Raw genomic sequence first — 225,188 nt, 5'->3', positions numbered from 1 at the left:
GAGCCGGTCATGATGAAGTTGCCGTCCACGCCCGCCTCGCTGTCTTCGGGGTAGTCGAGGTCCAGAACCGGCTGACCGGCGTAAATTCCGCAAGAAACAGCCGCAACAGGGTCTACCAAGGGATCCGAGATCACATCGCCTGCCTTCATCAGCTTGTTCACGGCCAGACGCAGCGCCACCCAGCCGCCGGTAATCGAGGCGCAGCGGGTGCCGCCATCCGCCTGGATGACATCGCAATCGACGGTGATTTGACGTTCGCCCAAAGCAACCCGGTCGACGCCAGCACGTAGGGCGCGACCGATCAGGCGCTGGATTTCTACGGTACGACCACCTTGCTTGCCCGAGGCCGCCTCACGCCGCATCCGGGTGTTGGTTGCGCGGGGTAGCATGCCGTATTCGGCGGTGACCCAGCCAAGGCCCGAACCTTTGATGAAGGGCGGCACGCGATCCTCGATCGTGGCAGTACACAGCACATGGGTGTCGCCCATCTTGATCAAGCAAGACCCTTCGGCATGTTTGGTAAAGCCCGTCTCGATTGAAACGGCGCGCATTTCATTTAGATCACGTCCTGAGGGTCGCATGGGAATTCCTTTGTTTGCTGGGTTGGGGATAACGTCCTGCGGCATTACGATGCAACCCCGATTGACCTTTCATTTACCTGCGATTTAATGGCAATCCAGCAGGGGACCAAGAATGAGCGAAGCCAGCAGAATTCTGTCAGAGATGAACGACCGGTCGCGTGAGGTGTTTCGGCTGATCGTTGAAAGTTATCTGGAAAGCGGTGAGCCGGTGGGAAGCCGCACCCTGACGCGGACTCTCTCAGAAAAAGTCAGTGCCGCGACCGTGCGCAATGTGATGCAGGATCTCGAGTTTCTGGGTTTGCTTGACAGCCCCCACGTGTCTGCGGGGCGGATTCCGACGCAACAGGGGCTAAGGATGTTCGTGGACGGTTTGCTTGAGGTCGGCGATCTGGGCGCCGATGATCGGCAGAAACTGGATGAGACTTTAGGCTCTAACGCAGGCGATGTTGGCGGAATGCTTGATCGCGTGGGCTCGGCCTTGTCACACGTGACACATGGCGCGTCACTGGTTCTGACGCCAAAACACGAGGCCGAGATCAAGCATATCGAGTTTGTTTCCTTGGCGCATGACCGCGCGCTGGTGGTTCTGGTGTTCTCGGACGGGCATGTCGAAAACCGGCTTTTCACGCCGCCGCCGGGTCAGACGCCCAGTTCGATGCGAGAGGCGGCGAATTTCCTCAATGCACTGATCGAGGGGCGAACCCTCAGCGAGGTGCGCCGTCAGATGCTGTCGCAGATTGATGCGCGCAAACAAGAGATCGACATTCTGGCCCGCGAGATGGTGGAGAGCGGGATTGCGGCCTGGGACGGGGATGGAAGCGACTCAGCCCGTCTGATCGTACGCGGTCGGGCGAATCTTTTGGCGGATTCGGGCGAGGCCGAGGAGTTGGACCGTATTCGCACCCTGTTCGATGATCTGGAACGTAAGCGCGACATTGCCGAATTCCTTGAATTGACCGAGGAAGGTGAGGGTGTGCGCATTTTTATTGGGTCAGAGAACAAACTTTTCTCACTTTCGGGTTCCTCTTTGGTGGTGTCTCCTTATATGAACGCTGATCGTAAGATAATTGGTGCGGTTGGGGTCATCGGACCCACACGTTTGAATTATGGACGGATCGTGCCGATCGTGGATTATACGGCGCAACTGGTCGGCAAGCTGATATCCGACCGGAGCTAGAGGGTAAGAGATGGCAGAGCCCAAGAACGAAGAATTTCTGGACGACATCATGGCGGCCGAAGCGGAAGAATTGGCCGAAGAGTTCGCTGAGATCAGCGACGAGGCGCTGGAACTGGATGAGTTGCGCGCCGAGCGGGATGACTACAAAGACAAGTTCATGCGCGCTTTGGCTGACGCGGAAAACGCGCGCAAGCGTGGTGACAAGGCCCGTCGGGACGCGGAACAATATGGTGGGTCGAAACTGGCCCGCGACATGCTGCCGGTCTACGACAACATGAAGCGCGCGCTTGAGGCTGCGACCGATGAGCAGAAAGAAGTGGCTGCTGGTTTGCTGGAAGGTGTTGAGCTGACCATGCGTGCACTGAAGGATGTGTTCCAGAAGCACGGGATCGAAGTGATCACGCCTGAGGTTGGGGATCGGTTCGATCCGAATGTGCATGAGGCGATGTTTGAAGCTCCGGTGCCGGGAACGCGCGCGGGGGACATCATTCAGGTGTCTGCTGAAGGGTTCATGTTGCACGACCGTTTGCTGCGCCCGGCGCAGGTTGGCGTGTCGTCGACACCTGCGAGCTGATTGGCCTCTGCGAGGCCAAGCCTCCGGCGGAGGTATTTTTGAACAGAAGAAGGGGCGGTCAGGATTTGGCCGCCTCTTTTAGTTTGTAGATCAGGTCGAGGGCTTCGCGCGGGGTCAATTCGTCTGGCAGGATGTCGTTCAGCATGTCTGCGACCGGTGAGGCTTTCGGTGCAGGCGGCGGCGGTGGCGCGGCTGAAAAAAGCGGGAGGTCGTCGATTAGGGATTTTTGTTTACCACCCTCACGCTCGGTTTTTTCCAGTTGATCCAATAGGATGCGGGCACGTTCGACGACTGAGGCAGGCAGGCCCGCCAGCTGGGCGACTTGTACGCCATAGGACCGGTCGGCGGCGCCTTTGTGGACCTCGTGCAGGAAGATGACCTCACCTTCCCATTCCTTCACGGCGACGGTGGCGTTTTCGACGCCTTTAAGCTTTCCAGCAAGCGCGGTGAGTTCGTGGTAATGCGTGGCAAACAAGGCGCGGCATTGGTTGGCGGCGTGCAGGTGCTCTAATGTGGCCCAGGCGATGGAGAGGCCGTCATAGGTGGCGGTGCCGCGACCGATTTCATCCAGAATGACCAGTGCGCGGTCGTCGGCCTGGTTCAGAATGGCGGCCGTTTCGACCATTTCGACCATGAAGGTCGAGCGACCTCGGGCCAGATCGTCAGAGGCTCCGACGCGGCTGAAAAGCTGGCTGATAAGGCCGATATGGGCCTGTTCCGCAGGGACGTAGCTGCCCATTTGGGCCAGTAGGGCGATCAGAGCGTTCTGGCGGAGGAAGGTTGATTTACCGGCCATGTTGGGACCGGTCAACAACCAAATGGCGGCTCCGTCTTCGGCACTGAGATCGCAGTCATTTGCGACGAATGCGTCGCCGCTTTGCTGGCGCAGCGCGTGTTCGACCACCGGGTGACGTCCGCCCTGAACCTCAAAGGCGCGCGAGGTGTCGACCTGTGGGCGACACCAATTCTCACCGCGCGCAAGATCGGCCAGCGCGGTGGTTAGATCCAGCTCGGCCAGTCCTCTGGCGGCTTGGTTGAGGCGGGCGGCGAGGGCCAAAATTTCGTCAGAAAGCCTTTTATAGAGCCTCTTTTCAATCTCAAGCGCCAAGTTTCCAGCATTCAAGATACGGCTTTCGATTTCCGAGAGTTCGACGGTGGTAAACCGCACCTGGTTGGCGGTGGTTTGACGATGGATATAGGTCTCGGAGAATGGCGGGTTCAGCATCTTCTCGGCATGGGTGGCCGTGGTTTCGATGAAATAGCCCAGCACGTTGTTGTGCTTGATCTTCAGCGAGGTGATGCCGGTGTGTTCCGCATATTTCTGCTGAAACCCGGCGATGACGGATCGTCCTTCGTCGCGCAGGGTGCGTGCTTCGTCAAGTTCGGGGTCAAAGCTGGGGGCGATGAAACCTCCGTCGCGGGCCAGCAGGGGCGGTTCGGCCACCAAAGCCTCATCCAGCAGGTTCAGGAGGTCGTCGAAGCCAACAAGGTTTTGCAAGGCAGTTGCCAGCAGGACCGGAAGATTCTGCCCTTCGCAAATGCCTGCAATTGCAGCGGCTTGGGTCAGGCCGTTGCGGATGGCGGCCAGATCGCGAGGCCCGCCACGTTCAAGCGACAGGCGAGACAGGGCGCGGTACAGATCGGGGGTTTTGCGCAGGGCCTCGCGCAGGTCCGAGGCGATCAGGCTGTCTTCGGCGGTAAAGCCGACCGCGTCGAGACGGGCATGGATCACATCCAAATTGCGGGACGGGCTTGAGAGGCGCTGTTCCAGCAACCGTGCCCCGCCCGGCGTGACTGTGCGGTCAACAACCGACAACAACGATCCGGCGCGACCGCCCGACAGGGATCGGGTCAACTCCAGATTACGCCGCGTGGCGGCGTCGATCTGCACCACGCGGTCTTCGGATTCCTTCAAGGGTGTTTGCAGCAGGGGCAGTTTGCCCTTCTGCGTGATCTCAAGATAGTCGATCAGGGCACCCATGGCCGACACTTCGGCCCGTCCAAAGGAGCCGAACGCCTCCAGCGCGCCCACGTGAAACAGCCCGCAGATGCGTTTTTCCGCCGCGGTACTGTCGAAACTGGCCCGTCCAACAGGCGTCAGCGAGATTCCCAGATCGCGGACGGTTTCGTTTAGCGATTGCTCCATCCCATCGGCAACGATCAACTCGGATGGCGCCAAACGTGCCAACTCTGGGCTGAGGCGCACGGAGGTCAAAGGCATCACGTGAAACGCCCCGGTCGAGATATCGGCCCAGGCGAGTGCGGCCTCATCACGGACCTCGGCATATGTGGCCAGAAAGTTGTGGCGGCGGGCTTCCAGCAGGGCGTCTTCGGTCAGCGTGCCGGGCGTTACCAGACGCACGACATCGCGCCTTACCACCGATTTAGAGCCTCTTTTCTTCGCTTCAGCCGGGCTTTCCATCTGTTCGCAGACGGCCACGCGAAACCCTTTGCGGATGAGGGTCAGCAAATAGCCCTCAGCCGCGTGAACCGGGACACCGCACATCGGGATATCGTCGCCATTGTGTTTGCCGCGCTTGGTCAGAGCGATGTCCAGCGCTTCGGCGGCGTTGACGGCGTCCTCAAAAAACATCTCGTAGAAATCGCCCATGCGGTAGAACAGCAGGGCGTCGGCATGGGCCTCCTTGATCTCGAGATACTGCGCCATCATCGGCGTGACTGTGGACAAAAGCGGCCCCCTTCTGGCGTGTTCCGGACGTGACCTTACAAATCCCCCATCTTCTGTAAAAGCCGAAAACTCATTCTCGTTGAGGCCCGCGCGTGGCTGCGCTATGACGCATCAGCCCCGAAGTCATGGAAACGACATTTAAGATGCCCAAAGCGAAGATCACCAAAGAAGAGGCGTTGGCCTTTCACCTTGACCCGACCCCAGGCAAGTGGGAGGTGCAGGCCACCGTTCCCATGACCACACAGCGCGATCTTTCGCTGGCCTATAGCCCCGGCGTTGCTGTTCCATGTGAAGCAATCGCCGAAGCGCCCGAGACCGCTTATGACTATACCAACAAGGGCAATCTGGTTGCTGTGATCTCGAACGGGACCGCCGTGCTGGGTCTTGGCAATCTTGGCGCGCTCGGCTCGAAACCTGTGATGGAAGGGAAATCCGTACTGTTCAAACGGTTCGCCGATGTGAACTCGATCGATATCGAGCTGGACACCGAAGACCCGGATGAATTCTGCCGCGCGGTGCGTCTGATGGGGCCGACCTTTGGTGGCATCAACCTCGAAGACATCAAGGCGCCGGAATGTTTCATCATCGAACAGCGCCTCAAGGAAGAGATGGACATCCCCGTCTTTCACGATGACCAGCACGGCACGGCGGTGATCTGTGCGGCGGGTCTGCTGAACGCGCTGCATATCTCGGGCAAGAAGATCGAGGACGTGAAAATCGTTCTGAACGGTGCGGGGGCTGCGGGGATTGCCTGTATCGAACTGCTCAAGGCGATGGGCGCGCGGCATGAAAACTGCATCGTCTGCGACACCAAGGGCGTGATCTATCAGGGCCGGACCGAGGGGATGAACCAGTGGAAATCGGCCCACGCGATCACCACGGACCTGCGCACGCTGGAAGAGGCGATGAACGGCGCGGACGTCTTTTTGGGCGTGTCGGTCAAAGGGGCTGTGACGCAGGATATGGTTGCGTCGATGGCCGACAACCCGGTCATTTTTGCCATGGCGAACCCCGATCCCGAGATCACGCCGGAAGAGGCGCATGAGGTCCGCGTTGACGCGATCGTTGCCACCGGGCGCAGCGACTATCCCAACCAGGTGAACAACGTTTTGGGCTTCCCATACTTGTTCCGCGGTGCGCTTGATATCCACGCGCGCGCCATCAATGACGAGATGAAGATCGCTTGTGCCCATGCTCTGGCCCTTCTGGCGCGTGAGGATGTGCCGGACGAGGTCGCCATGGCCTACGGCAAGTCGCTGACCTTTGGTCGCGATTATATCATCCCGACGCCGTTTGACCCGCGCCTGATCCACCGCATCCCTCCGGCGGTCGCAAAGGCCGGGATGGATACCGGAGCGGCCCGCCGTCCGATCATCGACATGGAGGCTTATGAGCTGAGCCTCAAGTCACGCATGGACCCGACCGCCAGCATCCTGCGCGGCCTGAACGCCCGTGCCCGCCAGGCACAAAGCCGCATGATCTTTGCAGAGGGCGACGATCCGCGCGTGTTGCGCGCGGCGGTGACCTATCAGCGCTCGGGCTTTGGCAAGGCGCTGGTTGTGGGGCGTCCTGATGATGTGAAAACCAAGCTGGAAGAAGCCGGTCTTGGCGATGCGGTGCGTGAGCTTGAGGTGGTGAACGCCGCCAACACCGCGCATCTCGAGGCCTACTCGAATTTCCTGTACAACCGTTTGCAACGCAAAGGTTTTGACCCCAAGGATATCCACCGTCTGGCGGCCCGGGATCGGCATGTGTTCTCATCCCTCATGCTGGCGCATGGGCATGGCGACGGTCTGGTGACGGGGGCGACGCGCAAATCAGCCCATGTGTTGGACCGGATCAACCATGTCTTCGATGCTGACGCTGCCCATGGCGCGGCGGGCGTGACGGCGTTGCTGCACAAGGGGCGCATTGTTCTGATCGGCGATACGCTCGTGCATGAATGGCCGGATGAGAATGATTTGGCCAATATCGCTGAACGCTCGGCCGACGTGGCCCGCCATATGGGGCTCGAACCCCGCGTGGCTTTTGTCAGCTTCTCGACCTTTGGCTATCCGGTCTCGGAACGGGCCGAAAAGATGCACCGTGCGCCTGCCGTTCTGGACCAGCGTGGCGTTGATTTCGAATACGAAGGCGAGATGACCGTCGATGTTGCCCTGAACGTGGATCAGCAGGCCGGATATCCGTTCCAGCGCCTGACCGGCCCGGCCAATATTCTGATCGTCCCCGCGCGGCACTCGGCCTCGATCTCGACCAAACTGATGCAAGAAATGGGCGGAGCAACCGTGATTGGCCCGATCCTGTCTGGTGTCGATAAGCCGATTCAGATCTGTTCGACCGTGTCGACGGCCAATGATATCCTCAACATGGCCATTCTGGCCTCCTGCGATATTGGCAAGTCATGACGATTTTGAACCTAGGCTCGATCAATGCCGACATGGTTTATGGCCTGCCGCACTTGCCTGCGGCGGGTGAGACTTTGGCGGCAGAGGGGCTAGAGCGGTTTCTGGGCGGCAAAGGGGCCAATATGTCCGTTGCCGGATCGCGCGCGGGATCCCGAGTCAGCCATATCGGTGCTGTCGGTCCGGACGGGCGCTGGGCCAAGGATCGGCTGACGGAATATGGCGTCGACACGCGGTTCATCGCTGAGGTGGATGTGCCCACCGGTCACGCAATCATTGCTGTGGACGCGCAGGGTGAGAACCTGATCATCCTCTACCCCGGGGCCAACCACGCGTTGGACAAAGCGCAGATCGGGCAGGCGCTGGCCTCGGCCAATACCGGAGATATTCTGGTTTTGCAGAACGAAACCAACGCTCAGGTCGAAGCGGCCCGTCTGGGGCATGAGCTTGGCCTGACCGTCTGCTACGCCGCCGCGCCGTTTCAGGCGCAATCGGTACAAGAGGTTCTGCCTTATCTGGATTTCCTGATCCTCAACGAAGTCGAGGCCGAGCAATTGCGGCAGGAAACCGGGCTGGATGCAGCGGAACTACCGGTGCGCCATGTGATCGTTACGCTTGGGTCGAAAGGCGCGCGATATTTGCAGCAAGGTTGTGACCCCGTGGATTTCGCGGCTCACAAGGTGCAGGCGGTGGATACGACAGGCGCAGGGGACACATTCACCGGCTATGTTTTAGCTGGGATGGACCGTGGCATGCCGATGGAACAGGCCATTCTACAAGCAAACCGCGCCGCAGCCTTGATGGTCACGCGGCACGGCACTGCAGATGTCATTCCGGATCTGAGGGAAGTCCGGGACGCGCAGTTGGATTAAGATCCGGCAAAGGGCGCGTCACTTCCCCAAAGCTGCTTCACCCGAGCATCCCGACCGCAGGCATTGCGGTAGGCTTTATAGGCGTTCTTCTGGCGTTTGGGGCCAAAGCGGGTGAACACCAGCTTGTCGCCTTTGTAGTAGTCCTGATGGTATGCTTCAGCCGGATAAAACGCGCCCTCCTGCAGGATCGGGGTGACGACCGTTTGGCCGAGGGCTCGTTGCGCGTTGGTCTTTGCCTGTTGCGCAAGTGCTTTTTCCCCTGCGTTAGAGACGAAAACTGCGGTGCGGTAGCTCTCTCCGCGGTCGCAGAACTGACCGCCTGCATCTGTAGGATCGACCGAGCGGAAGAACATGTTCAGCAGTGTTTCACGTGAGACGCGTGCGGGGTCAAACGTGATCTGAACCGCCTCGTAATGACCCGTGCCGCCTTTGGTCACCTGATCATAGGTCGGGTTGGAGACAGAGCCACCCGTGAATCCGGACACAGCGCCTATGACGCCGGGTACGGATTCGAAATCGGATTCAACACACCAGAAGCATCCGCCGGCAACCGTCAGGGTCTCGGTCCCTGCAGCCGGGGCCGGAACGGCGCGCAAGGTTGCGGCCAGTGCAATCAAGGTGAACAACAGGGCGGGTTTGAGGTAGTCGAGATATGCAGTCCGGGTCATGGTATGTCTCCTTCCGAGACTCAAGGTGACCGGTGTTCTAACAAGTTGCAATTGCCTGACATGGAATGTCACGCGCTGGTGACCTGAGTTTATTGACCGACCTGTTTACCCATGGGGAGGGCAAGAAAACGCCCGGCTGTTAGGCCGGGCGTTGGCAGGATCACAGACCCCATTTCTTCTGGTTTTCCTCAAAGAAGCCCTGGGCTTTCTTCACCTCAATCCAGTTGTTCACATAGTTGATCCAGACCTGATCATCCTGCGGCAGGATCATCGCGATGGGTGAAGGGGAACGAGGACCAGCGTTCTTCACACGCTCGATCGGGAACTTCTCTTCCAGGGTGGAGCCTTCGATGTTCGATGTGATGAACACATCTGCCCGTCCGGCGATCACCTCTTGAAATCCACGTGCGGGGGCTTCGACCACTTTGATTTCGGCATTCGGGAACCACTCGCGGACACGCTTCTCAAAGGTGGTGCCCAGTGTTGTCGCGACTGTCACACCCGACTGGTTGATAGATTCATAGCCGTCGAATTTATCGGCCTTGTCCTTGGTCGTGTAGGGAAACAGCTCAACCGAGATATAGCTGTCCGAGAATCCGGCAACCTTCATGCGCGGCGGCGAGATCGAGGCCGAGCCGGTCAGGTGATATTTCTTGGCCACGACACCATTCACCAGTGTTTTCCAATCGGTCGGGACGTATTCGACCTCAACCCCCAGATCGGCGGCGAGTTCGTTCATGATGTCGATGTCATAGCCTTTGTAGCTGTTCGTGGCCGGATCCCGCAGGGACATTGGGTTCCAGTCACCAGTCGTGCCGACTTTCAACACACCGGAATCCAGGATTTCGTTCAGTGCCGATTGCGCGTGGGCTGCGCCTGACAAGACCAGACCAAACGCAGTGGCTGCGGCTGCTCTCCAGATTGTGTTCATTTAATTCTCCTGTTGGTGGCAGCTTGGACTTGCTGCCATATATAGTTCGTTGTTTTAAGCGGGATAGGGGGCGCAGGCCCAATAAATCAATCCACCCGCGCAAACTAGGGACAGATCGACCAATGCCAGACCCCACCATCGAGCTTGTCGATGTGAACAAGTGGTTCGATACGTTCCATGTCCTCAAGAATATCAATCTCACCGTAAATAGTGGTGAAAAGGTTGTGATCTGCGGGCCGTCCGGCTCGGGCAAGTCCACGGTCGTGCGCTGTATCAACCAATTGGAGAAACACCAGAAAGGCACCATCCGCATTGACGGCGTCGAGCTGAAGGATGACGCCAGATCCGCAACCACGATCCGGTCCGAGGTCGGCATGGTGTTTCAGCAGTTCAACCTGTTCCCGCATCTGAGCGTTCTAGACAACTTGACACTTGGCCCCATCAAGGCGAGGGGCCTGAGCCAAGCGCAGGCCGAAGAGCGCGCGCGCCATTATCTTGAGCGTGTTCACATCCCCGATCAGGCCGACAAACGCCCCATCCAACTGTCCGGCGGTCAGCAACAACGCGTCGCCATTGCCCGATCCCTTTGCATGGAGCCGAAAGTTCTTTTGTTTGATGAGCCGACTTCGGCCCTCGATCCAGAAATGATCGCCGAGGTGCTGGACGTTATGGTTGAGCTGGCGCATGAAGGCATGACCATGGTCGTGGTCACTCATGAAATGGGGTTTGCCCGCAAGGTCGCGGACAAGATGATCTTCATGGATGAGGGCGAGATCGTGGAGCAGGGCAGGCCCGAGCATTTCTTCACCAATCCAACCTCGGAGCGGTGCCGCAAGTTCCTCAGCCAGATATTGCAGCACTGAGTGGGTATGATGAAAAAAGCACTTCTCCTCATACCGCTTCTGCTGCTGGCAGGCTGTTCCTCATCCCAGACATGGGGCTGGTATGTCATCGACCCGCGAACTGACTCGGGCTGGACCAATGTGAAATTCCTGATCTCAGGCATGGGCGCGACGATCCTGATCTCTCTGATCGCGGCGGCGCTGTCGATTGTGATTGGCCTGTTGGTTGCCTTGCCCGGATTGTCCGAGAAACGCGGCTGGCGGCTGCTGAACAGGGTCTATGTCGAGTTCATTCGCGCAATTCCACTGCTGCCCATGCTGTTTTGGGTGTTCTATGGCCTGCCGATCGTATTCCAGTCGATGGGCCTGAACATCCCGATTGACCCATTCTGGGGCGCGATCATCACCCTGGCGATTTCCGACAGTGCCTTTACTGCCGAGATCTACCGCGCCGGCATCCAATCCATCGCACGCGGCCAGCGCGAGGCGGCCCAGACCATCGGGCTGAACTACGTGCAAACGATGCGCTACGTGATTCTGCCGCAAGCGATCCGACGTATCCTGCCGCCCTTGGCCAACCAGTTCATCTACATCGTCAAGATGAGCGCCTTTGCCAGTGTCATCGGCATGCAGGAACTGACCCGCCGCGCGAATGAGCTGGTGGTGACGGAATACCGCCCGCTGGAAATCTACACCTTGCTGATATTTGAATACCTGATCCTGGTTCTGATCATCAGCGCCGGGGTACGCTGGCTGGAACGTCGCATGGGCGCGGACGAACGCGGATAAGGAGGCACAGTATGGACTGGAAAGACTTCATGGCCGAGACCGAGGCCAATATCGGCACCCTCTCGAAAGAGGTCCCCGAAACGGTGCGCGGTTTCGGGATGATGGGCAAGGCGGCCAAAACCGACGGTGCCCTGAGCGAAAAAACCAAAGAGTTCATCGCGCTGGGCATTGCCATCGCCACACGTTGCGACAGCTGCATCGGGTTTCACGTGAAATCACTGGTGCGTCTTGGCGCCACTCGCGAGGAACTGTGCGAGGCGCTCTCAATGGCGACCTATATGGGCGGAGGCCCTTCTTTTGCCTACAGCGCAAAGGCGCTGAAGGCGTTTGATGTGTTCTCGGAAGGCGACTAACCCAGCAGCTGCCCCAGCTTCATCGCCACACCCATATTGCCCGAGATTTTGAGCTTACCCATAGCAACACCGGTCATCGGGTTCAGCTTGCCGGTGAGCAGCTTGGTCAGGTTGTCCTGCGAGATGCGGATGGTGCAATCGGTATCCTGATCCTGCGTGGTAGCCTGATTGTCAGCCAGCACGATCACGCCCGCATCGCCGCAATCGAACTTGAGCGATCCGTCAAAGCATTTGCCATTCAGCCCTTTTTGAATTCCGTCGGCGATCTCTTGCAGCATGGTCTGTCCTTTCAAACTTGACGTATGCGTAAAGACATGGCCCCACATCCGGCAAGCATGACGCTGGGTCCGTTGAGCAAAAGAAAACCCCGGCAACCGTGTGATTGCCGGGGTTTTGAGTTCTAAACTGTTTGCCAGGTTACTTAGACAGACGTTTGTCGCGTGCCGCCAACAGTTTCAAACGCAACGCGTTCAGCTGGATAAAGCCTGCGGCGTCGGTTTGATCATAGGCACCGGCGTCTTCCTCGAAGGTCACATGTGCCTCGGAATACAGCGAATGATCGGACCAGCGGCCAACGGTCGAGGCCAGACCTTTATACAGTTTCACGCGCACGGTGCCGGTGACGTGCTCTTGGCTTTTGTCGATGGCGGCCTGCAGCATTTCGCGTTCGGGCGAGTACCAGAAGCCGTTATAGATCAGCTCGGCATATTGCGGCATCAGCTGGTCTTTCAGGTGCATCGCGCCACGGTCCATGGTGATGGATTCGATCCCACGGTGTGCTTCCAGTAGGATGGTGCCGCCCGGAGTTTCGTAGATACCGCGCGACTTCATGCCAACAAAACGGCCTTCGACCAAGTCCAGACGACCGATGCCGTGCTTGCCGCCATACTCGTTCAGCTTGGTCAGGATGGTGGCCGGGCTCATCGCCTCGCCATTGATGCTAACCGCGTCGCCTTTTTCGAAACCGATCTCGATGAATTCGGGCTCGTTCGGCGCGTCCTCGGGGTGGACGGTGCGCTGATAGACATAATCGGGTGCCATATCGGCGGGGTCTTCCAGAACCTTGCCCTCGGAGGAGGTGTGCAGCAGGTTGGCATCGACCGAGAAGGGCGCCTCGCCGCGCTTGTCCTTGGCGATCGGAATCTGATGTGCTTCTGCCCATTCGATCAGACGGGTACGGCTGGTCAAATCCCACTCGCGCCAAGGGGCGATGACCTTGATTTCGGGATTCAGTGCGTAGGCGGCCAATTCAAAGCGAACCTGATCGTTGCCCTTGCCGGTCGCGCCATGTGCTACGGCATCAGCACCGGTTTCCTGAGCGATCTCTACCAGACGTTTCGAGATCAGGGGCCGCGCAATCGAAGTGCCCAGCAGATACAGGCCTTCGTACTGCGCATTTGCACGGAACATCGGGAAAACGAAGTCGCGCACGAACTCTTCGCGGATGTCCTCGATATAGATGTTTTCGGGTTTAATTCCCAGCATCTCAGCCTTTTGGCGGGCGGGCTCCAGTTCCTCACCCTGACCCAGATCGGCAGTGAAGGTGACGACCTCACAACCATACTCGGTCTGCAACCATTTCAGAATGATCGAGGTATCAAGGCCACCGGAATAGGCCAGAACAACTTTCTTAGGCGCGGACATCTGACTTCCCCTTATTCGCAAGACGATTGGCCCCTAACGGGTTTTGTGGGCGGGGGCAAGCTGTGTGGATTGACGCAGGCCGGGAATTGGGGTGAAACGGCTGGACAAAGAACAAGAGATAGTTGAGCAGGGGCATTTCCAAATGTTGGCGTTCGAGATTTTCATGCATTCGATCAAGATGGTTTTGCGGAATCTGAAACAGGCGATTCAGATCACGTTGATCCCCGCATTGATCGGCGGTTTGGCCATCATCGCATTCAGTCTTCTGTTTGGTATTTCCTTCGAAGATATCTCGACTGAACCAAACGGCCTGCCGGATGCAGCGTCGCCGGGTGCGGTCACCGCTTTCCTGTTCTGTGTGCTGGCATCCCTTTTTGCGATCATGGTTTGGATTGTCGTGTCTTGGCATCGTTTTGTGCTGCTCGAAGAATACCCGGCCGGTTTTCTGCCCGCGTTCAGATCGGATCGAATGCTCGCCTACATTGGGCGGATGGCGATGCTGGCCTTGCTGGGTGCGGTCGTCCTGATCCCGGCAATGCTTTTCATCGGATTTTTGACGCAGGCCTCGGCTGCGATGGGCATATTGGCGTGGCTTCTGGTTGTTGTGGGTCTTTCCGTGGCCTTTTACCGGGTGTCTCCGATCATGCCTGCCGCAGCAATAGGTGAACCGCTAAAACTGACTGACGCGTGGCGGGCAACTGACGGAGCGAACGGCACCATAGTGGCGCTGGTTGTGTTGCTGGTGTTGTTCCAGATGGGGCTTCAGCTTCTGTTCGCTGCGCTTCTGATCATCCCAGTGATTGGCGCTTTGGTGGTGGTTTTCGCCAGTATGCTGATCGTGCCTTTGATCAATGTCAGCATCCTGACAACGTTCTATGGCGTCTTCATCGAAAAACGCACGCTGTCGTAGTTCGTACACATATGTATTCCTTGCCCTTTTGTTTAGGATAAGCCACTGAAACCGGCATGAGCGATTTCATGACCCGTGCCCGCGCTGCCGAAGAGGCGATGCGCTCTGTGTTTCCAGCAACGCCTTTGCAGCGGAATGCCCATCTGTCTGACCGCTACGGTGCTGACATCTGGCTCAAGCGAGAGGACCTCAGCCCGGTGCGCTCCTACAAAATCCGGGGCGCGTTCAATGCCATGCGCAAGCAGCAAGGGCAGGATCTGTTTGTCTGTGCCAGCGCGGGAAACCATGCGCAGGGTGTGGCCTTCATGTGCAAGCATCTGGATGTGAAGGGGGTGATCTTCATGCCGGTCACCACGCCTCAGCAGAAGATCCAGAAGACCCGTATTTTCGGCGGCGACAATATCGAGGTTCACCTCAGCGGTGACTATTTCGACGATACGCTTGCTGCGGCACAAGCCTGGTGCGCAAAGGAAGGGGGGCATTTCCTGTCGCCGTTCGATGATGAGGATGTGATCGAAGGTCAGGCCTCTCTGGCGGTCGAGATCGAGGAACAGCTGGGCCGTGTGCCCGACCATGTGATCTTGCCAGTCGGCGGTGGCGGTATGTCGTCGGGCGTAGCTACTTGGTTCGGGGATCGGACCCACTGTTTGTTTGTCGAACCCAAAGGTGGGGCGTGCCTCCACGCGGCAATGGCTGCGGGACATCCGGTTGCCTTGGATCACGTAGACAATTTCGTCGATGGCGCGGCGGTCGGCAAGATCGGGGCCAAGCCCTTTGAGCTGTTGAAAGACCGCCACCTGTCGGATGTGCTGGTCCTGTCAGAGGATCGCATCTGCACCACTATTGTCGAGATGCTAAACGTGGAAGGCATCGTGCTGGAACCTGCTGGCGCGTTGGCGATTGAGGCGGTTGCCGATGTGCAAAGCTTTATCCGCGGCAAAACAGTTGTCTGCGTCACCTCTGGCGGCAACTTCGATTTTGAGCGTCTGCCCGAGGTCAAGGAAAGAGCGCAGCGCTATTCCGGGGTCAAAAAGTACTTCATCCTTCGCCTGCCACAGCGCCCCGGCGCGCTGAAAGAGTTCCTGAGCATCCTCGGCCCCGAAGACGATATCGCGCGGTTCGAATACATGAAGAAATCGGCGCGAAACTTCGGCTCGGTCCTGATCGGGATCGAGACCCGCAAGCCCGAGAATTTCGCCCGCCTCTTTGCGCATCTGGACGAGGCCGGGTTTACGTATACCGACATCACTGAAGACGAGACGCTGGCGCAGTTTGTGATCTAGTGCAGATTGTCAGTCAATTCGGCCTGAAATACTGATTTCGATGCATCAAACGCTGCAAGGACTTCGGATAGATCGACTTTTGCCGCCTCACCCGAGGCCGCCAGCCTTTCGCCATCCTGACAGAGCTTCGAAAACACCTCGAACCCAAGGCTCAGGGCGCTGCCTTTCAGGAAATGCAGGTTCTGTTCAAGATCCTGACGCGCGGTGTCTGCGTGCAGGCGGGCGATGACCTCCTGCACCTCGTCCAGAAAGATCTCGACAACCTCATTGAACTCATCAGCGCCAACCTCGTCGCGTAACTGTCGAACTCGGGGCCAGTGGATCATGGGTCGCGTCCTGCATCGGAATTGAATGAACCCTTGGTAGCCCGGCTTGAGTAAATGTCAGGTTAAGCGTCGGCCTCAATTGGCCTTCACTCGATGTTAAGCCCCAGACGCGTAGGGTCGCACCATCCCGAGAAAAGGAAGCGTGTGGGGTTGCAGAGTGCCAGCGGCAAGTCTTGAGGAAACCAGATCCGATCTGAACTTCGGTGCAATCCGGAGGGTGCTGGTGGTAGATGACAGCCGCCTGCAACGGCGCATTCTGGTGGCCTCGCTCAAGAAATGGGGTTTTGAGGTTCTTGAGGTCGACAATGGCGAGGCGGCGATAGATATCTGCACCGAAGCCGCGCCAGACCTTGTGCTCAGCGATTGGGTCATGCCGGGGATGAGCGGGCTTGAGTTCTGCCGCGCCTTCCGCGCGCTTGAGGCCGAACATTATAGCTATTTCATCCTGCTCACCTCAAAAAGTGAAAAGCAGGAGGTGGCGCGGGGTCTGGATGCGGGCGCGGATGATTTCCTGATCAAACCGCTTGAGGCGGATGAGCTGCGCGCGCGTATCTCGGCCGGGGCGCGGATTCTGGATATGCAACGTGAGTTGTCAGAGAAGAACCGACTGATCGAATCCGCGCTGCAAGAGTTGAAACTGGCGCATGAGGCCATCGACAAGGACCTGATCCAAGCCCGCAAGATACAGGAATCGCTGGTACCGGACCTTACGCAAGAGTTCGGTAAATCGCGTGTCAGTCTGTTGTTGAAACCTTGCGGGCATATCGGCGGCGATCTGGTAGGGATGTTCTCACCCGGTCCGAACCGCCTTGGGTTCTACAGCATTGATGTGTCCGGGCACGGCATCACCTCGGCGATGATGACGGCACGGTTGGGCGGGTATCTGTCCAGCAAACATTTCGATCAGAACGTTGCTATGGAAAAGCGGTTTGACAAGTTCTACGCCCTGCTCCCTCCGGAAGATGTCGCAGGAATGCTGAATTGCCGATTGCTGGCGGATGCCGGGATCGAAGAATATTTTACGATGGTCTATGCGATTGTCGATCTGCGCAACGGGCATATCAGGATGGTTCAGGCGGGGCATCCACATCCGTTGATGCTGCGACGCGATGGCACGACAGAGTTTCTGGGCGAAGGCGGGCTGCCCATAGGGTTGATCCCGGATGTGAAGTTTCAGCAGATTGAGGCGAAGATGGAGCCGGGGGACCGGTTGCTGCTTCATTCAGACGGGTTCACAGAATGCGCCTTGGCCGAAGGCGGAATGCTGGATGAGGCTGGCTTGCGGAAGATGGCGCTCGACTGTGCGGCGGGTCGCGGCGGGCCTGAGTTTCTGGACGATCTGTTCTGGCGCCTGACACAGGTGATGTCACCTGAAAGCGGTATGGGCGACGATGTCTCGGCCGTGTTCTTCGAATATAATGGGGCCTAAAGCGTTTTGGATTTTACCTGAATCATCAAGTGAAACAAATGTCCCGAAAACGCTGAAAGCGTGGCAGGGTATTCGCGTCGCAGGCTAAACCCGAAACGATCTAAAGCCCGCGAAGATGCAACATCGCGAAATGGCGATCGCCATCGTTGCCCAGCGTTTCAACCGCGTCGGCGGTATGCATCCAGAGCGCTTCGTGGAACGGTTCGCTCGGTGGCCCCAGTCGCCGTACTGGGCGCGCGTGATAGATCAGGCAGACCTTCTCGGCCCAAAGGTCATATTCCGGCATATAGGTGAACCGGCGGAACGCGCCGACACGACGGGGTGCCGCGATCAGCCAGCCCGTTTCCTCGAACACTTCGCGGTGCAGAGCGGTTGTCGGCGATTCGCCCGGATCAATACCGCCGCCGGGCAATTGCAGATCCGGCCCCGGTTCGGTCTGGCAGGTCAGAAGAAGGTGCCTGGAGCGGGGCAGCAAAGCGTAGACACCGACCCGCCGAGTATACTTGCGCCCGGGTTCAGGGCTTTCGCCGAACCGTCTGATCATGTATGGCCCCTTACAACCCAATCTCTGCGACCTATATGGTGCCGGTATGCCAACGCTTGGCGTGTAAGGAAACCCCATGTCACTTGGAACAAAAATCGCGTGGGACGATACCGTCCTGCCCTTTCAACTCGATGTATCGGACATGCGCGGGCGCGTGGCCCGTCTGGATGGCGTGTTGGACGGCATCCTGAAACAGCATGACTATCCGGAAAAGGTCGAGGCCCTGGTGGCCGAGATGGCCCTGCTGACCGCGTTGATCGGCCAGACTGTCTCGCTTCGCTGGAAGCTGTCGCTGCAGGTGCAGTCCAAGGGTCCGGTGCGCATGATTGCCACCGACTACTACGCACCACAGAAAGAGGGTGAGCCGGCCCGCATCCGCGCTTACGCCAGTTTTGACCGTGATCGTCTGACCGATGGCGCTCCCTTTGATCAGGTGGGCGAGGGCTATTTCGCGATCATGATCGATCAGGGCGAAGGCACGCAGCCTTATCAGGGCATCACTCCGCTGGCCGGAGGCTCGATCAGTGCCTGCGCCGAAGCCTATTTTGCGCAGTCCGAGCAGCTGCCCACCCGGTTCTCGCTGAGCTTCGGCAAATCGACCGAGCCGGGTGTGGGTGAGCATTGGCGCGCGGGCGGCATCATGTTGCAGCACATGCCCAAAGCGTCGCCTTTTGCGGCGTCCAGCGAAGGCACCGGAGAGATCCTGACCGCCACTGATCTGGTCGATGGCGAAGAAGGTGAGAACTGGGGCCGCGTCAATATCCTGCTGGATACGGTCGAGGATCTTGAGCTGATCGGCCCTTCGATTGCGCCAACCGATCTGCTGGTGCGTCTGTTCCACGAGGAAAACCCACGGGTCTATGACGCGCAGCAGGTACAGTTTGGCTGCACCTGTTCAGAAGAGCGTGTACGCCAAAGCCTGTCGATCTATTCGGCCAAGGACATTGAAAAGATGACCACCCCCGAAGGTCAGGTCACGGCCGATTGTCAGTTCTGTGGTGCGCATTACGTGCTGGACCCTGCCACCGTGGGCTTTGACGCCGAAGACAGCAAAAGTGTCTGAGTTAGAGACACAACTCCGGACGGCTTTGGGTCGTCCGGGTCTTGGGTCCAGTGATTTTGACCTGAACCCAGACACCGTGTTGCCGCCGGGGCGCAAACTGCGCCCGGCGGGGGTGCTGGTGCCGATCACGGTCGCGGACGGGATGCCACGGCTGATCCTGACCAAACGCTCCTCGGCGCTGAAGCATCACCCCGGCCAGATCGCCTTTCCCGGCGGCAAGCAGGATGAAGGTGACGCGGATGTCACCGCCGCTGCCCTGCGCGAGGCGCGGGAAGAGGTCGGTCTGCCCACTGACCTGCCCGAAGTTTTGGGCTTTCTGCCCACGCATGAAACCGTCACGTCCTTCTCGGTCACCCCGGTGGTGGCGATTATCCGGCAGGGCTTTGACCCGGTGCCTGAACCCGGCGAAGTCGACGAAATTTTCTCGGTCCCTCTTGCACATGTGCTGAACCCTGCGAATTATGTGATCGAGTCGCGCCGTTGGCAGGGGACAAGACGGAAGTATTTCGCCGTGCCCTATGGCCCTTATTACATTTGGGGCGCGACAGCCCGCATATTGCGCGGGCTTGCAGCACGGGTGAGTGAATGAAGCAAATCAGCGCGGCTTGGGTTTCGGACCCTGCGACACAAAAGGTATGCGCAGCCCTTACGGATGGCGGCGCGCAAGCGCTGTTTGTTGGGGGATGCGTGCGCAACGCGCTTTTGGGCGCGCCGGTTTCGGACATTGATATCGCAACGGATGCGCATCCCAAAAGGGTGCTGGAGCTGGCGCAGAGCGCCGGGCTCAAGGCGATTCCTACTGGGATTGATCACGGAACGATAACTGTGGTCTGCAATCACATCCCGCATGAGATCACCACCTTTCGCCGTGACTTGGAAACCGATGGCCGCCGCGCGGTCGTGGCCTTCTCGGACAAGGTGGAAGAGGATGCAGCCCGGCGCGATTTCACCATGAATGCCATCTACGCAAAGCCAAATGGCATCGTGTTAGACCCGCTTTTGGGCCTGCCGGACCTTCAGGCGCGTCGTGTGCGGTTTATCGGGACCGCAGAAAACCGCATCCGCGAAGACTACCTACGATCCCTGCGCTACTTCCGGTTTCATGCCTGGTACGGAGATGTCGAGGCCGGGTTCGATCCGGATGCTCTGGCCGCGATTGCAGCGAACCTGGACGGTTTGTCCACCTTATCGCGGGAACGTGTCGGGGCCGAGTTGCTGAAACTGTTGGGTGCGCCCGATCCGGCCCCTTCCGTTGCCGCAATGCGCAGCACGGGAGTACTGGCGCAGCTTCTGCCGGGCGCGGATGATCGCGCCTTGGCGCCTTTGGTCGCCATTGAGCAGGCCGCAGGTGCCGAACCGGACGCGGTGCGCAGACTGGCGGCCATCGCCGCGCCTGAGGACGCGGAGACGCTGCGCCTGAGCCGCAATCAATTGCAACGCCTGACCCGGATGCGGGATGAGGCGCAGGCCTCGACCAGTGTGGCCGAACTGGGCTACCGCTACGGCGACGAGGGCGGCTTGCACGAAACACTACTGCGATGCGCGTTTCTGGAGCGCCCCTGGTCAGAAGATCTGCGCACAGCGCTGCATTCCGGGGCCACCGCGCAGTTCCCGATCAAGGCGACGGACCTCATCCCCAGCTTTTCTGGCCCTGCGCTGGGCAAGAAACTGGCCGATCTGGAAGCAAGCTGGATCGCATCTGACTTTACCCTGACGCGCGAGGATTTGCTGGCCGGGTAGTGCGAAGTCTCAAAAGGGGATGACAAATCAGAACGTTTGTGCTTACGTGCGGCTGTCACATAGATGGAGGACTGCGAATGTATTACGGGATCTGGTTCGGCTAAAGCCGGGACGCTTACCCCGTATAGGGTGGTGTTCAGGCGCCATTCTTCTTCGCATGTCTAATTTTCTGCTCAATCGGAGCACTCCTCTATGTTTCGCTATTTCGAAAACCTCGTTGACCCTTTTGGCCCCTATAAAGAAGCCGACGCTCCACCAACCAAGCTGTGGCCGTTCATGCTGGACTATTCGCGGCCCTTCTATCGGGTGTTTGCCTGGGCGGCGCTGATCTCGATCATCGTTGCCGGGGTTGAGATCGGGTTGATCGCCTATATGGGCCGCGTGGTTGACCTGCTGGGCGGCACTCCGGCCGAGGTCTGGCAGAATCACGGGACTGAGCTGTTGCTGATGGCTGCGTTTGTCCTACTGCTGCGTCCGTTGCTGCATTTGATCGACGTGCTGCTGCTCAACAACACGATCCTACCGAATTTTGGCACGCTGATCCGTTGGCGGGCGCATAAACATGTTTTGCGCCAGTCGGTTGGCTGGTTCGAGAATGACTTTGCCGGACGGATTGCCAACCGGATCATGCAGACCCCTCCTGCCGCGGGCGAGGTGGTGTTTCAGGTCTTTGACGCGATTTCGTTCTCGCTGGCATATCTGATCGGCGCGGCGATTCTTCTGTATGCAGCGGACCCGCGATTGCTGATCCCCCTGCTGATCTGGTTTGCGCTTTATGCGCTGTTGGTGCGCTGGACGATCCAGCGCGTTGGCCCGGCATCCAAGGCGGCTTCCGACGCGCGCTCGACCGTGACAGGGCGTGTGGTGGACAGCTACACCAATATTCACTCGGTCAAGATGTTCGCCCATGGCCGGCAAGAGATGGACTATGCCCGCGAAGCCATCGAAGAGACGCGCCGCACATTCCAGATCGAAATGCGGATCTTCACCATAATGGACGCGGTTCTGGTCACTCTGAACGGCCTGCTGATCGTGGGCGTCGTGGGTTGGGCGATTTCCCTGTGGATGCAGGGCACGGCCTCGGTTGGTGTCGTAGCGGCAGCAACGGCCTTGACCCTGCGCCTGAACGCTATGACCGGGTGGATCATGTGGGCGCTGACCAGCTTCTTCCGCCAATTGGGTATTGTCGCCGAAGGGATGGAGACCATCGCCCAGCCCATTGACCTGTTGGATGCGCCTACGGCGAAGCCATTGCAACTAAGCAAGGGCAAGATCGATATCAACGATCTGTCTCACCACTATGGGCGTGAGGCCGGAGGTTTGGACCACATCCATCTGACCATTCAGCCGGGTGAGAAGATTGGCCTGATCGGGCGCTCCGGGGCCGGAAAATCGACCCTAGTAAAGCTTCTTTTGCGATTTTATGACGTCGAGCGAGGAGCCATTCTGATCGACAATCAGAACATTGCGCAGGTCACGCAGGACAGTTTGCGCAGCCGTATCGGCATGGTCCAGCAAGACAGCGCTTTGCTGCACCGGTCGGTGCGCGACAATATCCTCTATGGCCGTCCGGATGCGACTGAGGATCAGATGATCGCCGCGTCCAAACAGGCCGAGGCGCATGAGTTCATCCTCGACCTGCAGGACCCTCAGGGCAGAACCGGGTATGACGCGCATGTGGGTGAGCGTGGCGTTAAGCTATCAGGAGGTCAGCGGCAGCGGGTCACGCTGGCCCGGGTCATTCTGAAGGACGCGCCGATTTTGCTGTTGGATGAGGCGACATCCGCCCTAGATTCCGAGGTTGAAGCGTCCATTCAGGAAACCCTTTACGGCATGATGCAAGGAAAAACCGTGATTGCCATTGCCCACAGGCTCAGCACCATCGCTCAGATGGACCGTATTCTGGTGATGGATGCGGGCCGGATCGTGGAAGAGGGCGCGCATGCCGATCTTTTGGCGCAGGGTGGCCTTTACGCGCAGTTCTGGGCGCGGCAATCTGGCGGCTTCATGAATCCGGAGGCCGCTGAATGAGGGTTGCCGACCTCATCAACCCGTTCAAGAACATCGAGACGCCCCCACCACAAACGCTGGGGGCGTTCATTCGCTGGAGTCTGTCAGGCGCCTGGCCCATGCTGTTTGTCGCGGCGGCGTTCTCGGCGATCGCTGGTGCGATGGAGGCCGCCACCGCCTGGATTCTGGGCCGGGTCATTGATGTCGCCACCTCGGGCGGGCCCGAGCGTTTTCTGACCGCTGAGAATATCTGGATGATTGTCGGCGCGGCAGCGTTCTTTATGGTGTTCCGTCCGATCCTGTTCGGCCTGTCCTCGGTGTCGAACAACTACATTGTCATGCCGAACATCCCGCCCTTGGTTCTAGCCAAGCTGAACCGTTGGACCTTGGGCCAGTCAGTCACCTATTTCGACGACGATTTTGCCGGTCGGATTGCCCAGAAGCAGATGCAAACCTCGAACGCGATGGCCTCGGTCGTGTCGGAAACGATCAGTGCGATTGTGTTTGCGTTAGCTTCCCTTGTGGGGTCTTTGCTTTTGTTAGGATCTATTCATCCGTTGGTGATGCTGCCCTTCGCCGGTTGGCTGGTGGTCTACTTCATGCTGGTCCGCTGGTATCTGCCCCGCATTCGCAAACGCTCGGCCGCTCGGGCCGGTGCACGGGCCATGGTGTCGGGGCAGGTGGTGGATACGATCACCAATATCAAAACCGTCAAGCTGTTTGCCCACTCCGCGTTCGAAGATCAGACAGCGCGAAACGCGATGGTTGACCTGCGCGAAAGGTCTCTGGATTTCGGCAAACTCTCTGCCGCGTTCCGGTTCATTCTGATGGTTCTGGCAGGTGTTCTGCCCGTGATGTTACTTGGTGCAACGCTTTGGCTTTGGCAACTGGGCATGGCAACGGCCGGGGATATTGTGGCGGCGGGTGCGGTTGCGATCCGCATTTCCCAAATGACGGGCTGGGTCAGCTTCACGCTGATGGGTCTCTACGCCAATGTTGGCGAGATCGAAAACGGTATGAAAACGCTGGCCAAGTGGGATCGGGTTGAGGACGCTGCGGCAGCCAAGGACCTTGCTATTTCTCAGGGCAGCATCGCCTTTCAGGCGGTCAGCTTTGCCTATGGCCGGGATATCGGCGGCGTTTCTGATCTGAACCTAATGATCGCACCGGGTGAAAAGCTGGGCATCGTCGGAGCCTCTGGTGCAGGCAAATCCACCCTCGTTTCGCTGTTGTTGCGGCTCTATGACGGGGAAAAAGGCGAAATTTTGATTGACGGACAGCATGTGTCGCAGGTGACGCAAGACAGCCTGCGCCGTCAGATCGGGATGGTCACGCAGGAAACCGCCATGTTTAACAGATCGGCGCGTGAGAACATTCTGTATGGCCGCCCCGATGCGTCCGAGGCCGAGATGATCAAGGCCGCCGAGAAGGCTGAAGCGCATGAGTTCATCCTAAGCCTCGAAGACGCGCAAGGCCGGAAAGGCTACGACGCGCATCTCGGTGAGCGGGGCGTGAAGCTCAGCGGTGGACAACGGCAGCGGATCGCCCTGGCGCGCGCAATTCTAAAGGACGCCCCTATCCTTGTGCTGGACGAGGCGACCTCGGCGCTCGATTCCGAGGTCGAAGCCTCGATCCAGACTGCGCTGCATCGGGTGATGGAGGGCAAAACCGTGCTGGCCATCGCGCACCGCTTGTCCACCCTCAGCGAGATGGACCGGATCGTTGTGCTGGATCAGGGGCAGATCGTTGAGGCTGGCACGCATGAGGCGCTTTTGGATCAGGGCGGGCTCTATGCGCGGTTCTGGCATCGCCAGTCGGGTGGTTTCATTCAGGCCGAGGCCGCGGAATAAGGGTTTTGTTGCAGGCAAAGCCCGGCTATCAGGCCCCCATGACGCAGCAATTCACCATCAACCGCCTTGGTCATCAGGGTGACGGCATCGCAGACGGCCCTGTCTATATTCCCCGGACTTTGCCGGGCGAAGTTGTCAGCGGAGCTTTGGTCGGCCAGCTACTGGAAGACATGAGGGTGGAAACCCCGTCCGATCAGCGGGTTAAAGCCCCTTGCCGCCACTACAAAGCGTGTGGAGGCTGCCAGTTGCAGCACGCCTCAGACGCCTTTGTGGCGGATTGGAAAGTGGGAATTGTGCGCGCAGCGCTGTCAGCACAGGGCCTTGAGGCCCCGATGCGGCCGATTCACACCTCACCCGAGCGGTCTCGTCGGCGGGCAACAATTGCCGTGCGGCGGACAAAGAAAGGCACGCTGGCCGGATTTCACGGTCGCGCGTCCGACACGATCACTGAAATCCCGGATTGCCATCTCCTGGACCCGGCCCTGATCGCCGCGATCCCGGTCGCCGAATCGCTGGCGCTGCTGGGTGGCAGCCGCAAAGGTGTACTGGCAGTTACGCTGACCCTGTCCGAGGGTGGTTTGGATATTGTGGTGTCTGGAGGCAAGCCCTTGGACGGCCCACTGGAACTCGCTTTGGCGCAAGCGACCGAGAAACACGGGCTGGCGCGCCTCAGCTGGGATGGTGAGGTGATCGCGATGCGGCAACCGCCAGTCCAGCGCTTTGGAATCGCCGGGGTCATCCCGCCACCGGGGGCCTTTCTGCAGGCCACAAAGGACGGAGAACAGGCTCTAACACAGGCTGTTTTGGAAGCCACGCAAGGTGCAAGGCGGGTTGTGGACTTGTTTGCCGGGAGTGGAACCTTCTCTCTACCGCTCGCGCAAGAGGTCGAGGTTCACGCGGTCGAAGGTGAATCCACTATGACGCAGGCACTTGATCAGGGATGGCGCAAGGCCACGGGGTTGAAACGCGTCACCTGTGAGGCCCGTGATCTGTTCCGGCGCCCGCTGATGTCGGATGAGTTCAAGGGCTTTGATGCCGTGGTCCTTGACCCGCCGCGTGCGGGGGCCGAAGCGCAGGTCGCAGAACTTGCGCAGGCGCAGCCCCCGGTGATCGCCTATGTCTCGTGCAACCCCATTACCTTTGCGCGGGATGCAAAAACGCTGGTTGATGCAGGCTACGCCCTTGAATGGGTGCAGGTCGTTGACCAATTTCGGTGGTCGTCCCATACGGAACTGGCCGCGCGGTTTGTGCTGAACCCCGCACGTTAAGGAGACAGCAACCCATGGCGTTCAAACAGCGCTTGCAGAGCATCATCGAAGCCCCCCTCTTCGGGCAGTTCATCACGGCTGTGATCATCTTCAACGCGATCTTGCTGGGGATGGAGACCTCACCGACGCTGATGGACGCGGCTGGGCCGCTGATCGTCATTCTCGATAAACTATGCCTTGCGGTTTTTGTGGTCGAGATCGCGATGAAGCTGATCGTCTCGGGCCGCAACTTCTTCAAGAGTGGTTGGAATCTGTTCGATTTCACGATCGTCGGCATCGCTCTGGTCCCAAGCGCGGGCGGTTTGTCGGTGCTGCGGGCCCTGCGAATCCTGCGGGTCTTGCGCGTGATCTCGGTTGCCCCGCGCCTGCGCCGCGTGGTCGAGGGCTTTATCTCGGCCCTTCCGGGCATGGCCAGCGTGTTTCTACTGATGGCGATCCTGTTCTATATCGGCGCGGTGATCTCGACCAAGCTGTTCTCTTATTCCTTCCCGGCTTGGTTTGGGGATTTGGGCCTGTCAGCCTATACGCTGTTCCAGATCATGACGCTTGAAAGCTGGTCCATGGGCATCGTGCGTCCGGTGATGGAGGTTTACCCCTACGCCTGGCTGTTCTTTGTGCCCTTTATCATGGTCACGACCTTCGCGGTTGTGAACTTGCTAGTCGGTCTGATCGTGAATTCGATGCAGGATGCGCACCACGCCGAGGACGAAGTGAAGACCGATGCCTACCGTGATGAGGTGCTAGAGCGGCTGGAAGCCATAGAACGCCGACTAATTGAGCAATCAAACATCAAAAAGTGATTTCAGTTTTTGCAGTTTTTGGCATAATAACCAAAAAAAAAAGCAGCAGGCAGTGAATCATGGATCGTCGAGCATTTGGATTGGGTGCAATGGCAACGCTGAGCCTTTCGGCTTGTGCCTCAGCTGGCCCCAGATTTCTGACATATGATGGACCCGAGGTGACCTCGCTGGTCGTCAACAAGAGCGCGCGCAAGATGTACCTTCTGCATCATGAGCATGTCTTGCGGGAATATGATGTTGATCTGGGCTTTGCGCCCAATGGCACCAAAACCAAGCGTGGTGATGGTCGGACCCCCGAGGGGAGCTACCTGATCGATCGGCGCAACCCGAGAAGCCGCTATCATCTGTCTTTGGGCATTTCCTATCCCAACTCACAGGATGTAGCTCAGGCCAAGGCGGCGGGCGTTGATCCGGGTGGTGATATCTTTATCCACGGTCAGCCCAATCTGCGGTCGGAGCTTAAGCGTGCCAAGAAGACCCCGGACTGGACCGCCGGATGCATCGCCGTCAAGAATAACGAGATCGAAGAGATCTATGCGATGGTCAACAAAGGTACGCTGATCACCCTGCGTCCCTAGCGCCAGGGCCCAAACCCGAATTTCGCATAGTCGCGCTGGTAGGCTTTTGCTGCCAGCGCCTCGAGTTGTGCGTCGTAGATCTCTTCCAATCCATAGGGCGCGTCTGCTGCGCGGATTTCTGGCGTGGGTGGGTTTGCGTTCCCCAAGCTTGCGGCGAGATCGGGCAGAGCGGTCTGCAGGTCATCCTCTCGCAGAATCAGGTCGGGTAAGGCGATAGGCACCATCGCCTCGATCACCTTTGACTGGCTGCACCACATCGCATCAACCCGGATCGGAGTCTGGCCGTTCAGGTTGTGATGCAGGAAGGTCAGGAAAGCTGCAAACGCCGCATGGTGCTGGTCTTTCGAGTAATTCTTTTCACGCAACTGTCCGGGGATCGGAAGTTTGAAACGATTGCGCAGCATGTGGCGGATATCGGCATAGTCGTCATGGTCTTTGGCCAGAACAAAGTTGCAAAACGCAGTATGCGCGCGGGCGATCGGATGTTGCAGAACGGTGAATTTGCGGTGCCCAGGATGGGTTTGCATCCAGCTTTCGACCGCGTCGCGGGTGCCGTGCAATGCGCCCTCGTCGCACCCATCAATCCGTGCTAGCCATTGGGCAATAACAGGCTCTAACCCGCCGGGAATCGGTAGAAACAGCATTGGTGTTGTCGGGGCCGCGATACATTTTTGCAGCTTTGGTGCGCGTCGTGGTTCCAGATCTGGCGTGCGGTGCAAGGCGAAACGGTCCATCCCTGACACTGCGCGCGCCATCTCGTCCGGGTTGGTCACTTTGGTCACAGCGGCTGACGGGTTCTGCGGCTTGAGCGTATCGTCCAGCGCATCCAACCGCCCGACCGCTCCGAGCCACTTGGCGAGACCGTTCAAAACCTCAAGATCGTCCAGTTCATCATAGTTGATGTAAAAGGCGGTCTGGCCCGATCTTTGCAGGTGGTTCAGCAGGGACATCTGGAAAGAGGCGAGGGTGTCGACATAATCCGAGAACTCAGCCGCGTCGAATTCGACCGTTTCCTCCAACCGGCGCTTGATATTCTTCAACTGCCATTGCTTGGTTTTCCGAACGATCTTCAGCGAAAGATAGCTGTCCAGCGGATTGCGGCTGAGGATGATTTTGGCGCAGAGCGGGTCGTTTAGGACCTCAGGCAGGATGCGCGGGTCGTGTTCCTGAAAATACCGAAACCCGTGCAACCCGTCCGGGGCTGCGCGGATCGCTGTCAGGAGTTTCCCGGGATCTTGGTCCCTTTCGTCCAGTGTTAGACCCAGAATCTGATCTGATTTCACCCGCCCGATGAAATGCGGGTTGAAGGCCTCACCATGGCAAGTGAGGCCGTCGATCCGGTTCAAGTTGGCCTCTAACAGGTTTGATCCGGTGCGCATCGCACCCAGGATTACGAACGATTCAAAGGGACCGGCCATCGGGGATCACTGCACCAGATAAGGTTTGCGGAAAGGCTTGGTGCGGGTTCCAAACACATCATCGACGGGGAAGTCGCCCATCAGTTGCGGGTGCATGCCCTGGTTCTTGAGGTTCTGGAGGAATTGCCCAAAGCCGGCCAGATCGACCATAAGCGGGGCCTCGGTCAGGTGGCGGGACGTCTGTGGTGCGATCTCGTCCAGAATGGTTTGCAGAGGCTCCATCGGGGCCTCAATGAAATCTGCCAGCGTCCAGCTCCGCACACGCGCTTTTGTCCAAACCGAGCTTAGCACCTCAAGCTGTTTGCTTTCGATCTGTTGCAAGCGGGCAGCTTCGCAGCGGATATCGGCGAAGTTCATGTTTGACCGGAACAGCGGAATCGCCCACGCCCCGGTAATCACCGAGATCTGCGCGTTCTTGTCCCGCGCCAGAAACCAGTTGATGTCCTGCGTGTCTCGCGGGCCGAACTGGAAACACTGGCGCTGACCGCGTGTGTTCCAGATCAGGTTCGACAGGAACGCCTTGGGGTTATAGTCGCGCAACGTGGCACTGTCGCTGAGCGCGCCATTGGTGATCGTCTCATCCTGCGCGAATTCGGCGCGGTTTGCGGCAAAGAGGTGCCCGTGAACCCGTGTGTTGGTCGCAGTTTCCAGCCAGGTTTCGAACTCTTCAAACAGGTCCGAGAACCCCTGAAACACCGAATAACCCGCAGCCGTCAGACCGTTCTCGCTGCCGTGGCGGGGAAAGCGGCTTTGCATATAGAGGCCATCTCGCCCATGAGTGCGCCGCTCGACCGCCTTGGAGAAAACGCGGTCGATCTTGCCCGGGTTAGGTTCGGCCGGCCGCATCGCGCTGGTCTGGTCGGTCAGGAAAGAGTGATAAAGTCTCTCGGCCCGGGGCCAGATTTTACGGGCAACAAAGCAGTCCGACCGGCGTAGCAGTTGCAGGTGGTCATCGTAAAAGATGTGGGGCCGCCCCTGGTAGTCGAATTTCGACAGGGTCAGGGACCGGCTTTCGATATGCGTGGAATAGAGCCGCGCAAGTGTCTGAAAATAGCTTTCATCCGGTATCCAGACATGGCGGAAATAGCGGTCATAGACCTTACGCCTGGGGTCTTGCAAAATGGCCGAGAGGGTCTGCCGCGTCAGGCACCACCATTGGCTGCCCATATGCGGAGTCAAACCGTCTGGGATGCTGCGGCGCATGCCGGTCGCCCGTTGCAGTTTTACATAGGCGTCAAACAGTTTGCGCTGATTGCGCCAGGAAAACGGGAACCGCAGGGTAAAGCGTTCATGGTCCAGCCCACCGATCGTCCAGCTGACATCGGCGGTTGTGACGCTTTCAATGAAATCGACGCGGGGACGGTCGGACAGGTAGTCGATCAGCTCTTGCACCGGGCGCAGAGGCAGACACGCGCCGGACGACAGGAAGACATGCCGCACGTCCGGGTAGGTCTCCAGCATCTGCTCGGATGCGGATTGTGAGGCCGCCACGATACCCCAACGGCCCCAATCGCAAATATGGCGATCCGAGAACCTGATCAGGGGGTTGTCCGCGCAGGAGGCGACAAAGTTCGAATAGGTCTTTTCGGCGACCTTGCCATCCACGTGGATCACAACCGGGCAGCCCGCCGCGGTCCAGTGTCGGGCGACCTGCTCGGCTCGATCTAGGGCTGTGTGGACCAGCATGACGATACCCAGCGAACTCATGCCCAGTTGCCTTTCGACATGAGGCCCAAAATCTCAAGCTGCCGCCAGTTAATGTATTGCTCGGACCAATCGCAGCGGAAAACGGGCTGCTCCTCCAGCTGTTTGGCGTAGGCTTTGTATTCACCGGACCCGCGATAGTGCTGCCCGCGCTGCATCTCTTCGCGCGCCTTGTCGCCTAGGGTGTTGATCAGCTTGGCATGCAACAACGCGCCACTGGTCTTTTCCCCGCCCCATTCGTCATAGACCTGGTTCAAACCCCTCGGCAGGAGTGAATGGGTCGAGCTGATATAGACATAGCGCCGATCCCACTTGACCAAGGGTATTTTGTTCAGCGCCGGGGCCTTAGAGGGGTTGTCCTGAAAGAAAACACGGGCCCTTGGACCACCCTGAATCCACAGGTTCTTATATTCGGGGTTCTTGGAAATCATGTAATTCCCGGCATCGAACCAACGCGCGATTTCAAACGGGTCCTGACCCTCGTGATAGGGTTCGTCGTCTACAGGACCTTCGGGATACATGTCGATCAGCATGGTGCCGAAACTGCGCACCGCACAGCTGTCCAGCCAGTCGGTCAGCGCGCTGATCGGGCGGGTGTCGCAGAACGGATAGATGAAGAACTCATCCGGATCGACGGTCAGAACCCAATGCCCATGCGCGTATTTGCGCAGCAGGTAGTTGGACCAGTCCAACCCGAACCCTGCCTTTCTATAGCTGGTTTTCGTCTGCCATACCGAGACATCGGGCTGCGTGCGCAGAAACGCGAGACTGCCGTCGTCGCTGTCATTATCGACAAACAGAAAATGGTTCACGCCCAGCTTGCGGTAGTAGTCCAGAAAGAAGGGCAGGCGAATCTTCTCGTTACGGACAACGCTCATCAGCAACACATCGTCCGGACGGATGGCGGCGGTATTGGTGCTAATGGGCTTCAGCTCACGCCGTCTATTGACACAGCGCACAAGGCGGCGCTTACGCCGCAACCTCATGCGATAAGACTCCAAAAGGCCCACGCGACTGCCCAATCCTTATTATTGACGCGAGCGTCCCCGGATTGATTGCTGAGTGCCCAACATCCGGGTTCCGCCGACTATGCCATTTTTTCATCTTGAGGGGAAATGCATTTACAACAGGTTAGTGACCCCAGCTCTGCTGCTCCGACCAGCCCCCTGCATTCATCAGCCCCAGCTGCTGTAGTTTTAACCAGCCGGTATAGGCCTCGGACCGGTCCGTCCACATATCCGGCTGCGCGATGATCCCATCATAGTATGTCTGGAATTGGTCGGGATCATGAAAATGCTGGCGGCGCTGTTTCTCGATCTGTGATTTTGCGGTGATCTCGGGCAGGAACTTCGTGTGCAAAAGGACCCCGGAAGGCGTGTCCCCGTTCGGTCCATCGTAAAGCGCGTTAAGATGCCGGGGCAGCGCGGAATGGGTCGAGTTTACATAGGCATAGCGCCGGGACCACTTGACCAGAGGGGTCTTGTTCAAAGTCGGTGAGCGCTGGCGTGTATTGGAGAAAAACACCCGCTCGCGCGCGCCGCCCTGGACCCATAGATTACCCATCGGGGTCTGCCGCTGCGCGCGGTAGGGGCCGGCGTCGAACCAGTTCAGGGTTTTGGTCGGATCACATTCCGGGTCATGGGTTTGCGACCCCAGCGGCCCTTTCGGGTAGAGATCCAGCATCAAGGCACCGAACCCGACACGGCCTTGCCTCTCCAGCCAACGAGTCATTTCCTGCAAGGGTCGGGTGTCGTGATGTACGTAGATCAGCAACTCGTCCGCGTCGACAGTCAGGCACCAATGGCCGTGGCCATACCGGATTTGCAGCGAGGTCAGCCAATCCAGCCCAAAGCGCGCCGCGTGGTAGCTGGCCTGAGTGTGCCAGAGCGACACGTCAGATTGCTGCGCCAGAAACTCGGTCGATCCGTCGTCGCTGCCGTTGTCCACGATCAGAAAATGGTCGACGCCCAAGGCGCGGTAGTGCCGGAAAAACCACGGTAGACGTTCCAACTCGTTGCGCAGGGTGACGAAGGCCAGAATATCTCCGCGCTGGATATCCAAGGTTCTGTTCTGCAAACAGGCCAACTGGTGCCGGCTGCGCCAGGATTGCCACAGCAGCCTGCGTCGTTTCCAACGCAGCCGGTATTTCTGGGTCGGGCTGATGCGGGGAAGCTGGGCGTTGACGGGGGTCAAAGGTGGCTCATTTCTCGTAGGTGACGGTTTGATACCAGCGCCACGCGTCGATGGTCATCGTCTCTAACGTTGACGTTTTGCCCTCCAACCCAGCTCTCCGCCGGCGTGCACCGAGCCTGACACCAGCTTGGTGCAATCCCCTGCGTGGCGCGGCCCGACGAGCGCGGTTGGTAACGGTTTTGGACTGCTCGATGAGCCCAAGAACCGAGAACTTCGACCCGGTGCCCAGATTGAACACACGGCTGCCATTGCCCATTTGAATCCAGTTCAAGCCGAGAAAATGCGCAGCGACTAGTTCGCAGACATGAACGTAGTCGCGGATGCTGGTTCCGTCTGGCGTGTCGTAGTCTGTGCCGAACAAGGTCAAGCCATCCCGTTTGCCATCAATCGCATCCAGCACCACATTATCTTGATCGCCATAGGTTGCGCAGGTTGAGGAAAAAACGAAATCCAGACAGTTTGCGGCCACTGCGGCCTCGATCAGAGTCAGCGAGCCAGTCACATTGTTCGACCAATAGCGCGCGGGCTCTTTCATGGCCTCACCCACTTGGCTGAGGGCGGCGAAATGCATCACGGCCTGAGGTTGATACTTGGCAAAAACCTCGTCCAGGCTCGCGCGGTCATGCTGGCCGCCCTGTTCAGACGGGCCAAACTTGACCGCATCCTGCCAGCCGGTGAAAAGATTGTCGTAGGTAACCGGCACAAAGCCTGATTGCGCCAGCGCTTTGCAAGCATGAGAGCCGATGTAGCCTGCGCCACCCGTCACAAGGGTCGTTTTTGTATCAGGTCCAGTGGTCATAGTTGGCTGCTTCTAGACCAACTTGGCAGGCTCGGTCAGGGGGAAAAGCGATCACTCCAACCCCATATCTGCCATCATCGCTTCGATCTTGGGCACGTCCTGAGGGTTGTTCAGCTCCCAAAACTGACGGCCCTTGGCTTCGACCTCGACGCATAGAACCTTGCGGCCGTTTTCCATGAAGCGCAGCTGTTCCAGACCTTCCAACTGCTCTAGCGGGCCGGTAGGCCAGCTGGGGTAGGCAGACAACGCATCTGGGCGGTAGGCATATACACCTACATGGTGAAACACCGGGGTTGGATCCGTGCCCGTATAGCTGTTGGAGGCGAAAGGCACCACTTCTTTCGAGAAATACATCGCACTGTTATCGCTGGCAAAAACGGCGGTCGTGCCGCCGACGCGCCCGTGTTTGCGATCATTGAGCAGGCTATTCAGCGCCTCTCCGTCGCAGCGCAGAACGGGCGTCGCGACACCGGCCTCGGGCGCGTCGCGCAGGCCGGAGATCAGGTCCTCGACAAACCAATGCGGTGTCAGCGGCGCGTCGCCTTGCAAGTTTACGATGATCTCGTAGCTACCACCCAAAACCTCATGTGCCTCGGCACAGCGTTCGGTGCCGTTCTGGCAGGTTTCCGAGGTCATCACGACCTCGGCCCCGAACCCCTCGGCGGCGTCCCGGATGCGGTCGTCATCTGTGGCGACAACGACCTTGTCCACGCCTGACACAGACTTGGCCGCTCGCCATGAACGCTCGATCAGTGTCATGGCTTTGCCCGTTGCGCCAGTCAGCGGCACCAAAGGCTTGCCCGGATAGCGGGATGAGGCGTAGCGGGCGGGAATGGCGATCAGAACGGACATCAGGCTTCCTTCAACTCAACACCCGGAGCGTAGGCGATGAAGAACGGGTTTGCATAGCCGTCCTTGCCATAGGTCAACGGTGTGTGGTCGTCGAACCGGACCACCTGACCACCAGCCCCTGCCAGTACAGCGTGCCCGGCGGCGGTGTCCCACTCCATCGTGCGTCCGACCCGTGGGTAGAGATCCGCCTCACCCGTTGCGACCAGACAGAACTTGAGGGACGAGCCCGCGCTCTTGCTGTCCTGCACCTGATATTTGTTGATGTAATCCTCGGTTGCCTGATCCCGGTGCGATTTAGAGGCGACGATCAGAAGGGCAGAATTGTCCGGATTAGAGACTGAAATCGACGTGATCTCCCCCGCGTGGACTTTATCCAATGCGCCGGTTTCCTCAACCGATTGCCCATCGGCTTGGGTATAGAACATGCGACCGCGCGCAGGGGCATAGACGACACCGCGCGTGGGGGTACCGTTTTCGACCAGTGCGATATTGACGGTGAAATCTCCGCGCCGATTGATGAATTCCTTGGTGCCATCCAACGGATCAACGATCAGGAATGTTTCGCCCTTTTCGGAATGCGAGGCGCCCTGTTCTTCGGTCACCAGCAGGATGTCGGGGAAGGCGGCGCGCAGCCCTTCTGAGATCAACGCATCGGCGGCCTCATCAGCCTCGGTCACGGGGCTTTCGTCGGATTTGACCTTCACATCGAAGGTGTCCGAGTTGTAGATTTCCATGATCTTGTCACCGGCTTCCAGTGCCAGACGTCGGATGACGGGGATAAGGGCGTCGTAGGTCACAAAAAAGCTCCGATTTGGTAGTTTATTGATCGAATGTGGTGACGGACTTATGATGTGCTGGTTACCGAACGGCAAGGTATTCGTGAAAGACTGAGGTCAACAGAGCAGGAAAGACTCGACACGTGTTCTATTTCAGGAGTAACAAGACCCTGCTGGGTGGTGCCTTCACCACGGTCGAGCTGATCTTTCATGCCGTTGTGCGCGATATCCGCACCCAACACGCAAACGCGGTGGTCGCGATTTTGCGCAGTATTATCCAGGTCCTTGTGATGGTGCTGGTGTTTTACTTGATTATGTCCTTCATGGGCACGCGGGTGGCCAAGGTGCGTGGTGACCTTGTTTTGTATCTCTTGTCAGGCGTGTTCCTGTTCTTGCTGCATATTCGGGCTGTAAAACAGGTCGCAGGTGTGGGAGCGGGCAACAACCCGATGATGCTGCACTCACCTATGAACATGGTGATCACGATCGTGGCCACGGCGCTCGGGACGCTCTACACCATGATGGTGACTATGTTTGTCATCCTGTTCATCTACCATGCCGCAGTAAAACCGTTGGCAATCGAACAGCCGGGGCCTGCCTTTGCGATGGTGCTTTTGTCGTGGTTCACCGGATGTGCGGTGGGGTTGGTTTTGATGGCGCTGCGGCCTTGGTTTCCAATGACGGCAGGCATTCTGACCACGGTGTACCGACGGTTGCAGATGATCTTCTCTGGCAAGATGTTTTTAGCCAATGCGCTGGGCGGATACATGTTGATGCTGTTCACCTGGAACCCGTTGTTTCATTTGATCGACCAATGCCGCGGTTTTGTGTTCCGCAACTATTACCCGCGCAACACAAGCTGGGAATATGCGGTCTGGGTTGGCGTCGCGCTGGTGATGATCGGCCTGCTGGGCGTCTTCTTCACCAAGAAACACGTCTCACAAAGCTGGAGCGCGCGCCGCTAAAGCGCAACGCGCAGGGTTAGGTTGATCCGCCCGCCTTTGGGTAGCAGTTTGGATGATTTGAACCGGATGCGGTCCACGCCGTGATAGGTCAATCGCGCTGGGCCGCCCATGATCACCACATCGCCCGAGTTCAGCCAGATGGATTCCGTCTTGCCTCCGCGTGTTGTGTTGCCGATGCGGAACAGCGCGTCATCGCCGAGCGAGACCGACAGCACAGGCCATGAGAAATCGGCCTCATCTTTGTCCTGATGCAGGCCCATCTTCGCGTCTTCGCCATAGTAGTTGATCAGGCAGCAATCCGGCGCGCGATCACGCCCCACCAGATCGTGCCAGATCGCAAGGACAAGTTCGGGGATCTTGGGCCAGTTCATGCCCCCGGGATGCTGGCCCTGATAGCGGTAGCCCGCCTTGTCCGTCACCCATCCCAAATCCCCGGCAGAGGTCATGCGCACCGACATCTCTTTGCCCGATGGTGTCACGGGGCGGAACAGGGGCGCAGATTTCAGAATCGGGCGCAGCGCATCGATCAGCCGGCTCTGGGCGGCATTGTCCAGATAGCCTTTCCTGATCTCAAATCCCCGTAAAAGCAGCCGAGCCATGCCGGATTCCCCATTCCTTACCAAATCCTTGCCAAAAAAGGCCGCAGATTCCCGAAAACCTGCAATTCAGAATGCTTGCAGGCCTCTGGTCCGGCCCTTATATACGCCGAGACGCGCGATGGTGTAGTGCTGTCGCGCACATCAGATCGGGGACGGGATGCCATAACGGGTCCGGCCCTCGGGACATCGCCTTGAAGAGAAAGGGATTGAAAATATGGGAAAAGTAATCGGGATTGACCTCGGCACCACCAACTCGTGTGTTGCGATCATGGATGGCTCGCAGCCGAAGGTCATCGAAAACGCCGAAGGGGCGCGGACCACGCCCTCGATCGTCGCCTTCACCGAAGATGAGCGACTGGTCGGTCAGCCTGCAAAACGTCAGGCGGTCACCAACCCCGACAACACGATCTTTGGCGTCAAGCGTCTGATCGGTCGTCGTGTGGATGATGCAGAAGTCGAAAAAGACAAGAAAATGGTGCCGTACGCCATCGTCAATGGCGGCAATGGCGACGCGTGGGTTGAAGCCCGCGGTGAAAAGTACTCCCCGAGCCAAATCTCGGCCTTCACTCTGGGCAAGATGAAGGAAACCGCAGAAAGCTATCTGGGTGAGGAAGTCACGCAGGCGGTTATTACCGTTCCGGCATATTTCAACGATGCTCAGCGTCAGGCCACCAAAGACGCCGGTAAAATCGCCGGTCTGGAAGTGCTGCGGATCATTAACGAACCGACAGCGGCTGCTCTGGCTTATGGTCTGGACAAGGAAGAAACCCAAACCATCGCGGTCTATGACCTTGGTGGCGGTACCTTCGACGTGACCATTCTGGAAATCGACGACGGGTTGTTCGAAGTTAAGTCGACCAACGGTGACACCTTCCTGGGTGGTGAAGACTTTGACATGCGCATCGTCAACTACCTTGCGGATGAGTTTAAAAAGGAACACGGTGTCGACCTGTCGCAAGACAAGATGGCTCTGCAACGTCTGAAAGAAGCCGCTGAAAAAGCCAAGATCGAACTGTCCTCGACCTCGCAGACCGAAATCAACCAGCCGTTCATCTCAATGGGGTCGAACGGTCAGCCGCTGCACATGGTCATGAAGCTGACCCGTGCCAAGCTGGAATCGCTGGTTTCGGACCTGATCAAAAAGTCGATGAAGCCTTGCGCCGCTGCTCTGAAAGATGCCGGTCTGTCGGCTGCTGACGTGGACGAAGTTGTTCTGGTCGGTGGTATGACCCGGATGCCGAAAGTGATCGAAGAGGTCACCAAATTCTTCGGTAAAGAGCCCCACAAAGGTGTGAACCCGGACGAAGTGGTTGCCATGGGCGCCGCGATTCAGGCCGGTGTTCTGCAAGGTGACGTCAAAGACGTGGTTCTGCTGGACGTTACCCCGCTGTCGCTGGGCATTGAGACGCTGGGTGGCGTGTTCACCCGTCTGATCGACCGCAACACCACGATCCCGACCAAGAAGTCTCAGGTCTTCTCGACCGCCGAGGACAACCAGAACGCCGTAACCATCCGCGTGTTCCAGGGTGAGCGTGAAATGGCTGCGGACAACAAGATCCTGGGTCAGTTCAACCTCGAAGATATCCCGCCGGCGCCGCGCGGTATGCCTCAGATCGAGGTGACTTTTGACATCGACGCCAACGGCATTGTCTCGGTTTCGGCCAAGGACAAAGGCACCGGCAAAGAGCAGAAGATCACCATCCAAGCCTCGGGCGGTCTGTCCGACGAGGACATCGAAAAGATGGTCAAGGACGCCGAAGAGAACGCGGAAGCCGACAAGGAACGCCGCGAGCTGGTCGACGCCAAGAACCAGGCGGAAAGCCTCATCCATTCGACCGAGAAGTCGATGGAAGAGCACTCCGACAAGGTCGATCCGACCACCATCGAAGCCATTGAGCTTGCAATTGCCGCGCTGAAGGACGAGCTGGAAACCGAGAACGCCGACAAGATCAAGTCCGGCATCCAGAACGTCACCGAAGCTGCTATGAAGCTGGGCGAAGCCATCTACAAGGCGCAAGCCGAAGAAGGCGAGGAAGAGCCTGCAGCAGCAGATGCGGGTCCTGCGGATGATGACATTGTCGACGCCGAGTTCGAAGATCTGGACGACGACAAGCGTAAGTAACCGGTAACCGGGCCAATCTGGGCCGGTCCGCTTGCCGGGCCGGCCCGATTACGTTGAGGCAGAAGGGAAAACTGATGTCAAAACGCGACTACTATGATGTGCTTGGTGTCACCAAGGGCGCATCTGCGGATGAGATCAAGAAAGGTTTTCGCAAGAAAGCCAAGGAATTGCATCCCGACCGTAACAAGGACAACCCGGATGCCGAGGCGCAGTTCAAAGAGGCGAACGAAGCCTATGACGTGCTGCGCGATGCTGACAAAAAAGCGGCCTATGACCGTTTTGGTCATGCCGCTTTTGAAAATGGCATGGGCGGTGGTGGCCGTCCGGGCGGCGGATTTGGTCAGGGTGACTTCTCCAGCGCGTTCTCGGATGTGTTCGATGATCTCTTCGGCGACTTCATGGGCGGACAACGTGGTGGCGGCGGCGGACGTCGCGCGGCACGCGGGTCCGACCTGCGCTATAATCTGCGCGTAACGCTGGAAGAGGCTTTCTCGGGCCTGCAGAAAACCATCAACGTCCCCGCAGCCGTGGCTTGTTCGGCCTGTGATGGCTCGGGTGCAGAGGGTGGTGTTGAACCTACGACATGTCCAACCTGCTCAGGCATGGGTAAGGTCCGGGCGCAGCAAGGGTTCTTTACCGTTGAGCGGACTTGTCCGACCTGTTCGGGCCTTGGGCAAATCATCAAAAACCCCTGTAAATCCTGCAATGGCGCGGGTCGTGTGGAAAAAGAACGCGCGCTTTCGGTCAATATCCCAGCTGGTGTTGAGACCGGTACACGCATCCGCCTGGCGGGTGAGGGTGAAGCCGGTATGCGCGGCGGCCCTCCGGGTGACCTCTATATCTTTGTTGAGGTCTCGGACCACAAACTGTTCGAACGTGACAGCGTGAATCTCTATTGCCGCGTGCCTGTCAGCATGGCCAAAGCCGCGCTGGGCGGGTCCATCGAGGTGCCGACCATTGATGGCGGGCGCGGACGGGTGCAGATCCCGGCGGGCAGCCAGTCGGGTCGCCAAATGCGCCTGCGCGGAAAGGGCATGCCTGCTTTGCGGGGTGGTGGCATCGGTGACATGTTCATCGAACTGGCTGTGGAAACTCCGGTCAACCTCACCTCTCGCCAGAAAGAACTTTTGCGTGAGTTTGATGATTTGGGTGAGGATAACCACCCAGAATCAAAAAGCTTTTTCTCATCCGTGAAGTCCTTCTGGGATGGGATGAAAAGCTAAGTTCAGGCCGCTCTAACTGGGGGGGCCTTTTTCGATCGAGGCTCTGATCCCGCCGCCCCACACGTCTCTGTCGCCGGGTGGCTCGGCCTTCCAAAGGATGTGATCCTTCATTCATCTGTCGCAAATAGCTTCGGAGCGCGGGGCAGGTTCCCGCAAACTCCACCCTTCCTCTGGCCCTATTTTATTGAAGATATTGGCCATACGATACGCGGATTGAGGCTTGATTTTCCAGACCGGTCCTGAGATTGTCCGCATCAACCGTTGGGGTGCCCTTATGGAAGGGCTGAGAGGCGCAAGCGCTAACCCATCGAACCTGATCCGGGCAATTCCGGCGTAGGGAACGGTCTAAAGCAAACAGACGTTTTCCATGCCCGAGTTGCTCAAAATAGATGGAGCAACGACGTGGCACCTATTGCCTTGACCATAGCAGGATCCGACAGCGGCGGCGGCGCGGGCATTCAGGCCGATCTCAAGGCGATGTCGGCTTTGGGTGTTTTCGGGGCCAGCGTGATCACCGCCGTTACTGCTCAAAACACGCAGGCAGTTACGGCCGTGCATGTTATTCCGTCGGAGGTCATCTCGGCCCAGATCCAAGCGGTGCTCAGCGATCTGGATGTGCGCGCTATCAAGATCGGAATGCTGGCGACGCCGGAGATTATTGAGACCGTGGCGCAGGGGATTTCCGAGTTTCAAGGACCGGTCGTTCTGGACCCCGTGATGATTGCGAAATCCGGTGATGCCCTTCTGGCCGATGAGGCAGTTCAAACGCTACGCGACGTTCTGCTGCCCCGTGCAACCGTTCTGACGCCAAACCTACCCGAGGCGGCATGTTTGCTGGATCGAGGTGATGCCGACACGCCTGAGGCGATGGTTGAACAGGGCAAAGCGCTGTGCGCTTTGGGTGCACAAGCGGTTTTGATGAAGGGCGGTCATGGCAAGGGGGATGTCTGCCATGATCTGCTGATCGACGAAAACGGGGTGATTGCCGAATTTCAGGCCCCAAGGAAGGCCACCCGAAACACCCATGGAACGGGTTGCACGCTGTCCTCATCTATCGCTGCCGGTTTGGCCCAAGGCCTGACGCTTGTCGATGCCGTGGCGCAGGCGCACGAGTATCTGCAGGGCGCAATCGCGCGGGCTGATGAGCTGAAGATCGGTGCGGGCCACGGACCTGTTCATCACTTCCACCGGGTTTGGCCTGCGTGACCCTCTGGTCCGTCATAGGCGCCGGTGTAGCTGGTTTGGCCGTTGCGTCCGAGCTGGTCTCGCGCGGGGCAAAGGTACAGGTTTTCGATCCCGGCGGCCCCCCAGGCCCGCATGGATGTTCCTGGTGGGCGGGCGGTATGTTGGCCCCGTGGTGCGAGTATGAAAACGCCGAGGAACCTGTCCTCAGGCTGGGTCAATCCGCCATTGACTGGTGGGCCTCCCGAACTCAGGTCCAACGATGCGGGACTCTGGTCGTGGCCAATGCGCGGGACATCCCGGATTTGCGCAGATTTGCCCGTCGGACGAATTCCTACTCCGATGTGGATCGGGCGAAAATCGCCGAATTAGAGCCTGATCTGCATGGATTCGGAAAGGGGTTGTACTTCGATCAAGAAGCGCATCTTGACCCCCGTCAGGCGTTGTTGGACCTGCACCGAAGACTCAAAGACAAGGGCGTCGAATTCCACCGCAAACTCGCCCCTGCGCAGCTGGAAAACGCCATCGATTGTCGAGGGCTGCACGCGCGGGAATACCTGCATGATCTGCGTGGCGTAAAGGGCGAGATGCTGGTGGTGCGTTGCCCCGATGTGACGTTGTCACGCCCCGTGCGCCTGTTGCACCCGCGGATGCCGCTCTACATCGTGCCGCGTGGCGAGGGTATTTACATGCTGGGCGCGACCATGATCGAGAGCGAAGACAGCAGCCGGATCACCGCGCGCTCAATGCTGGAACTGCTCAGCGCGGCCTACGCTTTGAACCCGGCCTTTGGTGAGGCTGAGGTGCTGGAAATTGGCGTCGATCTGCGCCCTGCCTTTCCCGACAACCTGCCGCGCATCCGGCGCTTGGGCCGGACGATCTATGCCAATGGCCTCTACCGCCATGGCTACCTGTTGGCCCCAGCCCTGGCACAGGGCGTGGCCGATCTGGCGCTTGAGAACAAACATTCGGAGATGGTCGATGAAGATCGTGCTTAATGGCGACCCCAAAGAGGTAAAGGCCTCGACCTTGGCAGAGCTGCTAGAGGAATGCGGTTTCTCGGGCCGTGTTGCAACGGCGGTGAACGAGGAATTCGTGCCCTCCAGCCTGCGCATTGCCCATGCCCTGTCCGAAGGTGACCGGGTCGAAATCCTGTCGCCGATGCAAGGAGGGTGAGGATGAAAAGCTTTTATGGCGTCGCTCTGCCCAACCCTCTGATGCTGGGCACCGCGCAATATCCCAGCCCCGCTATTCTAGAACAGGCGTTCCGCGACAGCGGCGCGGGTGTGGCGACTGTCTCTTTGCGGCGGGAATCGGGGGCCGGGCAGACCTTTTGGCAGATGATCCGTGATCTGGGCGTGCTGGTGCTGCCCAACACTGCCGGGTGTCATACGGTCAAAGAGGCGGTGACCACCGCGCATATGGCCCGCGAAGTGTTTGAGACCAAGTGGATCAAGCTGGAGCTGATCGGCCATACCGACAGTCTGCAGCCGGACGTCTTCCAGTTGGTCGAGGCCGCGCGCATCCTGACCGAGGATGGGTTCGAGGTCTTCCCTTACACAACCGACGACCTGATCGTGGGTGAACGGCTGCTTGAGGCCGGATGCGAGGTCCTGATGCCCTGGGGTGCGCCCATCGGCTCGGGCCGGGGGCTGAACAATGAATATGCCCTGCGCGCAATGCGGGCCGAGTTCCCGGATGTCCCGCTGGTGATTGATGCCGGGATCGGCCTGCCCAGCCATGCGGCCCACGCGATGGAGCTGGGATATGACGCCGTATTGTTGAACACAGCCGTCGCTCGCGCCGGTGATCCGGCGTTGATGGCAAAGGCCATGATTCGCGCGGTTGAGGCCGGGCAGCTGGCCCATCAGGCCGACCCGATTGAGGCCCGCGACATGGCCGAGCCCTCAACTCCCGTTGTTGGAAAGGCGTTCCTGTCATGAGTTTGGACCGTTTCTACCCGATCTTTGACCACTCGGACTGGCTGCGGCGGATGCTGCCCTTAGGTGTAAAGCTGGTGCAGCTGCGCATGAAGGACCAGCCGGACGAAGTTGTCCGGGCCGAGATCGCAACCTCTCGCGATCTGTGCAAGCAGCATGGCGCGGTTCTGGTGGTGAACGACTTTTGGCAGGCCGCGATAGATGCGGGTTGCGACTGGATCCATCTGGGGCAGGAGGATCTGGATGATGCCGACCTCAAAGCGATCCGAAAAGCGGGTCTAAAGCTGGGCGTTTCTACCCATGACGATGATGAACTAGAACGCGTTCTGGCCATGGACCCCGACTACGTCGCGCTGGGGCCGGTCTATCCGACGATCCTGAAAAAGATGAAGTGGGAGCAGCAAGGCCTGCCGCGAGTCACCGAGTGGAAGGCTCGCGTGGGCGATATCCCTCTGGTCGGGATCGGCGGTATGAGCGTCGAACGCGCGCCCGGCGTGCTTGAGGCGGGGGCCGATATCATCTCTGTGGTTACGGACATCACCTTGAACGCCGACCCCGAGGCGCGGGTCCGCCAGTGGATCGAGGCCACCAGATGAGCCGCTACACCCGCCAGATGATCCTGCCTGAGGTCGGGGCCGAAGGGCAGGCGCGCCTGTCCAAGGCGCGGGTCTTGGTGGTCGGGGCGGGCGGATTAGCGGCTCCGGTCCTGCCTTTGCTGACAGGGGCGGGCGTTGGCCATCTGACGATCCTCGATGCGGATGACGTGGCCCAGTCGAACCTGCATCGACAGACGCTGTTTTCTGAGGCTAATTGCGGACGCTCAAAGGTCGAAGTAGCAGCCGATCGCTGCCGTGCTTTGAATTCTGATATCGACGTCGTCGCGCTAAAACAGGCTCTAACAAGCGAAAATGCGGCTGGTTTTGTTTCACAGGCCGATCTGATCCTCGACTGTGCGGACAGCTATGCCGCCAGCTACACCCTGTCGGATATCTGCCTGACCTTGGGCAAACCATTGGTCAGCGCATCGGTGTTGGGCCTGTCTGGTTATGTCGGAGCATTCTGCGGCGGTGCGCCGTCACTGCGGGCCGTGTTCCCCGAGGCTCCGACCAGCGGGGCGAGCTGTGCTACGGCAGGTGTGCTGGGGCCAGTCGTGGGGATGATCGGCGCGATACAGGCGCAGATGGCGTTGGCTTTGATCCTCGGCCTCGACCCGTCGCCCCTAGGCCAGATGGTGCAGGTGGATGCCCGGACCTTCCGAAGCTCTAGCTTCCGTTTTGACGCAGCGCCTGAGCCTGAACATTCCTTTGCCTTCGTTGCCGCCTCGCAGCTGTCCTCAGATGATATGATTGTTGAGCTTCGGGACGAGGATGAAGCTCCTCAACCCATCCACCCTCTGGCACGTCGCTTAAACGTGGAGCACATGAAATCAGAGCCTAACAAGGAAAAACGACTGGCTTTGTGCTGTGCAACTGGCCTGCGCTCCTGGCGTGCGGCTGAACAGATTGAACCGGACTGGCCGGGCGAGATTGTCCTCGTTGCGGCCTCAACCTCGTGAGTGAAAAGGAAACGCGAGATATGAAAAAGCTGATGACAGCCATCGCCCTTCTGGCCGCTGCGCCGGCCTGGGCCGAAGACAAGATGACCGTTCTTCTGGATTGGTTCATAAACCCCGATCACGGCCCGATCATCGTGGCGCAGGAAAACGGTTATTTCGCCGAGCAAGGCCTCGAGGTCGAGATCGTTCCACCCGCCGACCCGTCCGCCCCGCCGCGTCTGGTGGCCGCTGGTCAGGCCGAACTGGCCGTATCCTATCAGCCGCAACTGCACCTGCAGATCCACGAAGGCCTGCCGCTGAAACGCGTCGGCACGCTGGTCGCGACTCCTCTGAACTGCTTACTGGTTCTGGAAGATGGCCCGATTAAGTCGCCCGCTGACCTGAAGGGCAAGAAAATCGGCTTCTCGGTCGCGGGCGTGGAAGAGGCTGTTCTGACCACCGTTCTGGGTAAATATGGCGTGACTCTGGACGATGTTGAATTGATCAACGTGAACTTCTCGCTCTCACCGTCGCTGATGACCGGCCAAGTGGATGCGGTGATCGGCGCCTATCGGAACTTCGAGCTGAACCAGATGGATATCGAAGGCCGCCCCGGCACCTGCTTCTATATCGAGGAAGAGGGCGTGCCGTCTTACGACGAACTGATCTACGTCGCCAACCCCGAGACGATGGATAAGGACAAGATCGCGCGTTTCCTGGCGGCGACCGAAAAAGCGACCCAGTACATTGTCAACAATCCCGAAGAAAGCTGGGAGATTTTCGCCGCGACTTCGCCCGAGTTGCAGGATGAGCTGAATGCTCGCGCGTGGGTCGACACTCTGCCGCGCTTTGCTCTGCGCCCGGCGGGTTTTGATGCGGGCCGTTATGCCCGATTTGAGACCTTCCTGAATGAAAGCGGCATGATCGATAGCGTTCTGCCGGTCAGCGACATCACCATCGACGTGACCGCGCAATGAGCGACTATGGCAAGGCCTTCACACTGATGCGTGATGCGGCGCAGGGACCGTGGCGGGACTACACCCGCCACGCCTTTGTTGAAGGGATGAAGGACGGCACTCTGCCCCGAGAGGCGTTCCTGCATTACCTGCGTCAGGATTATGTGTTCCTGATCCATTTCAGCCGCGCCTGGGCGCTGGCGGTGGTGAAATCAGAAACGCATTCCGAAATGCTGACGGCTGTGGGCACCGTGAACGCTTTGGTCGCAGAAGAGATGCAGCTGCATATCGGTACCTGCGAAGCGGCCGGTATCTCTCAGGAGGAGCTGTTTGCAACCCCGGAACGTGCCGAAAATCTTGCCTATACGCGGTTCGTGCTGGAGGCCGGGTATAGTGGCGATCTGTTGGACTTGCTGGCAGCGCTGGCACCCTGTGTGATGGGATACGGAGAAATCGGGTCTCGACTGGCCTCCGAGGCCACATCCGAGACCTATCGCGACTGGATCAATACCTATGCTGGTGAGGACTACCAGGGTGCGTGCAAGGCGGCCGGCGAACTGCTGGATTCGGCTCTAACACGACGTCTTGGGGCGGATATCGAGGCCTCTCCGCGCTGGGATCGTCTGTGCCAGACCTTCCGAACCGCCACAGAGCTAGAGGTCAATTTCTGGCAAATGGGTCTGACCCCATGACCCCGGCGCCCGATCTAACTATCAGCGGACACGCGAGTATTGGCGATACGCCCTTGTTCGCACCGCTGACTCTGACCCTTGGGGCGGTACAGTGGACTTGTCTGTTAGGTGGATCGGGCGTTGGCAAAACCACGGTTCTGCGCCTGATCGCAGGGTTGGAGACAGGCGCGGATTTCACCGGTCAGATATCGGCCAGCGATGGCCAAACGGTCCCGACTCGCGTGGCCTATATGGCGCAGGACGACCTGCTGCTGCCTTGGGCGACGGTGGCGCAAAACGTCTCGCTCGGCGCGCGGTTGCGGGGTGAGAAACCCGATCTGGATCGCCGGGACCGTCTGATTGAACGGATGCGCCTGCAAGATCACATGGCCAAGAAACCGTCGGAGCTGTCCGGAGGCCAACGACAGCGCGTCGCCTTGGCGCGGACACTGATGGAAGATCGCCCCATCGTGCTGTTGGATGAGCCATTCTCGGCCCTCGACGCGCGCACCCGCGCGGACATGCAGGATCTGGCCGCAGAGGCGCTGCAGGGCCGGACGGTCCTTCTGGTCACCCACGACCCGGCCGAGGCCGCACGTTTGGGCCAATCCATCGTCGTGATGACGCAGCAGGGGCTGACGCCCTGTGCTCCGCCTGCCGCGCCCGCACCGCGCCATGTGGATGATCTGGAGACATTGGAAACCCAAGGCGCGCTACTGAAACTATTGAGAGAGGCGGCATGAAACTCCTCTCTGCCCTCGCCGCAACCTTGTTCGCTCTGGCCGTCTGGCAAGCGATTGTCAGCCTGACCGGCCTGCCCAAATTCATCCTGCCCGGCCCGGCGCTTGTGGCCGAGACCTGGTGGCAGAACCGCTGGGTGATTGCGGAACATACTTGGATTACCGCGGTTGAGGTCGTGATCGGCCTGGCGGTTGGTACCGTTCTAGGCGTTGTCACCGCGCTGCAACTGGCCAATTCACGGGCCGCACGGGTGCTGGTGCAGCCGATGCTGGTTTTCACGCAGGCTTTGCCGGTCTTTGCGCTGGCGCCGCTTCTGACCCTGTGGCTGGGCTACGGCCTTTGGTCCAAGGTCGCGATGGCGGTTCTGATCATCTACTTTCCGATCACCTCATCCTTCTTTGACGGTCTGATGAGGACCCCGCCCGGATATCTCGATCTGGCGCGTACGATGCAGGCAGGCCCGCGTTCGATCCTGTGGCACATCCGTATCCCGGCGGCGTTGCCTTCGCTAGCCTCGGGGATGCGATTGGCGGCGGTCTATGCGCCGATTGGCGCGGTGATCGGCGAATGGGTCGGGTCCTCGCAAGGGTTGGGCTACCTGATGCTGCTGGCCAATGGCCGGGCCAAGACCGATCTGATGTTCGCGGCCATGCTGACTTTGGGCGTGCTCTCGATCCTGCTGCATATGCTGGTGCGCCGCGCCACCGCGCGCATGGCCGGTGAGGCGCGTTAACCTTTCAGAAACCGATTCTGCGCCAAGGTAAGGCCCATGACACAGGACGCCTTTGCCGAAGCCCCGATGCTTTTCGATACGGACGAAGCGCCAGCGCAGCCGCTGCCGACGGGTCGGTTACCCTCCTACATCAAAGACCATCGCAAGCGGCTGCGCGAACGGTTCATGTCTGGCGGCTCGGGCGCTATGCCGGACTATGAGTTGCTGGAACTGGTGTTGTTTCGATCCATCCCGCGTCAGGACGTGAAACCGCTGGCCCGGCTGCTGATGGATACGTTCGGGGACTTCAACCGCGTTTTGACTGCGCCTGAAGAACGGTTGCGTCAAATCAAAGGCGTTGGCGAAACCGTCATCACCGATCTGAAAATCCTGGAGGCCTGCGCCCATCGCATGGCCCGCTCGCGGGTGATGCAGCGACATGTGATTTCGGGCTGGGATGCCTTGCTGGACTATTGCCATACCACCATGGCACATCGCGAAATTGAACAGTTTAGAGTCTTTTTTCTGGACCGTAAGAACGTCCTGATCGCAGATGAGGAGCAGGCCAAGGGCACCGTCGATCACGTGCCGGTCTATCCGCGCGAAGTGGCGAAACGGGCGTTGGAACTGAACGCCTCAGCCCTGATTCTGGTGCATAACCACCCGTCGGGCGATCCCACACCGTCGCAATCGGATATCGACATGACCAACCGTATTCAGGATGCCTGCACGGCTTTGGGGCTGACCCTGCACGACCACCTGATCATCGGAAAATCAACCGAGCTGAGCTTCCGGTCCGAGGGGTATTTGTGACGGGAAGAGTTGTGTTTTCAGTTGATTGCCCAAACGACTGAAGTTGTTGTCTGGGTTGAGAGTTCCAATTTGTCCGATTCATTTTGATGAGGACAGCTTCTCGCTTTCGTCCATTTTGCCTTTATCCAAATGCGTCACGGGGTTTGTGCATAGTGTTGCGTCTCACCGGAAAGAGCGTCGCGTATCTAGAGATCATACATGGTCTCCGCGCGGCTGGCGGAACACTCATTGCTTGCAGAGGCGGTTTCGTCCGAGTTTCTGTCCGACATCGTCACTCTCTAGTTCACCCAAACCTCAACCCGTCGGTTTGTTTTTCGGCCCCACTCAGTGTCATCGCAGGCCATGGGCATCGCCTCTCCGAAGCCTTCAGTTGTGATCTTGATACTGTCGGGGATTTCGGTCTCAATGGCGGCCAGAACCGCGTTGCGTACGGTTTGCGCCCTGCGATGGGCGATCCGGGCATTGGCGCTGGCGCCTCCATCCCCGTCGCTGAACCCGGCAAAGACAAGCTTGCGAGGGGTCAAACTGCCGGACTCAAGTGCCTGGGCCAATTGCAGAATATTGGACCGTGATTGCGCATCCGGGCGAGAGCTTCCCGGCTCGAACCGGAAGGAGATCGACAGTCTAGATAATGGCCGCAGAGTTTCGACCATATGTTGAAGCTCTTCCAGCCCGACCTCGGCCCCTCCGGAAACGATGGCATTGGCAAGACGATCCCCTTGCAGCCCAATGGGCAGGTTCTCGGTCGCTTGATCGACAAACCCGGCCTGCCGTATCGCCATCTGCGCGTCGCCTGAGCGGGTATAGGCCAGAAACTGGCGCGCGATCCGAGGCAGGCGGCGTTGTGGCAGGTAGAGGAACATCGGAGAGGTCAGCGGGTAATCCTCGGTTTTGATTGACTGGCGGGTCGCAGCAAGGGCATGTCCGCAGCCTCCAGCCAAAGGCAGTGCGCGGGTCGAGCCTGAGGCCGCCTGCGTCGTGATGCCGATCGAAAACGGGTCATTGGCCACTGCTTGTACAAGATCGCGATTGCGCTCGTGGCGGAGAACGCCTTCGGACAGCACTGCCTGAGCGGGGAAGAGTAGCTGATCCTCGACATCCTGGGACAAGCCTGAACCGGCGTCCGGCATGTGAAGGGCAATCGGAGCGTCCGGCCCTTCCAGGTCTGTCCAGTTGGTGATCTCGCCCGACAGAACACGGACCAGATCCGCAGGTGAGATCTGCTGAACGGTATTCTCTGGCGCAACCACTGGGACGATCGCATCCAGCGCCACAATCCGCGCGCGGCGGGGATGGGTCAGATCGCCCAGACCTGCAGCCTCGGCCGCATCGCGTTCCTCATCCCGGATTTCGCGTTGCGCCATCACGATATCGGCGTCGTTGTCCATGAGGTCGGCAAACCCCTGATCCGTCGTTCCAACGCGAAAGAACAGGCGGGCGAGAGGGGCCGTGCGGTCTGGCTGGCGCAGCTCATAGGCAAAGCTGCGCGCGTTCACGCGCGATGGGGTTGCTGTCAGACCTTCTTGCCGGGCGAAGCCGATGATGAGGGCAGGCAGGACCGTCTCGGCCATGACGGATGATCCCGAGAACCGGACCTCGGCCACGAAATCGGTCAGGCTGGGGCAAGCGGGGCCGTCGCATGTGACGCCGGAGCCATCGACTGTCAGCTCTCCGAACTGGGTGTCGACCCGGTAGAATTCACCGTCGAAGCCCAGCAGGGTGCCGGAGACTTCGATCTTGCCATCATGCGATGTCAGAATAATATCCTGCGCTGCGGCTGAAACAGCCAGCGAAACAGAAAACAGTACGGCCAGCGCCGCACGAAAAAGTGTCATGAGAAGGTCGAGCCTGCCTGCGGTTTAATTTGCCGCGATTGTCAGGTCTTGGAACAGATTATTCAACACCAGAAACTCACCGACTTCGGTACAGATAGGCATCGTCAGGATCAGATCGCGCGACCGCAGCCGGCGATCACTGCGCAGTTCCAAAGACTGGACGTTCAGATCGCGCCCGCAATTGGCCTCAGTCACTTCGGTTTCAACCGTCAAAGCGACCGATCCGGTCTGTTCCGAACGCGCAGCCGGGAAAGAATAGATCTGGATATTCTGCCCATCATGGAAGCCCGCGCTGCCCAGATGGACCACAGAACCCGCGCCCTGCGATGCGCTATTGGCCGATATATGCCCCGGCTCTCCATAGCTTGCGCCGAACTCCAAGGCGTGGATTTGCAGATCGGTCTGACCTTGCCATTGCAATGCGACCCGGTCGAACTGGTCAATGTCCATGATGTGAGTGGTGGCGACCGTGCCGGTCTGATCCTCGAATGAGATCAGGAAAATGGCGTATTCGGATAGGGCCGGAATGGTCAGATCCAAGGCACCGTTTTCGTCGGTTTGCTGTGTCAGCGTCAGACCGCTGTGGTGGATTTCAACACGTTCATTGCTGCGGCAGGGGGCCTTGATCCGCAGCCGTGCATTGGCACCCATTTGGGCGGTGGCACGCGCGCTGATGCTGCAATTGGTGTGCTTTTGTGCGGCCTTCGGCGAAGGGCGCTCAATCGGTTGAGAGGGGGTCTCGTCAGAGGAAGAGGTTTGCACGATACGCTCAAGCCCGGCAATGACCGAGGCCTGATCCGCGACAGAAGCCACGGCGACAGGTTCCTGCGCGCCGTTCGGCTGCGCAGGCGCACCATATTGCATCAGGTAACCAATACCCAAGGCACAGGCGACTGTGCCGCACATGGTCACGTAATTTCTGACTACGAACAAAACACCCTCCCCAGTTGAAGGAGCGAGTCGCACTCTCGTTAAAAATCGCGGCCAATTTGTGGCCGCGAAGCGGAGCGATTGTGACTGGTATTTGTTGACGTTAGGTCAACCTGCCATGGCAGTGTTTGAATTTCTTGCCCGAGCCACAGGGGCAAGGATCGTTGCGCGAAGGATTACCCCAGGTCGACGGATCATTCTCGTCAAAGCCGGGCAGTGCATCGCCCGACGCGACGGCCTCGGCCTTGGCCTCGGCGGCACCCGCAGCTTGATCAACTGCTTGCTGAGCCTGCGCTTGCTGGGCCGCCATCTGCGCCAGCATCTCGCGCTGCTCCTCCTCGGTCAGCGGGCGCACGCGCGACAATTGCTGAGTCACGGTTTCGCGCAAACTGTCCAGCATGCCTTCGAACAGCTGGAAGCTTTCGTTCTTGTACTCGTTCAGCGGATCGCGCTGAGCGTAGCCCCGGAATCCAACGACCGAGCGCAGATGTTCCAGCGTCAGAAGATGCTCGCGCCATTTGCCATCGATGGTCTGCAGAAGGACCTGCTTTTCGATGTTGCGCATGTTCTCGGGGCCGAATGCGACAGCCTTTTGCGCCATCATCTCATCGGCGGCCTTAACCAGACGCTCGCGCAACTGTTCATCATCCACGCCTTCCTCGGCGGCCCAGTCCTGAACCGGGGCATCGATGGTCAGCTTTTCCTTGATCGCCTCATGCAGCCCATCTGTATCCCACTGATCTGCATAGGATTTCGGCGGCATGTATTCGTCGATCAAATCGTCGATCACCTGCTCGCGCATGTCCGAGACGATCTCTGACAGGTCGTCGGCTGACATGATCTCGCGCCGCTGGCTGAAGATCACCTTACGCTGATCATTCATTACGTCGTCGAATTTCAGAACGTTCTTGCGCATGTCAAAGTTGCGGCCTTCGACCTTGGATTGCGCGCGTTCCAGCGATTTGTTGACCCAGGGGTGCACGATGGCTTCGCCCTCTTTCATGCCCAGTGTGGTCAGTACCTTATCCAGACGTTCTGAACCGAAGATGCGCATAAGGTCGTCTTCGAGGCTAAGGTAGAATACCGTGCGTCCCGGATCGCCCTGACGGCCCGATCGGCCCCGCAGCTGGTTGTCGATGCGGCGGCTTTCGTGGCGTTCCGAGGCCATGACATACAGTCCACCCGCATCCAGAACCTTTTGTTTTTCCTCGGCGTGCTTGGCCTCTTCCGCAGCGCGCAGCTCGGCTGGATCGGCCTCAGGGTTTTCGGCCAGGGCCTGCAGAACCTTCATTTCCACATTGCCGCCCAGCTGAATGTCGGTACCACGACCGGCCATGTTGGTGGCGATGGTCACCGCACCGTAGCGGCCCGCATCGGCCACGATCTGGGCCTCTTGTTCGTGCTGGCGGGCGTTCAGAACGTTGTGTTCGATTTTTTCTTTGTTCAGCATCTGGCTGAGGACTTCGGATTTCTCGATCGAGGTGGTGCCGATCAGAACCGGTTGACCCTTTTCCTGGGCCTTCTTCGCTTCAGAGATAATCGCGCCGTATTTCTCCATCGCGGTACGATAAACCTGATCGTCTTCGTCGAGACGCGCAATCGGACGGTTGGTGGGGACTTCGACCACACCCAGACCGTAGATTTCCTGGAATTCTTCGGCTTCGGTCAGCGCTGTCCCGGTCATGCCGCCCAGCTTGTCATAGAGGCGGAAATAGTTCTGGAAGGTCACGCTGGCCAGAGTCACGTTCTCAGGCTGAATCTGGACGTTTTCTTTCGCCTCGATCGCTTGGTGCAGACCTTCCGACAGGCGACGGCCCGGCATCATACGGCCAGTGAATTCGTCGATCAGCACCACGTTGCCGTCACGCACGATATAGTCCTTGTCTCGCTGGAACAGTTTATGCGCACGCAGACCCTGATTGACGTGATGCACCACGGTGGTGCTTTCGGGATCATATAGAGAATGATCCTCGGGGATCAGGCCCGCGGCGATCAGTTGTTGTTCCAGAAACTCGTTGCCCTCATCGGTGAAGGTCACGTTGCGGGATTTTTCGTCCAGCGAGTAGTGATCATCACTCAGGCTCGGGATCAGCGCATCAATCGCTGTGTACAGGTCCGAACGGTCCTGCGCCGGACCCGAGATGATCAGTGGCGTCCGCGCCTCATCAATCAGGATCGAGTCGACTTCATCCACAATCGCGAAATTGTGGTATTTCTGATAGATATCGGCCATATCGGCCTTCATGTTGTCGCGCAGATAGTCGAAGCCAAGCTCATTGTTGGTGGCGTAGGTCACGTCACACGCGTAAGCGGCTTTCTTCTCGGCATCTTGCTGGCCCGACCAGATCACACCGGTGGTCATACCCAACGCGGCAAAGACTTTGCCCATCCATTCGGCATCCCGCTTGGCCAGGTATTCGTTGACGGTGACGACATGCACGCCCTTGCCGGTCAGGGCGTTCAGGTAGGCGGGGAATGTCGCCACAAGCGTTTTGCCCTCACCCGTCTTCATCTCCGAGATATTGCCCTGATGCAGGAAGGTGCCGCCCATTAGCTGCACATCAAAGGCCCGCAGACCCAGCGCGCGTTTGGCACCCTCGCGCACGTTGGCAAAAGCTTCGGGCAGCAGGTCATCCAGGCTCTCGCCATCCAGCGCACGTTTGCGCAGTTCGGCAGTCTTCTCGACCAGACCCTCGTCAGAGAGTTTTTCGAACTCGGGTTCCATCGCGTTGATCTTTTCGATCAGGGGGCGGGTCGCCTTGATCTTGCGGTCGTTCGGTGTTCCGAACACCTTTTTGGCGAGCGTTCCGAGTCCCAGCATGTTCACTCCAGCGGATCTGTTCTTGTCTTGGTTGCGACAGGCTTGCCCACCTTGCGCGCAACCCATAGATACGGGGGGTGAAAGGCGGCCCTGTCCAAGGCTTCAAAGCGATGTAAGCGGCAGGTTCTGAAGTGTCAACGCTGCGCCCTGTCGCGGCAAAGAAATAGGATGATTCCATGCCCAAAGGCCTCACTTTTCTGCCATCGCTGGCTTTGACCGCCGTGATGGCGCTGCCGCTGGCCGCCGAAACCAAGCCAGACGCAGGCACCGTTCTGGCCACGGTCAACGGGGACGAGATCACACTGGGTCACGTTGTCGCCACCGTCGCAGCATTGCCGCAGCAATATCAGCAGATCGAGGATGATGTGCTGTATGACTTCGTGCTTGAACAGCTGATCCAACAGCAATTGCTGGGCCAACAGCAGGAAGAGCTGACCCAACAAAACGCTCTGACGCTGGACAATGAAACACGCTCTTTGCTGGCGGTGCAGACTGTGAACGCCCTGACCAACGATGTTGTGACGGATGAGGCGGTACAAGCGGCCTATGACGCGCAGTTTGCCGAATTTGAAGGTGAAGACGAGTTCGATGCCAGCCATATTCTGGTTGAGTCCGAGGACGAGGCCAAAGCGCTCAAGTCGCAACTTGATGACGGCGCCGACTTTGCCGAGATGGCGCGCGAGCATTCGACCGGGCCGTCCGGCCCCAATGGCGGTGCGCTGGGCTGGTTCGGTAAGGGCCAGATGGTGCCTGAGTTTGAAAACGCCGTGCTGGGTCTTGAAAAAGGTCAAATCTCAGACCCGGTGCAAACGCAGTTCGGCTGGCATTTGGTGATCCTGAACGACAAGCGCAAATCTGAAGCCCCCGCGCTTGAGGCCGTGCGCGATGAACTGGCCCAGACCATTCAGCAAGAGGCTATTCAGGCCCGTATTGATGAGTTGACCCAACAGGCTCAGATCGAACGCACCGCCCTTGAAGGAGTTGGTCCTGAAGTCATCCGCCAGCTGGACCTGATTCAGGAGTAAAAACCCGTGGCCACGATCACCAAAACCTCGCCACTGGCCCCTGCCGGTTTCCCCGACCTGCCCGCGATTGACGGAGTGCGTTTTGCAACCGTTGAGGCGGGGGTGCGCTACACAGGCCGGACCGACGTCATGTTGGCGGTTCTCGATCCCGGCACGTCCGTGGCTGGGGTGTTTACGCGCTCGGCTACACGCGCCGCTCCGGTGCTGGACTGTCAGGACAAGATCGGTGGTTCCAGCGATGGGTCTGCGGCGATTTTGGTGAATTCGGGCAATGCCAATGCTTTCACCGGCCACTACGGCCAAAACTCGGTCGCTGAGGTGACGCAAGCGGTTTCCAAGGCGACCGGCGTTCCGGTTGAGAGGGTCTTCACCTCATCCACCGGCGTGATCGGAGAGCCTCTGCCGCATGATCGCATCGTCTCGCAGCTTGAGGCGTTGAAATCCGGTCTCAGTCGCCATGCCATCGAGGACGCGGCGCGGGCCATCATGACCACCGATACCTTCCCGAAAGGGGCCTCTGCGCAGGTCGAGATCGATGGCAAAACAGTCTCTATTGCAGGCATTGCGAAGGGATCGGGCATGATCGCGCCCGATATGGCGACGATGCTGGTTTACATCTTCACCGACGCTGAGGTTGACCAGTCGGCGCTGCAATCCATGCTGGGCGCGCAGACCGACCGGACCTTCAACTGCATCACCGTCGATAGCGATACCTCGACCTCGGACAGCCTGTTGCTGTGCGCGACAGGTGCGTCGGGTGTTGATGCTACCGGGAACGCGGCCTTCGCCGAGGCGATGGAAACCGTGATGCTGGACCTTGCGCAGCAAGTTGTGCGCGATGGCGAAGGGGCGACGAAATTCGTAGAAATCCGCGTGACCGGAGCCGCCTCGGACGCAGATGCCAAGGTGCATGGGCTGGCGATTGCGAACTCCCCTCTGGTGAAAACCGCCATCGCGGGTGAGGACCCCAATTGGGGCCGAGTCGTCATGGCCATCGGCAAATCCGGTGCCGCCGCCGATCGCGACCTGCTGAGCATTTCCTTTGGCGATATTCTGGTCGCTGAAAAAGGCTGGGTCAGCCCCGACTATCGTGAAGAAGACGCGGCCGCCTACATGAAAGGCCAAGACCTTGTGATCGCAGTCGATCTTGGGTTGGCCGAGGGCCAATCCACCGTTTGGACCTGCGACCTGACCCATGGTTATATCGAGATCAACGCGGATTATCGTTCATGAAGACAGTTCTGGTATCTGCAGTCGCTCTGATCGACATCGAGGGCCGCGTCTTGCTGGCCCAACGACCCGAGGGCAAATCCATGGCTGGTCTGTGGGAATTCCCCGGCGGCAAGATCGAACCCGACGAAACCCCCGAGGCTGCCTTGATCCGCGAATTGCACGAGGAACTGGGTATCGACACTTGGGCCTCTTGCCTCGCGCCGCTGACCTTCGCTAGCCACAGCTACGACGATTTCCACCTGCTCATGCCGCTGTTTGCCTGCCGCAAATGGGAGGGGATACCGCAGTCCAAGGAGGGTCAGGCGCTGAAATGGGTGCGGGCGAATGATCTGCGCAATTACCCGATGCCGGCGGCGGATGTACCGCTGATTCCGATACTGCGGGATTGGTTGTGAACGTCTGGCAAAACCCGAGTTAAGGTCTCCAAATGAAAGAATAGAAAAGAAACCCAGCGGGATTTTCCGCAGGGTTTCCTATCTTCGAATGTTAAGCCCAGCCAAGCTGCTTCAAGGAATGCGCATCGTTCCAGATTTTCGTCATATGCCGAATTTTGTCGCCATCGAATTCAATCGCGTAAACGTAGTCGGCCGCGATTGTTTTGCCGGTGGCCGGAACCGGACCATCTACTGAATGGGTTCCGTGGAAAACAGCAAATGCATTCACGATTCCACGGTCATCGTCAGTCGAGAAAGATTTTAGCTCATAGTGCCCATCTGGAATCGGAGTTAGCAGCCCCTTCATCCAGTCGGCGTAGCCTTCTAGTGTTGTCACATCGACCAGAGCATCGGCTTGCGCTGAAAACGTGGCCCCGTCGTGACAGAAGTCCTTACAGCCGTCCCAGCCTTTGCCGGTTTCGCATGCCTCAAAGAACTCTCGTGCAGTTTTTTGAATGGACATTGGTTTCCCCCCTAAACAACAGCCAGCTGAATTGGCCACTCAGTCACTCAACACCAATCAGAGTACGCTGAAAGGTGCGTATCTCAAAATGACCCAGGATAAACCTGCAAGGCCGAGGTGGAATGACGTATGCTCATATGTGTGCGGATATTCGATTGCGCTGATCTTTGAGAGCGCATGTTCGATTGGACGAAACGAGTCCGTCTGACCCTGTTACAATTCGTAAGAATTGAGAAAACATCAGGCAAAACTTGACGCTGATCGTGACTGTGCTCCTAATCGGGGCATTGGCGTTCGGGCACCATCCCGGACCTGCCATTTCCGACCCGGGGAGGGGTCGGGTGGGGAGGAGAAAGAGATTGGCTCAGACGCAGTCGGGCGCTGAAGGGATGCAGTCCCTTCCGGCGCTGCTACATCGCAATGCGACAGAGTTCGGGGATACCCCGGCTTATCGAGAAAAGGAATTCGGGATCTGGCAATGCTGGACCTGGGCGGAGGCCGCCAAGGAAATCCGCGCCATCGCGCTTGGATTCCTGGAGTTGGGCGTTGAGAAAGGCGACCACATCGCTGTCATCGGTCGCAACCGTCCGGCGCATTACTGGTCGATGGTGGCTGCTCAGATGGTGGGCGCGGTTCCGGTGCCTCTGTATCAGGACTCGGTCGCCGAAGAGATGGCCTATGTGCTGGAACATTGCGGCGCGAAATTTGTCGTCTGCGGCGATCAGGAGCAAGTCGATAAGGTCATCGAGATTCAAGAAAACCTGCATCAGGTCAAACACATCCTCTATACCGACAAGCGCGGGATGCGGAAGTATGACCACTCTCAGATGAACGCGCTTGAGGACATTATGGCCGAGGGCAGCGCTGGGCACGCGCGGTTCGATACCGAGCTGGACAAGCGCATCGCGGCGATCACTTATGACGATACTTGCGTGATGCTCTACACCTCCGGCACGACGGGCAAGCCCAAGGGTGTTGTGCTGTCGAACCGGAATGTCATTGAAAGTGCCAAGAATTCGGCCGAGTTCGATCATCTGACCCGGAACGAAGACATTCTGTCTTACCTGCCGATGGCCTGGGTGGGCGATTTCATCTTCTCGATCGGTCAGGCCTATTGGTGCGGCTTCTGCGTGAACTGCCCCGAGAGCGCCGACACGATGATGACCGACCTGCGTGAGATCGGGCCGACCTATTTCTTTGCCCCACCGCGCGTTTTTGAAACGCAGCTGACCAATGTGATGATCCGGATGGAGGATGCGGGCAAGCTTAAGCGCAATATGTTCCATCATTTCATGGCGCATGCCAAAAAGGTCGGCGGCCTGTTGTTGGACGGCAAGCCGGTGGGCTTTGGCGACAAGCTGAAATACGCGCTGGGCAACATGCTGGTTTACGGCCCCTTGAAGGATACGCTCGGCTATGGCCGGTTCCGCGTCGGCTATACGGCGGGTGAGGCCATCGGGCCGGAAATCTTTGATTTCTACCGCTCCTTGGGCATCAACCTGAAGCAGCTCTATGGTCAGACCGAAGCGACTGTCTTTATCACGCAACAGCCGGACGGAGAGGTTCGGGCGGATACGGTCGGCGTTCCGGCTCCTGCGGTTGAGTTGAAAATCGACGAGAGCGGCGAGATCCACTACCGCTCACCAGGTGTGTTTGTTGAATACTACAACAACCCGGACTCGACGGCCTCGACCAAGGATGCTGAGGGTTGGGTTGCGACCGGGGATGCAGGGTTCATCGAGGAAAGCTCGGGCCATTTGCGGATCATCGACCGCGCCAAGGATGTGGGCAAAATGGCTGACGGGTCGATGTTCGCGCCGAAATATGTCGAAAACAAGCTAAAGTTCTATCCCGATATTCTAGAGGTCGTGCTGTTTGGGAACGGCAAGGATCGCTGTGTGGCCTTCATCAATATCGACCTGACGGCGGTCGGAAACTGGGCGGAGCGCAACAACGTGGCTTATGCGTCCTATCAGGAGCTGGCGGGCCATCCGCGTGTGTTAGAGACGATTAAATCGCACGTGGAAGAGGTGAACAAGTCGGTTGCAGCGGATGAGATGCTGTCGGGCTGTCAGGTGCATCGTTTTGTGGTGTTGCACAAGGAACTGGATGCTGATGATGGCGAGATGACTCGGACCCGTAAGGTGCGTCGCGGCTTTGTCGAGGATAAATTCCACGACATTATCGCCGCGCTTTATGACGGATCTTCGAGCGTTTCGACGACAACCGAAGTGACCTACGAGGATGGGCGCAAAGGGTCGATTTCTGCAACGCTTGAGATCGTTGATGCGCCGGTTGTGTCGGTCGCGCAGCACAAGGTCGCTGCGGAATGATGGGCCGTTTGAGCGCCGCTCGACCTGCGGTCATCGCCCCGCCCGCCGTCCCGTTTTTGCGTAAGTCTGGGAGAGGCTGATGCTGGATAATTCCGAAGGATATGTCACCGAAGACGGCCGCAAGATCGGCGGTGTGGTGATGGAGATGAAGAACATCACCCTGCGTTTTGGCGGTGTGGTTGCGATCAAGGATATCTCGTTTGATATTCGAGAGGGTGAGATTCGCGCCATTATCGGGCCAAATGGGGCGGGCAAGTCCTCGATGCTGAATGTGATCTCGGGGTTTTATGTCCCGCAGGAGGGGGAGGTTTGGTTCCACGGCTCCAAGCGCCCTCCGATGCGGCCGTTTGAGGTGGCACAGCAGGGGATTGCGCGGACCTTCCAGAACATTGCCCTGTTCGAAGGCATGAGCGTCCTGGACAACGTCATGACCGGACGCCTGAGCTTTATGAAGACCAACATCCTTCAACAGGCTTGGTGGAAGGGGAAGGCCGAAGCGGAAGAGACCGAGAATCGTGAGGCGGTTGAGCGGATTATCGACTTCCTCGAGATCCAGCACATCCGCAAGACGCCTGTGTCACGCCTGCCTTACGGGTTGAAAAAACGGGTGGAGCTTGCGCGCGCTTTGGCGGCGGAGCCGAAGCTGCTGCTGTTGGATGAACCCATGGCGGGTATGAACGTCGAAGAGAAAGAGGATATGAGCCGCTTCATCCTCGACGTGAATGACGAATTTGGCACCACCATTGCTCTGATTGAACACGACATGGGTGTTGTGATGGACCTGAGCGACCGGGTCGTCGTGATGGATTACGGCAAGAAAATTGGTGACGGCACACCCGACGAGGTGCGCAACAACCAAGAGGTCATCGACGCCTATCTGGGGGTCAGCCATGACTGACATCGGGGTAGTAAATTGGGGAGGCACCTATGCCTGAACAACTCGTATTTGCGATGGAGGTCATCCTCAACGGTCTGATGGCCGGGGTGCTTTATGCGCTGGTCGCGCTGGGCTTTGTGCTGATCTACAAGGCGTCGGGGATTTTTAATTATGCCCAGGGGGTTATGGCCCTTTTTGCTGCGATGACGCTGGTCGGGATCATGAAGGGCCAGGTGCCCTTTGCGCATCTGATCAACGCGATTTTCGGGACGCATATCCACTACTTTGGCTGGAATGTGCCCGCACTATTGGCGATCCTTTTGACCATGGCGGTGATGGTGTTGCTGGCCTGGGCGGTGCAGCGCTTCGTCATGCGACATCTGGTCGGGCAGGAGCCGATCATTCTGTTCATGGCCACCATTGGTTTGGCTTACTTCCTTGAGGGTGTTGCCGACCTGATGTGGGGGTCTGAGATCAAGACGCTGGATGTGGGTCTGCCCCAGGGCATCAACCTGTGGATTGATGAGACGACGTATAACATCTTCGACTATGGCTTCTTCATCGACAATCTGGACATTGTGGCGACGATCATCGCGGCGCTTCTGGTGGCAGCTCTGGTCGCATTCAGCCAGTACACCAAACAGGGCCGGGCAATGCGCGCCGTTGCAGATGACCATCAGGCAGCGCTGTCAGTTGGCATCTCACTGAACTTCATTTGGGTCATGGTCTGGTCGGTCGCAGGGTTCGTCGCTTTGGTCGCGGGGATCATGTGGGGCACCAAGTCCGGCGTGCAGTTCTCGCTGTCGCTGATCGCGCTCAAGGCGTTGCCGGTGCTGATGCTGGGTGGTTTCACCTCAATCCCCGGAGCGATCGTCGGCGGGCTGATCATCGGCGTGGGCGAGAAGCTGTTCGAATTCGCCTTAGGACCTGCGCTGGGCGGCGCGACTGAGAACTGGTTTGCCTACGTGCTGGCGCTGATCTTCCTCGTGTTCCGACCTCAGGGCCTGTTCGGCGAGAAGATCATCGAGAGGGTGTAGCGATGACCAAGCTGATCGCCATCATCAACGTCATCGCATGGGCCGGGTTCTGGGCGTTTGGGTATATTGCCCTCACCTCGGACGATCTGTCCGAAGGCCAGCTCACTATCGCGGCAATCCTGGCTTTTGCGGGTCTGATCATGGGCGTTCTGGCCTATTTGAAACTGGTCCGCGCGTCTGAGGCGAGCGGATACGCCAAGGGCTCAAACCAATTGGACGCCGCGGCCCGGAACCGGGCGCAGGAAGAATGGGGAAAGTAAGACATGTTCTATCGTGAGGCCGGGGATTTCAAAACCTCGTACATTGCTGACAGCCAGACTTTCCCGATCAAGTTTGACCGGTATCGCTACTATGTCGTGCTGGCGGTAGCGTTCGGGATCATTCCCTTCATCATCAACGATTATTGGGCCAACGCGCTGCTGCTGCCATTCCTGATCTACGCCATCGCGGCGATCGGGCTGAACATCCTTGTGGGTTATTGCGGGCAGGTCTCGTTGGGGACCGGAGGGTTCATGGCTGTGGGGGCCTATGCCTGCTACAAGCTGATGACTGCTTTCCCCGATGTCAGCATGTTCATCCACGTGATCCTTGCCGGAGGCATCACGGCCTTTGTGGGCGTGTTGTTCGGCCTGCCGAGCCTTCGGATCAAGGGGTTCTATCTGGCCGTGGCGACGTTGGCGGCGCAGTTCTTCCTTGTGTGGCTGTTTAACCGGGTGCCGTGGTTTTACAACTATTCGGCTTCGGGTCAGATCAACGCGCCGGAACGGGATGTGTTTGGTATCATCATCACCGGCCCGAATGCTCCGGCTTGGGCGACCTATCTGTTCTGCCTGATCTTCCTGACCGTCTGCGCCATCCTTGCACGCAATCTGACGCGGGGCACCACGGGTCGGACCTGGATGGCGATCCGCGACATGGATATCGCTGCCGAGATCATCGGCGTGAACCCCCTCAAGGCCAAATTGACCGCCTTTGCCGTCAGCTCATTCTTCGTAGGCATCGCAGGGGCTCTGTTCTTTGCGGTCTATCTGGGCGCGGTCGAAGTAGGCGAGGTCTTTGGCATCCAGAAATCATTCCTGGTGCTGTTCATGGTGATTATCGGCGGATTAGGCTCTATTTTCGGATCCTTTGCGGGGGCTGCTTTCCTCGTGCTGCTGCCGGTCGTGCTGAAGCTGATCGGTGTAGACCTGCTGGGTTGGCCCACGGACATTGTGGCGCACCTGAACCTCGTGATCGTAGGTGGGCTGATCATCATGTTCCTGATCCTCGAACCGCACGGACTGGCGCAGCTGTGGCGTGTCGCCAAAGAGAAACTCAGACTCTGGCCGTTCCCGCACTAGGGACAGGCCCAATCAAAAAAGACGGGTGCAAACGCCCGAAACCACCATCGGATCAATCAAGGGAGGAGACACCCGATGAACAAGAAACTGGCAACCCTGGCGCTGGGCGCCGTGATGGCCGCAGGTCCGGTCATGGCCGACCTTGTGTTCCCGTCGCTGAGCTACCGGACGGGTCCCTACGCGGCTGGCGGTATTCCGTTTGCTGACGGTTACGCCGACTATTTCACCCTGCTGAATGAACGCGATGGCGGCATCGGGGGTGTTCCAGCCAAGGTTATCGAATGCGAAACCGGCTATAACACTGAAAAAGGTGTGGAATGCTATGAATCGACCAAGGGCGAAGGTGCTCTGGTCTATCAACCACTCTCCACTGGGATTACCTATCAGCTGATCCCGAAAGTGACGGCAGATGGCATTCCCCTGCACACGATGGGATATGGCCGGACCTCGGCTGCGAATGGCGAGGTGTTCAGCCACGTGTTCAACTATCCGGCCAACTACTGGAACGGAGCTTCGGGCGCGATCAACTATCTGCTGGATGAAAACGGCGGAGACCTGAGCGGCAAGAAAATTGCGCTGGTCTACCACAACTCTGCCTACGGCAAAGAGCCGATCCGCACTCTGGAAACGCTAGCCGAAAAGCACGGCTATGAGCTGTCTCTGCTGCCCGTCGACCACCCAGGTCAGGAGCAGAAGTCGCAGTGGCTGCAAATCCGCCGCGAAAAGCCCGATTTTGTGATCATGTGGGGCTGGGGCGTCATGAACCAAGTTGCGGTTCAGGAAGCGGCCAACATTCGCTTCCCGATGGAGAACTTCATTGGCGTCTGGTGGTCAGGTGCTGAATTCGATGTCGAGCCTGCAGGTGAAAAGGCCACCGGCTACAAGGCCCTGACCTTCACGGGCCTGGGTATGGACTATCCGGTCTATGACGATCTGCAGAAATACGTCGTCGATGCCGGCAAAGCCGCAGGCGCAGGTGATCAGCTGGGCACTGTTCAGTACAACCGCGGTCTCTATGCTGCGATGTTAGCGGCTGAAGCGGTAAAGACTGCGCAGGAAATGCACGGCACTGCCGAGATCGACGCGTCAATGATGCGCGATGGCATGGAAGCGTTGGAAATCACAAATGCCAAGATGGAAGGTCTGGGCATGGTCGGTTTCGGACCGGAATTCTCGGTTTCATGTGAAAATCATGGCGGCCCCGGTCTTGTGGGTGTGGTCCAGTGGGATGCAGCAGCCGGAACCTGGAACCCGGTTCAGGACTTCAAACCGACAGATGCCGAAGTCATCAACGCTCTGATCGCAGAAGACTCGGCGGCTTATGCGGCTGAAAACAATATCGAAACGCGCTGCAACTAAAGCGCTCTGAACCAAGCGGGGCGGCGGTTTACTGCCGCCCTGACCCGAACACGCGAACGAGGATAGGCGCTGATGCTGGATGCGGCCCAAACCACGGATGTGCAGGCGGAAACCCTGCTTGAGGTCAACAATATCGAGGTGATCTACAATCACGTGATCCTCGTGCTGAAGGGCGTCAGCCTGACGGTTCCCAAAGGCGGCATCACGGCGCTGCTTGGGGGGAATGGTGCGGGCAAGACCACGACGCTCAAGGCGGTGTCGAACCTGCTACATTCTGAACGGGGCGAGGTCACCAAGGGCTCGATCAAATATCGCGGTCAAAGCGTGCATGAAAGCGACCCGGCGGATCTGGTGGAAAAAGGCGTCATTCAGGTGATGGAGGGGCGCCACTGTTTCGAGCACCTCACGGTCGAGGAAAACCTGCTGACCGGGGCCTATACCCGCAAGGACGGTAATGCCGCGATCCAGAGCGATCTGGAGCTGGTCTACAACTACTTCCCGCGCTTGAAAGAACGCCGCAAAAGTCAGGCGGGCTATACCTCGGGCGGGGAACAGCAGATGGTCGCGATGGGCCGCGCGCTAATGTCACGGCCCGAGACGATCCTGCTGGATGAACCCTCAATGGGGCTTGCTCCGCAGTTGGTCGAAGAGATTTTCGGCATCGTAAGAGACCTGAACGAGAAAGAGGGCGTCTCGTTCCTATTGGCTGAGCAGAACACAAATGTGGCGCTCAGGTTTGCGCACTACGGCTATATTCTGGAATCCGGTCGCGTGGTGATGGACGGTCCTGCTGCCGAACTGCGTGAGAACCCGGATGTGAAGGAATTCTATCTCGGCATGTCGGATGAAGGCCGCAAAAGCTTTCGCGATGTGCGCTCGTACCGCCGCCGCAAGCGGTGGTTGTGATCTGATGGAGGATATGGCGATGACCTATTTCGACGCACTCGAAACGCGCTCGGCGGATCAGCGCGCCTCGGATCAGGCGGTGGCGCTGCAGGGGCAACTGAAACGGGCGCGGTCTGCGCCGGGATTCACGGCGCATTTCGCTGAAACAGACACGAATGCGGTGAAAACGGCAGACGACCTGCCCTTGCTACCGGTGTTGCGCAAGTCGGACCTGACCCGCGCGCAAGGGGAGCGCTCGCCCTTTGGCGGCTTTACAGTCAAACCGGCGCGGCACTTTCACCATGTGTTCCAATCCCCCGGCCCGATCTATGAGCCGGGCAGCACCGACCACGATTGGTGGCGCATGGGTCGCTTCCTGAACGCCGCCGGTGTTGGCGCGGGCGACATCGTTCAGAATTGCTTTGGCTATCACCTGACGCCTGCGGGCATGATCTTTGAAAACGGCGCTCGCGCGGTTGGCGCGGCTGTTCTGCCTGCCGGGACCGGCCAGACCGAGCTGCAGGTGACCGCCGCCCGCGACGTTGGATGCACGGCCTATGCGGGCACGCCGGACTATCTGAAGGTCATTCTGGACAAGGCCGATGCCATGGGCGTTGCGCTGAGTTTCTCAAAAGCCGCTGTGGGTGGGGGCGCGCTGTTCCCCTCGTTGCGGCAGGAATACGCGGATCGCGGCATTGCCTGTCTGCAATGTTATGCCACGGCCGATCTGGGCAATATCGCCTATGAGAGCGCCGCGATGGAGGGGATGATTCTGGACGAACATGTCATCGTCGAAATTGTCACTCCCGGCACCGGCACTCCGGTTGCGCCCGGTGAGGTTGGTGAGGTCGTGGTGACCTCTCTCAACCCGGATTACCCGCTGATCCGGTTTGCGACCGGCGACCTGTCGGCCATAATGCCGGGTCAGTCGCCTTGCGGTCGTACGAACGCTCGGATCATGGGATGGATGGGGCGTGCCGATCAGACCACCAAAATCAAGGGCATGTTCGTCCGGCCCGAGCAGGTGGCGGCGCTAGTCGACAAACATGCCGAGATCGTCAAAGCTCGCGTGATCGCAGCCCGTCAGGGTGAGATGGATACAATGACCGTCCAGATCGAGAGTGCTGGTGGCGATGACATGGCTTATGCGAAATCCGTGGCCGAAGTGCTGAAGCTGAAAGGCGCGATCGAGGTTGTGGCCCCCGGGTCCTTGCCCAAGGATGGCCTGGTGATCGAGGATCAGCGCGTCTATGACTGATATCTGCGGCGTTTGATGCCGCAGATTTGTTGCTAGATTTGTTGCTCTGGGCACTGGCGTTTCCTAGCGTTTTAGTCGAGAAAGAGGACGCCCTCGCCACCTACAAGCCCGGAAAATGGCCCAGATCGAATATTCTGAAAATGGATCACGAAACCGCGGCGTGCGTGGCACGCGGTTGTTGGCGGGTATTGCCTATGTCGTGGCGGCGGCCTGTCTGTTGCCGATGGTGGCGGTGGTTCTGGCGGCGCTGACCGGTGGCACGGAAACCATCTCGCACCTGGCTGAAACCGTGCTGCCCCGCTACACGATGACCACCGCCATATTGGTGGTTCTGGTGGCCGTGGGTACGTACAGCATTGGGACCGGAGCCGCTTGGCTGGTGACGATGACGCGGTTCCCCGGCGTGCGCCTGTTGGAGATCGCGCTGGTCCTGCCATTGGCCTTCCCGGCCTACGTTCTGGCCTATGCCTACACGTTCATACTGGATCATCCCGGTATCGTGCAGGCCACGCTGCGCGATGTGACGGGTTGGGGGCCGCGCGACTACTGGTTCCCCGAAATCCGCTCGACCGAGGGCGCGGCGGTGATGCTGACGCTGGTGCTATATCCCTATGTCTACCTGCTGGCGCGGGCAGCGTTCCTGCAGCAAAGCGCCACCGCATTTCTGGCGGCGCGGGCGTTGGGAAACAGCCCCTGGCTAGCGTTCCGGCGGGTCTCGCTGCCGATGGCGCGCCCGGCCATTGCCGGAGGCGTTCTTCTGGCGATCATGGAGACCATCGCCGATTTCGGAACCGTCTCGTATTTTGGCGTCCAGACCTTCGCCACGGGCATTTATACCAGTTGGTTTTCGCTGGGAGATCGTGCAGGCGCCGCACAACTGGCTTTGTGTCTGCTGACCTTCGCGCTTGTGTTGGCTGTGGCTGAACGCACGCGGCGCGGCAAGGCCAAGTATTATCAAGCGGGCAAGCAACATGCAGCTCTGCCCGCGGCGCAACTGACTGGATGGCGCGCGATCGGTGCTTTTGCCCTCTGCGCCATTCCCGTGTTTTTCGGGTTCCTCCTGCCGGTGGTCGTTCTGTTCGAGATGGGGTTGAAATCCGAGCAGAACCTGCTTTCGCCCCGCTACCTTGGCTTCATTCAGAATTCGCTGATCCTCGCCGGGACGGCTGCTGTCATCACCGTTATTGCGGCCGTCAGTGTTGGGTTCTTTCAGCGTTTGAGACCGGGGCGGCCCTCGACCATCGCGAGCTATATCGCGCGGCTAGGCTATGCGGTGCCGGGCGGGGTGATCGCGGTTGGCCTGCTGGTGCCTTTTGCCAGCTTTGACAACGCGCTGGACGCGTGGATGCGCGCGACATTTGATGTCTCGACAGGCCTGCTGGTGACCGGGTCCATCTGGCTTCTGGTGGCAGCCTATATGGTGCGGTTCCTTGCGGCGGCCCTAAGTGCCTATGAAGGCGGGCAGAGTACGGTTCACGCCAATATGGACGCCGCAGCCCGGTCTTTGGGGCAGACGCCTCTGGGTACACTGAGGCGGGTGCATCTGCCGATCCTGACGCCCTCATTGCTGACGGCCTTGTTGATCGTCTTTGTCGACGTGATGAAGGAATTGCCCGCAACGCTGATCATGCGCCCCTTCAACTTTGACACGCTGGCGGTACAGGCCTACCGGCTGGCCTCAGACGAGCGGCTCGAGGGGGCGGCGGTGCCATCCTTGGTCATTCTGGCCGTTGGATTACTGCCTGTGATCCTGATATGTCGACAAGTCGGACGGCGGTAACACCCGTTGACGAATTATGGCCCGCTTGCGCATCGGGCTTGATTCAGCCGCGTTTTCCGGCAAGGCTTGGGGTATGAACATGCAGCCTCCCAGCCGGTTCCCAACAAACTCGGCCCAGATGCCCGTCGCGTTCGACCGGCGCGAGATGTCCCATATCCTGTCCGTCTATGGTAAGATGGTCGCCGCCGGAGAATGGCGCGACTACGGAATTTCCAACCTGCGCGACATGGCGATTTTTTCGATCTTCCGACGCACCGCCGAGCATCCGATCTACCGGATCGAGAAGCATCCTCGTCTGCGCCAAAAGCAGGGGATGTATTCCGTTGTGGGGATGGACGGACGGATCCTGAAACGCGGCCATGACCTGCGCACGGTCTTGCGGGTATTGGAGCGTAAGCTGATCCGCTCAGTTTCCCCGGATTAGAGCCTTTTATGGGCCGTCACAGGCCCGTCGCCCTGCGCCTGAATGCGCGTGATGGCGTGATCCAAGGATTCATACGCGACTGCCATGTGATGCGCGTTGGCATGCAACAGCATATTCGGCCCGGAAACCCATGCGACATGGCCTTTCCAAAACAACAGATCGCCGCGTTTGGCCTCTGATCCTTCGGGCAGAGTGATACCAAGGGCCTTTTCCTGATCGCCGCTGTCGCCGGGACACGCCATACCGCAGGCCAGCAACCCCACCTGAACCAGCCCAGAACAGTCGATCCCGAACCGACTGTTGCCGCCCCACAGATAGGGTGTGCCTAGAAACAACTCGGCCACAGCGACAGGATCACGGTTCAATTCGGCAATCGGGGCCGTGTGGACTTTTGGGATGAATCCCAGCTCAGTTTCAACAAATCTGTCCGCTTGGGAGAGGGCGTGTACGAAACTTCCGAAGCTTAGCGAGGTCAGATCGCGGGTTTTCATATCCGCCTGTTCATAGGCATGTGTGGCAGGTGCAACAATCCTATGGGTCGTGGTCTGTTGCGGCCCCAATTGGGCCGAGCGAACCCATCCGACATAGCCATCCTTGTCAGCCTTGACACGACTCCACCCGTTTTTCTGCTCTGCAAGCTGTACTGTGTCTCCGAACAGCAACTGACGATCGCGCGGGCCATCAGGGCTGCGCAGCAGGTCAACGACCGGGTCCAAGACGCGTAGGTGGGTCATAGGCCCAAAATCTCGGGCAGTGCGGTCAGTAGGGCGCGTGGGCCTTGCCCCAGACCTCCCTTGCTGCGACCCGGTTGCTTGCTGGGCTGCCAGGAATAGATGTCAAAATGCATGTAATTGCTGTCTTCAACAAATCGGCGCAGGAACAGGGCTGCGGTGATCGACCCCGCGAACCCGCCCGAGGGCGCGTTGTCCAGATCGGCAATGCCAGGTTCGATCATAGTCTCATAGGGTGTGTGGAAGGGCATGCGCCAGACTGGATCAGCGGCTTGGGCGGCAGCTTTGCTCAGCGCCCCGGCGGCGCAGTCGTCATCGGTGTAGAACGGCGCCAGATCGGGCCCAACGGCCACGCGCGCTGCGCCGGTAAGAGTAGCCATCGAGATCACGAGAGCCGGTTTCCCCTCATCCGCCAGCTCCAGCGCGTCGGCCAGAACCAGCCGCCCCTCTGCATCGGTGTTGTTGATCTCGACCGTCAAACCCTTACGAGAGGTCAGGATATCTCCGGGACGGAAGGCGTTGCTCGCGACCGCATTCTCGACCGCCGGGATCAGCACCCGCAGTTGTAGCGGCAGGTTCAGCGCCATGATCATCCGGGCAAGGCCCAGAACATTGGCGGCACCCCCCATGTCCTTTTTCATCAGCCCCATCGACGCGCCCGGCTTCAGGTTCAGCCCGCCGGTATCGAAACACACACCCTTGCCGACGAGCGTCAGCGTCGGCCCGGTCGCGCCCCAATTCATCTCGATCAGACGCGGGGCCTGATCTGCGGCTCGCCCGACCGTGTGGATCATCGGGAAATTCTGCTCCAGCAACGCGTCGCCGGTGATCGTTTTGCAGGTGGCTCCGAATTCGTCCGCCAGCGCTTCGGCTGCCGCTTGCAGTTGGTCCGGCCCCATATCAGAGGCTGGCGTGTTGACCAGATCGCGGGTCAGCGCCTCGGCATTTGCCAGAATCTCCAACCGCGCGGCATCAACGCCTTCAGGGGCAACCAGTCGCGCCTTGGCGGCGGATTGAGTCGCATAACGATCGAAGGCGTAACCGGTCAGCAACCAGCCCAGACATTCCATCTCCAGATGCTCGGCCGGGACGCCTTCCGCGATGTGGTAGCTGCCTTCCGGCAGCGCATCCGCCGCAGCGGCCAGAGGGAACCGCTTGCGGGCGCGCTTGCCCTCGGTCCCGTACCCGGCCAGCGCGAACCCCGCACCGCCGTCCGTGCTTGGCACCGTCAGGACCTGACCCAACGCGCCCTTGAACCCGTTCGCGGCAACCCAATTGCGGATGTGATCGGACTGACCGGCCAGCCAATCGTCCAGATCAGGTTGCGCCACCACATGCAGGGGCACAGAGTTGTCAGAGGGTTGAGCAAAGCTGAGGGTCATAGGTGTCTCGGGCTGAGTGAATTTGCGACCAGACTATCCGCCTGCAGCCTGCCCGCAACCCCCGTCACACCGAAAGGTCTTGCTGATCCCAGATCGCGGTCAGAGAGCGCTCTCCAACCCGGATCAACCGCCCCAGCGTTGCACCTGCTGCCACCGCATCGCCTGCATCCACGGCGCCGGTGACATCGCTCGCAACCCGTGCCAGCGCCGTCATTCCAATCTGATCGGCGATTGCCACCAGCGACTTGGAGCACTTGCGCAATGCCTCCCAATCGCGTTGCCGCCAGTGCCGTTCGCAATTCGATAAGCGCACGGCCAATTCCTCGACCGTGCGGCACAGCACGTCCAACGCGTTCTTGTCGCCCAATTGCCGGTACAGCCCGCTGAGGCGATCCGGATCCAGTCGCACGGTTTCCTTGTGTTCAAGCCTGAGTATGTTTTCCACCACATTCACCCTAGTTTAGTCGCCCCCACGGCGTGGCATTGATCCTTGCTGTCAATTCCTTTGCAAAACCTTGCGATGAATTTGGATAATGGCTCGAATTTTTCTTGAATTCGGTTTACAGCAGCCTACGAAACGAAAGACGGGAATGCCGAAATGGATTTAGCCAAACCTTTGCCGACCTATCTGGTGAAACGGTATCACGGCTGGAAAGCGACGACCTATTCCGAAAATCAGGTCTGGTATCGGCGTTTGGCGGATGAGGGGCAGCGCCCACGTGCGATGGTGATTTGCTGTTGCGACAGCCGGGTTCATGTGACCGCGATCTTCGGTGCCGATCAGGGTGAGTTCTTCATTCACCGCAACATTGCCAACCTGGTGCCCCCTTACGCCCCGGATGGGGATCACCACGGGACCAGTGCAGCCATCGAATATGCGGTGACCGCGTTGAAAGTGGCGCATCTGATCGTGCTTGGTCATTCGCAATGCGGTGGGGTGCAGGGCTGTATCGACATGTGCAAAGGGCAGGCCCCGCAGCTGGAAGCGAAAGAGAGCTTTGTTGGCCGTTGGATGGATATCCTCAAGCCCAAGTACGAACAGGTCGCGGATATCGAGGATGGCGTCGAGCAGGCCCGCCAGTTTGAACGTCAGGCCGTCGTTGCGTCGCTGGAAAACCTGATGACCTTCCCGTTTGTTTCCGACGCGGTCAAGACCGACACGCTCAGCCTGCACGGGCTTTGGACAGATATCGGCGCGGGCGGGTTGGAGTGTTTCGATCCCTATCAGAAAAAGTTCGTTCCGGTCTAACGCCCTAGCATCGCGGTAAGCAGCGGTTCCGTCCAATTTTCTATGATATGCTCCAGACAAAGGAATTACCCTTTGGAGCATATTATGAAATTGATTAAACGCGTTTTTCTTGGCCTGGTCGTTCTTGTACTGGCACTGGTCGGCATTGCGTATTTGCTGCCCTCAAAAGCCGAAGTATCCCGCAGTATCACCATCAACGCGCCGCCCGAGGCGATCTTTCCCTATGTGAACTCGATGCAACAGACTGAGCATTGGTCGCCTTGGCTGCACCGGGACCCCGAGACCAAGCTGACCTATTCCGGGCCAGAGTCGGGGGTTGGGAATATTTTGAACTGGAGCTCTGACGACCCGCAGGTCGGCACCGGATCGCAAGTGATTGTGGCGAGCGTCGAAAACCAAAGCGTCCAGACCGCGCTTGATTTCGGTCCGATGGGAACAGCCACAGCCGCATTCCTCCTGCAGCCCGATGGGAATCAGACGCAGGTTACATGGGGGTTCGAATCCGAGTTGGGTATGAACCCGATGTCTCGTTGGATGGGGGTGATGATGGATCGGTGGCTTGGTCCAGACTATGAGCGTGGTCTGATGAACCTCAAGGTTTTGGTGGAAGGGCAGGGATAGCCCTGCCCTCGGAAACGCCCTTTAATTGCGTTTTGGCTCTGTCGCCAGCCAAGGTTGTTCGACTTTCATCCCCTGATAAATCGCGTGCAGGAAGGTATGTGCCACAACCGGATCGCTAGAAAAGGGCGAGACGTCCAGCTTTCCTTCTCGAATGCCTTCTTCAGCTTCGTAGACAACTGTATCGGTCTTCACGGTCACCAGAACCCGAAGCTCGGCCAGAGTTTCCGGGTCCACCGCTGTCGGATCGTCCGAAAGGATGACGAAGTCGGCGACCTTCCCAACTTCGATTGAACCCTTGTGATCCTCTTCGAAATGCTGCCATGCGGGCCAAATCGTCATGGCCTTGAGGGCGGTCATAACATCGACACGTTGATGTGGGCCAAGTATGTCGCCTGACCGGGTACGTCGCGTCACTGTCGCGGCCAGAACGCGCATGCTGTCGGGCAAGGCCACCGGCGCATCGTGATGCGTTCCGAACATCATTTCACGCTCTCGTATCCATCCGGTCGGCGAGATATTCTCACCGTTGATCGGGCCGACGGTATGGTCGCGATGCCAGTCTCCCCAATAGAATGTATGCATAGGAAAGACCGACGGGAATACACCCAAGCGCTTGAAACTGGCGACCTGATCCTCGCGCAGAAACTGGCCATGGATCAGAACCGGGCGGTTTCCGGGGTCGCCGTATTTCATTTGGGCTTCTTCCAGAGCGGCGATCAGCATATCCGATGCGCCTTCGCCATTGGAATGCACCAGGATCTGAATGCCGTTCTCATAGCACCAGTTCACAGCGCCCTGAAGCTGCTCCATCGTGATCGCGGAATAGCCGGCATAGCCTGCGGGGTAAGAGCCAACCGGATCGTAGTAGGGACGGTCGCGCAGCGCCGTGAAACCCTGGGGTGAGCCATCAATGGTCAGCTTGCAGCCGCCCACGCGGACCCTGTTCGTGTAATCCTCTGAGACATTGCTGCCGATGTAGTCTTGTGCCTCCAGAACGTCGGGAAAGGCAACCACGTCAATGGGCAGTTCGCCATCGGCTCCAACCTTTTTCAGCACCTCGACGATCTCACCGGACGATCGGCCCTCTTGCCCCGTGGTGTATCCGAACCGCGCCCAAAGCGCGCTGCCGGCGCGGGCAAATTCAGCCAGACCGTCTTCGCCAAGATCGCCAAGAAGAGGCACTAGCAAGGCGAAAAACGCGTATTCTTCTAGTACGCCGTTGGGTTCTCCGTTTTCATCTCGCTGGATTACGCCGCCTGGCGGCGCTTCGGATTCGGCCGTGATGCCCGCCAGTTCCAGTGCCTTTGAGTTGCCCACACCCAAATGTCCGGATTGGTGGATGATCACGACGGGTATGGTGGTGGAAACGGCATCCAGATCCTGGCGCGTGGGATGCCGCAGCTCGGCCAGTTGCGCATTGTCATACCCAAAGCCAATGATCATGTTCGCGTTTTCAACGGCTTCGGCATTTGCCTCGGCCCAGGCTGTCAGAGTGGCCTGCAGGCTGGCGATGTCTGTCACCTCTCCGTCCGGAGGTGCCAGCATGTTGGCCGACAAGGCTTGCAGCCCGCCCATCACAACGTGCCCGTGGCTGTCGACAAATCCAGGCAACATTGCGCGCCCTGCAAGATCGAACGCTACGGTCCCGTCGCCTTGATGCGCGGCCATATCCGCAAGCGATCCAACCGCCAGAATGCGGCCATCTCGGACCGCCACGGCCTCGGCCGAGGGCTGCTCATCATTGATCGTCAGAATGGGACCGCCGGAATAGATCGTATCGGCGATCTCTTGTGATGTCGCGGACAACGGAGAAAGAGTGGCGAGTATTATGAAAGGAACAGAGAAAATGCGCATCGTAAAACCCTTTGGATGGTTTTCTTAAGGCTATGGGCGCGCCTTAGCACGGATTGCTGTGTCTGTCCTTTGTCATGAACGGGACCACTTCGAAACACGCAAAGAAAAAGGGCCGCTTCTGACGAAACGGCCCCTTGCGAAAAATATCAGATCAGGGATCAACCCTTCTTCAGAACCTCACGGCCCAGAAGCTCGGCAATCTGAACCGCGTTCAGGGCGGCACCTTTGCGCAGGTTGTCCGAGACGCACCACAGGTTGATGCCGTTTTCAACGGTCGAGTCCTGACGGATACGGCTTATGAAGGTTGCGAAATCGCCAACGCATTCGGTGGGCGAGACGTAGCCGCCGGCCTCACGCTTGTCGATCACCATGATACCCGGCGCTTCGCGCAGGATATCGCGGGCTTCGTCTTCGTCCAGGAATTCTTCGAACTCGATGTTCACGGCCTCGGAGTGGCCAACGAATACAGGCACGCGAACGCAGGTGGCCGTGACCTTGATCGACGGATCGACGATCTTCTTGGTCTCGACAACCATCTTCCACTCTTCCTTGGTCGAGCCGTCTTCCATGAAGACGTCGATCTGAGGGATGACGTTGAACGCGATCTGCTTCTGGAACTTCTTCGGCTCAACCTCGTTGATCGGGTTGTAAACGGCCTTGGTCTGCTCCCACAGCTCGTCCATGCCCTCTTTGCCTGCACCGGACACCGACTGATAGGTCGAGACAACAACGCGTTTGATCTTGGCGCGGTCATGCAGCGGCTTCAGCGCGACGACCATCTGCGCGGTCGAGCAGTTGGGGTTGGCGATAATGTTCTTGTTTTTGTAGTCGTGGATCGCTTGCGGGTTGCATTCCGGCACGATCAGAGGGATCTCGGGGTCGTAGCGATAGAGCGACGAGTTGTCGATCACCACGCAGCCCGCCGCAGCGGCCTTGGGCGCATAGTCCTTGGTCGCGGCAGAGCCTACAGCGAACAGGGCCATATCCCAGCCGGTGAAATCAAAGGTATCCAGGTCTTTGGTCGTGAGTGTCTTGTCGCCAAATGTCACCTCAGTACCCAGCGAACGACGGCTTGCCAGCACGGCAATTTCGTCCACGGGGAACTGGCGTTCCGCCAGGATGTTCAGCATTTCGCGGCCCACATTACCTGTGGCGCCGACGACGACGACGCGATAGCCCATTTCATGTCTCCAAAGTTAAGGACGCGCGTTCATAGCCGCGTTGCCGTCGGGACAAAAGAGCTTTCGCAATGTATTTTAACGAATGACGCCGATTTGAGGCGCTTCACTCGCTCAGCAGGCGCTTGTAGAGGGCCACGAGGGTCTGTGCTTCGCCTTGGATATCGAAATTCTGCTCAACATGTCTGCGAGCGGCCTGTCCGGCCTGAGACAGGGAATCACGATTTTCCAGCATTTCTGCGGCTGCATCGGCCAGTGCCGGGATATCACCCGGGGCCACCACCCGGCCCAGAGACGGGTCGGTCACGATCTCGGAAAACGCGCCGACGTCGGTTGCGACAACGGGCACGCCGCAGGCCATCGCCTCAAGCGGGGTGAGGCCGAAACCCTCCCACCGTTGGGGGGCGATGAACAGGTCCAGTACCTGATACCATTTGGCGATCTGATCGACCGTCACTTCGGGCATGAAGAGGATACGGTCCGACAGGCCCGCCTTGGCGACCTTATCTTTTTGCTCGGCCAGAAAACCCGTGTGTTTTTCCGTCGCGCGGCCCATGACGATGCCTGAGACATCTTGGGACCGGGCACAAAGATCAATCATTGCGTCGACGAAAGCATCCGTGCCTTTCTGATGGCGGATGCGCCCGTAGCAGCCTAGTAAAAGGCCATCTGGTAGCCCTAGCCGTGCGCGAAGGGCAGCTTTGTCCTCAGGCGGGGTAAAGTCGTCCAGGTTGATGCCATGCATGATCACCTGTGCGTCTCGTTCCAGATAGCCCGCGGTCTTGCGCGAAGTCGCGACAATCGCATCCATCTTGTCGATCAGCCATTTCGTATAACCCGTATGTGCCCGTTGCGAGGCGCTTGTGAACAGCAGTTTCAGCTTCAACCGGAACACATTGCGCAGGATCAGGCCCAGCAGCATCTCGGTATTGCGGCGCGCGTGCCAGACCCGCAGCGTTCGACGGGACAGGAAAGGCAGGCGGCCCAGTGGGATATGCGGAATGTCGGCGGGGAGCCCCGGCCCGGTGGCGGCGATGTCGATCTGTTGCGCCTGCAGGGGGACCAGCCGCGCAATCGTTGCCGTCACGCCCGAAAGCCTGCGTTTGAGATTGGGGGCAATGACGACGGGGTCTTTCACCGGGCTCTCCTGATCGTTGCGTCAGTCGACGCTATCCCGGCTGAATAGATAGATCACGCATCCAATGGCAAGGGTCACGGCGAAAAAGCCGAATATCGCCGTGTAGGGTGCCGTTGGGCTGACGTCGGTATAAGCGGCGTGAATCTGCCCGGTGGCAAATTGCGCAAGCCCTACGCCGCCGATGCCGAAAAGGTTCAGCAAGGTCACGCCACGCCCGGTCAGATGCGGCGGGATGAAGGCTCGGCCATGGGCCATGATGACCGGAAAGCTCGCGCCCAGAAATCCGATCAGCGACAACATCACGACTGACACCCAGACAGCGCTATCGACCCACAGGCACAAAAGCCCAAGCGCGACCGCACAGAGGACATTGCCGCCAACAATCACCCATTTGCGGGTGCCCAGAAGACGATCTAGCGGGCCATAAACAAATGTCCCCGCGATCATCGCGGTTCCCATCACCAACGTGGCCGTGCCGATCTGCGTGGTGGTCAGGCTGAACACATCGTTCAGGTATGGCCCCGCCCAAAGCCCGCGCAGTGCAGCCGCCGGAGCGTAAGCGACCAGCATCAAGGGCAGGATGAGCCACAAGGCAGGCTGTTTCAGCAAGTCCAGCAAAGATCCTTTGTGGTCGGTCTCGACCTTTTTCGGATCACGCACGCTGAACCAGATGCCCAACGCGATTGCGGCGGACAGAACCGCCAACCCAACCATCGTGGCGCGCCAGCCCATCAGCTCGACAGCTAGCGCCGTTGGGTAGGACGCAACCAGATTGCCAACCGACCCCACGCCCAGCATCAGCGCCGCCAGCGTGGCAAACCGGGCCGGAGGATACTCGCGTGCAAAGATGAAGTACGAGGCCATCAGAACCGGGGAACAACCAACACCGATCAGGGCCATCGCGACGCTGACATGCAGCGGGCTGGTGGCTGCGGCAAAAACAAGCGCCCCTCCGGCCCCGCCGATCAGCAGCAGGACGGATGCGCTGAGCCGTGGTCCAATACGGTCCAGCGCCCAGCCCACCGGCAGCTGCATCGCGGCAAAGACGAGAAACCACAGGCCCGAGGCGAAGGCCAAATCCTCGGGCGAGGCGCCGATATCGCGCGCCAGATCAAGGCTGAGAACGGCCAGAAATGCGCGAAAAAACTGGCTCAGGACATAAGCCAGACATAGTACAACCAAACCTGCCTGCATGAATGGCCCTTTCCTGCGCACTTCCACCGCCCTGATTGGCACGCCGTGGCAAAACGCACAAGCACGTGTACTATGTTGCAAGGGGAGGACAGCGATCACATTCGGGCTAGCTTATCCTCCAATTGGAACAAAGGGGGGACGATGAAAGACCTCCATTCAGATTTTTACGAGTCCCTGCCGCTTTGGCGCGATTTTACCCTTCTGTCGGACCCGGCGCAGTTTGCCTCGGTTCCGGACGATTGGGTTGTGGGTGTTGCCGACATTGTGGATTCGACGACACAGATTGCGCAGGGACGGTACAAAACCGTCAACATGGTCGGTGCTGCGGTGATCTCGGCCATGATCAACGCTTTGGAAAACGAGCCTTTTCCTTATGTCTTTGGTGGCGACGGGGCTGGGTTTGCCGTGCCCCCCAGTGCGGTGGATATCGCGGCGGGGGCGTTGGCAACCCTGCGGTGCTGGGCCGAAGAGGAGTTTGAGATGCCGTTGCGCGCGGCCCTCGTTCCAGTGGCCGAGTTGCGCAAAGCTGGGAAAGACCTGAGGGTGGCGCGCTATGCCCCGTCCAACGGGGTGGACTATGCCATGTTCTCGGGCGGAGGTCTGGCCTGGGCCGAGGCGCAGATGAAATCCGGGCACTATTCGGTCGAGCCCGCCGCGCCCAACGCGCAGCCAAACCTGACCGGCCTGTCCTGCCGCTGGTCCAACAGTCCTGCGCAGCATGGACAGATCGTCTCGGTCGTGGTGCAGCCGACGGCCCAGGCGACCGAGCGGGATTTTGCGGATCTGGCGCAATCCGTTGTCACCATGGCCGCCGAACTGGATCGGTCGGGGCATCCGGTTCCGGAAAACGGACCTCCGATGACATGGCCGCCGCCGGATGTTGGGCTGGACGCTCATGTCTCGCGAGCAGGGGGCAATCTGTTTGCGCAAAAGCTGAAATTGCTTGGTCAGAACCTGTTGATCGCCCTGTTGTTTCTGACGGGCAAGCGGTTGGGGCAGTTCGAACCCGGCCACTATCGGCGTATGGTCAGCCAAAATGCAGACTACCGCAAATTCGACGATGGCCTGAAAATGACACTGGACTGTGACCCTGCCACTTTGGACCGCCTCCAGCGTATGCTGGATGAAGCCCGCGGGCGCGGCAAAATCCGCTACGGATTGCACGTACAGGATGAGGCGATGATGACCTGCTTTGTACCCTCAGCCATGCGGGACGATCATGTGCATTTCGTGGATGGGGCTTCGGGTGGCTATGCAAAAGCCGCTGAAGCGATGCGGGTATAGCTTGCCGCCAGTGGTTTTAAACTGATACTTTTCAGCGTGTTATAAGCCTATCCTCTCGGGGCGGCTTGAGACTTCTCGTTTTTTCAGCGATGATTCAACATGTCCGATCAACTCCCCTTGGTGTCGCGATCCCTTCCCATTGCGTTGCTGCGCGCCCGAGAAAGGGTGATGGGTCCTATTCGCAAATTGCTGATTGATGCCGGGGTGACCGAGCAGCAATGGCGCGTGCTGCGCTTGCTGAAAGAAGAAGGTGCAAGCGAACCGACTGATATCTCGGAACGGGCCTGCCTGTTGTTGCCCAGCCTGACGCGCATCTTGCAAAAACTGGAAGACAAGGGCCTGATTAAGCGCCGCTGTCACCCCAAGGATCGAAGGCGTCAGATCGTCGAGATCACCGCGAAGGGGGAACAGATCATTCAGGACAACCTGACGGGCATTGTTCAACAGGCCGATCGTATGCGCGCGCATCTTGGTCCCGAAAAGCATGAAACGCTTCTGGATATCCTAAACGAGCTGAAAAACTTCAAAGAGTGACCCTGTGAACTAAAACCCCGCCGGAGAAGGTAGGGGGAATTCTCCGGCGGGGTGGCCAGACCCGGGTTGGATTCTGTGCCTGGCCCAAGGCCGTTGCGTGTCGTCTTACCCGACGGCCCGGCCCACGTGTCGGAGGGCGCGTCTGCCCTGAAACAGGGTCTAACACGGGCGAAACTCCCAGGGGGATGGGTGTCTTCGCCTGCCGTCTCCGATACGTTCACGTCCCAATGCCGACATGTTGAGGCGTCCGCAAGAGGTATCTTCAGGTCACTTCATTCGTATTGATCTTTCCGGCAGAACTTCTGTGCCGGGCAGGTTGTGGGGGTGCCATCAATTCTCAAATCTTCTAGGCTATCTAGCGCGATTTTACCTGTTTCCAAGGGATTCATACGCCCAGATGCGCCGCGGTAGGAATTGGGCGGCTTTGCGCCAGATCACGCCGCAGATGTCGGCGTGAACCGGCGCATAGCTACGGCTTGCCAGTTGCGTGCCAGACGATAAGCTGCGCGGCGCAACACTCAGGGGATCGCCATGCCGCATTTGTTTTCACTACCCGAACCCATCTCGATCCCCGTGGTCGATGAGCAGGCGACCTATCCCATCGGTCGGATATTCTGCGTTGGGCGCAACTATGCAGCCCATGCCGCTGAAATGGGCCATGAGGTAGACCGCGAGGCGCCGTTCTATTTCACCAAGTCTCCCGCAAACGCCATTCTGACCGGAGCGAGCGTGCCATACCCGCTGGGGACCGAAAATTACCACCACGAGATGGAACTGGCCGTCGCCATCGGAAGTCCTGTGTTCCGTGCCACCAGCGCTGAATCTTGGGCGGCAGTCTACGGCTATGGCTGCGCGCTGGATATGACCCGTCGCGATCTTCAGATCCGCGAACGCAACAAACAGCGCCCTTGGGATCTGGGCAAGGATGTGGAGAACGGCGCTGTCTTTGCGCCTTTGACCCGAGCCGCCGAGTGGTCCCCAGAGGACAACAAGCGCATTCACCTGAACGTCAACGCCGAGGTTAGGCAAGACGCGACTTTGCATGAGTTGATCTGGAAAATTGATGAGATCATATGCCACCTGTCCGGTTTCTATCACTTGCGTCCCGGCGATGTGATCCTGACAGGCACCCCCGCCGGGGTAGGGCCGGTTACAGCAGGGGATGAAATTGAAGGTGGGATAGATGGGTTGGAGCCCATTCACCTGACCCTGACGGACGCAGAATAGAGTCTATTTAGGCTCTTTCAGCCAGTCATTGGCAAATTCGACCGTATCAAGACCGGCAAACCGGCGCAGTCTGTCCAATTCGGAATCCAGTCGTCGCGTGCGCGCATCCGACCAGCGTATCGCGCGCTCCGGCCAGAGGGCTTTGACGCGCAGAACGCCTTCGTCGCGATGGGCTTTCATGTCGATCCGGCCAATCAGCTTGTCGCCTTCCAGAAGCGGGAAAACATAGTAACCGTAGGTCCGCTTGGCCTCGGGCACGAAGACTTCGATCCGGTAGTGAAAACCGAACAGCCGCTCGGCCCGGTTCCGATCACGCAGCATCGGATCGAACGGGCTGAGAACCCGGATGCGGCCCTTTGGTGTGGGCAGATCGCTCAGACCATCGGTCAGATCGGGGCGGGCAAACAGTTTGCGCAGGCGTCCGTCGACGCAAGCGACCTCGACCTCCTCCAAAGCGCCTGATTGCAAACCTTGGGCGCACCACGCCTTTGCCTCAGCCGCGCTGACCGTGTCCCAGAACGCGGCCAGCTCACCCGAAGTGGCAAAGCCAAGACGGTCCAGCGCCGCATTGCACAGCCAATCAACCGTCGCCTCGGCGTCACAGGGTCGCTGACCGGGGCAGAGATGAGTTTCGATCACCCGCTCGGTCAGATCATATCGTTTCTGAAACCCCTCACGCCCGACAACTGTCAGCGCGCCAGAGCGCCAAAGGTACTCAAGCGCGGTCTTAGACGGGTGCCAATCCCACCACCCGCCAGAGCCCTTCTTTTCATCCTTCCCCACGTCGGACGAGGACACTGGCCCATGATCGCGGATATGGCTCAGAACGGTTTCGAACTGCTGCTCAAACCCATCCCGACGCCAGTTCTTCCACCGCGATTTCAACAGATCCGCATCGCGCTGAAACCGCAGATGCCAGTGCGCGTAATACTCCATCGGAATGACGGCTGCATCGTGTGTCCAGTGTTCGAATAGCGCGCGGTCCCGCTCATACAAGCGTTTGAGGTTACCGCTGCGATAGCTGGGCCTGCGCGAAAACAGGATCATGTCATGCGCGCGCGCCACCGTATTGATACTGTCGAGTTGAACGAAGCCCAGCCTCTGAATAAGATCCAGCAGATCGGTGCCCTTAGATCCGCCCGAAGGAGATTCGGCCAGCGCGTGGCGATCCATGAAGATCGCCCGCGCCGTGCGGTTGTCCAGCCGTTTCAGCGCCACGATATCAGCGCCGTTTTAGCGTGTCCCCAAAGTTGACCTTGGGGGTCAGAGTCACGCGGGTCTCGATCTCGGCATTCGGATCGTCAAGCTGCGTGGCGATGATCTTGGCCGCTTGCTGTCCGATCTCAAGTCGGCAGGCATCCATCGTCGCCAGTTTGCGGGGCAGGCCCTGCAGAAGTTCGACGTTGTTGAAACCTGCCAAGCCGATCTGGCCGGGAATGTCGATGCCTTGCTCTAGCAGATACAACAGACCACCCGCGCCGATCATATCGTTGGAATAATACAGAAAATCCAGATCTGGCGAGCGTTCCAGCATGGCTTGCGTCATCTCACGCCCCTTGGCCAGAGCCGAGCCGCCGGAATAGAACTCCCGATCCTCGATCTCGATCCCGTGCTTGCCCATGACCTCGGTGAAGCCTTCGAACCGTTTCCGCGCCCGGTGGTCCAGAGGCATCTTGGTGCCCATGAAGCCGATATGTTCATAGCCCGCTTTCAGGATTGCCTGCGCCATTTCGCGCCCGGCGCGACGATGAGAGATCCCGACCATCGCATCAACCGGTTTGCCATCGGTATCCATGATCTCAACCACCGGAATTCCGGCCGAATCCAGCATCGCCCGCGCCGCGTCTGTATGCTCGAGCCCGGCAATAATCACCCCCGAGGGCCGCCAGGAGAGCATCTCATACAGCACTTTTTCCTCTTTCTCAGGCAGGTAGTCGGTGACGCCGACAACCGGCTGCAGATCGGTGTCTTCCAGCACTTGATTTATGCCGGTCATAACCTCGGGAAAGACCATGTTGGACAGGGATGGAATGATAACCGCCACCAGATTGACCCGGCTTGAGGCCAGCGCGCCCGCGATCTTGTTGGGCACATAGCCCAGTTCTTTCGCGGCGGCCAAAACGCGGGTGCGCGTCGCATCCGACACATCACCCCGATTGCGCAGGACCCGACTGACCGTCATCTCGGATACCCCAGAAGCCTCAGAGACATCGCGAAGGGTAAGCGGGCGTTTTGTTTCTGTGTTCACGGAAGGCACCTGCGTTGTTGTTTTATCTGATGCTAGCGTAAACACCGTGCAGTTTACAACTGTTCAGCACGCCTACAGCAAACCCACAGTAAACCCCATGACAAGCCGAAAAAACAAAGGTAGAGAGGGCTTTGCACGGCCCCGTGGCTCAACTGGATAGAGCAGCCCCCTCCTAAGGGGCAGGTTGCAGGTTCGAATCCTGCCGGGGTCGCCACTGCAGATGCCGGAAATACCTTCAATCAACGGCGAAAACCTCATCTTGAGGTCGGTGTTCGCACGATGACATTTTCCTCAAGCAAAGGTTTGAAATCTGGGTTAGAAATCAAACAGGATGTCAATGACTGGCGTCGCGCAATACACAGGTATCTTCTTGCCCAGCAGACTAGCCCCTGCCGAACTGATCGCAATCCTTGTCGCCGTGACCGACAACCAGCCGCGTGTCATGACCTTGCGGGGGGGTGAGGCGCTGCCATCGGGGCCGTTCGAATCTTCTCATCGCAGCCTACAGAGCAGCCTGCGTGCTTGGATTGAAGCGCAGACCGGCCATCCCGTGGGGTATCTTGAGCAACTCTATACCTTTGCGGACAGGGATCGCGACCCTCGGTCCGGGGATGTTGAAACCTCGCAGCGGATTTCGATCAGCTATCTTGGACTGGTGCGCGAACAGGATGCAGCCGGAGCAGGGCGCCCGTCCTGGCGCAGCTGGTACCGGTACTTCCCGTGGGAAGACCATCGCGACAGTATCCCCGAGGAAGTGCCGCGTATCGCCGATCGCCTCACAGCTTGGGCTGGGGCAGATCCGCTCAAGGCACAGCGTGTCGACTATCTGTTCGGTCTGAATGGAAAGACGTGGAACGAGGAACTGGTTCTGCAGCGCTACGAGTTGATGTATGAGGCCGGTCTGGTCGATGTGCCCGAGTTTGGCTTGCCCATGGCGGGCGACAACCGCCGCATCCTTGCCACTGGCATTTCGCGGCTACGGGCCAAGATCAAATACTCTCCGGTCGTGTTCGAGCTAATGCCCGAAAGCTTTACCCTGCTTCAATTGCAGCGCACGGTCGAGGCGCTGTCGGGTCTGCACTTGCACAAACCCAATTTCCGCCGCCAGATCGACCAGCAGGAACTTGTTGAAGAAACAGGCGAAATCTCGAGCGGCACCGGCGGTCGCCCGGCGCGCCTGTTCCGATATCGACCTGCTATTCTTGAGGCCCGCATGCTGTCGGGCGCAAGGCTGCCTCTGTCCAAATCCTGAGTCCCGCTTGACATAATCTCGAATCGAGAATAATTACGGCTCGAATGTACTCGAATCGAGTATAATTGGAGGAGCCAATGAAAGATTTCCGCCTGCCAGAGTTGTACGATCGGGTTAAGCAAGTCATTCCGCCAGCCGAATGGATGCAGTACGAAGAGGATCTTGAAGCCATCCTCGACCTGAAGCGGCAGAAGAATGCCGTCATCCTTGCGCACAATTACCAAACGCCCGAGATCTTTCACGGCGTGGCCGATATCGTAGGCGACAGCCTGGCCCTGGCGCGCGAAGCCGTTGAAGTCGACGCCGATGTCATCGTGCTGGCGGGCGTGCATTTCATGGCCGAAACCGCCAAGCTGCTGAACCCGGAGAAGACCGTGCTGATCCCCGATATGGGGGCGGGGTGTTCGCTGGCGGATTCCATCACGCCCCAAGATATCGCGCTGCTGCGCGAAGCCCATCCGGGTGTGCCGGTAATCACCTATGTCAACACATCGGCTGCGGTGAAGGCTGCCTCAGATATCTGCTGCACCTCGGGCAACGCGGTGAAAGTGGTGGAATCCCTCGGGGTGCCGCGCGTGTTGATGATACCGGATGAGTACCTTGCCAAGAACGTCGCCAAAGAGACCGATGTTGAACTGATCGCCTGGCACGGGCATTGCGAGGTGCATGAGCTGTTCACCCCGGACGACATTCGGGCTATGCGCGAGGCGTGGCCGGGTGTCACAGTGCTGGCCCACCCGGAATGTCCGCCCGAGGTCGTGGCCGAGGCGGATTTCTCAGGCTCTACCGCCGTGATGTCGGACTTCGTCGGCGACAAGAAACCTTCAAGGGTTTGCCTTCTGACCGAATGCTCCATGAGCGACAACGTGGCACTGAACCACCCAGATGTGGAATTCGTGCGCCCGTGCAATCTGTGTCCGCATATGAAGCGCATCAGTTTGGGCAATATCCGTGAAGCTTTGGAATTGGGTCGCCACGAAGTTACCGTCGATCCGGCCATCGCTGACGATGCGCGCCGTTCGGTCGAGCGGATGCTGGCCGTGAAATGATCCGGCTTGAGAGGCTCCATGACCGGATCGCCATCATCGGTGGCGGCATCGCAGGGCTAGTGGCCGCACTGGAATTGGCGCCGCAGCCTGTGGTGCTGATCACCCGCGCCGGGCTGGGGCAGGAATGCTCTAGCGCCTGGGCGCAAGGGGGGATTGCTGCCGCGCTGGGCGCTGATGACGATCCTGCCCAGCACCTGGCCGATACGCTGCGGGCCGGAGATGGGCTGTGTGATGCAACTGTCGCCTCAGGCATCCTGTCAGAGGCCGCCGAGGCGATCGCGGTGCTTGAGCGCTATGGCGTTCGCTTCGACAGGGCGCAGGATGGCACGTTTGCCTTGGCGCGCGAGGCCGCGCATTCCCGCCGCCGTATACTCCATATCGGCGGCGACCGTACCGGGGCCGAGATCATGTCCGCTCTGACCCGCGCGGTACAGCATTGCCCCTCGATCACCTGCCTGACGGACGTCGAAGCCCGGCGTCTTGTGACCGCCGACGGGTGCGTTGCCGGTATTCATCTGCAAGCGATGGGTCAAGCGGCCGTATTGCGGACAGCTCGGGTCATCATGGCGACAGGTGGCTGCGGGGGTCTGTTCGACGCCAGCACCAACCCGTCGGGCAATTTCGGGCAAGGTTCGGCGATGGCCGCACGTGCAGGCGCAGCTCTGCGCGATATGGAATTCGTGCAATTTCACCCGACCGCACTGGCGACTGCCCAAGCACCTTTGGCCTTGATCAGCGAGGCCGTGCGGGGTGAGGGGGCAACTCTGATCGACCAAACTGGTAAGCGGTTCATGGCGCATATCGCGGATGCCGAACTGGCACCGCGGGACGTGGTGGCCCGCGCTGTGCATCAGGTCATCGCAGGCGGAGGGCGCGCGTTTCTTGACGCTCGTGCCGCGCTGGGTGCGGGCTTTGCTGAACGGTTTCCTGGCATTCAGGCCTTGTGCGCGGCCCAAGGTATCGACCCTGCGCACGACCCGATTCCGATACGCCTGGCTGCGCACTACCAAATGGGTGGCATTGCCGTTGACCAGACCGGCCAGAGCACGCTGCCCGGGTTGTGGGCCATCGGTGAATGTGCGGCGACCGGTTTGCACGGGGCCAATCGCCTTGCCAGTAACTCTCTGCTTGAGGCTGTTGTAATGGCTCGTCGCGCCGCCAGCGATGTTGCGGCCAGCAAGATGCGAGACCGGGCTTTTGTCCCCAACCCCGCTGCATTGCCTGATCCCGATCCCGGCGCTGTCCGGCCGATGATGTCGGGGCATCTGGGTGTGATCCGGCATGGGGCCGGGATGCGGAACGCGATCTCGAACCTTTTGCCGCTGGTTCGGTCGTGCGGGCCTGCCTCGGACCCGGCCCTCGTGGCGCTTGCAATCGCAGTTTTCGCCGAAAAGCGCCGAGGCTCCTGCGGCGGGCACTATCGTAGCGACTTCCCTGAGCCAGAGACTAATCTGCGATCAACCCTGATGAACCTGACCGAAATCCTGTCGCATGCGGGTTCGGTCGACCAAGAACCCCAGCTGAGGACAGCCTGATCCATGACCGCCATGCCCCTAACCCCGTTGCCGCGCACGATGTTTGAGCCGATGATCCGGCGCGCGCTGGATGAAGATCTCGGCCTGGCGGGCGATGTCACTTCTGCCGCCGTCATTCCGCCAGATCACCGATCCGAAGTCGTCGCGAGCGCCCGTCAACCCGGTTGCATCGCCGGTCTGGACTGTGCCGAGCTGGCCTGCGCCTTGGTTGATCCGGCCATCACGGTGACCCGCCATGTGAACGACGGAGACTCGGTTTCGAGCGGCGCGCCGATCGCAACTTTCCAAGGGCCGTCCCGCAGCCTGTTGATCGCTGAGCGGACCGCGCTCAATTTCATGGGTCATCTCTCAGGCATCGCAAGTGTAACCGCTGATCTGGTGCGCCGTGTCGAAGGCACGCATGTCTCGATCGCCTGCACCCGCAAGACAACCCCGGGTCTGCGCGCGCTGGAAAAATATGCCGTACGCGCTGGCGGAGGCATGAATCACCGCTATTCCCTAAGCGACGCGGTGCTCATCAAGGACAACCACATCGCCATTGCCGGAGGCGCCGGCCCGGCCCTGACCAGCGCGAAACAAACGGTCGGACATATGATCAAGATCGAGATCGAGGTCGATACGCTCGCGCAGTTGGAACAGGTTTTGGAAATTGGTGCCGATGCTGTGCTGCTCGACAACATGACGCCGGCCACCTTGCGCGAAGCAGTGGGTATGATTGATGGGAGAGCCATTGCCGAAGCCTCCGGCGGGATCACACCCGACACCGTGCGCGTCGTGGCTGAAACCGGGGTCGATCTGATTTCCATGGGCTGGATCACCCACAGCGCACCCTGCCTTGATATCGGTTTGGACTTCGTTTCCAGTCACCCCTGATAATATTGACCGCTGAGAACTGGGCGCTGCGGTCATCGCTGGCCCATAGGGGAAGCATCCCCTAAGTCTGGAATACAAAACATCATAGAGTCGAAAGTTTAGTGAATCTGACGGGACCTAGTCTCGTCTCATCCAGAGAGGGCAGTCATCCTCAGAAGATGCTTACCCGGTAGGTCTACGTATTGGATACATAGATGATACCAGTGGTCATCCAATTGCTGAGAAGTTCTTTGCGCTCGGGACTTTGCGGACGCCGCTGATCTTGTCCGCAGCGAAAACGATATTTATCCGGTGGTATAATGGTGATCGAGGTCCTTCGGTACCCGCTGTGTGAAGTACAAGCCCCCTGCTTTCACAAATGAGAAGGGAACGGTTTTGCTCTCCAGCATGTACTACGCCCTTGGTCAGCTCCAGTGAAAGCTGAAGGGAAACAGTAGCTTACCCGCTGCGAATGGTGCCCGGGGGCGGAATCGAACCACCGACACGAGGATTTTCAATCCACTGCTCTACCCCTGAGCTACCCGGGCACGGGAATGGCAATTGCCATTGGGTGGAGGCCTTCTATGACTTGCACCAAGCGGTGTCCAGAGGCTTTTTGACATTTTTTCAGTGCGGACGGCGGGGGATGTCTTCGGGTTCGGAAATCGTGTCCTCGGTATCCTCTTCGCGTTGCGAGGGCACGGCGTAGGATCCGTTCAGCCACTTCGCCAGATCCAGATCCGCACAGCGTTTGGAACAGAACGGGCGGTATTTGGAAACCGTCTTTTCCTGACAGATCGGGCAAGTCATCCGAGCACCTCACTTAAAGGGATACGCCCTCGTTTGCGTTGCAACTCGAAATGGCCCAGTGGTGTCCAGCCTGCTATCGTCGTTTCGATCCCGTCCGCTTTGAACGCGGCGCGTAGTGCTTGCTCCAGACCACTACGGTCTTTCTTAGGCATCGGGGCCATGTCGATAGTGATTTGCCCGCCCAGACCGCGCACCCTCAGAGCGCGTGGAAGGGTCTTGGCGCAGGCGAAATTGGCCTTTGTGCCGGCTGCGAGCGAAGTGTCGGCGCCGGTGTTCACATCCACTGCAACAAGCGCGCGAGTGGGTTCGATGTATAGATGACCTCCGCCCGGTAGGGGCTCGGCAATGCCACGGGCGATGTCCAGCGCGTCCAGAACGCCGTGATGTTCGAAACCACCGGCCTCGGTCACGACATCTGCTGGGTCAGTCCAGTCTCGCCAGGCCAGGATATGTGGACCGTCACCCTCGGCCAATGTTTCTGGCTCGGTGCCCGGATCGTTCAGGACCTGTTCGGCCTGCGTCAGCATGGCGCCGATATCTTCGGCGATCTCATCCGCATCCGCACCAACGCAGCAGGATCGCAGAATCAGGCCGTAGGCGCTGTCGCCCATGACCTCGTGGGCGATTTCCAGCAGGCGGTCGCGCTCATCCTCATCCTTGATGCTGCGCGAGATGTTCAGGCCCGGAGCCTCGGGCGTGACAATCGCATAGCGGCTTTTAAACAGAACGCGATCGGTGACCGGAACGGCTTTGCCGGGTTCGGCAAAACCTGTCACTTGCACCAGCAGAAGCGCTCCGGGTGCTAGACCTTTGACCTGGCGGAGAAAGGCAGGCCCGTCCGGGGTGGTGAGGAACATGCCGCCCTGGCCTTTGACCGGACGATCCGCGCGGGCGCGGTAGATCGTGCCGGGAGGCGGTGCGTCTCCGGCGATCAGAAAATCGTCGAGCTTTCCGTCGACCATCAGCGCGGCTGCTTCTCGGCCTTCAATATGGTCCAGAACGATTGTGCGGCCTTTCATGGCGCCTCTCTGTGCAATGGGTAGCCGATTGCCTGCAAAAGTGCGGCTGTCTCGGACAGGGGCAGGCCCACGATGCCGGTGAACGATCCGGAAATCCAGGGAATGAACGCCCCAGCCGGACCTTGGATGGCATAACCACCCGCCTTGCCCTGCCAGTCATCTGTCGCAAGATAGGCGTTCACCTCGAGATCCGACAAGCGTTTCATCTTGACCTGAGAGACCACGTCTCGCTGCAACACCCGGTCTCCGCAGCGCACCGCGACCGATGTCACGACCCGGTGCCGACGCCCGGACAGAGCGTGCAGAAACTCGGCCGCTTCTCCTGCGTTTTCGGGTTTGCCCAGAATGCGACGCCCCAGCGCCACCGTGGTGTCCGCGCACAAGACAATATCTGCACTTTCCGCCTGAACAGCCAGCGCTTTTTCGCGCGCAATACGGCTACAATAGGGAACCGGAAGCTCGCCCTTCAAAGGCGTTTCGTCGATGTCAGGAGGGCGCACGTAATCGGGCTGCACGCCAAGCTGCGCCAGCAGGTCCAGCCGCCTTGGGCTGCCCGATCCGAGGATAAACGCCATGAGGTAGGGCGTTACTTGAAGCGGTAGTTGATCCGACCCTTGGTCAGATCGTAAGGGGTCATCTCGACCTGAACCTTGTCGCCGGCCAGAACACGGATGCGGTTCTTGCGCATCTTGCCTGCCGTATGTGCGATGATCTCATGGCCGTTTTCCAGCTCGACCCGAAACGTCGCATTAGGCAGGAGTTCCTTCACGACACCGGGAAATTCGAGCGTATCTTCCTTGGCCATGTTGTCTCCATCATTACGTTGCACTCGCAGAATCTGCGAGGATCTGCGCTTAAATGAGCCTATTTTTCCCTTATTTCAAGGGCGGAATCATTAAAGCGCGGAGAATGTGACAGATTCGACTCGGGGGGATTGCTCGTCCCAGTGGGTTCGATTCAGGACATGCCCGTCGGCGCGGACATCGGCGATGGCGCTCAGGTCGATATCGGCATAGGTCCAGCCCGGTTGGTTCAACACACCTTCGGCCAGAACGCCCGTCTGTGGAAAGCCCTTGTCAGGCGGGCCAAAAATGCCGCCTGTGCCGGTGTTCATATCCACGGCCTCGGACCATTCATTGTTCCCCACCAAGGACGCCATGACCGTAACGCATTGATTTTCCAAGGCACGCGACATCGCCCCGATGCGCACGCGCCAATACCCCGCTAACGCTTCGGTACAGGAGGGGACAAGGATCAGATCCGCATCGCTCAGGGCGCGGCCTAGCAGGGGGAATTCGCTGTCATAGCAGATCAGTACGCCGATCTTGCCCAATGCCGTGTCGAACAGTTTAAGAGGGCCGCCGGGGGCGATGTCCCATTGTTCGCGCTCGAACCGGGTCATGATCTGCTTGTCCTGATGGTCCTGACGGCCATCTGGCGCATAAAGTTCCGCCCGGTTCACCGGACGCCCTGCACCTGTTGCGACTGGGGCCGAAGCCCCTAGGATGTACGTCTTGTATTCCTTCGCCAAGCGCTGGTGCAGGTTCTGCACATCTTCTATCCGGTCCGAGACCGCCTGAATCGACCGCTCCAGATCAACCGCCACGTCGGCCCCGTCCAGTGTCGAAAGTTCCATTGCGCCGTATTCGGGAAAGACCAGCAACTCGGCCCCGTTCCCGGCGGCCTGCGCCACCCAGGCGTTCAGCTTGTCCTCGTATTGCGCCCAACTGTCGAGCCAATCGAGGTCATAGGCGGAGGTGGCGACTCTCATGAATCTGTCCTTCGATACTGATTTGCCGGGACACTAAGTGACGATGGCCGGGCGTGTACAGGCCCAACCTCTCGGTCGGAAGAAACGACGACAAAGTGAATTGGAGGCCTCAGGCCCATGTGGTTTAATCGAACCCGGAGGACACCATGCAAAAACCGGAAAGCTTCGAGAAGTTCTATTTCGCCAAGGTCGGCATGGGTGAGGCCTGCGGCTGCGCGGAACGTGTCATTGACGTCTATGAGTTCAATCGCAAAGGCGACGCCCAGAGCAAAGACAGCGTGGTCCCGAAAAAGCGCAAGACCAGGTCACTCCGCGGCTGGGCCGTGAAATACGGTCTAATCAGTCGAAGGCGTCAAGGTTGAGAACTTTGCCTCGCTGGTCTTACAGGACTTTCTCAGAACGTGGCTGCAGTTTAAGCCTGCGTTGATTGGGTATGGCACCGGAGACTGCCGGCAAGGCTCATGCTGACAAATCCCGGATCCAAAACTGCAATGGCTTGAGTGTCTCGCCCTCGTCCCCGACATCTTTCCACGAGAATTGAGCAATGGCTCCGGGCAATGGTTCGTAGCCGCGGGATTTCCAGAACGTATCAAGCGGGCGATAGGTTGCAGGCCGCATGGGGTGATCTGCCGGGCGTTGGACGCTGCAGAAAGCGCATTTGGTGAAACCCTGCGCGCGGGCGTGGGCCTCGCGTTGATCGAAGAATTTGTGACCGACACCTTTGCCTCGGTAGTCGGACAGTAGGACGGATTCGGCGCAGTAGAAAATCTGTGACAGGTCCAGACCCGTGCCTTGAAACGCCGCGGCAAAATCGTCAGCGTGGTCGGTCAAAGGCGCGCCCGTCGAGGCTCCAATCAGGCGGTCATTGTCGAAGGCGCCGACAACGATGGCCTTGTCGCTGTCGCGATAGGATTGCAGGTAGCTGCGCTCGTATTCCAGGTCGCCATCATAGAGATAGGGCCAGGCCCGAAACACCTCGATCCGCAGGCGCGCGACGTCGTCCAGAGCGGCCTCAAGCGCCGCTCCGGTCAGGGGCCGGACGGATGTGACCTCAGCCATTCGAGACCTGTTTGGTCCAGTCCGCAAGGTTGTAGAAGGTGGTGACGCGGGTGATCTTGCCGTCATGCAGGTCAAAGAACGAGCCTGCGGGCAGGCGGTAGGTCTGGCCATGCGCTTCGGGCAGGCCCTCGTCGGTTTCCAGATAGGTGCCGTTGACGATGAACTCGGCCGCGGCGCGGGTGCCACCTTGGGCATCGAACACCACGATATCGGTCAGGTTCTCTTTGTAGCAGCGGTTCATATGGGCACAGAAAGCTGCGAATTTCTCTTTGCCGACTCGAATTTGGCCTTCGTTCACATGATGGGCCACGTCATTGGACAGACAGGCCAGCATGCCATCGACATCGCCGGCGTTGAAGGCGTTGAAATAGGTCTTCACGGTCTGGTTCATGGGTCACTCCGTTGGTTCGCCCCAGCGGTCTTTAAGATGCTTGATGATCTGATCGCGGGTCTGTCGGTAGTGATGTAGCTTTGATTCCCGCGTCTCGCCCATCCCGGTAGGGTCCATTATTGGCCAATAATCGACATCGAGGTGGAAAATCCGGGTCAGCTCCAGCGCCCGCCGCTGACTGGCCGGGGACAAAGCGACGATCAGATCGAACGAGCTGAGGTCGTCGCCCCATTCCTGCATCTCGTCAAAGGATCGGGTGCGGTGGCGGGAAAGTTCAACGCCCATTTCCTGACAGACGGCAATGCAAAAACCGTCAATGTCCAGATCGTTGCGAACGCCAGCGGATTGCACATAGGTGCCGGTACCGTAGAACTTTTTCATGATGCCTTCGGCCATCGGAGACCGAACCGAGTTGTGGTCGCAACAGAACAGAATGGACTGCGGCAGAGGCGTCACCCGTTAGCCTCCGAAATGTAGAACGCAGATCAGCGTGAACAGGCGCCGGGCGGTGTCGGTGTCTACGTCGGCCTTGCCTTCCAGCCGTTCTTGCAGAACCCGGCTGCCTTCGTTGTGAATGCCGCGCCGGGCCATGTCGATGGTTTCGATCTGGCTGGGAGGCAGAGATTTGACCGCGTCGAAATAGCTTTGGCAGATCTGGAAATAGTCTTTCACCACCTGCCGGAACGGCCCGAGGGACAGGTGGAATTCAGCGGCTTTCTGGCTGTCTTCGGTGCTGATATCAAAGACCAGACGTTTGTCGCGGATCGAAAGCTGCAGGTGATAGGGGCCGTCGGGAATTGCGCGATCATCCCGCTGAGGCAGGTCAAAGCTGTTCTCCTCAAGCAGATCATAGATGGCGACCTTACGCTCCTGCTCGATCTCAGGGGTCGGCGGGGGCAGGTTCCGGTCATCCAGTTCGATATGCGAGATACGGGTCATTTTAACGGTCACAATCCTTCACGTCTGCTCAGACCTATAACAATGGATTTCAATGGGCAACGCACAGAAACGCCTCAAGCTGGCGATCTGTGCCTCCCATCAGCCGTTCAGCCGGTTCAGGCGTGCGGTGACGGACAAACCATGCGCCTCGAGGCTTTCCGATTGCGCCAGTGTCTCAGCTGCAGGGCCGATCGCGCGCAGCGCTTCGGGGGTCATCTGGCTGAGGGTGGTACGCTTGAGGAAATCCATCACGCTGAGGCCGGATGAGAACCGCGCCGACCGTGCTGTCGGTAGCACATGGTTGGGGCCGCCGACATAGTCTCCGATGGCTTCCGGAGTGTACTGTCCAAGGAAAATCGCGCCTGCGTGGATGGTCTTTTCGCTCAAATTCACCGGGTCGGCCACGCATAGTTCCAAATGCTCCGGGGCGATGCGGTTCGAAAGCGCGGCGGCCTCATCCAGATCGCGCACGGTGATGATCGCGCCAAAGTCCCGCCAGCTGGCCCCGGCGATGGCGCGGCGCTGTAGGGTCTCAAGGCGTTTTTCGACGGCCAGCGCCACGGCCTGACCGAACTCGACGTCATCCGTGATCAGGATCGACTGCGCGCTTTCATCATGTTCGGCCTGGCTAAGCAGGTCCAGCGCAATCCAGTCGGGCTCATTGTCCTTGTCGGCAATCACCAGGATTTCTGAGGGACCCGCGATCATGTCGATTCCGACCTTGCCGAACACCCGGCGTTTGGCTGCGGCGACAAAGGCGTTGCCCGGGCCGGTGATCTTGTCGACCGGAGCTATCGTTTCAGTGCCATAGGCCAGCGCGGCGACGGCTTGCGCACCGCCGATACGGTAGATCTCATCCACACCGGACAGTTGCGCGGCCATTAGGACCAGCGGGTTCGCCTGTCCGTCCGGCGTCGGCACGACGATGGCCAGCCGCTCGACCCCTGCCACCTTGGCCGGGATTGCGTTCATCAGAACGGACGAGGGGTAGGAGGCCAACCCGCCAGGCACGTACAGACCCGCCGCCGAGACGGCCGACCAGCGCCAGCCGAGCGTCGCCCCTGTCTCATCGGTCCACTGGTGGTCTTCGGGCATCTGCTTTTCGTGATAGGCGCGGATGCGCTCTGCCGCCAGTTCCAGCGCGGCGCGGTCTTCGAGGGTCACCTGTTCGACGGCTTCGGCAATTTCGTCAACCGAAAACGCCAATGTCTCAGGCGTCAGTTCCAGCCGGTCGAATTTTGCGGTCAGCTCGATCACCGCCGCATCGCCACGGCTGCGGACATCCTCGATGATCCCGGCCACCACCGCATCCACATCCGGGCTGTCTTCGCGCTTGGCCGATAGCAACGTTTGAAAGGCGGCCTCAAACTCGGGCGAGGTGGTGTCGAGAAAAACGGGCATGATCTGGCACTCCGGAGCGTTTCACGGGGACATATCGCCCTTAAGGGTTGGTCTCAACCCTTCTCGGCCGGGTGCAGCGATTTGCGCAGGGGGAATTGGGTCATCCCTTGCCACTCTTCCACATCGCCCGCCGAAACCCAGCCATATCTGAGGTAGAAGGCCCGTGCTGTGTGGGTGGCATCCAGATAGGCCTGTGCGCAACCTTGATCCGCCAGCTCCTGTTCAAGCCGGGCCAGCAGGGCCCGCCCGATACCACGCCGCACATGGCCGGGATCGACATAAAGCAGTGAGATCATCGAGCCGTGGCGCAGCCCTCCGACGGCCACGATCTGTCCGTCTAGCTCAGCCACCCAGATATCCGAGCCGCTTTGTATCCAGCCGCGAACGGTCTGCGGGTCTTTATTGGATGTCCACAGCGCCACAAGTTCGGGGTCTTTGTGGTGATCCGCCGCGCAGAGATGGGTGATCGAGCGGATCAACACCTGGCTGATCTGGAACACATCAAACACGGTCGCACGGCGCAGCTCCAGACTCGAGGCGGGTCCAGAGAAGGCCTGCGATATGCCGCGTTTATTCTGGATGATGCGGTGCCTGGCCCGAGGGGGCGCTATAGGGGCGCGTCACGTCTTTCAGGGTGGCTTCAATTGCCTCGACCGTCAGACGGATCGCGCCGTCACCCGCAAGGGTCAACAGGATCTGTCCCGCGCCGTCCTCGCCCGCCTCGAAATCGACCGAGAGCAAGGACATCACCATATCCGTGTCGCGGCGGTCGATGCCCTGACTGGCGACGGATAGCACCGAGTCGAACACCAGAACCGACTGCACACGTTCAAAAGGTCGGTCGCGGCGAGTGGCGGCATCCTTGTCCTCCCACCTAAAGCGGTTCAGCAACAGCCCGAAACGGCGCTGCGAGGGTTGCCACTTCATCTCGGTCACAGGGAACACCGCATCCTGCGCAAGCGATGAGATCACCTGCAGGTCATCGCCGTCTTCGGCACCCAGATTCAGCGGCGCCTCGCGGCCGTCTTCAAAACTTGCGTCTGTCATTCGCCCTTGATCCGTTCGATTTTGGCACCCACGCCTTCCAGCTTGCGCACCACATGCTCATATCCGCGGTCCAGATGATAGACCCGGCTGACAGTTGTTTCGCCTTCTGCCGCCAGACCCGCCAGTATCAACGAGACCGAAGCCCGCAAGTCCGTCGCCATCACTGGCGCTCCTTTGAGGTTTTCAACACCGGTAACAGTCGCCGTTCCGCCATGCACTTCGATATTCGCGCCCATGCGTATCAGTTCGGGCGCGTGCATGAAGCGATTTTCGAAAATACGCTCCTCCAGAACCGAGGTCCCTTCGGCCGTACACATCAGCGCCATCATCTGCGCCTGCAGGTCAGTGGGGAAGCCGGGGAAAGGCTCGGTGACCACGTCCACGGCCCGCACGCGACCATTCTTGCGCGCAACTTTCAGGCCCTTTTCGGTTTCCGAAACGCTGACGCCTGCGGCTTCGAGTTTTTCCACGAAGGAACTGACCAGCGACATGCGCCCGCCCAGCAGTTCTACTTCGCCACCGCAGATCGCAGGAGCCAACATATAGGTGCCCAATTCGATCCGGTCCGTCACCACCTGATGGGTGGCACCATGCAGACGGTCGACGCCCTGAATTTCGATCGTCGATGTCCCTTCACCCGAGATCTGAGCGCCCATCTTGCGCAAACACTCCACCAGATCGACAATCTCGGGCTCGCGCGCGGCGTTCTTCAGGACAGTGGTGCCTTTGGCCAGGGTTGCAGCCATGACGATGTTTTCGGTCGCTCCGACCGAGGCAAAGCGCATCTCGTGCACCGCGCCTTTCAGCCCGCCCGGAGCCTTGGCATGCAGATACCCGTCTTTCAGTTCGATTTCGGCCCCCAGAGCCTCCAGACCTTCGACATGCAAGTCCATCGGACGCGCGCCAATGGCACAGCCGCCCGGCAGCGACACGACCGCTTGACCGAATCGCGCTAGCAACGGCCCCAGCACCAGATTTGAGGCCCGCATCTTGCGCACGATGTCATAATCCGCCGTCTGGCTGGTCAGATCATGGCTGGACATCGCGATGACCTGCCCGTCCTGCAGCGCGGACACCTCGGCCCCCAGCGATTGCAGAAGCGCTGTCATGGTCTTGATGTCGCTGAGGCGTGGCGCATTGGTCAGCGTCAGCGGTTCTTCGCTGAGAAGCGTCGCAGGCATCAGCGTCAGGCACGCGTTCTTGGCCCCCGCAATCGGTATCTGACCGTTAAGCGGCCCGTTGCCCGTCACCAGAATCGAATCCATCTGCTCTTATCCCTCATCCTTGTCGGCTTTGTCATCCGAGGCCGCCCGCGCCTTGGCCTGCGCCTTGCGCCGAGCCATGTTGGCCTTGAGTGCTGCTTTCAGCCGCTCTTCCCGCGCATCACCGGATTTGCCGTGTTTTTTAGGTGTATCTTTGTCTGCCATGGTCTTTCTCTACAGGAGGCGAAAAAAACCGTCCAGACACCCTTGCGCCGCGTTTCGTTTGAGTCTAATCACCCGCCCACGATGCTGCTGTAGCTCAGAGGTAGAGCACTCCCTTGGTAAGGGAGAGGTCGAGAGTTCAATTCTCTCCAGCAGCACCATGATTTCCCAGACAGAACCGAGACGCGTTTGCCAAGGTTTGAGGCTTTACCCGAGCTTTGTTGGAAAAACCCGGGCAGAGATGTGTCAAAGCGACTGTGTTTTGACGCGGTCGCGCAGTTGGAATTTCTGGATTTTACCGGTTGAGGTCTTGGGAAGCGTCTCAAAAACAACTGCTTTTGGGGCTTTGAACCCGGCCAAGTGATCGCGACAGAAGGCGATGATGTCCTCAGCGGTTGCCTCGGCCCCGTCGCGCAATTCGATAAAGGCGCAGGGGACCTCGCCCCATTTCTCATGCGGCATTGCGACCACGGCGGCGGCCTGAACCGCGTCATGGCGATACAGCACCGCTTCGACCTCGACGGATGAGATGTTTTCGCCGCCCGAGATGATCACGTCCTTCAGCCGGTCGCGGATCTGGATGTAGCCGTTTTCATGCATCACAGCTCCGTCGCCGGACCAGAACCAGCCGTCCTCGAAGGCGTTTGAGCTCGCCTCGGCGTCTTTGTAGTACCCGGCCATGACCGTGTTGCCCCGGATGGCGATCTCACCTTGCGTGGCACCATCGCGCGGCACCGGTGCGCCGCTGTCGCGGTCGATCACCGTGACCTCTTCGACCATCGGGAAGGCGATGCCCTGCTGCGCCTGCAATTCAGCCTGTTCCGCCGGGCTGAGATCATTCCACTCCTCTTGCCAGAGGCATTGCGAGATGTGGCCGTAAGTCTCGGTCAGGCCATAGACCTGCATGACGTCAAACCCCATCGCGCGGGTTTTCTCCAAGACCGAAGGGGGCGGAGGCGCGCCGGCGGTCAGCACCCGGATTGCGGGATCAAACGGGGCGGCGTCGCTTTCGGCCTCGGCTAGCATTTGCAGAACGATGGGGGCGGCACCGAAATGGGTCACACCATGGGTGCGGATCGCCTCCAGAATGCGGTCCGCGGCGGGGATGCGTGTAAAGACAACCGTCCCTCCAAGCATCGCCATCAACCAGGGATGGCCCCAGCCGTTGCAGTGGAACATCGGCACGACGGACAGATAAACCGGATAGGGCGGCATCTGCCATGCGGTGCCCGTACCCAACGCCATCAGGTAAGCGCCACGGTGGTGATAGACGACGCCCTTGGGGCGGCCCGAGGTGCCCGAGGTGTAGTTCAGCGCAATCGCGTCCCACTCATCATCGGGCAGATCGATCGGCAGGGGTGGGGCTGTGGTCAGCGCCTCATAGGTCTGGCCGCCGAGGGTTTCACCAGTGGCCGCAGGATCGGCGATTTCGACGACAGGTATTGTGCGCCCCAGCAGATCAAACGCTTTGGACAGAAGCGGCGCCAATTCACGGTCCACGATCACCAGCTTGGTGTCCGCATGATCCAGAATATAGGCGATGGTTTCGGGCTCGAGCCTTTTGTTGAGCGTATTCAGCACCCCTCCGGTCAGGGGCAGGGCGAAATGCAGCTCAAAGAGTTCCGGGATGTTCGGGCTGAGGACCGAGACGGTATCGCCCTTCTGCACCCCAAGTGCGGCCAACCCACTGGCCACCGCGCGAATGCGGGCGGCGGTTTCCGCCCAGCTTCGTCGGATGTCACCATAGATAACAGCTGTGCGCGCGCCGTGCAGGGATTCGGCGCGGCGCAGGAAGGACAAAGGGGACAAAGGCACATGATTGGCCCGTGTCTTCTGAAGAGCTTCGAAATGGTGACGCATCCGGGTCCTGCCTGTCTTAGCTGTTGGGCCGCACGCGGGCGGCGGTTTTATTGGCAAAGGCTTCCAGCCGTTCGCGCGCGGCGGGCTGGGTGTTGACCACGCCGCCGACCACGGCTTCGGCATAAGCTGCATCCATGCCGGACATGTTGTTCAAATGGCTGATCGCCGAGCAGATCGCAAAATTGGTCAAAGGCAGGTTCTGCGCGATTTGGTCTGCCAGTTCCATTGCCTTGGCCATGCTGCCACCGTCTTCGGTGATGTATTGCGCCAGTCCCAGATCGACAGCCTCTTGCCCCTGGTAGACGCGGCCGGTCAGGATCATGTCGATCATGCGGTATTTGCCGATCATGTCCGAGACGCGGATGGTTGCGCCTCCGCCCGTGAAAATCCCGCGCTGTCCCTCGGGCAAGGCGAAATAGGTGCCGGGGTCGATGACGCGGATATGGGCGGCGCTGGCAAGCTCGAGCCCGCCGCCAACCACCGCGCCTTTCAGGGCGGCGATGATCGGCACACCACCATATTCCATCTTGTTGAACGCCTCGTGCCAGCGCAGGCAGACATGCATGAAGTCATCGGGGCTGCGATCGGCTTTCCAGTGTTCCACCAGATCCAGACCCGCGCAGAAGTGATCGCCCTCGCCGGTCAGCACCACCGCCCGCACGCCGGCCGTACGCGCGCCGCTGAAAAAGCGGATCAGTTCTTCGATCGTGGCCACGTCCAATGCATTGCGCTTGGTCGGGCGGTTCAGGGTCACGGTAAAGAGGCCATTGTCACGCTCGGAAATCGCGAGGTTCTCATAGGTGGCGGGGTTCACGACATCGTTCATGTTGCGGATCCTTTTAAAGGCGTTATTCGGGGAAGGCCGCGTCAAGCAGGCTACGCGCGCCGTGCAAGATGCGGGTGTGTTCGGTACTGCATTCGGGCAGGATGTGTTGGGCAAAGAACAGCGCGGTGGCGATCTTTTGGGTCATGAACTGCGTGTTCTGCCCATTGTTCAAAGCCGCCTGCGCCGGGGTGACACCTTTTGCCAGTTTCCAACCCGCCGCAAGCGTACCTGCCAGCATCAAAAACGGGACCGAGCCCGCAAAAGCGGCGTCGATGTCCTTGCGGCTGTTTTCCAACAGCCATTCCAGCGCGGCTTCAAACGTGCCGCGTGCCTGCGCAAGGTTTGCGCCGATGGCTTGCGCGGTGGCATCGCCTTCTGCCAACTCGGCCTCAGTTGCAGCTATACGCGCGGCGAACCGGCGGGCGGTCTCGCCCCCGTCGCGCATGACTTTTCGACCCAGAAGGTCGTTGGCCTGAATGGCGGTCGTGCCCTCGTAAATCGGCAGAATGCGAGCATCACGATAGTGCTGTGCGGCTCCGGTTTCTTCGATGAAGCCCATACCGCCGTGGATTTGAACGCCCAGAGAGGCGACCTCGACCGCGCGTTCCGAGCAGAAGCCCTTGACCAGCGGAACCATGAACTCGGCCAGGGCGGCCATGTCCGGATCATCCTGATGATGTGCGATGTCCAGCAGCCCGGCTGTGGCCGCCGCCATCGCCCGCCCGCCTTCGGTGAGGCTGCGCATCCGCATCAACATGCGGCGCACGTCGGGGTGTTCAATGATCGCCACCGCGTCCTTGACCTGACCATTCACGGGGCGGCTCTGGACCCGGTCCCGCGCATAAGCCAAGGCGCGCTGATAGGCGCGTTCTGATGTCGCGATGCCCTGAACGCCGACCGAAAAGCGCGCCGCGTTCATCATGATGAACATATATTCCAGCCCGCGGTTTTCGTCACCGATCAGGAAGCCCTTGGCGTCCTTGTATTCCAGCACCGCCGTCGGGCTGGCGCGTACGCCCAGCTTGTGTTCGATGCTGACACAGTTCACCGAATTCTCGGCCCCGACCGAGCCATCCTCTGCCACCATCTTCTGCGGGACGATGAACAGGCTCAGCCCCTTCGGTCCGGCGGGCGCGTCAGGGGTGCGTGCCAGAACCAGATGGATGATGTTCTCGGTCAAGTCATGCGCGCCATATGTGATGAAGATCTTGGTGCCGGATACGCCGTAACTGCCATCGTCGCGCCGCACCGCCTTGGTCGAGACGCGACCCAGATCGCTGCCCGCCTGCGGTTCGGTCAGGTTCATCGTGCCCGACCAGCGTCCAGCAATTAAAGGCTCTAAATAGGTGGCTTTCTGCGCGTCCGAGCCCGTGAGCAGCAGCGCCTCGATCGCACCATCGGTCAGCAATGGGCACAGGCCAAAGCTCATGTCGGCAGCGTTAAGCATCTCGACTGCCGCCGCGCCAACCGTACGCGGCAGTCCCATACCGCCAAACTCTGGCGGGTGCGTGAGGGCCTGCCAGCCCATCTCAACAAATTGCGCATAGGCCTGTGCGTCCCCTTCGGGCATCGTCACGCGGCCATTGTCAAACTGTGCGCCCAACGTGTCGCCGACATGGGACAGGGGCGCGATCTGTTCGCTGCAGAACCGGGCATAGCCCTCCAGCGCAGCGCCGATATCGGTCAGTTCGAAACCCGAGTATGCTTCCAGAGTGGACACTGTTTCCCAATGGGACAGGTGTTCGATACAGAACATCAGATCCTGCACGGGTGGCTGATAGGACATGCCAGATTCCCCCAATGGTAGTTGTGGTTTCACGTCATTTATCTGCCGTGCAGCTTGCCGAAAAGCTCATATATTGCCAAGTTGCTATCCGATATTGCCAAATTGGGGGCGATCATGGTCAGCAATGACCCCATCTCACTTACAACCGTTTCTGCCGGTTTCATCCAGGATTGGCTTGAGGCGCTGAGGGTGTGTTGCAGCGCAGATCAGATGAAGTTCCTACTGGACCGTTCGGGCCTGCACGCCAGTGCGTCAGAGCCTGCGCAGCGTGTGACACTTCAGGAAATCGCCCGCTTGTACCAACTGGCCGCGCCTGAGACTGGGGACGAAATGATGGGCCTCTGGAGCCGTCCCATTCGGCCACGCGCCTTGCAGCATCTTGTGACCGTCCTGCGCGAAGCAAGCAGCCTGACCTCGGCGCTGTATCGTTTCTCGACATTCTGGAATTTATTGCTGGATGATTTTCATCTGGATCTGCGCACCGGGCCGGATTTGGCTGAACTTTCGCTGGTACCGTATCGGCAGGACACGGCACCCCAGCGCTTTGGTCATATGCTGATCCTAAAACTTGCGCATGGGCTGCTGTCATGGCTGGGCGGATCGGAAACGCCGGTAAAGGCCGTTCGCTTTGCCTTTGCGCGGCCAAGTTTTGCGGCGGACTATGCGGTTGTCTTCCCCTGCGCGGTCACATTCGATGCTCCGCAGACCAGCATTCTGTTCGATCCGCGCCGCTTTGATCCCCCGATCACGCGCAGTCCGGCTGAGGCGTCTCTATTTCTGGAACGCGCACCGATCGACTGGATTTTCACCAACTCACGCGCCCATACAAACAGCCTGCAGGTCCGGGCGTTCCTGTATCGGACGTCCTGGAAAAGCAGCCAGCTTCCCGATGCGGCCCTGGCTCTGAAGATGACGCCCCGGACCCTGAACCGGCGTCTCAAGGACGAGGGCACCTCGTTTCAGGACATCAAGGACGCCCTGCGCCGCGATATTGCGATCCGCGCCCTGCAGCAAAGCGGCGACAGTATCGAGCAGATTGCGTTCGATACGGGGTTCTCGGCCCCGGCGAATTTTCACCGCGCATTCCGGAAATGGACCAACCGCAGCCCGGGTTCGTATCGCGCACAGGATCGCGCGGTCTGACCGTCGCGGCGCTTGCATGTCTCTGTCATATTGAGCCTTTATGGGTCGTTGAACAGCAACTGTTCGGGTTGTCTGCCCAAGGTTTGGCTTTTGTATTGAAAGGGGAATGGATGTCATCGGATGAGGATACCGGCATCGGCTTCATCGAAAATCGGCCTTTTGATGAGATAAGTGTCGGAGATACCGCCGAGTTGTCCCGCACCCTGACCGCACAGGATATCGACGCCTTTGCAGCGGTCTCGGGCGATGTGAACCCGGCCCATGTGGATGAGGCCTTCGCGCAGGAGGACGTCTTTCACAAAGTGGTCGCGCATGGCATGTGGGGCGGTGCGCTTATATCCAATGTGTTGGGCACTCAATTGCCGGGGCCGGGTACGATTTATCTGGATCAGACTCTAAAATTCCTCAAACCCGTTGGTATCGGCGATACAGTCACTGTGCGCGTCACCGTGACCGAAAAGCAGCCCGAGAATAAGCACGTCACTCTGGATTGCCTGTGTACGACTGGCGATGGCAAGTCTGTCATCACCGGACAGGCCGTTGTGATCGCGCCGGACAAAAAGGTCAAAAGGCCCAGAATGGCGATGCCGGATCTGGTTTTGCATCACCGGGGCGCCTCCTATGACCGATTGCTGAGCGCGGCTCAGAAAATGGACCCATTGCCCACAGCCGTGGTCCATCCCTGTGATGAAAGCGCGTTGGAGGGGGCGCTCTCGGCCCGGGATTTAGGTTTGTTAGAGCCTGTTTTGGTCGGCCCGCGCAGCCGAATTCTACATGCGGCCGATGCGGCCGGGTTGGATATCGGCGGGCTCGAGATCATTGATACACCGCACAGCCATGCCTCGGCCGAACGGGCGGTGCATCTGGCGCGGGATGGTCGTGTGAAGGCCCTGATGAAGGGCGCGTTGCACACGGATGAGGTCATGTCGGCCGTCGTCTCCAAGGCCAATGGTCTACGCAGCGAACGCCGGATGAGCCATGTCTACGTCATGGACGTGCCGACCTATTCCAAACCGCTTCTGATCACCGATGCGGCCATCAACATAGCGCCCGATCTGCAGACCAAGGCGGATATGGTTCAGAATGCCATTGATCTGGCTCGCGCCATCGGGATCGAGACGCCTAAGGTGGCGATCCTGTCAGCGGTCGAAACCATCACACCCCGGCTGCAATCCACGGTCGAGGCTGGTGCGCTGTGCAAAATGGCGGATCGCGGGCAGATCACGGGCGGTATGCTCGATGGCCCTCTGGCCTTTGACAACGCCGTGTCGATGCGCGCGGTCACGACCAAGGGCATCAAATCCGATGTAGCAGGTCAGGCCGATATACTGGTCGCGCCGGACCTTGAGGCCGGCAACATGATCGCCAAGCAGCTCATGTATCTGGCCGGAGCCGAGGCCGCAGGGATCGTTTTGGGTGCGCAGGTTCCGATCATGCTGACCAGCCGCGCCGATGATCGCCGCACCCGCATCGCCTCGGCGGCGATTGCGGTGCTGTATGATCAATCGGTGCGCTAAATAGGTTACTGCGTCGCGGGTTCGGGAAACCGGGCCCGCGTGCGGTTGGCGAAGGCAACCAGTGACAACATCACCGGCACTTCGACCAGAACACCCACCACCGTTGCCAGCGCCGCGCCGGAGTTCAGGCCAAACAGGCTGATAGCGACCGCTACGGCCAGCTCGAAAAAGTTCGAGGTCCCGATCATGGCGCAAGGGGCCGCGATACGGTGCGGGACCTTCAGGGCATAGGCAGCTCCGTACGCCAGCGCGAAGATGCCATAGCTTTGGATCAGGATCGGCACGGCGATCAGGACAATGACCATGGGCTTCGCCAGGATCGTCTCTCCTTGAAGGCCGAACAGGATCACCACCGTTGCAATCAGGCCCATGATCGACCAAGGCTTGATGCGGGCGGAGAAGGCATCGATGGTCTCCTGCGAGCTCAGCCGCTTGCGGGTGATCAAACCGGCAATCAGGGGCAGAACCACATAGAGAACGGTGGCCAGAACCAGCGTTTGCCATGGGACCGAGATATCGGTGACCCCCAGCAGAAAGGCCACAATAGGTGCAAAAGCCACCACCATGATCAGGTCATTTACTGAGACCTGCACCAGAGTATAGGTCGCATCGCCTTTGGTCAGTTGCGACCAGACAAACACCATCGCGGTACAGGGCGCGGCCCCCAGCAGGATCAGACCTGCGGTGTACTGTGCAGCATCTTCCGGTTGGATCCACGGGGCGAAGACATAGTCGAAGAACAATACTGCCAGTAGAGCCATGGTGAAGGGTTTGATCAGCCAATTGACGACCAGCGTCACGATCAGGCCTTTGGGCTGTCGGGCGACGCCTGCGACCGCTTTAAAATCGACACCGACCATCATCGGATAGACCATGGCCCAGATAAGCAGGGCCACGACGAGGTTGACGCTGGCTACCTCGGCCCCGGCGATCAGGCCGACCAGACCAGGCGCGGTCAGTCCGATCAGCACGCCACCGACCATGGCGAGGGCGACCCAGATGGTCAGATAGCGCTCGAAGATGTTCATGAATATGCCTCGGTTGAGTGGTCGGTCAGCTTGCCCGAAGTGAGCGCCGCAAGGGCCACCATGACAGCCGCTGTGCCCAGCACAAGGGGGAGGCCGCCAACCTGATAGGTAAAGCCGGACAGGACGGTGCCCAAAAGGCGTCCTGTCGCGTTGGCCATGTAGTAAAAGCCGACATCCATCGTGACCCGCTCGGACTTTGTGAAGGCGAGGATCAGATAGGAATGCAGGGATGAGTTGATGGCGAAGATTGCTCCAAACACCAAAAGGCCCACAACCAGCGTGACTGTCAGCCATGTCTCCGGCTCGGAAGATAGCAAAACTGCCAGTGTTAGAGCCGCAGGAACGCAGAAAAGCATTGCGGCCCAGCTGCGCGCGGCGCGGATCAAATCGCCCTCGGACCGGTCTGAGGCCCGAAGGATCTTGGGCGCGTTGGCCTGAATAACGCCGTAGAGGATAATCCAGAACGCCATGAAGGTGCCGATCATGAAAAACGCGGCCCGGTTGCCCTCTTCGGTGCTATCCGAAAGGACGGCGTAGAAATAGATCGGAATGCCGACCACGAACCACACGTCGCGGGCACCGAACAGGAAGACCCGCGCGGCGGACAGCCAATTGACGTTGGCAGATTTAGAGAAGACTTCAGAGAACTTCGCGCCCTTGCGCCCTTTAGGCAGGCCGGGGGGCATGCAGCGGATGACGGCGAACAGGATCACGGCGAGAACGAGTGCCATCACGATGATCGCCGCCTGAAAGCCCAGCGTTGCCAGCATGGCTGCACCAAGAAGGAAGCCCAGCCCTTTGACCGCGTTCTTGGATCCGGTCAGCACCGCTACCCAGCGAAACAGCCCGCCGCCCTCGGTCGGGGCCAGCAATTTCACTGCGGATTTTGAGGACATCTTGGCCAGATCCTTGGCCACTCCGCTTGCGCCTTGCACGATCATGACGAAGGCCACAGATGCGCCAATCGCCCAATTAGGGTCTAGTTGCGTCAACGCTAGCAGCGCCACCACCTGCAACCCAAGCCCGGCATAGAGCGTCGAGGTCAAGCCAAACCGCGCTGCGATCCAGCCCGCTGCAAGGTTCGTCACCATCCCAGCGATTTCATAGAGGACAAACAGATAGGCCAGTTGCACCGGCGAGAAGCCAAGCGTGTGAAAGTGCAACAGCACTAGCATCCGCAAGGCTCCGTCGGTCAGCATAAAGGCCCAATAGGCCGCCGTGACCGCGATATAGGCCGACAGCCCCTCGGGCCGATCGGTCACAGCGAGGCCCCAATCATCAGCGCAACATCGACCAGACGGTGGGCATAGCCCATCTCGTTGTCATACCAGGCATAGATTTTCACCTGTGTCCCGTTCACAACCATAGTCGACGGCGCATCGACGATCGAAGAGCGTTCGTCATTGGTGTAGTCGGTCGAGACCAGCGGGCGGGTCTCATAGCCCAGAATGCCGTTCAACTCACCTTCGGCGGCTGCTTTGAAGAAGGCATTGACCTCTTCGACAGTGGTTTCACGCTCCACCTCGAACACGCAGTCTGTCAGTGAGGCGTTCAACAGCGGCACCCGCACCGCATGGCCGTTCAGACGCCCCTTGAGTTCAGGGTAGATCAGCGTGATCGCCGTGGCCGAGCCGGTTGTGGTCGGGATCAGTGAGTTCAGGGCCGAGCGCGCCCGGCGCAGATCCTTGGCGGGACGATCCACGATGGTCTGCGTGTTGGTCACGTCATGAATCGTGGTCATAGAGCCGTGGCGGATGCCCAGATTCTCGTGGATGACCTTCACCACCGGGGCCAGACAGTTCGTCGTGCAGGAGGCTGCGGTCACGATCTGATGGGCCGCGGGATCGTAGATGTCATCATTCACGCCCATCACGATATTGGCGGTAGGGCCGTCCTTAACCGGGGCCGAGACGACAACTTTTTTTACGCCCGCATCGAAATAGGGGGCCAGTTTTGCCTCGGTCTTGAAGACACCGGTGCAGTCAATCACCACATCGACGCCGTCCAGCGGCAGAGCGCTCAGATCCTTGGTGCCGATGAAGGGCAGGCGGGTGCCGTTGATGGTGACGCTTTCGTCATCATGCTCGAAACTGGCGTCCCAACGGCCATGAACCGTGTCGAATTCCAACAGATGCGCATGCATCTCGGCGTCACCGACCGCGTCGTTGATCCAGGCGATCTTGGCGCCTTTCTCCAACAGCGGTTTCAGGGCCAGCTTTCCCATCCGGCCCAGGCCATTCACAGCATATGTGGTCATTTCAGTCTCCGAAAGAGGTTCTGCCGATATCATCGACAGCAGATTGTAGGGCGATCCGGTCGAGGCTTTCGACCGGCAAAGAGGTAAACGCCTCAATCCGGCGCTTTAGAGCGCCATAGGCGTTTTGAAAGGCGAGGCTTTTCTCGGCATCGGTTCCGGTGGCTTTCACCGGGTCTTCCATACCCCAATGGCCGCTGATCGGTTGGCCTTCCCAAGCTGGGCACTCTTCGTTCGCGGCTTGATTGCAGACGGTAAAGACAAAATCCATTTCCGGCGCACCGTCGGTTGCAAATTCCGACATATGCTTAGAGCGCAGGACCGAGGTATCGTGACCCTTGTCCTGCAGCACTTGCACGGCAAAGGGGTTCAACTCGGACGCGGGCTGCGTTCCGGCTGAGTAGACAGTGAACCTGTCATCCCCCAACTCGCGCAGCAGGGTTTCGGCAAAGATCGAGCGGGCGGAATTGCCCACGCATAGAAACAGGACGTTGAACTTGCGGTCAGTCATGTCTTCATTTCCTTGTGTGAAAGGCATGCAGATATCGGGACGACCCCGGCAGCAATCGACAACCAGAAAATCCAGCATTCCCTGCACTTTAGTCATATTGACGGAATAAAGCAGGGAAGTGCCTGAGCGTTCCTGAGTCACCAGCCCGGACCTTTGCAGCGCACTCAGGTAATTCGACATGGTGCTGGGTTTGATATCCAGCTCCGAGGCCAGCTCACCCGCGGGCACGGTGTCAGGAAACCGTCGCATTAACATGCGAAAGACAGTGATGCGTTGCGGATGGCCCAGAATGGCTAGCTGATCGGTAATCTCTTCTATCATATTTCATGAATTATGGAAATATATATTGGTGGTCAACCGGGAAACCTGTTTTGTCACAGAACTTTCATGAAGCCTCAGCGCGCTGATCCGGGCTTGCAGGCGCAGACCTGACGAATTAAAGAAGCCTTCGCATCTTTCCGAATTCAGTTTCGGAAGACCAACGGTGCCGCTGTAGCTCAGCTGGTAGAGCACGTCATTCGTAATGATGGGGTCGGGGGTTCGAGTCCCTTCAGCGGCACCACCTATGTCTCAACATTCATCCCTGCTACAGGGAATACCCGAGACGCGCGAAGTGTTGAGACGCGCGCATGCCTTACGATCCGCCCACCTACGCGCATCTTCGTTCTGTTTTGGGGAATGGTGAAATGTCAGATGCGTCGTGCCCTATCGTATAAACTGCCCCCTCAACGCGATGAGAGGGGGCAGTCTTCCTGTTCAGACCGACAGGCAGACGTATTTCATTTCCATATAGTCTTCCATGCCGTGGTGGCTGCCTTCACGGCCTAGGCCGGATTGCTTGACGCCGCCGAACGGGCCCAGCTCGGTCGAGATGATGCCGGTGTTCACGCCGACGATCCCGTACTCCAGTGCCTCAGCCACCTTGTATACACGGCTCAGATCCTTGGCATAGAAATACGAAGCCAGACCGAAGATCGTGTCATTGGCCATGGCGATGACGTCATCTTCGTCCTCGAACTTGAACAAGGGTGCTAGTGGGCCAAAGGTCTCGTCCTGCGCGACCATCATGTCCTGAGTCACGCCGGTCACGATCGTGGGTTGGAAGAAAGTGCCACCCAGATCATGAGGCAGACCGCCGGTCAAAACCGCGCCGCCTTTGTCGGTGACATCCTTGATATGCTCTTCGACTTTGGCCACTGCGTCGTCGTTGATCAAGGGGCCGGTGGTTGTGCCAGCGCTCAGTCCGTCGCCGACTGTTAGCGCCTCAACCGCAGCTTTCAGCTTGGCGGCAAAGGCATCGTAGACGCCGGCCTGCACGTAAATACGGTTGGCGCAGACACAGGTCTGGCCGTTATTGCGGAACTTGCACAGCATCGCGCCTTCGACGGCTGCATCCAGATCGGCATCGTCGAACACGATAAAGGGCGCGTTGCCGCCCAGCTCCATCGAGCATTTCATGACCTGATCGGCGGCCTGACGTAGCAGGATACGGCCAACTTCGGTCGAGCCGGTAAAGGTCAGCTTGCGCACGCCCGGGTTCTCGCAGAACTCCTTGCCGGTCTCGCTGGCCTGAGTCGACGGCACCACGTTGAAGACACCTGCTGGAACACCTGCCTGCTCGGCCAGCAGCGCCAGCACCAAAGCCGACAACGGCGTTTCTGTTGCTGGGCGCGCAACAAAGGCGCAGCCCGCGGCCAGTGCCGGGCCAGCCTTGCGGGTGATCATCGCGTTGGGGAAGTTCCACGGCGTGATCGAGGCCGCCACGCCAATGGGTTGCTTCATCACCATGATCCGCTTGTCGCGCTGATGGCCGGGAATGGTCTCGCCATAGACCCGCTTGGCCTCTTCCCCGAAGAATTCGATGAAAGAGGCCCCATAGCCGATTTCGCCAACAGCCTCGGCCAGCGGTTTGCCCTGCTCGGCGGTCAGGATCTTGCCAAGATCCTCGGCGTTTTCCATCATCAGGTCGAACCAGCGACGCAGGATGGCGGCACGTTCCTTGCCGGTCAGCTTGGCCCATTCCTTCTGCGCGGCTTCGGCCTGCGCGATGGCACCTGCGACTTGCGCGCGGCTGACATCGGCAACTTCGGCAATTACGTCCCCGCGTGCGGGGTTGGTCACTTCGAATGTGCCGTTGTCGCCATCCACCCATTGGCCGCCGATATAGGCTTTGGTCACCAGAAGGTCGGGATTCTTGAGCAGGGATTTCAGATCGGTCGTTGCGTCCAGCATGGGTCAGCCTCCGGCAATATTTACGTTGCGCGCACCCAAGCAGGTGTCATGCGCTTTGTCTATGTCCATTGTTGTGCGGCGATGAACCCAGTTTGCCCTTTCCCACCGCGAAGCGACTTTGGCACCCTGTCGGTGCCCATATGGCTTTCATTTCTCTTGGGAGTTTGCGACAGTTTTCGAAATTTCCGAGCTATAGGGGATGTAAATGAGCGTTACATTGCCTATCTATATAGAAATATAAAGAAAAAGGGATAGCATAGATGTCGAACCAGCAATTTGAGGCATTGATCAAAGAGACTCAGTCCAAGGTGCGTGAGTCGCAATCGCAGATCGAAGGCCTGACCTCACGTATCGAGGCCGCACGCGCCAAAATCGGTACGGCCGAGGCGGATATCGACATCGAAAACGCCACGCTTGAGGATGTGCATGCCCATACCGAGGTAATGAACGCCAATATCGCTGAGCTGATTATGGGTCTGGACGACGTCACCAGCGCGTTCTCGAAAGATTTCGATGAGATGCGCTCGAAAACTGGGTGGGAATCTTTTGTTGGCATTTTCTCGAAAGGTAAATCCGAGTCGATGCGGCAGGAGCGGATGCGCACGGCCAACATTGACGACAAGCTGCAGGACCTGATCGCCAAATCCGACGTGATCGTCAAACTGCTGGAGGGGCAACTGTCCGTGCTGGAAGAACAGCGCGTGAAGGTCGAGGACAACCTGACCGTCACGCTGGATGACCGTGAAGCGACCGTTGCGGAACTCGAGGCTTTGCGGGCCGAAATTCAGGGTATGGACCCGACGATCATCACCTTGGAAAACAAGATCAGCGTCGAACAGGACGCCGCTGCGCGTACCCAGCTGGAAACCGAGCTGGCCGAGCTGAACAAGCAATACAACGCCAAAGTTCAGGAAGAGCAGGTGAAGTTGGCCAAGTCACAGACGCTGGAGCGCTATATCGAAAAGGGCAAGACCTGGGTTGATTCATTGCAGAACCAGGCGGCGACGCAGATGGTGCTGATCAACAAGCTGCAGACAGACACGCAACAGCGCGTGGTGCTGTATGACGCGCTGACCAAATCGCTGAAAACCGCTCAGCAGCAGGACGTGGCCCACCGCATCAACGAGATCGGCGTGCAGACGGATCAAGAGGCGCAAACCGCCATGGCCGCCATCGGCACCGCAACCAACCAGAAAATGGCCGACATGCTCGAGGCGCATGAGGACCACATGGTCTTTGCCCGCGACGTGCTGGAGAAAAAGGCCAAAGCAGATGAACGCTTTGCCCGCCGGTTCGCCTCGATTGTCGAAAAGCATGATAAGAATTTGTATGGAGGGTGAGGACTCAATCCGTTCGCCGCTAAAGATGCTAAGTTCAGCAGTGGGCGTTGCGCTCTTTGGGGCGCTTCTCATCCTATTCGGGTACCTGACCCAATTGATTCCAGCATACCTTGGTCCCGACCTGAGGTTGATGATGTTCTTCGTACCATTGGTCTTCGCGCTTGGATCCTTTGGAGTTTCAGCCGTATTTGCAGTCTGGGGCGCGCTTTGGTTGGCATTCGAGGTATTCCTTCTATTGGTCGGTAATCTAAATGAATAACCCAACCCAAGACCATGTCGGCCTGACCGACACCTTCGCCTCGCGCCGGTATTTCCGCAAATTCGAGGTGATCACCGTCCACCTCCTGCGCGTGGCCGCGACGATGGAGGCTGAGGGCGCGATCAGTAAGCAAGAGGTGCGGATCGTGTCGCGCTACCTCTCGGGGTTGCTCTACACCTTCCGTGCGCTCAGCATGAAATACCTGCTGGTCGGGCGCGATACGGGGCGGTTCTTCGGCAGCCTCGCCATGGACAAGCGCGACAGCGGCTTTCCGGTGGCGGCCGAGTTGCTGACCATGGCCAATGACGCGCAGCAGGCTCAGGTGCATCTGGCGAATATGCCCTCGGAAGATGATCTGAAAACCGACATGGTGCGAACGATCATCGGCGACCAGGAAATCCCGACCAAGCTGCAATTCGCCCTGTCCCAAAGGCTCTACTATGAAGAATTGCTGAAAGGTCAGCTTTTCTGGGTGCGCAACGATCCCGAATGCCACTGGATCGGGAATGAGGGTGAACGGCGCAAGTTCATGATCCATTGGGCGGTCTATGACAGCCAGATCAATCTGCCGGTCATCTACCTGATGCAGTTGGAGGATAGCGGCAAGACGGCGCTGCCCAAGGATCAACGCCGCTGGCCCGAGGTGCAGGCGCATCTGATGGCGCAATCCTTAGGCGGATTGAAACTGGTGACCATCGCCAAAGGGTTCGATCAGGATTTCGACGACCTGCATCCCAAACACCTGCGCCGCATTCATGTGGGGCCGATGTATTCCTCGGCCTTTACCGAGCAATCCGGCCCCTTGCGGCAGGTGCTAGAGGACGCGCAGGCGCCCGAGGGGCAGGACTGGGCGCTGGCATGGACCACCGAAGAACTGGAAAGCGAAGAGGTGATCGAGGAACGCGCCGGGTGGTTCTCGACCGTCGAGCGTGAGGTGTTTGCGCTGGACCCGTTTGGCGGGCAGGGGGCCGAGACCGGAGCGACGCGCACGCAGCGTTCGATCATTCTGCCTCAGCGTCCGTTTCAGGTTCTGGCAGAACGAAACCCTCCTGGTTTTGCCGATGTGCGCAAATTCGTGGTCAGCAAATCGGGGCAGGTGTTGCGCTATTAGAATTTTTGCCTCCGGCGGAGGTATTTTTGTACAGAAGAAGAATGGGCGGTTTTTGAGATGAGTTTGACGTCAGATCAGATGGAATTGCGCGAAGACGATATTCGCAAGCATTACCCGGCGGCGACCGCCTTGTTGAACGGGTTCGAACACGCGCCGCGGATTGCGAAACCCGTTGAAGTGGCGGTAGAGCGGTCATCGGGCGTGTCCACTGGACGGCGGTTTCGATCGACCACGCCGGGATTGGTGACACGTCGCACTGTGCGAGCGGATGGGGTGCATCTGGTTGAGCGCATCGAGGCTTCGGATGATGGTGATACGCTGGTCTCGCCCCCTCAGGCCACCGCGCAGCAGGCCATTCGGCGCGCAATTGCCATCGCTCTGGCCTTGGCCGAAGCCTATGCTGATCAGATTCCGTTGACCGATTTGAAGCGGGCCAATCTGGCGGGGGATTTGCCTGTCGCGCGCAAGACCGAGTTTTCGGAACTGCTGACGGCTGAGGCGCTGGTGACGTCTCATGTGCTGGGCAACGCGCTGGCTTATCTGATGTCGTCCCATCTGGGCGAGACCACTGTCGATATCGGTGAGATCGAAGAGGTTCTGACCGACAACGGCCAGCTTGCCCTGCACGGAGCCTTGTGGGAGCTGGATCAGGTGCTGGCCAAACACGCCCCCGACGACGCGCATCTGATCGCCGCCATCAGCGCCTATGCCGAGCAACTGATGGACAAGGTCGCCCTGCGTGCGCAATCCGCTGGCCATCTGGCCCCTTTCCAAAACGCGGCCTGGCATATCGAGGCCGACGATCTGACGATCCGGGGGTTTGAGCCGGCCTCTAAGGCCAAATCCACCACCCTGACCATGACGTTCAAGAAACCCAACGAGGTGGTCGGCAACCATATCGCCAAGTATCAGGCGATGAAGTTGGCCAAGATGCTGATGGCCTATGACTTCGACCGTCGCCTGAACCCGTTCGCGGAACTCGGCGGGTTTATCTTTACCTTCATGGGCGACGGCAAGCCGGGTACGGGCAAGACCACTCTGATCCAGATGATGGCAGGGCTGATCAACGACTATTGCCAGAACGCAGGCTATCCGTTCCGCTATCAGAACCTCAGCACCGACAATATCGACAGCTATCAGGGTAAATCCGGCCAGAACGCCAAGGCGTTTATCAACACGATCATCGACCCCTCTGTCATCGGTTTCGGCACGATCGACGATATCGACCAGCTTGCGGGCAAACGCGGCGACCGGCAGTCCTCGGCCGGGCAGCTGGAAATCACCGCCGTGCTGATGGAAAGCTTTGCCGGCGCCAACACCGTTGTCCGCGGCAACTGCACCTTTGGCATGTTCTCGAACTACCCCGAGAATGTGGACGACGCCCTGCGTCAGCGGGCCGGTGCGCGGTTCCTGGTGGACGGGCCGCAGACACGTGAGGATTACATCGACATCCTGCACCTGCTGATGGGCCGCAACCACGACATCCCGCTGGGCGAACACGAAGCCTATGCCGCGCAAGAGATCAAAAAGGCCGTCGCCGCCAGCTTCGAAAGCCACGCCCGCCCGCATGAGGACGCTTTGCTGCAGGTCTATGACCGGGTGTCGGGTGAGATCGGCCAGATGGACACGATCGCCAAGCTGGGCACCTACCTCAAGGCGATCCAACAAGCGGATGAGCGTTTCACCGGCCGCGCGATCAAGAACATCACCGACGCGGTCAAGGTCCGCGCGATGGATTTCGAACTGCCCGACGAGTGGATGGAAAACCCCGACCTGTTCCTGTTCCGCGACTACGACGCCAAGAAGGCCATGATTGAGGACCTGCGCCAGCCGATCACCGTTGAGATGGTGATGCAGGAAATCAACCGCTACGCCGACAGCGAGTTCCGCTATGCCGACAAGAGCGACGAGGTCGCCATCGAAAACGCCGTCCGCGAGATGGGTCGGATGGAAGAGGCCAAGCGCCGGTATCTGGAGGGGAAGGGTTAATGCTCGTTTACGCGATTTCCGGCTTTGCGCTCGTACTGGGCCTGATCCTGCCTCTGCGCTGGGGCGTGATCGGATTTCTGTGCGCAGTGGCGGTGCTGTTTCTAGCCCAGTTCGGTGTCAACGCGAGCAGCGGGTTCGAGGGCACCTCATGGGAAGAGTCCCTGATCCTGTTTGAGGGCAGTGTGGTGTCTTACCTCGGGTTCAACTTGCAGATCACAGGGCGGGCGTTCGCATTGCCCTTGTTGGTGCTGGCGGTTGTGGTTGTTGGTCGGTTCAAGAGGGTGGGATGAGACAAGTGGCAGGCAAGATGAAAACCCAACTCGACGGTGAGTTCCGCATAGCCAACAAGAGCGACGAGTTCGCCATCGAGAACGCCGTCGGTGAGATGGGCCGGATAGAAGAGGCCAAGCGGCGGTTTGTTGAAGGAAAGAACATTGAATAGAAGATTTGTGATTGAAGCAGAAGGCTACCCGGAGATGCCGGGCATGATGCTGGCAACTGTAGAGGCTATCAAGCAGGTGGGGGGTTCAGCAAGTATTTACGAACTGGACGAGAAGGTTGCGGAAATCGAAGGCGTCTCTGAGGAAGAACAGTCTTACATGATGACCGGAACCAATCAGGGTCAACCACGATTGAACTACTATCTCGCTTGGGCTCGAACTTTTTTGAAGAAGGGCGGAGCCCTCGAGAATTCCGCTCGCGGTATTTGGGCGCTAACTGAGTTTGGAAGCACGATTGAGACTATTGGTGATACTCAACGGATAATCGACCAGGTTAACGAAGAAGAAAAAGCTAGAGCGCGCGAAAGACGGAAAAAGAAACAGCAGAACGGAGACGAGCCCGAGTTGTTTTCATCGTCTGATCAGAGCGACAAGTCCGAAGAGACACCTGACACAGAGACGTGGAAATCTAGGTTGCTCGCGACATTAAAGCAGATGGACCCTTATGCTTTTGAACGTTTGGCACAGCGTTTGCTACGGGAAGCGGGTTTCACCAAAGTCGAAGTCCGAGGGAAGTCCGGTGATGGTGGAATTGATGGTGTTGGTGTACTTCGCGTGAACCTCGTTTCTTTTCAGGTTTTCTTTCAGTGCAAACGCTACAAAGGAAGTGTCGGGTCGTCAGAAATTCGCGATTTTAGAGGCGCGATGATGGGACGAGCTGACAAAGGGTTATTCATCACAACTGGCAACTTCACCGCGCAAGCATCGGACGAGGCCACACGAGATGGAGCTACTGCGATTGACCTCATTGATGGAGATCGCCTGTGTGATTTGCTCAAAGAAAATGATCTTGGTGTGGCGACACAAATGATTGAGGCGGTGACAATAGATGAGAAGTTTTTTGCCAGCGTCTAGTATCAAACAAAGGGAAGGAAAGTTCGCTTCGTGATCCGCCTCATCGAAAAAGGCCTGATGTTCGGCAACCTCGTCCACATCTCCAGCCCGGCTCTGGTCGAGCGTTATAACCGCGCGCTGCAGCATCTGGCGGGCAAGACCACGGCGCTTACGGATTTCCATGTCGATGTTTCGGGCTATTCGCCGGAGGTGGGGATTGAGCTGGACGACCCGCTCTACCTCAACCCCAATGGGGTCAACAGGCAGTTCATCCTGCTGACAACCGAGCAGAAACGCGCGCCTCTGCTGAACGTCAAATTCTCGACCTCGCGCGATATTCTGCGCGAGTTTATCGAGATGAACGAGGCGCAGCTGTTTGCCCTGACCGCCACCGATGCGGTGGCTGGAGAGCTGGTGAACTCGGTCTTCAAACTCACCACGCCCAATGATCTGCTGAACCTACGCAAGATCGAGATTGAGGCCGATACCGCAGGTGGCACCCTGCGCAAGGCCGAGCAACTGGCGGGCATGGTCGAACAGTTCAAAACCGCTGAGGATGCGTGGTTCGATGACGTGCTGATCGCCCGGATGATCGAAACGGCGAAAGAAACCGGAGACGTCACCCGCAACCCTGTCCATCTGCGTCACACGGCGTTTGAGCAGCGCAACTTCTGGACGGCGCATTTCGGCGGGCTGTACCTGTTCCCGGACATGGATCACCCGGCGGCGATCTGCATGGGCGAAAAGCCGGACGATCTGAAAATCAAGTACACGTTTGACCCGTCCCAAAGGAACCAGATTGCCAAATTCCTCGACTATAACGATCTGGTCGAACCCATCGTAAAGGCGCGCGGCGTGGATGCGGCGGCGATCCTTCAGCAAAAGATGGATTTCCTGACCGTTGCCGCCGCCGCAGATGCCGATGTTGATCTGATGGGGCTGGATCGCCGAGATATGAGGCGTTTGGCGCGAAACCACTCAGATCGCCTGCCCGAGGCGTATCACGGCCTTGCCCAATTGTTGCGCTGGGCGACGGATGGCGGGCCTTGGCCGCGGATCACCTCGGACCATCCGGCGTATTTCTACACGTTGCGCGCCGCGGATACGCCATACCGCGATTTGGTGAATATGTTGCTGTCCGAACTGGCTCCGCTGGACCCCCGCCAGATGTTCATCTGTCACAAAGAGCTGTTCTACAAAACCTATGCCACGTGGCCCGAGGCCAAAAAGGCCTATGTTGCCGAGTTTCTGGCCCGCGAGTATCAAGTGGACAAATCCGGCGCCCGCGCGGCTCTGTTCGGTCACGAACCGGATATGAGCGGAGAAGATCGTGTCAGCGATACAATCATAGCGCGAGTCGGCCCCTGGGGCGCAGTCGGGAGGACTTGAGATGTTCGGAGCGATGCGCCTGTTTCTGGTCCTGCTGGTTCTGCAGACAATTGCTTATTTCGCGCTGTCGCTCTATTCGCGCGGCGTCCGCCGTCGCAAGCTTGAGACGTGGTGGGACGAGAAGGGCAAACAGGGAAATAAAGAGGCCTTTGTGGAACGCGGGCTGCACGTCTATGACAATTCGTTCCGGCGCAAACTGATCCTGGCGGTGTATATTGTCCCTTGGGTGGCAATCGGCGCATTGATCTACATCGTGAATTATATGTGAGGGTTACGGCATGGCCTATGTGAAATGGGCGTTTATCATCATCTTCTGGGGCACTGTCGCTGTGATCCTGCAATATTCGCTGCCGCAGCATGATGTTGTGCGCATCGTGAACACCTATGAAGAACGGCAAGATCTGAACGACTGGACCCGTATTTTCTGGTCCGAGCCCGAAGACCAATCTGCCAGCCTGTCGAACCGCGACGTGCAGTTTATCCAGGCCGTCCGTGCTAACGGGAAGCCCATCGTCTATCGGAACGAGGATACCGGCTGGGGCTGGCCGTTCTATTTCAAGTTCGACACCGCCAACCTGTACACCGAGGCCAATGACGCGATCTCAGACAAGAACAACCCCGACTGGGTTGTTGTAACCCATTATGGCTGGCGCAATGAGTTCATGTCGATCTTTCCCAACGCCGTCTTTATCAAACCGGTCGACGGGCCGGACGTGCGGATCATCCCGTGGTTCAACATTGTCTTCCTGACGGTCTTTGCTGCCATTGTCTGGGCGCTTTGGGTACGCTGGCGCCGGTTCCGTCAGGCTCGGATCGACCCAATGCTCGAGTCGATGGAAGATGGGATCTATGCCGCAGGCGACGCTATCGATGAACGGCGCGGTCGTTTCCGCCGTTGGCTGGATAGTTGGAAATCAAAATAGGGGCCCGACCCGTGAAGGGGGCCTCTATCGTACGATGAATTCGGCATGCAGGGCGCCCGCGGCTTTGATCGTTTTCAAAATGTCGATCATGTCGCGCGGCGAAACCCCCAGGGCGTTCAGCCCGGCCACGACCTCTGACAGGGTGGTGGCTTCGGGGATCTCGGCCAGGCCGGTGCCTTCTTCCTCTTCGATGCCTGCGAAGGTTCTGGGCACCACGACGGTCTCTCCGTCAGCGAACGGGTTGGGTTGAACCGCGATCGGAGCCGCCTCTACCGTCAGGGTCAGGTTGCCTTGCGACACCGCGACCCGAGAAATTCGAACTTCTTGCCCCATGACAATCGTGCCCGAGCGCTGATCCACCACAACGCGGGCCTTGGTTTCAGGCTCAACTAAGATGTTTTCGATCCGACCGATCGCGTGCGCTGTCGACACGGACTGAGTGGCCGCGATGTTCAATTCAACGGTTCCGGAATCGCGCATGATGGCCACGGCGCGGTTGAATTCGCGGTTGATGGCCGTTTCGATCCGACCCGCTGTTGTGAAATCGGGCTCACGCAGGGCCAGCCGCATTTGGGTCAGGTTGGACAAGTCAAAGTCGATCTCGCGCTCGACCCGCGCGCCGGATGGGATCACGCCCGAGGTCGGAACGCCCCGAACGACGGTCGCGGCCTCACCTTCAGCCGATGCACCACCCGCCAGCACTGTGCCTTGGGCAACAGCGTAGATTTGCCCGTCCGCCGCGTTCAAAGGGGTCATGATCAGCGTGCCGCCCAACAGGCTGCTCGAATCCCCAATAGCTGAGACAGTAATGTCGATTTGCCCCCCTACTCGTGAAAACGGGGGTAGGCTGGCCGTCACAAGGACGGCGGCAACGTTCTTGGGGCGAAAATCCTCGCCATTCACGTTCACGCCCAGCCGTTCGAGGATGTTGGACATGATCTCTTCGGTGAAGGGGGAATTCCGCAACCCGTCGCCGGTTCCATTCAGTCCCACGACTAGGCCATAGCCGACCAGGTCGTTGCCGCGCACCCCGTCGAAATCAACCAGATCTTTCAGACGGATTGCGCCGGCGAACGCAAGGCTGGGCATCAGAGCCAGAAGAAAAACAAGAACCCTCATCTCAGGAAATTCACCAGTGACAGGTTCGCATTGCGAACGGTGACGGAATAGAGGCTTTCCAATTGGAACTGCACGGCCTGAAGCTTGGTGGCCGTTTCAAAAGGATCGGCCTCGATCAGGGCGTTGCGGGTGTATTCCAAACTGGTGCGCGCGGCGGCGTTGCGGGTTGTCGCCTGTTCGACGCGCGCTTCGGCTGCACCGACCTCGGCCCGCAAAATGACCGTGTTATCCTGCGCATTTGCCAGGGCAACGCCCAACTGTTTGAACAACCCGGTGCGCTGATCGTTCGGCACCGCCAAGGCATCGTCGGCCACCAGCGCGGCGATAGCAACATCCCTGAGCGCCGCCTTCAGCGCAGGGTCCGTCGCCGTGATATCGAGAGTAATGCGTTCATTTTCGGCAATCTGCATCGATGGCAGCGCGGCGTTCGACCCTTGGTACATCACTGCGTCGAAACCTGCGGGGTCGTTGAACCAGGCCTCGGCTGCGTTGCGAATATCGGTCACGGTCACCAAGCCCGTCAACTCAGCCTCAAGCGCGGTCAGCAAGGTCTCGGCCGAGGGCAGCGGAGAGACATCCGTCGCAGTGCCTGAAAACAGGCTGCGGCCGCCAATCCGGGTGTTCAGCGCGGACATCATAGTGTCCAACTCATTCCGGGCCTGGACCGAGGCTTGTTCATGCGTCACGGCGTGGTTTGCCGTCCCAAAGGCCAGCAAAGTTGCCGTCATCTCGCCAGTTGAGTCACTGAACACGCCAAGGCTTTGCTGCATGGAGTCCGTGAATAATTCGGCCTCGGCGGTAGCAATGCCGAACGCGTCCAGACGTGCCAGACTGCGATCCAGATCAAGGAGATGTGCGTAGTCACCGCCCAAATGGCCGGACACGTCTTGCACCCGCCCGGTCGACATTTCGTAGGACAGGGTTTCGATCTGTTGTTTGATCTCGGCCGACCGGGTCTGCAAGGTCAGACCGCGCGCGAGATCACCTATGGATGTCAAAGTCATGTTTACAACCTCAGAAGGGTTTCCATCAGCTCATCCACGACCGAGATGAGGCGGGCATTGGCGGCATAGGCCTGTTCGATTTGCATCAGCCGCTGCAATTCCTGATCGGTATCCACGCCCTGTTCGGCTTCCAACTGTGCCATCTGCTGCTGCGCGCCGGTGGCAAAGGACCTGCGTTGATCCGCAACATGGACGTTTGCCCCAACGCGGGACATCATTGCTTCGGTGATTTCTGCGGCGCGCATGGTGCCGGTGCCAAAGAGCGCGCCTACCACCGGGCGGGCTGAGTCCAATATTGCGCTGAACGCCTGCAATTGGCTCGAGTCGCCGGGGTCATTCGGAGCGGCAGCACCCAATCCCGCGCGCAGCCTCCAGCTGTCGCCACCTGCATCGGGATCAACGCTAGAATTCAGGCTGATCCGTGACGCGAGGCCTGTGATCGCGGTTGGATCAAGCCGGTTGCCTGCATCGGTGAACAGCCCGGGGTCGGTCGCCAGAAGCGTCGGGTCCAGCCCGGGTGTTTCAAAACGCTCCACCAGATCGCGGGCGACAGTGTCGAGCTGGACCTGCGCCTTGGGCGCAAGCTGATCGCGGATTTCGAACTGCGCGGCCAAAGCTCCGCCTCGGATTTGCGCGGTGTCCCCGCCGGTTCGGACCGGGTTGCCGTTCATTTCCAACCCCGACAGCAGTCCGTTGGCCACGGTCATATGCGGTTGGGTATCGCCAGTGGTGGTAAAAGAAAATTCGGCGGCCTTTCCTTCAAGCAGGATCAGCCCGCCGTCAGAATACAGCGAGACACGGTCAATGTCGCGCGGCACGACATTCACCGGGATCAGTTCGTTCACCTGATCGATCAGAACCTGCCGCTGATCCAGAAAGGCGTTGATGTCGCCGCCAGAATGTCGGATCGCCGGGATTCTGGCATTCAGGTCTTCGATATCCTTGAGGGTTTGGTTCAGGCTTGCAATTTGCGCCCCGATCGTCCGATCAGCATCCGAGCGCAATTGGCGCAGACCTTCGGAGGCTCGGTCCAGGCTGGCTGCCAGATCGCGTCCGCTGCGGGCCACCTGATCCAGTCGTTCGACCGAATCCGGTAAGCTGGTCGCCGTGATCAGGCTGCTTTCAAATCCGACCAATCGGTTCGAGATTGATGTCGGGTCCTCGGGCGTGCCCACAAACCCCTCGAAGCGCGTGTGAAAGTCCGATTTGGCAGAGTGATGGGCCAGATCGGCGTCGGTGGCGCGGCGATTGGCCGTCAGAACCGGGTCCTGATGTCGAATGATGCCTGCGGTGCGGACGCCATTGCCTGAAATCAGGCTGGTGGTCAGCTCCAGTGAGCGTTTTGCGTAGCCGGGCGTCAGGGCGTTGGCGATGTTTCCGGAAACGACCGACGCGCCCCGGCTGGTGGCGGTCAGACCGGTCATGGCGTTGTTCAAAGCTGTCGACAGGTTCATCCGACGGGTCCTTTCCGAGGGTCAAAGTCAGCGTTTGATATTGGTGGTTTCCTGCAGCATCTCATCGACGGTCTGGATCACCTTGGCGCTTGAGGAATAGGCACGCTGGGTCTTGATCATCGAGGTCAGCTCGGTCGCGACATCCGTGGTGGATTCCTCGCGCGCAGAGGATACGAGGTCACCCGTTGGACCCTCGCCTGCATTCCACAGGAAGAACGTGCCGCTCTCACGCGACGGTGCGTAGGTTTGGCTATCCAGCGCGGTCAGGCCGTTTGGGTTTGGGACATCTGCCAGAGGGATCTGGAACATGCGGCGGCTGACGCCGGTGTCGTAGAAGGCGTAGACATATCCGTTTTCGTCAACCTGAACGCTGGTCATCGTTCCCACCGCTGACCCGTCGCGCGTGATCGAGACGGGGGCGAAGGTGTCCGACAATTGCGTGATCCCATCCGCATCGCCGATCTGGCCGATATTGATCTCCATCGGGCCGCCCGCGACGTTCACAACCACGCTGCCGGTTGCCGGATCATACGCGCCACCTGTTACCGGAGTGACCGTGGCAAGCGTACCGCCTGCGGTCCGGCTGTCAGTGAAGGTCAGAGTGTATTCGCCGATCACCGCCCCGCCTGACGCTGAATCGCGCATGATCATGGTCCATTCATTACTGGACCCTGTTGCCGGCACGGTCGGCACCAGCTCGATATCGACGCTTTCGGATTTGCCAAGGTTGTCGAAGTATTCAACAGACAGGGGCTGTGTATCACCTGGCGCGCCCGCATCTGTGGCAGTGGCGGGCAGGTTCATGCGCAGGTTCATCTGTGTTGTTGGGGCACCCGACAGCTGATTCACACTTAGTTGAATGGGCTCGAGCGCAGCTGGCGTATCCCTCGGCACAGCAGGGATCGAACCATCCGGATTCGCACGCCAACCGAGAAGCACCAGGCCCGACTCTGTCACCAGATACCCCTGATCATTGGTGCGAAACGACCCGGTGGTGGTCAGTAGCATCTCATTCGAGCCGCCTACAATCTGTGAGCTTGGCCGCACCGGTAGCATACCCCGCCCGCGCACGGCCAAATCGGTCGAGTTGTTGGTAGTGACCAGCGAGCCACGTTGATCGATCAGCCGCTGGCTTGTGGTGCGCACACCACCGGCGGAATAGCTGCCCCCCTGGCCCGAGGTGACCATGGAATGAAAATCCGTCTCCACCCGCTTGTAGCCGTAGGTCGAGGAGTTGGCGATGTTGTCTGAAATCGTAGCCAGCCTGTTGGCATTGGCCTTCAACGCGGCCACACCGGCATTCAGCGAAGAGGAAATGGTCATTGGCACGCCCTTCTGTTGCGTCAATCGTTGATGCAACAGGTAACGCGCTGGGCCTTAACAGCGCGCTAACAGGTAAAATGCCACCTATCCTTTAGCCATTTCGCAAAAAGATCACCTCGATCCGGTTGTTGCGAACGGCCATGGGATTGCTGTTCGACAACTCTCGGTCCGCGCGCCCGGTCACCCGGTCAAGCCGTTGTTCTAAAAAACCTTTATCCTCAAGAAGCTGCCGGACAACCTGCGCCCGCGCGGTGGACAGATCCCAAGCCGGGTTGTCGGCCAGAACCACTGGAGACGCGCTGACATGCCCTTCGACGGCGACGTCATTGCGCACGAGATCCGATGATCGGGCCACCAACAGAGCAAGCGCGCGCATCATCGTGGTGGGCTTGTCTGTTCCCGATTCGAACAGAGGCTGATCCTCGGTGGCGAACAGTTCTACCACCAACCCTTCGTCGGTGACTCGCGTGACGATGTGCTTCAGCACCTTGTCCGACACCATACTCTCGCCCGTGCGTCCCAAAAGCTGCGCTTCGAGTGTCGAGAAATCCTCGGTCGTTCCCTTACCTGCGCCGTCGGCATCCACCCCGGTGGAGCCGCGCGCCTTTCGGGCATCGGTCGGGAAACGGGCGCTTGCGCCCGATCCGTCCATCACCATCGTTTTCTCGGAAAACATGTTGTTGCCGCCAAAGGCCCCATCGCCCCCACCCGAGACCGGATTCACCGGAATCGTTGGCGAGAAATAATCCGCCAGCCCTTTGCGTTGTTTTTCGGTCGTTGCATTCAGCAGCCACATCAACATGAAGAAGGCCATCATGGCCGTGACGAAGTCCGCATATGCGACCTTCCACGCGCCACCGTGATGGCCATCGCCACCTGATACACGCTTCTTCTTGATGATGATTGGCGCCGCATTGGTTTGCGCACCCATCTCCACCACCTTTTTATCACCCAGTTACAGGCGTAGCAGTGCAGGTCTTAAGGGCGACTTAACACTTAAAATGCTTCGGATTTCGCCTCATCTCGGCAAGCCTGCCGACGCCCTGCGCAGGATCAGGGACAGCCGGTTGAAACTGTTCTCAATACCCTCCGGATCGGTTTTGCCAAAGAAGCTGTCCAGCTCATCATGAACACGCACGGCCTGATCCAACAGCGGGTCCGAACCCTCGGCATAGAGACCGGCCCGGATCATCACCTCGGACTGCTCGTAGCTGCCCACAAGTTTGCGGGTTTCCGAGATCATCTGGTTCTGCGCCTCGGTCGCGGCAACGGGCAGGCTGCGCGATACCGACCGGCTGAGGTCGATCGCGGGGAATCGCCCGCGCTCGGCGATGTCGCGGCTCAGGACGATGTGACCGTCCAGAACGCCACGCAGGATATCCGCAACGGGTTCGTCCATATCGGAACCAGCGACCAGAACGCTGAAAACAGCCGTGATGTCGCCTTGAGCCTGTGTGCCCGGACCGGCGCGCTCACACAGATTGGCGATCAAAGGGGTCACCGACGGTGGGAACCCGCGCAGCGAGGGGGATTCCCCCATTGCCACGGCGATTTCACGATGCGCCTCGGCAAAACGCGTGACCGAATCGGCCAGGAACAACACGTTGAGGCCCTGATCTCGCAGATACTCGGCCACCGACATCGCTGACCGCGCGCAGCGGCGACGGGCCAGAGCGGACTGATCCGAGGTCGCCGCAACGACAATAGCGCGTTTCATCGCCTCGGGCCCCAGCGCATGGGCCACGAATTCATTCACTTCGCGCCCGCGTTCCCCGACCAGAGCCACGACAACCGCATCCGCCTGCATCGACCGGGCCAGAGTCGCCAGCAGCGTCGATTTCCCAACGCCCGAGCCAGCGAAAAGGCCAACGCGCTGGCCCTGCACGATCGGCAGCATGGTGTTAAGCACTGCCAGGCCCGTTGCCATCCGTTCACCCAGCGGTTTGCGCTCCACAGCGGGCGGAGGAGGTTGCACAATGTCCCGCGCCTGCGCCCCCGGCAGCAGCGGTTTTCCGTCCAGCGCCCGGCCAAACGGGTCAATGACCCGACCTAACCAATGCATCCCCGGCGCAAACTCGGGCGAGGCCTTCAGGCTCACACGGTCGCCAAGGCTGACGCCATCGGGCGCAGAGCCGGGAATCATGTGGATATGCTCGGCCCCCACATGCAGAACTTCGCCCTCAAGATCGGGACCCGCGCGGCGGTGGAGCGTCAACAGGTCACCGATTCGCGCGTGGTCCGTCAGGCCGCTGACCTCGATCACCCCATGCGCCACGCCGGAGACAAGGCCCACATGGCGCACCGCAGACAGCCTGTCGAATTCGTGTTTCAGAAGCATCGGATCGAGATCGGACATTGTGGGTTCTCCAACTGGGTTCTGAAAACGGTTTCTAAAGGAATCGGGGTTAAGCCTTGATTGAAATTGATCGAGGGAGAAGCCCCGATGTTCTCTGACCTGAACGTCTTTAAGACAGCGTACGCAATGGCAACCCATGCCGGACAACGGCAGGCCGTCATTGCGCGCAACATGGCCAACGCTGATACGCCGGGCTACCAGCCCCGCGATATCGAGGCCTTCAAAACCGCATTCGAAAACACCTCGGCTAAGACCGAAATGACCGCCACCCGGCAAGGTCATCTGAACGGCAGCAGCCCAACCGGGCAGAACTGGGCCGAGTATGAGGCTGAGCCGCACGGTGATCCCAATGGCAATGGCGTTTCGCTGGAAGGCGAGATGCTCAAAGCGATTGAGGTCAAGCGCCAGCATGACCGCGCCCTGGCGATCTATCGCTCGTCCATTGGCATTCTGCGCACCAGTCTGGGCCGCGGGTAAGGAGCGTTTGATATGAGCGATTTTTCCCATTCCCTGTCTGCCTCGGCCAGTGCTTTGCGCGCGCAAGCGGCCCGCTTGCGGCACGTGTCCGAGAATATCTCGAACGCGGATACGCCCGGATACCGGCGTAAAACCGTCCCTTTTGAGACCGTCCAGCAGGATGGAAAAGCGATGGTTCAGGCGGGCCGCGTGCAGCTGGATCGCCGCGACCTGTCTCGCATTCACGACCCGAGTCATCCGCTTGCCGATGAAAGCGGGCACTACCTCGGCTCGAATGTCGATCTGATGATCGAGATCGCAGACGCGCGTGAGGCCCAGCGAAGCTATGAGGCCAATCTGAAGATGTTCGATCAGACGCGGCAGATGTCGTCGGCACTTATGGAATTGCTTAGAAAATAAAGGAGAACCAGAATGGATATCCGATCCCTGACCGCCGCACAGAACTATACTGTCGCCCGCCCTGCAACGCAGGCCAATCCCGACCATGAAGGCATGGCACAAGGCCTGCGTTCAACGTTTCAGGACTTTGCCACAACCCTCAAGCAAAGCGAGCAGATGTCGCAGGCCGCGATGACCGGGCAGGCCGACCCGCATGCGCTGGTGCAGGCTCTGGCCCAGACGGAACTGGCCGTCGAAACCGCCGTGATCGTCCGAAACAAGGTGGTCGAGGCCTATCAGGAAATCCTGAGAATGCCGGTCTGAGCCATGCTGAGCGAAGGTCTTTTCTACGATATCGTCCGTCAGTCGCTTTGGGTCGCGGTGATCACCTCGGTCCCGATCCTGACGGTGGCGCTGATCTCGGGCCTGATCGTAGGTCTGTTTCAGGCCCTCACCTCGGTGCAGGAGATGACGCTGACCTTCGTGCCCAAACTGATCGCCATCGTTGTCGTGTTCTGGATTTCGATGGGGTTCATGACCCAGACACTTGTCACGTTTTTCACGGGAACCCTGGTTCCGCTGATCGCAGGAGGTCGCTGATGGATACCGCCTATGTCACCCTGTCCCGCCAATCCGGGCTGATGAATGAAATGCGGCTGGTGGCGAATAACATCGCCAATGCCAACACTACCGGCTATCGCGCGCAGGGGCTGGTGTTCTCGGAATTTGTCCGCGACATGCCGGGTAATCCGTCTCTGTCCATGAGCCGGGCCGAGGCGCGCAATACCTCTCAACAGCAAGGGGTCCTGACCGAAACCGGAGGGCAGTTCGACTTTGCTATCGAAGGGGACGGTTTCTTCATGGTTGAAACACCCGAAGGCAACCGGCTGACCCGTGCGGGCAGCTTCTCCCCCAATGCTGAGGGTGACTTGGTCGCTCCGGATGGCGCGCGAGTGTTGGACAGCAATGGCTCGCCGGTTTTCATCCCGCCCGACGCGGCCTCGATTGATGTGGGCAGTGACGGCACGCTCAGCGTCGAAGGGCAATTGCTGGGTCAGATCGGGGTTTACCGCGTCGAAGAACTCAAGGATCTGGTGCGAGAGGGCAATACGCGGTTCAGTACGACAGGCAATATTGACCCTGTTGATGAACCGGTCGTTTTGCACCGATTTCTCGAAGGCTCGAATGTCAACGCCATCGCTCAGGTGACCCGGCTGATCGAAATCCAGCGCGCCTATGAATTGGGTCAGAGCTTTCTCGAAACCGAACATGAACGAGTACGCGGCGCGCTCAAGGCGCTGATGCGCTAAGAAAGGAGACATCACATGCGGGCATTGAAAATCGCAGCAACAGGTATGACCGCGCAGCAAATGCGGGTCGAGACGATCTCGAACAACCTCGCGAACATGAACACCACCGGATACAACGCCCGCCGGGCCGAGTTCGCGGATCTGCACTACCAACAAATGGCGCGGGCCGGCGCGGTCAATGCCTCAGACGGGACCGTGTTGCCAACGGGCATTCAGCTGGGTCTGGGCGTGCGCCCTGCCGCCGTGACGGTGCAGCTGGCACAAGGGGCCGTTTCGGCTACGGGCAATGATCTGGATGTGGCCATCGAAGGGCGCGGTTATCTTGAGGTGACGTTACCCAACGGTCAGGCCGCGTTTACGCGTGATGGCAGTTTGAAACGTTCGGCCGAAGGGCTGATCGTCACATCGGATGGGTTTGCCGTCTCGCCCGAGATCACAATCCCCGACGATGCGCGGTCCATTTCGATCAATGCATCAGGCGAGGTCTACGCCTATTTCGACGATGCCCCCGAAGGTCAACGGTTGGGCGAATTCACCTTAACCAGTTTCTCGAATGCCAAGGGGTTGGAAGCCATTGGCAGCAACCTGTTCAAAGAGACCGAGGCTTCCGGCGCGCCGGTGCAGGGCGTCACGGGCGAGGACGGCTTGGGCACATTGCGGCAGGGATATCTTGAGGACAGCTCGGTCGACGCTGTGCGCGAGGTGACCGAACTGATCGAAGCCCAGCGAGGTTATGAGATGAATGCCAAGGTCATCACCGCCGTCGATCAGATGATGAGCGCGACGACACAGGTGCGCTGATGCGTGTGTTGCTGCTTGGCCTGACCCTGATGGCTCCGGTTGGGGCCCTCGCCGAGATTGTGGTGCCGACACGGACGATCCGCGCGAAAGAGATTATCACGCCCACAGATCTTGAGGTAAAGCCCCGTGATCTGCCGGGCGCTGTAAACGATCCGAATGTGCTGATCGGGCAGGAGGCCCGCGTTGCGCTCTATCCCGGCCGCCCCATTCGCGCGGCGGATGTCGGTCCGCCCGCGCTTGTGGATCGCAACGATCTGGTCGTTTTGGTGTTCAGCAGCCAGCCGCTATCGATCACCACCGAAGGCCGCGCGCTGGGCCGGGGCGCGGTGGGGGATCGAATTCGTGTAATGAACCTGTCCTCGCGGACAACAGTGACGGGCCGCATTCGGCCCGATGGTCAAATCGAGGTAAAATGATGTCTGGATTGTCAAAACCCCTTCTTCTTGCGGTACTTACGATTTCGGCCTGCGGGCGACTGGATCACCTGGGCAAACCGCCCAGCTTCACGCCGACCGAGGATTCGCCGGAACAGGTGGCGATGCTGTGGCCGGGCCTGCCGCTACATACCCAGCCGCAACGCACTGTGGATCGCTCATCGCTGTGGAGCGGAGGGCAGCAATCGCTGTTAGGTGACCAGAGGGCCATAAAGAAAGGCGATATCCTGACTGTCGTAATCGAGCTGGATGAAGAGGCCGAGATTTCCAACAACACCAACAGGTCGCGGTCAGGATCTGAAAACCTGTCAGTGCCAAACTTGTTCGGGTTGCCGCAAAGGGCACAGGATAAACTGCCCGAAGGGGCCTCGTTCGACGAGGCCGTTGGGATCGAATCTGAGGCCTCAAGTTCCGGCCGCGGATCGGTGCGACGGAATGAGAAACTGACCCTGCGCGTGGCCGCAACGGTGATTGACGTGCTGCCGAACGGAGTGCTGTCGATCTCGGGCGCGCAAGAGCTGCGCGTGAATTTCGAACTGCGAGAGCTGCTGGTGGCAGGTTATGTGCGCCCACAGGACATCTCGCGCAAGAATGAGATCACCTATGACAAGATCGCCTCGGCGCGTGTGTCCTATGGCGGTCGCGGGCAGATCACGGATGTGCAACAGCCGCGCTACGGCCAGCAGATCCTCGATACCGTTTTGCCGTTCTAAGGGGTTCTCATGATCAAGAAACTGCTTCCTGTGATCTTTCTGATCGCTGGCACGGGCGCCGGCATTGGCGCTGGGAAATTCCTTGGCGGCGGCGAGGCAAAGGTCGAGTCTGAGAAGACCGAAAAGGTGGAAAAGGCCGACAAAGAAACAAAGGAAAAACCCGCCAAGTCCAAGGAAAAGGACAAAGGGAAAAAGGGTGAGGGCGGCGGCTTCGAATACCTCAAGCTCACCAAGCAATTTGTCGTGCCGATTGTGGAAGATGAGGAGATCTCAGCCCTCGTCACCATGTCCCTGAGCCTTGAGGCAAACTCGGCCATCACCGAAACCTTCTATGCGATCGAGCCAAAGCTGCGGGACGGTTTTCTGCAAGTGCTGTTCGATCACGCCAATACCGGAGGGTTCGACGGTGCTTTCACGCATTCCGACAACCTCGGCACCTTGCGAAAATCTCTGCTTGAGGTGGCGAAGAAGGATCTGGGCGATGATGTCTCCAAGGTCCTGATCATGAGTGTCAGCCGCCAGGATACCTGAGGCCGTCACGGTTTGGGCCGTGACCGCGCGCGTTTCTGTTCGGCCTTGAGGGTGTCATTCAAACGTTCAACGGCTTGTTTGCGCCCAAAGGCCTGGCGGAGTTGCTGCATGGCTGCGAGTTTCTGCGCCCGGCATCGCGCCAATTCCATGTTCAATTGCCGCCGTGTCGCGGCTTCCCATCCATTCCACAAAACATCGGTTCCGGTGATCTGATACCCGTCGGTCACCGCACTGTCCTGACGGGTTTGCACAACCTGAGCGTCAAGACGCGCCAACTGAGCCTGCACACGCGCTTCGGCCTCCAACACGGGGCGCAGCTTTTGATATTCGCTTTGATAGACCGCTTCGGTGACCGATTTCAGGGCGGGCAGTTCGTGGCGTTTCATCCAATCTGTCCTTTCGCGCGCTTTCGCATGGCTTCGGCAAACCGGATCGCAGCAGCGACCGGGCGATAGTGTTCTTCGGCGATCTCCTGCCCGATCTCGACGGTCGCGTGAATCGCGCGCGCCGTTGGCGGGTCGGAATGGTTGGGAACTCCGGCCTCGCCCGCAGCCGACCGGATCGCGGCGGCCACCTCATCGACCCCCTTGGCCACACAGACCGGGGCTGCGCCGACCGCCCGAGACCATTTCAAGGCGACCGCATAGTGGGTCGGATTCACGATCACGACGTCGGCTTTCGGCACATCGGCCATCATCGGATTGGTCGCAATCTCCTGCGCCCGCGCGCGGCGCTGTTGTTTGACATGCGGGTCGCCCTCGGCGTCCTTCGTCTCATCCTGGATTTCCTTGCGCGACATCCGGTTCTTGCGCATGTGTTCGGCATATTGCCAAACGTAGTCGACGACCCCTATCGCAAGCGCGATGGCGACTACGATGAACAGAAAGCGAAACAGCAAGTTCATCATCAGCAAGATCGAGCTATGGGCTGGGGCTGCGCTGGCGGAAACGATCTCGGTCAGGTTGGCCTTGAGGAACAGGGCCAGACAGGTGCCGTAGATCAGCAGTTTGGCAAAGCTCTTGGCGAATTCGAACAGCCCGCCCCGCCCGAACTTGTTCTTGGCGTTGGACAAGAGAGAGATCCGCGAGAGTTTGGGTTGCAACTTGGTGGGTGCAAAAATCAACGCGCGCTGGGCGATAAGGCTCAGCAAGACCGCCGCCGTGGGAAGTGCAAACAGAAGGGCCACCGGCAAAAGTGCGCCTTTAAGCATTCCGGCGACCGGTGCTGTTGCAGGCCCCGATGTAACAAGCTGAGCGATGTCATCCGACTGGTCGATCAAAACCACAAACAGAGTTCCCATCTGATCGACTGTGAATTTACCGACGGTCAGCAGCGCGATCAGCAAACCGGTATAGGCGGCAACGACGGACAGATCGTTGGACTTTGCAACCTCACCTTTTTCGCGCGCTTTCTGCAGCTTCTGCGGCGTCGGGTCAAAGGACTTGTCAATGTCGTCATCGGCGCTCATCGACCGGATTCCAGCGGATTTAGGGTGAATGAAAACAGCGCATCCGCCCAGACGGATAGGATCAGGGGTGCCCCGGCAAATAGCAGGAACAGCCCGGCAAAGGTGATGGCCGGGGCGCCGACAAAGGCGACCATCAGCTGCGGCATCGCCCTGTTGATGACCCCGAGAGCAAGGTTGTAGATCAATGAGGCGATCACGAACGGAGTGGCTAGCGCAAAGGCCAACCCAAAGCTGTGGGCGACTTGCCTGACGCCCCATTGTGATAGGTCGGGGGCAGAGAGGGCCCGCCCCATCGGGAACATCGCGTAGCTGTGGATCAGGAACTCGGCAACGCGGATGTGCAGCCCCATCAGCACTGCGAGGGCCAGCCCGGCCAAGGTCAGGAACATCCCCAACGCGGGGGCCGGGTCGGCGGCCGCGCCTCCCAGAAGCTGAGACAACGATGTCGATTGCGCTGCGATGGACCCGGCGGTCTGTAAGGCCAGCACAAACAGGCGCAACCCCATGCCCAGAACCATGCCGACCAGAACCTCGGTGCCGACCAGACGCGCCATCGGCAGCAGGCCCGGGTTGGATTGCGGGGAGGGCACCGCAGGCAACACGATCAGGGTAAAGGCCGCGGCGACCGCAAGTTTGACCCGGACCGGGATGCTGCGTTCGCCAAAGGCGGGCAAGAGGGTGACCACAGCGGACACCCTCAGAAAAACGGCAAACGCATGCCACAGCCCCGTGCCGAGTTGTCCCAACAGTTCGGGCGGCAGGGCAATCATGCGGGTACGGTTCCGACCAGGGCGGGGCGAGCCTCGAGCCCGATTTCTTCGAAGGAGAGGACCGGATTGGACACCCCGCGCGCCTGCATGATCGAGCGCAACAGGCGGCGCCGGCGGGTCGAGGTCACGACGGCTGGAAACAACCCGTGATCGGCGGATTGTGCGACGCTGTCCACCACACCGTCGGCCAGCTTGTTGAACAGGTTGGGGGGCAATGCCACGTCCAGCCCAGCGGCTGGGCCGTCAATCTGGTAGCTGGCAAACGTATCCTCCCATTCGGGGGCCAGTTGGATCAGCGGGATTGAGCCATCCTCACGCTTCATCTCGGCCACCAGCTGAAAGCCCAGCTGCTGGCGGACCAGTTCGCAAATGCCTTCGGGCTGGGTGGTGGTCAGGCGTGCTTCGGCCACGCTTTCCAGGATCAGGGCCATGTTGCGGATCGAGACACGCTCATCCAGCAGCAACCTCAGAACCGCGTGCAGCGTATCGATCGGCACCTTGTCGGGGATCAGTTCATCCAGCAGCTTGCGATTTGCCTCGGCCCGGACAGGATCGCTGAGGCGGGTCATTTCGGACAACAGACGTCGCAAGGACTTCAATGTCAGCAGGCGTGAGAAGTTCTGCTTGATGATCTCCAGCAGATGGGTCGCCAGAATCTCGGGCGGTGAGACGATGGTGGCCCCGTTCAGGGCGGCATCCTCTTGATCTTTGGGCAGAATCCAGCGTGCGGGGGCACCGTAGACAGGCTCGGTCACGTCATTGCCGTCGGGCAGAAACTCATGCCCGTCCTGCACCAGCGCCAACACCAGATCGGGGTTCAGCACGCCACGTGCCTGTTCGACGCCCTGCACCTTGATGACATAGGTGCCGGTGGGCAGTTCGGCGCGGTCGGTCAGGCGAATCTCGGGCAGGATGAGGCCAAAGGTCGAGGCCACATAGGTCCGCATATTCGCAATGCGCGCGTCCAACCCGGTTCCGGGATTAAGCACCATGCTGACAAGGTCGGGCGCGAATTCCAGATGCACGTCGTCCAGATCCAGAATATCTCCGATTGCTTGCGAAACAGGGATTTCCGCCTCGGGCGCGGGGGTCTGGGCCTGAAGCGTCTCGGCCTTCTGCTTTTGATGGACCCTGTAGGCCGCGTATCCCAAGACACCCGCGCCCAGCATGAAAGGCAGGAAGGGCAGGCCGGGAACGAGGGCGAAGAGAACCATCAACACAGCCACTGTGCCCAGCGCGGCCGGGTGTTTGCCAAGTTGCGAGAAGATGGCATTGTCGGTCGCGCCCTGCGTGCCGCCGCGCGCGAGCAACAGGGCCGAGGCGATGGAGATGATCACCGCCGGGATTTGTGAGACCAGACCATCGCCCACGGTCAGAATGGCGTAGGTTTCAAAGGCGGATGTGACCGGCATGCCATGCACGATCACGCCCATGACCAGTCCCATCACAAGGTTCAGCAGCGTGATCAGCAGCCCGGCGACTGCATCACCTTTGACGAATTTCGACGCGCCGTCGAGCGAGCCAAAGAAGGTCGTCTCTTGCTGTTCGCGTTCGCGCCGCTCTTTGGCTTGCTGGTGGTCGATGGCCCCGGCGGACATGTCGCTGTCGATGGCCAGCTGTTTTCCCGGCATCCCGTCCAGAGCAAAGCGCGCGCCGACCTCAGCCATCCGCGCGGCGCCCTTGGTGATCACCATGAAATTCACAATCAGCAGGACGCAGAACACCACGAGGCCCAAAAAGATACTGCCACCCATAACGAAATTGGCGAAGCCTTCGATGACATTACCGGCGGCATTTGGCCCGGTATGGCCCTGACCGATGATCAGTTTAGTGGACGAGACGTTCAGCGATAGCCTCAGCATCAGTGAGGCCAGCAGGATCGTCGGGAAGGATGAGAAATCCAGCGGACGTTCGATGAAGAGGGTCAGGGTGAAAATCAAAATGGCCAGCGCAAAGGAGGCGGCCAACCCTACATCCAACACCCAGGCGGGCATCGGCAGGATCATCATCACGATGACGGTCATTAGCGCCAGTGCCAATAGGACGGTGGGCGAGAACAGTGACCGGGCGTTTATGGTGGGCACGCTGACCTCCTAGTTGAATGCGATGAAGGCGGTGGCAGCACCCGCCGCCGGAACCAGAGATCCGAGATATCCACCATTGGATTGAACCGGTTGCACCGGGATCAGCGGAGCGGCTGCCCCTGTGAAAGGGTCCCGCGACGCCACATGAGTTTGGGGTGGAACGGACCCATCCAGCAGGGCCAGAACGGCCTGGAACCGACCGCGATAGGCCTCGGCCAAGGCGGGCGTGCGCGAGTGATAGGCCCCGGCGGCGGCGGGCCAGGATCCAAGTTCGGCATAGAGGTCTTTGAGAAACCGTGCGGCGTAGGTGGCGTTCTCCTGCGGGTCGAACATCGCGTCAATCGAGCGGAAGGCCTTGCCGTGCCAGCGGTAGTTGATTTGAAAACACCCGATGTCAAAGCTGCGCTTGCCGGCTTTGAAAATCCGGAAAACATAGGTTTTTGCCTCGACCTCGGAGGTGAACCAATAGCCCTGCCCTTCGACATTGATGGTCCAGGGCCAGGGTTGCAGCCGTCCATCGTGGGTGCGCCCCGTCTCGACACGTGAAATGGCGCGCAGCACGTCTAGTGGTACGCCTTCGGACAGCGCGGCACGGCGCGCGGCCTGATCGCAGATATCACCCGCTCGGGCGTCCGGCATGGCACGCCCGGCCTGCGCAATCAGCGCAAGCATCAGCACAAAGACGATCGAGACGAAACGATGGGGCATTCTGCCGGTCCGGGATTCGGGTCATTCCGGGCCAAGCTAGCCAGTCATCGGTTTACAGAGGGTTATCGCCCCATCATTTTCGGTCGATCCTACGCCCGAACACGACGCTGGTATTGGTGCGCAGAACGCCGGGGATTTTGGCCAGTTCATCGACCAGAATATCCAGATCCTCAATCCGGGGGGCCTCGGCAGACAGTAGCAGGTCAAACTCGCCATTGATCGACAGGCAGCGTTTGACCTCGGGGTAGGCCTCAAGCCGTTTGATGATGCGGGTGGTTTCCTTTTGCTGGACCTCAAGCATCACGATCACCTGCACGCGCGGGGTATCGTCGGTGGCGTGCAATTGAACGGAATAGCCCGCAATCACGCCACGCTCTTCCATACGTTTGATCCGCTCATGCACGGTGGTGCGGGCCACGCCCAACTTGGCCGCGATATTCGTGGTCGATTCACGGGCATTGTGCTGCAGCGCGGTGATGATGCGGCGGTCGAGCTGATCCATGGGGCCTCCGGCAGGGTCGCTTTTGTGTAGAGCAGAAGCGCCCGGAGGCTCAAGGCTTCTGCGCCGAGGGGGCTTTGTCGGATCGCGGCCAGATGATCAGTGCAGCAACGATTCCCAAGGCAGAAACACAGGTTGTGGTGGTCATGACCACGGTTGCGCCGAAACGGGTCATCAGCCACCCCGATAGCGGATAGAGGACCAACCAGCAGGCATGGGACAGGGTAAACTGGGCGGCAAATACGGCGGGTCGGTCTTCGGGCCGGGCCGAGCGGGTCAAAAGGCGGCCCGAGGGGGTTAGGGTCATTGAATAGCCGAAGCCCACGCAGGCCCAGAAGGCCGTGAGCAGCGGTAGGGAGAGTGCTCCGGATGTCATGGCTGCTCCGGCCATTGCCAGCACGCCAAGTGTCGCCCCGGTCAGCATGACCCGGCGGTCCTTGAACCGATCCAGCAGAGAGGGAAGTACGAAGGCCGCGATCATCGAGCCGCCTCCGAACCCAGCCAGAGCAATCGCCACCGCGCTTTCGGACAGGGCGAGGTCCGCGCGCACAAGGACCACCGTATTAACGATCACCATGGAGCTGAGCGCGGCTGCAGACCAGCTGAGTGCCAGAAGGCCGCGCAAACGTGTTGTCGTTAGATAGATGCGGATGCCGCGCGTTGTCCGGTCGTATATTCCGCGTCGCTCTGCGGGTTTGGGCGAAGGTAAAACAACGGAGACCACCAGCAGGGCGGAGGCAATAAACCCAGCTCCGGTCCCCCAAAACAGCGTGTCAAAGCTGACAAAGACCAACAACGCAGCCGCCAGCATTGGGCTGAGCAGGCTTTCCAGATCATAGGCAAGGCGAGACAAGGACAGCGCGCGCGTGTAGTCCTGCTCATCCGTCAGGACGTCGGGAATCGTGGCCTGAAACGCGGGGGTGAACCCGGCCGAGGCCGATTGCAGGACGAAAATCAGCACATAGACCTGCCAGACCTCAGACACGAAGGGCAGGCACAGGGCGACCGCAGCCCGGATCAGATCCAGTACCACCAGCATCCTGCGCCGGTCGAGCTGTTCTGCAAACGCCGCCGCCAGTGGGGCGATCCCCACATAGGCCACCATCTTGATGGTCAGAGCTGTACCCAACACCATCCCCGCAGCCTCGCCCGCCAGATCATAGGCCAGAAGGCCCAGCGCGATCGTCGCCAGCCCGGTCCCCGTCAACGCAACGACCTGAGCTGCCAGAAGGTGGCGATAGGTGCGGTTTTGCAGGATGCTCAGCATGGGTCAGAGGTACTTTGTAATGGTTTTGAAATCTTCGATGGCCGACCCGTCCTCGGATGTCAGACAATGGTCGATATGGTCGTGGATCAGAACCCGCTTGGCATTGGTGATTGCTTTCTCGACCGCAAACAGCTGCTGAGCAACGTCGGAGCAGGGCGCGTGATCTTCGAGCATGGCAATGACTTTCGCCAGATGCCCATGCGCCCGTTTCAGGCGGGCGGTGATTAGCGGGTGCGATTCATGCGTGTGATCAGTCATGGTTTATCCTTATCCCCCCCATGGGGATAATATCAAGCCCATAGAGCGACAGAATGCCAAGCTACAGGGTCAGCGTTGAGTTTGCCGGATAAACCGCCTATCTCGGGGTCGAGACCGCACAAAGGAAACCTCTGTGGCAAACCACCTGTATAAAAACGACCTGCCCGACGGGCTGGACCTTGGGCCGATCGTGGCCATTGACTGTGAAACCATGGGGTTGAATCCGCATCGGGATCGCTTGTGCGTGATCCAGATGTCCGGCGGCGACGGAAACAGCCATATCGTTCAGGTTGAAAAGGGGCAGACCGAGGCTCCGAACCTTTGCGCCATGCTGGAAGACGCAGACGTGCTGAAACTGTTCCATTTCGGGCGTTTCGATATCGCTGCGATGTACCACGCCTTTGGGGCACTGGCCGCACCGGTCTATTGCACCAAGATCGCCAGCCGCCTTGTGCGCACCTATACCGACCGCCACGGGCTGAAAAACCTGTGTCAGGAGTTGATCGGCGTCGATATCTCGAAGCAACAGCAGATGAGCGATTGGGGCGCCGAGACTCTGTCTGAAGCCCAGCTGGAATACGCGGCTTCGGACGTGTTGTACCTGCACCGTCTGCGGGATGAGCTGAACAAACGGCTGGCCCGCGAAGGCCGGACCGAGATGGCGCAGGCCTGTTTTGACTTCCTGCCGATGCGTGCGAAACTCGACCTCGCAGGCTGGCCGGAAACTGATATTTTTGCGCACTCATGACCGATACCGAAGCATTCCTGAAAACCGCCCGTCAGGTTGTCACCGATGAGGCCCGTGCGCTGGACGCGCTGGCCGAAGGCCTGAACGAGGATTTTGCCGAAGCGGTGCAGCTGATCCTGCAAGCCAACGGTCGCATCATCATCAGCGGTATCGGCAAGTCTGGCCATATCGGCCACAAGATTGCGGCCACATTGGCCTCGACCGGCACGCCCGCGTATTTCGTCCACCCTGCCGAGGCGAGCCACGGTGATCTGGGCATGGTGTCCAAGGATGATGTGGTTCTGGCGATCTCGAACTCCGGCGAGGCGCCGGAGCTGGTCAACCTTCTGGCCTTTACGCGCCGATTCGGCATTCCGCTGATCGGCCTGTCCAGCAAGCCGGAAAGCACGTTGATGAAGCAAGCTGACGTGCATCTGCTGATCCCGTCTATGGGTGAGGCCTGTGGGTTCGGCATGGTGCCCTCGATCTCGACCACGCTGACGCTGGCCATGGGCGATGCGCTGGCGATCGCGCTGATGAAACACCGCGATTTCAAGCCCGAGGACTTCCGCGCGTTTCACCCTGGCGGCAAACTGGGCGCGCAGCTGTCCACCGTCCGCGACCTCATGCATGCCGATCTGCCCGTGGTACGGTCCGGCACATCCATGAGCGAGGCGCTGCTGGTCATGAGCCAGAAGAGCTTTGGCGTGGTGGGTGTGACAGATGATGCGGATCGCCTTTTGGGCATCGTCACCGATGGCGATTTGCGCCGCAATATGGACGGGCTTTTAAACAAGACCACGGATGAGGTCATGACCCGCGATCCTCTGACCATCGCACCCAACGCCATGGCGGAAGAGGCCGTAGGCATCATGAACGACCGCAAGATCACATCGCTTTTTGTGGTTGATCCTGACGCGGATGGGCGGGCGCAGGGTCTGCTGCATATCCACGACTGCCTGCGCGTCGGTCTGGGTTAGGGAGTGATACGGTGGATCGCTATTCCCGCATGGTTCAGTTCCTCAAGGTGCTGCTGCCTCTGACGGCGATTGTCTTGCTGTCCACCGTTTTCCTTCTGTCGCGCAGCATCGAGACTGATGTCTCGGTGCCCTTCTCGCAGGAGGATATCGAAGATCGCCTGGCCGGGCAGGTTATTACGCAACCCAACTACCGCGGCACCACCAAAAAGGGCGAAGAGGTCCAGATTGAGTCGACCAGAGTGACCCAAGGGTCCGAGGGCGAAGAGCCGACGGCATCGCAGTTTCGCGGGCGGTTCGGGATGCTGAACGGCGGTGAAATCAAGCTGGACTCCAACTCTGGCCTGATCCGGCCCGACAAGGGGACGGCTACCTTTGTTGGCGATGTGGTGATTACCACCTCGGACGGCATTCAGGTCACGACCGACCTATTGAATACATCGCTGGAAGAAATACGTGGCGACACCCCCGGTCAGGTTGATGGCACCGGCGTCATCGGAACATTCTCTGCCGGTCGTATGCAATTTGGCACTGAAAAAAAGGACGGTCCGGTCCATATTCTTTTTACAGACGGCGTGAAGTTGGTATATGAGCCAACAAAAGCAGAAAGATAACCTGTGATCCATTTTCGATTTCTCTTTGTTTGCATGGCTCTGTTGATGGGCCCGGTTTCTGCCATCGCACAGGAAGCGCAGGTTGCATTCGGTTCGGTCAAGGCCGACCCCAGCCTGCCGGTTGAGGTGACCTCGGACTCACTAAACGTCAATCAGGAGGATGGATCGGCCGAGTTTCTCGGCAATGTGATCGTGATTCAGGGGGAAATGCGCCTGTCTGCTGAGCGGGTTCTGGTGATCTACAGTCAGGACCGCTCCTCCATCGAACGGATGGAAGCGACCGAGAATGTCGTTCTGGTCAGCCCTCCGGATGCCGCCGAAGGGGATCAGGCGGAATATACCATCGACACCGGCGTGATCGTGATGAAGGGTAACGTTCTGCTGACACAGGGGCCCAGCACGATCAGTGGCGATCAGATGGTTGCGAACCTGACCTCGGGCACTGCAACAATGACAGGCCGCGTTAAAACCATTCTTCAGCAGGGTGGCGGAAACTGATGGCTGCCCCAACCTTGTCTGTCGCGGAAGGTAGCGCGGGTCTGCGCATCGAGAAACTGCGCAAATCCTATCGGAAAAAGACCGTTATCCGGGATGTGTCCATGACGCTCGACCGGTCCGAGGTTGTCGCACTGCTGGGTCCGAACGGGTCGGGCAAGACGACGACCTTTTACTCGGTCGCAGGTTTAGTTTTTCCCGAAGCTGGTAAGGTCACGATAGACGGGCAGAATGTCACGACGCTGCCGATGTATCGGCGCGCGCGTCTTGGGATCGGCTATTTGCCGCAGGAGATGTCGATTTTCCGCGGCATGAGCGTCGAGGACAATATCGCCTCGGTTCTGGATATCACCGTCAAGCACGCCCATCGCCGTAAAGAGCGGTTGGAGGAGCTTCTGTCGGACTTCTCGATTGAACACCTGCGCCGCGCACCTGCGCTTGCCCTGTCGGGCGGTGAACGGCGCCGGGTAGAAATCGCGCGCTGTCTGGCCGCCGATCCGAAATATCTGCTTCTTGATGAACCCTTTGCAGGCGTTGACCCGATCAGCGTGGGGGATATCCGGCATCTGGTAGCTGATCTGAAGAAACGAGGGATTGGCGTGTTGATCACCGACCACAACGTGCGCGAAACGCTCGAGATCGTGGATCGTGCCTATATCCTGCATGACGGGCAGGTCCTGATGTCAGGTACACCTGACGAAGTGGTCGAGAACGAAAACGTGCGCCGGGTTTATCTGGGCGAAAACTTCCGTATTTCATAGGGTTGGGCGATTTTCTGCCGGACGCTTCGCGGAAATCGCGTATATACACCGCTGTTTTGATTGACTCTTCCGTCGCCTCTTGTCTCAATTGGGGTATGGCATTTATTCGGTTCCAGTCTGGATCTCGATACCCCTTCGCTGAAGGGCTGGGACGGCAGCAACCGATCAAAATGTCGATATCCCCCACCCGATAAAAACAAGCATGTTGCGTGACGCAACGTCAGAATGGGTGTGAATTGTGAAGGAGATCACATGCGTTACCAAATCAGCGGAAAACAGATCGACATCGGTGCGGCCCTGCAGACCCACGTGCAGACCGAACTGGGCGAAGTTGTTGGCAAATATGCCCAGCGCCCGACCGACGCCAATGTCGTCTTTTCCCGTTCGGCGCATGAATATGTATGCGAAACTACAGTACATTTATCTACCGGCCTGACTGCTCAGGCCAAGGCCCACGCAACCGAGATCTATGCAGCGTTCGAGGCATGCTGTGACAAGATGGAAACACAGTTGCGCCGCTACAAGCGCCGCCTGAAGGACCATCACAAGGATCGTTCTGAGCCTGTTGAACTCTTTGGGGCGTCCTCTTATATCCTCGCCTCTGACGAATCGAACACGGCAGATGAACCCGAATCGCTACAGCCCATGATTGTGGCTGAGATGGAAACAAAGATCCCATCGCTCAGCGTAGGTGAGGCCGTAATGCAAATGGAACTTGCCGGAGCGCCGGTGTTAGTGTTCCGGAATGAGAACAAGGATGGGTTGAATGTCGTGTATCGCCGCGATGACGGCAATATCGGCTGGATTGATCCTTAAACAGGCAAGTTGAGAGAGGTCGGCCTTAGCACGCAAAGGCCGCTATGGAGCATGATCATGGAGCTTTCGAGCATTCTCAAGCCCGAAGCAGTACGTGTGTTATCTGCCGCGTCTAGCAAGAAGCGGCTGTTTCAGGAAATCGGCGACGTCGCTGCCGGTGCTTTGGACCTGGATACCCAGGTCGTCGTGGATTGCCTGCTGGAGCGCGAAAGCCTCGGCCCCACGGGTGTGGGTCATGGCGTGGCATTGCCACATGCGCGGCTGGGCGGGATCGAGTCGGTCTCGGGCGTTTTTGTAATGCTTGAAAAGCCGATCGACTTTAGCGCAGTTGACCGCCAGCCGGTGGATATCGCCTTTGCGCTGTTTGCGCCCGAAGAGGCGGGTGTGGATCACCTCAAGGCTTTGGCACTGGTATCGCGCACCCTGCGTGACAGCGCTGTTTGCGCCAAGCTCAGGGCGAACCCTGATCCGGTCAAGCTATACGCGATCCTGACTGAAGCGCAGTCCATGCAAGCCGCTTAAATCTTTGTGAAATTACAAAAAAAGCCCGCGAAAATCGCGGGCTTTTTTTTTGGACGGGGCGGGTTGTTAGCCTCCGTTGCCCATTTCTAGCGTCCACCAGATCTTACCACCGTTTTCCTGATGCCAAGCAAAGCCCATCTGCGTCGCCTTGGGGTCAAGGATTACAGAACGGGGGCCGGGTTCCTGCATCCAGGCGGCCAGTGTCTCGGTTTCCGTCTCATAGGTTTCCGAGATCGCTTCGCCCAGGAATGTCCCGAAATAGCCCACACGTGCTGCACGGTCGATCGGGGAAGAGCCATCCGATCCGAAGTGCCAAGGGCGATTCTGCCGGGCCATATCCTTGGAATGCGTAGCGGCCGCCGCGTTCAACTGAGAGTTCAGTTGTACGGACTGCAAGCCCTGCGCCTGCCGCAGCGCATTCACCGAATCGAGCATGCGGAACTGCAGCTTCTCGGGGTTGCCACGGATTTTGTAGACTGAGGGCAAGGGGCGTCCATCGGCACCCAGTGCCGTGGTGCTCGTGTCGGTACATGCCGCCAAGGCGACAAGGCAAATCAACAGAAAAGAAAAGATACGCGTCATGATCGACCTGATTATTGTGTCGCTAACGGGCATAACGCGCTAGGCTGTCTTGAGCAAACGCACAATGACCAAAGCCTGCATGATTCTGCCGGTTTGGTTTGCGACTGAAGCATTCTGGCAATAAAATGGGCCAGATTTTCCATTTCGCCATAACGAAGGACCTTTTGTCATGGTTAAAAAGCACATTCCTCTTTCGACCCGCCGGGGGTTTCTGGCCGGAGCCTCGTCTCTGCTGGCCGCACCTGCGATCGCGCAGTACATCCCGGGCGACCCGCTGCGACCTGCACCTGAACCTGAAGCGCCGGTCCGGCGTAATGTCTCAGGATTCCGCGCTCAGGACTGGCGGCCTTATTTCTCGAACACCAGAAACGGGGCCATTCTGGTCGATACCACGTCGCGAGCGCTGCATTATTGGTCAAATGATCAATCTGTATACAAACTCTACCCCTCTTCGGTTCCTTTGACCGAGGAGATGACCCGTCGCGGGCGCACCAGCGTCATTCGCAAGGTTGAGGGGCCAAGCTGGTCTCCAACGCCGTCGATGAAGAGGCGAAACCCCGAATGGCCCAATTACATCCCGCCTGGCCCCGATAACCCATTGGGAACGCACGCTTTGTACCTTGGATGGAAGTACTACCGCATCCACGGCACCCATGACACGCGCAAGATTGGACGGAAATCTTCGAATGGCTGCATCGGCCTTTTCAACGAAGACATCGCCGAGCTGTTCTCTATGGCGAAGGTCGGCACGCAAGTGTTGCTAATTTGACGACATTTTCGCTCACCGACTCGATTAATCGGCAAGTTGCAATTGCATTCCAACCGCTTTGCTGATTAGAAAAATATCACGAGGTAAGTCTTAGTTGTGCGGTTCCGCGGACTGGAGCCGTGCAGATTCTGGAGGTTAATATGAAGAAACTCGTTCTCGCCGCTGCACTGACCGCTGCTGCTTCGACCGCTTATGCTGGTAACCTGGAAGAGCCGGTTGTTGAGGCACCTGTTGTTGTTGAAGAAACTCAGGGCACGTCGCAGGGTATCGTCCTGCCGCTGATCCTGCTGGTTATTGTTGCCGCAGCTATTGCAGCAAGCTAAGTCGACGAGCACAATCCAGAGAAAAGGCGGTGGAGCATTCCACCGCCTTTTTTCATATCTAGCTATCGGGGTTTGTTAGTCCAGCCAACCGTTCAGATTGTCTTCGATGATCTTGCCCAAAGCGGCGATATGCGAATCATCGTCATTGAGGCAGGGGATATAGGTGAAGTGTTCACCGCCAGCCTCTTCAAAGCTTTCCTTGATCTCTTCGTTGATCTCTTCCAGCGTCTCGATGCAATCAGCCGAGAAGGCCGGTGCAATCACCGCGATGTTCTTTTTGCCCTGTTTCGCCAGATCGGCCACATGGTCAACTGTATAGGGCTTCAACCATTCCTCCGGGCCAAAGCGTGACTGGAAGGTTGAGACGAGCTGATCGTCCGACCAGCCGAGCCGCTCTTTCAGCAATCGTGAGGTCTTGACGCATTGGCAGTGATAGGGATCGCCCTGTTGCAGATAGCGTTCAGGCATCCCGTGGTAGGAGCAGACCAGAACATCAGGCTTGGTCTCCATCTTCGCATAAGCGCGTTCGACGGATTGGGCCAACGCCTCGATATAGGTGGGTTCGTCGTAATAGGCGGGCACCGTACGGCTGGCAGGTTGCCAGGGTTCCTCCATCAGGCAACGGAAGAACTGGTCATTGGCGGTTGCCGTCGTGGCCCCGGCATAGTGCGGATAGAGCGGGAAGAACAGGATGCGGTCACAGCCTTCCGCCACCATATTTCGGACCTTGGATTTGGTCGACGGATTGCCGTAGCGCATGCAGAAATCGACCATCACCTGATCGCCATAGCGGGCCTGCATCGCATCGCGCAACTTGGCGGTCTGGTCCTTGGTGATTGTCATCAGCGGGCTTTCACCCTTGTCGTGATTCCAGATCGACTTGTAGGCCTCGCCCGAACTGAAGGGGCGCTTGGTCAGGATGATCGCCTGCAGAATCGGCTGCCATTTCCATGCCGGATAGTCGATCACGCGGCGGTCCGAGAGGAACTCGTTCAGATAACGGCGCATTGGCCAATAGCTGTAGTGATCGGGCGTGCCCAAATTGGCCAGCAGGATGCCCACGCGCCCCATTTTAACCTTGGGGTGGTCGGCTGGTGCATGCACGGGGCGTGTGGCGTCAAACATTTGGGTCTTCCTGCATTTTCTAGGTCTGGCCTGAGATAAGGGGAAATATCCGGTCGTCAATCGGACAGTTTGCCTTCGTCGGTGCCAAGGGCTTCGGCAAGGCGCATCCGGGCGGATCCGGGGCGCAGCGGTTTGGGTTGGCTGTCGTCGGGCGACCAGCCGGTCAGGCAGATCAGCTCGAACGTGGCTCGCAGGCGGCCTTGAGGCGTCGCGAAATTTTCTGCGTAGATGCTCTGCGCGCGTTCGAACACCTTGCGGCGGGTCGGGGATTTCAATCGGTTGGTCAGCACGTTGGTCTCGGCCATCGCGCGCAGGTCCTGCATCAGATGGTTCAAGTCTCGATATTCCGCCGTCATAGACACCGCATCCGCCACCGGCAGCGCCAACCCCGTGCGTTGCAGCAGAGCTCCTAGATCCCGCAGCTCTCCCATCGGAGCGATTCGGGGGCTGAGGCCACCGGTCACTTCGGTTTCGGCCTGCCCCAGGACGGCGCGCAGCTGATGCAGGGTTTCTCCGCCCAGACAGACGGTCAGAAGCAACCCGTCTGGGCGCAAGGCGCGGTGACATTGGATTAGCTGGCCGACCGGGTCATTGGCCCAATGCAGGGCCATCGCATGAACCACCAGATCATGCTTGCCGGGCGCAAGCTCCAGCGTTTCTTCATCCGCCACGAGCGTCGCGCCGAGCAGGACATCCTGCCAGATATGCGCAAACGGGGTCACAATCGCGGGCGCCGTAAAGGTTCTGTTAACCATGCTCAGCCGATCCTGCACCTCGTCCACAGCGGCGCGGTGCAGAAACAGGGCCTCATCCTTAGCCCGCGTGCGGCGGTGGCGCAGGGTGGCTCGGTCGAACAGAGAGGGTGCATTGGACGCAGGCATTTTCATACCCCGCAGGTATCGCATTTGGCCCCGAGTTCAAACAGCGTTGCACCTGATCTATCCCCCGCGATGCATGAACTGCGGAGAGCTGACCGAATCTGACTTTGGCCTGTGTGCCACATGTTGGAGGGACACGCCGTTCATCGGCGGAACGGTCTGCGACAGTTGCGGCATGCCCGTCCCCGGCGAAAGGGACGGCATTCGGATCGACTGCGACGATTGCCGTAAAACGCCGCGTCCGTGGCAGGACGGGCGCGCGGCGTTGCTGTATAAGGGGCGGGCGAAATCTATGATCCTGGCCTTGAAACATGGCGACCGCCCCGAACTGGCCAAACCCGCCGCGCGCTGGATGGCGCAGGCGGGCCGAGAGGTTCTGAAGCCCGACATGTTGATCGCTCCGGTTCCGCTGCACTGGTCCCGTCTGGTGAAACGGCGATACAACCAATCGGCGCTTCTGGCACAGCATCTGGGGCGCGAGACAGGGTTAGAAGTCTGCCCAGACCTGCTGGTGCGAACGGCGCGCACCCCGGTTCTGGACGGCAAGACCGCCGCTCAACGGGCCGAGGCACTGGATGGGGTCATTGCGACGCATCCCAAACGGGATCAGCGCATCAAAGGGCGCAATATCCTTTTGGTGGATGACGTGATGACATCGGGTGCGACGCTCGCAGCCTGTACGCGCGCATGTCTTGCCGCGGGGGCAAATCATATTTTCGTGTTGGTACTGGCGCGCGTTGCCAAGGATGCCTAATTCGCACAAGATTGTGTGAAACCCGAAGGGACGGATTTATGAAACCTGTTGAAATCTACACATCGCCTCTGTGCGGCTTCTGCCACGCGGCCAAGCGCCTGCTGAAGCAAAAGGGGGTCGAGTTCAAGGAAATCGATGTGCTGATGCACCCCAAGCGCAAGCCTGAGATGATCAAACGTGCCGGCGGCAAACGCACCGTGCCGCAGATCTTCATCGGCCCCGATCACGTGGGCGGCTGTGATGACCTCTATGAGCTGGATCGCCAAGGCAAGCTGGACCGTCTTCTGGCGGCGTGATGAAGACTGCTCTGCTGCAAATCACCTCGTCGGACGATCCGGCTGCGAATCTGCAAATGGTGCGCGCCATGATGGCCGAGGCCGCCGAGCAGGGCGCGCAGTTCATCCTGACTCCCGAGGTCACGAATTGCGTGTCCAACAGCACCACCCGGCAGCGCGAGGTGTTGCAGCATGAGGAAGACGACACCACTCTGGCCGGTTTGCGGGCGCAGGCCGCTGAGTTGGGAGTTTGGCTGCTGATTGGATCATTGGGGATCAAGACCCATGATGCGGATGGTCGCTTCGCCAATCGGTGCTTCATGATCGACCCCAAAGGGCAGATCGTGGCGCGCTATGACAAGATACATATGTTCGATGTGCAGGTGACCGAGACCGAGACCTTCCGCGAATCGGCCAATTACCGTCCCGGTGGCAAGGCCGTCATCGCCGAGACGGAGTTCGGCAAGGTCGGCCTGACCATCTGCTATGACATACGCTTTCCGCACTTACACGCTGCGCTGGTGCAGGCCGGGGCGAGGATTTTGACGGTTCCGGCGGCGTTTTCGCCCGTCACAGGGGCCGCGCATTGGGAATCACTGCTGCGCGCCCGCGCGATTGAGACGGGCTGCTGGGTTTTGGCCCCCGCGCAAACCGGCACCCATCCCAAAACGCGGGGCAAAACCCGCCACACCCATGGTCACAGCATGGTCGTCGCCCCTTGGGGAGAGGTTCTGATCGACGCAGGGACCGATCCGGGCATTCACTTTTTCGAATTGGATGATAGTTCTGTGTCCGAGGCGCGCCGTCGCGTGCCCTCATTGACCCATGTGCGGGCTTTTGACGGCCCCTGAACCAGAACCGGACCATGACAGACGACACCAATGCCCTTGCGGTCACGCTTTTCAGCGAGATCCTGACCGCCGACCAGCTATTGCGCAACCGGCTGAGCCGGGTGCTGCCCAAGGGCATGGAAATCTCGCATTTCTCGGTACTGAACCATCTGGCCTATGCCGGAGGAGAACGGACGCCCGCGCAACTCGCCAGCACCTTCCACGTGACCCGAGGGGCGATGACCAACACTTTGGCCAAGCTCGAATGGGCCGGTTACATCCACATCCGCCCCGACTGGGACGACGCCCGCCGCAAGATGGTCGCCATCAGCCCCGCCGGCCGCCGCGCGCGCGATCAGGCGATTTCCTCGATTGCCCCGCTGATCAACCGAGTCGTTGGAGAGCTGGGGTTGGAGCGCGTCCGCAGCACGCTGCCCGTGTTGAGGGATTTGCGGTTGCAGTTGGAGGGGGAGTAGCGGTGAGAAATGCTACTCTGCACCAGAATTGGGCTCTTTAGAACGCGAGGCGATCTTGCTTTGGTCCTCAGAATCATAGCTTTCGCGAATAGGGCAACCACTAATTCTCAGCTGAGAATAGACGCCAAAATTCCGCCACAGTAATTCGCATGCTAGGCACATCACCATAAACACTGGTTTCACCAGCGTGATGATAAGAAGCGCCAATACAAGTTCTGATATTGGTATTGAAACTCCGGTGATCTCTTCAATCGCAAGCATCAACACGCTAATCGCGATGAGCGAAGAAGATATGCAAGCTAAGCCCAAAACGCTTCCGGCAAACGGATTTCGATCATAGAGCGGAAGGAACCACCCAATTGTCCAGTTGCTGATTGTTTTGAAATTTGTGCTGAATCTACCCCGGCTTCACACTCGCCGTCACATAATTCACGCTCAAGTCGCGGTCCGAGATCGACCAGCTCCAGAGGATTGGATTGAACACGAAGCCCTTGCGGTCCACCGGCTCCAACCCGGCTTGGCGCAGTAGGTCGAATAGCTCATCGGGGGTGATGAACTTGTTCCATTCATGCGTGCCGCGCGGCAGCCAGCGCATGACGACCTCGGCCCCGAAGATGGCCATCGCATAGGATTTCGGGTTGCGGTTGATGGTTGAGCAGATCTCGAGCCCGCCGGGTTTCAGCAAGTGTTGCGTGGCGGTCAGGTAGCTAAGCGGGTCGGCGACGTGTTCGACCACTTCCATGTTCAGCACCACGTCGAACTGCTCGCCCGCGGCGGCCATGTCCTCGGCGGTGGTGTGGCGATAGTCGATCTCAAGCCCCGATTGTTCGGCATGGATGCGGGCGACGGGCAGGTTGCCCGCAGCGGCGTCGGCCCCCACGACGGTGGCACCAAGGCGGGCCATGGGCTCACTCAGCAGCCCTCCGCCACAGCCGATATCCAGAAGGCGCAGGCCCTCAAAAGGCATAGGTGCGGTCAGGTCGCGGTCAAACTCACCCGCAATCTGCTGTGTGATATAGTCCAGACGACACGGATTCAGCATGTGCAGAGGTTTGAATTTCCCATGCGGGTCCCACCATTCCGCTGCCATCGCCTCGAATTTAGCGATCTCGGATGGGTCGACCGTGTTCGGATGCGCTTGCATTCCTGTCTCCGTATGCTCTTTTACGTCTTAAGGACTATATAGGGCCATAATGGACAAGTACCCGGACCAAAAGCGCGCAGTGCAATATCTCTACCCGCCGATCGATCCTTTTGATCAGCGGTTGGTCAGTGTGGGCGATGGGCACCAGATTTATATGGAGCAAAGCGGCAATCCCGACGGGGTGCCGGTGGTTGTGCTGCATGGGGGGCCGGGCGGTGGCTGCAGTCCCGCGATGCGGCGGTACTTCGATCCACGTGTTTTCCGGGTGATTCTGTTTGATCAGCGCGGGTGCGGGAAATCGCGGCCTCATGCCTCGGTCGAGGACAACACGACGTGGCATCTGGTTAAGGACATCGAGCGGCTGCGGTCGCTGCTGGATATCGACGAATGGACCGTGTTTGGCGGCAGCTGGGGCGCGACTCTGGCGTTGATCTACGCGCAGGCGCATCCGGATCGCGTCAGCCGTCTAGTCCTGCGCGGGGTTTTTCTTGCGACGCAGGCCGAGCTGGATTGGTTCTACGGCGGCGGCGCGGGCAAGTTCTGGCCCGAGCAGTGGGCAAAATTCACCGCCCTGCTGTCCGAGGAAGAGCTGTCGGACACGATTGCGGCCTACAACAAACGCCTATTCTCGGGCGACCGGGCAACCGAGGTCCTGTACGGGCGCGCTTGGTCAGCTTGGGAGAACGCTCTGGCATCAATCCATTCGAACGGGTCGACCGGCGAAAGCCCCGGTGAATACGCGCGGGCCTTTGCGCGGCTCGAGAATCACTATTTCACCAACAATGCCTTTCTGCAGAAGGATGGGCAGATTCTGGATCAGATGGATCGCATCGCGCATATCCCCGGACATATCGTACAGGGGCGCTATGACATGATCTGCCCGCCTCAGGCGGCGTGGTCGCTGGCCGAGCGTTGGCCCAATGCCGAACTGAAGATGGTTCGCCATGCAGGCCACGCCCTATCGGAACCCGGAATAAGTGCCGAGCTGGTCCGCATCATGGACCGCGTGGCCGAGGGGGGCGCATGACCCGGATGGACCGCCGTGCCCTGTTTGCATCGGGTGCCGCCGCTGCGTTGCTGGCGGCGACGGGGGCGTCGCTGGCCGATACTCCGAAGAAAGGTGGCGCGCTGCGGCTGGCAGTTCCGCGCGATGACAGTTTGGAGCAATTGGCCCGTGGGGCCGTGTTCGACACCCTGACCGAGATCGCACCGGATGGCACGTTGCGTGGGGAGTTGGCGAAAGGATGGCAGACCAAAGACAACGCGCGCATCTGGCGGTTTGATCTGCGCCAAGACGTCTCGTTCCACGATGGAACGGCGTTACACGCTGACGATGTTGTGGCCGTGCTGGCCGAACTTGGGCAGGCCGAAGCCCTGGCCGCTGATCTCGTGCGGCTGGATCTGGCCGAGGCCAATCCCGGTCTTCCTTTCCTGCTGGCTGATAGCCGTTTTGTCGTAACGCGCGATGGGCAGTCGGTTACGCCTTTGCATGCGGCCAACGGGACCGGATGCTACCGGGTCGAGCGGGCCGAGGATGGGCGTCATTTCCTGGGCCGCAAAGTTGCCGGGCACTACAAGGACGGGCAGGCCGGTTGGGTCGATACGGTCGAAATCATCGTGATCCCCGATGCGCGTGTTCGGGCCGAAGCTTTGCGCGACGGGTATGTGGACATTGCCGCCCTGCCCGAAAGGGGCGAACTTAAGTCCCAACGGGGGCTGCGCTACTACCCTAGCGAATCGGATATGGCGCTGGCTGTGGCGGCTCAGGTCGGGATGCCGCGGCAGATCGGCAAAGCGACGCTGGATGATGGTCGCATCGCTGAACGGTGGTGGTTGGCGTAAATCCGATCACGAATTGCGCCGGGGGTTGCAGACTCGGGAACTCCTGCGTATATGCAGTTGCAACAGCGGCGCGTTGGACTTCTGGTCCAAGGCTCCACCGGAAAATTCGACGGGCCGCGCGCCCGTTTTTTTGTGCCCGATCGAAGGGTAGAGAACCTGATGACAAACGACCTGATAGCCAAAGCGGCCATTGACCGGCGACTGGCCGAGATCATCACCCCCGTGATCGAGGATCTGGGGTATGAACTCGTCCGCGTCCGTTTGATGAGCGGCAAGCAAACCACGCTGCAGATCATGGCCGACAAGCCCGATGGCGGTATCGAAGTGGATGACTGCGCTGAGATTTCAAACGCCGTCAGCGCCACGCTGGATGTCGAGGACCCGATCCTTGACGCCTATACGCTAGAGGTCTCGAGCCCCGGTATTGACCGCCCTCTGACCCGTCTCAAGGACTTTGAGAATTTCGAAGGGTATGAGGCCAAGATCGAAACTGCCGAGCTGATCGACGGTCGCCGCCGATTCAAGGGTGAATTGGCCGGGATCGAAGGGGATGAGGTTCTGATCAACATCCCCGAAGGGTCTGAAACGATCACCATCGGCCTGCAATTCGACTGGTTGAGCGATGCCAAGCTGGTCCTGACTGATGACCTGATCAAGGAAATGCTGCGCCAGCGCAAAGACGCCGGTGCCCTGAACGAAAACGCTTTCGACGAGATTGAGACCGAAGGGTCCGAAGAGGAGACGAACTGATGGCAATCACCTCAGCCAACCAGCTGGAGCTGCTGCAGACCGCCGAGGCCGTGGCCCGCGAAAAGATGATCGACCCCGGTCTGGTTGTCGAAGCGATGGAGGAATCGCTCGCCCGTGCCGCCAAGAGCCGTTACGGCGCCGAAATGGACATCCGCGTGTCGATCGACCGCAAGACCGGCAAGGCGACCTTTACCCGCGTCCGCACCGTGGTCGAGGAAGAGGAACTGGAAAACTACCAGGCGGAGATGACCGTCGAGCAGGCGCGTCAGTACATGGAATCGCCTGAGGTTGGCGACGTGTTCGTGGAAGAAGTGCCGCCGGTTGAAATGGGCCGTATTGCGGCTCAGTCCGCCAAGCAGGTGATCCTGCAGAAGGTCCGCGAAGCCGAGCGTGATCGTCAGTACGAAGAATTTAAGGATCGTGCTGGCACCATCATCAACGGTGCGGTCAAGCGCGAGGAATTCGGCAATGTCATCGTCGATCTGGGCGGTGCCGAGGCCGTTCTGCGCCGCAATGACAAGATCGGTCGCGAAAGCTATCGCCCGAATGACCGCGTGCGCGCTTACATCAAAGAGGTTCGCCGCGAAGTGCGTGGCCACCAGATCTTCCTGTCGCGCACCGCGCCGGAATTCATGGCCGAGCTGTTCAAAATGGAAGTGCCGGAAATCTATGACGGCATCATTGAAGTCAAGGCCGTAGCCCGTGACCCCGGCTCGCGCGCCAAGATCGCTGTGATCTCGTATGATGGCTCGATCGACCCTGTGGGTGCCTGCGTTGGTATGCGCGGCAGCCGCGTGCAGGCCGTTGTGAACGAGCTGCAGGGCGAAAAGATCGACATCATTCCGTGGAACGAAGATCAGCCGACTTTCCTGGTGAACGCTCTGCAGCCTGCCGAGGTGTCCAAGGTGGTTCTGGATGAAGAAGCCGGCAAGATCGAAGTTGTTGTTCCTGAAGAACAGCTGTCGCTGGCAATTGGCCGCCGTGGTCAGAATGTGCGTCTGGCCAGCCAGCTGACCAACCTGGACATCGACATCATGACCGAAGCCGAGGAATCGGCGCGTCGCCAGAAAGAATTCGAAGCCCGCACCCAGCTGTTCATGGACAGCCTGGATCTGGACGAGTTCTTTGCCCAGCTGCTGGTTTCCGAAGGCTTCACCAACCTCGAAGAGGTTGCCTATGTTGAGCTGGACGAACTGCTGGTCATCGACGGCGTCGACGAAGGCACCGCGCAGGAACTGCAGGCCCGTGCCCGTGACTTCCTTGAGGCGCAGGCCAAGGCCGCATTGGATGCCGCGCGCGCTCTGGGTGCCGAGGACAGCCTTATTGAATTCGAAGGCCTGACACCCCAGATGGTAGAAGCGCTGGCCAAGGATGATGTGAAGAACTTGGAAGACTTCGCAACCTGTGCCGACTGGGAACTGGCCGGTGGCTGGACCACGGTCGATGGTGAGCGTATCAAGGATGACGGTGTGCTTGAGCCGTTCGGCGTAACGCTGGAAGAGGCGCAGGATCTGGTCATGACGGCTCGGATCATGTTGGGCTGGGTTGATCCGGCCGAGCTGGAGCAGGCAGAAGAAGACGTCGAAGCCGAAGAGGAGGCCGAGGCCTGATCTCAGGGCCTCGGGTGGCTGAGATGGGTCGCGGTGGCGTCCATAAGGATCGGTCCGACGGACCTGAGCGTAAGTGCATCGCCACGGGCGAGGTTCAGCCCAAATACGGGTTGATCCGCTTTGTGACGGGGCCGGATGGTCAGGTCTATCCCGATGTCGCGGCGAAATTGCCGGGGCGTGGGGTCTATGTGGCGGCAGATCGCGCAGCCTTGGACAAGGCGGTCAGCAAAAAGCTGTTCTCGCGCGGGTTCAAGGCTCAGGTCTCGGCCCAAGCGGACCTGGCCGATGAGGTCGAAAAACAAGTCGCGCGTCGTGTGGTTGAGCTTCTCAGCCTGGCGCGCAAGTCCGGCGATGCGGTCGCCGGATACGAAAAGGTCAAGACGTGGCTGGACCGGGAAGAGGCTCAGGTACTGATTCAGGCCAGCGATGGATCGGGGCGCGGCAAGTCGAAACTCAGCACGCCGCACTTCGGAAAATACATCGGATGGCTCACTGCGGACGAGTTAGGGGCGGCATTTGGGCGCCAAACCGTGATTCATGCGGCGCTGGCCTCTGGCGGACTCGCCAAACGTGTTGTAGAGGAAGCGCAGCGCCTGCGTGGCTTGCGCGAAACGGATGACGGCGGCAGGGGCCGCGCGGAAGGGTAAGAAGCTTTATGAGCGATAATGACGGCAAAAAGACATTGGGTCTTCGTGGCGGGGCACGCCCCGGAAATGTGAAACAGAGTTTCAGCCACGGACGCACCAAGAATGTCGTGGTGGAAACCAAACGCAAACGCGTGGTGGTCCCCAAGCCGGGTGCCGGAAAGCCGAGTGGCGGAGCAACGCCCTCGGGTGATCCGTCGCGCCGTCCTGCCGGGATCTCCGACGCGGAAATGGCCCGCCGGATGAAGGCATTGCAAGCCGCCAAAGCGCGCGAGGTCGAAGAGGCCGCCGCCCGTGAGGCTGCTGAAAAGGCGCGTGAAGAAGAACGCGCCCGTCGCCGTGCGGAACAAGAGGCCAAGGAACGCGAACAGCGTGAGGCCGAAGAGAAAGCCCGCGCCAAGGCCGAAGAGGAAGAGCGCAAGCGCCAAGAGGCAGAAGAAGCTGCCAAACGCGCTGCTGCCGCACCGGCCCCAGAAGAGCCCAAAGCGGCCCGCAGCCCGGCCAGCAAGCCTGCACCTGCGGCTGCTCCGCGCAAACAGGATCGTGAGCGTGAACAGCGTGGTCGTGGCAAAGGCCGCGACGACAACCGCCGTTCGGGCAAGCTGACATTGGGTCAGGCCACTGGTGGCGAAGGCAACCGCCAACGCTCGATGGCCGCGATGAAGCGCAAGCAAGAGCGTGCGCGTCAGAAAGCTATGGGCGGTTCGGTTGAACGCGAAAAGGTCATCCGTGACGTTCAGCTGCCCGAGGCCATCATGGTTTCGGAACTGGCCAACCGTATGGCCGAGCGTGTGGCCGATGTTGTCAAATCGCTGATGCAGATGGGCATGATGGTTACTCAAAACCAGACCATCGATGCTGACACTGCGGAACTGATCATCGAAGAGTTTGGCCACAAGGTCACTCGTGTCTCCGATTCGGACGTTGAAGACGTCATCAAAGAGGTCGAAGACAGCGAAGATGATCTGCAGCCGCGTCCGCCGGTCATCACCATCATGGGTCACGTTGACCACGGTAAGACTTCGCTGCTGGATGCAATCCGCGACGCGCGCGTTGTGGCCGGTGAGGCCGGTGGCATCACCCAGCACATCGGCGCCTATCAGGTGAAAACCGATGGCGGCACCACGCTGACATTCCTGGATACTCCGGGCCACGCGGCGTTTACGTCGATGCGTTCGCGCGGTGCTCAGGTCACGGATATCGTGGTTCTGGTTGTTGCGGCGGACGACGCCGTGATGCCGCAGACCATCGAGGCGATTAACCACGCCAAAGCGGCCGGAGTGCCGATGATCGTGGCGATCAACAAGGTCGACAAGCCAGATGCAAACCCGGACAAGGTGCGGACCGATCTGCTGCAGCATGAAGTGATCGTCGAGAAAATGTCGGGTGATGTTCAGGACGTTGAAGTCTCTGCCATCACCGGTCAGGGTCTGGACGAACTGCTGGAAGCCATCGCGCTGCAGGCCGAAATTCTGGAACTGAAAGCCAACCCCGACCGCGCCGCCCAAGGCGCTGTGATCGAGGCGCAGCTGGATGTGGGTCGCGGCCCCGTGGCCACCGTTCTTGTTCAGAACGGCACGCTGCGTCAGGGCGATATCTTCGTTGTGGGTGAGCAATACGGTAAGGTGCGTGCGCTGATCAACGACAAGGGTGACCGCGTCAAGGAAGCTGGCCCCTCGGTTCCGGTCGAGGTTCTGGGTCTCAACGGTACGCCCGAAGCCGGTGACGTTCTGAACGTGACCGAGACCGAAGCGCAGGCGCGTGAGATTGCTGCCTATCGTGAGCAAGCCGCCAAGGACAAACGCGCCGCCGCCGGTGCCGCGACCACCCTTGAGCAGCTGATGCAGAAGGCCAAGGAAGACGAAAACGTCACCGAGCTGCCGATTCTGATGAAAGCGGACGTACAAGGTTCGGCCGAAGCCATCGTTCAGGCGATGGAGAAGATCGGCAACGACGAAGTGCGCGTGCGCGTTCTGCACTCGGGCGTGGGTGCGATCACCGAGACGGATGTCGGGCTGGCAGAAGCCTCCGGCGCACCGATCTTCGGGTTCAACGTCCGTGCCAACGCATCGGCACGGAACACAGCGAACCAGAAGGGTGTCGAGATCCGCTACTACTCGGTGATTTATGACCTCGTGGATGACGTGAAAGCCGCCGCTTCCGGCCTGCTGAGCGCCGAGATCCGCGAAAAGTTCATCGGTTACGCCGAGATCCGCGAAGTCTTCAAGGTCACTGGCGTCGGCAAGGTTGCTGGCTGTCTGGTCACCGAAGGCGTTGCCCGCCGCTCCGCAGGCGTCCGTCTGCTGCGCGACAACGTGGTGATCCACGAAGGCACGCTGAAGACGCTGAAGCGCTTCAAGGACGAAGTGGCCGAGGTTCAGTCGGGTCAGGAATGCGGTATGGCGTTCGAGAACTACGACGATATCCGCGCAGGCGACGTGATCGAAATCTTCGAGCGCGAAGAAGTCACCCGCACGCTGGACTGATCCGGTTACACAAGTAAATTTGAAAACAGCGGCTCAACTTGGGCCGCTGTTTTTTTTGGCACATCGCGATCTACGTCTATTTTTTGGTTCAACGTGTTCCTCGTTACATTCAAGCTATGCAGGGGGCTGTAACAAGTTCGTATATGGACTTTAGAGGCCCGGTCTTGATTTACTGTTGGTCGGGATTGAACGGACCCGCAGCACTTAAGGGCCAAACGAAGAGACCTGCTTCTCTCGTTCGACAGGATTTGGAGATAGATTTGACGCGTATTTTTACAGCACTCTGCTTTGTCATCACCCTGATCGCCGGACCCGCATTGGCGCATGAACGGTTCGCCCTCGTGATCGGGAATGCTGGGTACACAACTGTCCCGGCGCTGGACAACCCTGTGAACGACGCGCGCTTGATGAGCGAAGAACTGCGCGGCGCGGGGTTTGCGGTCACGACACTGACAGATGCAAGTCGCGCAGAGATGGAGCAGGAGGTCGAGGCTTTTGCCAGTACCGTACGTGCGGCGGGGTCCGAGGCTTTGGCGGTGTTCTACTTTGCCGGACATGGTGTGCGCAGTGATGAGTTCAACTACCTGCTTCCGCTGGGCGTAAACATTCAGTCCGAGGCTGATATTGCAGATCAGGCTGTTCCGGCCGAGTGGGTTCTGGATCGCATTCACACGCCTCAGGCCGTGAGTGTCATGATTCTGGACGCGTGCCGCGACAATCCATTTGGCAGAGAAACGGACGGTGCACTGGATGTCGGCGACGGGCTTGCGCGTATGACGGCCCGCACCAACAACCTGATCGCATATGCCACCGGACCCGGCGACGTCGCATTGGACGGGACTGGGACCAACAGCCCGTACACAGCAGCCATCGCGCGCGCGATCGGGACCAGAGGTCTGACCCTTGAGCAGATGTTTGATCAGGTGCGCACGGAAGTGATCGGCGAAACGGAGGGAGTGCAATCCCCTTGGGCCCGGTCATCCCTGAACATACGGATTGGCATCAAGGACCCGAGTTTGAATTAACAGGGACCAGCCCCGGGGCATCGCGAAGCCTAGGGCGTTCCCGACTGCTTTGAAGCTGTGAACGTCCCCGGATGCATGATGATGTCGAAATGCTGCATCCCCTTTTTCAGATCGAAACTGACAGAATGTCCGGCCTTGCGCAGGTGCTCGGCATAGTCGCGGCTTTGGCGGATGAATTCCGGTGTGTCCCTCTCGGCCACGGTCACGTGGTAACGCGGTCCGGGTCTGGGTACGTGACGGATGGGGGACAGGTCGTTGACCTCAACCGGCGTCAGTTGCAGCGGATCGTTGACCGAGGTCAGGCTGATCGGCTCCAGATCGTAGACCCCGCTGATCAGGATCACGTCGCGTACCCGCAACCCGGCGCGGGCCAGAGCGTTTGCAGACTGCGCCATAACCATGCTGGCCAGTTGCGCCCCGGCGCTGTGCCCTGACAAGGTGATCCTGCTGGGGTCAAACCCTAGGGACTCAGCCTGCGACGCTAGCCAGAGCAGCGCATCGCGGCACTCGTCGATCATGTCCGCGATGCGGGCATCAGGGGCCAGCGTATAGTGCAGCGTCGCAAAAGCCTGACCCGCTTCAATCAGCGCCGGCGCCATCATGGCGGACTCGCGCTGGCTAAGGGCCTGCCAATAGCCGCCATGGATAAAGACATGCAGCGGCGCGCCTGCCTCGGCTGCTGGGAAGTAGTCTAGAACCTGTGCGGGGCCTCCACCATAGTTCAGATTTTCCTGAACCGTCAGACTGGCCCTCGCCTGCGTACTGAGGGCGCTATAGCTGGCAATGTAAGGCGTCAGATCACCGCCGATCATTGATCTCGGCGAATATTCCTGTTCCAGTTCAGCCTGTGAAAACCCGCGATACAGCATCAGTCCTCCGCATAGATCAGTTCTGTGCGCATATCATACAAATCGTGGAAGAAGCGCAATTCCAATGCTTTGCGTAAGAAGCCGACACCACTGGAGCCTCCTGTTCCCGGCTGCATGCCGATGACACGTTCAACGGCGGTTGCGTGATCGAACCGCCACCGTTGGAACAGGCATTCCACATCCATCAGCTTCTCTGCCAGCGCATAAAGCTCCCAGTGTTTTTCGGTGTCGCGAAAGACTTCAACCCAGATTTTCACCACCCGAGGATCGCCGGAGTAGGGTTGCGCATAGTCCCGCTCCAGGAGGTCCTGAGGCACGTCGAAGCCCTGACGGGCCAGCATATGCAGCACCTCGTCATAGAGCGACGGCTTGGTAAGGGCCGCGTTCAGCATTTCCATCACTTCGGGATCATGGGCGTGAACCTTCAGGGTCGAGGGGTCCTTGTTGCCCAGAATGAACTCGATCTGGCGGTAGCCATAGCTTTGGAACCCGGAGGAACTGCCCAAAGCGTTGCGGAAGGTCATGTAGTCGGCAGGCGTCATGGTCAGCAGGGTTTCCCAAGCCGCAATCAACTGATGCTGGATGGCTTTGATGCGGTCGAGGTTTTTCATCGCCGGACCAAACGCGTCCTGTTGCAGGAAGCGGCGCACCTCGACCAGTTGATGGTGCATCAGTTTCAGCCACAGCTCGCTGACCTGATGGATGATGATGAACAACATCTCGTCGGGCTGGGCGGGGTCCTGAAATGTCTTCTGCAGGTTCAGCAGCGTCTTGAGTTGCAGAAAATCGCCATAGCTTTTGCGATGGGTCTCGGTGAAATCGGTGACCAGAGAGTCTTCGATCCCGCGTTCCAGATACCTGTCAGTGTCGCTCATTTGCTCCTCCAAACGCCTGAGGTTCCCCGATGTGTAAGGGGTCAGCCCGCGTAGCGCCAGAGGGTCAGGTCCAGTCGAGAACCACCTTGCCGGATTGACCAGATTTCATGGCGGCAAACCCTTCGGCAAAATCGTCGACCTTCATCGGGTGGGTGATCACACGGCTGACATCCAGACCGTTTTGCAGCATGGCGATCATCTTGTACCAGGTCTCGAACATCTCACGCCCGTAGACGCCCTTGATGGTGATGGCCTTGAACACGATGCGGGACCAATCGACCGGGGATTTGCCGGGCGGAATACCCAGCAGAGCGATCTTTCCGCCCATCACCAGCGCCTCGACCATCTGGTCCAGGGCGATTTGTGAGCCGGACATTTCCAGCCCCACATCAAAACCTTCCTTCAATCCCAGCTCGGCGATGACATCCTGCAGGTCCTCATTGGAGACGTCGACTGTGCGGACCGTTGGCACCACATGTTCGGCTAGTTTCAGGCGGTCAGGGTTGATGTCGGTGATGACCACATTGCGCGCGCCCGCGTGGCGGGCAACGGCGGCGGCCATGATGCCAATCGGTCCCGCGCCCGTGATCAGCACATCCTCGCCCAGCAGATCAAAGCTGAGCGCGGTGTGAACGGCGTTTCCCAGAGGGTCGAGGATAGCTCCGATTTCGTCTGGCACGTCGTCGGGCAAGGGGACGACGTTGAAGGCTGGCAGTTTCAGATATTGCGCAAACGCGCCTTGTTCGTTGACGCCTATGCCACGCGTGCCGGGGTCGAGGTGGAACTTGCCCGCGCGGCTCTGACGGCTGTCTGTTCCGATCAGGTGCCCCTCGCCCGAGCAGCGCTGCCCGATCTCAAGCCCGGTTACGTTTCGGCCGATCTCAACGATCTCACCGGCGAATTCATGGCCGGTGATCATTGGAACGGGAACGGTTGCCGCCGCCCAATCATCCCAGTTCCAGATATGAATGTCGGTCCCGCAGATGCCGGTCTTGTTGACCCGGATCAAAACCTCATCCGGGCCGATCTCGGGCACCGGGGCCTGTACCATCCACAGGCCTTCCTTGGGTTCGGATTTCTCCAGTGCTTTCATCGTATTGGGACGCATTGCACTACTCCCATAAATCGGTGGACAGGTATTTCAGGCCACTGTCGCAAATGACAATCGCGACGCAGCCGCCACGTTCCGGGCCGCGCAGCAAATCGATTGCCGCGGCAAGGTTCGCACCGGCTGAGTATCCGGCAAAGATCCCTTCGCGTTGTGCCAGCAGCCGGGCGCAATCTCGGGCCGCGTTGCCCGATACCGAAAGGTGCCCGGCAAGAGGGACGCCGTTCATATGGGTCAGGTCAGCCATGGCGTAGCCGCCGCCCTGTATCGGGTGATCGGGCGCGTCGACGGCTTCACCGGCCAAGGCCCGCGCGCCTTCGGGTTCGATGGCATAGCACCGCACGCCATGCGGCGCGAAAAACGCGGCTGCTCCGGCCAGGGTGCCGCCTGAACCGGCGAAATCACAGAAGGCCGTGACCGCACCGCCAGACTGCTCCCAGATTTCCGGCCCGGTCCCTGTTGAATGCGCTTTTGGGTTACCCGAATGACCAAACTGATCCGCGCGAAACGCGCCGCGTTCTGCTGTGACTTTCTGCGCCGCCTCATCCACCAGCGCCAGATCAGCGCCCGAAACCTCACCGGGTTTGCTGCCAGGGGCCTGAGGCACGATGATCACCTCAGCCCCCAGCGCCCGCATCATACGCGCGCGTTCGACCGAGTTCCCGGCGCTCATCACTGCGACAAACGGATGGCCCATGATTCCGCAGACAATCGCCAGACCGGTTCCCATATTGCCCGAGGTCAGCTCGACAACAGTTTGGCCCGGCGCAAGCGTTCCGTCGGCGCGGGCCATTTCGATGATGGATTTTGCCGCGCGGTCCTTTTTCGAGAAGCCGGGCAACAGATAATCCAGCTTGGCCAGAATGCGACCGTCCAGCTGAAGCCGCTGGCAGATGCGCGACAGGTCCACCAGAGGGGTGTTGCCAATAGCGTCGATGACAGAGGCAAGGGTCATTTGATGACCCCAAGCTCTTTGCCGGCTTTCTCAAAAGCGGCAAGCGCTTGGTCAAGCTCCTGCCGTGTCAGTGCGGCGTTCATCTGGGTTCTGATCCGGGCCTGCCCGCGCGGAACCACAGGGAAGAAAAAGCCTGAGACATAGACGCCTTCGTCAAACAACCGGGCCGCCATATCCTGCGCCAAAGTTGCGTCTCCCAGCATGACCGGAATGATCGGGTGTTCACCGGGCAGAAGGTCAAAACCCAACTTCTCGAGCCCCGCCCGCCAGTATTTGGCATTGCCGAACAACTGCGCACGCAGCATGTCGCCCTGTTGAACCAGGCGGATCGCCTCAATCCCGGCGGCGACGATGGATGGCGGCAGCGAGTTCGAGAACAGATAGGGCCGCGCCCGCTGCCGCAGCAGGTCGATCACTGGCTGCGGCCCAGCGATATAGCCGCCGATTGCCCCTCCAAGTGCTTTTCCCAAGGTTCCCGTCAGGATGTCGACATCGACACCGAAATGATCCGGCGTGCCCGCGCCATTCGGTCCCATGAAGCCCGTGGCGTGGCAGTCATCGACCATGACGATGGCGTCATACTTATCGGCCAGCTCACGGATCTTCGGCAGGTTGGCCAGATAGCCATCCATCGAGAACACGCCATCGGTCGCGATCATGATATGCCGCGCCCCATCCTCGCGCGCCTGTTTCAGCCAGGCCTCAAGGTCGTTCATGTCGTTGTTCAGATAGCGATAGCGCTTGGCCTTGCACAGCCGCACCCCGTCGATGATCGAGGCGTGGTTCAGACTGTCCGAGATGATTGCGTCCTCGGGGCCGAGAAGGGGTTCGAACAGCCCCCCGTTCGCGTCGAAACAGGCGGCGAACAGGATCGAGTCATCCTTGTTCAGGAACTCGGCCAGCTTCCGTTCCAACTCGCGGTGAATGTCTTGCGTGCCGCAGATAAACCGGACCGAGGCCATGCCGAACCCTTTGGGGCCCATCGCTGTTGTGGCCGCGTCGATCAGCGCGGGATGGTCGGCAAGACCCAGGTAGTTGTTGGCGCACAGGTTGATGACCTGCTTGTCGCCCACTTTGATTTCGCCGCCCTGAGGCGATGTAATCATGCGTTCGCGTTTATACAGACCTTCGGATTCGATCTGCGCGAGGGTGTCCGTGATATGGGACAGGAATGCATCTGCCATGGCGACCTCCGTTCATCTGAGTCGGGTGTCTAACATAACGGATGCAATTCCCAAATAGGAGAATTACACTATACGGGAAAAATTTCCGTGAAGGCGGAATTTAAGCGTTTTTGACTATCAGAAAGACCCGCGCGGGGCCTTTCGAAGCAATGGAATGGGTCACATCAGCTGCATATCGGGCGGTGTCGCCCTGTTGCATCTCAGATATCGCAGTGCCCGAGGTGACGCGCACCGCGCCTTCCAGAACCGTCAACTGTTCACGTGTGCCGCGGGCATGCGGCTGGCTGTTCAGTGTGCCGTCGTGGTCAAAGCGGATGTCGTAGACCTCATGCCCTCCGGCCTCTTCCGGGGGCGACAGGATACGGATGCGGCAGTTCTGTCCCATATTGTCGATGCTGGGCACCTCGGCTTGGCGCAGAACCTCGATCTGGTCCGAGGTTTTGGTCTCTTCCAGCAGCCCTGCGAAATCCACCTGCAGGGCCCGCGTCAGGTTCCACAGGGTCGAGATGGTCGGGCTGCTTTCGCCCCGTTCGATCTGACTGACCATTGATCGAGACACGCCGCTGAGATTGGCAACAGCTTCCAGCGACAGACCCTTGGCGCGGCGTGCCTCCTTCAGGCGGGCGGGCAGAAGGGTCAGGATATCGTCTGTGTTTTCCGTCATGACGGAATCTGATGCGCTTTTCCCGATGGGTTGTCAATTCTGCTTGTGACGGTACGTCGTATAGGACAACGCGCCAACTGGGCGTAATAGTGCCGCCAAATCCAAGAGGAGAAGAGACATGAAAGATATCGTCATTCTGGATGGGGCCCGTACGGCTGTTGGAACGTTTGGGGGTGCTCTGGCCTCGACCGCACCGATTGATCTGGCGACCGTTGTAACCGAAGCCGCGATGGAGAAATCGGGCGTCGAAGGCGGCCAGATTGGCAATGTTGTGTTTGGCCATGTGATCAACACCGAACCGCGCGACATGTATCTGTCGCGTGCGGCGGCCAAACAGGCAGGTATCCCGGTCGAAACCCCCGCGATGAACGTGAACCGTCTGTGTGGATCGGGGTCGCAGGCGATTGTGTCCGCGGTACAATCACTGATGCTGGGCGATGCCGAATTTGCTGTAGCTGGTGGGGCTGAGAGCATGTCGCGCAGCCCCTACATCCTGCAGCAGGCGCGCTGGGGTGCCAAGATGGGCGATATCAAGTCGCTCGACATGATGCTGGGTGCGTTGAACTGCCCCTTTGGCACCGGCCATATGGGTGTGACGGCTGAGAACGTCGCCGATGAGCATCAGGTCACACGCGAGCAGATGGATGAGTTCGCTCTGACCAGCCAGACCCGCGCCGCTGCGGCCATTGAGGCCGGATATTTCCAAAGCCAGATCGCGCCGGTTCAGGTCAAGGTCAAGCGCGACATGGTTGACTTCATGGTCGATGAGCATCCCAAAGCGACCTCGATTGAGGCGCTGGCAGGTCTGCGTCCGGCGTTTAAGAAGGATGGCCGGGTGACGGCGGGTAACGCCTCGGGCATCAATGACGGTGCGGCAGCGATGGTTCTTGCCACGGCAGACGCGGCCGAGAAGGCTGGTCTGAAGCCGAAAGCGCGTATTCTGGGTTACGGCCACGCCGGTGTCCGCCCCGAGGTGATGGGCATTGGTCCAGTGCCTGCGGTGCAGAACCTGCTGGCGCGCACCGGTCTGTCGGTTGAAGATTTTGACGTGATCGAAAGCAACGAGGCCTTTGCCTCGCAGGCGCTGGCTGTGAATAAAGAGCTGGGTCTGGACGCGGCCAAGGTGAACCCGAATGGCGGTGCCATCGCGCTGGGCCACCCCGTTGGTGCAACCGGAGCGATCATCACGTTGAAGGCTTTGTATGAGCTGGAACGCACCGGCGGCTCTAAAGGTCTGGTGACCATGTGCATCGGTGGCGGCCAGGGAATCGCCATTGCCTTTGAGCTTCTCTGATTCCAGATGTTGGTGGGGGGCTGTCTGCCCCCCATCGCGCCGTTGGGCGCGATTCCCCCCGAGGATATTTTCAGCCAGATGAAGCAGGCGGCTGGCGCCTAGCTGAGCGCCGCTAGCAACAGGACCAAAGCAGCGCCTGCCACGGCTCCCAGCGTGGCGGGAAGGGCTTTGGACCACAGGCGGGAGTTGGACTGATCGTCTTTCTGGGTTTGTGCGATCAGGGCGTCTTCCACCAGCGCAGGCAGACGTGGGCCGAACCGTGCCAGAACCAGCGCGGTTTTGCCAAAGTCGCGGAGCGCCGCGCGCGGGCCGATGGATTTCTTGATGTAATCCTCGACGACCGGGCGCGCGACCTCCCATATATTGATATGCGGATCGAGTGAGCGGGCGACGCCTTCGACCACAACCATGGTGCGCTGCAGCAGGATCAGCTCGGTCCGGGTTTCCATGCCGAAGCGTTCGGTGACTTCGAACAGGTAGTTCAGCAGGCGACCCATCGAAATATGGGTGGCGTCCATGCCGAAGATGGGCTCGCCCACAGCGCGCAGGGCCCGGGCGAATTCGTCAACGTCTTGATTGGCTGGGACATATCCGGCTTCGAAATGGACCTCGGCCACGCGTTTGTAGTCGCGGCGGATGAAGCCAAAGAGGATCTCGGCATAGACGCGGCGGGTGTATTCGTCGATATGGCCCATGATGCCGTAGTCATAGGCGATGATATCGCTGTTGGCGGCGACCTTCAGGTTGCCCTGGTGCATGTCGGCGTGGAAATAGCCATCGCGCAGGGCGTGCAGCAGGAACAAGCGTAGGACACGCTCACCCAGATCGCGGCGGTTGTGGCCCGCGGCGTCCAAGGCGTCGTTGTCCCCCAACGGGATGCCATCCGCCCAGCTGAGCGTCATCACCCGGCGCGCGGACAGGGACCACACGACCGGAGGCAACCAGAACCCGGCATCATCCTTGGTGTTGGCGGCGTATTCCGAGGCTGCCGAGCTTTCCAGACGCAAGTCCAGCTCGCCGCGCACCACGCCATCGAAGTGTTCGATCACTTCCATTGGACGCAAACGACGCGCGCCTGGGGCGCAGAGTTGTACCATGCGGGCGGCGAAATAAAACGCGTCGACATCCTTGCGGAAGGCGCGCTCGATTCCCGGACGCAGGACTTTGACGGCGACGTCCTCGCCTGTGCTGGTCAGCTTGGCCTTGTGAACCTGAGCGATCGAGGCCGCAGCGATCGGTTCGCTGAACTCGCTGAACATTTCTGAGATCGGCTGCCCCAGCTCCTTCTCGACCTCAGCCATGGCCTCGGCCTTCGGGAACGGGGGCAGCTTGTCCTGCAATACGCGCAGTTGCTCGGCCAGTTCGTTGCCAACAACGTCGGGTCGGGTGGAAAGGACCTGTCCGAATTTGATGTACGCCGGACCCAGCGCCGTCAGGGCGCGTGTGGCAGGGGGCATCTCGGGGTCGCCTTTGTACCCAAGCCATTGAAACGGTTTGCCAAGCGCGTGGGCGAGAAAGCGGACCGCGCGGGGGGCTTCGAACGCGTCCAGCACGACATTCATCGCGCCTGTGCGCTCTAGCGTGGCGCCTGTTCGGATCAGGCGCATTATGTTGTGAGGGCCACGCATTTAGATCTTCCAGCCGGAATGCAGCGCGGCGATTCCCATGCTCAGGTTGCGGTACTTGACGTTCTCAAAACCGGCGGTGCGGACCATGCCCAGGAACGTCTCCTGATCGGGGAACTTTCGGATCGATTCCACGAGGTACTGGTAGCTGTCGTAGTCATTGGCGATCAGCTTGCCCATGCGCGGGATGACGTTGAAGCTGTAGAGATCATAGAGCTTTTGCAGCCCGTCATTTGGCAATTGGCTGAATTCCAGCACCATCAGGCGACCACCGGGTTTAAGTACGCGATAGGCCTCGTTCAGCGCCTCTTGCGGGCGGGTGACGTTCCGGATGCCGAAGGAGATTGTGTAGACGTCGAAGGTGTTGTCCTCGAACGGCAGGGACATCGCATCGCCAACGACCCAGCTCAGGCTATCAGACATCTGGTCGGCCTCAGCCCGCTGACGGCCTTCGACCAGCATTGGTTCGGTCAGGTCAAGAACGGTGGCGTGGCCATAGCCCGCGCGTTTCAGGAAACGGAACGAGATGTCTCCGGTGCCGCCTGCGACGTCCAGCAGGCGCTGACCGGGGCGCGGGGCAAGCCAGTCCATCATCGCGTCTTTCCAAACCCGATGGATGCCCATCGACATGACATCATTCATCACGTCGTATTTCGAGGCCACCGAGTTGAAAACGCCCTGTACGCGCCCGGCCTTGTCGGCCTCGCGGACGGTTTCGAACCCGAAATGAGTGGTCTTGTCGCTGTTGTCGGACATTTGCCTTGCCGTTTGTCGAATTTCGCCTCTGTTATAGGGCCATCAGAGGCGGGCACAATGCGGCCCTTTGGAATAGGAGCCATCTAATGCCCGAATTGCCTGAGGTCGAGACAGTAAGACGCGGCCTGACCCCTGCGATGGAGGGGGTGGTAATCGAGCGTGCAGATGTGAACCGTCCCGATCTGCGCTGGCCCTTTCCGGAGTGTATGGCCGAGCGGTTGACAGGACAGCGGGTGGATCGGCTAAGGCGATGTTCCAAGTACATTCTGGCTGATCTCAGCAGTGGCGAGACGTTGTTGATTCACTTGGGTATGTCGGGGCGTATGACGGTATCAGGTGACCCGTTGGGGCAGTTCGTCCATGACCATCCAATGCCCGAAAAGCATGACCATGTCGTGTTCCACATGGCCAATGGTGCCCGCGTGACATTCAATGATCCACGCCGGTTCGGAGCCATGGATTTACTGCCAACCGCAACCGCAGAAGACCACAAACTGCTGTCCGTTCTGGGGCCGGAACCATTGGGCAATGATTTTCACGAACAGCACCTGATTGACGCGTTCAAGGGCAAGAACACGCCAGTCAAATCGGCACTTCTGGATCAGGGAATCGTTGCCGGGTTGGGGAATATTTACGTTTGCGAGGCGCTTTATCGCGGCAAGGTGTCGCCACGTCGCAAAGCCGGACAAATTTCTGCGGCGCGTGTCGCAGCCCTTGTGCCGATCATCCGGCAGGTGTTGCAGGACGCGATCGAAGCAGGGGGATCGTCACTGAAAGATTTCCGTCAAGCCGATGGAGAACTTGGATATTTTCAACACAGCTTTGATGTCTATGGCCGCGAAGGCGAACCCTGCCGAACCCAGGGCTGCGGTGCCGAAATCAAGAGAATCACCCAGTCCGGTCGCTCATCCTTCTATTGTGCGCAATGCCAAAGATAGCTTGATCCAGCGAAATCGCGTGTTAAGGAATCGTACCTGAACGGAACAACCGGAAGCTTATACCTCATGGCTTTTGAGACGATCATCGTCGAAATCGAAGACCACGTCGCCCTTATCAAACTCGACCGACCAGATGCGATGAACGCGCTGAACACCCAATTGGTGGGTGAGCTGTGCAACGCGCTGGAAGAGGCGGACCAGAACGACAAAGTGCGCTGCATCGTGCTGACCGGCTCGGAAAAGGCGTTTGCCGCAGGTGCGGACATCAAGGAAATGTCCGAGATGAGCTTTGTCGATGTGTTCAGCACCGACCTGTTTGCCTCGGTCAACGAGCGTGTCTCGGCCATTCGCAAACCCATAATCGCGGCGGTTGCGGGTTACGCGCTGGGCGGTGGCTGCGAAGTCGCCATGATGTGCGATTTCATCATTGCGGCCGATACAGCCAAGTTCGGCCAGCCCGAGATCAATCTGGGCGTTATTGCCGGTATCGGCGGCACCCAGCGCCTGACGCGCTTTGTCGGCAAGTCCAAGGCGATGGACATGAACCTGACCGGTCGCTTCATGGACGCCGAAGAAGCCGAGCGCGCGGGCCTTGTCAGCCGTGTGGTTCCCGCCAAGAAGCTGATCGAAGAAGCTGTGGGTGCAGCCCATAAGATTGCTGAGAAATCTCTGCTAACGGCTGCAGCCGCCAAAGAGGCGGTGAATCGCAGCTATGAGCTACCGCTGAGTGAAGGTTTGCTGTTCGAGCGTCGCGTCTTTCATTCGATGTTCGCCACCGAAGATCAGAAAGAGGGCATGGCGGCGTTTCTGGAAAAACGCGCCGCGCAATTCCGCGATAAGTAAGGTCGCGACAGGGAAATTCAAAAGGGCAGGCTGTGGCCTGCCTTTTTTTGTTGGGCGCACAAGGCAAGAATCGGCTTGGCAAACCTGTAAAACTTGGGTAGTGACCGCCGTTATACATGCGCGTGCGGCCCGCTTGGCCCGACTCACACTCGTGATTTCTGATCCGGTGCGGATAATTCCGTGGCGCGCAACCCTAGATAACCGTACCGAACAAAGGTCAGAGACACATGGCAAATTCGCCCCAGGCAAAGAAACGCGCCCGTCAGAACGAAAAGCGTTTCGCCGTAAACAAAGCACGCCGTTCGCGCATCCGCACCTACCTGCGTAAAGTTGAAGAAGCGATCGCATCCGGCGACAAAGACGCTGCAACCGCAGCTCTGCGCGCAGCTCAGCCTGAACTGATGCGCGGCGTCACCAAAGGCGTTTTCCACAAGAACACCGCATCGCGTAAAATGTCGCGCCTGTCGGCACGCGTAAAAGCGCTGGGTTGATTCCCGCTAGGACGCGTCAAGTGTTTTCCTACGTAAAGGCGTCGCGCATTGCGGCGCCTTTCGTGTTTGTTGCCAGAAAGCCGCGACCTCACGAAGTCGAGAGATTCTTTCGCCCCGAACCCCGAGTCAATATCAGAGTTTCGTTGCTGCGACAGGCAACATCTTGCTACCACTGAGTCAGCGATTCACTCGCTTGGGGGGACAGGCTGTTCCAGCCATCTGACTGACGGGCATCAGTCAGACAGCAGGAACCAGCGTTCGGAAACTGGCCTTGGCCGGTGAAACGATCTGCTCTGGGTCTCGGGTTTTCCGACGATCTCAGCCCTGTCAAACAATTGGGTTACGACGCGTGCCCCGGTTTTCCGGGATCCTGCTGCGGGATACGATTTGTGCATGCTGAGTGTTCATTTACCCGCCGGATGGGACAGTCCGGCGCAGGGTACCCTTGTGCGTGAACGTCAATGACCGGGAAACCGGCGACGATTGATAAGACCGACAGGTCAAAAAAAATGGGATGCGTGAGGCGCTTGATGACACAAGAGAAATGGGGACAACTGCGTAGCAAACTACTGAAGGCCGTTGGTAAGAACAACTTCACCACCTGGATTGAGCCTCTGGAATTTCAGGAGCTTCAGGATGGTGTAGCCGTGTTCTCGGTGCCAACCAACTTCATGGGGAATTACGTCAGCCAGAATTTCGCAGATTTGATTCTGTATGAACTGAATACCGCGGGTGAGACCGTCCAACGTCTTGCGTTCAAGGCGGCAGCCAATTCGACCACCCGACCGGCAGTTGTCACGGATGAACCCAAGTTGGCTGCTGCTGCTGCACCGCTTGCGGAATCTGCCAATGCGGCGCTAGAGGATCTGCAAGCCGCACCCTTGGATGCGCGTTTTACCTTCGACAGCTTTGTTGTCGGTAAACCCAACGAGCTGGCCCATGCTGCCGCTCGCCGCGTAGCCGAAGGTGGCCCGGTCACGTTCAATCCGCTTGTTCTCTATGGCGGTGTTGGGCTAGGTAAAACCCACCTGATGCACGCCATCGCATGGGAGCTGAAGACCAAAAGCCCCGAGCTGAATGTGCTTTACCTGTCGGCGGAACAGTTCATGTATCGCTTTGTTCAGGCTCTGCGCGAACGCCGGATGATGGATTTCAAACATCTGTTCCGCTCGGTCGATGTGCTGATGGTGGACGATGTGCAGTTCATCGCGGGCAAGGACTCAACCCAAGAAGAGTTCTTTCACACCTTCAATGCGCTGGTGGACCAGAACAAGCAGATCATCATCTCGGCCGACCGCGCCCCGGGTGAGATCAAGGATTTGGAAGATCGTGTGAAATCGCGCCTGCAATGCGGTCTGGTCGTTGACTTGCATCCCACCGACTACGAACTGCGTCTGGGCATTCTGCAGAATAAGGTCCAGCAGCATATCGCCACCTATCCCGATCTGGTCATCGCCGATGGCGTGCTGGAGTTTCTGGCGCATCGCATCTCGACCAATGTACGCGTTCTCGAAGGCGCCCTGACCCGTCTGTTCGCCTTCGCCTCGCTCGTGGGGCGTGAGATCGACATGGAACTGACGCAGGACTGTCTGGCGGATGTGCTGCGCGCGTCCGAGCGCAAGATCACCGTCGAAGAGATCCAGCGCAAAGTGTCGGACTACTACAACATTCGCCTGTCCGACATTATCGGCCCCAAGCGCCTGCGGTCCTATGCTCGTCCGCGTCAGGTGGCCATGTATCTTTGCAAGCAACTGACCAGCCGCTCTCTGCCTGAGATCGGCCGCCGTTTCGGAGGGCGCGACCATACAACCGTCATGCACGGGGTGAAGCGCATCGAAGAGCTGAAAACGACCGATGGTCAGATCGCAGAAGACGTGGAAATGCTGCGCCGCTCGCTAGAGGCCTGAGCCGCACCATTGTCGGTAAATGCCCCGGGCCAGTGCGTCCGGGGCATTTTCTTGTGCGCTATTCTCCACGGTTGCGGAGGAATGGACGCGTTTCGCGCGCGTACCTCTTGACCACCGGGGTATTCCCACCCAGAAATCGGTAAAAAATCCTTGTGCCTCAGGGCTGAGACGCTAACGTGCCAGTCCCGCCCATTTTCGGCACGCAAGTCAGAGGAACAGAGGGTATGAAGATCAGCATCGAACGCGGCACCCTTCTCAAGGCCGTTTCCCAGGCCCAATCCGTTGTGGAACGTCGCAACACGATCCCGATCCTTGCCAATGTGCTAATCGAGGCCGAAGGCGACCAAGCCCTGTTCCGAGCCACTGATCTGGATATCGAGGTTGTCGACAAAGCGCCTGCGCAGGTCGAAAAGGCGGGTGCGACGACTGTGGCTGCTACGACCCTGCATGAAATTGTGCGCAAACTGCCGGATGGCGCGCTTGTCACCCTGACGGCGGACAGCGCAGCTGGCCGTTTGACGGTAGAGGCGGGGCGGTCGAACTTCTCTCTGGCGACCTTGCCGAAAGAGGATTTCCCGGTCATGGCGTCCTCGGAATACCAGTCGAATTTCACCGCGTCGGCGGCGTTGCTGCGTCGGTTGTTCGACAAATCGAAATTCGCCATCTCGACCGAAGAGACGCGGTACTATCTGAACGGTGTCTACATGCATGTCGCGGACGGGTCCGAAGGCGGCAAGGTCCTGCGCTGCGTGGCCACCGATGGTCACCGCCTGGCGCGGATTGATGCGGACCTGCCGGATGGCGCTGCGGACATGCCGGGTGTGATCGTGCCCCGTAAAACCGTGGGTGAGCTGCGCAAACTGCTGGACGATGACGAGATGGATATCGCTGTCTCGGTCAGCGAAACCAAGGTACGCTTTGCCACGCCGAATATTACGCTGACCTCGAAGGTCATTGATGGCACCTTCCCCGACTACACACGCGTCATTCCGCAGGGCAATACGCGCCAACTGGAAGTGGATGCTGCCGAGTTCGCGCAAGCCGTGGATCGGGTTGCAACGGTTTCGTCAGAGCGTTCGCGCGCTGTTAAGCTGCAACTGGATGCGGATAAGCTGGTGCTGTCAGTCAATGCCCCGGATAGCGGCGCGGCTGAGGAAGAGTTGGCCGTTGCTTATGGCGATGAACGTCTCGAGATTGGGTTCAACGCGAAATACCTGCTCGAAATCGCGTCGCAGGTGGATCGTGAGAACGCGGTATTCCTGTTTAACTCGGCCGGTGACCCGACTTTGATGCGCGAAGGCAATGATCTGAGCGCGGTTTACGTCGTCATGCCGATGCGCGTCTGATCGCGCTGGCGCGCGATGCCTCCGGCGGAGGTATTTTTGAACAGAAGAAGGGAGGGGTCATGGGATTGGCCCTGACCGAGCTTACGGTCTCGCATTTTCGGTCTCACAAACTGGCGCGTTTGTCTTTGGATGGGCGCCCGGTTGCGATCCATGGGCCGAACGGGGCCGGGAAGACCAATATCCTTGAAGCTGTGTCGCTGTTCTCGCCCGGTCGCGGGATGCGGCGGGCCAGCGCGGCGGAGATGACCCGGCGGCCTGAGGCTTTGGGCTGGAAACTGTCCGGCCTGCTGAGTGCGCGGGGCGGGCGGTATGAGATCGAGACATGGTCCGAAGGCGGCGCGGCGCGTCAGGTTCGGATTGATGGCAAGGCTGCCAGTCAGATCGATCTGGGCAAACTTGCGCGCGTGGTGTGGTTGATCCCGTCGATGGATCGGCTGTGGATCGAAGGAGCCGAGGGGCGGCGGCGGTTTCTGGATCGCATCGCGTTGAGCTTTGATCCCGCGCATGCCGAAGCGTCGCTGACCTATGAGAAAGCCATGCGGGAGCGAAACCGGCTGCTGAAGGATCAGGTCCGGGACGCCCATTGGTACACGGCTTTGGAAGGTCAGATGGCCGAGACAGGGTACCGGATACACGCGGCGCGTCTTGCGGCGTTGGATCATTTGCGTACCGCGCAGGAAAAGGCCGAAACGGCGTTTCCTTCAGCAGACTTGGAGTTGATTCAAACGGAAGGTGCGATGCCCGAGGCTGCGGATGATCTGCGCGAGGCGCTGAGCGAAAGCCGTTTCCGCGATCTGGCGGCGGGGCGGACTTTGGTCGGGCCGCATCGCTCGGACCTGTATGGGGTGTTTGCTGCCAAGGGGGTTCCGGCCAAGGATTGTTCGACGGGTGAGCAGAAAGCGCTGCTGGTGTCCCTGATCCTGTCAAACGCACGGGCGTTGGCGGGAATGGTCGGCGCGCCGCCGATCGTTCTGCTGGATGAGGTAGCTGCGCATCTGGATGCCGGGCGACGCGCGGCGCTCTATGATGAAATCTGTGCGCTGGGCGCTCAGGCCTGGATGACGGGAACCGGGCCTGAGCTGTTTGCGGAATTGGGCGACCGGGCCCAAACGCTGACGGTCAACGACAGCGGCGAAGGCTCGGCTGTAGCTTAGGCCGGTTCGCCCACTTTACGTTCCCACAAGAAGCCGCGCATGACTTCGTCGACCGGAGTTTTAGCCATGTGGTTGACGTAGTTCGACATGGTTTTCTGTGCGAGGCCCAGAACAACATCCAGAACGGCGCGGTGGGAATAGCCTGCGTCAAAGAACGCCTGCAGCTGTTCTTCGGTCGGGTTGCCGCGGGTTTCCATGACTTGCAGGGCGAAAGTGCGCAGGGCCTCCAGCTTAGCTGTCGGCAGCGGGGTTTCGTTGCGCAGAGCCTCGGTGATCTCGTCCGAAATCTTCATCATTTTGGCGATGCCGGTATGGGCGGGGACACAGTAGTGGCACTCGTTTTCAACGTTGATGGTCTGCCAGACGACGGTCTTCTCATCATTGTCGAAATCGGTTTGCAGGAAGAGGCCGTGCAGAACCTGATAAGCCTCAAGATGTTGCGGGCTTTCCGCCATCACCTTGTGCAGACCGGGCAGGCGGCCAAAGGCGGCTTGCGATTTCTCTAGCAGCGGTTTGGACCCCTCAGGGGCGGATTCGAGGTCGTGAGACGGGAAGTTGGCCATGTCAAAACTCCTGATTTCTGGCGCGATGAGTCGTATTTAGGGTTTCTTGAGCGATCACTCAAGTATATATTTGAGCAAATGCTCAAGAATTGGTGATCCAATGCCCCGCAAACCCGCATATGATCGAGACGCGCTGATCGCGCAGGCGCGTGATATCTTCTGGCGTCACGGCTGGGCCGGGACGTCGCTGAAGGACCTTGAGCGCGAGTTGAAGTTGAAACCGGGTAGTTTCTATGCGGCGTTTGGCTCGAAAGATGCCCTCTATGCGCTGGCGCTGGAGCGCTACGCGCAGGACGGGGTTGCCAGTATGCTGGCCTTGGCTGAGGAACTGGGGCCGCTCGGGGCGCTCAAGGCGCAGCCCTATCGCGTGATTTCTGCCTCTGACCTGCCGACCAAAGCTTGCATGCTGGCCAAGACCTATGCCGAATTGCAGGCAAAGGATCACGATTTGGCCGGTCAGGCAGGCGCGCACATGATCGCAATGAAATCCTGTTTCGCAGACCTGTTCCGCCGCGCCCAGAAGGCCGGAGAGATCAGCCCCGATCACGATCCCGAACGCCTTGCTGCGCGCTATCAGTCGGACCTTCTGGGCCTGCGATTGACGGCCGAACGGGACGACGTCAACGCCGCCGAAATTGCCGCCGATATCGCGGCAGACCTCGATCGGCTTTGATCCGCAGATAAATCGGATCTCAACCACAAAATCTTGGGGGAGCGCGTGACATTCCCCACCAGAAAACGTATAAGTTACCAAAATAATATAGGTACTAACGGCATGTCCGAAGACGCACAGGCACCCCAGGAATACGGCGCGGATTCCATAAAAGTTCTCAAAGGCTTAGAGGCGGTTCGCAAACGTCCCGGTATGTATATCGGGGATACGGATGATGGCTCGGGTCTGCACCATATGGTGTATGAGGTCGTGGACAACGGAATTGATGAGGCTCTGGCCGGTCATGCCGACCATGTGACTGTGAAAATTCACGCGGATTCCAGCGTCTCGGTTAGTGACAACGGGCGCGGTATTCCGGTCGATATTCACCCCGAAGAGGGCGTCTCGGCGGCCGAGGTCATCATGACCCAGCTGCATGCGGGCGGTAAGTTCGACAGCAACTCGTACAAGGTGTCGGGCGGTCTGCACGGCGTGGGCGTGTCGGTTGTGAATGCTCTGTCCGAATGGCTGGAGCTGCGCATCTGGCGCGCGGGCAAAGAGCACGTTGCACGTTTTGAGCGTGGTGAGACCGCTGAGCATCTGAAAGTCGTCGGCGAATGCGGCGATCGCACCGGGACCGAGGTGCGCTTTCTGGCCTCGACAGATACGTTCTCGAACCTCGAATATTCGTTTGAGACGCTGGAGAAGCGCCTGCGTGAGCTGGCCTTCCTGAACTCGGGCGTGCGCATCATCCTGATTGATGAACGCCCTGCCGAACGGCTGGAGACCGAGCTATTCTATGAGGGTGGCGTCAAGGAATTCGTCAAATACCTCGACCGGTCGAAAAGCCCGGCCATGCCCGAGCCAATCTATATCAAGGGCGAGCGGGACGATATCGGTGTCGAAATCGCCATGTGGTGGAATGACAGCTACCACGAGACGGTTCTGCCTTTCACCAACAACATCCCACAGCGGGACGGTGGCACGCACGTGGCCGGTTTCCGCGGCGCTCTGACCCGGACGATCAACAACTATGCGCAGTCCAGCGGGATCGCGAAGAAGGAAAAGGTCAGCTTTACCGGCGACGATGCACGCGAAGGTCTGACCTGCGTGTTGTCGGTGAAAGTGCCGGACCCGAAATTCTCTTCCCAAACCAAAGACAAGCTGGTGTCGTCCGAAGTCCGCCCTGCAGTCGAAGGCCTGATGAACGAAAAGCTGGCCGAGTGGTTCGAAGAGAACCCCAATGAAGCTAAGGGTATCGTCGGCAAGATCATCGAGGCCGCATTGGCACGTGAGGCCGCCCGAAAGGCGCGTGAACTTACCCGCCGCAAGACGGCGATGGATGTGAATTATCTGGCCGGTAAGCTGAAGGACTGTTCCGAGAAAGACCCGTCCAAAACCGAAGTTTTCCTGGTCGAGGGTGACTCGGCGGGCGGCTCCGCCCAAACAGGCCGGGATCGTCTGACTCAGGCCGTTCTGCCCTTGCGCGGGAAAATCCTGAATGTCGAGCGTGCGCGGTTTGATCGGATGCTGTCGTCTCAGGAAATCGGGAACCTCGTGATGGCGTTGGGCACCGGCATTGGCCGCGATGAGTTCAACATCGAAAAGCTGCGCTACCACAAGATCGTCATCATGACCGATGCGGATGTCGATGGCGCGCACATCAGAACCCTGCTGCTGACCTTCTTCTACCGTCAGATGCCGGAATTGATTGAAGGTGGCTATCTCTACATCGCGCAGCCGCCGCTCTATAAAGTTTCACGTGGTAAATCAGAGGTTTACCTGAAGGACCAGGCCGCGCTGGACGACTATCTGATCAATCAGGGGGTAGAGGGTGCTGTTCTGAAGTTGGGCTCTGGCGAAGAAATCGTCGGCCAAGACCTGACCCGCGTTGTCGACGAAGCGCGCCAGTTGAAACGCGTGTTGGATGCCTTCCCAACTCACTACCCGCGTCACATTCTGGAACAGGCCGCCGTGGCCGGTGCCTTTGTCCCCGGTGCTGTCGATGCCGACCTGCAAGGTGTTGCCGACAAGGTTGCCGCCCGTCTCGACCTGATCGCGCTGGAATACGAGCGCGGCTGGCAGGGCCGTATCACGCAGGATCACGGCATCCGCTTAGCCCGTATCCTGCGCGGCGTTGAAGAGGTCCGCACACTGGACGGCCCGATGCTGCGCTCGGGCGAGGCCCGCAAGACCGGCAGCTTCACACAAAGCCTGCAAGAGGTCTACAACACCCCAGCTACCCTGATCCGCCGCGACCGGATGCAGGCGATCCACGGCCCGTTGGACCTTTTGCGCGCCATTCTGGAAGAGGGCGAAAAGGGCCTATCGCTGCAGCGCTACAAGGGCTTGGGCGAGATGAACCCCGATCAACTCTGGGAAACCACGCTGGACCCGGACGCGCGCACCCTTTTGCAGGTGCGTGTGGACGACATGGTCGAGGCCGACGATCTCTTCACCAAACTGATGGGTGACGTGGTGGAGCCACGCCGTGAATTCATTCAGCAGAATGCTCTGAGCGTTGAGAATCTGGATTTCTGAGAACTTGTGCTGTTCGGTTTTGGATTGAATTCTTCCACGGCTAATGCACTTATGGTTGAGATTTAGTGCGTTCAAGTTGACCGAGCCACGCTACGACAATCGGCAATTGAGCGCGTATAGTGAACCGTGCAAACTTTTGGGTAAATCGTGCAAACTTATGCGCAAATGCTGTGCAAAATTATGGGCGAAGACGCCCAGGTTTTCTGAATAAAATCAATGAAAGGAATGCAGCGTTATGCGCGCACCTACAAACTTGTAGGAATACGCAAAATCGTTCGAGAACGTACTATGGCAAGCGTTGTTAGCTTTGGTAGTAGCCATGACTGACACTAACGCAATCTTGCAAAAGGAATGCCCTAGACTTCGCTTGAAATTTCTCACCTAGCTGTACCCCAATGTCGTTTGCGGGCGGACTTCGGCCGTTCACGGCGCTCGGATCATAGGTCCGGAATGCGGAAAATGGCCTCGATCCGCTGAGAATTGATATCGTCCACTTTCTTACGTTTTTCTATATGGGGCGAGCGACTTCAAAGCGTCTCTCCGAGCCACTCGCCCCCTCCTTTCAGCGATAAATTTTTCTCATTCCGAACCAAGATGCTCTTCTAGGAAATCAGCGACGCGACGAACCGCTTCAGCGGATTCAGGTGTCTCCGAATGACCGTGGAAGCAGTGTTGCATGGCGTCGTGAACATCCAGAATCGCCTCGTGACCGGCACTACGCAGGACTCCGTACATGCGTATGCCGTCGCTCATCTGAATTTCTTTAGAGCCAGTCTGGACCATCGTCGGAGGGAAATCTCGTCCCTCGAAATTGTCATAGACAGTCGAGTAGCGTGGATCCTGTGCTTTCTCTTCAGTAATTCCCAGCATCGGCCACACTGAGTCGATCAAGTGATCTACGTTAGTGCGTGGATCGTCGTACCGCAGCGTCCATGTCGAGTCGCTGTTGAACGAGAAATCAGTCTGCGGGCTTTGCATTACGGCCGCACCAGGCAGCGCTCCTCCGCGATGCGACATGGCATTTGTCGCCATCGCCACCAATCCGCCGCCCGCGGAACAACCGTAAATTCCGACGTCCTCCGGTTTATAGCCACCGCCCTCTCCGGTCAGAGCATCAAAAACGGCGATCACCTGATCCCGCTGGTCCAAAATGTCCCAGTCGGGGGCGGGCATCAACCTATAGTCGACCGAAACGATGTCGATGCCCATATGATTGGCAAGCGGTGCTGTCCGGTCAAAAGTTGTTTCGGGAGTGTTTCCGTAAAAGGCCCCACCATGTGCGTGAATTAAGACCTTACCAGGATGGCGGTTCTCGCTGGGCTTGATTGTAACAGTTCTGACACCGCCAATCTCTCGTTCCTCGGTAGTTAAGTTCAGAGTCGTTAATAGTTGCTTGCCAGCGGCCTCCATCGGATCGATCAATTCGTCGTGCAACGACTGCCATGCATCGTAATCCTCCGGATCTGGGTAGCCTTCCCAACTGCTGGTGAGCCAATTGGGCGTCCAGTTAACCATCACCTCACGCATTTCCGGGCTAACATAATCGGGAATATGCGTTGGAAATGTCTTGTTTCGATTTGGATCATTGGGGTCAGCGTTGAAGGTCGCAATGGAAAGAAGACGCCGTACATCTTCGTGACATGGAGCGTTCTGACTTTTCACTTCCAACTTATCGCAAGCCTCTTTCAGCGCGGACAATTCTTCGTTCAAGCGCCGGACGGCAGTGGTGCCTTCCTCAGAATTCAGAATCTCGCCGACGCGAGCATAAGCGTCAGACATCAACGTCCAGTGCGATCCGTAGTTTGCCGTTTCGGAAGCGGCAACGGTGGCCATTCCCGCCAATGCAGCCGAAGCCAGAAATGGAGATGTCCAAGTTTTCATTTAATGTCCTTTTCGTTGGCTATCTTGCGTTCTCATAAGACGTGACCCATACCTTCATGCCGGGGCGCAATAGGAATTCAGGATTGGGAAATTCGGCGATGCTGTAGCCAATCCCTGTCTCCGGATCGAATTCGAACGGCGTTGATATAAGGCGTCCCCGGTGTGGGAACTCAGCACCTTTCGGCAGTTCCAAAACCAGTGTCAGGCTGCGCATTACACTGTCGTGGCTTTCGCCCGCGAGGATGCGTTCCTGATGCTTCTCGTACGTGCCCTCCACGCGAACGTGGATCGGATCAAGTTGATACAGGGTTCCGATTTCGGGCGAGTCGGCGACGACGTTTGCATTATCGCGAAACCGCGGCGCGCTCATCTGGCCGTCGAAGGGTGCGTGGATGAGCTGGAGATCTGAGATAGCCTTGGCCTTTTCCGCATTGAGCCTCTTTGTCTCAACGGTCGCTTCGGCGATTTTGACGCGCGCTTCAGCTTGCGCAATCTCAACTTCAGAAACAGAATTGGTGCCCAACCGCTTCTTTCTGGACAGGTCAGCTTGGGCCAACTCCAGTTCAGCCACGGCCTGCTGGTGAGCCAACTCACCGATTTTGGCATCCCATTGCTTGAAGATCTGGTCGAAAGTCACCAGTAGATCACCTTCTTTGACGAATTGACCTTCAATAAAGTGGACAGTGTCGATCTGGTTTTCTGCGGCTGCCGACACATCCCAGCTTTTGGCTGGCACAACTATTCCTTCTCCTTCCGCACTGAAAACTCCCGGATCACTGCTCTGTGCGTTCACTAAGGTCGCGCAAAGCAAGGTTGTGATCAGTGTGGCTCGCAAAAGCTTTCTTGCCACGTGTCTCTCTCTCCTATGTCCGTTTTTTTGGTTCCTCTACTGGTTTTTACAAACGGGCGGGATGGACGAGGTGAACCATCCCGCCCATCGCTCAGTTCAGCGTGTTCTTGTAGATCACGCCGTCCTTCATGATGAGGTTGATGGTTTCGATGCCCCGCTTGCGGGGTTCAGCATTGAACCATTTCGGATTACCACCAAGCACAGTGATGTCCTCAAGTGGGTTTCCATCGACGAGCAGAATGTCGGCGTATGCGCCTTCCTCGATGACACCAAGAGGTGCGGGGTAAGGGTTACTGCCACCGGTCAAGGCGGCAAGCTTGCCGCCAGTAGACGTCATTGCTTTCAGTGTTTCATAGTTGCCAAATGTATCTGCGAATATCCATTTCTCATGGTCCCGGTGGTGTCTTGCGGCCATGCCATTGGTACTCACGATGTCGATTGAGAACACAATGTTCGGCTGCACCTTTTTGATGACTTCAGCGAAGTTTTTTGTTCCCTCTTTCATCATAAGTGTTCTGGCGTACTCAAATGTTGAAGGATTGCCATAGACCGGATGTGTCAGGATGTCTTCGCTCATGACGGCTGCAATGTAAGGGGAAATGAAGGCACCTTTTTCCTTCATCAACATGGCCGTGTCTTCCTGTAGGAACTGTCCATGTTCAATTGACATGACACCCAGATCGAGCGCACGGCGAATGGCTTCATCAAGATAAAGGTGCGCTGCAACATAGGTTCCACGCGTTGCAGCTTCTTCTACTGCGGCGATAATTTCAGCGTCGGTGTATTGAGAGGCCTCAAAGGGACCTTTATTGCTGGCAACACCACCGGCCATCATGATTTTCATATGGGTGGCGCCCGCATTAAAGTTCCTGCGAACGGCTGCTCGAACTTCATCAGGGCTGTTTGCAATGTGATATATGCCATTGCGCCAGGTGCTACTCTGCTGGGGACTTGTCTGGCTTTCAAACAAGAGATCACCGTGACCAGCGCTTTGGCTGATCATCCCGGCAGCGCTGTAGATGCGAGGTCCTTCCATTAGGCCGTTGTCGATGACACGTCGCAATCCGTCGGCCATGCCCCCCATATCACGCACTGTCGTGAAGCCATCGTAGAACCACTCCAACGCAGCAGACGAGGCATGTCCCGCCATATAGTCCCACCGGGCCATTTCCATGCCCGGACGCCCGCCGTCCATAGAAAGGTTAAAATGCGTATGGCTATCAATCATGCCCGGCATCAAGGTGCGTCCCCCGCCGTCGATGACATTGGGCGACAGTTTGACTGTCTGCGTCCCTTCTTCACCCTCGATGATGAAGGTGTAGCCACTGCTGCCGCTATGAATTTCTGAATACAATGGCCCACTCGGACCAGCTTGCACTTCCCATGTACCGGTCTCTGGAATGTCTTCGGCGACCTTGTGGATCTTGTTTCCGACAACAAGAACATCCAGGTCCAGAAGACCATCGGTGTTCCCATCAAACACCATGACGTTCTTGAACAAAGTGACGGACGGTGGTTCCTGCTGCGCAAAAGCAGTCCCAGCGACCAGCACCATGGCTGAGAATGTGAATGTTGCTAAAGTACACGTAAGCTGCCTGATCATGTCATCTCCATGAGCGCATAGTCGATCTTGAATCGACCTTTTCCGGTCCAGATTATGGCAACTTCTCGCGCGGCATGCCTGACCATCTCCATAGGTCAGAAATTTTCTTGTTAGGATATGGTCAGGTTTCCCGCTTTTTTTCTAGAAAGCCAGATACAGAGGTGGCACGAATCCGGGTAGAGGGAGCGAATATGTTCGGGAATCGCAAAACACCTAAAGACTCTGATCTGCCATTGGTGCGGGCAACAGTGCTGGCGCCGGTCGTCGCTGCGTTGCGCGCGCGGGGGCGGGATGCTGATGAGGTCTTCTCACATCTGAGCTTTGACGCGGCAACTATGATCGCACCTGAGCAATTTCTGTCACATGAAACCGTATATGCAGCCTTCAATGCCGCATCTGAAGCCGAAGGAGCAGATTTTTGCACTAGGGTTGGCCAGTCTGTTGATCTCAAGCGCTTCCTTCCAAAAGGGCAGGAGCTTGCAAAGGCCTATACGCTGGGTGACTTGTTCACACGTTTCACCCAGATTGTTTCGAAGGAGTCAAATGCAGTCACTCAGTCCTTGGTCGTAGAAGACGAATATGCTTACTTTGCGGCCCGACGGCATTTTCGCACGTCCGTATCACCTGCCCAAGCCGATGGGTTTATGATCGGGATCTGGATTTCGCTGCTGCACCGAGTGATCGATTTCCGTTGGAATCCGCGCGAAATCGTACTTCAACTGGCCAACCCTAATGTTTTGCCCAAACAGTTTTATGGAGTTACTGGCATTCCGTCCGACGAACGAGGGTTTTCGATACGCTTCCCATCCACCTGGCTGAACCATCGTCTCTCAGAGGACATGTTGGATAACAACCCCGAGTATCACCCATCAATCATGGAACTTGCGGCCCCGCTCGATTTTTTGACCGGGTTCGAAGACATCGTCCGGTCCCGGTTGTCCGATCCGGCATTCACAGCGGAAGAGGCCGCGCGCTCGGTTGGTTTGCATCCAAACACCCTGAATGCGCGTCTGTCAGAACGTGGCGAGACAACATCCAAGGTCATTGCACGCATGAAACGAGAGAAAGCGATTGAACTGTTGGGTGTGAAATCCTGCTCGGTCAGGGACACCGCTCAGCAACTCGGGTTTTCCGACCCGACCGCATTCTCACGGGCTTTCCGGAGGTGGACTGGTCAGTCTCCACAGGCTTTCAAGCGCTCATATAGGGAACCAGAACATTGACCTTAACGATAGTCATTGCGCTCCTGTCGGCGTTCTTCCTGCTCGCAAGCTCGATCAAACTTCTAGGCTGGCAAAAGAAGGTCTTCGAAATACAGTTGGATATGTTCGAAAACTATGGCTTGAACCGGCATATCATGTTTCTTGTCGGAATCGTCGAGCTGTTTGGCGCTATCGCCATCTGGTTTCAAGGCGAATGGCTGGGCCCTCTCGGGGCGCTGGCGCTTTTGGCGACATCCATCGGCGCAATCTTCTGCCACCTGACATTCGACACATGGAAGGATGGCATTCCGGCGATGATAACCGCGGCCCTTTCTGCATTTGTGCTTTTGCACGGTTGGAGCAGCATAAATTCGATGTTCACGTGAACCGCAGAGTCTATTTGGTTGTCCCAAGCAGATTGTTCGGAAGGTTCTGAAGCAGAAAGCTGCCGTTCATGTATGTCCATAGAAATAGCAATTGAGCGCCGAAAGCGCCAGTTGACGCCATCGGGCCGGGCGGCCGGTTTGTCCGCATGGCGGTCATTTAACGCAAATAATCCAAAGTCTGGTATCCGAAGGAGCGGCCGTTCGCGCCTAAACTTCGGAACCCGTTTTGAGATGACGAACGGTTGCTGCCGTCCGTCAAACCGTCAGATGTCGATCTTCTCCGAGATGCTCAACGCGTCGTCGAGTTCGACCCCAAGGTACCTGACCGTGCTGTCAACCTTGGTGTGTCCAAGCAGGAGCTGGACGGCCCGAAGGTTGCCAGTCTTCCGATAGATCAGCGCAGCTTTTGTCCGCCGAAGAGAATGCGTTCCGTACCCACAAGGATCCAGTCCGATGACCGACACCCAGCTGCGCACGAGACGTGCGTATTGCCGAGTCGAAATGTGCGATGAACTGTGGAACCTGCTTGGAAAGAGGAACTCGCAACCAAGCATTGCGGGCGATCTGACCCACTCAAAAATCGATCTTCGCGTGTTCTCGGACACTTCGAACTGAACTGGCCTGCCTGTCTTGCTCTGGACGATCGATACGCGGTCTCGAACTGCTCCGGCAACGACCAGATCCGCCACTTTCATGCGAACAAGATCACAACCGCGAAGTTTGCTGTCGATAGCAAGATTGAACAGCACAAGGTTGCGCGGGTTCCTGGCGAGTTCGAGCCGCGCACGAATTGCCCAAACCTGTCTTGGCAGGAGTGGACGTTTCTGACCAATTAGTCGGTTCTTGTTCCACGGCGGCCGAGACGGTCTGACTATTGGAAGCTGAATACTGGACATGGTGAAGTCTCCATCCAGCCCTCCCGCACCAGGCATCGGCACCCTGCCAACCAGCGCACTTTACTGTCTTTGCCATCATAGAAACCGATCGCGCGCATCTCAAACTGCAGTTTAAAACACTCAATGGCCGCTTCTGATTAAGTCGGACGTCCGATCAGAACGAGCCTATGACCGCTTTGCGGACGAAGAGGACAAATATACCATCCGGCTTTCCTCTGCCCGACTCCAGCAGGTAGGCAACCTCTCAACCCTGTGAGCCTACTAGTCGCTTGCTCTTTGCATCGCGTCTTCGAGCTTTTGAATGTCGGCTTTACTCAACTGGGGCCGGTCGATTTTTATCGTTAGCTTTTCCAGCTTAGCGGTTAGTGGGAACGGTGGTCGGTAATCGTCGTCGTTAAGGCCAGTCAATGTATCAGAACCTATGTCAAACGCCTCGTCCCACTGAAGGGTCGTGGGAATTGTGTTCTTCATCTTTTGGGTTGCTACGACTTCGCCATCGACTTTCAGCGTCCCGGTGCCACCCTGGCCTAAACCACTGGTGCTTCCATATGCGAGGGTTCCTGGTCCGAGGCCGTCATATTTGAAGTCAAACTCCAGAGTGTGCTTTCCGGGTGCCAAGGCCTCTTTGCCTTCCCATTTTATCCGTTCTAGATTCAACATATTCCAGAGAAAGACTGGTTTGCCATCAAGTAGGTAGAAACCGTAACCGGCAAAGCGGCCGCCTGATGTCAAAATCATGCCTTCAGCACCACCTTCGGGCACATCTATCTCTGCTGTAATGGTGTACGAGCTGTTAAGAATACTTGGGGAATCTCCCTGAGGAACCCCAGTCATTGGCCGGACATAAACGAACTCGTTTCGTCCCGCCGCAATGCTTGGCCGAGGTAATGAAATTCTGGACGTGACCGAGGCATCCATCGGGAAGACCTGATACTTATTTGCTTCTTCTATAAATATAGCCTTCAGTTCTTCAATCTTCTCTGGGTGCTGCGCCGCTAGATCATTTCTTTGATTCATATCCGTGGTTAGATCGTAAAGCTCGAGCACTTGATTGTTCAAAGGGTCAGGGTTTGGTGTCTTTGGCGTTTCCCATGGCATCCGGTTTACTTTGGTGCTCAATAACCAACCTTCGTGATACAAAGCCCATTGTCCCATCATCTCGAAGTACTGAGTTCGGTGACGGCTCGGTACATCCTTGTTTTTCTCATCGAAAGTATATGCAAAGCTGGTGCCTTCAATTGGAGATTGAACAATCCCGTCGACTTCCAACGGTGCATCAATTCCGGTGACTTCTAGAATCGTCGGCACGACGTCGATTACATGCATGAACTGATCTCGCTGACCGCCTTTGTCTGCGATGCCGTCAGGCCACGACACCACCATGTTCTGTCGGATGCCGCCAAGCCTGTTCGCATTCTGCTTGAAGTAGTCAAACGGAGTATCAAAAGCCCAGGACCATCCTGCCGACATGTGGTTGTAGGTCTCTTCGGTTCCCCAGACATCGTACCACTGCAACTGTGTTTTTGCAGGCATCTCTGCGATACCGTTGAACCACGCCACCTCGTTCGGTGTCCCCATTGGACCACCCTCAGCCGAGGTGCCATTGTCACCGTTGATGTAGAAGATCAGTGTGTTGTCACGTTTTCCGAGGTCCTCTATTGCGTCAATCACACGCCCAATTTCATGGTCTGTATAAGCCGCATAAGCGGCGAACACTTCCACTTGCCGCACGAAGAGTTTTTTCTCGTCGTCCGTCAATTGATCCCACGGCTTGATTTTGTCTGCGGGCCAAGGCGACAGCGTTGCATCTTGCGGGACAAGCCCCAACTTTTTCTGGTTCTCAAAAATTGTCTGCCTAAGTGCTTCGTACCCGCCATCAAACAGGTTCATCGCCTCGATCTTCTCGACCCACTCTTTGGTCGGGTGGTGAGGCGCATGCGTTGCACCGGGTACATATTTGACAAAGAAAGGCTTACTTGGCTCGATTTGGTGCAACCGCGAAATGTGGTCAATCGCATCGTCGGCCATTCCGGTGATCAGGTTCCACTCAGGATCACCTTCAAACGGGTAAATCGGGGTGGTGTTTCGATATAGGTTCGGCTGCCATTGGTTCGCGTCTCCACCAACAAACCCATAAAAGTACTCGAAACCTAAACCAGTCGGCCATTTGTCAAATGGACCAGCCTGGCTCGCCGCGAATGCCGGGGTGTTATGATTTTTTCCAAACCATGAAGTGGCATAGCCATTGTCTGAAAGTATCCTCCCGATAGTGGCTTTGTTGTCTGGAATAATACTGTTGTAGCCGGGATACCCGGTCGAAGATTCCGAAATCACTCCGAACCCGACCGAGTGATGATTGCGGCCTGTCATCAAGGCTGCCCTAGTCGGTGAACAAAGTGCGGTCGAATAGATATTCGTAAAACTCAAACCCTCTTTTGCCAATTCATCCATCGTATCAGTCGGGATGACGCCACCAAAAGTACTAGGAATACCATACCCAGCATCATCCAACATGATGAGGAGGATATTTGGCGCGTTCTCAGGTGGCACAACACGCGGCGGCCACCAAGGGGTTGAATTGGTCGCTTGCTCCTCAATTTCCCCCCCAAACACCGGAGGTTGCGGAGGCAATTGCCTGCCATCAATTGTGGTGGTTCCGTCTGGAGAGCCCACTTGCGATTGGGATAGCGCCAATTCAGTAGTGGAAACGAATGAGACCAAGACTGCTACAGTTAGCTTCAATCTATTGGTTGCAGGCATTTCTAACCCTCCCTCCACATTGACACACGGGATTGCGGTCAACATCATTTCCGACGGTTTCGGGTGTTAGAGCCGTGCTAGACCAAATCCCGTAGTGATATTCATAATCAAGAATGTTCTATGTGTAGCATTAAGTTTCCTTGGCACGGCATTTTTTTTGCGACCTCTATGGGCTCAACGCGGACGTTGGTCGAAATATCGCGAATGACCACTAAGCGGACAAGGCTTCCGATAAGTCAGTTTGTCGGGATGTGTGACAACGGCCCAAACCAGCCATTCACCGATCGGTGTGTTACGGAGGTGAAATTCTTCACAGCAGACTTTCAAACTTCATTGTGGTGCCCACCCGCTACATTTAGAATTGCCATCTCAATGAGTTCAAATGCCATGTTTTTCAAAAATGGCTTGGCGGATGATGCGGGCTCCGAAAAACACCAGCAAAACGAGCCCGCAAGCCAACATGGCGGCTTCCGCCCGAAACGACGCCGTCTCGGTTGTGGGAGAGGACATCAGGACGATCCCGGCCGATATTAAAGCTGGCGAAACGGACGTCCTCGACGGCAAGTACCGCAGGCCAATCAACAAAAACACAACTGCGACAAGCTTGAAATGCAAAGTCGTCAGAGGGAGCGCCACAAGTGCCGATGCCACTCCGGCGCCGAGCACCATCGCCAGCCCCTTCCGCCTCGCCTGCGCGATATGACTGCCAGGCGGATCCAGCGCCCGCGCAGTGAACAGCAATGCGACCCAATGTGAGTGCGCATTCTCGAACTGACTGGCGATCAATTGTGCGAAAACCAATCCAATGGCCAGTGCAATTCCATGCGTGATAGCGTACCCGCGTTCAATTTCCGATGGTTCGACACGCCCCTCTGCGCCGAGCAACACAGCCATGATGGTTCCAACGGTAGCAGATGCAGAAAACACGAGCAGCAGCGGAAGCAATTCTGCATCAGATGTTGCAGGGCTGTTCAGAGTGATCCATGACATGATTGCAAATACGGTGACCCTCGTGCCGAAACGTGCCAGCTCCGTCCCTGCAAGTATCGCAAAAGCCGGTGCCAACACATAGAAGCTTAGCCAAGCCGGGATTGCGACAGTGACCGCACTCGCGAGACCAACGCTCACAACCGCGCAGATTGTTTTTACTCGTCCACCAAAGACAGTTCCGAAGAAACCAAGGAGCAGTCCAGAGACGGCTCCGGGAATGTAAAAAGGACTGGTGGCTGCCGTCGTCGCAATCGCTACAAGACAAAGCGCAGCGAACAGCAAAAAGATAAGGCGCCAGGGTAAAAGGAAAATCGGGCGATCTTTGGTCTCTGGATTTTCTTTCATGGCGGATCATGCTCAAATGCTTAAGTAATTCAGGAGCACGGTTTTGGTGTCAACTTTGTACTCTTCACGGATGTGAGGTTGTTTGATTTCAGGGTGCTTTGGAAGATGTCGCGACACACCCGATGGCATTTCCGTCTGCCGTTGATAGTTTGATCGTATTCCAAGAGGGCGATTACTGCGCCTAACCTCGTTTTGGCTCACGTGAACAAATCCTGCGTCTTTAGGATTACCGTCATAGCTAAACTGACCTTGGAGCGAAACGCTGAGGAGGTCCGAAAGAGCCCAAATCAGTCATTAAAAACCACTTGGTTCCAATTTCTGCAAATCAGAAACGTTAAAACAGAACTTGCCGGCAGTGACTATTCATCAATCAGTTTTGTGAGGCCTTTATGGTCCAGAAGCTTGAAACGGTTATAGTTTGTTTAGTGGCCCGGTCATGGAGTATGTCAAAGAAGCGTTAGATGAAATCGCCGAGGCTACGCAGCAGGTAGTTCAAGGTGGATTTTACGACGGCGATATCGTCGTTGTTCGCTTTCCAGAATTCAGCGGAAAGTTTTTTGGGCTACCTTTCGAGAAAAGCGGCTGCTCTGTGAATGCACTCAGTAACATAAGGCCGTCGTTGATTGCAATGCGGAGGGCGACCGCCAGTATGGCTGCACCGTGTTGAGCGACTGCTAAGGATCGTTTGAAGACGGCCGAAACACCGCAAGTTGACCCAACCCTTCAGTCTTCAATCAGCGAAAAATCGTCGCCATCTCCCGATTTTCTTTTTCGGTTTCTGGCTTTCCTGGGTCTTGGGCCTTTGGGAACGTAATTGTCGTTTAACGCTTTCTCGACCAACCATGTGGCAGGGTGATCAGGGAAACCTGCGCCATAGTGGCGGATCAGATCGATATATTTAAGCCCAAGCGCAGATAATTTTCTGATCTCCTCGCCGGTTGAGGCGTTTTTGACCACAAGGCCGCCGCCCTTGGCAGCCAGTGCTATATCTTTATCTTTCAACGCTGCCGAAAGCTCACCCCAGGAGCGTGTGTCGTCAATGGATTTGTGGATTAGTGCTCTGAGGTCCAGTTCCGGCTGATTATCAATCGCCTGTGGTTTTGGAACCGAGGTATCCAATGCCTTTGCGGAAGGGTCGGCAGTTTGTCGATATGGATTGTCCCTGACACGGTCCGTTTGATCTTCCTCTCGGACTGTTGATGTCGAATGCGTATGCGAGGCTTCGGCATTCTCATGTCGGAAGGTCAACTCTGGTAGTATGGTCTCCCAACTATCGCGCCTATGGTAGTGAGCGTACTCTTCTCCACTATCGATCTTGCGCCAGTTGATGATGGCCCCGATCTGGCCAGTGGCAAATACATGCCCGCCGGGTGGCTTCCACGATTTGGCCATACGTCCGACAACACGTTTTTGGGCGTCCATCAAAACCCAATGAGGTTGTTGAAACACAAGGGAAAGGGTGTCCCCTACATTCGCTGTGCGCACGGCGTTGTGGACTTCATGTGCATCCCTTTGGCGACCGGCGAATGACAAATCTACAATATCGAGCGCGGGCATCTGGTATTTTGTTGCAGGCAAAGAGCTTTCGTCGAGATCGGGCGTCACATGCCTGATAAGAACTGAATCTGAGCCCGTTTTCAGAAAGGGGTGCGTTCCGGATGTCAGCACTGTGAGGCTTTGCTGTGCGCGCGTCATTGCCACATAGAATAGGCGACGAGGGGCTTCGTTATCCTCCTCTTTCGAGACTCGGGTCCAACCGCCGTTTAGAATGGCGACATGGTCAAACTCAAGGCCTTTGGCCCTGTGCGCCGTCAGCAACAGCAGTCCACGTTGTTCACCGCGTGTATCCCGGGACCAGTCCGCGATCCATTCAATGATGTCAGGTACCGGCATAGTTTTGGTGCCCAACTCCCGGGCCAGTTCCGCTACACCTTCTGCCAGCAAATCCACCCATTTGTTGCGAGACTGAACATTCAGGACCGTGAGGATATCCTGAATTCCCAGAAGTGCGCCTTGTTTTTCGCGTAGCCCGGACACCAGACGTTGGGTCTCCCTAAGTCGCCAAACATTTGGAAGGTCTTCGTTGGCCATATCCACGCGCAGACCTTGTGCTTCGGCATAGGTCCGAACTGCATCCAGTGATTTCCAGTCTCGGGAAATCACAGCAACGCGGGACCAGTTCCAATTGGGGTCCAGGCGAGAAAGGCGGATCAGCTCGTCGATTGCTGCTGCAGATTGCGGCATAGCGCCAGGTGGGACGTCAAGCAACTGCACTCGGCCATGGGCAACGGAATCCTTCCCCTCCAAACGCCCGCCGCTGGGTTGAGAGAGCCGTGCCTGATTGATTGTGATTTGGTGATCCATTTTCATGCGTTCAGGCGCCTTGGATATGACCTGATTGGCGGCTTCGATAATATGTGTTGTCGACCGGTAGTTTTCGATCAGAAAAGATGGTCTGGCCTTATAGTCCTCTTCAAATCTGCGGATGAAATCCACGGAAGCCCCGTTGAAAGCATAGATATTCTGGTCGTCATCGCCCACGGCAAACAGGCTAAGTTTAAGCTCGGCATCTTCCAGAGAACGACCGGCCACGGCGGAAATGAGTGCGTATTCCTCCGGGCCAATGTCCTGGTATTCATCCACCAAAATCCAGCGAAACCCCTGAATCAGGCTCTCGCGCTGCGCCTCTGCTTCGGCTTTTGTAAGGCCTTCGGGGTTGAGCTGGCGCACCGCCTCCACAATGACATTGTCGAAGTCTTCTGTCGCGGCCTGAACCCCCGCAAAACTGGCGCCAACCAGCTTCATCGCAAGCGAATGGCAAGTCGAGATCGTAACCCCCGTCGCATCATCGCCCACCAGCGCTCGTAGGCGAACACGGATTTCGGCAGCGGCATGGCGATTATAGGCCAGCACCAGGATACCGCGCGGGTCTTCGCGCTTCATCCGTAATAGATAAGCGATCCGGTGCACTAAAACACGGGTCTTCCCAGATCCGGGACCCGCCAAAACCAACACATTGGTCTGGTCCCGATCGTCCGCAACAATGTCCTGTTGGACCTTGTTGTCCAGATCTTCGACAATGGCGGTCCAGGACTTGCTGGTCGTCTGTCGCTTGACCTCTCGTGCCATGCCCGGCATCCAACGTTTCATGAACTGCTCTTTGTTGAGCAGGAAGTAATCCTCCGATAGGCGTTCGGCGTCTGTGATCTTCTCGAGGCCGGTTTCAGCGTAAGTTGCCATGACATGGGTCTGAAGCGTCTGTTCGGCGTAATGCTCTTCCAGAGGGAGGAAGTCCGACTGCGTGAACTGACCACCTTCGGGATTGAGGAATACGGTCATGGCGGGGCGGAATACGGTCAACCCTTTCCCCAGTGTCAAAACACCCTGTTCATGCATCCAAAGCAGGGAGCGTTCCAACAGTTTGGTCATATCCCGCAGACCGCTGGATTTCAGAACGGCATCCTGTGTGAGCTGCGCCAGAAGGTCACCTACGGTAGTTTCGACCTGCAGATCTTTGCCGCGCGCGCCTTTGTCGAGTCGACCCGTCAGAAACTTCAAAAGAATCCCGGCAGCTTGCCACCGAACCTCAGCGGTTTGGGCAATGACTTCCCACGTTCTTATCCGCGTCACGTTTAGAGTGTTTCGGCTGATTTTGCGCAAGCGGATATTACCGGTGCCTCCATCCTGCCCCTTGCCATCCCGAGCTATGCCCCGGATCAGTTTGTCGATTACATCGGGGCGCGCATCGGCGTGGTCCTGATTGCGCAGATGCTGGCAGGTTTCCTGAAGGTTCAGCGGTATTGGAGTCTCTTTGTCCGCATCCGGTGCCAGCTCTCGCATCGACGCGATCAAATCCCGTTCCAGGTTTGCGGCCTCTGTGAGGCGCCCGGAGGAAGACTGCGCCACACCGACATGGATGAAGAGCGTCATTGCAACGTCGTTGCGCGCGATGCCAAAGCTTTCGAGATTGGCCATCGCCTTGGTCAGTGCGCCGGGTGTCAAACCGCTGACGCCGCAGAGCTGATCGGTTGAGACCCCTTCATCCGCCGGGGCCAAAATCAGATGCTGCACGATGGCCAGCAATTGTTTGCGATGCGCTTGAGTGATCTCCGCATCCGCAAGCCGTTGTTTCGCCTCGTCCAGTGTGCGGACTGTTAGCGAAGAAGGGAAAATACGAACACGGTTCTCTTCTCGCGAAACAAGTGTTGCTTCTTCAAGCCAAGATACGGCCGTCTTGACTCGTGTGTCATCAGCCGCGCTGTCCCGTTCAAATTCTTGATCTTTTTCGAACCGGACAATCTCACCCGCAGTGGCGACGATCTTGCCGGTTTTGCGTGTGCGTTCGTCGATCCGGCGTAGGGCTTTGAGGATGGCTCCGATTTCATGTCGTGCCAAACGCGAACCCGCGGACAGCCTGAACTGGCGTTCTACATCATCCCCCGTGTACAGAAGCACGCAATCGGCGATTTCCCGGTCGCGTCCGGCGCGCCCGGCCTCCTGCAGGTAGTTTTCCAAGGACCCTGGGATGTCTGCATGCACCACCAGCCGGATGTCGGGTTTGTCGATGCCCATGCCAAAAGCGTTGGTGGCTGCGATCACCCGCAGGTCTCCGACCCGGAAGCGTTCCTGGACGTCGTGTTTGTCATCGGACCCAAGTCCAGCGTGGAAATGTGCGGCGTCCATACCTTGTGATTTTAGAAACTCGGCGACGCGCTCGGTCTCTTTACGCGTCGCGCAATAGATTACGGCGCCGGATCGGCCCTCAGCGGGCAGCAGCTCTTCGATTACGTTCAGGACATCGGTCAGTTTGCTGTTCTTAGTGGTAGGCCTGACATCAAATGTCAGGTTTTTCCGCGATGCTCCACCGTCAAGGGAGAGCAGCTCGACCCCGGCGCGAGACTGGAAATGCTCGACGATATCGGCGACGACCTCTGGTTTGGCGGTGGCTGTGAGACACAGGATTGGGGCAGGGGCTTGATCGCCCGAGAACTCTTTGATGAACCTTCCCAGATATCTGTAATCCGGTCTGAAATCATGACCCCATTTCGACACGCAGTGAGCCTCGTCAATTGCCCACAGGCCGACTTCGCGCTGAGCCAGTACCGACCGGATTGATGTGCTGCGCAATTGTTCGGGCGAGATTATCAATATGCCCGCATCGCCCATGCGGACCTTGTCCAGGGCGTCTTGTCGCTCGGGCATGGACATCTGACCATTCACAGTCACTGAACAGGAAATGCCTACGCGCTCCATACCCTGAACCTGATCCGCCATCAGCGCGACCAACGGGGAAATGACCACGGTCAACGCCCCGATTTTGTCGAACCGCGACAAAGCGGGCACCTGATAACACACGGACTTTCCAGTGCCTGTTGGAAGGATGCCGAGCAGGCTTGTTCCGGACATGGCCTCATCGACAATGCGTTCCTGCAGAGCGCGGCCATCTGGGTCCACAGGCTGAGGGCGGAAACTGTCGAACCCGAACCACCTGTGCAGCGCTCGGACCGGGTCATTCTGTTCAGCACACCACTGGCAGGCGGAATCTTTGCAGGACGTATCCCTGAGATGCCGAACAATCAGAGATGCCTCGCGAAACTGCGCCCGAACCCATGGCGGCATAACCGAGTCCCCACCCGCTACGGTGATCCAGGATAGCGCATAGGCCATAGGCCATCCGTTTCGGGGATTGCTAAGCCTTCCCAGAGTCTGTTCGACCCGTTTACTACAAGCCCGACCGTCCAGCATCCGACGGATGGCGGCAAGGACTTCATCCTGCGGCGGGCAATTGGCTTTTCTCAGGTACTTGAAAACCGCATCGAACCCTTCCGATTGTTCCGTTCGAGTGGTCAGGAAGTGATAAGCTAAAAGCGCATCCGGTTCGCTTTCGGCAAGGTTTTGAAAGGCATCGAGCTGATTAGCGAACACCTCAAAAACAAGCCGGGCGTCAAGTTCTGGATCATTGATATGCCCTGCGGCCAGCCGCCCGTCCTGATAGTGTTTGACCAGATGGTGGTAGGGGTTGCGTGGGAAGGCCAGCGGGTTCAGCCACAGTGTATCAATTGGTGCCCGCATCATCTGGGTCAGACGTGGTCTGGCGGCAATTAGGTGTTCCATATCGTGGTGCAGGAAATTGTGACCAAGCGGATGTGGGGCACCCGCGATAGCCTCTTCCAGGCGGTCGAGATCTTTCTCCAGCGCACTGGATTCCGACTTCAAAGCAGGTTGCTCATCGTTTCGGACGGCGGCAAAGGCAAATACCTTCGCGGTTTTGGGATCCACCTCCAGATCGATGGAAAGACATTTGGAAAGTATCTCGGTATGTCGACCGTTCATATGTGATGCGCAACTGTTCAAAGGTTGCAGTCAGAGAATACCTTTTTGAGACTATGCACAACCCGGGCGGGAAGTAATGGCTGATCCCATGGGTTGCGAAGCCACAAACGATAGCGATCTATAGATGTCTGGATACAGTTCTACCAGGATGGCTCCACTCGCCCAGATTTTTTGCATTTCGCCTTTAACTGTTTTCGAGAAGCTGCACTGCGGTATCGCAGGTCACAGTGGATGGTCGATTTGGACCGTCTACTTCTTTGGGGTGTCTGGGCAGAAAGTAGAAATTCGCTACGCTGATTTCGAATGACCGCATTGCGGACGATGAAGGGCCTGAGTTTTTCGTGTGTTTCTAAGGATGGTTATTCTGTTTCTGACGAGCGCGCCCACAAATTGATATCTTCTTCTGAACATATTTGATCGATCTTTCTCAGTTCGTCAGCACTGAAGTCGAGATTATCGACAACGCCCGCGCAATCTACGATTTGTTCCGGCCGGGACGCTCCAATCAGAGCGGTCGTCACGCGCCCATTTCTGAGCACCCAGGCCAGCGCCATTTGCGCCAGAGTCTGCCCGCGTGCCTCAGCCATGTCGCTCAGAGCACGGACACTTGCCAATGACCGCTCGTTGATCATGCCATCGAGCAATGACTTCCCTTGCGTGGCACGGCTGCCACTCGGAATATCGGTCAGATATTTGGAAGTCAGAATGCCTTGTGCCAGCGGCGTGAACGCAATCGACCCAACCCCAAGATCATCCAGAGTATCGAGCAAACCGTCCCGCTCCACCCACCGATTGAGCAGATTGTAAGAAGGCTGGTGAATCAGACAAGGTGTCCCAAGGTCGTTGAGAATTTTCACCGCCTCGCGCGTGCGTTGGGAGTTGTAGCTCGAGATACCTGCGTAGAGCGCGCGGCCCGATCGTACGATATGATCCAACGCGCCCATCGTCTCTTCGAGCGGGGTGTCGGGGTCAAAGCAGTGGGAATAAAAGATGTCCACGTAATCAAGCCCCATGCGCGCGAGTGATTGGTCACAGGACGCAATCATGTACTTGCGCGACCCCCATTCTCCATAAGGTCCCGGCCACATGTCGTAGCCTGCTTTGGAGGAAATGATCAGCTCATCCCTGTAACCCGCGAAATCCGTTTTAAGGATCTCGCCAAATGCCTCTTCGGCTGAACCGGGTGGTGGACCGTAGTTGTTCGCCAGATCAAAGTGAGTGATCCCATGATCAAACGCGGTTCGACACATGGCGCGCTTGTTTTCGTGCGTCGAGTCCGCACCGAAATTATGCCACAGGCCTAGGCTGACAACAGGAAGCTTCACACCGGATCGCCCACTTCGCCGATACACCATCCGCTCATAGCGGTCCGGCTCCGGGGTGTAAGGAATTGGTTTTGGCTTTGGCGGTCTTTGAGCTTTGGTCATGCGCACATAATCAATGGATTGTTGGGCCTGTCAAACGGATCACCTTTAGCAAGATCGACGCGAGCTCATATTCGTTCTTGTGGGTAGCCTTGCTCCACGTGTGAAAGATTTCACTATCCGATCATTCGGATTCAATGCCAACTCTCAAAGGCAGCGGATGTCTCCTATGGTGAACCACACCGCAGCGATGGGCAAAACAAACGGGAAGGTTTTGAGGCGTAAACCGGAAGTTGCGGGTCTGTCGTTTAGACACCGGCGGCTTGCACCGCGATGGTCATCTGACTTTTCGAACTGCTAACGGGCATGGTTTGCGGACTATTTGCCTTTAAAAGCGATCGGTTTCTCAACAAGAGCGAACTACTGAAACCGTCCTCCACACGTGAATTCTAGTTTGAACTGTGACGTCAACGCTCAGCTATGAAGGACAGCCCAGACACGAGTTGTTTCAACCCAATCGCCGCGCCGGCGAAGATGGCAGCGAATGTTACGGGCGCGCTGTAGGCCAAAAGTGAGAAGGCAGATATACCTTGTCCGACGCTGCAACCGACCGCGATGATCGCGCCTGGCCCCATGATCGCCGCGCCGAGCATCTGACGCTTGAGTTCCCGTGGATCCTCGCATGCTTCCCATCTGAAATGACCTTTGGACCAGGACCCCAAGAATGCGCCAATGAGAACGCCGGAGACTGATCCAACCGCAAAGGACAAAGTGTTTCCGGAGGCTGTCATTAGGTAGAATATTGTGTCGCCAAGGGGTGCAGCGAAGGTATGGGTTTGAACCGGTTCACCGTCAAAACCGTGCGTCGCCACCCAATTCGTGCCGAGCCACCCTGATACGATCGCCAGCCCAACTACAGATCCCCAGAACACCTGTGCTGGAGTGCGGCGGAAGCGCTGGTTTGCCAAGGAGAAAATCACCAACGCAACGCCGATGACGGAGCCAATGAGCCAAGCTGGAATAGAGGTCAGTTGTTCGGCAAGGAAGCTAATGCTCTGGGGGCCACTAAGATCCATTTCCTCGGGGAAGACCCAAACGCGCAAATAGGCCAGGGGCCCGGACATGACAACGTAGGCAGATAGACCCATGATCAAAACGATGACGAAGGATCGTAGGTCGCCGCCCCCAAGCCTTGCAAGCGCGCCATAGCCGCAGTTTCCGCTGATGGCCATTCCGTAACCGAACATGAGGCCACCTACGATCGACCCAAGTGGGTTCCAAGTCTGCGCAAGATACCTTGTTCCAACGGGGTCCAGCCACCCGAAAGCCATAGCCAAGTGGCTGCCGACAATTGCTACGCCGATCGCAATTGCCCACATGCGCAGCCGCCGGTCATCATCTGCGTAAAGGTAGTCTTCGATTGCACCCAGCGTGCAAAAACGGCCAATGCGTGCGGCCAAGCCCAACACGATGCCACCGATCAAACCGATCAGGGCGACGGTGTTGGCGTCTCCCAATGCTTCAAACATTGCCAGTCTCCTCCCAAAGCTGGCGGGTATTTTTGGCGGCTTCTACTTTTCTCTGCAGAATAGATCGTAGACGACTTCCAGAATCTGTGTCGATCGATCATCCGCCAATCTGTAGTAGATCGTTTTCCCCTCGCGTCGCGTTTTGACCAAGCCCTCGAAGCGTAGGCGAGATAGTTGCTGAGACACAGCGGCCTGGCGTGCCGAGAGCATTTCTTCCATCTGCGTGACAGATTTTTCACCCGAAGACAGGTAGCACAGGATCATCAAGCGCCCTTCATGGCTGATTGCCTTGAGGAAATTTGACGCCGTCTGAGCATTTTCCATCATTCTGTCCAGGTCTTCGGCGCACATGTCCTTGGAGAACACAGGCAGTTTCGAAGATTTGTCCAACAAGATCGCCTCGCTTTCATAGCTTCACGCATTCGAAACAGTTTATTTAATCCGCCACATTTTATCCAGAGGTCTCAATCGGCACCCCAGCGTCACGCAGCAAAACGCCCAGCAACCCCCAGAAAAAATCTTCGCCGGGATAGCCTTCGATCCGTCCAACCTCTTGACCATTGTCCAGCAGAACAAACGTTGGCGTGTAGTAGAGAGGCCGCTCCAACGCGATGCCTTCAGGCATAGCTGCGTGGATATCGATGCGTTGAAGTGGCGCGGCATGTCCTTCGGGTGTCTTGGGATAGATCTCCGAGATTTCGCTGTCCCAACGTGCGCACCACATACACCCATCTTCTTCGGCTATCAGAAGCGTCATTTCTGCCCGTGAAATCACCGGAGAAACAAGCAACGTGATTGCAAGTAAAAACAGAATTAGGTGGCGCATCTTAAGCTCCGATTGACCGCAGCGACATATCTTTATTATTTTGAATATGTGAATGATAGCGTGCCAGGACAGGTTTGACCATGCTCGACATTACATTTGCAGGAGCTTTGGTCGCAGGACTGTTGTCTTTCCTGTCGCCCTGCATCCTACCTATCGTGCCGTTTTATCTTAGCTATCTGGCCGGCGTCGGGATTGATCAGATATCTACGGGCTCAACACTTTCCGCCGACGTTCGTCGCAGGGCAACGCTTTCTGCAATAGCATTTGCAGCTGGGATCATAACGATCTTCATGGCACTGGGGGCGACAGCTTCGATATTCGGGCAGCTGGTCCGAGAGTATTTCGACATCCTGCGCTGGATTGCAGCGGCCATTATCATTGCGATGGGGCTGCATTTCCTGGGGGTCATTCGCATCGGGTTCCTGTATCGCCAATTTCGTGCGGACGTCGGTGAGACATCAAATGTAAGCCTTGTTGGGGCATATGTTCTTGGATTGGCATTTGCTTTTGGCTGGACACCCTGTGTTGGGCCTGTGCTCGCTGCGATCCTGTTTACAGCGGCCGGAACCGAGACGGCTTGGCGTGGAGCGGTGCTTCTATTCGTCTACGGGGTTGGAATGACCGCACCGTTTGTTCTGGCGGCCTTTCTGGTCCGTCCCTTCATGCAATGGATGGCGCAGTTCAGAAAGCACTTGCCCCTCATCGAAAAGGCCATGGGGGGATTCCTGGTGCTCTTCGGCATCCTCATCGCAACCAATTCGATCAACTACATCGCACAATGGATGCTCGACCATATGCCTTGGCTCGCAGCCATTGGATAATTCAGGAGGAAGATATGAAACGAGTTTTGTCAGTATTGATCGCGTGCCTGATCGGCGGGGCAGTTTCCGCCGCTGAACTGGGCGACGACGGTTTGCATAAAACGCCGTGGATGCGCGACACGTTCAAAGACCTCCGAGAGGATCTAGAAGAGGCCTCAAGCGAGGACAAAAGGCTTGTGTTATTCATTGAACAACAAGGCTGCATCTACTGCAAAAAGATGCATGAAGAGGTGTTCCCCCAGCCTGACCTTGCAGCGTTTATCGAAGAGAATTTCTTTGTCGTCCAACTGGATTTGCATGGCAGCACCGCCGCTACCGACTTTGACGGGGAAGAAAATGAGCAAAGAGCGCTGATGCGAAAATGGGGGATTCTGTTCACCCCGACGCTTGTTTTTCTTCCGGAAGAGGTGCCAGAGGACGCTACAGCCATCGATGCTGCGGTCGCTGTTATGCCCGGAGCGTTTTCAAAAGGAACAACCTTGGACCTTTTCACCTGGGTCGATGAAAAACGATATGAGCTTGATAATGGTGAAGATTTCCAACGGTATCATGCGCGGCGCATTCAAGAGCGAAACAATGTTTCTCAGGATTGAGCACTGCCGTTATAAATAAAAAAATTCATTATTATGAATTTAATGTTGCGACAAGCGGTACTCGTCGACTACGGTACACAGAGGCTTTGGGTCGCAAGGCGCCGTCGGCGCGTTAGCAAATGGGAGGGATCATGAAGCTGAGACTCTTAACATTGGTCTGCGCAATGACGGGCGTTGCTGCATATGCGGCAGATACAGACCCGCAGGACGTAACCTATGACGACTATGGTGCCATTGAGGCTTCGTTGACCGGTGCTGCTGGCGACGCGGCCAATGGCGCGCTCATCGTTGGCGACAAGTCAAAAGGCAACTGCGTTGCGTGCCACGCGGTCACGGTTTTGGCGGACATCCCGTTCCACGGTGAAGTCGGTCCAATGCTGGATGGTGCCGGTGATCGTTGGACCGAAGCAGAGCTTCGCGGGTTGGTCGCAAACGCAAAGATGACATTCGAAGGCACGGTGATGCCAGCTTTCTACAAGGATGACGGCTATATCCGCCCGGGCGACGCCTATACCGGAAAAGCGCCAACCGCGCCTTTGACGTCGATCCTGACAGCGCAGGAAATCGAGGACGTGGTCGCGTTTCTTGCGACCCTGAAAGAGGAATAGTCGCGCTCTGATGCGTGAATTTTCGAAGTTTCAAAGGAGATTGAAAATGGAACTCTCTCGCCGCGAGACACTGGCCCTTGGGCTAGGCGCCGCGTTCCTGACAATTATGCCGCTTCGGGCAAATGCAGCTGCTGAAGATGCCATCGCGGCATTTACAGGCGGTGCAGATGTGGCGGACGGCGGTGTTACATTGACTGCACCGGAAATCGCAGAAAACGGCAATACCGTACCAATCGAAGTCAGTGCTCCGGGTGCAGCTGCAATTCTTATCGTGGCTGCAGGTAACCCCGAACCGGGCGTTGCAACTTTCAATTTCGGTCCGTTGGCTGCTGAGCAAGCCGCATCAACTCGCATCCGTCTTGCCGGAACGCAGGATGTCATTGCCGTGGCGAAGATGGCAGATGGCAGCTTTGCCAAGGCGTCCGCGACCGTAAAAGTGACAATCGGCGGCTGCGGCGGCTGATCGCCACGCGCCCTGAAGAACAGGAGACTAACCAATGGCATCCGGTGTAAAACCCCGCGTCAAGGTTCCAAAGACAGCCGCTGCTGGAGAAACCGTTACGATCAAGACATTGATCAGCCACAAGATGGAAAGCGGCCAGCGCAAGGACAAAGAAGGCAACGTCATCCCGCGTTCGATCATCAACCGTTTCACCTGCGAGTTTAACGGAGAAATGGTGGTTGATGTGACGATGGAGCCGGCGATTTCGACCAACCCGTACTTCCAGTTCGAAGCGACTGTGCCCGAGGCCGGTGAGTTTGTCTTCACCTGGTACGATGATGACGGCTCTGTCTACGATGAGAAGAAAACGATCGAGATCGCCTGACGGCTCGACGACTAAGGCAGATCAGCGCGGGTCCGAGGAATTGGCGCTGATCCACCAAGGGAGGAACGCAATGAATACCAAGGCAATTACGGCGATCGCGGCAATTCTGGTTTTCCCGGCTGCAGCGATGGCTGGACCGGACGAAGACAATCTCACGATCAATGATGAGCTGGACATGACCTCGGTCACTGAAGCTCCGGCACATCTGGAAAATTTGGACACGATCTATTCGGGTTGGCATTTTCGCACGGATGAAACTCAAGCGCTTCAAATTGATGACTTCGACAATCCTGCAATGATCTTCGTCGATCAGGCCGCCGATCTCTTCGAGGCCGTTGATGGCGCCGCTGGCGAGAGCTGTGCCTCATGCCACGATGGGGTGGAAAGCTTCAAGGGATTGCAGGCGTCCATGCCGAAGGTGGATTCCGAAACCGGCAAGCTGGTCGTCATGGAAGATCTGATCAACAAGTGCCGTACGGACCGCATGGAAGCGGATGCCTGGAAATGGTCCGGGGGCGATATGCAGGGCATGGTCGCTTTGATCGGTCTGCAATCACGTGGGTTGCCAATGAATGTCGCGATCGATGGCGATGCCGCCCCGTACTGGGAGCAAGGCAAGGAGATGTATTATACCCGCTATGGTCAGTTGGAGTTGAGCTGCGCCAATTGTCATGAAGACAACTGGGGCAACATGATCCGTGCCGACCATCTGAGCCAAGGTATGATCAACGGGTTCCCGACATATCGTCTGAAACAGGCCAAGCTGATCTCGCGCCACAATCGTTTCCGCGGCTGTATTCGCGATACGCGGGCGGAAACTTTTGCCGAAGGTTCGGACGAGTTTCGCGCGCTTGAGCTCTATGTGGCCTCGCGTGGCAACGGGCTTTCAGTCGAAACTCCTGCTGTACGTCAATAACGAACGAGCTGCGCGGGCGCTGTCCTGCGCGGGTTTTTCATGCATATAACATTCACACATTTATATGTGTTATAGGGAAGCTGATAGATGATTTCTCGACGTGACTTCTTGCAGGTTTCAATGGCAGCCTCGGCTCTGTACGGGGCGTCCGGGTTTGGTAACTGGTCCAGGCTCGCTGCGCAGCAAAGCCTAACGCAGGATCAATTGCTGGAGTTCGAGACCTTCGGCAATATCAGCTTGATCCATGTCACCGATATTCACGCGCAACTCAAGCCGATCTTTTTTCGCGAACCTGAGATAAACCTTGGTATTGGCGATGCGCGAGGGCAGATGCCGCATGTCACAGGGGCGGCTTTCCGCAAGGCCTACGGGATCGAAGATGGAAGCCCGTCGGCATATGCGCTGACCTACAACGATTTCTCTGCGCTGGCCAAGACCTACGGTCGGGTCGGTGGATTGGACCGCGTCTCAACTGTCATCAACGCCATACGTGCTGACCGTCCTGATGCCCTTCTATTGGACGGAGGCGATACCTGGCACGGTTCCTACACCTGCTATCAGACGGCCGGTCAGGACATGGTCAATGTCATGAACGCGCTGAAACCCGATGCTATGACCTTCCATTGGGAGTTCACGTTGGGCAGCGACAGGGTTAACGAAATCGTCGAAGGTTTGCCCTTTGCGGCCTTGGGTCAGAACATCTTTGATGCCGAATGGGACGAACCTGCAGAATTGTTCCAACCCTATAAGTTCTTTGATCGGGGCGGTGCAAAGGTTGCTGTCATCGGGCAAGCGTTTCCTTACATGCCAATCGCGAACCCAGGCTGGATGTTCCCAGAATATTCATTTGGCATCCGGGATGAAAACATGCAGGCCATGGTCGACGAGGTTCGCGATGCCGGTGCCGATGTTGTTGTCGTCCTCAGCCACAACGGCTTTGACGTGGACAAGAAGATGGCAGGTCGGGTGCAAGGGATCGACGTGATCCTCAGCGGTCACACCCATGACGCACTTCCCGAGCCGGTTCTGGTCGGAAAAACGCATATCATCGCGTCTGGCTCGAACGGAAAATTCGTCAGCCGTGTGGATCTCGACGTGAGAGATGGACAGATGATGGGGCTGAAGCACAAGCTGATCCCGATCTTCTCTGACGTCATCGCTCCTGATCCTGCGATCACCGCTCTGATAAATGATCAGCGCGCGCCTTATGAAGCTGCGCTGAGTGAGGTGATTGGCAAAACGGATTCGTTACTCTACCGCCGCGGCAACTTTAACGGCACTTGGGATGACCTGATTTGCGATGCCCTGATCAATGAGCGTGAGGCAGACATCGCGATGTCGCCTGGCGTCCGTTGGGGGCCCTCAATCCTGCCAGGACAAGATATCACACGCGAAGACATCTGGAACGTCACATCGATGTCGTATCCCAATGCCTATCGCACAGAAATGACAGGCGAATTCATCCATTTGATCCTTGAGGATGTCGGTGACAACCTGTTCAATCCCGACCCTTACTACCAGCAGGGCGGCGATATGGTCCGCGTCGGTGGGCTTGGCTACCGCATCGATGTGACCAAACCACAAGGGCAACGGATCAGCGAAATGACTCTGCTCAAAACCGGTGAAGCGATTGATCCGTCGAAAACCTACGTCGTGGCTGGTTGGGCCAGTGTCAACGAAGGCACTGAGGGTCCGCCGATCTGGGATGTCGTCGAAAACCACATTCGCAACCTTGGTACCGTAACGGTGCAAGAGAACACCAGCGTCGATGTTGTCGGCGCTTAAGAAACAGATGGAGACCTAAGAGATATGGATGACGCGTTCAAACCGTCCCGCCGGGCCTTCCTGAAAGGCAGTGCTGCGGTCGCCGCAGGGTCAGTCGCGGGTGCGGCAGCGGCAGACACGCCCGATCCACTGATAACAGAGCTTCAGGATTGGGCGTCTTATACGGGCGCCGGTGTCGATGAGTCACCTTATGGCCTGCCGATCAGCTTCGAATCCCATGTCGTTCGGCGCAACGTGGAATGGCTGACCGCCTCTCCGATTTCGTCGATCAACTTCACGCCGATCCACGCGCTTGATGGCACGATCACTCCGCAGGGATGCGCTTTTGAGCGTCATCATTCGGGCGCGATTGAGCTGCGCAAAGAGGACTATCGCCTGATGATCAACGGGCTGGTCGATCGCCCGCTTGTTTTTACTTACGACGACATTGAGCGGTTCCCGCGCGAAAACCATGTGTATTTCTGCGAATGTGCGGCAAATACCGGTATGGAGTGGGCGGGTGCGCAACTCAACGGCGTCCAATTCACCCATGGCATGATTCACAACATGGAATACACCGGTGTTCCGCTGCGTACGCTGTTGCAGGAAGCAGGCGCCGATATCTCACCAGACAAATGGGTCTATGTTGAGGGCGCAGACGCGTCATCCAATGGCCGCTCCATCCCGATGGAAAAAGCACTAGATGACGTGTTGGTGGCTTTCAAGGCAAATGGTGAAGCACTGCGCATGGAGCATGGATATCCGGTGCGACTGGTTGTTCCTGGCTGGGAAGGCAACATGTGGGTCAAGTGGCTGCGCCGCATTGAGGTTGTCGATATGGCGGTCGAAAGCCGCGAAGAAACTTCAAAATACACTGATGTCTACGCCGATGGCACGGCCCAGAAATGGACGTGGGTGATGGATGCAAAATCCGTCATCACTTCACCCAGTCCGCAAATGCCCATCAAACATGGACCGGGACCTTTGGTTATTTCCGGACTTGCCTGGTCAGGCCACGGTCAAATTACGCGGGTCGATGTGTCCAAGGACGGTGGGATCACCTGGGAGACGGCGCGTCTTGGCAAGCAGGGCGACAGCAAGGCTTTGACGCGTTTCTATCTCGACACGAACTGGGACGGAGCACCAATGTTGTTACAGGCCCGGGCGATAGATGAGACCGGCTATGTGCAGCCGACCAAAGACCAACTGCGTGAAAAGCGCGGAGAAAACTCGGTCTACCACAACAACTGTATCCAGACTTGGTACGTGAGCGCAGAAGGGATCGCCGAGAATGTCGAAGTCTCTTAGTCATGTTTTCCTGCCTGTATTCGGCGGCACGGCGTTGGTGCTTGCGGCGGCAGTGGCTATTGCGAACCGGAACTACGGCCAATCGCAGATAGAAACCTTGGAAACCCGGATCAGTCAGGTAGAGGCACATGCAGCTACAGCCCAGGAAAACGCGCAAGCAGAGGCCAGCCGGGCAGCCGAACTGGCGGCCAAGGTCGAAGAAATCCAGACCGCAGCGGCCGAGCGGGTCGCAAACGGAATGAACCTGACCGCGCCCGCGCCCCGCAGCGAGGGCACCTATGGGCTTGGGCGTCCCGCGCTGGAGCAAGAGATCGCGGCCTGGGACGTCGATGTCTTGCCCGACGGGCGCGGTTTGCCGGTTGGATCAGGCGATGTCTGGACCGGAGAAGAAGTGTTTGTCGATCGCTGTGCGTCCTGTCACGGAGAGTTTGCCGAAGGCGCCGACAATTGGCCTGTTCTGGCCGGCGGTTTCGACACACTTGCCGACGAAGATCCTGTGAAAACTGTTGGGTCTTATTGGCCGCATTTGTCGACCGCCTGGGACTACATTTCCCGCTCGATGCCATTTGGTGAAGCAGGCACACTTACGGCGGATGAGACCTACGCAATCGTCGCATATATCCTTTATTCCAACGATCTGGTGGATGACGATTTCGTTCTCAGCAAGGAAAACTTCGCCGATTTCGAGATGTACAATATGGACGGTTTTGTCGTCGATGTGCGACCCGAGACGGAATACGCGGAATGGCGAGAAGAGCCTTGCATGGAGAACTGCAAGACAGAGGCAGCGGTTACTATGCGTTCTGTCTTTCTGGTTGAGACACCACCAGAAGGCGGTTCGAATTCGGTCATGAATGAAGCCAGCGCGGACGGGTTACCGACGTTCACGGCGGAAGGGCCCTCGTTCATTCCGACCGCAGCGCCAAAGCCTGAGGAAGAAGCCGCCACAACACCGGCTATTCAAGAAATCGACGAGGCTGACCAGACTACGGAACTGTTCGCAGCTGGTGAGAAGGTCTTCAAGAAGTGTAAGTCCTGCCATCAGGTTGGTGACGGTGCAAAGGACAGTACGGGCCCTGCGCTGAACGGGGTTATCGGGGCCAACGCAGGTTCGGTTGAAGGGTTCAAATACTCCAAAGCTATGAAAACAGCTGCCGAGGCTGGTCTTGTTTGGACCGAAGAAGAAATGGCGGCCTTCCTGGCAAAACCCAAGGACTACATGAAGGGCACACGCATGTCCTTTGCTGGGCTTAAGAAACCAGACGATATTGAAGCCGTGATCGTTTACCTCAAGTCGTTCGGAAGCTGATCATGCGGTGGTTGAACATTTTTTTGACCTGCGCGGCGGTTATGGTTGCTGTTGCCCCATCGACCCACGCCACCGAAGGCCTCGGCGACGCCGAAGCCGGAAAAGAAGTGTTCGCCAAATGCAAAGGCTGTCATCAGGTTGGAGATGGAGCCAAAAACAAAATCGGGCCGCATTTGAATGGTGTCTTTGGGCGCAAGGCTGCTGGTCTGGACGGTTTCAATTACTCAAAAAGCCTAGAGCGTGCGGGTAACTCGGGTCTGGAATGGCACGCTGATACTCTGTCCGCCTACATCGAAAACCCACGCGCATTTGCGTCAGGCACGCGGATGAGTTTTCCCGGTTTGAAAGACCCGGAAGACCGAGCCAACGTGATCGCCTATTTGCGGGCGTTTTCGGACAATCCTCAGGACATCCCAGAAGCGGACCCAACGGCGAAAGGCACGGATCATTCGATCGATCCCGCGATCCTGGCGATACAAGGAGATCCTGAGTACGGCGCATATCTCAGCAGCGAATGCACAACTTGTCACCAGATCGAAGGAGGCGATGAGGGCATTCCTTCGATTGTGTATTGGCCTGACGAAGACTTCGTGGTCGCCATGCACGCTTATAAAGACAAACAGCGGCCACATCCGGTCATGCAAATGATCGCCGGACGGCTGAGCAATGACGAGATCGCGGCATTGGCCGCCTACTTCAATAATCCAGAATGAAAGTGCCTAAGGGGAGGAAACGCGATGACACTCAATAGACGAGTATTTCTTGGAGCCGTCGGGGTAGTGGCCGCCGGGCTATCTGCTCCGATGGTGCTGGCTCAAGGCAAGCCCCGTGTGGTGGTTGTTGGTGGCGGCGCCGGCGGTGCGACTGCAGCACGTTACATAGCCAAGGACAGCAAAGGTGAGATTGACGTGACGCTGATTGAGCCGTCTCGGACTTACTACACCTGTTTCTTCTCAAACCTTTATTTGGGAGGTTTTCAGGAGCTATCGGACATCGCCCACAGCTACGGCACGCTTGCCGCGAACTACGGTATCAACGTCGTGCATGATTGGGCCACTGGGGTCGACCGCGACGCAAAAACGGTGTCCCTGGCAGGTGGCGGGTCAGTTCCTTATGACAAGCTGATCCTTAGCCCGGGTATCGACTTTGTTGATGGCGCGGTCGAAGGCTGGGACCTCTCGGCCCAAAACAAGATGCCGCATGCGTACAAGGCTGGTTCTCAGACAGAGCTTTTGAAGGCGCAGATCATGGCGATGCCCGAAGGCGGTACCTTCGCGATGGTCGCTCCTCCAAACCCGTACCGTTGCCCGCCGGGGCCATATGAACGGGTTTCGATGGTGGCGCACGTGCTTAAAGCAAACAACCCAACAGCAAAGATCATTGTAGCCGATCCGAAGCCGAAATTCTCGAAAATGGCATTGTTCCAAGAAGGCTGGGGAAACAACTACGAAGGAATGGTCGACTGGATCGGCGAAGATTTCGGCGGCGGCAATGTATCCGTGAATCCGGAAGCAATGACGGTGACTATCGACGGCGAAGAGACGAAGGTTGATGTCTGCAACGTGATCCCAGCGATGAAAGCCGGTCGAATTGCGGAAATGGCGGGAGTGACCGATGGCAACTGGGCACCAGTAAACGCTGCGGACATGTCTTCCAAAGCCGATCCGGATATCTACGTTCTTGGTGATGCCAGCCAGCAGGGTGACATGCCCAAATCCGGTTTTTCAGCAAACAGCCAGGCAAAGGTATGTGCGAACGCAGTAAGAGGTGCGTTGACCGGGTCTAAAGTATTCCCGGCCAAGTTCTCGAACACATGCTGGTCGCTCATTGACACCGATGATGGAGTGAAAGTTGGCGCGACTTATGAGGCGACGCCTGAAAAGATCGCTAAAGTCGACGGATTTATCAGCCAGACCGGAGAGGATGCCGACCTGAGGAAAGCAACATACGAAGAGTCTCTTGGTTGGTACGCCGGTATCACGTCGGACATGTTTGGTTGAGGCAATCGGGGCTTTGACCGGTGTCAAAGACCCCGATGATCAATCTGAGAAAATGCGGTTTAGGAGGAGGACTAAAACCATGAAACACTTTATCGCCGCAGCCGCGTTTTCCACTGTTCTGGCGAGCCAAGGGCTTGCAGAAGAGATCATCACTATCCCCTTCGACGGCAGTTTTGATGATGCAACGTTCGCCGTCGAGTCCGCGATTGTGGGACAGGGGCTGGTCATCGACTATGTGAGCCATGTTGGGGAAATGCTGAATCGAACAGGCGCAGATGTTGGCAGCGACAAGCAGATATTTTCGGCCGCAGACATCTTCATTTTCTGCTCGGCAAAAATTTCGCGTGAGGTCATGGAAGCTGACCCAATGAATATTGGCTTTTGCCCTTACGGGATATTTGTGGCTGAAGACGACAGTGGCGTGATGGTTGGGTACCGAAGCTACCCTGACGGGCCAATGCAAAAGGTCCAGTCTCTGTTGTCAGGAATCGTCGAAGAAGCCGTTGGGAACTGAAATGAACTATCAGCAGTTTTTTCGTGGTCAACTCGACCAGCTTCGGGTGGAAGGGAACTACCGGGTCTTTGCGGATCTCGAACGACAGCGCGGCGCGTTCCCGACAGCACGTAGCTACGCGGAAAATGGCCCCGAGAAAGTCACTGTGTGGTGCTCAAATGATTATCTGGGGATGGGTCAGCACCCCAGTGTTATTGCGGCAATGCACAAGGTGATCGATGAGGTCGGTGCCGGGGCGGGAGGAACGCGGAATATCTCTGGAACCACCCACCAGCATGTTTTGCTGGAGCAAGAGCTTGCTGATTTGCATGGCAAGGACGCTGCGCTCCTGTTTACCTCCGGGTACGTCTCGAACTGGGCCGCGCTGGGAACCTTGGCGTCTCGCATTCCTGGCATCACAGTCTTGTCTGACGAGTTGAACCATGCCTCGATGATCGAGGGCATTCGCCACAGTCGGTGTCAGAAGCGTATCTGGAAACACAACGACGTGGCGGACCTTGAAAGGCACCTTGCTGAACTGCCTGCCAATGCCCCAAAGCTCATTGCGTTTGAGAGCGTCTATTCTATGGATGGCGACATTGCACCAATTGCCGAGATCTGTGATCTGGCCGATCGCTACGGCGCGATGACCTATTTGGATGAGGTTCACGCCGTAGGGCTTTATGGACCGCGCGGAGGCGGCATAGCTGAGCGCGAAGGCCTGATGGAAAGGCTAACCGTCATCGAGGGGACATTGGGCAAAGCGTTCGGCGTAGTCGGTGGATACATCGCGGCGTCGAAACAGCTAGTCGATTTTGTTCGGTCGTTTGCCAGTGGGTTTATCTTCACCACTGCATTGCCTCCCGCCGTGGCCGCAGGGGCTGCCGCGTCGGTTCGGCACCTGAAGCAAAGCAATTCGGAACGACATCTACACCAGCAGCGCGTGCGCGAGGTACGAGACAGGCTCGACGATCTGGGCATTCCGCATACACAGAACCCAAGTCACGTTATTCCTGTTATGGTCGGCGATCCGGTCAAGTGTCGCTTCATCTCTGACGTACTGATGCGTGAATATGGAATTTACATCCAGCCGATCAACTATCCAACCGTCCCCAAGGGAACGGAACGTCTACGGATTACACCTTCGCCAGTGCATTCCGCGGAAGACGTGGATCGACTGGTATCTGCCTTGGGTGAGTTGTGGACTCAATGCCAATTGGCGCGCAGGCCAATGGCTGCGCAGTGACAATGACAACTTGACCGAGGACATGGACGCGCAAGCAACGAAGTGAGAGTTTCTTTTGATGGAAAGGCTCATCGATTTGTTGGGAGACCCTGGCGCTTTGGCATTTGCCGGTGCGATTGTCGGTATCTTGTTCGGCGCGACAGCTCAGAAGTCTCACTTTTGTTTGCGAGCGTCGACCATCGAAGTCGCCGAAGGCGAGCTTGGTCCCCGCCTGGCGGTTTGGCTGATCGCCTTCACCGCTGCGCTCACCTTAGTACAGGCGTTTGTCGCGTTTGAGTGGTTAAACCTTTCTGAGACACGCGCGATCGCGTCGACGGGCAGCCTTAGCGGCGCAATAATTGGCGGGGCGATGTTCGGCGTTGGCATGGTTCTTGCGCGTGGGTGTGCATCTCGCCTATTGGTATTGGCCTCCTGCGGTAATCTGCGCGCGCTGATTACAGGATTGGTTTTAACCTTGGTGGCTCAGGCTGCTTACACGGGCGTTCTTAGTCCCGCCCGCGAATTGCTTTCCGGGATCTGGACTGTCTCAGGAGGCGCCTCGAGAGATCTTTCGGAAATACTTGGTTATTCGCCAGTGGCTTATACAGCCGTTGCAGCGTTGGGATTGGTGTCGGCAATTGCATTCGCATTCCACCGGAGAGTCGTGCCTGTCAGAATCATAACAGCCGCAGGCGTTGGCGTGGCTGTGGCGCTTGGCTGGATGATGACCTTTGCGATCGCGCAAGCATCTTTTGACGTCGTGCCCGTGTCGTCCATAACATTTACCGGACCGGCCACGGATACACTGATGGCGTTAGTTGCGGAGAGGAGCGTTGTGTTGTCCTTCGGTATCGGCCTCGTTCCAGGCGTAGCAATTGGTGCCGCAGGCGCGGCCTTAACTGCAGGGGAGTGGAAGATCGAACGGTTTGGCCCGGATACTCCGATGGAGCGCTACCTTGCTGGAGCTGTCCTCATGGGGTTTGGAGCCATGCTGGCCGGAGGTTGCGCCGTGGGAGCAGGGCTTTCCGGAGGGTCCGCACTGTCATTGACGGCATGGCTTGCCGTTTTCTTCATGTGGGTTGGAGCAATCAGCACGCATAGGTTATTGAGGCGAATGCCTGTTCCACAAACGTCCTGAGCTATTCGAATTCCATCTGCTCAAAAACGCGCCCGGCATTTTTTGTCGCCAGTTCCTCAAACGTGTCCAAATGGGCATATGGTGACTGATCGACGTAGTAAGCCTCTGCCAGATCGCCGCCGGCATCCATATGCTCTTGGATCTTGCCGCGCAGATAGATCAGGTAGTCGCGTGTATAGCGGCGCACCTGATCCATGTTTGTCGGATGACCGTGGCCGGGGATGACATATGTGGCTCCCAAAGCTTCGAACTCGTTGTCCCAAGTCTCAAGCCAATCTGCCGTGTAGGTTTCCTGAAAGATCGGCAGCATGCGCTCGTGAAACGCCATGTCACCCGCGATGACAAGGCTTTGCTTCGGTAGCCAAATCGAGATATCGCCAGGACTATGGGCCGGCCCGAGATACTTGGCCTCAATCCGGAAATCACCCATTTCAACTACGTATTCGTCCTCGAATGTCTCGGTTGGGCCAGCCAGAAACGTTCTTTCCGCCTTGTCCTGATTGTACCGTTGCATTCCTTCAAGGATCTGAGGGCCGTATTCCTCAAATTCAGCCGCAGCATCCGAATGGGCGATAATTGGAACGCCGAGCTCTGACCAGTAGGCGTTGCCAAGCATCGCGTGCCCCTGACCATTCTCGTTGAAGACAAGCTTAACCGGCTGATCCGTGATCGCCTGAATTTCCTGGTGAAGCGCTTCGGCAAGCAAATAAGCCGCGCCACCGTTTATGACGACCACGCCCTCCCCGGTAACTATGAAGCTGAGGTTGTTGTTGTGACCAGAGTTTTCGTAGGTCGGCGGTGCGGTTGCGCCAATGGCGGAATAGACGCCGGGGATGTACTCGACCGGTTTGGAATACAGCACACTTTTCGGATATTGGTCTGCAATATTCTCACTTGCCCAAGCTGGTGTGGCCAGGGTCAAGACAATCGCCAGCGATCGCATCATTATGGTTCTCCAATGAACTTGTAAGCAGCCCCAGTCTTTTCGACCCGGCCGATTCCACCATTCGGCAGGTGGAACCCAATTATTTTCATTTGCTCGTGGGAAATCTGATCCAGCAGCGAGTTCCGAGTTGCTGCGGCTACCTGTTGATCCTGATCCGTGCCGCTGTGCCAGTCGGGGCGTTCAAAAGCTACGTGTGGATTTCCCAACGCGTCGCCGACAATCATCACGGATTCACTGCCGCTGCGAATTTCAAACGCCATGTGGCCGGGCGTGTGTCCAAAGCTTGCGCGTGCTGCAACACCGGGAAGAATCTCTTGTCCGTCGTCAAAAAAAGCGACCTGATCCTCAATTGCTGCCATACGCCGCTTCGCGCCTACAGCGAACGCAGCGCGATCTTCTCCAATGGTATCCACCGTCGAGGGGTTCCACCAGTAATCCCACTCATCGCGGCCAAAGTGATGCGTGGCGTTGGGGAAAAGAAGGTCATCGAAATCATCCAAAACACCCCAGATGTGATCCGGGTGCGCATGGGTGAAGATCACGTGCGAGATGTCTTCGGGCGATAGGTTGATAGTTTCAAGAGATTCCAGAAGCTTGCCAGATGTCGGCATGAAATCGGGTCCAGCTCCCACATCGAACAGCACCGTGTTTTGATCATCTCGATAAAGTGCCACGTTGCACTCTGGCTCGTACTTGGTCGCGTCCACCTTGTAGCTGTCTAGAAGCTGCCTGAGTTCTTCCTTCGGCATGGCGCCGAAGACCATTTCCGGAGGCAATGACAGGTACCCGTCTGACATAGTTGCAATCCGAGCCGAAGAACCGAGTTGTAGCTCTGCCCAAGCGATTTTGGACTGAACACTAAGTGCCGCTATACACGCGGCGTTGTGTAAGAAAGTACGTCGAGAAAATGAATTTCCACCCATACACAATCAATAAAATGAATGTTTAAATTTGTAAATGAAGAAAGATGGAGAAGGATGGAATTCGGCCAAGCTATCTGCAGGCGGGGGGCCATTTAGAAGAGTTGTTGATTTCAACGCAAAGACGACGATTCAAGGTTCGTGACCTCAGGCGTTTCCTGCATCAGTGAATCCATACTACTCTGTTGCCGAGACAGCTGATGAGATGATGAAGGAGCTCTTTGAGAAAAAGCCGGGACTCGAACAGAGGTCGCGTCGTCGGCTGCTCTGGCGGCACCCTCTTTTCAAGCTTCAGATGCGCCTCGAGCGCCTCTTCCAGTAGTTCTCACAAACAGATCCATTATTCCATGCCTCGCTTGAAACGCTTGTTCCGTCTAAGCAGGACACCAATTGGTGCTACATTTGCGCATGGAAACTGAGGGTGCGTAGCTTCTGGGCTCGAGCGTTCAGACGCTCGGGATGACGGCACTGTACAGGCATTTGGGATCCCCGAAGCCTCGAGAAAATGCGCAAAATCATCTTTCTATGTTCAGGCTGTTCGGATGGAAAACTAGGGAAATGGGTTCGTTTGTGAATCTCGCAAAATGACTTTGTTTTCTGCCTTGGGAGTTCACGAGCGAGATTGAATCGCGAATTGTTTTGGGCAATCGGCGCGAATTTCTTTGGGTTGTTGTACGCAAATTTTCTCAATGTTTTTGAGAGGCGATGCGAACGTGTTCGCGGTGTCCTACAAAACTTGTGGGTTTGCGCATAGCACTTCGCGCACCCCATAAGTTTGCGTAGTTTGCCCATAGTTTTGCGCTGCGCGTTTGTCTGCACTAGCGACGCATTCAATCAGTTTATGGCATATTCGTTGCGGTTAGACTTGCGGATCATCGGCAGCAGCTCTGCATCAACTTTTTCTTCGCCCGCGCCGGTCCCCGTAAGCCAAAGGTCTGCGATCTTGCGGACGAGCGCCCAGGCCGACTGTTTTCGAGGGTGGCCTTTAATCCGGCCGCCGAGACCTTTTTCTTTAATGCCAAATTGCTCGGCAGAACGCTCGTTCAACCGGATATTGTGATCGGACAAGTCCGCGAGTTCTGAATCGTTCTCAGCCACAGCTCGGGCGACCTCTTGATCACCAACATAGACAACCACCTTCAACATCCCGCTACCCCTTCCTTCGCCGGTTCATAACTCGGTCCAGGTGGCTGTAGTCCAGATCTCGCATGATCCTTTTTGGTGAGATGGAACCGAGTTTGCATGGACAAAGGAGGCTTTGCACGCGTGATTTGAAACACAGAGTTCCGCAAACCGGGGAAAACTTGTTCTATCGGGACGGAGACAGGACGACCTCGTGATGCAAAGTCGAAGCACCTCAACGGGTGACTTCGCAGCGGGCTTTTGGAAGGCATCCCGTCACCAACGCCATGATAGGGCGGCTCATTCGACCCCGGAGAGAACCATGACCCCGATGCGATCTAAACCCGCCCTTGAAATCGAAAACAGAGATAGAGAACTTTGCAAACTTTGGTGGACGGCCAACAATTTCCGTTGGCCTTGACTTGGTGATGATGCGATGCGTCCGTCCAACTTGCCATTCGCTGCGTGAGCAAAATTACACGATGGACAAACGCACCAAAACAGGGGCGAAGTAAACCTCAAGGGGCACAGGCCGAATGTCGCCTTTAGTATCCATCTGTGCGGTCTTTTCACAGTGCACTTAGGAAAATCGGTGGTTCGATTTCAGCAAACATCCAATGCAGGGCAACAGCCTGACTTTTCTTCTACTTTCCCATAAGAACTGCATGTTCCCGCTCTATAACCTTTTCCCAATCGCCTTGCGCTTTCAGACCGGTCGATGAGTCTCCCATCAGCGAAGTAACCATCAATCTTCCACGGGCTTTCGCTTCTTCTTTCGAAAACCCGGCCTGTTCAAACATCCAGGCGGCGAAGTGGAACCGTTTGCCGATGGTTCTTTGATATGATTCTTTCACCTTCTCATCGGTATTCGCCCACACTGAGACAGCGTGATCCGGCAAGGCGGCGTCCTCTTCTATGACCTTTTTCATAAGAAGAAGAATGCGATCTTCCGGGGGACCGCCAAATGTCTTTGCCTGTGCGATCACTTTGTCAGTCAGTTCCTGCTCCCAATATCTGAGAACCTCATCCAAAAGCTCTCGGACGTTCTTGAAATGCCAGTAAAAGCTGCCGCTTGTCAGGTTCAGTCGCTTTGCCATTGGCACGACTTTTATCGCGGAAACGCCACCCTCGTTGAGGACTTTGTAGGCCAGAAATATCCAGTCTTCCTTGGTCGCGGCGTTTTTGGGTGAGGTTCGGGTGACAGTTTCTGACATTCAGATTATAGCATTCATTATTTGACATAGAGTAGTCTATGGTCGTACCGTAGAGAAGTCTATGGGCAACTGGGAGTTCACGACATCGTGCTCTCAGAAACGCCATGCAGAAATGGGGGGATCAATGAAAAGCATTATGAATTCCACGACTGGCGCATTATTGGCTTTGGCTTTGTCGTTGGCTGGCACCGCTTCAGCGCAAAATGCGCTGCCGACTGGTCGAACTGCTTCTGCAATAGAAAATGGTGTTTATCCAGCGTCATACTTTCCCAACACTGAAATCCTTGGCACGGATGAAATGCGTATCACGGCATTGGGGACGGGTATGCCAAACCAAACCAAGGCAGCCGTCTCGATTTCGTTTTATGTGGAACTTGGGAATGGGGACGTTTTTCTTTTTGACGTAGGAACTGGCGCAACGGGAAACCTGTTCTCACTGCGACCGGACTTTGCGAAGATCGACAAGGTCTTCTTCAGCCATTTGCATGTTGACCACGTTGGAGATTTCATGGGCCTCCACGTTGGGGGGTGGCTTTCAGGTAGATATACCCCGCTCCGCATCTTCGGCCCGTCCGGATCAGAAGATGAGCTGGGCACTAGAGCCTATGTTGATGGCATGTCCAAAGCTTACGCCTGGGACTTGGCCACGCGAACGGGCGCACTGCCGGATGATGGCGCCAAGCTTGAAGTCACTGAATTCGATTACATGCAGGAAAACGAGATCGTTTATCAGGAGAACGACGTCACGATCCGGTCTTGGCCTGCTATCCACAGCTTAGATGGCTCGGTAAGTTATTCTCTGGAATGGAATGGGCTGAAATACGTCTTTGGCGGAGATACCTACCCGAACAAATGGTATGTAGAATATGCCAAAGGGGCGGACATCGCTTCTCACGAGGCGTTTCTTCCACCTGATGCTTTGGCCCCGTATTTTGGCTGGGACATGAAACAGGCGACCTATGTCGCGACGCGCGTTCATACCGAACCTGCGGCTTTTGGCAAAGTGATGTCTGCGGTCGAACCGCGTATGGCCCTCGGATATCACTCTGTTCTTTCTCCCGAAAATTATCAGGCGATTTTGGAAGGCGTCCGTTCGACTTACGATGGGCCGCTCACGCTCGCGCGAGATCTACAGGTGATCAACGTGACAAAGGACCAGATCGTTGTTCGGGAAGCGAGTGTTGATGAATATGCGTTGCCACCCGCTGCGAGCGACGAGTACATCAATGCCCCGCGTTCAAAAGAAAAAGAGCCATCCGACAAAGTCAATGCGGGAAAATGGGAGGGTTACACGCCACCGCCAATGCCGGATAATTAACCTTCAGGGGTGAGCAAAATTCCGATTTGGCAGTATCTGTACCGACTATTCCTGATGCTGAGCCTGATGGCCTCAAGTGCACAGGCCGTTTCGGCGGATGTCATTCTGACTAACGGATCAGAAGTCGCCCCCAATATCGCTGTCCTTCATGTCAAAGATGATGGGGTCTACGTCGACCTTGAGATCTATGTCGAAGATATTCCATTGTTTGCGGAAATGTTGCCAATAGGATGGTCATCAGATTTCGTCGGAGGTGAGCCGGAGGCTGAACAAGATACCAATCAAGGTTATGCGCAAGCCGAAGGCCGGGCGCTGTCGATTGTTGGAAGCGACGAACGGGCCCTAAACGCTGATATCAGAAAGGTGGAATACCGAACGCGCATAAACCGGGCCTCGCCGCTTGCAGGTCAGCGCGATCCCTTCTCGGGTCAAATTGTTCCCAGCCCGCCCAAAGATCCGCGCGTTCTCTTCGTCGAACTGTTCTTTCCGTTTCAAAACTCAGTTCCCAAGGAGCTGACTATTGTGCCTCCATCGCGGGATGGCGAACCACTGGTGACTATCGGGATGCAGGTTTTTGACCGTGAGGTTCCGGTCACGGATTTCAGCTTCTTGTCAAAGCCGGCAGAGTTAAAGATTCACTGGCCTGATCCGTGGGATAGCCGCTTTTCTGCTGAAAGCCTGAACCGAAAAGCGCAGGACGGGACCTCCACGTTTCTTTACATCGAACCCCGTGAAGTTCGGCATGAGACGCTGATCCGCTTGCGTGAACTGGCGCCTTGGATTGGTGAAACCTTCGAAGTGGGGCAAACGCTTTCGCCACAGCATAGCGCCTTGGTCGTAAACCAGGCGGCGTCCTTTTTGATTTCTCGTAACCCGGTGTCAATTGATGGCAAATTAGTGCAACCGTCAAACGCTACAGCAAAACTCCTGGAGCTCACATCGCAGGGTTTTCAGGTTGTAGAGCCGGGAAAGCAAGTGTTCGTGAACAATGCGTTTATCGGAGCTATCCTGTCTTTCTCATCGGCAGACCTTCCCGATCAGGTGACAGTCACATGGGATATGTTTGACGAGGAAATTTCCCGCGTTGCGACCATTTCAAACGATATCGCCGGGCCATTCTTTGGAGCTGTGACACCAGCAGATCCTCAGTTTCATTGGCAGAACCACTTGCTCCAATACGAAAGAGCATCTGTTACTCAGATTCCAGTCGAGCAACAGAAACGGCAGAGCCCGGCAATGGCTTTGATCTCCGGGATGATCAGTGCCGCCTCACTTGCTTTTTTCCTGCTGTGCAAGGGCAAAGTTGCAAAGCGTGTAAGTTGCCTAACCGTTATTGTCGCTGCTTCGGCAACCCTGGCATTTTCGGGATATTTGCTGGAATTACCGTGGAATAAGCCCGAGCCCCCTGAACAGCAGGTTGCGGAAGATATACTGCGCTCAATGGTCGAGAACTTGAGCACGGTGACTCTGGAAGTTTCGCCGGCCGCAAGAAAGTCAGAGCTGGCACATATTGTGTCGGAAGCGTCTCTGGGTGACATTGCAACAGAGGTTGAACGTGGGCTCGCGATCCGAACGCCAGGAGGTAGTCTTGCTACGGTTACTGATATCAGCGAACTGGAATTAGAGCGCATTAACCCAACCCTCACACCGGGTGGATTTAGCACTCTGGCCAAATGGACAGTGAAAGCACAAGGCGGTCATTGGGGGCACGCCCACATGCGCGCCGTTACGTTTCGGGTGCTGGCGGAGATCATACCTGAGTCAGGCCATTGGAAGCTAGATGGATTAACTGTAATCGAGGCTCGCGATCCAAATGCATAAGTGTTTAAAAGCTAAGATTTTTGCTTTCGGCGCTTTGTTTGTCGGTGTGTTTTTGTCACTGACACTGTCGGCCTCGGCGCATTTTTTGCTTAACCTCAACGTTCGAATTTCGCATGTCGAGCATTCCGAAGACGGTCTACGTATCTACATGCGCACGCCCATGCCCTATTTGGTTGCAGATAAGGTCGGTGATCAGAATGGTGATGCCTTGCCGGACGCTGCACCATTCACGACTAATGCCATGAGCGACGGTCAGTTGGTCCACTTTGTCGACTTGCAGGCTGCCTTGAGCGATCCCAATGGGCTGGGGCAATTCGCCGAAGGTGGACTACGTCTGTTGGTCGACAATCGGCGCTTAAGAGGAACAGTTGAGACCGTTCGCTTGCATCGCGTCGGAAATGAGCCCGGATTTGCAACTTTGGCCGAAGCTCAACAGGCCGTGGAAACCGAAACGGCCCTCATGCCACCGCTTTTTGTTGGTGACACAGTTGTTGATCTCGTCCTGCATTATGATACTTACGGTCCGGTCCAATCGTATAGCATTGCGAACCTGCTGGACCCCGGCTTGCCGGATCAGGACCAAACGGCCAACCTCATTCTCGACTACGCGTCAGACACAGCTCAGGTATTCCGATCTCGGGGTCTGATGACTGAACCATTGGTTGTTCAGCAACAAGGATACGGAGGATTCCTCAGTTTCGTCTGGGAAGGCATACGACATATCCTCGAAGGATTGGATCATGTTTTGTTTGTTGTGTGTTTGGTCATTGGAGCGCAGACCCTCAGGGCGCTATTGCTGCGTGCAACCGGTTTTACCGTTGGGCATAGTGTAACGCTGTCGCTGGGGTTTTTCGGGTTTGTACCATCGGGCGCGTGGTTTGTTCCCGCCGTCGAAACCGGGATCGCGCTTTCTATAATATTTGCAGCCGTCGCAGCGTTTATGAGTTTTAAGGACAATGCGCGCTCTGAAGTCACGATGGTGCTTCTGACAACGCTGATTGGCCTCTTGCACGGGCTTGGGTTTAGCTTTGTGTTGCACAAGATCTTGCAGGTCACATCTCCAAACATCTGGCAAAGCCTGCTTGCTTTCAATCTTGGCGTCGAGCTTGGCCAGGTCGCCATTATTCTTGCGCTCTGGCCTGCCTTGATAATGTGTCGGTGCGTGAACTCCAGTTTGTGGATGTCCCTACGAGTGGGCCTAGCCGGTGGATGTGCGGCTATCGCCTGCTTTTGGACCTTTCAGCGAGTTGCCGAAGTTTATTCCACGTTGGCTTAGGGTCATTGCGATGGCGCAGTCAGTGACGAATGCTTTGAATGAAAGCGGACTTTCGGCTGAACCGCGACATTAAAAGGAATGGGCTAGAAGCAGTCGTTCCTTGAATTCGACTCAACATCTGCTCCGCGGACTTTGTCGCCATCCGCTTTGTTTCACCCAAGAAGCGCAGTCAGCCCCAAGCGGACAATGAGAACTAAGTTTTTCACGTTCAGCTGGGAGTACCTGAACATAAGTCTTCAAAAGTCGCTTGGGTGCCGCACAACACTGTATTGATGCGAGGCTTACGGCCGCGCTCGCTTCGAACAATGCCAGATTAAGTATCATTCAGGTTGAGTGTAGCGGTTACAGGCTCATCATCCCTATTGCAAAAGAACCAGCTGTGATCACGTATGAAAGGAGTTTCAAAGCTGCCCCCAACATCAGTTTGACCGCGCTTGTTCTACCCATGGTCAACCCATACACTCATTGATTGAAGCGCTTGGAGCATAACCCTCAAAGAAACTCTGTGACTTCTATGGGATGCCATCTAAACTCCTGAGCAGCCCCCATCTGACTGGTCCGATTTGATGGTTAGTGCATGATTGGCCTCAGTTCCATCGGGATGATGGTTTCTGGCGCTGGTGGATGGTAGCCCAATGCACTGTGTGGTCTCTTCGCATCGTAGTGTTTTCTCCATTCTTCGATCAATATCTGGGCGTCGCGCAGGGTATAGAAAATCTCCCCGTTTAGGAGTTCGTCTCGGAACCAGCCATTGAAGCTTTCACAGTATCCGTTTTCCCACGGCGATTCCGAGTCGATGTAGGCTGTTTGAGAGCCTACGGCTGCGATCCAATCCCGAACCGCTATTGCAACAAAGACGGGACCTTTGTTGGAACGTATGAACGCGGGAGGACCACGCAGGATGAACAGATCCGTTCGACGTTAATGCGCTATGACCATTCATGCAACGTTGCGCGCAAATCCTGCATAGTTGCACGCAAATGCTGTGCAAAACTACGGGCAAAGACACCCAAATATTCTGAATAAAATCAAATATAGGAATGTAGCGATGTGCTTGTACTTACAACAATTTATCGGTTGGCTTACCTCCATCTCGTAGAAGGAAAGACCGGCGGCCCGCGTGATATTCCCGAAGGTGGCGATCTAAAGGCGCTCTATGATTTGTTTGATGGTGCGAAAATGGGCAACAACGCTTATGACCGCGAAATGGCGATTGCAGCGGTTGAGACCGGAACCGTCGACTTGGTGGCTTTTGGCCGACCGTTCATTTCCAACCCGGATCTTGTCTCTCGGCTGGAGAAAGACGCCGCACTGAATGAGTTGGATGAAACCACCCTCTACGGCGGGAATGAAAAAGGATACATCGACTACCCGGCTTTGGAAGGGGAAGCGGTTGCCGCAGAGTGATGCCTCACTCTTAACTCCTTGGTGACAGTCAAGACCAAATAGAGTGAGCGCGCCGGTTTGGGCGCGCTCTTTTCGCGTGTAAGGCAATATCTATTATGGACGCGGGGATTTATCACAAGTCTGCGAATGGATACTCTCCCTCCGATTGCGGTGACTAAGATACGCTTTTGAGTTTATCATCAGCTTATCTTTAAGTTGGGGAAATCCAGGCTTCAGCACACACCATTTCCGAGAAAACCAGTTGGGTGCGCCGGACAGATGGACTTTGGCCTTACCTTCGGCGCAGAGTTGGTCCTTCGCATTTGCTGCTAATCAGGTAACGTTAGGTTGGGAGTACGATATGGAATTACCAACACTGACGTACGAAATGATAGCCGTACTGAGTCTACTAGCTTTTACAGTCTTACTTTTTGTTACCGAGATAATACGGATCGATGTCGCAGCAATTCTTGTAATGGTGCTGCTTGGTGCGCTGAGCTATTTACCAGGGCTAGGTAATCTTGCCGATGTCTCTAGGCTCTTTGAAGGTTTTTCCTCGAACGCTGTGATGTCCATCATCGCAGTTATGATAATTGGGGCTGGGCTCGATAAGACTGGACTTATGTCAAAGGTTGCGGCCTTGATCCTCAAGAATGGTGGCACGACAGAGGCTCGGATTATCCCAATCATATCAACAACGGTTGGTGTCATAAGCTCCTTCATGCAGAACGTCGGAGCAGCTGCGCTTTTTTTACCTGTTGTGAGCCGCATCTCAGCACGTACGGAAATCCCGATGAGTAGGTTGCTGATGCCCATGGGGTTTTGCGCGATCCTGGGTGGTACGATTACATTGGTCGGGTCGTCGCCCCTCATCCTGTTGAATGACCTGATTGTTTCGGCAAACTCATCCCTACCAGCTGACCAACAAATGGAGACATTTGGGTTGTTTTCAGTCACGCCCATCGGTGTGATGCTGGTGCTGACAGGGGTGCTTTACTTCGTGCTTTTTGGTCGTTGGGTCCTTCCAGCGCAGCGGGAGCGTGGAGAAGATGCAAGCTCGGCTCGGTCCATGCAGGCTTATGTCGAAGCCACATACGGGCTGAGGGCCGATATGTTTGAGATACGTGTCCCTGAAGGCTCGATCATCATCGGGCAATCGCTTTCGGATCTGATGGTCGCCCATAATATGTACATTCTGGGCACATCTTATCGCGGCCACAAGGTCATCGCGCCGATGGCTGATACCAAGATCGAAGCCCCGGCGCGGCTTGCCGTGCTTGGCCTGCGTCGGGTGGTTGAGCACCAGTTTGCTGAGCCTTACGGCTTGGAGATCCTGCCCCAACTAGATGTCTTTGCAGACGATTTCGCCGCGACCCAATCGGGGGTGGCCGAGGTTGTTATTCCTCCCGGTTCTTCGGTGATCGGCCAGACTCCGATCGATTTACGTCTCCGCCAAACACATGGTTTGTCTTTGTTGGCCATTCAGCGTGGCGAAGAAACACTAAGCCACGTTGAGACCGAAGATCATTCAGCTACGCATATCGGGCAAGTTCCTTTGCAAGCCGGCGACACGTGTGTGGTGCACGTGCAGTGGGACCGTCTGACACGAGTGAAGGCAGACCGGGATTTCGTCGTTGTCACCTCGGACTTTCCCCAGGAAGAGTTGCGGCCACACAAGGTCGGATGGGCGCTCGCTTTCTTCCTGATAGCGTTGAGCTTAATTCTATTTTCTGACCTGCGCTTGTCGTTGTGCCTGTTAGTTGGCGCTGTTGGCATGGTTTTGAGCCGGGTGCTGTCGATTGATGAGGCTTACGAGTCGATAAGTTGGAGCACAGTTTTTCTACTCGCTTCACTGATCCCGTTGGGGCAGGCGGTTCAGAACACCGGCACTGCGGATTGGATTGCAGCGCATGTGTTGGCCCTTTTGAAGGGGTGGCCGATCTGGTCTTTGCAAGCAGGAATAGCCGTTTTGGCGACGGCGTTCACGCTGGTCATGTCGAACGTAGGTGCAACTGTTCTGCTGGTGCCGCTAGCAGTTTCTATTGCTGTATCGGCGGGTGGAAACCCGGCTGTATTTGCTCTCACCGTGGCAATTTCAACGTCCAACTCATTTTTGATCCCAACACACCAGGTGAACGCGTTGATCATGGGCCCGGCAGGTTACAGGGTGGTCGATTTTGTTCGCTCGGGCGGTATCATGACTCTGCTTTTCTTGGTTGTTTCAATGACTGGACTTGCGATTTTCTTCTGAGCCGCCTCTCGGCGATCCGTACAGATGAACTCATAATATAGGGTTTTTGAGACCAAATTTTTTTGTCGGATGTTAGATTCAAGACGTCTGCAAAAAAGAACCTCCGCCGCGAGGGACCGAAGCAATGCGTCGAAGTCAACCAAACCTGAAGTCGGTAAACGCTGGAACTGGACCGTTTTAGTTTTATCAATCACTGTTGTCGGACCAAGACCGTCGGCAATTTTGGAGAGTTCACGATGAAGTTCCTTCGTACACCGGACCACCAGTTTGACGGATTGCCAGATTTCGACTTTGGCCCGAACTATCTTGATGTGGATGATACCGAGGGCGGTCTTCTCCGTCTGCACTATTTGGACGAGGGACCGGCGCAGGCACCGCCAGTGTTGTTGATGCACGGAGAGCCAACCTGGTGCTTCCTGTATCGGCACATGATTCCGTTATTCAAAGATGCGGGCCATCGAGTTCTGGCTCCTGATTTGATTGGGTTTGGCCGGTCGGACAAGCCCACTGAGCGATCCGACTACACCTACCAACGCCATGTAGACTGGATGTCCGAGTGGTTGCGGAAAGTTGAC

219 protein-coding genes, 4 tRNA genes, 3 pseudogenes and 1 riboswitch (2 of these 227 only partly in view) are annotated in these 225,188 nt (G+C 58.0%); of the genes and pseudogenes, 130 read left to right on the top strand and 96 right to left on the bottom strand.

The window, feature by feature from the left end; translation table 11 throughout:
- Positions 1–581: the 5' portion of a ribonuclease PH gene (rph, locus tag ACR3FB_RS16875; RefSeq protein WP_170412685.1), read on the bottom strand. The gene continues 133 nt to the left of window position 1, outside the view; the window shows 581 of its 714 coding nt (coding positions 1–581); its start codon is at positions 579–581; its stop codon lies off the left edge, out of view.
- Positions 582–693: 112 nt separating this feature from the next.
- Between rph and hrcA the strand changes: the two genes are divergently transcribed.
- Positions 694–1,758 (top strand): heat-inducible transcriptional repressor HrcA, encoded by a 1,065-nt coding sequence (gene hrcA / locus ACR3FB_RS16870; RefSeq protein ID WP_170380211.1) that lies wholly within the window; start codon positions 694–696, stop codon positions 1,756–1,758.
- A 10-nt stretch (positions 1,759–1,768) separates the two neighbouring features.
- The gene (locus ACR3FB_RS16865) at positions 1,769–2,332 is read left to right on the top strand and encodes a nucleotide exchange factor GrpE (RefSeq protein WP_170470713.1); all 564 of its coding nucleotides are present in this window, start codon (positions 1,769–1,771) and stop codon (positions 2,330–2,332) included.
- Between the two features lie 58 nt (positions 2,333–2,390).
- Here the strand turns inward: ACR3FB_RS16865 and mutS are convergent, their stop codons facing one another.
- Positions 2,391–5,003, bottom strand: a complete 2,613-nt coding sequence (gene mutS / locus ACR3FB_RS16860) for a DNA mismatch repair protein MutS (RefSeq protein ID WP_480566300.1) — start codon at positions 5,001–5,003, stop codon at positions 2,391–2,393.
- 161 nt (positions 5,004–5,164) lie between these two features.
- Between mutS and ACR3FB_RS16855 the strand changes: the two genes are divergently transcribed.
- Together ACR3FB_RS16855 and ACR3FB_RS16850 are read left to right on the top strand one after the other, a co-directional pair.
- The gene (locus ACR3FB_RS16855) at positions 5,165–7,426 is read left to right on the top strand and encodes an NADP-dependent malic enzyme (protein WP_480566058.1); all 2,262 of its coding nucleotides are present in this window, start codon (positions 5,165–5,167) and stop codon (positions 7,424–7,426) included.
- Complete coding sequence (locus tag ACR3FB_RS16850; RefSeq protein WP_480566060.1) at positions 7,423–8,295, top strand: ribokinase; 873 nt, start codon at positions 7,423–7,425, stop codon at positions 8,293–8,295. The genes ACR3FB_RS16855 and ACR3FB_RS16850 overlap by 4 nt, the downstream gene beginning before the upstream one ends.
- Here ACR3FB_RS16850 and msrA read toward each other — a convergent pair.
- Together msrA and ACR3FB_RS16840 are read right to left on the bottom strand one after the other, a co-directional pair.
- Positions 8,292–8,963, bottom strand: coding sequence for a peptide-methionine (S)-S-oxide reductase MsrA (gene msrA / locus ACR3FB_RS16845; protein WP_480566062.1), 672 nt, complete (start codon positions 8,961–8,963; stop codon positions 8,292–8,294). The two genes, ACR3FB_RS16850 and msrA, sit on opposite strands and share 4 nt — an antisense overlap.
- 160 nt (positions 8,964–9,123) lie before the next feature.
- A complete protein-coding gene (locus tag ACR3FB_RS16840; protein WP_480566064.1) occupies positions 9,124–9,894 on the bottom strand; it encodes a transporter substrate-binding domain-containing protein in 771 nt (256 codons plus the stop codon).
- A 122-nt stretch (positions 9,895–10,016) separates the two neighbouring features.
- On the opposite strand from ACR3FB_RS16840, the gene ACR3FB_RS16835 reads away from it, so the two are divergent.
- The 3 genes from ACR3FB_RS16835 to ACR3FB_RS16825 are packed head-to-tail and all read left to right on the top strand — an operon-like array spanning position 10,017 to position 11,878.
- Complete coding sequence (locus tag ACR3FB_RS16835) at positions 10,017–10,757, top strand: amino acid ABC transporter ATP-binding protein (RefSeq protein ID WP_480566066.1); 741 nt, start codon at positions 10,017–10,019, stop codon at positions 10,755–10,757.
- A 9-nt stretch (positions 10,758–10,766) separates the two neighbouring features.
- Positions 10,767–11,525, top strand: a complete 759-nt coding sequence (locus tag ACR3FB_RS16830) for an amino acid ABC transporter permease (protein ID WP_170380218.1) — start codon at positions 10,767–10,769, stop codon at positions 11,523–11,525.
- 11 nt (positions 11,526–11,536) lie between these two features.
- Positions 11,537–11,878 (top strand): carboxymuconolactone decarboxylase family protein, encoded by a 342-nt coding sequence (locus tag ACR3FB_RS16825; protein ID WP_170462857.1) that lies wholly within the window; start codon positions 11,537–11,539, stop codon positions 11,876–11,878.
- Here the strand turns inward: ACR3FB_RS16825 and ACR3FB_RS16820 are convergent.
- Positions 11,875–12,156 (bottom strand): SCP2 sterol-binding domain-containing protein, encoded by a 282-nt coding sequence (locus ACR3FB_RS16820; protein ID WP_425084075.1) that lies wholly within the window; start codon positions 12,154–12,156, stop codon positions 11,875–11,877. The genes ACR3FB_RS16825 and ACR3FB_RS16820 overlap by 4 nt on opposite strands.
- Before the next feature lie 139 nt (positions 12,157–12,295).
- On the bottom strand, positions 12,296–13,522 hold the full coding sequence (locus tag ACR3FB_RS16815; protein WP_170470725.1) for an argininosuccinate synthase: 1,227 nt from the start codon (positions 13,520–13,522) through the stop codon (positions 12,296–12,298).
- Between the two features lie 91 nt (positions 13,523–13,613).
- On the opposite strand from ACR3FB_RS16815, the gene ACR3FB_RS16810 reads away from it, so the two are divergent.
- Both ACR3FB_RS16810 and ilvA read left to right on the top strand, forming a co-directional pair.
- A complete protein-coding gene (locus ACR3FB_RS16810; RefSeq protein WP_480566068.1) occupies positions 13,614–14,432 on the top strand; it encodes a hypothetical protein in 819 nt (272 codons plus the stop codon).
- Between the two features lie 56 nt (positions 14,433–14,488).
- Positions 14,489–15,715, top strand: a complete 1,227-nt coding sequence (ilvA, locus tag ACR3FB_RS16805) for a threonine ammonia-lyase IlvA (RefSeq protein ID WP_480566070.1) — start codon at positions 14,489–14,491, stop codon at positions 15,713–15,715.
- Here ilvA and ACR3FB_RS16800 read toward each other — a convergent pair.
- Positions 15,712–16,041: an Hpt domain-containing protein gene (locus ACR3FB_RS16800; RefSeq protein WP_480566072.1), complete on the bottom strand. Its 330-nt coding sequence runs from the start codon at positions 16,039–16,041 to the stop codon at positions 15,712–15,714. The genes ilvA and ACR3FB_RS16800 overlap by 4 nt on opposite strands.
- Positions 16,042–16,258: 217 nt before the next feature.
- Between ACR3FB_RS16800 and ACR3FB_RS16795 the strand changes: the two genes are divergently transcribed.
- A complete protein-coding gene (locus ACR3FB_RS16795) occupies positions 16,259–17,470 on the top strand; it encodes a PP2C family protein-serine/threonine phosphatase (RefSeq protein WP_480566301.1) in 1,212 nt (403 codons plus the stop codon).
- A 100-nt stretch (positions 17,471–17,570) separates the two neighbouring features.
- On the opposite strand, the gene ACR3FB_RS16790 is transcribed toward ACR3FB_RS16795, so the two are convergent.
- A complete protein-coding gene (locus tag ACR3FB_RS16790) occupies positions 17,571–18,014 on the bottom strand; it encodes an NUDIX hydrolase (protein ID WP_480566074.1) in 444 nt (147 codons plus the stop codon).
- A gap of 76 nt (positions 18,015–18,090) precedes the next feature.
- On the opposite strand from ACR3FB_RS16790, the gene hslO reads away from it, so the two are divergent.
- The 8 genes from hslO to ACR3FB_RS16750 all read left to right on the top strand — a co-directional run bounded on the left by hslO (position 18,091) and on the right by ACR3FB_RS16750 (position 27,323).
- Positions 18,091–19,077 carry an Hsp33 family molecular chaperone HslO gene (hslO, locus tag ACR3FB_RS16785; RefSeq protein WP_170667592.1) on the top strand — a complete coding sequence of 329 codons (987 nt, stop codon included), beginning with the start codon at positions 18,091–18,093 and terminating at the stop codon, positions 19,075–19,077.
- Positions 19,070–19,666: a CoA pyrophosphatase gene (locus tag ACR3FB_RS16780; RefSeq protein ID WP_480566076.1), complete on the top strand. Its 597-nt coding sequence runs from the start codon at positions 19,070–19,072 to the stop codon at positions 19,664–19,666. The genes hslO and ACR3FB_RS16780 overlap by 8 nt, the downstream gene beginning before the upstream one ends.
- On the top strand, positions 19,663–20,817 hold the full coding sequence (locus ACR3FB_RS16775; protein WP_480566078.1) for a CCA tRNA nucleotidyltransferase: 1,155 nt from the start codon (positions 19,663–19,665) through the stop codon (positions 20,815–20,817). Before ACR3FB_RS16780 ends, ACR3FB_RS16775 begins: the two co-directional genes overlap by 4 nt.
- A gap of 192 nt (positions 20,818–21,009) precedes the next feature.
- A complete protein-coding gene (locus ACR3FB_RS16770; protein WP_480566080.1) occupies positions 21,010–22,848 on the top strand; it encodes an ABC transporter ATP-binding protein in 1,839 nt (612 codons plus the stop codon).
- A complete protein-coding gene (locus ACR3FB_RS16765; protein WP_480566082.1) occupies positions 22,845–24,677 on the top strand; it encodes an ABC transporter ATP-binding protein in 1,833 nt (610 codons plus the stop codon). Before ACR3FB_RS16770 ends, ACR3FB_RS16765 begins: the two co-directional genes overlap by 4 nt.
- A gap of 38 nt (positions 24,678–24,715) precedes the next feature.
- Entirely contained in the window at positions 24,716–25,945 is a 1,230-nt protein-coding gene (locus ACR3FB_RS16760) for a class I SAM-dependent RNA methyltransferase (protein WP_480566084.1), read from the top strand.
- Positions 25,946–25,959: 14 nt separating this feature from the next.
- Positions 25,960–26,745, top strand: coding sequence for an ion transporter (locus ACR3FB_RS16755; protein WP_170550765.1), 786 nt, complete (start codon positions 25,960–25,962; stop codon positions 26,743–26,745).
- A 59-nt stretch (positions 26,746–26,804) separates the two neighbouring features.
- Positions 26,805–27,323 carry a L,D-transpeptidase family protein gene (locus ACR3FB_RS16750; protein WP_170660940.1) on the top strand — a complete coding sequence of 173 codons (519 nt, stop codon included), beginning with the start codon at positions 26,805–26,807 and terminating at the stop codon, positions 27,321–27,323.
- Here the strand turns inward: ACR3FB_RS16750 and ACR3FB_RS16745 are convergent.
- The 7 genes and pseudogenes from ACR3FB_RS16745 to cysQ form a co-directional block, all read right to left on the bottom strand.
- Complete coding sequence (locus ACR3FB_RS16745) at positions 27,320–28,741, bottom strand: nodulation protein NodH (protein WP_480566086.1); 1,422 nt, start codon at positions 28,739–28,741, stop codon at positions 27,320–27,322. The two genes, ACR3FB_RS16750 and ACR3FB_RS16745, sit on opposite strands and share 4 nt — an antisense overlap.
- Positions 28,742–28,747: 6 nt before the next feature.
- The gene (locus tag ACR3FB_RS16740) at positions 28,748–30,448 is read right to left on the bottom strand and encodes a DUF5927 domain-containing protein (RefSeq protein ID WP_480566088.1); all 1,701 of its coding nucleotides are present in this window, start codon (positions 30,446–30,448) and stop codon (positions 28,748–28,750) included.
- Positions 30,445–31,431, bottom strand: a complete 987-nt coding sequence (locus ACR3FB_RS16735; RefSeq protein WP_480566090.1) for a glycosyltransferase family 2 protein — start codon at positions 31,429–31,431, stop codon at positions 30,445–30,447. Before ACR3FB_RS16735 ends, ACR3FB_RS16740 begins: the two co-directional genes overlap by 4 nt.
- Before the next feature lie 145 nt (positions 31,432–31,576).
- The gene (locus tag ACR3FB_RS16730) at positions 31,577–32,638 is read right to left on the bottom strand and encodes a glycosyltransferase family 2 protein (protein WP_480566092.1); all 1,062 of its coding nucleotides are present in this window, start codon (positions 32,636–32,638) and stop codon (positions 31,577–31,579) included.
- 7 nt (positions 32,639–32,645) lie between these two features.
- Positions 32,646–33,437 (bottom strand): annotated as a pseudogene (locus tag ACR3FB_RS16725) (NAD-dependent epimerase/dehydratase family protein).
- Between the two features lie 51 nt (positions 33,438–33,488).
- Positions 33,489–34,289, bottom strand: a complete 801-nt coding sequence (locus ACR3FB_RS16720) for a 3-deoxy-manno-octulosonate cytidylyltransferase family protein (RefSeq protein ID WP_480566094.1) — start codon at positions 34,287–34,289, stop codon at positions 33,489–33,491.
- Complete coding sequence (gene cysQ / locus ACR3FB_RS16715) at positions 34,289–35,086, bottom strand: 3'(2'),5'-bisphosphate nucleotidase CysQ (protein ID WP_425084092.1); 798 nt, start codon at positions 35,084–35,086, stop codon at positions 34,289–34,291. The genes ACR3FB_RS16720 and cysQ overlap by 1 nt, the downstream gene beginning before the upstream one ends.
- Before the next feature lie 122 nt (positions 35,087–35,208).
- On the opposite strand from cysQ, the gene ACR3FB_RS16710 reads away from it, so the two are divergent.
- On the top strand, positions 35,209–36,030 hold the full coding sequence (locus tag ACR3FB_RS16710) for an ABC transporter permease (protein ID WP_425084093.1): 822 nt from the start codon (positions 35,209–35,211) through the stop codon (positions 36,028–36,030).
- Here ACR3FB_RS16710 and ACR3FB_RS16705 read toward each other — a convergent pair.
- Entirely contained in the window at positions 36,027–36,629 is a 603-nt protein-coding gene (locus ACR3FB_RS16705) for an alpha-ketoglutarate-dependent dioxygenase AlkB family protein (protein ID WP_425084094.1), read from the bottom strand. The two genes, ACR3FB_RS16710 and ACR3FB_RS16705, sit on opposite strands and share 4 nt — an antisense overlap.
- Before the next feature lie 214 nt (positions 36,630–36,843).
- Here ACR3FB_RS16705 and dnaK point away from each other — a divergent pair, with 214 nt between their 5' ends.
- The 13 genes from dnaK (at position 36,844) to radC (ending at position 48,523) form a co-directional block, all read left to right on the top strand.
- Positions 36,844–38,751, top strand: coding sequence for a molecular chaperone DnaK (gene dnaK / locus ACR3FB_RS16700; protein WP_170380243.1), 1,908 nt, complete (start codon positions 36,844–36,846; stop codon positions 38,749–38,751).
- 74 nt (positions 38,752–38,825) lie between these two features.
- Positions 38,826–39,974 carry a molecular chaperone DnaJ gene (dnaJ, locus tag ACR3FB_RS16695; RefSeq protein WP_170380244.1) on the top strand — a complete coding sequence of 383 codons (1,149 nt, stop codon included), beginning with the start codon at positions 38,826–38,828 and terminating at the stop codon, positions 39,972–39,974.
- Between the two features lie 252 nt (positions 39,975–40,226).
- Positions 40,227–40,331: riboswitch (TPP riboswitch) on the top strand.
- A 45-nt stretch (positions 40,332–40,376) separates the two neighbouring features.
- A complete protein-coding gene (gene thiD, locus ACR3FB_RS16690; protein WP_480566097.1) occupies positions 40,377–41,180 on the top strand; it encodes a bifunctional hydroxymethylpyrimidine kinase/phosphomethylpyrimidine kinase in 804 nt (267 codons plus the stop codon).
- Entirely contained in the window at positions 41,177–42,154 is a 978-nt protein-coding gene (locus ACR3FB_RS16685; protein WP_170640938.1) for an FAD-dependent oxidoreductase, read from the top strand. The genes thiD and ACR3FB_RS16685 overlap by 4 nt, the downstream gene beginning before the upstream one ends.
- On the top strand, positions 42,138–42,332 hold the full coding sequence (gene thiS, locus ACR3FB_RS16680; protein WP_170479983.1) for a sulfur carrier protein ThiS: 195 nt from the start codon (positions 42,138–42,140) through the stop codon (positions 42,330–42,332). The genes ACR3FB_RS16685 and thiS overlap by 17 nt, the downstream gene beginning before the upstream one ends.
- Before the next feature lie 2 nt (positions 42,333–42,334).
- Positions 42,335–43,099: a thiazole synthase gene (locus tag ACR3FB_RS16675; RefSeq protein ID WP_480566099.1), complete on the top strand. Its 765-nt coding sequence runs from the start codon at positions 42,335–42,337 to the stop codon at positions 43,097–43,099.
- Positions 43,096–43,692: a thiamine phosphate synthase gene (locus ACR3FB_RS16670; protein ID WP_480566101.1), complete on the top strand. Its 597-nt coding sequence runs from the start codon at positions 43,096–43,098 to the stop codon at positions 43,690–43,692. The genes ACR3FB_RS16675 and ACR3FB_RS16670 overlap by 4 nt, the downstream gene beginning before the upstream one ends.
- Positions 43,689–44,651: a HesA/MoeB/ThiF family protein gene (locus tag ACR3FB_RS16665; RefSeq protein WP_480566103.1), complete on the top strand. Its 963-nt coding sequence runs from the start codon at positions 43,689–43,691 to the stop codon at positions 44,649–44,651. The genes ACR3FB_RS16670 and ACR3FB_RS16665 overlap by 4 nt, the downstream gene beginning before the upstream one ends.
- A gap of 20 nt (positions 44,652–44,671) precedes the next feature.
- A complete protein-coding gene (locus ACR3FB_RS16660; protein WP_480566105.1) occupies positions 44,672–45,607 on the top strand; it encodes an ABC transporter substrate-binding protein in 936 nt (311 codons plus the stop codon).
- Positions 45,604–46,278 (top strand): thiaminase II, encoded by a 675-nt coding sequence (gene tenA, locus ACR3FB_RS16655; protein WP_480566107.1) that lies wholly within the window; start codon positions 45,604–45,606, stop codon positions 46,276–46,278. The genes ACR3FB_RS16660 and tenA overlap by 4 nt, the downstream gene beginning before the upstream one ends.
- Positions 46,275–47,000: an ABC transporter ATP-binding protein gene (locus tag ACR3FB_RS16650; protein WP_480566109.1), complete on the top strand. Its 726-nt coding sequence runs from the start codon at positions 46,275–46,277 to the stop codon at positions 46,998–47,000. Before tenA ends, ACR3FB_RS16650 begins: the two co-directional genes overlap by 4 nt.
- Positions 46,997–47,731: an ABC transporter permease gene (locus tag ACR3FB_RS16645; RefSeq protein WP_480566111.1), complete on the top strand. Its 735-nt coding sequence runs from the start codon at positions 46,997–46,999 to the stop codon at positions 47,729–47,731. Before ACR3FB_RS16650 ends, ACR3FB_RS16645 begins: the two co-directional genes overlap by 4 nt.
- 36 nt (positions 47,732–47,767) lie before the next feature.
- Positions 47,768–48,523: a RadC family protein gene (radC, locus tag ACR3FB_RS16640; RefSeq protein ID WP_480566113.1), complete on the top strand. Its 756-nt coding sequence runs from the start codon at positions 47,768–47,770 to the stop codon at positions 48,521–48,523.
- Between the two features lie 278 nt (positions 48,524–48,801).
- Here the strand turns inward: radC and ACR3FB_RS16635 are convergent, their stop codons facing one another.
- The 3 genes from ACR3FB_RS16635 to secA form a co-directional block, all read right to left on the bottom strand.
- On the bottom strand, positions 48,802–50,358 hold the full coding sequence (locus tag ACR3FB_RS16635) for a phosphate ABC transporter substrate-binding/OmpA family protein (RefSeq protein ID WP_480566115.1): 1,557 nt from the start codon (positions 50,356–50,358) through the stop codon (positions 48,802–48,804).
- Between the two features lie 24 nt (positions 50,359–50,382).
- Positions 50,383–51,291 carry a hypothetical protein gene (locus ACR3FB_RS16630; protein ID WP_480566117.1) on the bottom strand — a complete coding sequence of 303 codons (909 nt, stop codon included), beginning with the start codon at positions 51,289–51,291 and terminating at the stop codon, positions 50,383–50,385.
- A 100-nt stretch (positions 51,292–51,391) separates the two neighbouring features.
- Positions 51,392–54,109, bottom strand: coding sequence for a preprotein translocase subunit SecA (gene secA, locus ACR3FB_RS16625; RefSeq protein WP_480566119.1), 2,718 nt, complete (start codon positions 54,107–54,109; stop codon positions 51,392–51,394).
- Between the two features lie 176 nt (positions 54,110–54,285).
- On the opposite strand from secA, the gene ACR3FB_RS16620 reads away from it, so the two are divergent.
- Genes ACR3FB_RS16620 through ACR3FB_RS16610 form a run of 3 tightly spaced genes read left to right on the top strand, consistent with a single transcriptional unit; the run spans position 54,286 to position 56,762 of the window.
- Positions 54,286–55,134, top strand: coding sequence for a peptidylprolyl isomerase (locus ACR3FB_RS16620; RefSeq protein ID WP_480566121.1), 849 nt, complete (start codon positions 54,286–54,288; stop codon positions 55,132–55,134).
- A 6-nt stretch (positions 55,135–55,140) separates the two neighbouring features.
- Positions 55,141–56,367, top strand: coding sequence for a bifunctional glutamate N-acetyltransferase/amino-acid acetyltransferase ArgJ (argJ, locus tag ACR3FB_RS16615; protein WP_480566123.1), 1,227 nt, complete (start codon positions 55,141–55,143; stop codon positions 56,365–56,367).
- Positions 56,364–56,762, top strand: coding sequence for a (deoxy)nucleoside triphosphate pyrophosphohydrolase (locus ACR3FB_RS16610; protein ID WP_170640962.1), 399 nt, complete (start codon positions 56,364–56,366; stop codon positions 56,760–56,762). The genes argJ and ACR3FB_RS16610 overlap by 4 nt, the downstream gene beginning before the upstream one ends.
- 91 nt (positions 56,763–56,853) lie before the next feature.
- Here the strand turns inward: ACR3FB_RS16610 and ACR3FB_RS16605 are convergent, their stop codons facing one another.
- On the bottom strand, positions 56,854–57,264 hold the full coding sequence (locus ACR3FB_RS16605) for a nuclear transport factor 2 family protein (protein WP_170680770.1): 411 nt from the start codon (positions 57,262–57,264) through the stop codon (positions 56,854–56,856).
- Between the two features lie 389 nt (positions 57,265–57,653).
- On the opposite strand from ACR3FB_RS16605, the gene ACR3FB_RS16600 reads away from it, so the two are divergent.
- From ACR3FB_RS16600 to ACR3FB_RS16555, 10 genes are all read left to right on the top strand, one after another.
- On the top strand, positions 57,654–59,597 hold the full coding sequence (locus tag ACR3FB_RS16600) for an AMP-binding protein (RefSeq protein ID WP_170720950.1): 1,944 nt from the start codon (positions 57,654–57,656) through the stop codon (positions 59,595–59,597).
- Positions 59,598–59,676: 79 nt separating this feature from the next.
- On the top strand, positions 59,677–60,495 hold the full coding sequence (locus ACR3FB_RS16595) for an ABC transporter ATP-binding protein (protein WP_170380262.1): 819 nt from the start codon (positions 59,677–59,679) through the stop codon (positions 60,493–60,495).
- Between the two features lie 29 nt (positions 60,496–60,524).
- Positions 60,525–61,511: a branched-chain amino acid ABC transporter permease gene (locus ACR3FB_RS16590; protein ID WP_170462900.1), complete on the top strand. Its 987-nt coding sequence runs from the start codon at positions 60,525–60,527 to the stop codon at positions 61,509–61,511.
- 2 nt (positions 61,512–61,513) lie between these two features.
- On the top strand, positions 61,514–61,771 hold the full coding sequence (locus ACR3FB_RS16585; protein WP_170380264.1) for a hypothetical protein: 258 nt from the start codon (positions 61,514–61,516) through the stop codon (positions 61,769–61,771).
- 3 nt (positions 61,772–61,774) lie between these two features.
- A complete protein-coding gene (locus ACR3FB_RS16580; RefSeq protein WP_170380265.1) occupies positions 61,775–62,851 on the top strand; it encodes a branched-chain amino acid ABC transporter permease in 1,077 nt (358 codons plus the stop codon).
- Positions 62,852–62,926: 75 nt separating this feature from the next.
- Complete coding sequence (locus tag ACR3FB_RS16575; protein ID WP_170380266.1) at positions 62,927–64,210, top strand: ABC transporter substrate-binding protein; 1,284 nt, start codon at positions 62,927–62,929, stop codon at positions 64,208–64,210.
- Positions 64,211–64,282: 72 nt separating this feature from the next.
- Complete coding sequence (locus ACR3FB_RS16570; RefSeq protein WP_170380267.1) at positions 64,283–65,116, top strand: ABC transporter ATP-binding protein; 834 nt, start codon at positions 64,283–64,285, stop codon at positions 65,114–65,116.
- 19 nt (positions 65,117–65,135) lie between these two features.
- A complete protein-coding gene (locus tag ACR3FB_RS16565; RefSeq protein WP_480566302.1) occupies positions 65,136–66,353 on the top strand; it encodes a phenylacetate--CoA ligase family protein in 1,218 nt (405 codons plus the stop codon).
- A gap of 115 nt (positions 66,354–66,468) precedes the next feature.
- Positions 66,469–68,133, top strand: a complete 1,665-nt coding sequence (locus tag ACR3FB_RS16560) for an ABC transporter permease (RefSeq protein WP_480566125.1) — start codon at positions 66,469–66,471, stop codon at positions 68,131–68,133.
- A 73-nt stretch (positions 68,134–68,206) separates the two neighbouring features.
- Positions 68,207–68,557 carry a DUF2794 domain-containing protein gene (locus tag ACR3FB_RS16555; protein WP_170380289.1) on the top strand — a complete coding sequence of 117 codons (351 nt, stop codon included), beginning with the start codon at positions 68,207–68,209 and terminating at the stop codon, positions 68,555–68,557.
- On the opposite strand, the gene ACR3FB_RS16550 is transcribed toward ACR3FB_RS16555, so the two are convergent.
- From ACR3FB_RS16550 to ACR3FB_RS16540, 3 genes are all read right to left on the bottom strand, one after another.
- Positions 68,554–69,291, bottom strand: a complete 738-nt coding sequence (locus tag ACR3FB_RS16550) for a C40 family peptidase (RefSeq protein ID WP_480566127.1) — start codon at positions 69,289–69,291, stop codon at positions 68,554–68,556. The genes ACR3FB_RS16555 and ACR3FB_RS16550 overlap by 4 nt on opposite strands.
- A complete protein-coding gene (locus tag ACR3FB_RS16545) occupies positions 69,288–70,670 on the bottom strand; it encodes a leucyl aminopeptidase family protein (RefSeq protein ID WP_480566129.1) in 1,383 nt (460 codons plus the stop codon). The genes ACR3FB_RS16550 and ACR3FB_RS16545 overlap by 4 nt, the downstream gene beginning before the upstream one ends.
- Positions 70,671–70,734: 64 nt before the next feature.
- Positions 70,735–71,124 (bottom strand): hypothetical protein, encoded by a 390-nt coding sequence (locus tag ACR3FB_RS16540; protein ID WP_480566131.1) that lies wholly within the window; start codon positions 71,122–71,124, stop codon positions 70,735–70,737.
- 144 nt (positions 71,125–71,268) lie between these two features.
- Between ACR3FB_RS16540 and ACR3FB_RS16535 the strand changes: the two genes are divergently transcribed.
- Positions 71,269–71,919 (top strand): carbonic anhydrase, encoded by a 651-nt coding sequence (locus ACR3FB_RS16535; RefSeq protein WP_419739452.1) that lies wholly within the window; start codon positions 71,269–71,271, stop codon positions 71,917–71,919.
- Between the two features lie 84 nt (positions 71,920–72,003).
- Entirely contained in the window at positions 72,004–72,540 is a 537-nt protein-coding gene (locus ACR3FB_RS16530) for an SRPBCC family protein (RefSeq protein WP_480566133.1), read from the top strand.
- Positions 72,541–72,561: 21 nt separating this feature from the next.
- Here ACR3FB_RS16530 and ACR3FB_RS16525 read toward each other — a convergent pair whose 3' ends face one another.
- The 4 genes from ACR3FB_RS16525 to ACR3FB_RS16510 form a co-directional block, all read right to left on the bottom strand.
- Positions 72,562–74,394 (bottom strand): amidohydrolase, encoded by a 1,833-nt coding sequence (locus ACR3FB_RS16525; RefSeq protein ID WP_480566305.1) that lies wholly within the window; start codon positions 74,392–74,394, stop codon positions 72,562–72,564.
- Positions 74,395–74,552: 158 nt separating this feature from the next.
- A complete protein-coding gene (locus ACR3FB_RS16520) occupies positions 74,553–75,575 on the bottom strand; it encodes an aspartate-semialdehyde dehydrogenase (protein WP_170380274.1) in 1,023 nt (340 codons plus the stop codon).
- A gap of 103 nt (positions 75,576–75,678) precedes the next feature.
- Positions 75,679–76,710: a glycosyltransferase family 4 protein gene (locus ACR3FB_RS16515; RefSeq protein WP_480566137.1), complete on the bottom strand. Its 1,032-nt coding sequence runs from the start codon at positions 76,708–76,710 to the stop codon at positions 75,679–75,681.
- Between the two features lie 21 nt (positions 76,711–76,731).
- Positions 76,732–77,904 carry an MFS transporter gene (locus ACR3FB_RS16510; protein WP_480566139.1) on the bottom strand — a complete coding sequence of 391 codons (1,173 nt, stop codon included), beginning with the start codon at positions 77,902–77,904 and terminating at the stop codon, positions 76,732–76,734.
- Between the two features lie 141 nt (positions 77,905–78,045).
- On the opposite strand from ACR3FB_RS16510, the gene ACR3FB_RS16505 reads away from it, so the two are divergent.
- The 3 genes from ACR3FB_RS16505 (at position 78,046) to ACR3FB_RS16495 (ending at position 80,949) form a co-directional block, all read left to right on the top strand.
- Positions 78,046–79,188 carry a DUF3095 domain-containing protein gene (locus ACR3FB_RS16505; protein WP_480566141.1) on the top strand — a complete coding sequence of 381 codons (1,143 nt, stop codon included), beginning with the start codon at positions 78,046–78,048 and terminating at the stop codon, positions 79,186–79,188.
- A 99-nt stretch (positions 79,189–79,287) separates the two neighbouring features.
- Entirely contained in the window at positions 79,288–79,722 is a 435-nt protein-coding gene (gene hpaR, locus ACR3FB_RS16500; RefSeq protein ID WP_170380277.1) for a homoprotocatechuate degradation operon regulator HpaR, read from the top strand.
- 531 nt (positions 79,723–80,253) lie between these two features.
- Positions 80,254–80,949, top strand: coding sequence for a fumarylacetoacetate hydrolase family protein (locus tag ACR3FB_RS16495; protein WP_480566143.1), 696 nt, complete (start codon positions 80,254–80,256; stop codon positions 80,947–80,949).
- A 3-nt stretch (positions 80,950–80,952) separates the two neighbouring features.
- Here ACR3FB_RS16495 and ACR3FB_RS16490 read toward each other — a convergent pair whose 3' ends face one another.
- A complete protein-coding gene (locus ACR3FB_RS16490; protein WP_480566145.1) occupies positions 80,953–82,167 on the bottom strand; it encodes a winged helix-turn-helix domain-containing protein in 1,215 nt (404 codons plus the stop codon).
- Positions 82,168–82,171: 4 nt separating this feature from the next.
- Complete coding sequence (locus ACR3FB_RS16485; protein WP_480566147.1) at positions 82,172–83,197, bottom strand: LacI family DNA-binding transcriptional regulator; 1,026 nt, start codon at positions 83,195–83,197, stop codon at positions 82,172–82,174.
- Positions 83,198–83,334: 137 nt separating this feature from the next.
- Here ACR3FB_RS16485 and ACR3FB_RS16480 point away from each other — a divergent pair.
- The 5 genes from ACR3FB_RS16480 (at position 83,335) to nadC (ending at position 87,906) form a co-directional block, all read left to right on the top strand.
- A tRNA-Arg gene (locus tag ACR3FB_RS16480) sits at positions 83,335–83,411 on the top strand.
- Between the two features lie 123 nt (positions 83,412–83,534).
- Positions 83,535–84,449 (top strand): NUDIX hydrolase, encoded by a 915-nt coding sequence (locus ACR3FB_RS16475; protein ID WP_480566149.1) that lies wholly within the window; start codon positions 83,535–83,537, stop codon positions 84,447–84,449.
- A 77-nt stretch (positions 84,450–84,526) separates the two neighbouring features.
- A complete protein-coding gene (gene nadA / locus ACR3FB_RS16470) occupies positions 84,527–85,498 on the top strand; it encodes a quinolinate synthase NadA (protein WP_480566151.1) in 972 nt (323 codons plus the stop codon).
- A complete protein-coding gene (locus tag ACR3FB_RS16465) occupies positions 85,495–87,033 on the top strand; it encodes an L-aspartate oxidase (RefSeq protein WP_480566153.1) in 1,539 nt (512 codons plus the stop codon). Before nadA ends, ACR3FB_RS16465 begins: the two co-directional genes overlap by 4 nt.
- Positions 87,034–87,036: 3 nt before the next feature.
- Positions 87,037–87,906, top strand: coding sequence for a carboxylating nicotinate-nucleotide diphosphorylase (gene nadC, locus ACR3FB_RS16460; RefSeq protein ID WP_480566155.1), 870 nt, complete (start codon positions 87,037–87,039; stop codon positions 87,904–87,906).
- A gap of 128 nt (positions 87,907–88,034) precedes the next feature.
- On the opposite strand, the gene ACR3FB_RS16455 is transcribed toward nadC, so the two are convergent.
- From ACR3FB_RS16455 to ACR3FB_RS16425, 7 genes are all read right to left on the bottom strand, one after another.
- On the bottom strand, positions 88,035–88,178 hold the full coding sequence (locus ACR3FB_RS16455; RefSeq protein WP_480566499.1) for a hypothetical protein: 144 nt from the start codon (positions 88,176–88,178) through the stop codon (positions 88,035–88,037).
- Positions 88,179–88,358: 180 nt separating this feature from the next.
- Positions 88,359–88,433: transfer RNA gene (locus tag ACR3FB_RS16450), tRNA-Phe, on the bottom strand.
- Positions 88,434–88,512: 79 nt separating this feature from the next.
- Positions 88,513–88,695, bottom strand: a complete 183-nt coding sequence (locus tag ACR3FB_RS16445) for a DNA gyrase inhibitor YacG (RefSeq protein ID WP_170379863.1) — start codon at positions 88,693–88,695, stop codon at positions 88,513–88,515.
- Entirely contained in the window at positions 88,692–89,714 is a 1,023-nt protein-coding gene (locus ACR3FB_RS16440) for a ribonuclease E/G (protein ID WP_480566157.1), read from the bottom strand. The genes ACR3FB_RS16445 and ACR3FB_RS16440 overlap by 4 nt, the downstream gene beginning before the upstream one ends.
- Positions 89,711–90,289, bottom strand: coding sequence for a Maf family protein (locus ACR3FB_RS16435; protein WP_480566159.1), 579 nt, complete (start codon positions 90,287–90,289; stop codon positions 89,711–89,713). Before ACR3FB_RS16435 ends, ACR3FB_RS16440 begins: the two co-directional genes overlap by 4 nt.
- Before the next feature lie 11 nt (positions 90,290–90,300).
- Complete coding sequence (gene infA / locus ACR3FB_RS16430) at positions 90,301–90,519, bottom strand: translation initiation factor IF-1 (RefSeq protein WP_005978431.1); 219 nt, start codon at positions 90,517–90,519, stop codon at positions 90,301–90,303.
- A 90-nt stretch (positions 90,520–90,609) separates the two neighbouring features.
- Positions 90,610–91,485, bottom strand: a complete 876-nt coding sequence (locus ACR3FB_RS16425) for a carbon-nitrogen hydrolase family protein (RefSeq protein ID WP_170689441.1) — start codon at positions 91,483–91,485, stop codon at positions 90,610–90,612.
- A gap of 146 nt (positions 91,486–91,631) precedes the next feature.
- Between ACR3FB_RS16425 and ACR3FB_RS16420 the strand changes: the two genes are divergently transcribed.
- Positions 91,632–91,847 (top strand): hypothetical protein, encoded by a 216-nt coding sequence (locus tag ACR3FB_RS16420; protein WP_480566161.1) that lies wholly within the window; start codon positions 91,632–91,634, stop codon positions 91,845–91,847.
- A 97-nt stretch (positions 91,848–91,944) separates the two neighbouring features.
- Here ACR3FB_RS16420 and ACR3FB_RS16415 read toward each other — a convergent pair whose 3' ends face one another.
- The 9 genes from ACR3FB_RS16415 to ACR3FB_RS16375 form a co-directional block, all read right to left on the bottom strand.
- On the bottom strand, positions 91,945–92,544 hold the full coding sequence (locus tag ACR3FB_RS16415; protein WP_480566163.1) for a GNAT family N-acetyltransferase: 600 nt from the start codon (positions 92,542–92,544) through the stop codon (positions 91,945–91,947).
- Complete coding sequence (locus ACR3FB_RS16410; RefSeq protein ID WP_419740689.1) at positions 92,537–92,935, bottom strand: ketosteroid isomerase-related protein; 399 nt, start codon at positions 92,933–92,935, stop codon at positions 92,537–92,539. The genes ACR3FB_RS16415 and ACR3FB_RS16410 overlap by 8 nt, the downstream gene beginning before the upstream one ends.
- Before the next feature lie 3 nt (positions 92,936–92,938).
- Positions 92,939–93,391: an arsenate-mycothiol transferase ArsC gene (locus ACR3FB_RS16405; RefSeq protein WP_170379877.1), complete on the bottom strand. Its 453-nt coding sequence runs from the start codon at positions 93,389–93,391 to the stop codon at positions 92,939–92,941.
- A gap of 3 nt (positions 93,392–93,394) precedes the next feature.
- Positions 93,395–93,874, bottom strand: coding sequence for a UPF0262 family protein (locus ACR3FB_RS16400; RefSeq protein WP_170379879.1), 480 nt, complete (start codon positions 93,872–93,874; stop codon positions 93,395–93,397).
- A gap of 99 nt (positions 93,875–93,973) precedes the next feature.
- On the bottom strand, positions 93,974–95,275 hold the full coding sequence (hisD, locus tag ACR3FB_RS16395) for a histidinol dehydrogenase (RefSeq protein WP_480566165.1): 1,302 nt from the start codon (positions 95,273–95,275) through the stop codon (positions 93,974–93,976).
- Between the two features lie 53 nt (positions 95,276–95,328).
- Positions 95,329–95,784 (bottom strand): GNAT family N-acetyltransferase, encoded by a 456-nt coding sequence (locus ACR3FB_RS16390; protein WP_480566167.1) that lies wholly within the window; start codon positions 95,782–95,784, stop codon positions 95,329–95,331.
- 61 nt (positions 95,785–95,845) lie between these two features.
- Positions 95,846–96,322 (bottom strand): DUF2948 family protein, encoded by a 477-nt coding sequence (locus tag ACR3FB_RS16385; RefSeq protein WP_480524122.1) that lies wholly within the window; start codon positions 96,320–96,322, stop codon positions 95,846–95,848.
- The gene (gene murA / locus ACR3FB_RS16380; protein WP_480566169.1) at positions 96,319–97,587 is read right to left on the bottom strand and encodes a UDP-N-acetylglucosamine 1-carboxyvinyltransferase; all 1,269 of its coding nucleotides are present in this window, start codon (positions 97,585–97,587) and stop codon (positions 96,319–96,321) included. The genes ACR3FB_RS16385 and murA overlap by 4 nt, the downstream gene beginning before the upstream one ends.
- A 6-nt stretch (positions 97,588–97,593) precedes the next feature.
- Positions 97,594–97,749 (bottom strand): hypothetical protein, encoded by a 156-nt coding sequence (locus ACR3FB_RS16375; RefSeq protein WP_170379886.1) that lies wholly within the window; start codon positions 97,747–97,749, stop codon positions 97,594–97,596.
- 83 nt (positions 97,750–97,832) lie between these two features.
- Between ACR3FB_RS16375 and ACR3FB_RS16370 the strand changes: the two genes are divergently transcribed.
- Positions 97,833–97,907: transfer RNA gene (locus ACR3FB_RS16370), tRNA-Thr, on the top strand.
- A gap of 85 nt (positions 97,908–97,992) precedes the next feature.
- On the opposite strand, the gene ACR3FB_RS16365 is transcribed toward ACR3FB_RS16370, so the two are convergent.
- The 3 genes from ACR3FB_RS16365 to ACR3FB_RS16355 are packed head-to-tail and all read right to left on the bottom strand — an operon-like array spanning position 97,993 to position 102,218.
- Entirely contained in the window at positions 97,993–99,606 is a 1,614-nt protein-coding gene (locus ACR3FB_RS16365) for an AMP-binding protein (RefSeq protein WP_480566171.1), read from the bottom strand.
- A gap of 16 nt (positions 99,607–99,622) precedes the next feature.
- Entirely contained in the window at positions 99,623–100,432 is an 810-nt protein-coding gene (gene dmdD / locus ACR3FB_RS16360) for a methylthioacryloyl-CoA hydratase (RefSeq protein ID WP_480566173.1), read from the bottom strand.
- 22 nt (positions 100,433–100,454) lie between these two features.
- Complete coding sequence (locus ACR3FB_RS16355; protein ID WP_480566175.1) at positions 100,455–102,218, bottom strand: acyl-CoA dehydrogenase family protein; 1,764 nt, start codon at positions 102,216–102,218, stop codon at positions 100,455–100,457.
- A 114-nt stretch (positions 102,219–102,332) separates the two neighbouring features.
- Here ACR3FB_RS16355 and ACR3FB_RS16350 point away from each other — a divergent pair, with 114 nt between their 5' ends.
- Positions 102,333–103,361: an AraC family transcriptional regulator gene (locus tag ACR3FB_RS16350; protein ID WP_480566177.1), complete on the top strand. Its 1,029-nt coding sequence runs from the start codon at positions 102,333–102,335 to the stop codon at positions 103,359–103,361.
- A 110-nt stretch (positions 103,362–103,471) separates the two neighbouring features.
- Complete coding sequence (locus ACR3FB_RS16345; protein ID WP_480566296.1) at positions 103,472–104,878, top strand: bifunctional enoyl-CoA hydratase/phosphate acetyltransferase; 1,407 nt, start codon at positions 103,472–103,474, stop codon at positions 104,876–104,878.
- 5 nt (positions 104,879–104,883) lie between these two features.
- Here ACR3FB_RS16345 and arsB read toward each other — a convergent pair whose 3' ends face one another.
- Genes arsB through ACR3FB_RS16325 form a run of 4 tightly spaced genes read right to left on the bottom strand, consistent with a single transcriptional unit; the run spans position 104,884 to position 108,992 of the window.
- Positions 104,884–105,906, bottom strand: coding sequence for an ACR3 family arsenite efflux transporter (gene arsB, locus ACR3FB_RS16340; protein WP_480566179.1), 1,023 nt, complete (start codon positions 105,904–105,906; stop codon positions 104,884–104,886).
- A complete protein-coding gene (gene arsJ / locus ACR3FB_RS16335) occupies positions 105,903–107,168 on the bottom strand; it encodes an organoarsenical effux MFS transporter ArsJ (protein ID WP_480566181.1) in 1,266 nt (421 codons plus the stop codon). The genes arsB and arsJ overlap by 4 nt, the downstream gene beginning before the upstream one ends.
- Complete coding sequence (locus tag ACR3FB_RS16330) at positions 107,165–108,163, bottom strand: ArsJ-associated glyceraldehyde-3-phosphate dehydrogenase (protein WP_480566183.1); 999 nt, start codon at positions 108,161–108,163, stop codon at positions 107,165–107,167. Before ACR3FB_RS16330 ends, arsJ begins: the two co-directional genes overlap by 4 nt.
- Before the next feature lies 1 nt (position 108,164).
- On the bottom strand, positions 108,165–108,992 hold the full coding sequence (locus tag ACR3FB_RS16325) for an arsenate reductase/protein-tyrosine-phosphatase family protein (RefSeq protein WP_480566185.1): 828 nt from the start codon (positions 108,990–108,992) through the stop codon (positions 108,165–108,167).
- A gap of 165 nt (positions 108,993–109,157) precedes the next feature.
- Between ACR3FB_RS16325 and ACR3FB_RS16320 the strand changes: the two genes are divergently transcribed.
- Positions 109,158–109,233 (top strand) — tRNA-Thr (locus ACR3FB_RS16320).
- A gap of 194 nt (positions 109,234–109,427) precedes the next feature.
- On the opposite strand, the gene ACR3FB_RS16315 is transcribed toward ACR3FB_RS16320, so the two are convergent.
- Positions 109,428–110,903, bottom strand: a complete 1,476-nt coding sequence (locus ACR3FB_RS16315; protein ID WP_480566187.1) for an NAD-dependent succinate-semialdehyde dehydrogenase — start codon at positions 110,901–110,903, stop codon at positions 109,428–109,430.
- 260 nt (positions 110,904–111,163) lie between these two features.
- Here ACR3FB_RS16315 and ACR3FB_RS16310 point away from each other — a divergent pair, with 260 nt between their 5' ends.
- The 9 genes from ACR3FB_RS16310 to ACR3FB_RS16270 all read left to right on the top strand — a co-directional run bounded on the left by ACR3FB_RS16310 (position 111,164) and on the right by ACR3FB_RS16270 (position 119,248).
- The gene (locus tag ACR3FB_RS16310) at positions 111,164–112,243 is read left to right on the top strand and encodes a coiled-coil domain-containing protein (RefSeq protein ID WP_170470903.1); all 1,080 of its coding nucleotides are present in this window, start codon (positions 111,164–111,166) and stop codon (positions 112,241–112,243) included.
- Positions 112,244–112,494: 251 nt separating this feature from the next.
- Positions 112,495–113,613: a hypothetical protein gene (locus ACR3FB_RS16305; RefSeq protein ID WP_480566189.1), complete on the top strand. Its 1,119-nt coding sequence runs from the start codon at positions 112,495–112,497 to the stop codon at positions 113,611–113,613.
- Between the two features lie 57 nt (positions 113,614–113,670).
- Positions 113,671–115,602, top strand: a complete 1,932-nt coding sequence (locus tag ACR3FB_RS16300; RefSeq protein WP_480566191.1) for an AAA family ATPase — start codon at positions 113,671–113,673, stop codon at positions 115,600–115,602.
- On the top strand, positions 115,602–115,892 hold the full coding sequence (locus ACR3FB_RS16295; RefSeq protein WP_480566193.1) for a hypothetical protein: 291 nt from the start codon (positions 115,602–115,604) through the stop codon (positions 115,890–115,892). The genes ACR3FB_RS16300 and ACR3FB_RS16295 overlap by 1 nt, the downstream gene beginning before the upstream one ends.
- Positions 115,889–116,044 (top strand): hypothetical protein, encoded by a 156-nt coding sequence (locus ACR3FB_RS16290; RefSeq protein ID WP_209252762.1) that lies wholly within the window; start codon positions 115,889–115,891, stop codon positions 116,042–116,044. Before ACR3FB_RS16295 ends, ACR3FB_RS16290 begins: the two co-directional genes overlap by 4 nt.
- Positions 116,037–116,957, top strand: coding sequence for a restriction endonuclease (locus ACR3FB_RS16285; RefSeq protein WP_480566295.1), 921 nt, complete (start codon positions 116,037–116,039; stop codon positions 116,955–116,957). Before ACR3FB_RS16290 ends, ACR3FB_RS16285 begins: the two co-directional genes overlap by 8 nt.
- 30 nt (positions 116,958–116,987) lie before the next feature.
- A complete protein-coding gene (locus tag ACR3FB_RS16280; protein ID WP_480566197.1) occupies positions 116,988–118,325 on the top strand; it encodes a DUF6638 family protein in 1,338 nt (445 codons plus the stop codon).
- 1 nt (position 118,326) lies between these two features.
- The gene (locus ACR3FB_RS16275) at positions 118,327–118,593 is read left to right on the top strand and encodes a hypothetical protein (protein WP_170379920.1); all 267 of its coding nucleotides are present in this window, start codon (positions 118,327–118,329) and stop codon (positions 118,591–118,593) included.
- Between the two features lie 10 nt (positions 118,594–118,603).
- Positions 118,604–119,248: a DUF1523 family protein gene (locus ACR3FB_RS16270; protein ID WP_425084150.1), complete on the top strand. Its 645-nt coding sequence runs from the start codon at positions 118,604–118,606 to the stop codon at positions 119,246–119,248.
- Between the two features lie 24 nt (positions 119,249–119,272).
- Here ACR3FB_RS16270 and ACR3FB_RS16265 read toward each other — a convergent pair whose 3' ends face one another.
- From ACR3FB_RS16265 to ACR3FB_RS16240, 6 genes are all read right to left on the bottom strand, one after another.
- Entirely contained in the window at positions 119,273–120,367 is a 1,095-nt protein-coding gene (locus ACR3FB_RS16265; RefSeq protein WP_480566199.1) for a flagellar basal body P-ring protein FlgI, read from the bottom strand.
- Positions 120,364–121,371, bottom strand: a complete 1,008-nt coding sequence (locus ACR3FB_RS16260; RefSeq protein ID WP_480566201.1) for a flagellin — start codon at positions 121,369–121,371, stop codon at positions 120,364–120,366. Before ACR3FB_RS16260 ends, ACR3FB_RS16265 begins: the two co-directional genes overlap by 4 nt.
- 2 nt (positions 121,372–121,373) lie before the next feature.
- Positions 121,374–122,825, bottom strand: a complete 1,452-nt coding sequence (gene flgK / locus ACR3FB_RS16255; RefSeq protein WP_480566203.1) for a flagellar hook-associated protein FlgK — start codon at positions 122,823–122,825, stop codon at positions 121,374–121,376.
- Positions 122,826–122,852: 27 nt separating this feature from the next.
- Complete coding sequence (locus tag ACR3FB_RS16250) at positions 122,853–124,148, bottom strand: flagellar hook protein FlgE (protein WP_480566205.1); 1,296 nt, start codon at positions 124,146–124,148, stop codon at positions 122,853–122,855.
- A 91-nt stretch (positions 124,149–124,239) separates the two neighbouring features.
- Positions 124,240–125,079, bottom strand: a complete 840-nt coding sequence (locus tag ACR3FB_RS16245) for a flagellar motor protein MotB (protein ID WP_480566207.1) — start codon at positions 125,077–125,079, stop codon at positions 124,240–124,242.
- Positions 125,080–125,166: 87 nt separating this feature from the next.
- Entirely contained in the window at positions 125,167–126,504 is a 1,338-nt protein-coding gene (locus ACR3FB_RS16240; protein ID WP_480566209.1) for a FliI/YscN family ATPase, read from the bottom strand.
- Positions 126,505–126,591: 87 nt separating this feature from the next.
- On the opposite strand from ACR3FB_RS16240, the gene ACR3FB_RS16235 reads away from it, so the two are divergent.
- The 9 genes from ACR3FB_RS16235 to ACR3FB_RS16195 are packed head-to-tail and all read left to right on the top strand — an operon-like array spanning position 126,592 to position 131,148.
- Positions 126,592–126,981 (top strand): FlgB family protein, encoded by a 390-nt coding sequence (locus ACR3FB_RS16235; RefSeq protein ID WP_425084157.1) that lies wholly within the window; start codon positions 126,592–126,594, stop codon positions 126,979–126,981.
- Positions 126,982–126,993: 12 nt separating this feature from the next.
- Positions 126,994–127,380, top strand: coding sequence for a flagellar basal body rod protein FlgC (flgC, locus tag ACR3FB_RS16230; protein WP_480566211.1), 387 nt, complete (start codon positions 126,994–126,996; stop codon positions 127,378–127,380).
- 12 nt (positions 127,381–127,392) lie between these two features.
- On the top strand, positions 127,393–127,683 hold the full coding sequence (gene fliE / locus ACR3FB_RS16225; protein ID WP_170463000.1) for a flagellar hook-basal body complex protein FliE: 291 nt from the start codon (positions 127,393–127,395) through the stop codon (positions 127,681–127,683).
- Between the two features lie 3 nt (positions 127,684–127,686).
- The gene (locus ACR3FB_RS16220; protein ID WP_425084158.1) at positions 127,687–127,959 is read left to right on the top strand and encodes a flagellar biosynthetic protein FliQ; all 273 of its coding nucleotides are present in this window, start codon (positions 127,687–127,689) and stop codon (positions 127,957–127,959) included.
- On the top strand, positions 127,959–128,669 hold the full coding sequence (locus tag ACR3FB_RS16215) for a flagellar hook-basal body complex protein (protein ID WP_480566213.1): 711 nt from the start codon (positions 127,959–127,961) through the stop codon (positions 128,667–128,669). Before ACR3FB_RS16220 ends, ACR3FB_RS16215 begins: the two co-directional genes overlap by 1 nt.
- 15 nt (positions 128,670–128,684) lie before the next feature.
- Positions 128,685–129,470: a flagellar basal-body rod protein FlgG gene (flgG, locus tag ACR3FB_RS16210; RefSeq protein ID WP_480566215.1), complete on the top strand. Its 786-nt coding sequence runs from the start codon at positions 128,685–128,687 to the stop codon at positions 129,468–129,470.
- Entirely contained in the window at positions 129,470–129,886 is a 417-nt protein-coding gene (flgA, locus tag ACR3FB_RS16205; protein ID WP_480566217.1) for a flagellar basal body P-ring formation chaperone FlgA, read from the top strand. The genes flgG and flgA overlap by 1 nt, the downstream gene beginning before the upstream one ends.
- Entirely contained in the window at positions 129,886–130,617 is a 732-nt protein-coding gene (flgH, locus tag ACR3FB_RS16200; RefSeq protein ID WP_419741405.1) for a flagellar basal body L-ring protein FlgH, read from the top strand. The genes flgA and flgH overlap by 1 nt, the downstream gene beginning before the upstream one ends.
- 9 nt (positions 130,618–130,626) lie before the next feature.
- Positions 130,627–131,148 (top strand): flagellar basal body-associated protein FliL, encoded by a 522-nt coding sequence (locus ACR3FB_RS16195; RefSeq protein WP_480566219.1) that lies wholly within the window; start codon positions 130,627–130,629, stop codon positions 131,146–131,148.
- 5 nt (positions 131,149–131,153) lie between these two features.
- Here ACR3FB_RS16195 and ACR3FB_RS16190 read toward each other — a convergent pair whose 3' ends face one another.
- The 8 genes from ACR3FB_RS16190 to ACR3FB_RS16155 all read right to left on the bottom strand — a co-directional run bounded on the left by ACR3FB_RS16190 (position 131,154) and on the right by ACR3FB_RS16155 (position 138,202).
- Positions 131,154–131,534 (bottom strand): hypothetical protein, encoded by a 381-nt coding sequence (locus ACR3FB_RS16190; RefSeq protein ID WP_170491458.1) that lies wholly within the window; start codon positions 131,532–131,534, stop codon positions 131,154–131,156.
- Positions 131,531–132,616: a flagellar type III secretion system protein FlhB gene (gene flhB / locus ACR3FB_RS16185; protein ID WP_480566221.1), complete on the bottom strand. Its 1,086-nt coding sequence runs from the start codon at positions 132,614–132,616 to the stop codon at positions 131,531–131,533. Before flhB ends, ACR3FB_RS16190 begins: the two co-directional genes overlap by 4 nt.
- Entirely contained in the window at positions 132,613–133,386 is a 774-nt protein-coding gene (locus tag ACR3FB_RS16180) for a flagellar biosynthetic protein FliR (RefSeq protein WP_480566223.1), read from the bottom strand. Before ACR3FB_RS16180 ends, flhB begins: the two co-directional genes overlap by 4 nt.
- Positions 133,383–135,410, bottom strand: a complete 2,028-nt coding sequence (flhA, locus tag ACR3FB_RS16175; RefSeq protein ID WP_480566304.1) for a flagellar biosynthesis protein FlhA — start codon at positions 135,408–135,410, stop codon at positions 133,383–133,385. The genes ACR3FB_RS16180 and flhA overlap by 4 nt, the downstream gene beginning before the upstream one ends.
- A gap of 69 nt (positions 135,411–135,479) precedes the next feature.
- A complete protein-coding gene (locus tag ACR3FB_RS16170; protein ID WP_480566225.1) occupies positions 135,480–136,178 on the bottom strand; it encodes a lytic transglycosylase domain-containing protein in 699 nt (232 codons plus the stop codon).
- Positions 136,179–136,251: 73 nt separating this feature from the next.
- Entirely contained in the window at positions 136,252–136,680 is a 429-nt protein-coding gene (locus ACR3FB_RS16165) for an Lrp/AsnC family transcriptional regulator (RefSeq protein WP_170379949.1), read from the bottom strand.
- Positions 136,681–136,729: 49 nt separating this feature from the next.
- Entirely contained in the window at positions 136,730–137,944 is a 1,215-nt protein-coding gene (locus ACR3FB_RS16160) for an MFS transporter (RefSeq protein WP_480566227.1), read from the bottom strand.
- 3 nt (positions 137,945–137,947) lie between these two features.
- Positions 137,948–138,202, bottom strand: coding sequence for a metal-sensing transcriptional repressor (locus ACR3FB_RS16155; protein ID WP_170550346.1), 255 nt, complete (start codon positions 138,200–138,202; stop codon positions 137,948–137,950).
- A gap of 133 nt (positions 138,203–138,335) precedes the next feature.
- On the opposite strand from ACR3FB_RS16155, the gene ACR3FB_RS16150 reads away from it, so the two are divergent.
- The 7 genes from ACR3FB_RS16150 (at position 138,336) to ACR3FB_RS16120 (ending at position 143,114) form a co-directional block, all read left to right on the top strand.
- Positions 138,336–138,950, top strand: coding sequence for a ribonuclease D (locus ACR3FB_RS16150; RefSeq protein WP_170641863.1), 615 nt, complete (start codon positions 138,336–138,338; stop codon positions 138,948–138,950).
- The gene (locus ACR3FB_RS16145; protein ID WP_480566230.1) at positions 138,947–139,909 is read left to right on the top strand and encodes a KpsF/GutQ family sugar-phosphate isomerase; all 963 of its coding nucleotides are present in this window, start codon (positions 138,947–138,949) and stop codon (positions 139,907–139,909) included. The genes ACR3FB_RS16150 and ACR3FB_RS16145 overlap by 4 nt, the downstream gene beginning before the upstream one ends.
- Before the next feature lie 11 nt (positions 139,910–139,920).
- On the top strand, positions 139,921–140,520 hold the full coding sequence (lptC, locus tag ACR3FB_RS16140; protein ID WP_170470960.1) for an LPS export ABC transporter periplasmic protein LptC: 600 nt from the start codon (positions 139,921–139,923) through the stop codon (positions 140,518–140,520).
- Between the two features lie 3 nt (positions 140,521–140,523).
- On the top strand, positions 140,524–141,018 hold the full coding sequence (locus tag ACR3FB_RS16135) for an LptA/OstA family protein (protein ID WP_425084173.1): 495 nt from the start codon (positions 140,524–140,526) through the stop codon (positions 141,016–141,018).
- A complete protein-coding gene (gene lptB / locus ACR3FB_RS16130) occupies positions 141,018–141,776 on the top strand; it encodes an LPS export ABC transporter ATP-binding protein (protein ID WP_170379956.1) in 759 nt (252 codons plus the stop codon). The genes ACR3FB_RS16135 and lptB overlap by 1 nt, the downstream gene beginning before the upstream one ends.
- Before the next feature lie 252 nt (positions 141,777–142,028).
- Positions 142,029–142,592 carry a ribosome hibernation-promoting factor, HPF/YfiA family gene (gene hpf / locus ACR3FB_RS16125; RefSeq protein WP_170379957.1) on the top strand — a complete coding sequence of 188 codons (564 nt, stop codon included), beginning with the start codon at positions 142,029–142,031 and terminating at the stop codon, positions 142,590–142,592.
- A 57-nt stretch (positions 142,593–142,649) separates the two neighbouring features.
- A complete protein-coding gene (locus tag ACR3FB_RS16120) occupies positions 142,650–143,114 on the top strand; it encodes a PTS sugar transporter subunit IIA (protein ID WP_170379958.1) in 465 nt (154 codons plus the stop codon).
- A gap of 66 nt (positions 143,115–143,180) precedes the next feature.
- Here ACR3FB_RS16120 and dalA read toward each other — a convergent pair whose 3' ends face one another.
- Positions 143,181–143,696, bottom strand: a complete 516-nt coding sequence (dalA, locus tag ACR3FB_RS16115) for a divisome-associated lipoprotein DalA (protein ID WP_425084174.1) — start codon at positions 143,694–143,696, stop codon at positions 143,181–143,183.
- Between the two features lie 169 nt (positions 143,697–143,865).
- Here dalA and ACR3FB_RS16110 point away from each other — a divergent pair, with 169 nt between their 5' ends.
- The gene (locus tag ACR3FB_RS16110) at positions 143,866–144,465 is read left to right on the top strand and encodes a L,D-transpeptidase (protein WP_480566233.1); all 600 of its coding nucleotides are present in this window, start codon (positions 143,866–143,868) and stop codon (positions 144,463–144,465) included.
- A gap of 140 nt (positions 144,466–144,605) precedes the next feature.
- On the top strand, positions 144,606–144,788 hold the full coding sequence (locus ACR3FB_RS16105; protein ID WP_425084175.1) for a hypothetical protein: 183 nt from the start codon (positions 144,606–144,608) through the stop codon (positions 144,786–144,788).
- Between the two features lie 75 nt (positions 144,789–144,863).
- Here the strand turns inward: ACR3FB_RS16105 and hemH are convergent, their stop codons facing one another.
- On the bottom strand, positions 144,864–145,913 hold the full coding sequence (gene hemH / locus ACR3FB_RS16100) for a ferrochelatase (protein WP_170379962.1): 1,050 nt from the start codon (positions 145,911–145,913) through the stop codon (positions 144,864–144,866).
- A 56-nt stretch (positions 145,914–145,969) separates the two neighbouring features.
- Positions 145,970–146,800, bottom strand: a complete 831-nt coding sequence (locus ACR3FB_RS16095) for a class I SAM-dependent methyltransferase (RefSeq protein WP_480566235.1) — start codon at positions 146,798–146,800, stop codon at positions 145,970–145,972.
- Between ACR3FB_RS16095 and ACR3FB_RS16090 the strand changes: the two genes are divergently transcribed.
- From ACR3FB_RS16090 to ACR3FB_RS16075, 4 genes are read left to right on the top strand one after another with little or no spacing between them, the layout of a single operon-like run.
- Entirely contained in the window at positions 146,781–147,545 is a 765-nt protein-coding gene (locus ACR3FB_RS16090) for a double zinc ribbon domain-containing protein (protein WP_480566237.1), read from the top strand. The two genes, ACR3FB_RS16095 and ACR3FB_RS16090, sit on opposite strands and share 20 nt — an antisense overlap.
- Before the next feature lie 38 nt (positions 147,546–147,583).
- Positions 147,584–147,841, top strand: a complete 258-nt coding sequence (grxC, locus tag ACR3FB_RS16085) for a glutaredoxin 3 (protein WP_170379965.1) — start codon at positions 147,584–147,586, stop codon at positions 147,839–147,841.
- On the top strand, positions 147,841–148,671 hold the full coding sequence (locus ACR3FB_RS16080; protein ID WP_480566239.1) for a carbon-nitrogen hydrolase family protein: 831 nt from the start codon (positions 147,841–147,843) through the stop codon (positions 148,669–148,671). The genes grxC and ACR3FB_RS16080 overlap by 1 nt, the downstream gene beginning before the upstream one ends.
- A 14-nt stretch (positions 148,672–148,685) precedes the next feature.
- Positions 148,686–149,126: a MarR family winged helix-turn-helix transcriptional regulator gene (locus ACR3FB_RS16075; RefSeq protein WP_170379967.1), complete on the top strand. Its 441-nt coding sequence runs from the start codon at positions 148,686–148,688 to the stop codon at positions 149,124–149,126.
- A gap of 397 nt (positions 149,127–149,523) precedes the next feature.
- Here ACR3FB_RS16075 and ubiG read toward each other — a convergent pair whose 3' ends face one another.
- The gene (ubiG, locus tag ACR3FB_RS16070) at positions 149,524–150,270 is read right to left on the bottom strand and encodes a bifunctional 2-polyprenyl-6-hydroxyphenol methylase/3-demethylubiquinol 3-O-methyltransferase UbiG (RefSeq protein WP_170641882.1); all 747 of its coding nucleotides are present in this window, start codon (positions 150,268–150,270) and stop codon (positions 149,524–149,526) included.
- Between the two features lie 49 nt (positions 150,271–150,319).
- On the opposite strand from ubiG, the gene pip reads away from it, so the two are divergent.
- The 7 genes from pip to ACR3FB_RS16035 all read left to right on the top strand — a co-directional run bounded on the left by pip (position 150,320) and on the right by ACR3FB_RS16035 (position 158,627).
- On the top strand, positions 150,320–151,297 hold the full coding sequence (pip, locus tag ACR3FB_RS16065; RefSeq protein WP_480566243.1) for a prolyl aminopeptidase: 978 nt from the start codon (positions 150,320–150,322) through the stop codon (positions 151,295–151,297).
- A complete protein-coding gene (locus ACR3FB_RS16060; RefSeq protein WP_480566245.1) occupies positions 151,294–152,112 on the top strand; it encodes an ABC transporter substrate-binding protein in 819 nt (272 codons plus the stop codon). The genes pip and ACR3FB_RS16060 overlap by 4 nt, the downstream gene beginning before the upstream one ends.
- Before the next feature lie 159 nt (positions 152,113–152,271).
- Positions 152,272–152,862 carry a ribosome maturation factor RimP gene (rimP, locus tag ACR3FB_RS16055; protein ID WP_170379971.1) on the top strand — a complete coding sequence of 197 codons (591 nt, stop codon included), beginning with the start codon at positions 152,272–152,274 and terminating at the stop codon, positions 152,860–152,862.
- A complete protein-coding gene (gene nusA / locus ACR3FB_RS16050; protein WP_480566247.1) occupies positions 152,862–154,472 on the top strand; it encodes a transcription termination factor NusA in 1,611 nt (536 codons plus the stop codon). The genes rimP and nusA overlap by 1 nt, the downstream gene beginning before the upstream one ends.
- 23 nt (positions 154,473–154,495) lie before the next feature.
- Entirely contained in the window at positions 154,496–155,119 is a 624-nt protein-coding gene (locus tag ACR3FB_RS16045; protein WP_425084209.1) for an RNA-binding protein, read from the top strand.
- An 8-nt stretch (positions 155,120–155,127) separates the two neighbouring features.
- Entirely contained in the window at positions 155,128–157,602 is a 2,475-nt protein-coding gene (gene infB, locus ACR3FB_RS16040; RefSeq protein ID WP_480566249.1) for a translation initiation factor IF-2, read from the top strand.
- A gap of 260 nt (positions 157,603–157,862) precedes the next feature.
- Complete coding sequence (locus ACR3FB_RS16035; protein WP_480566251.1) at positions 157,863–158,627, top strand: caspase family protein; 765 nt, start codon at positions 157,863–157,865, stop codon at positions 158,625–158,627.
- Positions 158,628–158,656: 29 nt separating this feature from the next.
- Here ACR3FB_RS16035 and ACR3FB_RS16030 read toward each other — a convergent pair whose 3' ends face one another.
- The 6 genes from ACR3FB_RS16030 to ACR3FB_RS16005 form a co-directional block, all read right to left on the bottom strand.
- Positions 158,657–159,496, bottom strand: a complete 840-nt coding sequence (locus ACR3FB_RS16030; RefSeq protein ID WP_480566253.1) for an alpha/beta hydrolase — start codon at positions 159,494–159,496, stop codon at positions 158,657–158,659.
- A complete protein-coding gene (locus ACR3FB_RS16025) occupies positions 159,496–160,371 on the bottom strand; it encodes a tryptophan 2,3-dioxygenase (RefSeq protein WP_480566255.1) in 876 nt (291 codons plus the stop codon). Before ACR3FB_RS16025 ends, ACR3FB_RS16030 begins: the two co-directional genes overlap by 1 nt.
- Before the next feature lie 64 nt (positions 160,372–160,435).
- Positions 160,436–161,464, bottom strand: coding sequence for an L-threonine 3-dehydrogenase (tdh, locus tag ACR3FB_RS16020; protein ID WP_480566306.1), 1,029 nt, complete (start codon positions 161,462–161,464; stop codon positions 160,436–160,438).
- Between the two features lie 19 nt (positions 161,465–161,483).
- On the bottom strand, positions 161,484–162,434 hold the full coding sequence (locus ACR3FB_RS16015; RefSeq protein WP_480566257.1) for a PLP-dependent cysteine synthase family protein: 951 nt from the start codon (positions 162,432–162,434) through the stop codon (positions 161,484–161,486).
- Positions 162,431–163,618, bottom strand: coding sequence for a glycine C-acetyltransferase (locus ACR3FB_RS16010; protein WP_480566259.1), 1,188 nt, complete (start codon positions 163,616–163,618; stop codon positions 162,431–162,433). The genes ACR3FB_RS16015 and ACR3FB_RS16010 overlap by 4 nt, the downstream gene beginning before the upstream one ends.
- Positions 163,619–163,718: 100 nt before the next feature.
- Positions 163,719–164,282: a helix-turn-helix domain-containing protein gene (locus tag ACR3FB_RS16005; RefSeq protein WP_170689395.1), complete on the bottom strand. Its 564-nt coding sequence runs from the start codon at positions 164,280–164,282 to the stop codon at positions 163,719–163,721.
- 118 nt (positions 164,283–164,400) lie between these two features.
- Here ACR3FB_RS16005 and ACR3FB_RS16000 point away from each other — a divergent pair, with 118 nt between their 5' ends.
- Positions 164,401–165,576 carry an acetyl-CoA C-acyltransferase family protein gene (locus ACR3FB_RS16000; protein ID WP_480566261.1) on the top strand — a complete coding sequence of 392 codons (1,176 nt, stop codon included), beginning with the start codon at positions 164,401–164,403 and terminating at the stop codon, positions 165,574–165,576.
- 98 nt (positions 165,577–165,674) lie between these two features.
- Here the strand turns inward: ACR3FB_RS16000 and ubiB are convergent, their stop codons facing one another.
- A complete protein-coding gene (ubiB, locus tag ACR3FB_RS15995; RefSeq protein WP_480566263.1) occupies positions 165,675–167,204 on the bottom strand; it encodes a 2-polyprenylphenol 6-hydroxylase in 1,530 nt (509 codons plus the stop codon).
- A complete protein-coding gene (ubiE, locus tag ACR3FB_RS15990) occupies positions 167,205–167,957 on the bottom strand; it encodes a bifunctional demethylmenaquinone methyltransferase/2-methoxy-6-polyprenyl-1,4-benzoquinol methylase UbiE (RefSeq protein WP_480566265.1) in 753 nt (250 codons plus the stop codon). It abuts the gene before it with no gap.
- A gap of 86 nt (positions 167,958–168,043) precedes the next feature.
- On the opposite strand from ubiE, the gene mutM reads away from it, so the two are divergent.
- The 6 genes from mutM to recF all read left to right on the top strand — a co-directional run bounded on the left by mutM (position 168,044) and on the right by recF (position 174,636).
- Positions 168,044–168,895 carry a bifunctional DNA-formamidopyrimidine glycosylase/DNA-(apurinic or apyrimidinic site) lyase gene (gene mutM, locus ACR3FB_RS15985; protein WP_480566267.1) on the top strand — a complete coding sequence of 284 codons (852 nt, stop codon included), beginning with the start codon at positions 168,044–168,046 and terminating at the stop codon, positions 168,893–168,895.
- A 66-nt stretch (positions 168,896–168,961) separates the two neighbouring features.
- Positions 168,962–169,738 carry an enoyl-CoA hydratase gene (locus tag ACR3FB_RS15980; RefSeq protein ID WP_170689390.1) on the top strand — a complete coding sequence of 259 codons (777 nt, stop codon included), beginning with the start codon at positions 168,962–168,964 and terminating at the stop codon, positions 169,736–169,738.
- A 227-nt stretch (positions 169,739–169,965) separates the two neighbouring features.
- Positions 169,966–170,229: a 30S ribosomal protein S20 gene (gene rpsT, locus ACR3FB_RS15975; protein ID WP_142638226.1), complete on the top strand. Its 264-nt coding sequence runs from the start codon at positions 169,966–169,968 to the stop codon at positions 170,227–170,229.
- A 530-nt stretch (positions 170,230–170,759) separates the two neighbouring features.
- Positions 170,760–172,136: a chromosomal replication initiator protein DnaA gene (gene dnaA / locus ACR3FB_RS15970; RefSeq protein WP_480566269.1), complete on the top strand. Its 1,377-nt coding sequence runs from the start codon at positions 170,760–170,762 to the stop codon at positions 172,134–172,136.
- Between the two features lie 224 nt (positions 172,137–172,360).
- Entirely contained in the window at positions 172,361–173,482 is a 1,122-nt protein-coding gene (dnaN, locus tag ACR3FB_RS15965; protein WP_480566271.1) for a DNA polymerase III subunit beta, read from the top strand.
- A gap of 59 nt (positions 173,483–173,541) precedes the next feature.
- Entirely contained in the window at positions 173,542–174,636 is a 1,095-nt protein-coding gene (gene recF / locus ACR3FB_RS15960; protein WP_480566273.1) for a DNA replication/repair protein RecF, read from the top strand.
- Here recF and ACR3FB_RS15955 read toward each other — a convergent pair.
- A complete protein-coding gene (locus ACR3FB_RS15955; RefSeq protein WP_480566275.1) occupies positions 174,633–175,199 on the bottom strand; it encodes a carboxymuconolactone decarboxylase family protein in 567 nt (188 codons plus the stop codon). The genes recF and ACR3FB_RS15955 overlap by 4 nt on opposite strands.
- 100 nt (positions 175,200–175,299) lie before the next feature.
- Here ACR3FB_RS15955 and ACR3FB_RS15950 point away from each other — a divergent pair, with 100 nt between their 5' ends.
- Both ACR3FB_RS15950 and gyrB read left to right on the top strand, forming a co-directional pair.
- Positions 175,300–175,872, top strand: coding sequence for a TetR/AcrR family transcriptional regulator (locus tag ACR3FB_RS15950; RefSeq protein WP_480566277.1), 573 nt, complete (start codon positions 175,300–175,302; stop codon positions 175,870–175,872).
- Positions 175,873–175,974: 102 nt separating this feature from the next.
- On the top strand, positions 175,975–178,392 hold the full coding sequence (gene gyrB / locus ACR3FB_RS15945) for a DNA topoisomerase (ATP-hydrolyzing) subunit B (RefSeq protein ID WP_170643552.1): 2,418 nt from the start codon (positions 175,975–175,977) through the stop codon (positions 178,390–178,392).
- A gap of 579 nt (positions 178,393–178,971) precedes the next feature.
- Here the strand turns inward: gyrB and ACR3FB_RS15940 are convergent.
- The 3 genes from ACR3FB_RS15940 to ACR3FB_RS15930 all read right to left on the bottom strand — a co-directional run bounded on the left by ACR3FB_RS15940 (position 178,972) and on the right by ACR3FB_RS15930 (position 182,726).
- The gene (locus ACR3FB_RS15940; protein ID WP_480566279.1) at positions 178,972–180,273 is read right to left on the bottom strand and encodes an alpha/beta hydrolase; all 1,302 of its coding nucleotides are present in this window, start codon (positions 180,271–180,273) and stop codon (positions 178,972–178,974) included.
- A gap of 19 nt (positions 180,274–180,292) precedes the next feature.
- Entirely contained in the window at positions 180,293–181,123 is an 831-nt protein-coding gene (locus ACR3FB_RS15935; RefSeq protein ID WP_480566281.1) for an efflux RND transporter periplasmic adaptor subunit, read from the bottom strand.
- Between the two features lie 91 nt (positions 181,124–181,214).
- Positions 181,215–182,726, bottom strand: coding sequence for a metal-dependent hydrolase family protein (locus ACR3FB_RS15930; RefSeq protein ID WP_480566282.1), 1,512 nt, complete (start codon positions 182,724–182,726; stop codon positions 181,215–181,217).
- A 107-nt stretch (positions 182,727–182,833) separates the two neighbouring features.
- On the opposite strand from ACR3FB_RS15930, the gene ACR3FB_RS15925 reads away from it, so the two are divergent.
- A complete protein-coding gene (locus ACR3FB_RS15925; protein WP_480566293.1) occupies positions 182,834–183,949 on the top strand; it encodes a helix-turn-helix domain-containing protein in 1,116 nt (371 codons plus the stop codon).
- The gene (locus tag ACR3FB_RS15920; protein ID WP_480566286.1) at positions 183,946–184,314 is read left to right on the top strand and encodes a DoxX family protein; all 369 of its coding nucleotides are present in this window, start codon (positions 183,946–183,948) and stop codon (positions 184,312–184,314) included. The genes ACR3FB_RS15925 and ACR3FB_RS15920 overlap by 4 nt, the downstream gene beginning before the upstream one ends.
- A gap of 263 nt (positions 184,315–184,577) precedes the next feature.
- Here the strand turns inward: ACR3FB_RS15920 and ACR3FB_RS15915 are convergent, their stop codons facing one another.
- From ACR3FB_RS15915 to ACR3FB_RS15905, 3 genes are all read right to left on the bottom strand, one after another.
- Complete coding sequence (locus tag ACR3FB_RS15915) at positions 184,578–185,210, bottom strand: tyrosine-type recombinase/integrase (RefSeq protein WP_480566288.1); 633 nt, start codon at positions 185,208–185,210, stop codon at positions 184,578–184,580.
- 261 nt (positions 185,211–185,471) lie between these two features.
- On the bottom strand, positions 185,472–187,970 hold the full coding sequence (locus ACR3FB_RS15910; protein WP_480566290.1) for an arylsulfatase: 2,499 nt from the start codon (positions 187,968–187,970) through the stop codon (positions 185,472–185,474).
- A 378-nt stretch (positions 187,971–188,348) separates the two neighbouring features.
- The gene (locus ACR3FB_RS15905; protein WP_480566292.1) at positions 188,349–189,305 is read right to left on the bottom strand and encodes a hypothetical protein; all 957 of its coding nucleotides are present in this window, start codon (positions 189,303–189,305) and stop codon (positions 188,349–188,351) included.
- 436 nt (positions 189,306–189,741) lie between these two features.
- Between ACR3FB_RS15905 and ACR3FB_RS15900 the strand changes: the two genes are divergently transcribed.
- The gene (locus tag ACR3FB_RS15900) at positions 189,742–189,972 is read left to right on the top strand and encodes a hypothetical protein (RefSeq protein WP_480566291.1); all 231 of its coding nucleotides are present in this window, start codon (positions 189,742–189,744) and stop codon (positions 189,970–189,972) included.
- A 56-nt stretch (positions 189,973–190,028) separates the two neighbouring features.
- Here ACR3FB_RS15900 and ACR3FB_RS15895 read toward each other — a convergent pair whose 3' ends face one another.
- The 5 genes from ACR3FB_RS15895 to ACR3FB_RS15875 all read right to left on the bottom strand — a co-directional run bounded on the left by ACR3FB_RS15895 (position 190,029) and on the right by ACR3FB_RS15875 (position 199,357).
- Complete coding sequence (locus ACR3FB_RS15895) at positions 190,029–195,638, bottom strand: RecQ family ATP-dependent DNA helicase (RefSeq protein WP_480566289.1); 5,610 nt, start codon at positions 195,636–195,638, stop codon at positions 190,029–190,031.
- A gap of 359 nt (positions 195,639–195,997) precedes the next feature.
- A complete protein-coding gene (mgrA, locus tag ACR3FB_RS15890; protein ID WP_480566307.1) occupies positions 195,998–197,029 on the bottom strand; it encodes an L-glyceraldehyde 3-phosphate reductase in 1,032 nt (343 codons plus the stop codon).
- Positions 197,030–197,469: 440 nt separating this feature from the next.
- Positions 197,470–198,531, bottom strand: a complete 1,062-nt coding sequence (locus ACR3FB_RS15885) for a YeeE/YedE family protein (RefSeq protein WP_480566287.1) — start codon at positions 198,529–198,531, stop codon at positions 197,470–197,472.
- Positions 198,532–198,573: 42 nt separating this feature from the next.
- Positions 198,574–198,882 carry an ArsR/SmtB family transcription factor gene (locus ACR3FB_RS15880; RefSeq protein ID WP_170380040.1) on the bottom strand — a complete coding sequence of 103 codons (309 nt, stop codon included), beginning with the start codon at positions 198,880–198,882 and terminating at the stop codon, positions 198,574–198,576.
- A 100-nt stretch (positions 198,883–198,982) separates the two neighbouring features.
- On the bottom strand, positions 198,983–199,357 hold the full coding sequence (locus ACR3FB_RS15875; RefSeq protein WP_480566285.1) for a hypothetical protein: 375 nt from the start codon (positions 199,355–199,357) through the stop codon (positions 198,983–198,985).
- An 80-nt stretch (positions 199,358–199,437) separates the two neighbouring features.
- Between ACR3FB_RS15875 and ACR3FB_RS15870 the strand changes: the two genes are divergently transcribed.
- The 14 genes from ACR3FB_RS15870 to ACR3FB_RS15805 all read left to right on the top strand — a co-directional run bounded on the left by ACR3FB_RS15870 (position 199,438) and on the right by ACR3FB_RS15805 (position 212,359).
- Complete coding sequence (locus ACR3FB_RS15870) at positions 199,438–200,178, top strand: cytochrome c biogenesis CcdA family protein (protein ID WP_480566283.1); 741 nt, start codon at positions 199,438–199,440, stop codon at positions 200,176–200,178.
- A 14-nt stretch (positions 200,179–200,192) separates the two neighbouring features.
- On the top strand, positions 200,193–200,771 hold the full coding sequence (locus tag ACR3FB_RS15865) for a thioredoxin family protein (protein ID WP_480566280.1): 579 nt from the start codon (positions 200,193–200,195) through the stop codon (positions 200,769–200,771).
- Positions 200,772–200,902: 131 nt separating this feature from the next.
- A complete protein-coding gene (gene soxX, locus ACR3FB_RS15860; RefSeq protein WP_170380044.1) occupies positions 200,903–201,379 on the top strand; it encodes a sulfur oxidation c-type cytochrome SoxX in 477 nt (158 codons plus the stop codon).
- Between the two features lie 46 nt (positions 201,380–201,425).
- Complete coding sequence (soxY, locus tag ACR3FB_RS15855) at positions 201,426–201,842, top strand: thiosulfate oxidation carrier protein SoxY (RefSeq protein WP_058275041.1); 417 nt, start codon at positions 201,426–201,428, stop codon at positions 201,840–201,842.
- A 34-nt stretch (positions 201,843–201,876) separates the two neighbouring features.
- Positions 201,877–202,206, top strand: coding sequence for a thiosulfate oxidation carrier complex protein SoxZ (gene soxZ, locus ACR3FB_RS15850; RefSeq protein ID WP_170380046.1), 330 nt, complete (start codon positions 201,877–201,879; stop codon positions 202,204–202,206).
- A gap of 70 nt (positions 202,207–202,276) precedes the next feature.
- On the top strand, positions 202,277–203,122 hold the full coding sequence (soxA, locus tag ACR3FB_RS15845) for a sulfur oxidation c-type cytochrome SoxA (RefSeq protein ID WP_480566278.1): 846 nt from the start codon (positions 202,277–202,279) through the stop codon (positions 203,120–203,122).
- 87 nt (positions 203,123–203,209) lie between these two features.
- Complete coding sequence (soxB, locus tag ACR3FB_RS15840) at positions 203,210–204,907, top strand: thiosulfohydrolase SoxB (RefSeq protein WP_480566276.1); 1,698 nt, start codon at positions 203,210–203,212, stop codon at positions 204,905–204,907.
- A gap of 24 nt (positions 204,908–204,931) precedes the next feature.
- Positions 204,932–206,194 (top strand): sulfite dehydrogenase, encoded by a 1,263-nt coding sequence (gene soxC, locus ACR3FB_RS15835; protein WP_480566274.1) that lies wholly within the window; start codon positions 204,932–204,934, stop codon positions 206,192–206,194.
- Entirely contained in the window at positions 206,178–207,503 is a 1,326-nt protein-coding gene (locus ACR3FB_RS15830) for a c-type cytochrome (RefSeq protein ID WP_480566272.1), read from the top strand. Before soxC ends, ACR3FB_RS15830 begins: the two co-directional genes overlap by 17 nt.
- A 2-nt stretch (positions 207,504–207,505) precedes the next feature.
- Positions 207,506–208,216, top strand: coding sequence for a c-type cytochrome (locus ACR3FB_RS15825; protein WP_170471072.1), 711 nt, complete (start codon positions 207,506–207,508; stop codon positions 208,214–208,216).
- A 24-nt stretch (positions 208,217–208,240) separates the two neighbouring features.
- A complete protein-coding gene (locus ACR3FB_RS15820; protein WP_480566270.1) occupies positions 208,241–209,503 on the top strand; it encodes an FCSD flavin-binding domain-containing protein in 1,263 nt (420 codons plus the stop codon).
- A gap of 79 nt (positions 209,504–209,582) precedes the next feature.
- Positions 209,583–210,017: a DUF302 domain-containing protein gene (locus tag ACR3FB_RS15815; RefSeq protein WP_170722266.1), complete on the top strand. Its 435-nt coding sequence runs from the start codon at positions 209,583–209,585 to the stop codon at positions 210,015–210,017.
- 1 nt (position 210,018) lies between these two features.
- Positions 210,019–211,242, top strand: coding sequence for a 5-aminolevulinate synthase (hemA, locus tag ACR3FB_RS15810; RefSeq protein WP_480566268.1), 1,224 nt, complete (start codon positions 210,019–210,021; stop codon positions 211,240–211,242).
- 58 nt (positions 211,243–211,300) lie between these two features.
- Positions 211,301–212,359, top strand: a complete 1,059-nt coding sequence (locus ACR3FB_RS15805) for a YeeE/YedE family protein (protein WP_480566266.1) — start codon at positions 211,301–211,303, stop codon at positions 212,357–212,359.
- 1 nt (position 212,360) lies between these two features.
- On the opposite strand, the gene ACR3FB_RS15800 is transcribed toward ACR3FB_RS15805, so the two are convergent.
- From ACR3FB_RS15800 to ACR3FB_RS15785, 4 genes are all read right to left on the bottom strand, one after another.
- Positions 212,361–213,302: an MBL fold metallo-hydrolase gene (locus tag ACR3FB_RS15800; protein WP_480566308.1), complete on the bottom strand. Its 942-nt coding sequence runs from the start codon at positions 213,300–213,302 to the stop codon at positions 212,361–212,363.
- A gap of 2 nt (positions 213,303–213,304) precedes the next feature.
- Complete coding sequence (locus ACR3FB_RS15795) at positions 213,305–214,102, bottom strand: MBL fold metallo-hydrolase (protein WP_480566264.1); 798 nt, start codon at positions 214,100–214,102, stop codon at positions 213,305–213,307.
- Positions 214,103–215,059: 957 nt separating this feature from the next.
- Positions 215,060–215,371 carry a hypothetical protein gene (locus ACR3FB_RS15790; RefSeq protein WP_480566262.1) on the bottom strand — a complete coding sequence of 104 codons (312 nt, stop codon included), beginning with the start codon at positions 215,369–215,371 and terminating at the stop codon, positions 215,060–215,062.
- A 620-nt stretch (positions 215,372–215,991) separates the two neighbouring features.
- On the bottom strand, positions 215,992–216,561 hold the full coding sequence (locus ACR3FB_RS15785; RefSeq protein ID WP_480566260.1) for a TetR/AcrR family transcriptional regulator: 570 nt from the start codon (positions 216,559–216,561) through the stop codon (positions 215,992–215,994).
- Positions 216,562–216,685: 124 nt separating this feature from the next.
- On the opposite strand from ACR3FB_RS15785, the gene gntH reads away from it, so the two are divergent.
- From gntH to ACR3FB_RS15770, 3 genes are read left to right on the top strand one after another with little or no spacing between them, the layout of a single operon-like run.
- Positions 216,686–217,879, top strand: coding sequence for a guanitoxin biosynthesis MBL fold metallo-hydrolase GntH (gntH, locus tag ACR3FB_RS15780; RefSeq protein WP_480566258.1), 1,194 nt, complete (start codon positions 216,686–216,688; stop codon positions 217,877–217,879).
- 9 nt (positions 217,880–217,888) lie between these two features.
- A complete protein-coding gene (locus tag ACR3FB_RS15775) occupies positions 217,889–219,700 on the top strand; it encodes a hypothetical protein (RefSeq protein ID WP_480566256.1) in 1,812 nt (603 codons plus the stop codon).
- Positions 219,701–219,752: 52 nt separating this feature from the next.
- A complete protein-coding gene (locus tag ACR3FB_RS15770; protein WP_480566254.1) occupies positions 219,753–220,976 on the top strand; it encodes a HupE/UreJ family protein in 1,224 nt (407 codons plus the stop codon).
- Between the two features lie 570 nt (positions 220,977–221,546).
- Here the strand turns inward: ACR3FB_RS15770 and ACR3FB_RS15765 are convergent.
- Positions 221,547–221,891: pseudogene (locus tag ACR3FB_RS15765) on the bottom strand (integrase core domain-containing protein); the annotation flags it as partial.
- A gap of 156 nt (positions 221,892–222,047) precedes the next feature.
- Here ACR3FB_RS15765 and ACR3FB_RS15760 point away from each other — a divergent pair.
- The 3 genes and pseudogenes from ACR3FB_RS15760 to ACR3FB_RS15750 all read left to right on the top strand — a co-directional run.
- Positions 222,048–222,383 (top strand): annotated as a pseudogene (locus tag ACR3FB_RS15760) (oxidoreductase); the annotation flags it as partial.
- Positions 222,384–222,723: 340 nt separating this feature from the next.
- Entirely contained in the window at positions 222,724–224,613 is a 1,890-nt protein-coding gene (locus tag ACR3FB_RS15755; RefSeq protein WP_480566252.1) for an SLC13 family permease, read from the top strand.
- Between the two features lie 236 nt (positions 224,614–224,849).
- Positions 224,850–225,188: the start of a haloalkane dehalogenase gene (locus ACR3FB_RS15750; protein ID WP_425085423.1), read on the top strand. The gene runs 567 nt beyond the window's last position; only the first 339 of its 906 coding nucleotides appear in the window; the start codon lies at positions 224,850–224,852; its stop codon lies beyond the right edge, outside the window.

It is taken from the genome of Ruegeria sp. AO1 (assembly GCF_056535985.1).
Note: the sequence above shows the minus strand (reverse complement) of the source record. Positions and strands in the feature narration are given on the sequence as shown.

Bases quoted from the DNA above. Each gene is read 5' to 3' on its own strand.
- ilvA (WP_480566070.1), top strand. From the start codon at position 14,489: ATGAGCGATTTCATGACCCGTGCCCGCGCTGCCGAAGAGGCGATGCGC.
- infB (WP_480566249.1), top strand. From the start codon at position 155,128: ATGAGCGATAATGACGGCAAAAAGACATTGGGTCTTCGTGGCGGGGCA.
- ACR3FB_RS16580 (WP_170380265.1), top strand. From the start codon at position 61,775: ATGTTCTATCGTGAGGCCGGGGATTTCAAAACCTCGTACATTGCTGAC.
- ACR3FB_RS15865 (WP_480566280.1), top strand. From the start codon at position 200,193: ATGAAACGAGTTTTGTCAGTATTGATCGCGTGCCTGATCGGCGGGGCA.
- ACR3FB_RS16365 (WP_480566171.1), bottom strand. From the start codon at position 99,606: ATGCGTCACCATTTCGAAGCTCTTCAGAAGACACGGGCCAATCATGTG.
- flgG (WP_480566215.1), top strand. From the start codon at position 128,685: ATGCGGGCATTGAAAATCGCAGCAACAGGTATGACCGCGCAGCAAATG.
- hpf (WP_170379957.1), top strand. From the start codon at position 142,029: ATGCGTTACCAAATCAGCGGAAAACAGATCGACATCGGTGCGGCCCTG.
- ACR3FB_RS16295 (WP_480566193.1), top strand. From the start codon at position 115,602: ATGCTCGTTTACGCGATTTCCGGCTTTGCGCTCGTACTGGGCCTGATC.
- ACR3FB_RS15875 (WP_480566285.1), bottom strand. From the start codon at position 199,357: ATGCGCCACCTAATTCTGTTTTTACTTGCAATCACGTTGCTTGTTTCT.
- flhB (WP_480566221.1), bottom strand. From the start codon at position 132,616: ATGAGCGCCGATGACGACATTGACAAGTCCTTTGACCCGACGCCGCAG.
- ACR3FB_RS16660 (WP_480566105.1), top strand. From the start codon at position 44,672: ATGAAAAAGCTGATGACAGCCATCGCCCTTCTGGCCGCTGCGCCGGCC.
- ACR3FB_RS16575 (WP_170380266.1), top strand. From the start codon at position 62,927: ATGAACAAGAAACTGGCAACCCTGGCGCTGGGCGCCGTGATGGCCGCA.
- ACR3FB_RS15820 (WP_480566270.1), top strand. From the start codon at position 208,241: ATGACACTCAATAGACGAGTATTTCTTGGAGCCGTCGGGGTAGTGGCC.
- ACR3FB_RS16545 (WP_480566129.1), bottom strand. From the start codon at position 70,670: ATGACCCTCAGCTTTGCTCAACCCTCTGACAACTCTGTGCCCCTGCAT.
- ACR3FB_RS16835 (WP_480566066.1), top strand. From the start codon at position 10,017: ATGCCAGACCCCACCATCGAGCTTGTCGATGTGAACAAGTGGTTCGAT.
- secA (WP_480566119.1), bottom strand. From the start codon at position 54,109: ATGCTGGGACTCGGAACGCTCGCCAAAAAGGTGTTCGGAACACCGAAC.
- ACR3FB_RS16005 (WP_170689395.1), bottom strand. From the start codon at position 164,282: ATGACGGAAAACACAGACGATATCCTGACCCTTCTGCCCGCCCGCCTG.
- soxC (WP_480566274.1), top strand. From the start codon at position 204,932: ATGGATGACGCGTTCAAACCGTCCCGCCGGGCCTTCCTGAAAGGCAGT.
- tdh (WP_480566306.1), bottom strand. From the start codon at position 161,464: ATGAAAGCACTGGAGAAATCCGAACCCAAGGAAGGCCTGTGGATGGTA.
- ACR3FB_RS16550 (WP_480566127.1), bottom strand. From the start codon at position 69,291: ATGACCCACCTACGCGTCTTGGACCCGGTCGTTGACCTGCTGCGCAGC.
- ACR3FB_RS16560 (WP_480566125.1), top strand. From the start codon at position 66,469: ATGGCCCAGATCGAATATTCTGAAAATGGATCACGAAACCGCGGCGTG.
- nusA (WP_480566247.1), top strand. From the start codon at position 152,862: ATGGCAATCACCTCAGCCAACCAGCTGGAGCTGCTGCAGACCGCCGAG.
- ACR3FB_RS16155 (WP_170550346.1), bottom strand. From the start codon at position 138,202: ATGACTGATCACACGCATGAATCGCACCCGCTAATCACCGCCCGCCTG.
- ACR3FB_RS15980 (WP_170689390.1), top strand. From the start codon at position 168,962: ATGGCTTTTGAGACGATCATCGTCGAAATCGAAGACCACGTCGCCCTT.
- ACR3FB_RS16840 (WP_480566064.1), bottom strand. From the start codon at position 9,894: ATGAACACAATCTGGAGAGCAGCCGCAGCCACTGCGTTTGGTCTGGTC.
- ACR3FB_RS15795 (WP_480566264.1), bottom strand. From the start codon at position 214,102: ATGTCAGACGGGTACCTGTCATTGCCTCCGGAAATGGTCTTCGGCGCC.
- grxC (WP_170379965.1), top strand. From the start codon at position 147,584: ATGAAACCTGTTGAAATCTACACATCGCCTCTGTGCGGCTTCTGCCAC.
- hemA (WP_480566268.1), top strand. From the start codon at position 210,019: ATGAACTATCAGCAGTTTTTTCGTGGTCAACTCGACCAGCTTCGGGTG.
- pip (WP_480566243.1), top strand. From the start codon at position 150,320: ATGGACAAGTACCCGGACCAAAAGCGCGCAGTGCAATATCTCTACCCG.
- mutM (WP_480566267.1), top strand. From the start codon at position 168,044: ATGCCCGAATTGCCTGAGGTCGAGACAGTAAGACGCGGCCTGACCCCT.
- flgA (WP_480566217.1), top strand. From the start codon at position 129,470: ATGCGTGTGTTGCTGCTTGGCCTGACCCTGATGGCTCCGGTTGGGGCC.
- ACR3FB_RS16510 (WP_480566139.1), bottom strand. From the start codon at position 77,904: ATGCAGGCAGGTTTGGTTGTACTATGTCTGGCTTATGTCCTGAGCCAG.
- ACR3FB_RS16440 (WP_480566157.1), bottom strand. From the start codon at position 89,714: ATGAAAGGCCGCACAATCGTTCTGGACCATATTGAAGGCCGAGAAGCA.
- ACR3FB_RS16010 (WP_480566259.1), bottom strand. From the start codon at position 163,618: ATGGCAGATGCATTCCTGTCCCATATCACGGACACCCTCGCGCAGATC.
- ACR3FB_RS16245 (WP_480566207.1), bottom strand. From the start codon at position 125,079: ATGGGTGCGCAAACCAATGCGGCGCCAATCATCATCAAGAAGAAGCGT.
- ACR3FB_RS16670 (WP_480566101.1), top strand. From the start codon at position 43,096: ATGAGTTTGGACCGTTTCTACCCGATCTTTGACCACTCGGACTGGCTG.
- ACR3FB_RS16105 (WP_425084175.1), top strand. From the start codon at position 144,606: ATGAAGAAACTCGTTCTCGCCGCTGCACTGACCGCTGCTGCTTCGACC.
- ACR3FB_RS16635 (WP_480566115.1), bottom strand. From the start codon at position 50,358: ATGACACTTTTTCGTGCGGCGCTGGCCGTACTGTTTTCTGTTTCGCTG.
- ACR3FB_RS16400 (WP_170379879.1), bottom strand. From the start codon at position 93,874: ATGACCCGTATCTCGCATATCGAACTGGATGACCGGAACCTGCCCCCG.
- ACR3FB_RS16170 (WP_480566225.1), bottom strand. From the start codon at position 136,178: ATGCCCCATCGTTTCGTCTCGATCGTCTTTGTGCTGATGCTTGCGCTG.
- ACR3FB_RS16120 (WP_170379958.1), top strand. From the start codon at position 142,650: ATGGAGCTTTCGAGCATTCTCAAGCCCGAAGCAGTACGTGTGTTATCT.
- arsB (WP_480566179.1), bottom strand. From the start codon at position 105,906: ATGAACATCTTCGAGCGCTATCTGACCATCTGGGTCGCCCTCGCCATG.
- ACR3FB_RS15940 (WP_480566279.1), bottom strand. From the start codon at position 180,273: ATGAAAACTTGGACATCTCCATTTCTGGCTTCGGCTGCATTGGCGGGA.
- ACR3FB_RS16180 (WP_480566223.1), bottom strand. From the start codon at position 133,386: ATGATTGCCCTGCCGCCCGAACTGTTGGGACAACTCGGCACGGGGCTG.
- dnaA (WP_480566269.1), top strand. From the start codon at position 170,760: ATGACACAAGAGAAATGGGGACAACTGCGTAGCAAACTACTGAAGGCC.
- flgH (WP_419741405.1), top strand. From the start codon at position 129,886: ATGTCTGGATTGTCAAAACCCCTTCTTCTTGCGGTACTTACGATTTCG.
- ACR3FB_RS15755 (WP_480566252.1), top strand. From the start codon at position 222,724: ATGGAATTACCAACACTGACGTACGAAATGATAGCCGTACTGAGTCTA.
- ACR3FB_RS16720 (WP_480566094.1), bottom strand. From the start codon at position 34,289: ATGTCCGTTCTGATCGCCATTCCCGCCCGCTACGCCTCATCCCGCTAT.
- hpaR (WP_170380277.1), top strand. From the start codon at position 79,288: ATGTCCGATCAACTCCCCTTGGTGTCGCGATCCCTTCCCATTGCGTTG.
- hslO (WP_170667592.1), top strand. From the start codon at position 18,091: ATGTCACTTGGAACAAAAATCGCGTGGGACGATACCGTCCTGCCCTTT.
- ACR3FB_RS16195 (WP_480566219.1), top strand. From the start codon at position 130,627: ATGATCAAGAAACTGCTTCCTGTGATCTTTCTGATCGCTGGCACGGGC.
- fliE (WP_170463000.1), top strand. From the start codon at position 127,393: ATGGATATCCGATCCCTGACCGCCGCACAGAACTATACTGTCGCCCGC.
- gntH (WP_480566258.1), top strand. From the start codon at position 216,686: ATGAAAAGCATTATGAATTCCACGACTGGCGCATTATTGGCTTTGGCT.
- dalA (WP_425084174.1), bottom strand. From the start codon at position 143,696: ATGACGCGTATCTTTTCTTTTCTGTTGATTTGCCTTGTCGCCTTGGCG.
- ACR3FB_RS16250 (WP_480566205.1), bottom strand. From the start codon at position 124,148: ATGACCATTTCCTCTTCGCTGAATGCCGGTGTGGCCGCGTTGAAGGCC.
- ACR3FB_RS16420 (WP_480566161.1), top strand. From the start codon at position 91,632: ATGCAAAAACCGGAAAGCTTCGAGAAGTTCTATTTCGCCAAGGTCGGC.
- infA (WP_005978431.1), bottom strand. From the start codon at position 90,519: ATGGCCAAGGAAGATACGCTCGAATTTCCCGGTGTCGTGAAGGAACTC.
- dnaN (WP_480566271.1), top strand. From the start codon at position 172,361: ATGAAGATCAGCATCGAACGCGGCACCCTTCTCAAGGCCGTTTCCCAG.
- ACR3FB_RS16705 (WP_425084094.1), bottom strand. From the start codon at position 36,629: ATGGCTCGGCTGCTTTTACGGGGATTTGAGATCAGGAAAGGCTATCTG.
- ACR3FB_RS16760 (WP_480566084.1), top strand. From the start codon at position 24,716: ATGACGCAGCAATTCACCATCAACCGCCTTGGTCATCAGGGTGACGGC.
- ACR3FB_RS16000 (WP_480566261.1), top strand. From the start codon at position 164,401: ATGAAAGATATCGTCATTCTGGATGGGGCCCGTACGGCTGTTGGAACG.
- ubiG (WP_170641882.1), bottom strand. From the start codon at position 150,270: ATGCAAGCGCATCCGAACACGGTCGACCCATCCGAGATCGCTAAATTC.
- ACR3FB_RS16025 (WP_480566255.1), bottom strand. From the start codon at position 160,371: ATGAGCGACACTGACAGGTATCTGGAACGCGGGATCGAAGACTCTCTG.
- ACR3FB_RS16585 (WP_170380264.1), top strand. From the start codon at position 61,514: ATGACCAAGCTGATCGCCATCATCAACGTCATCGCATGGGCCGGGTTC.
- ACR3FB_RS15870 (WP_480566283.1), top strand. From the start codon at position 199,438: ATGCTCGACATTACATTTGCAGGAGCTTTGGTCGCAGGACTGTTGTCT.
- ACR3FB_RS16330 (WP_480566183.1), bottom strand. From the start codon at position 108,163: ATGACCACATATGCTGTGAATGGCCTGGGCCGGATGGGAAAGCTGGCC.
- nadC (WP_480566155.1), top strand. From the start codon at position 87,037: ATGACCGCCATGCCCCTAACCCCGTTGCCGCGCACGATGTTTGAGCCG.
- mutS (WP_480566300.1), bottom strand. From the start codon at position 5,003: ATGATGGCGCAGTATCTCGAGATCAAGGAGGCCCATGCCGACGCCCTG.
- murA (WP_480566169.1), bottom strand. From the start codon at position 97,587: ATGGATTCGATTCTGGTGACGGGCAACGGGCCGCTTAACGGTCAGATA.
- ACR3FB_RS15900 (WP_480566291.1), top strand. From the start codon at position 189,742: ATGGAGTATGTCAAAGAAGCGTTAGATGAAATCGCCGAGGCTACGCAG.
- soxY (WP_058275041.1), top strand. From the start codon at position 201,426: ATGGAACTCTCTCGCCGCGAGACACTGGCCCTTGGGCTAGGCGCCGCG.
- ACR3FB_RS16675 (WP_480566099.1), top strand. From the start codon at position 42,335: ATGAAAAGCTTTTATGGCGTCGCTCTGCCCAACCCTCTGATGCTGGGC.
- ACR3FB_RS16305 (WP_480566189.1), top strand. From the start codon at position 112,495: ATGAATAACCCAACCCAAGACCATGTCGGCCTGACCGACACCTTCGCC.
- gyrB (WP_170643552.1), top strand. From the start codon at position 175,975: ATGTCCGAAGACGCACAGGCACCCCAGGAATACGGCGCGGATTCCATA.
- ACR3FB_RS16030 (WP_480566253.1), bottom strand. From the start codon at position 159,496: ATGCTGTATCGCGGGTTTTCACAGGCTGAACTGGAACAGGAATATTCG.
- ACR3FB_RS16495 (WP_480566143.1), top strand. From the start codon at position 80,254: ATGCCGCATTTGTTTTCACTACCCGAACCCATCTCGATCCCCGTGGTC.
- ACR3FB_RS16240 (WP_480566209.1), bottom strand. From the start codon at position 126,504: ATGTCCGATCTCGATCCGATGCTTCTGAAACACGAATTCGACAGGCTG.
- ubiB (WP_480566263.1), bottom strand. From the start codon at position 167,204: ATGCGTGGCCCTCACAACATAATGCGCCTGATCCGAACAGGCGCCACG.
- ACR3FB_RS16620 (WP_480566121.1), top strand. From the start codon at position 54,286: ATGCCCAAAGGCCTCACTTTTCTGCCATCGCTGGCTTTGACCGCCGTG.
- ACR3FB_RS16530 (WP_480566133.1), top strand. From the start codon at position 72,004: ATGAAATTGATTAAACGCGTTTTTCTTGGCCTGGTCGTTCTTGTACTG.
- ACR3FB_RS16765 (WP_480566082.1), top strand. From the start codon at position 22,845: ATGAGGGTTGCCGACCTCATCAACCCGTTCAAGAACATCGAGACGCCC.
- ACR3FB_RS16865 (WP_170470713.1), top strand. From the start codon at position 1,769: ATGGCAGAGCCCAAGAACGAAGAATTTCTGGACGACATCATGGCGGCC.
- flhA (WP_480566304.1), bottom strand. From the start codon at position 135,410: ATGACCGTCATCGTGATGATGATCCTGCCGATGCCCGCCTGGGTGTTG.
- ACR3FB_RS16350 (WP_480566177.1), top strand. From the start codon at position 102,333: ATGGTCAGCAATGACCCCATCTCACTTACAACCGTTTCTGCCGGTTTC.
- flgC (WP_480566211.1), top strand. From the start codon at position 126,994: ATGAGCGATTTTTCCCATTCCCTGTCTGCCTCGGCCAGTGCTTTGCGC.
- ACR3FB_RS16770 (WP_480566080.1), top strand. From the start codon at position 21,010: ATGTTTCGCTATTTCGAAAACCTCGTTGACCCTTTTGGCCCCTATAAA.
- soxX (WP_170380044.1), top strand. From the start codon at position 200,903: ATGAAGCTGAGACTCTTAACATTGGTCTGCGCAATGACGGGCGTTGCT.
- dnaJ (WP_170380244.1), top strand. From the start codon at position 38,826: ATGTCAAAACGCGACTACTATGATGTGCTTGGTGTCACCAAGGGCGCA.
- ACR3FB_RS16555 (WP_170380289.1), top strand. From the start codon at position 68,207: ATGAACATGCAGCCTCCCAGCCGGTTCCCAACAAACTCGGCCCAGATG.
- ACR3FB_RS16165 (WP_170379949.1), bottom strand. From the start codon at position 136,680: ATGGATCAGCTCGACCGCCGCATCATCACCGCGCTGCAGCACAATGCC.
- flgK (WP_480566203.1), bottom strand. From the start codon at position 122,825: ATGAACCTGTCGACAGCTTTGAACAACGCCATGACCGGTCTGACCGCC.
- ACR3FB_RS15905 (WP_480566292.1), bottom strand. From the start codon at position 189,305: ATGAAAGAAAATCCAGAGACCAAAGATCGCCCGATTTTCCTTTTACCC.
- rpsT (WP_142638226.1), top strand. From the start codon at position 169,966: ATGGCAAATTCGCCCCAGGCAAAGAAACGCGCCCGTCAGAACGAAAAG.
- ACR3FB_RS16600 (WP_170720950.1), top strand. From the start codon at position 57,654: ATGCAGTCCCTTCCGGCGCTGCTACATCGCAATGCGACAGAGTTCGGG.
- ACR3FB_RS16145 (WP_480566230.1), top strand. From the start codon at position 138,947: ATGACCGATACCGAAGCATTCCTGAAAACCGCCCGTCAGGTTGTCACC.
- dmdD (WP_480566173.1), bottom strand. From the start codon at position 100,432: ATGAACGATGTCGTGAACCCCGCCACCTATGAGAACCTCGCGATTTCC.
- ACR3FB_RS16265 (WP_480566199.1), bottom strand. From the start codon at position 120,367: ATGAGGGTTCTTGTTTTTCTTCTGGCTCTGATGCCCAGCCTTGCGTTC.
- ACR3FB_RS16565 (WP_480566302.1), top strand. From the start codon at position 65,136: ATGACCTATTTCGACGCACTCGAAACGCGCTCGGCGGATCAGCGCGCC.
- ACR3FB_RS16820 (WP_425084075.1), bottom strand. From the start codon at position 12,156: ATGCTGCAAGAGATCGCCGACGGAATTCAAAAAGGGCTGAATGGCAAA.
- ACR3FB_RS15805 (WP_480566266.1), top strand. From the start codon at position 211,301: ATGGAAAGGCTCATCGATTTGTTGGGAGACCCTGGCGCTTTGGCATTT.
- msrA (WP_480566062.1), bottom strand. From the start codon at position 8,963: ATGACCCGGACTGCATATCTCGACTACCTCAAACCCGCCCTGTTGTTC.
- ACR3FB_RS16790 (WP_480566074.1), bottom strand. From the start codon at position 18,014: ATGATCAGACGGTTCGGCGAAAGCCCTGAACCCGGGCGCAAGTATACT.
- dnaK (WP_170380243.1), top strand. From the start codon at position 36,844: ATGGGAAAAGTAATCGGGATTGACCTCGGCACCACCAACTCGTGTGTT.
- tenA (WP_480566107.1), top strand. From the start codon at position 45,604: ATGAGCGACTATGGCAAGGCCTTCACACTGATGCGTGATGCGGCGCAG.
- ACR3FB_RS15815 (WP_170722266.1), top strand. From the start codon at position 209,583: ATGAAACACTTTATCGCCGCAGCCGCGTTTTCCACTGTTCTGGCGAGC.
- ACR3FB_RS16775 (WP_480566078.1), top strand. From the start codon at position 19,663: ATGAAGCAAATCAGCGCGGCTTGGGTTTCGGACCCTGCGACACAAAAG.
- ACR3FB_RS16475 (WP_480566149.1), top strand. From the start codon at position 83,535: ATGACTGGCGTCGCGCAATACACAGGTATCTTCTTGCCCAGCAGACTA.
- ACR3FB_RS16800 (WP_480566072.1), bottom strand. From the start codon at position 16,041: ATGATCCACTGGCCCCGAGTTCGACAGTTACGCGACGAGGTTGGCGCT.
- ACR3FB_RS16595 (WP_170380262.1), top strand. From the start codon at position 59,677: ATGCTGGATAATTCCGAAGGATATGTCACCGAAGACGGCCGCAAGATC.
- ACR3FB_RS16015 (WP_480566257.1), bottom strand. From the start codon at position 162,434: ATGACCCTTGCCTCTGTCATCGACGCTATTGGCAACACCCCTCTGGTG.
- ACR3FB_RS15895 (WP_480566289.1), bottom strand. From the start codon at position 195,638: ATGAACGGTCGACATACCGAGATACTTTCCAAATGTCTTTCCATCGAT.
- hemH (WP_170379962.1), bottom strand. From the start codon at position 145,913: ATGTTTGACGCCACACGCCCCGTGCATGCACCAGCCGACCACCCCAAG.
- ACR3FB_RS16095 (WP_480566235.1), bottom strand. From the start codon at position 146,800: ATGAAAATGCCTGCGTCCAATGCACCCTCTCTGTTCGACCGAGCCACC.
- ACR3FB_RS16425 (WP_170689441.1), bottom strand. From the start codon at position 91,485: ATGAGAGTCGCCACCTCCGCCTATGACCTCGATTGGCTCGACAGTTGG.
- ACR3FB_RS16645 (WP_480566111.1), top strand. From the start codon at position 46,997: ATGAAACTCCTCTCTGCCCTCGCCGCAACCTTGTTCGCTCTGGCCGTC.
- ACR3FB_RS16815 (WP_170470725.1), bottom strand. From the start codon at position 13,522: ATGTCCGCGCCTAAGAAAGTTGTTCTGGCCTATTCCGGTGGCCTTGAT.
- ACR3FB_RS16290 (WP_209252762.1), top strand. From the start codon at position 115,889: ATGAGACAAGTGGCAGGCAAGATGAAAACCCAACTCGACGGTGAGTTC.
- ACR3FB_RS16830 (WP_170380218.1), top strand. From the start codon at position 10,767: ATGAAAAAAGCACTTCTCCTCATACCGCTTCTGCTGCTGGCAGGCTGT.
- ACR3FB_RS16270 (WP_425084150.1), top strand. From the start codon at position 118,604: ATGGCCTATGTGAAATGGGCGTTTATCATCATCTTCTGGGGCACTGTC.
- ACR3FB_RS15785 (WP_480566260.1), bottom strand. From the start codon at position 216,561: ATGTCAGAAACTGTCACCCGAACCTCACCCAAAAACGCCGCGACCAAG.
- ACR3FB_RS16110 (WP_480566233.1), top strand. From the start codon at position 143,866: ATGGTTAAAAAGCACATTCCTCTTTCGACCCGCCGGGGGTTTCTGGCC.
- ACR3FB_RS16525 (WP_480566305.1), bottom strand. From the start codon at position 74,394: ATGCGCATTTTCTCTGTTCCTTTCATAATACTCGCCACTCTTTCTCCG.
- ACR3FB_RS15910 (WP_480566290.1), bottom strand. From the start codon at position 187,970: ATGCCTGCAACCAATAGATTGAAGCTAACTGTAGCAGTCTTGGTCTCA.
- ACR3FB_RS16570 (WP_170380267.1), top strand. From the start codon at position 64,283: ATGCTGGATGCGGCCCAAACCACGGATGTGCAGGCGGAAACCCTGCTT.
- ACR3FB_RS16750 (WP_170660940.1), top strand. From the start codon at position 26,805: ATGGATCGTCGAGCATTTGGATTGGGTGCAATGGCAACGCTGAGCCTT.
- ACR3FB_RS15955 (WP_480566275.1), bottom strand. From the start codon at position 175,199: ATGGCCAACTTCCCGTCTCACGACCTCGAATCCGCCCCTGAGGGGTCC.
- soxZ (WP_170380046.1), top strand. From the start codon at position 201,877: ATGGCATCCGGTGTAAAACCCCGCGTCAAGGTTCCAAAGACAGCCGCT.
- rimP (WP_170379971.1), top strand. From the start codon at position 152,272: ATGACAAACGACCTGATAGCCAAAGCGGCCATTGACCGGCGACTGGCC.
- nadA (WP_480566151.1), top strand. From the start codon at position 84,527: ATGAAAGATTTCCGCCTGCCAGAGTTGTACGATCGGGTTAAGCAAGTC.
- ACR3FB_RS16445 (WP_170379863.1), bottom strand. From the start codon at position 88,695: ATGACTTGCCCGATCTGTCAGGAAAAGACGGTTTCCAAATACCGCCCG.
- ACR3FB_RS16060 (WP_480566245.1), top strand. From the start codon at position 151,294: ATGACCCGGATGGACCGCCGTGCCCTGTTTGCATCGGGTGCCGCCGCT.
- ACR3FB_RS16850 (WP_480566060.1), top strand. From the start codon at position 7,423: ATGACGATTTTGAACCTAGGCTCGATCAATGCCGACATGGTTTATGGC.
- ACR3FB_RS16355 (WP_480566175.1), bottom strand. From the start codon at position 102,218: ATGTCCTATCAGCCACCCGTGCAGGATCTGATGTTCTGTATCGAACAC.
- ACR3FB_RS15825 (WP_170471072.1), top strand. From the start codon at position 207,506: ATGCGGTGGTTGAACATTTTTTTGACCTGCGCGGCGGTTATGGTTGCT.
- hrcA (WP_170380211.1), top strand. From the start codon at position 694: ATGAGCGAAGCCAGCAGAATTCTGTCAGAGATGAACGACCGGTCGCGT.
- ACR3FB_RS15880 (WP_170380040.1), bottom strand. From the start codon at position 198,882: ATGTGCGCCGAAGACCTGGACAGAATGATGGAAAATGCTCAGACGGCG.
- ACR3FB_RS16435 (WP_480566159.1), bottom strand. From the start codon at position 90,289: ATGGCGTTTATCCTCGGATCGGGCAGCCCAAGGCGGCTGGACCTGCTG.
- ACR3FB_RS16345 (WP_480566296.1), top strand. From the start codon at position 103,472: ATGTCATCGGATGAGGATACCGGCATCGGCTTCATCGAAAATCGGCCT.
- ACR3FB_RS16735 (WP_480566090.1), bottom strand. From the start codon at position 31,431: ATGAGGTTGCGGCGTAAGCGCCGCCTTGTGCGCTGTGTCAATAGACGG.
- hisD (WP_480566165.1), bottom strand. From the start codon at position 95,275: ATGCCCGTTTTTCTCGACACCACCTCGCCCGAGTTTGAGGCCGCCTTT.
- ACR3FB_RS16235 (WP_425084157.1), top strand. From the start codon at position 126,592: ATGTTCTCTGACCTGAACGTCTTTAAGACAGCGTACGCAATGGCAACC.
- ACR3FB_RS16190 (WP_170491458.1), bottom strand. From the start codon at position 131,534: ATGAAACGCCACGAACTGCCCGCCCTGAAATCGGTCACCGAAGCGGTC.
- ACR3FB_RS16650 (WP_480566109.1), top strand. From the start codon at position 46,275: ATGACCCCGGCGCCCGATCTAACTATCAGCGGACACGCGAGTATTGGC.
- ACR3FB_RS16505 (WP_480566141.1), top strand. From the start codon at position 78,046: ATGAAAGACCTCCATTCAGATTTTTACGAGTCCCTGCCGCTTTGGCGC.
- ACR3FB_RS16520 (WP_170380274.1), bottom strand. From the start codon at position 75,575: ATGGGCTATCGCGTCGTCGTCGTCGGCGCCACAGGTAATGTGGGCCGC.
- ACR3FB_RS16385 (WP_480524122.1), bottom strand. From the start codon at position 96,322: ATGACAGACGCAAGTTTTGAAGACGGCCGCGAGGCGCCGCTGAATCTG.
- thiS (WP_170479983.1), top strand. From the start codon at position 42,138: ATGAAGATCGTGCTTAATGGCGACCCCAAAGAGGTAAAGGCCTCGACC.
- ACR3FB_RS16075 (WP_170379967.1), top strand. From the start codon at position 148,686: ATGACAGACGACACCAATGCCCTTGCGGTCACGCTTTTCAGCGAGATC.
- ACR3FB_RS16080 (WP_480566239.1), top strand. From the start codon at position 147,841: ATGAAGACTGCTCTGCTGCAAATCACCTCGTCGGACGATCCGGCTGCG.
- ACR3FB_RS15930 (WP_480566282.1), bottom strand. From the start codon at position 182,726: ATGATCAGGCAGCTTACGTGTACTTTAGCAACATTCACATTCTCAGCC.
- ACR3FB_RS16300 (WP_480566191.1), top strand. From the start codon at position 113,671: ATGAGTTTGACGTCAGATCAGATGGAATTGCGCGAAGACGATATTCGC.
- ACR3FB_RS16415 (WP_480566163.1), bottom strand. From the start codon at position 92,544: ATGGCTGAGGTCACATCCGTCCGGCCCCTGACCGGAGCGGCGCTTGAG.
- ubiE (WP_480566265.1), bottom strand. From the start codon at position 167,957: ATGTCCGACAACAGCGACAAGACCACTCATTTCGGGTTCGAAACCGTC.
- ACR3FB_RS16755 (WP_170550765.1), top strand. From the start codon at position 25,960: ATGGCGTTCAAACAGCGCTTGCAGAGCATCATCGAAGCCCCCCTCTTC.
- ACR3FB_RS16260 (WP_480566201.1), bottom strand. From the start codon at position 121,371: ATGACTTTGACATCCATAGGTGATCTCGCGCGCGGTCTGACCTTGCAG.
- recF (WP_480566273.1), top strand. From the start codon at position 173,542: ATGGGATTGGCCCTGACCGAGCTTACGGTCTCGCATTTTCGGTCTCAC.
- ACR3FB_RS16825 (WP_170462857.1), top strand. From the start codon at position 11,537: ATGGACTGGAAAGACTTCATGGCCGAGACCGAGGCCAATATCGGCACC.
- ACR3FB_RS16535 (WP_419739452.1), top strand. From the start codon at position 71,269: ATGGATTTAGCCAAACCTTTGCCGACCTATCTGGTGAAACGGTATCAC.
- ACR3FB_RS15830 (WP_480566272.1), top strand. From the start codon at position 206,178: ATGTCGAAGTCTCTTAGTCATGTTTTCCTGCCTGTATTCGGCGGCACG.
- ACR3FB_RS16610 (WP_170640962.1), top strand. From the start codon at position 56,364: ATGAAGACAGTTCTGGTATCTGCAGTCGCTCTGATCGACATCGAGGGC.
- ACR3FB_RS15885 (WP_480566287.1), bottom strand. From the start codon at position 198,531: ATGTTTGAAGCATTGGGAGACGCCAACACCGTCGCCCTGATCGGTTTG.
- lptB (WP_170379956.1), top strand. From the start codon at position 141,018: ATGGCTGCCCCAACCTTGTCTGTCGCGGAAGGTAGCGCGGGTCTGCGC.
- ACR3FB_RS16315 (WP_480566187.1), bottom strand. From the start codon at position 110,903: ATGCTGGACGCAACGACCGATCTGAAATCCCTGCTCAAGAATCCCGAC.
- ACR3FB_RS16740 (WP_480566088.1), bottom strand. From the start codon at position 30,448: ATGAGTTCGCTGGGTATCGTCATGCTGGTCCACACAGCCCTAGATCGA.
- ACR3FB_RS16410 (WP_419740689.1), bottom strand. From the start codon at position 92,935: ATGAACCAGACCGTGAAGACCTATTTCAACGCCTTCAACGCCGGCGAT.
- ACR3FB_RS16375 (WP_170379886.1), bottom strand. From the start codon at position 97,749: ATGGCAGACAAAGATACACCTAAAAAACACGGCAAATCCGGTGATGCG.
- ACR3FB_RS16220 (WP_425084158.1), top strand. From the start codon at position 127,687: ATGCTGAGCGAAGGTCTTTTCTACGATATCGTCCGTCAGTCGCTTTGG.
- ACR3FB_RS16590 (WP_170462900.1), top strand. From the start codon at position 60,525: ATGCCTGAACAACTCGTATTTGCGATGGAGGTCATCCTCAACGGTCTG.
- ACR3FB_RS15915 (WP_480566288.1), bottom strand. From the start codon at position 185,210: ATGTCCAGTATTCAGCTTCCAATAGTCAGACCGTCTCGGCCGCCGTGG.
- ACR3FB_RS16215 (WP_480566213.1), top strand. From the start codon at position 127,959: ATGGATACCGCCTATGTCACCCTGTCCCGCCAATCCGGGCTGATGAAT.
- ACR3FB_RS15790 (WP_480566262.1), bottom strand. From the start codon at position 215,371: ATGTTGAAGGTGGTTGTCTATGTTGGTGATCAAGAGGTCGCCCGAGCT.
- ACR3FB_RS16160 (WP_480566227.1), bottom strand. From the start codon at position 137,944: ATGCTGAGCATCCTGCAAAACCGCACCTATCGCCACCTTCTGGCAGCT.
- ACR3FB_RS15800 (WP_480566308.1), bottom strand. From the start codon at position 213,302: ATGCGATCGCTGGCGATTGTCTTGACCCTGGCCACACCAGCTTGGGCA.
- ACR3FB_RS16465 (WP_480566153.1), top strand. From the start codon at position 85,495: ATGATCCGGCTTGAGAGGCTCCATGACCGGATCGCCATCATCGGTGGC.
- radC (WP_480566113.1), top strand. From the start codon at position 47,768: ATGACACAGGACGCCTTTGCCGAAGCCCCGATGCTTTTCGATACGGAC.
- ACR3FB_RS16310 (WP_170470903.1), top strand. From the start codon at position 111,164: ATGTCGAACCAGCAATTTGAGGCATTGATCAAAGAGACTCAGTCCAAG.
- ACR3FB_RS16745 (WP_480566086.1), bottom strand. From the start codon at position 28,741: ATGGCCGGTCCCTTTGAATCGTTCGTAATCCTGGGTGCGATGCGCACC.
- ACR3FB_RS16855 (WP_480566058.1), top strand. From the start codon at position 5,165: ATGCCCAAAGCGAAGATCACCAAAGAAGAGGCGTTGGCCTTTCACCTT.
- ACR3FB_RS16665 (WP_480566103.1), top strand. From the start codon at position 43,689: ATGAGCCGCTACACCCGCCAGATGATCCTGCCTGAGGTCGGGGCCGAA.
- ACR3FB_RS16045 (WP_425084209.1), top strand. From the start codon at position 154,496: ATGGGTCGCGGTGGCGTCCATAAGGATCGGTCCGACGGACCTGAGCGT.
- soxB (WP_480566276.1), top strand. From the start codon at position 203,210: ATGATTTCTCGACGTGACTTCTTGCAGGTTTCAATGGCAGCCTCGGCT.
- ACR3FB_RS16325 (WP_480566185.1), bottom strand. From the start codon at position 108,992: ATGATAGAAGAGATTACCGATCAGCTAGCCATTCTGGGCCATCCGCAA.
- soxA (WP_480566278.1), top strand. From the start codon at position 202,277: ATGAATACCAAGGCAATTACGGCGATCGCGGCAATTCTGGTTTTCCCG.
- ACR3FB_RS16275 (WP_170379920.1), top strand. From the start codon at position 118,327: ATGTTCGGAGCGATGCGCCTGTTTCTGGTCCTGCTGGTTCTGCAGACA.
- ACR3FB_RS16605 (WP_170680770.1), bottom strand. From the start codon at position 57,264: ATGTCCATTCAAAAAACTGCACGAGAGTTCTTTGAGGCATGCGAAACC.
- ACR3FB_RS15950 (WP_480566277.1), top strand. From the start codon at position 175,300: ATGCCCCGCAAACCCGCATATGATCGAGACGCGCTGATCGCGCAGGCG.